This window comes from Aquisalimonas sp. APHAB1-3 (assembly GCF_048323695.1).
Taxonomy (GTDB): domain Bacteria; phylum Pseudomonadota; class Gammaproteobacteria; order Nitrococcales; family Aquisalimonadaceae; genus Aquisalimonas.
Genome location: NZ_JBLWFT010000005.1, coordinates 1 through 225127, shown reverse-complemented (window position 1 = coordinate 225127; position 225127 = coordinate 1). Strand labels below are relative to the sequence as shown.

The window sequence follows — 225127 nt, the reverse complement described above, 5'->3', positions numbered from 1 at the left end:
CAAAAACCAGCGCCCTTACGACCCCGCGTTGACCTGATGACCAACCGGCATGGAAATGCCTTGGGATGGCGGACCTGAAGGTCCGCCCTACGCGGGACTACAGCTTGACCGGCAAGACGGTATCTACCTCTATCTCAGCCGTCGGAGCCTGCCGTAGGGTGGACCTTCAGGTCCACCAGTAAACAGCCCAAAAAAAACCACCGGCCGGAGCCGGTGGTTCTTCGGGTCAGTGGGTGACGGGTTAATTACCAGTCGTCGTCACCGTCGTCTTCCCACTCGTCATCCCATTCGTCTTCCTCTTCCTCTTCGGTGTCCCAGTCGTCGTCCCAGTCGTCTTCGGCATCGTCATCATCCTCGAAGTCGATGGTCTCGGACTGGCCCTGATCCGCGTCATAGTCGGAGTCAGTCTCGAAGTCGCCGGCCTGGGCGAAGCCGCCAAGGCCAAGGCCCAGTGCGGCCAGCAGGATCAGCATGTAATTGCGAAGTTTGGCGATAGCAGACATAGCATCCTCCTTCGTCTTGCTTTGGAGCTACCCCGGTGTCCGGGGCGGCGTCAGAAAAATCGATCTCGGGTGGAATGCGCGGCGCGATCAATTACCAGTCGTCGTCACCGTCGTCTTCCCACTCGTCATCCCATTCGTCTTCCTCTTCCTCTTCGGTGTCCCAGTCGTCGTCCCAATCGTCTTCGGCGTCGTCGTCTTCAAAGTCGATGGTTTCGGACTGGTCCGCGTCATAGTCGGAGTCCGTCTCGAAGTCTCCGGCCTGGGCGAAGCCGCCAAGGCCGAGACCCAGCGCGGCCAGCAGAACCAGCATGTAATTGCGGAGTTTCGTGAGCGCGGTCATCGTGACCTCCTTTCCGTTTGCGAATGACATGATTGAATGTCTTGCGCCCTGTGTCTTGCAGGCTGCGTGCCAGGATTGCCGTATCCAAATAAATCAATAAGTTAAATAATTCTAGTCATTTCTTGTACAGCAACACGGGTGTGCGCTTGCGGCACATGCGTCCGTCCCGCACGCTTTCTGTGACGTGGTTCTCAGAAAGCTCTCCTTTGCTGTCGCGGTGCGGCGACAGAATCGCGATGTATTGTTGATGTACAAGTGTTGTACACTTCGCGCTATCGACAACAACCGTTTGCAGGGACTGACGTGATGGAACAATTGATCGGGCTTGTGGAGCGTGGGTTCGTGCCGGACCCGTTCGTGCGCGCGGGTATCCGCCGCCTCCTGGCGGAGCGGTTGCGGAGCGAGGAGGGCGACGGCTGCGAAGACCGGCGCGAGCGGATGCACGCGCTCCTCGAGGACATGGCCGCGAGCCCCGTAGCGCTGGCAACGGATACGGCGAACGAGCAGCACTACGAGTTGCCCGCAGGGTTCTTCGAGGCGGTGCTCGGCCCGGACCTCAAGTACTCCTGCTGCCTCTGGACGGAGCAGACGCGGACCCTGGCCGACGCGGAGGCCGCCATGCTGGCGCTGACCTGCGAGCGCGCCGGCCTGGAGAGCGGACAGGATGTGCTGGAGCTCGGCTGCGGCTGGGGTGCCCTGTCGCTCTGGATGGCGGAGCACTATCCGGAGAGTACATTCACCGCAGTCTCCAATTCGTCCTCTCAGCGTGCATTCATCGAGGCGCGTCGGGACGAGCGTGGGCTGGGGAATCTCACGGTGATCACCGCCGACATGAACGATTTCGACACCGACCGCGGCCGCTTCGACCGGGTGGTGTCCCTGGAGATGTTCGAGCACATGCGCAACTGGCGGGAACTGCTTCGGCGCGTGCACGGCTGGCTGCGTCCTGGCGGGCGGCTGTTCTTCCACGTGTTCTGCCACCGCGATCTCGCCTACGTGTTCCAGACCAGCGGCCCGAAAGACTGGATGGGGCAGCATTTCTTCACGGACGGGCTGATGCCCTCGGCGCCCATGCCGCTCTATCTGCAGGAGCATCTGCGCCTGAAGCGCCACTGGCAGGTGAACGGCCAGCACTACGAGGCCACCTGCAACGCGTGGCTGGCGCGCATGGATGAGGCCGATGAGCGGATCCGCAGCGTGTTCGCGGAGACCTACGGTGCCGATGCGGTCGGCCAGTGGGTCAACCGTTGGCGGGTCTTCTTCATGGCGTGTGCGGAGCTGTTCGGATTCCGCCATGGTAACGAGTGGTTTGTATCACACTACCTCATGGAGCGTCCTGCGCAGGATCGGGAGGCGCAGTCATGAGCACGGGGGCGGCTGTACTGTGGGGGCTGGTCACGGCGCTGGGATTGATGCTGGCTGTGTGGTTGGCCAGTCTGCGCCTGCGCGATGCAAGCCTCGTGGATCGGTTCTGGGGCGCCGGATTCGTTCTGCTGGCGTGGGTGTACTGGTTCACCGCCGGTTTACCGCCCGTGGGGCTCATCATGGTGCTGCCGGTCACTCTCTGGGGGCTGCGGCTGTCGGCCTACCTGAGCTGGCGCAACTGGGGCCACGGCGAGGACTACCGTTACCGCGAGATGCGCGACAAGCACGGCAGCCGCTTTGCGTGGGTGAGTCTGTGGACGGTCTTCATGCTGCAGGGAGGCCTGATGTGGCTGATCGCCATGCCGCTGGTCTATGGCGCGAGGGTTCCGGAGGGCAGTGCCCTGATCGTGCCGCTGGCCGTTCTGGGGCTTGTGGTTTGGGCGTTCGGCTTCATCTGGGAGAGTATCGCGGACGCGCAGCTCGCCCGCTTCAAGGCCGATCCCGGGAACCGCGGCCGCGTCATGGATCGCGGTGTCTGGCGGTATAGCCGCCACCCCAATTACTTCGGCGAGATCGTGTTGTGGTGGGGGTTCTTCCTGATCGCGGCTGCCGCTGGCGGCTGGTGGAGCGTGGTGAGCGCGGCGTTGATGACCTTCCTGCTCATGCGCGTCTCCGGTGTGACGCTGCTGGAAAAGAAGCTCAACGAGACGCGCCCCGAATACCGCGATTACGTGGCCCGCACCAACGCGCTCGTGCCCGGACCGTCGCGCCGGACGGGCGGTTCATCGCCAGGGTGATGGCATGCTCCGACCGTCGTTCGGGCGCTGTTTGGCGCTCCGTGTCCAGGCGTGGCCCGGGGACGACGGCGGTGACCGAGGTTGTGTGTGTCTTTATGCGGTTGTGGCATGTAGATAGGTATTTTCATTCTTTTTCTGCCTGATGGGCTGGCGGTATCGTGTTCAGCGTTCACCGGGAACTCACCCAACGGGAAGAACCATGAGCAACAGCCAGGCCACAATCGCACCACTGCCGGAAGGCCAGGACATCGACCTGGCGGGCGTGAATGCCGAGCTGGAGACTGCCAGCGCGGAAGAGCGTGTGCGGTGGGGGCTGGAGCAGTTCGGGCAGCGCATCTTGCTATCGTCGAGCTTCGGTGCCCAGGCGGCCGTGTCTCTGCACATGGTGACCCGGCAGCGGCCTGATATTCCCGTGATTCTCGTGGATACCGGCTACCTCTTCCCCGAGACCTACCGCTTCGTCGACGAGCTTGCAGGGCGTCTGGACCTCAACATCCGTGTTTACCGCTCCGAACTCAGCCCGGCGTGGCAAGAGGCGCGTTACGGCCGGCTCTGGGAGCAGGGCGTCGACGGCATCGAGCGCTACAACCGCATGAACAAGGTGGAGCCCATGCAGCGGGCGCTGCGGGAGCTGCGGGCGGAAGCCTGGTTCGCCGGCCTGCGCCGCCAGCAGGCCAGCAGCCGCGAGGACCTGGACGTGGTGGCGGCACAGAACGGCCGTTTCAAGGTTCACCCCATCATCGACTGGACCGATCGCGACGTCTACCGCTATCTCACCGCCCACGATCTCCCGTACCACCCGCTGTGGCACGACGGGTACGTGTCCATCGGTGATGTGCATACCACGCGTCGCCTGGATGATGGCATGACCGAGGAAGAAACCCGCTTCTTCGGCCTCAAACGCGAGTGCGGCCTCCACGAGGACGTCTGAGCGCGGCGGTCAGTCCAGCAACAGGCGGACGGAGCCCGTCTGATCGAAATCCCGGCTCCCCCTGAAGAACCTTCCGTACTCCACGGTGCCAGTGATGGCATAGTCAAAGTTGCGCTGGCCGCCGTGCACCAGGCGGATCAGTTCCGGCAGACTGCTTAGGAGTTGTGAGCGCGCCTCGATTTCCACCATGGTGGTATCGTTCCCCGCCACGGTGAATGCCTTGTCAGACGACCCATCCGCGAAATCGAGATCGGCCACCCGCAGGTCGTAGCTGATGGCGCGCACGGGCAACGATTGGCTGTTCGGGTTGTCGACTGCAAGGGTGAGCATGAACCGCTGCTGGGTCAGCCCCAGCTCCAGCGCGTCGATCCGCTCCAGCCGGAATTCCGGGTCTTCCAGCTCCGGCTGGAACAGGCTGCAGCCGGAAAGGGTTACGAGCACCATCAGCAATGACCCCAGCAACGTGCGCCTCGCGGTCGTGATCCAGCGGGCGTGTAACATGGCGATTTCCTCTGGCGGGCATCATGGGCATGTCAGTCACACTGACGGATGCCGGGAGCTTACGCCAGAGCAACGAACGCTGGCGAGCCGTCTCCAAAGGGCAACGAACTTCCGGGAAAGTGAGTATGAATCGGGCGGAGCACACCATCATCGCGGAAACACAGAGCCTCACGGCGGTCGTGCGGGCGCGGGGGCTGTGCAAGCGCTACGGCGAAACTGACGTCGTCCGTGGCGTGGATCTGGACGTGCGACCCGGTGAATGTTTCGGCCTGCTCGGACCGAACGGCGCCGGCAAGACCACCACGCTGCGCATGATCCTGGGGCAGACCCCGCCCTCCGGAGGCGAGCTGCACGTGCTGGGTCATCCCGTGCCGGAGCAGGCGCGGCGCGCCCGCCGCCGGATCGGTGTCGTGCCACAGATGGACAACCTGGACCCGGACTTCACGGTTCGGGAAAACCTGCTCACCTACGCCAGCTATTTCGGGCTCAACGGTGCGGCTCTGGGTGAGCGCGTGGATCAGCTGCTCGCATTCGCCAATCTCGACGGCCGCACCCGCGAGCAGATCCAGGCCCTCTCCGGCGGTATGAAACGCCGCTTGAGCCTGGCCCGCGCGCTCATCAACGAGCCGGATCTGGTGGTGCTGGACGAACCCAGCACCGGTCTGGATCCGCAGGCGCGGCAACACATCTGGCAGCGGCTCAATACGCTGGTGGAGCAGGGGCGTACCCTGATTCTCACCACTCACTACATGGAAGAGGCCGAGCGCCTGTGCGACCGCCTCGCCATCATCGACCACGGCACCATCATCGCCTGTGACTCGCCCCGAAACCTGGTGGCCGCCCACATTGAACCCCACGTCATCGAGTTGCGCGGCCATGACATCGGCGACTGGCAGACGCGCGGCGGCGCGCTCGCCGCACGTGCCGAACGTGTGGGGGATACGCTGCTTCTCTATACCCGCGATCCCGAGCCACTGCTCCAGGCGCTTGGCGGCGACCCGGACCAGCGCTACTGGCACCGGCCGGCCGGGCTGGAGGACGTCTTCCTGAAACTCACCGGCCGCGAGTTGCGGGATTGATGGAGTCCGACCGCCCATGAACGATGCCCCGGCCACCTCACCGCTCGGCATGCCCGCGGTTTCGACCCGCTTCATCGCCGTGTGGCGGCGCAACCTGCGCGTCTGGCGCAAGCTGATGCTGCCGTCCATCTTCGGCAACTTCGGCGAGCCGCTGCTCTACCTGCTAGCGCTCGGTTACGGCTTCGGGCGCCTGGTGGGCGACATCGGCGAGCTCCCCTACATGGTGTTCCTCGCATCGGGCATCATCTGCTCCAGTGCCATGAACACCGCCAGTTTCGAGGCGCTGTACTCCGCCTACACGCGCATGACAGTGCAGCGCACATGGGGTGCGATGCTGGATGCGCCCCTGACCGTGGATGACGTCGCTCTGGGCGAGATCAGCTGGGCAGCCACCAAGGCGCTGATCAGCTCCAGTGCCATTCTCGTGGTGGCGGCGCTGCTGGGGCTGGTGGGCGGTTGGCAGGCCATTCTGGTGCTGCCGGTCATTCTGCTGACCGGCTTCTGCTTCGGCGCCTGCGCCATGGTGATCACCGCTGTCTCGCGCAGCTACGACTTCTTCCTCTACTACTTCACGCTGGTGATGACGCCCATGCTGCTGTTGAGCGGGGTGTTCTTCCCGCTGGATCAGCTGCCCCCGCTGGTAGCGCAGGGCGCGTTCCTGCTGCCCCTGGCTCACGCGGTGGAGATCGTCCGCCCGCTAATGCTGGGCGGCTGGCCGAGCGGGGTTGCGCTGCACCTTATCGTGCTGGCCGGATATGCGCTGGTCGCCTTCTGGGCGGCCACGCTGATTCTGCGCCGGCGACTCATGAGCTGACCACAAGCGGGAGACACCTTGCAAAACGGATGCGTTCGAAAGACAGTGTGCGGCGCCGCCACAACAGTTGGACACGCGCCACATGACTGAAACCGATGCCACTGCACCGCCCCGACACCGCTGGCCCGGCGTGGTTCTCGCCCTGCTGGCGGGTGGGCTCAGCCCGCTCGCCTACGCGCCCGTTGGCTGGTGGCCCGTGGCGTTCGTGTCCCTGGCGGTGTTGTTCTACCTGGTCTCCGGGCCGGAGCGTGGCTGGGGCCGGGTCGCCTATGCGTGGGGTGTGGCCTGGTTCACCGCCGGCGCCTTCTGGATCTACCACAGCATCATGTTCTACGGCGGCGGTTTCTGGGCGGCGGTGGTCTTCTGCGGTGTGCTGGCCCTGCTGTTCGGGTTGATCCCGCTTTTCACCGTGTGGCTGTGGCGGCGGGTGCGCCCGGTCGGTGATGCACTGGCGCTGGTGGTCGCCATGCCGCTGGCGTGGGTGCTGGTGGAGTGGGTGCGCAGCTGGCTGCTCACCGGCACCACCTGGCTGCAGCTCGGCTACAGCCAGAGCGATACCTGGCTCAACGGCTTTGCCCCCGTGGCCGGCAGTCTCGGCATCAGCCTGCTGGTCGCCATGGGTGCGGGTGGGCTGGCATGGGCCGCGCGCAACCCGGTGCAGCAGCGCACCTTCCCGGTCGCGCTGGCGTTCGTGCTCGTGTTCGTGGCCGGGCTCGGGCTGCGGCAGGTGGACTGGACCGATCCGGCGGGAGAGCCCCTGGAGGTGGCGCTCCTGCAGGGGAATATCCCCCAGGACGTGAAGTGGGACCCGGACTACCGGGACCTCACCATGTCCCGGTACCTGGATCTCACCGCCGCGCACTGGGACAAGGATCTGGTGATCTGGCCGGAGACCGCAGTGCCCATGTACCAGCATCAGGCCAGCCGTGAGTACCTGGCGCCCCTTGCGGATGAGGCCGGCCACTACGGCACCGACGTGCTGCTGGGCATCCCCACCTACGATCATGGCTCCGGCAACATCTACAACAGCGTCATGGCGCTCGGCAGCGACATCGGCTTCTACCACAAGCGTCATCTGGTGCCGTTCGGCGAGTACGTGCCGTTCCGCGAGCAACTTGGCCCGGTCCTGGATGTCTTCGGCGCGCCGCTGGGGGATTTCAACGCCGGACGCTCGGCGGCGCCGGTGCGCGCCGCCGGTCAGAACGCCGCCATCTCCATCTGCTACGAGATCACCTTCGCGCCCGTGGTGGCGGCATCGCTGCCGGAGGCCACTTATCTGGTTAACGTCAGCAACGACGCCTGGTTCGGCACCACCATCGGCCCGCACCAGCATCTGCAGAAGGCGCGCATGCGTGCCATCGAGTTCCAGCGTCCGCTGCTTCGCAGCACCAACAACGGGATCACGGTCGCGGTGGACGAGCGTGGCCGGATCACCGATCGCGCACCGCAGTTCCAGCCGGCGGCGCTGACGGCCACGTTCCAGCCCCGCGCCGGCAGCACGCCGTACCTGCTGTGGCTCGACTGGCCGCTGGTGGTGCTGAGCGTGGGTGGGTTGGTGCTGTTCGCGGGCTGGCGCTGGCGCAACGCCCGCGGTGCCTGACGCCGGCGATCACTATGTGCTCTTGCGCTTCTTGCGGGGGCGAACGGTCTCCGGTTTGATCTCCGCGGTCTTCACCCGGTTCTCCTGGGTCTGCACGATGGTTACGGGGAAACCGTGGATGAGCATGCTGGTGCCGGGCTCGGGGATGGACTGCAACTGTTCCAGGATCAGGCCGTTCAGCGTCTTCGGGCCGTCGGTGGGCAGGTCCCAGTCGAGGGCGCGGTTGAGTTCGCGCACGCTGATGTTGCCCTGGGCCAGATAGGCCCCGGACTCCAGCGGCCGCAGATACCGGGAATGGGCGGCGGGGTCGGTGGTGAACTCACCGACAATCTCCTCGAGAATGTCCTCCAGGGCCACCAGACCGAAGATATCCCCGTATTCGTCCACCACCATGCCGATGCGCCGGCGCTGGCGCTGGAAGTTCACAAGCTGGGTATGCAGCCGCGTGCCCTCGGGAATGAAGTAGGGGGGCTCCAGGCGTTCCAGCAGCTGTTCCCGGTTCAGGCGCCGCTCCGTCAGGTCCGATACCACGCGGCGCAGGTGCAGAATGCCGTGGACGTCGTCGATGTTCTCCTTGAACACGGGCACACGGGTATGCTGGCTACTGCTGAGCTGGGCCACGATCTCGTCCCAGTCGTCGGTCAGGTCGATGCCCACGATCTCGTTGCGCGGGATCATGATGTCCTCGACAGTCGCCTTCTCCAGGTCGAGGATGTTGAGCAGCATCTTCTGGTGCCGGCGGGGAATCATGGTGCCGGCTTCGTTGACCACCGTGCGCAGCTCGTCCTGACTGAGGTTGTCCCTGTCGGTCTTGCGCGGATCCACCCCGATCAGCCGCAGCAGTCCGTTTGCGATGACATTGACCCCCCACACCAGCGGATACAGCACCTTGAGCAGCGCCGTCAGCAGCCACGACGCCGGGAAGGCGATACGCTCCGGGTGCAGGGCCGCGAGCGTCTTCGGTGCCACCTCGGCAAAAATCAGGATCACCAGGGTGAGCAGCAGCGACGCCGCGCCGATGGCCCCCTCGCCGTAGAGCTGCAGCGCGATGACGGTCGCCAGGGAGGCGGCGAGGATGTTGACGAAGTTGTTGCCCAGCAGAATGACGCCCAGCACCCGGTCGGGCCGCTCAAGCAGCCGCGAGGCCAGGCGGGCCGAGCGCCGGCCGTGCCGCGCCAGATGGCGCAGCCGGTAGCGGTTCAGGCTCATGAGCGCCGTCTCCGAGCTGGAGAACAGCCCGGACAGTACGATCAGCAGGGCGAGAATGCCGAACAGGGTGCCAAGGGGGAGGTCACTCACGGATGCCGCCTCGCGGAATGCCGGACCGATGCCATGACGTGATCACCCGCGGCCCAAGATCAGTTCCAGAACCAGTTTGGTACCGAAATAGGCAATCAGCAACGCGGCGAAGCCGCTGACGGTCCAGCGAATCGCCGTGCGGCCGCGCCAGCCGTAGCGCCAGCGCCCCGCCAGCAGCGTGGCGAACACCAGCCAGGCGGCGATGGAGAAAACGGTCTTGTGCACCAGGTGCTGCGCGAAGATGTCGTCCAGGTACAGGGTGCCGGACCCCAGGGCGACGCTCAGCAGGATGAACCCGAGCCACAGCATCTGGAACAGCAGCTCCTCCATTTCCCGCAGCGGCGGCAGCGCGCGCACCAGCCCGCCGGGGTGGCGATGGCGCAGCCGGTGATCCTGCCAGGCGAGCACCAGGGACTGCACCACGGCAATGCTGAGGACACTGAAGGCGAGCACCGAGCTGACGACGTGGACTTCCATGCCGGCCGGGAAGGTGGTCATGGGCGATCCGCCGTCTGCGGTGGCCAGGTTCACCAGTTGCAGCAGCGCGGCCACGGGCAGTATGAAGATCATCAGGTTCTCCACCGGCCGGCGCAGCGCGCCGAGGAGGATGATCAGGGTCATCATCGCCGCAACCAGCGATGCCGCATTGAACAGCCCGAGATCCAGCGAGGCGCCCTCACCCAGCTGGTGTGACAGTGCGGCCCCGTGGGCGAGCACGCCGATCCAGCCGGCGGCGAGGAACGCGCGCCGCCACGGTACGCGTTCGGCCCCGGACACCAGTCGCCAGGCAAAGCCGGCGCCGGCGATCAGGTACAGCGCGACGGAAAGCAGGGTTGGCAGCATCTGATCCATTGGCGGTGCTGGATTTCCGTGGCAGGCAGATTGGTCGGCACGCCCACCTGCCGACGGGTGGATCATCGCACAGTTGGTAGGTCTGGCAAAGGCGCCGAACCACACGGCAGCGATTGATCGCCGGCGGGTCAGGCGTTACCTTTGCCTGTTGATTCCCGACTTCACTTTCCGCGGGGCGAGAGGCCACGGCATGTTTCAGAACCTGAGCGAGCGCCTCGATGGCGTGATGAAGCACCTGCGTGGGCAGGGGCGGCTCACCGAGGAGAATATCCAGGACAGCCTGCGCGAAGTGCGCATGGCGCTGCTGGAGGCGGATGTAGCGCTGCCCGTGGTGCGGGAGTTTATCCGCGACGTCAAGGAGCGCGCCCTCGGCGAGGAAGTGAAGAAAAGCCTTACGCCGGGACAGGCCTTCGTCAAGATCGTCAAGGACGAGCTGGTCCGCGTCATGGGCGAGGCCAACGACGCCCTGGATCTCAACGTCCGGCCGCCGGCCGTGGTGATGGTTGCCGGCCTTCAGGGCGCGGGCAAGACCACCAGCATCGCCAAGCTGGCCCGCTATCTGCGCGAGCGCGAGAAGAAGAAAGTGCTGGTGGTGAGCTGCGACGTCTACCGTCCGGCGGCCATCGACCAGCTGGAGACCCTGGCGGCGGAAGTGGAAGTGGAGTTCTTCCCCTCCAACAGCAGCCAGAAACCGAAGGACATCGGCAAGGCCGCCCTGGAGCACGCGCGCAAGCAGTTCCACGACGTGGTGCTGGTGGATACCGCCGGCCGCCTCCACGTGGACGAGGCGATGATGGACGAGGTGGGTGAGCTTCACCGGGTGATCGAGCCGGCGGAGACGCTGTTCGTCGTCGACAGCATGACCGGCCAGGACGCCGTGAACACCGCCAAGGCGTTCAGCGACGCCCTGCCGCTCACGGGCGTCATCCTCACCAAGACCGATGGCGATGCCCGCGGCGGTGCCGCGCTGTCCATTCGCCACATCACCGGCAAGCCCATCAAGTTCCTGGGGACCGGCGAGAAGACCAAGGCGCTGGAGCCGTTTCATCCGGACCGGGTGGCCTCCCGCATTCTCGGCATGGGCGACATGCTCAGCCTCGTGGAAGAGGTGGAGCAGGGCGTCGACAAGGCCCAGGCGGACAAGCTCGCGAAGAAGCTCAAGAAGGGCAAGGGTTTCGATCTGGAAGACTTCCGCGACCAGATGTCGCAGCTCGGCAAGATGGGCGGTATCGGCAGCCTCATGGAGAAAATGCCGGGCATGGGCGGCATGGCCGACAAGGTGCAGGGTCAGGTGGGTGACAAGGACGTGAACCGTCTGGTCGCCATCATCAACTCCATGACCCCGGCCGAGCGCCGCCGGCCCGACATCATCAGCGGCTCCCGCAAGCGCCGCATCGCCACCGGCTCCGGCACCCAGGTGCAGGACGTCAACAAGCTGCTGAAGCAGTTCAAGCAGATGCAGAAGATGATGAAGCAGGTGAAGAAGAAGGGCGGCATGCAGAAGATGATGAAGCAGATGGGCGGCGGCGGTGGTGGCGGATTCCCGCCGGGCGGCGGCATGCCTCCCGGAGGCGGCCTCCCCCCGGGCGGCGGATTCCCCCGCTAACCGAAACCGCCCTGCCGTAGTGGCCGTAGGGTGGACCTTCAGGTCCACCAAGCCGCAAGCAGAAACCGGACCCTCGCCGTAGGGTGGACCTTCAGGTCCACCATCATGGCACCCGACCCCGGCGGCTCAGTGCTCCCCCTCCGGCCCCAGCACCTTGCGCCGCAGATACCGGATCCCCAGAAACGCCGAAATCACCACCAGCGGCACCGCCGCGCCCACGGCGAGGTCCACGTTGAACTCCACCCCGGCGCTGTGCACGCCGTGGAGCATGTAGTAGATGAGCCCCGAGCCGTAGTAGCTCATCACCAGAACCGACAGCCCCTCCACCGTCTGCTGCAGGCGCAGCTGCAGGTCGGTGCGCCGGTTCATGGACGCCAGCAGATCCCGGTTCTGTCCCTCCAGGGCGATGTCCACGCGCGTGCGCAGCAGGTCCGCCGCCCGGGAGATCCGCCGTGCCAGCCCTTCCTGGCGCTCGGCCACCGATTCACAGGTCCGCATGGCGGGCCGGAAGCGGCGCACCATGAACTCGCCGATGGTCTGCAGCTCGCGGATGCGCACTTCCCGCAGGTTCTCGATGCGCCGCTGCACCAGCCCGTCGTAGGCGCGCGACGCGCTTAGCCGGAAGCTGTTGCGCGCCGTGGTCTGCTCCAGGTCGGCGGAGAGCGCGGAGATCTCCTGGAGCAGGGACTGCTCGTTATCCAGGCTGGAGCTGCGGGTGATCCGCCGGGTGATGGCCTCCAGCTCCTGCTCCAGGCTGGTGAGCAGGGAAGTGGTCTGTCGCGCCAGCGGAAACCCCAGCAATGCCATCAGCCGGTAGGTCTCGATCTCAAGCAGTCGCTGGATCAGTCGCCCGGCCCGTCGCGGAGCCAGCCCCCGATCCTGGATGAGAATGCGGCCGTAGCCATCACCGTGCAGGCGGAAGTCCGTGTACACGCGCGCTGCGCCGTCCGCCACTTCGCTCCCGGCCACGTTCTCGGTATGAAAGATCTCCGCGAGCTCGTGGACCGGACGGTCCGGTGATTCGGGCCCTTCAAAGGTCAGATGGACGGCGACGATCAACTCGCCCGGAACGGTCCGCAGCCATTCATCGGGAACCGCTTCCAGGGCAGGGTTCGCGAACGGCGTGGTGGGGTCGTCGGGGACGCCGCTGGCAAAGAAGGTGTAGGTGGAGAACTCCGTGTGCCGTTCCCAGCGCAGCCGGAATGCGCCCAGGTCCACGCTGTGGTGCGTGGAGTCCGGGTCCGGTGGTGTCTGTTCCAGCGCCTCGCACAGGGCCGTCACGCAGGCCAGGTCCGCGTTGCCGTTGTCACTGAGCATGGCCAGGTGCGTGCCCCGCAGCGGGCCGCCCAGGCTCTCGAACGGGCGCGCATGGAGTTCGGCGGCAATGTGCCGGCGTTGCGCGTGCTCCTGAAGGCCACCGGTGGCCGTTGCGTCGGTGTCGTTGCTCACTGTTGTTATCCCCGGGACTTGCCGATCCGGCATCATGGTCTGCCAGTGAGGCCGGATCGGCAAGCCCTACCCACCCAGCAGTGACGCTGTTCCCGAATAGAGCAGGCGCAGGGCCAGCACTGTGAGAATGACGTTCAGCGCGGTGTGGAAGCCGCGGTTGCTCAGGTCCTCTAGGGCGATCCGGCCCGTGACCGTGCCGGCGAAACCGGCGATCAGCATGGCTGCGAGAAAGGGCAGGTAGGGGGCGAACGCGAAACCGAGCAGGCCGAACACGCCGATCTTCAGCCCGTGCTGGATCACCATGCATGCTGAGAACGTGCTCACATGCACGTGGCGGTCCAGCCGCATGGCCCGCAGCATGGCCGCCACGAACGGGCCGGTTGCACCGACGAACAGTGTTACCAGGCTGGTGATGGCGCCACCGGCGGCCACCCGCGCTCCTGATCCACGGCGCAGCGTCGGCTTCGGCCCCCAGCAGGCCCACAGGATGAAGGCGCCGAGGGCCAGTTCCATCCACCCCAGGGGCAGTCGGACCAGCAGCTGGGAGCCGGCCAGTGCGCCGATGATGCCGCCCCCGGCAAAGGCCAGCACGATGGGCCAGCGGATGTCGCGCAGCCCGAGCGCCACGCGCCCGGCATTGGACCCCGCCTGAATCACGCCGTGCAGCGGGATGACGGCGGTAACCGGGAGGTAGACGGTCATGATGCCCAGCAGCAGGACGCCGCCCCCGGCGCCGAAGGCGGCGGTGATGAACGACGTCACCAGGCTGCTGGCGAGCAGCACGGCCATGCTCCAGCCGGACAGGGCCTGGGGGATCAGTTGTGCCCAGAGGTCTGCAATGAGATCCGCGATCACGTACGACTCCTGTTGACCGGCAGGATAACCGAGAATGCCGGGTGAGGCTTTGGTCCTTCGGGCTGCGCTTGTCGCCTCCTGCGCGGACGCATAGACTCGCCTGTCATGAGTACGAGCAATCCGTTCGACCCCGCCAACTTCACCCGCCGCATTCCGGACGGTGACGACCGCGAGCGCCTGGTGTGCGACGACTGCGGCTTCATCCAGTACGAGAACCCCAAGATCGTGGTGGGGTCGGTGGCCTACTGGGGCGACCGGATTCTGCTGTGCCGCCGCGCCATCGAGCCGCGCATCGGCTACTGGACCCTGCCTGCCGGATACCTGGAACTGGGCGAGGACGTGGAGGTGGGGGCGCGGCGTGAAGCCTGGGAGGAGGCGCGCGCGCAGATGGAGATCGAGCAGTTGCTGGCCGTCTATACCATTCAGCGCATCAGCCAGGTGCAGCTCATCTACCGGGCGCGGCTGACCTCGCCCGAGGTGGCCGCGGGGCCGGAGTCCCGGGAGGTGGCCTTGTTCCGGCCCGACGAGATTCCCCGCGACGAGATCGCCTTCCCCACGGTGCACTGGGCCCTGGCGCATTTCCAGGAGACCCGCGAACACACCGCGTTTGCCCCTCGTCAGAACCCCGAGGGCGGGACCGGTAACCTGATCGGCGGGTTGTAGCCCGTCCCGCTCTCGCGCACTGCATAAGGAGTTCAGTGATGTTTTGTTCCCAGTGCGGAACGGCCAACCCGGACGATGCCCGCTTCTGCGAACAGTGCGGTGCGCCGCTCGATCCCGAGGAGCGGCGTCTGGTGGCGCAGGAAACCGGTTTCTTCGGTGACGGCCCGGCCGCCGGGATTGCGTACGGTGGCTTCTGGCGCCGGGTGGCGGCAGCCCTGGTGGACATGCTGGTGCTGATCCTGCCGCTGACCATTCTCCAGCTGCTGCTGGCGCCGGCCTCACTGGCCGGCGATCAGCCCCCGGGCGCTGGAGCGTTCTGGACCTGGTGGGACACCATGAACCTGGCCGTGGGCTGGCTTTACTGGGCGGGGATGCACAGTTCCAGCTATCAGGCCACGGTGGGCAAGATGCTGATGGGCATGAAGGTCACCGATCTGCAGGGGGAGCGCATCTCCTTTGCCCGCGCTACGGGCCGGTACTTCGCGGAGATCCTCTCCGGCCTGCTGCTGATGATCGGCTACATCATGGTCGCCTTCACCCGGCGCAAGCAGGGGTTGCACGACAAGATCGCCGGGACGCTGGTGGTCCGTGTGTCATCCTGAACAGGACGCCCGACCATGACGTGGCGCAACGACCCCGTGGATGTGAATAGCCTGCCTGCTTTCGAACGGGTGGCACTGACACCCGTGTCGGCGCGGTTCGTGCCCTACCGGATCATCGCGGCGCTGGGGTTCTGGGGGCCGTTCACCCTGATCGTTGCGCTCACCCCCCTGTGGGCCACCGTCCCCCTGCCGGCCCATGCCGCCCTGCTTGCCGGGGTGCTGCTGGTGGGCACGGCGGCCGCGGTGCTGTCCGCGCTGGAGGCGCGGCGGCGGGCGTTCGCCCTGCGCGATGAGGACCTCATCCATCAGGCCGGGCTGGTGGTCCAGCGGACCACCGTGCTCCCGGTCTGCCGCATCCAGCATGTGGAGACGGCCAGCGGCCCGCTGGAGCGGGCCTTCGGGCTGATGCGGCTCACCTGCTTCACCGCCGGGGGCACCAGCGGCGATCTGGTGCTCGCCGGCCTGCGGCCCGAGACGGCGGAGGCGCTCCGCCAGCACCTCCTGGAGCGGATCCGCGCCCGGGATGACGCCCCGGCTGCATCGCCGCCCGAGGACGATCCCCTTGGTTGAAGCCGTGGAGGCGGGCTGGCAGCGGCTTTCGCCGTGGTCGGTCGTATTCCTGTTCGTGCGCGGGGTGTTGCAGTTCGTCCGCGAGAACGTGCCGGTGCTGCTGGGCGCCGGCGCCGGGGTGGCGGTGATCGAGCGGATCGGTGCCACGGAGGTGCTCCTCGGCCTGGCCGCGCTGCTCCTGGTCGCGGCGCTGTTGAGCCTGGTGTACTACCGGCGCTTCCGCTTCCGTCTCGATGACGACGTGCTGCTGGTGCAGAAGGGGCTGTTCGAGCGCACGGAGCTCAAGCTCTCTGCGGGGCGGATCCAGCACATCAGTCTGGAGCAGCCGGCGTACATGCGCCCGTTCGACATCGTGCGTTTCAGCGCCGCCACCCCCGGCGGGGTGACCACCGAGCTGGAACTGCCCGGGATCCGGCGCGGGCTGGCGGAATCGTTGCGCCAGGCCCTGAGCAGCGGCCGCAGCCTCGCGGACCAGGGCAGCGCCGCCGCCGGTACACCGTCGGCAGAGGTCGTCTTCCGGCTCGGTGCACGGGGCCTGACCCTGCACGGGCTGGCCAGCAACTCCGTCTACCTGCTCGCGGCCTTTCTCGCACCGGTGCTCCAGCCCCTGGAGCGGCTGGCTCGCCAGCATCTGGATACGCTGGGCGACTCGGTCTGGGTGCGCATGGTGGTGGAGGCGCCCTGGCTCGCGGGCAGCGCCATTCTCGCTGGCCTCATTGCACTGCTCATGCTGGTGTCGGTGGTGGTCGCATGGCTGCGGTTCCACGGCTTCACGCTGGTGACGGACGGAGATCGCTACGTGCAGCGCAGTGGGCTGCTCAACCGCCAGGAGCAGGTGCTGTCCGCGCGCAAACTGCAGTCGGTGGAGTGGGTGCAGACCGCGCTCGGCCGCCTCCTGGGGCGTGGCTACCTGGTCTGCCGGCAGTACGGTGGCCTGCCACGCGCCGCAGACCACGCTGGCCACAGTTTTCTGATTCCGGGCCTCGCCGTCACGGAGGGGCCGGCGCTCGCGCGCGCGTTCTGGCCACCACTCGCCCTGGAAGGCGCGTACGCCCGTGTTCACCCGCGTTACCGGCGCGCCATGGCCGTGCGCTTCGGCCTGGCGCTGCTGGTGATCGTGGGGGTGGTCGCTGCAAGCGCCGCGCAACCGTGGTGGCTGCTGGCCGCCGTGGCGGTGCCGCCGCTGGCCTGGGGGCTGGGCCACCTGCGCTGGCTGGCCGTGGGCTGGCGCGTGCAGCACGACTACGCCTTCATCCGCACGGGATTGCTGGGGCGGCGCACGTCGGCGTTTCCGCTGGCCAATGCCCAGGCGGTGCGGGTGCAGCAGAGCTGGTTCCAGCGCCGCTGGGGCGTGGCAACCCTCCAGATCACCCTTGCCAGCGGCCCGGAGCGTCTGCCGTGGATCGACCATGCCGAGGCCTCGGCACTGGCGAACCGGACGCTGTTGCACGTGGAAGCGCCGCCAGGCGACCATGCTGTCCAGTCCGGGCGCGAGTGAGCAGGCGTTCCGGGGGGTCGGTGCCTGACTGGTGCCATTCGATCACGCAGGGAGTCCGCCCATGCCGGTATCATCCCGTTACCACCCCGACAGCCGACACGAGGCGCTTGGGCCGGCCTTTTACGACGCCGTGGAGCCGGCCCCGTTCCCGGATCTGCGTCTGCGCTTCCGCAACCAGCAGTGGGCCGACCGCGTCGGGCTGGGTACTCTCGACGATACCGAATGGCTGACCCATTTCGGTCGGTTCGAGCCGTTGCCCGACAACCTGGCGACGCCCCTGGCGCTGCGCTATCACGGCCATCAGTTCCAGACCTACAACCCGGAGCTGGGGGACGGGCGCGGGTTTCTCTTTGCCCAGGTCCGGGATGAGCGGGATCGCCTGCTGGATCTGGGGACCAAGGGCTCGGGGCGGACTCCCTGGTCCCGCGGTGCCGACGGCCGTCTCACCCTCAAGGGGGGCGTGCGCGAGGTGCTGGCAACAGAGATGCTGGAGGCGCTTGGCTGTTACACCTCCAAGAGCCTCAGCCTGATCGAGACCGGCGAGGATCTGGTCCGCCACGACGAACCCTCGCCCACCCGCTCCTCGGTGCTGGTGCGCCTGGGTCACAGCCACGTGCGCATCGGCACCTTCCAGCGGCTGGAACGGCTGGGCCAGCGCGACGAGCTGCGTCGCCTGGTGGACTACTGCATCGAGACCTACTGGCCGGAGGCCGCCGACGAGCCGGACCCGGTTGCCGGGCTGCTGAGCTGCGTGGTCCGCGCCACGGCGGACATGACCGCCGAATGGTGGGTCGCCGGATTCGTGCACGGGGTGCTCAACACCGACAATGTGGTGATCACCGGCGAGAGCTTCGATTACGGGCCGTGGCGCTTTCTGCCCCACCTTGACCCCTATTTCACCGCGGCGTACTTCGATCACATGGGGCTGTACGCCTTCGGCCGCCAGCCCGGGGTCATGGTATGGAACCTGGAGCAGCTCGCCCGCAGCCTGGCGCCACTGAGTCAGGCCGCCAAGCTGCAGGGACGGGTGGGCGCATTCGAGAGCCGCTTCGACCAGTCCGTGGTGACGCGCACGTTCACCCGCCTCGGCCTTCACACGCCGGAGCCGTGGAGCGAGGCCCGCGCCCTGGTGGGGCGCTTCTACGAGGCGATGGAGGCGACCCACGTCCCCTTCCAGCGGCCGTTCTTCGACCTGGTGGGCGGCGCGTCGCCGGAGCGCATGGACGCCAGCACGGAGGCGTCCACATACCGGTCCGCGCACTGGGCCGGCGTGATCGACGAGCTGCGGGCCTGTGATCCCCTGCCGAGTGCCGCCTCTGTGGCGGAGGCACCCTATTGGCGGCTGGATGGCCCGGTGGCCATGCAGGTCCGGGAGGTGGAGGCGATCTGGGCGGCCATTGCCGATGACGACAATTGGGAACCGTTCACGGACGCAGTCAGCGCCATGCGTATGATGGCCCACGCGCACAGGGAACTGGGCGTGGTCTGGCGCTGACACGACGGAGTACTTGTGGATACCAATGATGTGATTGCGCGCAACAACGTGCGCATTGTCGGTCAGGGCGAACGCACGTTGATGCTTGCCCACGGATTCGGTTGCGACCAGACCATCTGGAGCCGCCTTGTGCCCTGGTTCGAGGCGGATCACCGCATCGTGCTGTTCGACTACGTAGGCTCCGGCCGCTCCGACGCCAGCGCCTACGATGCGCGGCGCTACAGCCGCATCGATGGCTACGCCCAGGACGTGGTGGACATCTGCCGGGCGCTGGACCTGCGGGATACCTTGCTGGTGGGCCATTCCATCAGCGCCATGATCGGCCTGCGGGCAGCCATCCGCGCCCCGGAGTACTTCTCCGGCCTGGTGATGATCGGCGCCTCGCCGCGCTACGCCAACGACCCGCCGGGGTTCACCGGCGGGTTCGACCGCGAGGACATCCTCAATCTGCTGGACATGATGGAGCACAACTTCGCGAGCTGGGCCCGCATGCTGGCGCCCGCGGTCATGCAGAACCCCGAGCAGCCGGAACTGACTGACGAGCTGGCGTGTTCACTGGCCGCGAACACGCCCGGGGTGGCGCGGGAGTTCGCCGAGGTCGCCTTTCTCTCCGATAATCGCGATCTGCTCCCACTGGCACCGGTGCCGTCACTGATCATCCACTGCACCGACGATGCCCTGGCGCGTCCGGAAGTGGGGGAGTATCTGCACCGCCGTATGCCGGACAGCACCCTGCGCATGGTCGACGCCAGCGGGCATTTTCCGCACGTGAGCGCCCCCGCGGAAACCGCGTCGATCCTGCGGGATTACCTGGACGCGCAGGCGTCCCGCTGTGGGCACTGACCCGCGGCCTGCCGGAGTCAGGCACGAGGCCGGTGGAGCGGAGATGGACGGACTACTGGACAACGTCCCCTGCGGGATCGCACGCCTGGATGCCAGTGACGTGGTCGTGGTGGCCAACACCACCCTGGCGGAGATGCTGGGGCACGGCAGCACGGATGCGCTGATCGGGCAGCCGCTCACGGCGTTCATGGATCCCGCCAGCCGCGTCTTTCACCAGACGCACACGCGGCCGCTGCTCAGGCTTCAGGGCGCCGTCAATGAGGTCTATCTGCGCCTGCTGAGCGCGACCGGCGAACCGGTGCCGGTCATCGTCAATGCGCGCCGCGGCGCCGGCGACGTGGTGGACTACGCCATTCTCGCGGCGCCGCTGCGCAGCGACTACGAAAACGAGCTGCTCCAGGCGCGGCGCGACGCCGAAGAGGCCTCCCGTGCCAAGGAACGCTTTCTCTCCACCATGTCGCACGAGTTCCGTACGCCGCTGAACGCCATCATCGGCTTCTCGGACCTGCTGGGTGCCGGCCATGCCGGGGAGGTCAATACGGAACAGAAGGCGCAGCTCGGGTACATCCACGAGGCGGGTCGTTACCTGAATACCCTGGTGAACGACATTCTGGGTTACACGCGCATGGGCACGACCGATCTGGCGATCAATCTCGTGCGTTTGCCCGTGGCCACCATCCTGGCGCGCGTGGAAGCGCTGGTCGGTCAGGAATTCACCCGCTGCGGTGTGGACTATCGGCGTGAGGAAAGTGATGCGGACGCATGCGTGACCGCGGACCCGGACCGCATGCAGCAGATCCTGGTCAACCTGCTCGGCAACGCCGCCAAGTTCACGCCGCCCGGTGGTGCGGTGACCGTGCGCTGGGCCGTGCAGGGCCGCCAGGTGCTGATTCACGTGGCCGACAACGGGCCGGGCATCCCGGCGGCCGACCGTAACCGGATCTTCCAGCCCTTCACGCAGCTCAATCGCGACGATAACGCCGCGCGACGCCGCGGGGTGGGGCTGGGTCTGGCCATCAGCCGTGAACTGGCCCAGGCCATGGAAGGCGATCTCACCGTCGTCAGCGAGGAGGGCGAGGGGGCCACGTTCACCCTCAGCCTACCGCTGGCGCCGGACTAGTCCCCGTCCTGGCGCGTCCACAGCGGGCGTGCGGCCAGCAGCCCGAGCAGCGGCCCCGGCAGCAGCGCGATCAGCAGATAGGCGGGCTCCACGCGGAATTGCAGCCACTCCAGCAGCATGAGACTGCCGATGCTGATGGAGAAGCCGATGCAGTTGGTCAGGGTCAACGCCGAGCCGACGATGTCCGCCGGCGCGTGACGGGCGTTCAGTGCCGAGAACTGGGGTGAGTCCCCGGCGGCGGTGACGCCCCAGACCAGCACGAATACGGCAAACAGCCACGGCGGCGCCGCGAGCATCAGGGGCGAGAGCAGGCAACACAGGGCCGAGGTGCCGAGCTGCGTGATGGCCACCCGGCCGCCGCCGAAGCGTTCCACCAGCAGGCCGCCGGCGGCGCAGCCCAGGGCGCCGACACCGATGAAGGCAAAGGCCGCCATCGACAGGGCCTGACGCTCCAGCCCGTAGGCCACGAACCACACGGGAATGAACGCCCACAGCGCATACAGCTCCCACATGTGGCCGAAATAGCCCATGACGGTGGCGCGAAAGCGCGGCACGCGGAAGGCGCGGAATACCCCGGCAAAGCGGACGGCGCCGCTGCGCTTGAGGTTCGGGCCCTCCGGTACGCTCCACGCCAGCAGTCCGGCGACCACCGCCAGCACCGAAGTGCCGAGGATGACCGCCTGCCAGTTCCAGGTGACGCCCACCGCGCTGATCAGGTGCGCCGAGGCGGTACCCAGCACCAGCGCACCGACCAGAAAACCCAGCGCCCGACCCAGCCCGCCGCCGTACCACCCGGCCGCCATCTTCATGCCCACCGGATAGACCCCGGCCAGAGAGAAACCGACGATGAAGCGCGCCGCGAGTACCGCGCCGAACTGTTCCGGATACAGCAGCACACTGGCATTGGCCGCAGCGCCGGTGAGCGCCGAGAGCAGAAAGACGTTCCCCGGGTGGAAGCGGTCGGCGATGGCGAGGAGGGCGAAGCACAGGGTGCCGGCGATGAATCCGAGCTGGACCGCCGTGGTGACGATGCCTTCGCCCCCGTCCGTGCCCCAGGCGTCCTGCAGGTCGCCGATGACGGCATTCGGCGCAAACCACAGGCTGGTGGCGAGCAGCTGGGCAATGACGATGGCGGGCAGCAGCCACCGGGGTGGTGTCGTATCCATGGGCGATCCGCGTTGGCGCCGCCCGCAGAGCGGCATTACTCCTGGTGCTGGCGCATGACCACGTCAGGGCGGAATCCGCAGATCAGCGCCCCCCAGTGCCGGTCCCGCAGCATGATGGGCAACGAGAGATCGTTCAAGACCTCGCCCGTGTCACGCAGGTAGGTCTGCAGCAGCAGTGGATCGGTATTGCGCGCCCGGCGGATTTCCGTGTCGTTGGCAGCGAAGATGCGCTGGTGGCGGCTGCGCGGCACATCCTGCTCCGGGTCGCCGGTCGGCGGTTCCGAGACGTTCGAGTGGTGGATCGCCGCGTAACCGGCGCGGTCAATGATCAGCATGTAGGCGCACCCCGGGATTTCGTCCCGGCCAGCGTCGACCGTGTCCTGGAAACGACGGGCGAATGCCTCGGTGTAGGCGGTGGTGTACTTCTTGGGGTCGCCGTCGAACACGCACTGGTAGTCCTGATCGAACAGGTTGAGTCCCTCAGTCAGCATCGCCTCCAGCGTATGCTGGACCTGGTCGCGGTAGGTCGTCGCCGTGTCCAGAATGCTCTCCAGCGTGCCCTCGCCCAGACGGTAGCGCGCAAGCAGCGCCATGCTCTGCTCGGAGGCCTCGCGCAGCGTGGCGGAGAAGGCGGCGGACTCGCGCATGGATTCGTGGACCTGCTGGCCCAGGTCGCGGATCTCCGTACTGCGGGCGTGGATGTCCTGGTTGGTGACCGTCAGCTCCTCGATGGATGTACCAATGGCGATCAGCTCGCCGTGGGCGTTCTCCAGCGCGTCCACCATGCCGGCAAAGGTATCCGTGGCGCCGCCCACGGCGACACGGGTCTCCTCGGCGTACTGGCGCATCTGCTCGCTGCCGGCCACGGTCTCCTGCACCTGGGTATCCATCTCCGCGACAATGCCGTCGATCTGGCTGGTGGCCTCGTGCACCTTGCTGGCGAGATCGCGGACTTCCTCGGCGACCACGGCGAAACCGCGACCGGCGTCTCCAGCGCGTGACGCCTCGATGGCCGCGTTCAGCGCAAGCAGATTGGTCTGGTTGGAAAAGCCCTGGACCAGGCTCATGATCGAGCGGATCTGCCCGGCGCTGTCCGTGAGCCGGCCAACGGTCTCCGCGAACTGCTCGAAGCGCTGGCTCATCTCGGTGATGCGGTCGGAGGCGCGGCCAAGTTCATCCCGGGAGCTGCGCACGTGCTCCAGGTTCTCGGCGTTGTTGGCCGACATGGCGTTGCTGCGCCCGGAGATGTCCTCCAGCGCCCGGGTGGTCTCCTCGCTAGACTGGAAGATGAGCTGGGAGTACGACTCCTGATCCTCGGCCCGCTGCTCGGCGCTGCCGGTGGTCTTGCGCAGGCGGGCCGCTTCCACGGCGATATCCAGGGCGCGGTAGCGCAGATCGCCCAGGGTCTCCCGGAGCTGGGCCACCACCTGTTCACTGGCGGAGTCCACGCCGGCGAGAGCGGTGCTGTCCTGGGACAGGTCGCCGCCGCTTCCGTGGATGCGGTCCAGCCCGTCCCGCAGATCGCGTACGGCGCGATCGGCGCGGGTGCCCCATTGGTAGACGGCGGCGGCCGCGCACCCCAGGCTGGCGCCGAGGGATAGAAGGGCGACTGCAGTGGTCGGCAGCAGCTCCGTGGCCACGGCCGCCAGTGCCAGGGCGTGCAGCGCCAGCAGTACGGCTGCAAGGGTGATCAGGCGTGCGCTGAATGGGCCGTGCACGGTATCGGTCCTCATTGCATGCGGTCGGGCATCGCAGCGCGCTCCGGCGGGGAGGTCTGCGCGTATGTCCGGAGTGTCGGCCCGCGTGCGGAAAACTTGATCCCACTACCCCGCGGGCGCGCTCACCTCCTGTGTGTGCTGCAGCCGCCAGACCCCGACGGCGGTCACCAGCACCGCCGGCAGCATCAGCAGGTTCAGCCACGTCCAGCCGACGCTGTAGAGCAGCAGTCCGGAGAGCAGCGACCCTACGGCCACCAGGGAGAAGACCACCAGGTCGTTGGCGCCCTGGGTCTTGCCCCGTTCCGCCGGCGTATGAGTCTGGGTCAGCAGCGTGCTGCCGCCGACGAACAGGAAATTCCAGCCGATGCCGAGCAGGATCAGCGCCGCGAGGAAGTGCGTGAAGCTGGCGCCGCTGACGGCGACGAATACCGACGCCACCAGTACCGCGCAGCCGGTGAGCAACATGTTCCCCAAGCCGAAGCGCGCGATCAGGTGGCCGGTGATGAAGGAGGGGGCGAACATGCCCAGCACGTGCCACTGCATGACCGTGGCGGCCTCGCGCATGCCGAAGCCTTCTGCCTGCATGGCCAGGGGTGTGGCGGTCATCACCAGGATCATGATGGCGTAGCCCACGGCGGCGGCCATCAGGGCCACCCGGAATGCCGGCTGCCCCGCGATGGTGGCAAATGGTCGCGCCACCGCATCCGGGGCCGGTTCGCTGGCCGCCGGCACGCGCAGGAAGGCGAGCAGACCGGAGCCGGCCAGTGCCAGGGCGATCACCATGGCGTAGGGGCCGGCATTGGGCGCGGCGGCGAACAGGGTCGTTGCCTGGCTGGCATTCCAGGGGCCGAGAAAGGCGGCGATCACGCCCCCGGCCATGACCAGCGATATGGCGCGGCTGCGGAAGGCGTCCGAGGCGACGTCCGCGGCGGCGAACCGGTAGTACATGGCGAAGCCCTGGTAGAGCCCGAGCAGCAGGTTGCCGAGACAGAACAGCCAGAAGCTGGAGAAGACAATGCCGGCCACGGCGGTCGCGCCGCCCAGGCCACCGCCGCAGATGGTGCCGATGAGAAAGCCCGGCCGGCGGCCGTAGCGTTTCATGAACAGCGAAGCGGGCAGGGTGAAGGTCACCGTGCCCACCATCATGGCTGCCACCGGCAGGGTGGCGAGCGCCGGCGTTGCCGCAAGTTGCTGGCCTACCAGCCCGCCCAGGGTCATGACCGTGATCGCCGTGATCAGGAACAGCGCCTGATTGATGGCGAGAATGGCGACGTTGCGTTTCTCGCCCGCCGGCGCTGCCGTAGTCAGTTCACTGGTCTCCGTTTTCTGGTGTGATGCGGATGAGTTCGCCGTCGGAGTGGTCCGTCAGCAGATAGATGGCGCCATCTGGGCCGACCCGGACATCGCGCATGCGCCGGTCCAGGTCCTCGAACAGCCGGCTGGTGTCGGTGACCGTCGTGTCGTCGAGCTGGACCCGGACAATGCTGCGCGCCACCAGTCCGGCGATCAGCAGATCGCCGTCCAGCTCCGGGAACGCGTCGCCCCGGTACTGGGCCATGCCGGCGGGTGCGATGGCCGGGGTCCAGACGTGCACCGGGTCTTCCATGTCCGGGAGCGACGTGTGCGGCGTGATGCGCGCACCGGAGTAGTCCACGCCGTGGGTGGCTACGGGCCAGCCGTAGTTGCCGCCGGGGGTGAGTATGTTCAGCTCGTCACCGCCGCGGGGGCCGTGTTCATGGGCCCAGAGTCGGCTATTGTCGGCATCGCGGATCACGCCCTGGACGTTGCGGTGGCCGTAGCTGAAGATTTCCGGGCGCGCGTCGGGGGCATCCACGAAGGGATTGTCCGCCGGCACGTCGCCATCGTCGGTGAGGCGCAGGATGGTGCCGGTGTGGTTGTCCAGCCGCTGCGCGTCCTCGCGGTAGTCGAAGCCGTCACCGTAGGTGACCAGCAGGGTGCCATCGCCCAGGAACAGCAGACGGCCGCCCAGGTGGACCGGCGTGTCGCGGGTTGGCTCGGCGGTAAAGATGGTCTCGATATCCGTGAGCCGGTGATCGTCCAGACGTCCGCGGATGACACGCAGGCTGTTGGCGCGGTCGCTGCCGTGGGCGAAGCTCAGGTAGATCCAGCCGTTATCGTCCCAGTCGGGATGGGGCTGCACGTCAAAGAGGCCCGCCTGGTTGCGCACGTAGACTTCCGGCAGCCCGGCCACGGGGTCGTCATGCAGGGTGCCGTCATCGATGACGCGCAGGATCCCTTCACGCTCGGTGACCAGCATGCGGCCGTCCGGGAGAAAGGCCAGTGACCAGGGGTGGCGGAGATCGTCGGCGATGGTCTCGCGCTGGTGCTCGGGTGCCGCCGCGACCGCCGGCAGGGCAGCGATTCCCAATGCGGTTGAAAACACGGCCACGAGTACATTCTTCACGCCCATTCGTGCGACTCTGTAGTAATCGGGAATTGACACCATAGCAGCATACTGACGACTCTGTTTACACGATGACTGGAATGAGATCAGCAGTGCGATACGGGGTGGCGTGGGTCGGCGCGGTGGTTGTGGCCGCGGTGCTCGGCTCCATCGTCCAGAGCCAGTTCAGCATGGCGTGGATCGTCGCCCTCGGGGTCGAGGTGACGCCCGCCCAGTGGCTGGGCGTGACCGTGCGCGACCTGTTCGGCTTCGCGCCGGTCTGGGCGCTGGTGGTGGCGGCGGCACTGCTGCTGGCCTTTCCCGTAGCCGGGCTGCTGGCAAGCAAGGCGCCGGATGCGCGCACGGCCGTCTATTTTCTCGCCGGTGGGGTGGGGGTGATGTGTGCACTGGTGATCATGGCCGCCGTGTTGCCGGTGACGCCGGTGGCCGCCGCGCGCAGCCCGTTCGGCATGGGGCTCATGGCGCTGGGCGGCGCCGTGGGCGGTATTGCCTTCGCCCGCTGGACCGCCGCGCGCGGGTGACGGGCGCACGCCCGGCCCCGCCCGGTGCACTGTGGCCACGAACAAGGATGTTGTCGCTGCTTCCAGATCGAGGTTGCGTTCATGTCGACGTTCGAACACCGTCTGCAGCAGTCCGCCGCAGCCGCAGCCACCGTTGGTGCAACGGTGCTTGCGGCCTGTCCGTGCGTGCCTTGCCGAGCTGCGTGGCATCCGCGAGGAGGCCGATACCCTCATCATCGAGCCCATGACGTCGGAGACAGCTGCTGCGGGCAGGCGTCGTGAGCGGCTGAATCGCCGAATCCATTCCCGCTGCCGGTGTCGCGGCGGTATCATGGCGTGCTCATCCACCAGCAATGCCATGGAATCGCGTTCGTGCCCAGTTCCCGTTCGACCCGACCCCGCATCGGCCTCGCCCTCGGCGGCGGCTCCGCACGCGGCTGGTCGCATATCGGCGTCATCAAAGCCCTTGCGGAGATGGAGATCGAGCCCGACCTGGTGGCCGGCACATCCGTCGGGGCCATTGTCGGGTCCATCTACGGGCTGGACGCCCTGGAGGCGTTCGAAGACTGGGTGATGCGCCTCAGTCGTCGCGACATCATCGGCTACATGGATCTGGGGTTCTCCAGCGGCGGTTTCTTCGAGGGTAAACGGCTGGTCAACACCTTCCGCGAGCATTTCGGCGAGGCGCGTTTCGAGGATCTGCGCCTGCCCCTGGGCGTGGTGGCAACGGAGCTGGAAACGGGGCTCGAGGTCTGGTTGCGGGAAGGAGGGCTGCCGGAGGCCGTGCGTGCCTCCATCTCGCTGCCGGGGATCTTCACCCCCGTGAGTCATGACGGGCGCTGGCTGGTGGACGGCGGCCTGGTCAACCCGGTGCCGGTCTCCCTGTGCCGGGCCATGGGTGCGGAGCGGGTGATTGCCGTGAGCCTCAACGGCGACCTGGTGGGGCGGCACATCCGCCGTCCCCGCAAGCCGGAGATTGAAGAAGAGGCCATGGATCCCAACTGGATGGACCGCCTCTCCGCCGGCATTCGCGAACACGCGCCCTGGCTGAAGGTCCCTGCCATGCCGCAGCTGCGCGGCGGCGATCCGACGCCGGGGCTGCTGCAGGTGACGGCGAACTCCATCAACATCATGCAGGACCGCATTACCCGCAGCCGCATGGCCGGGGATCCGCCGGATATGCTCATCTCGCCGCGGCTGTCGCACATCGGTCTGCTGGAGTTCGACCGGGCCGCGGAGGCCATCGCCGAGGGCGAAGCCGCCGTGCGCCGCATGGCCCCGGCGCTGCAGGACCTGTTCGAGGTGTAGAAAGTGGTGAGTTCGTGGATGGTGGATCTGAAGATCCACCCTACGCCGCGGCCCCGGGATAGGATGCAGGCGTAGGGTGGACCTTAAGGTCCACCATCACCACGCCCGACGTCACCCCCTCGCAGGAATCCCGGAGCCCGTAGGGTGGACCTTCAGGTCCACCACCACGATTTCCGCTTCACTCCCGGAATCCGGGGTACTGCTCGTCGGCGATACGCAGCAGGCCTGGCCAGGCGAGCTTGGCGGCGCCGCCGAGCATCTGGCCCTGCTCCCGGGTGGTGTCGATGGCCTGTTGGTCCGGCAGGTGGTGCGGACCGTTGCCGGCGCGGACCTGGATCTCGCAGGCGCGGGTGAAGAAGTACAGGTAGATGAACGCCTCCGGCACCGTCTTGCCGGCGGTGAGCACACCGTGGTTCCAGAGCATCATGATGTTCTTGTCGCCCATATCCCGGATCAGCCGCTCGCGCTCGTCCAGGTTCAGGGCCACACCCTCGTACTCGTGGAAGGCCAGATGCGCCTGGCAGAGCATGGCGGTCTGGCTGAGCGGCTTGAGCCCGCCTTCCTGGGCGGAGACGGCCATGCAGTTCGGCTCGTGCAGGTGCATCACCGCGTGGGCGTCGTCGCGCGCCATGTGCACGGCGCTGTGGATGGTGAAGCCGGCCGGGTTGATCTTGCCTTCGCCATCCTTGTCCACGGCGTTGCCGTCCTTGTCCACCTTCACCAGCGACGAGGCGGTGATCTCGTGGAACAGGTAGCCGTAGGGGTTGAGCAGGAAGTGGTGCTCCGGCCCCGGTACGCGGCAGGAGAGGTGGGTGAAGATCAGGTCGTCCCAGCCGAAGTGGGCCACCAGCCGGTAGGCGGCGGCGAGCTGGACGCGCACGTCCCACTCGGTGAGCGAGTCGAAATCGGTCTTCAGCGCGGGATCACTGGTTTTCATGTCCATGGTGTTCTCCTCGTCGGGGCCCGCCGGTTCATAGCCAGGCGGGTTCGGTCGTCAGGGGGGTGTCCTCTACCTGGCGGAGCAGATCCGCGTGGTAGTGGGCCTTGGGCAGCTCCACGTTGAAGAAGTAGCGGCACGCCGCCAGCTTCCCCTGGTAGAACGCCCGGTCGTCATCCGTGGCGGGTGTTGCGTTTGCCGCGGTGATCCCTTGCCGCAGCCACAGCCAGGCCATGACGATGTGCCCGGTCATCTCCAGATAGTAACTCGCATTGGCCAGGTAGCGCTCCTGATCGCCGGTTTCCGCCACCGTGGCCAGCGCCTGGGTGGTGTCGCACAGGGTGTCCAGGGCGCGCCGCAGGGCATCGGCGTGGCCGGCCATGGCCGTCGGGCCGCTTCGGTCCACGTCGTCCGCGGTGCGACGCATGGTGTCCACCAGGCAGCGGAACGCGGCGCCGTCCTCCTGGCGCACCTTGCGGCCCAGCAGGTCCTGGGCCTGGATGCCGTGGGTGCCTTCGTGGATCGGGTTCAGGCGGTTGTCGCGGAAGTGCTGCTCCACCGGGTACTCGCGGGTGTAGCCGTAACCGCCCAGGATCTGGATCGCCAGGTCGTTGGCGCGCAGGCAGTAGTCCGACGGCCAGGACTTGATGATGGGCGTGAGAATGGCGAGCTGCCGCGCCGCGTCGGCCCTTGCGCCGGCGTCGGGATGGGTGCGTTCGTCGTCCACCAGGGTGGCGCAGTACAGCCCCAGGGCCAGGCCGCCCTCCACGTAGCTCTTCTGCGCCAGCAGCATGCGGCGCACGTCGGCGTGCTCCGCCAGCCGTCGCTGCGGCGTCGTGGGATCCTTCTCGCCCGGTGCGCGGCCCTGGCGGCGCTCCAGCGCGTAGTCGCGGGAGTGGAGGTAACCGCCGTAGCCGAGCATGACGGCACCGAGGCCCACGCCGATGCGCGCCTCGTTCATCATGTGGAACATGCACTTCAGGCCGTCGCCGGGGCCACCCACCATGTAGCCCACGCAGTCGCCGTTCTCGCCGAAGTTGAGCATGGTGGAGGTGGTGCCGCGGTAGCCCATCTTGTGGATGAGCCCGGCGAGTTTCACGTCGTTGCGCCGGCCCAGGCTGCCGTCGTCGTTGACCAGGTACTTGGGCACGATGAACAGGGAGATGCCTTTCACCCCCGGCGGTGCGTCGGGCAGGCGTGCCAGCACCATGTGCACGATGTTATCGGCGAGCTCGTGGTCGCCGGCGGAGATCCAGATCTTGTTGCCCTGGATGCGGTAGCTTCCGTCGTCCTGCGGGGTGGCGCGGGTGCGCAGGTCGCCCAGTGACGACCCTGCCTGGGGCTCGCTCAGGCACATGGTGCCGAAGAAGCGGCCGCTCAGCATGTGCGGCGTGTAGCGCTCGATCTGCTCCTCGCTGCCGTGCGCGAGGATCAGGTTCGTGGCCGCCACGGTCAGGCCGATGTAGGCGAAGGTGCCCACGTTGGCGCCCTTGGTGATGGCGGTGCAGGTCTGCGCGATGGTCGCCGGCAGCTGCATGCCGCCGCGGTCGAAATCCTGGGCGGCGGCGATCAGGCCGGTATCGCAGTACACGTCCAGCGCCTGCTTCACCTCCGGAATGGTGGTCACGGTCTCGCCGTCGAACTCCGGCTCCTGAAGGTCGTTCTTGCGGTTGTGTGGATAGAGATGATCCACGGCCACGCGGTGCGCCGTCTCGATGGCGGCGTCGAACGTCTCGCGGTTGTGCTCGGCGTAGCGCTCGCGCTCCGTGAGCTGTTCCGCGTCCAGCAGTTCGTAGAGCAGGAAGTCGAGATCGCGGCGGTTGACGATGGGGCTGTTCATGGTGGTCTCGTGCAGTGGGGTGGGCCTGGCCTGGTGGACGTAAACGTCCACCCTACGCAGGTTCAGGTACATCAATGCGGTTCGGGGGTGGGATCCACCCCTGGGCCGCCGGTTGCCTTACGCCGTCTTCGGCACGTCCATCTGCGCCGAGAACCGGTCCAGGTGCGCGTCGGCGTCACCGAACTGGTTGTCGATCATGGCGATACGCTTGGCGAAGTGCGCCAGGTAATACTCTTCCGTCATGCCGATGCCACCGTGCAGCTGGATGGACTGCTCGGACACGAACCGGCCACCGATGCCCACCTGGTGCTTGGCGATGGACACGGCGCGACGCCGTTCCACCGGGTCGCCGGAATCGAGCTTGGCGGCCGCCTTGAGGGTGGCGGAGCGGGCCTGTTCCAGCTCCATGCGCATTTCCACCATGCGGTGCTGCACCGACTGGAAGGCGCCGATGGGCATGCCGAACTGCTTGCGCTGTTTGAGGTAGTCCAGCGTCAGGTCGCAGGCCACGCCCATGGCACCTACGGCCTCGGCGCAGACAGCCATGGCGCCACGGTCCTGGGTCAGCTCGATGAGGTCGGCGGCCTTGCCTTCCTGGCCGATCAGGGCATCTTCGCTCACCTGCACCCCGTTCAGCTTGACCTCGGCTGCATGCAGGCCGTCGATGGTGGGGTAACCCTGGATGCTGACGCCCTTGGCGTCGGCATCGACCAGGAACAGGCTGAGACCGTCGGCATCCATGGTGTCACCGCTGGTGCGAGCGCTGATCACGAACTTGTCGGCGCTATCCCCGTGCAGCACCACGGCCTTGTGCCCGGTGATGGTGTAACCGGCACCGGAGCGTTCGGCGCGGGTGGCAACCTGGGTGTTGCTGTAGCGGCTGTCCGGCTCACCGTGGGCGAAGGCCAGGACCAGCTCGCCGCCGACCAGCGGCTCAAGAATCGCTTCCTTCTGGGCGTCGCTGCCGGCGTCGGCGATCAGCTGACCGGAGGTCACGACGCTGGCCACATAGGGTTCCAGCACCAGGCCCTTGCCGAAGGCTTCCATCACCAGCATGGTTTCGATGGCGCCGCCGCCGAAACCACCGATCTCCTCGGGGAAGGGCACGCCCAGCAGGCCGAGCTCCGCGATCTGGTTCCACATGTCACGGGAGAAGCCGCCCTTCTCCTGCATGTAGCCGCGGCGCTGTTCAAAGCCGTACTGGTCCTGCACCAGGCGCTCCACGGTGTCCTGGAGCATGCGCTGTTCGTCAGTCAGAGAGAAATCCATCGTTACTTGCTCCGTAAACTGTTGCGTTCGCTCAGAGGCCCAGAATCATCTTGGCGACGATGTTCTTCTGGATCTCGTTGGAGCCACCGAAGATCGTGAGCTTGCGATTGTTGAAATAGGTGGGCGCTGCGGACAGGGCGTAGTCCGGCGCCACCGCATCGTCGGTCTGGCCGTCCAGTGCTTCGGGCTGGAACGGCAGGGCGTAGGGGCCGACGGCTTCGCGCACGCGGTGGTAGATCTCCTGGCGGATCTCGGTGCCCTTGATCTTCAGCATGGAGGCTTCCGGCCCGGGCGCCTGACCCTGTTGCACGGCCGCGGTGACGCGCAGATCGGTCATTTCCAGGGCGTCCAGATCCATCTCGATGCGGGCAATGCGGGCGCGGAACGACGGATCATCGATGAGCGGCCGACCGTTCTTCTGCTCTTTCGAGGCGATTTCCTTGAGGCGGGTCAGCTCCATCTTGCCGCGACCGATGCCGGCGATGCCGCTGCGCTCGTGGCCGAGCAGGAATTTGGCGTAGGTCCAGCCCTTGTTCTCCTCGCCGACAAGGTTCTCCGCCGGCACCTTGACGTTGTCGAAGAAGACCTCATTGACCTCGTGGCCGCCGTCCAGCAGCTGGATCGGCCGCACGGAGATGCCGGGGGTGTTCATGTCGATGAGCAGGAACGAGATCCCTTCCTGCTTCTTGACCTCCTGGTTCGTGCGCACGAGGCAGAAGATCCAGTCGGCGTGCTGGCCCAGAGTGGTCCAGGTCTTCTGACCGTTGACGATGTAGTGATCGCCTTCCCGCTCGGCGCGGGTCTTGAGCGACGCCAGATCGGAGCCGGCTCCCGGCTCGGAGTAGCCCTGGCACCACCACGCATCAGCGGAGAGGATCGGCGGCAGGAAACGCTCCTTCTGCTCTTCGGAGCCGAAGTTCATGATCACCGGCGCCACCATGGCGAGCCCGAAGGGCAGCAGCGGTGGCGCACCGGCCCGCGCTGTTTCCTCCTCGAAGATGGACTTCTGCACTGGCGTCCAGCCAGGGCCGCCGTGCTTCTTCGGCCAGCCGGGGGCGGCCCAGCCCTTCTCGTACAGGATCTTCTGCCAGTTGACCAGGTCGTCCTTGGTCAGGTGCTTGTGGTTGAGCACCTTGTCGCTCATTTCCCTGGGCAGCTTCTCTTTCAGAAAGCTACGGACTTCCTGGCGGAATGCCTCTTCTTCGGGGGTGAAGTTGATGTCCATGACTGATTGACTCCAGGCGGTTGAGACCCGTCGTTAAAGAAGACCCCCGGCGGCCTTGTGCCGCCGGGGGTTGTGGTTTCAGGGGATCAGCAGACTTCGAACAGTCCGGCTGCACCCATGCCGCCACCCACGCACATGGTGACGACCACGTACTTGGCGCCGCGGCGCTTGCCCTCGATCAGCGCGTGGCCGGTGCAGCGGGCGCCGGTCATGCCGAACGGGTGGCCGATGGAGATGGAGCCACCGTTGACGTTCAGCTTCTCGTCCGGGATGCCGAGCTGATCCTTGGAGTAGAGCACCTGGGAGGCGAAGGCCTCGTTGAGCTCCCACAGGTCGATGTCGTCCATCGTCAGGCCGGTGCGCTCCAGCAGCCGCGGCACCGCGTAGATGGGGCCGATGCCCATTTCGTCGGGCTCCAGGCCAGCAATTGCGAAGCCACGGAAAATGCCCAGCGGTTCGATGTTGCGCTGCTCGGCCAGCTTGCCGTCCATGACCACGCACGCCGAGGCGCCGTCGGAGAGCTGGCTGGCGTTGCCGGCGGTGACGAACTTGTCCGGGCCCATCACCGGCTCGAGGGAGTTCAGGCCCTCCAGGGTGGTGTTGGGACGGTTGCACTCGTCCATGCTGACGGTGCGGTTCTCCGTCCACGTCTCGCCGGATTCCTTGTCCTTGAAGCCCTGCACCACGTCCATGGGCACGATTTCGTCGTTGAAGTAGCCCTTCTCCTGCGCGGCGGCGGTGCGCTGCTGGCTGCGCAGGGCGTATTCGTCCTGGTATTCGCGGGAGACGCCGTAGCGCTGGGCGACGATGTCCGCCGTCTCGATCATTGAGAGGTAGATCTCCGGCTTGTTCGCCTTCAGCCACTCGTTGTGCAGGTGGGTCTTGTTCATGTTGGCCTGGGCCAGAGTGATGGACTCCACGCCGCCGGCGGCCATGACCGGCACCTTGTCCACGAGCACGCGCTGGGCGGCCATGGCGATGGTCTGCAGGCCGGAGCTGCAGAACCGGTTCACGGTGGTGCCGCCGGTGGTGATGGGCATGCCCGCGCGCAGGGCAATCTGCCGGGCGATGTTGTGCCCGGTGGCGCCCTCGGGGATGCCACAGCCCATGATGAGGTCTTCCACCTCGGCCGGCTCCACGCCGGCGCGCTCCACGGCGTGCTTGAGCGCGTGGGCGCCCATGTCGGCCCCGTGGGTCATGTTGAATGCGCCGCGGAAGGACTTCGCCAGGGGCGTACGGGCGGTGGAGACGATAACGGCGTCGGACATGATGTTCTCCTGATTCGGCTTGCCGTTTGGACGGTTACTCACTGTATACGGGCGAACGCTCTGGAACGACTGTGCGGGAAGTGCGCCAAGCCGTTGTTGTGCATGGCAACATAACCCCCGGGGACCGCTTCCCATCGGTTGGGTTTCAGTATAGGGTGTTCGCTTTCAGAAGCAAAATTTTTAAAATTGGGTTTCGCAAGGCGGAATCAAAGCAGAGGAGAAGGCCCGTGCTGGTAGTCAACGGTCTCGACGAGCTGAGGGCTCAGAGCGGCAAGGATCTGGGCAGGACGGACTGGGTGACCGTGGATCAGGCGCGCATCAACGCGTTCGCCGAAGCCACCGGTGATCATCAGTGGATCCATGTTGACGAGGCGCGCTGCCGTGAGGAATCCCCCTACGGCCAGACCATCGCCCACGGCTTTCTCACCATCTCCCTGCTGCCCATGCTTGCCCAGCAGCTGCTGGAGATCCAGGGCGTCAGCGCCCGCATCAACTACGGTCTGAACAAGCTGCGTTTCACCGGCCCGGTGCCCGCGGGTGCGCGCGTACGCCTGCACCAGACCATCAAGGACGTCAGTGACCGCGACGACGGCAGCGTCCAGCTCACCGCCGAGGTCGTCATCGAGGTGGAAGGCCAGGACAAGCCGGCGTGCATTGCCGAGTCCGTGAGCCTCTGCCTGCCCTGATGGCAGCGGGACCGCGCCGGCGTCGGGCGGCCGTCTCAGGCCGGCCGCTCCGCGCCCAGGCGTTCGGCCAGCGCCGCCTCCAGGGTTTCGTCATTGCGCTCCAGGCGCAGCGGCGAGATGGCGATGTGATTGCGGCGCAGGGCCTCGATATCCGTGTCCGCGGCGGTTACCCCCGAGTAGTCGTGCTGGAAGGCGAACCAGTAGTACGGCTTGTCGCGGGTGTCCATGCGCGCCTCGATACGCACCCCGGCGATGGACCCACGGCCCTGGCGGCACACCGCCCGGCCGCTGACGGCGTCCGGGGCGATGGCGGGGAAGTTCACGTTGAAACACAGGTCCGTGCCCCATGGCCCGCCCGCCAGGTCGCGGATCAGCGCCGGTGCGTAGCGCAGCGCCGTGCCCCAGGGCACCGGCTCCGGGCTGTGGAACGCCTGACTCAGGGCGATGGCCGGTACGTTCATCACCAGCGCCGTCATGGCGGCGCCGAGGGTGCCGGAGTAGGCCACCGAGTCGCTGACGTTGGCGCCCCGGTTGATGCCCGACAGCACCACCGCCGGCGGCGCGTCACGCATCAGGTGTTGCGTGGCCATGAGCACACAGTCGCTGGGCGTGCCAGAGACGGCGTAGTGCCGGTCGCCCAGGCGCCGGCAGCGGACCGGCTCGTGCAGGGAGACGCTGTGGGAGCTGCCACTCTGGTCCCGCTCCGGCGCCACGATCCAGACCTCCTCGGCCACGTCCCGGGCGATGGTGGTCAGGTGGGCGAGGCCGTCGGCATCGATGCCGTCGTCGTTGGTCAGCAGGACGCGGGACAGTTTCGCCGTCATGGGCTGCTCCTCGGTTAGGGGTGGCCGGCGGCACAGTATGCGTGGATGACGCCGTGCGGGCCAGCCGCCCACGGTGCATCGGCAACAGGCAGACAAGCCGGACCGATACCGGCCCGCCATGAATGAGCCAACGGGAGAAGAAGCGATGATCGATCTCAAAGACAAGGTTGCACTGATTACCGGTTCCAGTCGCGGCATCGGCAAGGCCATCGCCGAAGCCTACGCCGAGCACGGCGCGAAGGTGGTGATCTCCAGCCGCAAGGCCGAGGCGTGCGAGGCGGTGGCGAAAGAGCTCACCGACAAGGGTTATGAGGCCATCGCCGTGCCCTGCCACATCGGCATCAAGGAGGAGCTGCAGAAGCTCGTGGACGCCACCATGGAGAAGTGGGGGCGCATCGACATCCTGGTGGCCAATGCCGCCACCAATCCCGTCTACGGCCCCATGAGCGAGCTCACTGACGAGGCCTTCGACAAGATCATGAACACCAACGTCAAGAGCACCTGGCAGCTGTGCAACATGGTGCTGCCGCAGATGGCGGAGCGGAACAACGGCTCGGTGATCCTGCTCTCCAGCATCGCCGCCCTGCGTGGCAATACCGTCATCGGCTGCTACGGCATGTCCAAGGCCGCGGAAGCGTCCCTGGCCCGCAACCTGGCGCTGGAGTGGGGGCCGTCCAACATCCGCATCAATTCCATCGCCCCTGGGCTGGTCAAGACTGATTTCGCCAAGGCATTGTGGGAAGATCCGGAGCGGCTCAAGCGCGTGGAGAACCAGACGCCGCTGCGCCGGATCGGCGAGCCGGAGGACATCGCCGGTGTGGCGCTGTTCCTGGGCTCGCGCATGGGCGCTTACGTGACCGGCCAGACCATTGTCGCCGATGGCGGCGAGACGGTCTCCGCCTGAATCACCGCTCAACCCGCCCGCTCGCCGGGCGTCGATGCATGGGGACGACAACGGAATGAGTGAAGAGACACAACAGCTGGTGGACGTCCTCGACGCCCACCGTTTCGACGAGGCCGGCCTGCACGCCTACCTGCGCGAGCAGCTGCCGGAGGAGTTCGGCGGCGAACTGGCCATCAAGCAGTTCCAGGGCGGGCAGAGCAACCCCACCTTTCTGCTGGAGTCCGGCGGCCGCCGCTACGTGCTGCGCAAGAAGCCGCCGGGCAAGCTGCTGCCGTCCGCCCACCAGGTGGAGCGCGAGTACCAGGTGATGCGCGCCCTGCGCGACACCGACGTGCCCGTGCCGGAGATGCTGCTGCTGTGCGAGGACGACGCCATCATCGGTACGCCCTTCTACGTCATGCGCTTCATCGAAGGGCGGGTCTACAGCCATCCGGCCCTCGAGGAGGTGCCGAAGGCCGAGCGGCGGCCCATCTTCGAGGCCAAGGCCGACGCCATGGCCCGGTTGCACAACGTGGACTACGCGGCTGTGGGCCTGGCCGACTTCGGCAAGCCCGGCAACTTCCTGGGCCGCCAGATCGGCCGCTGGAGCAAGCAATACGAAGCGTCGAAGACCGGTGACAATCCGTCCATGGACAAGCTCATGGCCTGGCTGCCGGAGAACATTCCGGCGGGCAGCGACGAGACCACCATCGCCCACGGCGACTTCCGCCTGGGCAACCTCATGCTCCACCCGGAGCGTCCGGAAGTGGTGGCGGTGCTGGACTGGGAACTGTGCACCCTGGGTCACCCGCTGTCGGATCTAGCCTACTGCTGCATTCCCTACCACCTGCCGTCGGGCCTGCCCGGCATTCGTGGTCTGGCGGATCTGGACCTGGGCGAGCTGGGTCTGCCCACGGAGCAGGAATTCGTGGACATGTACTGCCGGAAGGCGGGCCGCGACAACGGCATCCAGGACTGGCCCTTCTACACCGCCTTCGCCCTGTTCCGGTTGGCGGCCATCCTCCAGGGCGTGTACAAACGCGCCCTGGACGGCAACGCCGCCAACGCCGACGCCCTCAGCGTGGGCGAAGGCGCCACCATCCTGGCCGATGCCGGATGGAAAGAGGCGCAACGGCTGAAGGGCTAGGGTTGGCATCCGCGGACCTGAAGGTCCGCCCTACGGCTCGCCGCGAAGGGGGCGCCGTAGGGTGGATCTTCAGATCCACCAACCCCCAGCCCAACACCCGAGAAACCTGCCCCCAATGTTGCACAAACGCAACGTAATAATGTTGCATCAATGAAGGAATGTTATATAATTCCATTTTCCGGCCAATCCCGTGGCCCGGAACTGCATCCCTTCTCCACCGAACAACGCGAGCATGAGGGCAATCATGAAGCGAGCATATCTAACCCAGGGCGTTGCCGCCGCAGCGCTGCTGCTCGGCTCGGGCGTCGCGATCGCGCAACAGGATCAGCCCGGCGAAGGCGCCACCCAGCAGGACGCCATGGACGCCCAGGGGGGCATGGGCGCCGGCATCGGGCCGGGCTCCAGCGAGCGCATCGGCGCCGGCACCGCCTTCAACCCTTCCATCTCCGTCATTCTCGATGGCGTATACACGAACACCTTCAGTGGTGAGGTCGACGACCCGGGCGGTTTCGAAGGGGGTCACAGTCATGGCCATGGCCATGACCACGGTGGCGGCGGGGATGGCTTCCAGCTCCGCGAGACCGAGTTCGCCTTCGAGGCGTCCGTGGATCCCTACTTCGACGCCTTCGCCATGCTGGTGGTCGAGGGCACGGACACGGTGGATCTGGAAGAGGCCTACTTCACCACAAGCAGCCTGCCCTGGGGCCTGCAGATCAAGGGCGGCCGCTTCCTGTCGGATATCGGCTACATCAACAACCAGCATCCCCACGAGTGGGACTTCGTCGACCGCCCGCTGGTGAGCGAACACCTGTTCGGCCACCACGGCATTCAGGAGACGGGTGTACAGCTGAACTGGCTGCTGCCGACGCGGACCTACCTGAAGGGTGGGGTTGAGGTGTTGCAGGGGGACACCAGTGGTGTTGCCAATTACGTTGGGCACGATCGGGCGGAGTTTGACGAGTACTTCGTAGACGGCAATGACGAACTCAACCGCGTCCGTGAACGGCAGGACCTGCCCTTCGAGGATGCGTCTGGTCCCCGGCTCTTCACTGGTTTCCTGAAATGGGGCCCGGACCTTGGCTATGACCACGCGGCGCAGTTCGGTATTTCGGGCGGCTACGCGCGCGCCTTCCAGCGTTCAGAGGAGCACGGCACGCCGCGCGTGCAGACCTGGGATGGCGACGCCTGGTTCGCCGGGTTGGACGCGGTCTACAAGTACGACGCCGCCGGCTACCTCGGGCACGGCGACCTGACGATTCAGGGTGAGTACTTCTACCGGGAACAGGATCTGGATTTCGAGGTCTTCAAGTTTGCGGATGACCAAGGTGGCGGTCCAGACGACTGGACGTGGGAGTCGGCGGAGAGCGCAGATGTTCGCTACCGCCAGGACGGCGCTTACCTTCAGGCGGTCTACGGCATTGCACCGCGTTGGCGGACAGGCGTTCGGGCGGAAGCACTGGGTATCGCCGAGAATCGTGCGTTCGATGGCGACAGCAATCCGAGCGACGACTTCGGCACCAGCTACCGCTATTCCCTGAATACCACGTTCTACCCGTCCCACTTCTCGTTCCTGCGAGCGCAGGTGAATTACGCGGATTACGCCGCCGAGGACCCGGGCGGTGACCGCCACGACGAGTGGAGCTTCATGCTCCAGTACAACATCAGTATCGGCGCGCACGGCGCCCATCCATTCTGAGCGAGGGAGCAGAAAGATGCTGAAACGCGCACTCATCGCAAGCGCTCTCGGTGCCGCACTGGCTGCCGCCCCGGCGGCGGCCCAGGCGCTGAATATCGCCGCCACCACCTCCAACATGGGCATGCTCGCCAAGCACGTGGGCGGTGACCACGTGGAGGTGAGCACCATGGCGCCGCCGGACCGCGACGCCCACTACCTGGAGGCCCGGCCCTCCATGATGTCCGCCATCCGCGGGGCCGACCTGGTGGTCTCCGTGGGGGCGGAGCTGGAGGAGGGGTGGTTGCCCGCCGCCATCCGTGGCGCCAATAACCCCGGCGTCCGGGCCGGCACCAGCGGCTACTTCGAGGCCGGGGCCCAGGTGGATCTGCTCGGCACGGGTGGCGAGGCCGACCGCTCCCGGGGCGACGTCCATCCGGCCGGCAACCCCCATGTCTACCTGGACCCGATCCGCATGGGCGAGATCGCCAAGACCCTGGCGGCGCGCATGGCGGAGATGGATTCCGCCAACGCGGACACGTACCATGCCAACGCGGAAGAATTCGCCGAGCGTGCGGACGAGTACGTGGACGAGTGGCGGGAGCGTGTCGACGGCGCACCGGGTGTGGTGCTCTACCACGATGACGCCACCTACCTGCTGGACCGCCTGGACGTACCGGACCTGGGCTTTCTTGAGCCGGTCCCCGGAAACCCGCCCACGGGCTCGCACCTGCGCGCACTGGTCAGTGAACTGGAGGGCAAGGACGGGGTCATCATCCGTTATCCGTATCAGCGCGAGGACCACGTGAACTTCGTGGCGGAGCAGCTTGGCTGGGAAGCCTACGAGCTGATGCCGGGCGTTCAGGTCGACGGCACCGCCGACGACTACTTCGAGCTGATCGGCGACTGGGTCGAGGTGATTGCGTCCCCCATTGAGTAATGACGATACGTCTGCTCACTGCTGAAGGCCTACGGGCCGGTTATGAGGGGCCCGTGATCGGGCCCCTCGATTTTTTCGTGGACGCCGGCGAGGTGGTCGGGCTGTCAGGCCCGAACGGCTGCGGCAAGTCCACCATCATGCGCGTGCTCACCGGCGAGGCCACGGTCTTCTCCGGCCGCATCACGCGCAGCGACGGCCTGCGCCTGGCCTACCAGTCCCAGACCGGCTTCGACACCGGCGAGACGCCCCTGCGCGTGCGCGAGGTGCTGCGCCTGATGGACGTGGACGCGGCCACGCTGCCGGAGCGGCTGCGCGCGCTGCTGGATGTCCGCGTGGACCGTCTCAGCGGCGGGCAGCGGCAGCTGCTCATGGTCTGGGCGGCGGTCGGTCATCCCGCCGATCTGCTGCTGCTCGACGAGCCCACCAACAATCTCGACCCCGACGGCGAGGCGCTGCTGGCGGAGACGCTGCGCGCGCTGGGGCCGGAGCGGGGCGCCCTGGTGATCTCCCACGAACAGGACTTCCTGCGGCAGGTGGCCGACCGGCTGGTGGAGATGGCGTGATGGAGTGGGATCTGCTGATCGACCCGCTATTCCGTCTGCCGTTCTTCACCGGTCTGGTGTTTGCGGCCGTGCTGCCCGTGCTCGGGCTTTACCTGCGCATGCGCGAGGAGTGGCTGGCGGCGCTGGGCTTTGCCCATCTGGGTGGTGCCGGGGGCGTGATCGGCAGCCTGCTGGGGATGCCGCCGCTGATGGCCGCCCTGGGGGTCGCCGGTGGCGGTGTGGTCGCCCGCGGGCTGGTGCGGCGCACCGGCAACGATCTCTACGCGGTGATGATTCTGGCCGGCTGGGCGGCGATGATCCTGGGGGCGCAGTTCAGCCACCACGCCCGTACCCTGGCGCAGACTCTGGTGGACGGTCAGCTCTACTTCACCAGCACCGAACACCTGCTCACCGGTATCGCTTTCGCCCTGGTGTTTGCGGCGCTGATGCCGTGGCTCTCGCCGCGGTTGCTGCGGGCGCGCCTGTTCCCGGGGCACGATCGCGCCAACGGCCGCAGTGTTGCGTTGCTCGGCCTGGGGTTCAGCATCATGGTCGCCGTCGGGGTGGCGCTGGCCTCCATGGCCATGGGCGTCATGGCGGCCTTCGCCCTGATCTTCATCCCGCCGTGGGTCGCCTTCGCCCTGGCGCCCGGCTGGCGGGCGGCGGTGGTGCTCTCCGCCGTGGTGGGGGTGCTGGCCTATGTGGCGGCCTTTGCCATCGCCCTGCTGGCGGACCTGCCGTTCGGCCCCGCCTTTGTCGCCATCGTCGTGGCGCTGGCGCTGCTGCGGCTGCTGGTGCGTCGTACCGGCTGAACCGGCCCGGACGTCAGCGGCCTTCCTCCCAGCTTGAGCGCGTCGTGGGCGCCTCCGGATCGCCCGGCGGCTGGTCGAAGGGCGTCAGGGCAAGGAATTGCCGCAGTTGCGCGCTGGCCAGGTCGTGGCGCTCGTTCATGCGCAGGACGTTGTAAAAGTAGTAGTGACGCCCCGCGTCCACGTAGCCGTGGGCGTCGTCCTTCAGCGGGGCCAGGTACGGGTCCTCGGCGGGTGGCACCTGCTCGGCCAGGTTCTGGTAGAGAAAGCCCAGGCGCGAGCCGGTCATCCACGTCTCCTCGCCGGCCTGCACCAGCCGCTGGCTGCGTGGCGCCTGGTATTCCACCACCGGCCGGTCGTGGGTGTTCAGGGGTGCCTCATCGAACAGCCCGCTCAGGGAGACATTGCCTGCGTAAAAGCGCAGATTCACGGCCTGCAGCAGGTCCTCCGGCAGTGCCGGGTTGTCGGCCAGGCTGCGGCCGTGTGCCACCAGGGCGTCGGGATCCACGGTGACCCCCGACTCTGTCCCCACCAGGGCGATGATCGAGCCGTCGGCGAACAGGTCGCCCCGCCACATCACCACCTGCGGGAACACCGCGTCCATGGTGCGGGCGATGGTCCCCAGCTCCTTTTCCGTGAGCTGATACAGGGGCAGCCACTGCACGAACAGGCCGTCCTCGGCGAGGCGCGCGCGCCCGGTCTCGTAGTGCTCGCGGGTGTAGAGATTGCCCGTGCCCGCCTTCCAGGGGGTGAACAGGTCGCTGATGATGAGGTCGTATTCGGTGTCGGCGTGACGCAGGCAGTGGTGGCCGTCCTCGGCGCGCACCGTGGCCCGTTCGTCGTCGAACAGCCCCTGATTCCAGGGCGCGAAGTGGCGCTCCGCCAGCTCCACCACCTCCGGCAGCAGCTCACACACGTCCACGCGCTCCACCGGGAACAGCAGTGACGTGCCCGCGGTAATGCCCGTGCCCATGCCCAGATAGAACACGGAGCGGGGCTCCGGGTGGGTCATCATGGGGATCAGGGTCTGGTTGCGCTCCGATTCCAGCGCACCCGTTCCGCCCAGGGTGTAGAAGTTGTTCACGCGGATCAGGCGGTGCTCGCCGCGCTCGATGACGGCGGCGGTGGCGTGGGTGCCCTCGATCACCTCCAGCAGCCGCTCGTCAGCGCTCAGGGTCGTGGCCGCGGGCCCGGCCGCGCGGAAGGCGATCAGCCCGGCCACGGCCGCGACAACGGGCGTTGCGTAGATCACCCGGTGAGGCCACGGGATGGGTTCGCGCAGGATCAGCGGGAGCATCAGCGCCGGGTAGAGCGTCGCCAGCACCAGCAGGCTGCCGCTGACCCCCAGCCACGGCAGCAGCAGAAAACCGGCGGCCAGCGAGCCGATAATGGCGCCAGCGGTGTTGGCCGCTACCAGGCGGCCGAGGATCTCGCCGGGCTCCGGGCGGGCCGCCTCCATCAGCCGCAACAGGTAGGGCAGGGTGATGCCCAGCAGAATGCCCGGCAGCACCATCACCAGCAGGGCCACCACCGAGACCGCACCCAGGTACTCAAGCCATGAGGCGCCTGCGCCCACATAGGCAAGGCCGCCGGTGACGGCGTGGAACGCCCACGGCGACGCGGCGATGACCGCTCCCGACGCGGCCAGAACCAGCAACAGAACCTGGCGCGGTGCCGGCGCGCGCAGGCGGGCCAGGGCGTTGGCGGTCAGGGAGCCCAGAGAGAGTGCGAGCAGAAAGGCCACCAGCACCACCGCATAGGTGTACACGGAATTCTGCAGGACCTGGGCGAACAGCCGCGTCCACAGCACCTCCACACCCAGGGTTGCGGCGCCGGAGACGAACGGCACCAGCGCCACCAGGCGCGCGGGCAGGCCTGCGGAGGTAGCCGCAGAGGCAGTGCTCCGGGTGTTGCGGGGTTGGTCCGCGGCCGCATCCTGCGGGCGTGCATCGGTTGGCGCCAGAACCAGCCCCATGGCCAGACCGATGGCCGCGAGGCCCACGAACAGGTCGATGCCGATGGCGAGCAGGTAGGCACCACTGAAGCCGAGCAGTGGCGGCAGGACAAAGCCCGCTGCCAGGGCGCCCAGGGCCGAGCCGAAGGTGTTCAGGGCGTACACCGCCGTGCCGGTGGTGGCGAGCCGACCGGTGATGCGAACCAGGTGCTGCCCCATCATGGGCAGCGTGCCGCCCATGAGAAACGCAGGCGGAAACAGGACGATGGCGCCGAGACTGGCGCGCAGCGCGGTGGTGGCCCAGGCGGCATCGCCCGCGGCCGCGTTCAGGGCCGGGTAGATGATGTGGTAGAGGTCGATGAGCACGAAGTGGCCCACGGCGGTGGCGGCCACACCCAGCTCCAGCAGGCCGAAGACCTTCAGCGGTGAGCGCACCTGTGGTGCCAGACGACCCCAGAACCAGCCGCCCGCCGCCAGGCCGGCGAAGAAGATGGCGATGGCCAGTGCCGCCGCCTGGGCGGTATTGCCGAACAGCAGCCCCAGCTCGCGCACCCACAGCACCTGATAGACCAGGGCGGCGAATCCGGATAGCAGAAAGAGGCCAGCGGTGGCGGCGAGAACAAGGCGTGGCATGGGGCTCGAGCGGGCTGCTGTGCGAGTGCGTTATTTTATATCATTGCAGGTTCGGCCGCACCCCACCGCCTGACGCGGGGTGCGCCCCGCTGGTGCGGTTACTTCTGGTACTTCTCCTTCCACTCGCTGTAGGGCATGCCGTAGACGATCTCCTTGGCCTCGTCGTAGTCCATGGTGATGCCACGCTCCTCGGCGGCGGCCTTGTACCACTTGGAGAGGCAGTTGCGGCAGAAGCCGGCCAGATCCATGAGATCGATGTTCTGGACGTCTGTGCGTTCGCGCAGGTGTCCCACCAGCGTACGGAACGCGGCGGCTTCCAGTTCGGTGCGGGTCTGTTCGTCGATCTCGGCCATGGTAGTCCTCCCGGTTTGTGCGTGCCCGAGGATTGTAACAACCCGGTGGCTCAGTCGTCGGCGGCGCTGCATTCCCGGCGGACGGTCTCCCGGGTCTCCCGGAAGTCACCGGCGAAGGGGCTGTCGGCGTCCACTGACGCCTCGGCCTCACGAGCCAGGGCGCCGGCCTCCTCGCATGCACCGCGCTCCAGCAGCAACATGGCGAGGTTGTTGCGCAGTACCCCACCGTGGGATTCCGCCTCGTCCAGTCCGCGGCGCGCGGCGGCCTCTGCCGCATCCGCGTCGCCCTTGCCGTAGTGGAGGTTCATCAGCGCCACGTGAAAGCCGCCGTGTTCCGGCCAGCGGTCCCGGCCGCTTTCGTAGGCCGTGGTGGCGGCATCGGTGCGGCCGCTCTCCTGCAGATCCAGGCCGGCGCGCAGCCAGTTCGCCGGCTCCGCCGTGGCCGGGAGGTCGTCCGGCTCCACCACGACGATGGCCCAGTTGTCGCCCCGGTCCCAGGTCCGGCGGAAGCGGTCCAGACCGGTGAGCTGCCGCTCGTGTTCGCCGGAGCGCAGGATGTAGTCGTGATCCTGCGGGTCGTAACCCACCACCACGGCGTAGTGCCAGACCGGCGCCCAGCCAAGCCCCAGGTTCTGGAACACCAGCACCGGGTTGCCGGCGTGCAGCTCCGCCAGAATGGCGTCGTGGTTGCCGCGGATGCGGTAGGGGATACGGTCGCGGGCGCGGGTCTGGGCTTTCATCTCCGTCTGCAGCGTGCCTTCGCGCTCGGGGATGAACAGCTCGGGCTTCAGGTCGCCCGGTGTGGTCTCGTAGCCGCTCCAGACCAGGGTCTCGGCAAGAGCCGCCGGGCCGCACTGGAGCGCCTCCTGGGGGAAGTAGGGCACATTGATGAGCTCCACACCCCGCGGGGGGTCGCTGAAGGCGTCATCCGGGGCGATGGCCGTAAAGCTGGCGCAACCGCCGAGCAGCGCGGCTGCGAGGGCGGCGGCCGCCAGCAGGGGGCGGCCGCCGATGCGCGATGGCACCGGAGCGCTCAAGCGCTTACTCCGTCTGATCGCCATCCGGGAAGTCGTCGTTCTCCGGCGTCTCGATCTCCTCCATGTCGGCGAGATCATCCACTTCGTCCTCGGCGCGCTGGGCCAGGAAAAAATTGACGTCGTCGATGGTGGAGCCGTCGATGGCGGAGCCCACGGCCACCTGCAGCTGCAGGTAGTTCAGCAGGTAGTTGTAACGCGCCTCGGCCAGGTCGCGCTGGGTGGAGAAGCGGTCGCGCTGGACGTTGAGCACGTCCAGGGTCGTGCGCAGCCCCACTTCCAGCCCGCGCCGGGTGGAGCGCTCCGTACTCAGCACCGACTGCAGCGCCTGTTCGAAGGCGCTGATCTGGCGCAGGTTGGAGACCAGGTTCAGGTAGGCGGACTCCGCCTCCAGGCTGGCCTGGCGGCGGGCGTCGATGGACTCCTCGAAGAAGGCGTCCCGCTCGGCCTGCGCCTCGCGGGCCTGGGAGGTGGGGCCGCCGCCGGCGTAGAGCGGCATGGTCAGCCGTACGCCAACGGATGTCTGCTCACCGTCGAGTTCCTCTCCTGCGAATGCTCCCGTACCGGCGCCCTGTTGTCCGAGTTCACTCTGGTAGTTTCGCGAGTAATTGGCCACCAGATCGACTCTGGGATACCGCTGCCCCTGTACCCGCTCCACTTCCGTGCGCGAGCGCCGGAACTCGCCCTCGGACAGGCGCACGTTCAGGTTGTTGCGTTCTGCCCGCTCCGACCACACTTCCGGTGCATCCGGCGAGGGGGGCTGGGCGGAGAAGTCGTCCCGCAGGCCCGCCAGTTCCCGGGGCGGCTGGCCGATGACGCTGCGCAGGTTCTCCCGTGCCACCTGCAGGTCGTTCTGGGCGCGCAGGCGCTGCGCTTCCACCTGGTCGAAGCGGGCGCGCGCCTCGTCCCGGTCGGTGACGGTGCCGCTGCCGACTTCCAGGGCACGTTCGGCGCGGCGCAGCTCCGACTGCACCGCTTCCAGCTCCGCCTCGGTGAGGCGCAGGTTGTCCTGGGCCAGCAGCATGTCGAAGTACGCTTCGCTTACCCGCAGGAGGATGTCCTGCTGGCTGGTGGCGTACTGCAGGCTGGCCTGGTCCTGAAGGATGTCCGCCTGGTCCGCCAGGGCGAAGCTCTCGCGGCGGAACAGGGGCTGCGTCAGGGTCACGCCAGCGGACCAGCCATGGTAGTCCACACTGCCCCGGTCCTGGTCACCGAACTGGGAGTTCTCCCAGTTCTGGTTGGCGCCCGCCTCCAGGTTGATCTCCGGCAGGAACAGGGCGCGGGCCTGGGGCTGGAGCTCCTCGCTGGCGCGCAGCCGCGCCTGGGCGGCGCGCAGCCTGGGGTCCTGCTCCACTGCCAGCCGATAGGCTTCGCTGAGGTCCATGCGTTCGTTGGCAGCGAGGCTCTGGCCACTGATGAGCAGGGCCCCACCAAGACCAGCGGCTACACCAAGCCTCCAGATGAGTGCACGCATTGGGTGGTTACTCTCCATGAACGAATGGGGGGTGAACGGCTCGGAGCGGCAATCCCTTACCGGCGTTAACCGTCAACGATAAGCCGGATGACGGTCAGGGGCAAGCCGACCGCGCGGTCAGTGGCGGCGTCGGAGATCAGCTGCCGGCGGCGCAGTGCACGTCGCGGCACGCCGGGCAGAAGCCGTTGATTTCGATGGTCTGGGAGTTGACCTGAAAACCCAGTTCTTCCGCCTTGCTGGTCAGCACCTGATAGACGTCGCCGTCATTGAGCTCGGCCACGGCGTTGCAGCGCTGACAGATCAGGAACTGACCCACGTGTGGGCGATGAGGGTCACCGCAGCCCACATAGGCGTTCAGGCTTTCGATGCGGTGGATCAGCCCTTCCTCGAGAAGGAAATCCAGGGCGCGGTATACCGTGGGCGGAGCTGCACTGCGACGCTCCGCCCGCAGCATGTCCAGCAGGTCGTACGCCTTGATGGGTTCATGGCGGCGCCAGATCAGCTCCAGCACGCGGCGCCGGATGGTCGTGAGTCGAACGCCGTTCTCGGTGCACTGCTGTTCCGCACGCGCCAGAGCGTCGTCCACGCAGTGGTCGTGATCGTGATCGGCGTGCTTGAACGGCATAACAACATTGGTAGCCATGTGGCGTCCCCCGCTAACAACTTGCAACACTATAACATGTGTGCAGGGGGGAGGGCAGCGCACCTGAATCGCGTCGTGCGTGATGAGGCCTTGTGCCGCACGGGCGACAAGGTGCGTACTTTCTGTACAATACACGCGTGTCGTGTCCTGTACGAAGGTGCGGCGCCGGTGGGCCGTGACATCGCTCTTGATTGCCCGCGCCGTTGGGGGCAATTTGACACGGATCAGGCCCTTATCTATGCTCATCGGGCCTAAGCGGAACAGAGTTTCGCATAGCGGAATATTGATGCCGCCAGCCGGGTGCAGATGACGGACGGTTCGACCCGGCGGCCGCTTACACCCATTGCTCGCCAAGCGCACAACGCAGAACGGAGATGTTATGAAGATTCTGGTGCCTGTGAAGCGCGTGGTGGACTACAACGTGAAAGTCCGCGTGAAGGCGGACGGCAGCGGCGTAGAAACCGCCAACGTCAAGATGTCCATGAACCCCTTCGATGAGATCGCCGTCGAAGAGGCGGTGCGACTCAAGGAGAAAGGCGTCGCAGAAGAGGTTGTCGTGGTGTCCATGGGCGTGAGCCAGTGCCAGGAGACCATCCGTACGGCGCTGGCCATGGGCGGTGACCGCGGCATTCTTGTGGAAACCGACGACGAGCTGGAGCCGCTGGCGGTTGCCAAGCTGCTCAAGGCCCTGGCCGAGAAGGAAAACCCGGACATGGTAGTCCTTGGCAAGCAGGCCATTGACGACGACGCCAACCAGACCGGTCAGATGTTCGCTGCGCTCATGGGCTGGGGCCAGGGTACGTTCGCCTCCGCAGTGGATCTGCAGGACGGCAAGGTCCAGGTCACCCGCGAGATCGACGGCGGTGCCGAGACGGTCTCCCTGAAGCTGCCGGCGGTCGTCACCACCGACCTGCGCCTCAACGAGCCGCGTTACGCCAAGCTGCCCAATATCATGAAGGCCAAGAAAAAGCAGCTGGACACGCTGTCCCCCGCCGACCTGGGCGTGGATACCACGCCGCGGCTGAAGACGGTGAAGGTGTCCGAGCCGCCGAAGCGCCAGGGTGGCGTCAAGGTCGCGGATGTGGCCGAGCTGGTGGACAAGCTCAAGAACGAAGCGAAGGTGATCTAAATGACCATTCTCGTCGTAGCAGAACATGACAACGCGCATCTGGGGTCGTCGACGCTGGGTACCGTGAGTGCCGCCAGGGCCATCGGCAGCGACGTGCACGTGCTGGTCGCCGGCAAGGATTGCGGCGCCGTGGGTGAGGCTGCAGCGAAGATCGACGGCGTGACCAAGGTCCGTGTCGCCGACGCCGCGCACTATGAGCACGGCCTGGCTGAGGACCTCTCCAGCCTGGTGGCGCACATCGCCGGTGACTATGGCCACGTGCTGGCGCCGGCCACCACTTTCGGCAAGAATTTCATGCCGCGGGTCGCCGCGCTGCTGGATGTGGCCCAGGTGTCCGACATCACCGCGGTGGAGTCGGAAGACACCTTCACCCGGCCCATCTACGCCGGTAACGCCATGGCGACGGTGCAGGCCACCGACGGCACCAAGGTGATCACGGTGCGGCCGACGGCGTTCGAGCCGGCCGCCGCCGAGGGTGGCTCCGCCAGCGTCGAGCAGGTGGACGTGCTGGATCACAGCGCCGTGGCCGACTTCGTCAGCCAGGAGCTGACCAAGTCCGACCGTCCGGAGCTGACCTCCGCCAAGATCGTGGTCTCCGGTGGTCGCGGCATGGGCAGTGGCGAGAACTTCAAGATCCTCGAAGAGGTCGCCGACAAGCTGAACGCCGCCCTGGGCGCCTCCCGCGCCGCGGTGGACGCCGGCTTCGTGCCCAACGATTACCAGGTCGGCCAGACCGGCAAGATCGTGGCCCCGGACCTCTATATCGCCGTGGGCATCTCCGGTGCCATCCAGCACCTGGCCGGCATGGAAGGCTCCAAGGTGATCGTTGCCATCAACAAGGACGAGGAGGCCCCGATCTTCGAGGTGGCCGACTACGGCCTGGTGGCGGATCTGTTCGAGGCGGTGCCGGAGTTCTCCAAGGCGCTCGACTGAGCGTGCCGGAACCTGCGGTATGCTGACAGCGGGGCGCCCTAGGGTGCCCCGCTTCTGGTTAGGCATCTTACCCCTGTTACCCGGGAGCCCCGTCATGCCCGCCGTCCTCGACCACATCCGCGTACTGGACCTCAGCCGCATCCTCGCCGGCCCCTGGGCCGGGCAGCTGTTCGCCGATCTGGGGGCCCAGGTGATCAAGGTCGAGCGCCCCGGACGGGGTGACGATACCCGCGGCTGGGGGCCACCCCACCTGCATGACACCGACGGCAACCCGGCCGAATCCGCTTACTATCTTTCCGCCAACCGCGGCAAGCAGTCCGTGGCCATCGACATCACCCGCCCGGAAGGCCAGGCGCTGGTGCGGGAGCTGGCGGCGCGCAGCGACATCCTGCTGGAGAACTACAAGGTGGGCGGGCTGGCCCGGTACGGGCTGGATTACGCCAGCCTGCAGGCGGTGAACCCCGGCCTGATCTACTGCTCCATTACCGGCTTCGGTCAGACCGGCCCCTACAGCGAGCGGGCCGGATACGATTTCCTGCTCCAGGCAATGGGCGGGCTCATGAGCATCACCGGCGCCCCGGATGCTGACGGGGGCGAGCCCACCAAGGTGGGGGTGGCGCTGACCGACATTCTCACCGGCATGTACGCCACCGTGGCCAGCCTTGGCGCCCTGGCACACCGGGAGCGCACCGGCGAGGGGCAGCACATCGATCTGGCGCTGCTGGACGTGCAGGTGGCGACCCTCGCCAACCAGGCCATGAATTACCTGGTGGGCGGCCAGGTGCCCGGGCGCATGGGCAACGCCCACCCCAACATCGTGCCCTACCAGACCTTTCCCACCCGGGATGGCTACCTGGTGCTCACCGTGGGCAACGACGACCAGTTCCGGCGGCTGTGCGACGTCATGGGTCGGCCCGATCTGCCGGCGGATGCCGCCTATGCGACCAATGCCGCGCGCGTCGCCCATCGCCAGGTGCTGATTCCGGAGCTGGCCGCCGTGTTCCGCACCCGGACCACCGACGACTGGCTGGCCGAACTGAAGGCCGCCGGTGTCCCCAGCGGCCCCGTGAACACCATCGACCGCGTTTTCGCCGACCCGCAGATCCAGGCCCGGGGCATGCAGACGGCCACGGAGCACCCGGAACTGGGCCGCGTGCCGGCCGTGGCCAACCCCATCCGCTATTCCGCGACGCCCCTGGACAGCAGCCGCCCGGCACCCCGGCTCGGCGAACAGACTGACGCCATTCTCCGTGACGTGCTGCAATACTCCGGGGAGGCCATTGCGGTGCTCCGGGAGAAGGGCGTGATCGGCTGAAGATGCCCCCCGGGTTTTGACCGCGCTGCGTGGTTGCGGTCAGATGGTGCAATAACACCATTACGACGCACGAGGGGGAGAGACCATGAACGGGGCCGAGACGCTGTTGCGCACCCTGATGAACGCCGGGGTGGATACCTGTTTCGCCAATCCGGGCACGTCCGAGATGCACTTTGTCGCCGCTCTGGACCGGGTGCGCGGGATGCGCCCGGTGCTGGGCCTGTTCGAGGGTGTCGTGGCCGGCGCCGCCGACGGCTATGCGCGCATGGCCGACAAGCCGGCCGCGACGCTGTTCCATCTGGGGCCGGGGCTTGGCAACGGGCTCTCCCAGCTCCATAACGCCATGCGCGCACGCACACCCGTCGTCAACGTGGTGGGCGAACACGCCACCTGGCACCGTCAGTACGAAACCCCGCTTGCCTCCGATGTGGAAGCCTACGCACGTCCGGTATCCGGCTGGCTGCGGACCTGCGCCTCGCCGCGCCTGCTGGCGGCGGATACCCGGGCCGCGGTCAAGGCCGCTTACGGCCCGCCGGGGCAGATCGCCAGCCTGATCCTGCCGGCCGACTGCAGTTGGGGGGAGGCGGACGACCCCGCACCGCCGGTGCAGCGCCCGCGGCGGCCCTCCGTGGACCCGGCCGCCCTGGAGGCCGTGGCGCGGGTGCTGGCATCCGGCGAACCCGTGGTCATGCTCATGAACGGCGCTGCGGTGCGGGCCGACGGCCTGCACGCCGCGAGCCGGATCGCCGCCACCACCGGCGCCACGGTGCTGGCCGATACCTTTACCGCCCGGCTCGAGCGGGGTGCCGGGCGGAGTCCGATTCAGCGGTTTCCACGCTATCCCGACCAGGGGGCGGCGCTGCTCCGGGAGGCCCGGCACCTGGTGCTGGTAGAGACGGTGCCGCCGGTGGGGTTTTTCGCCTATCCGGACCAGCCGAGCTGGCTGACTCCGGAGAGCTGCGCCATTCACACCCTGGCCGCTCCGGGGGACGACGCCGTGGCCGCCCTGGAGGCGCTCTGCGATATGCTTGGCGCCCGCGAGGACAGCGCCTCGATTCAGCCTCTTGCCGTCCCGGAGCCGGCCACTGGGGAGCTGAGCCCGGAGAGTGTGGGCCAGAGCGTCGCCGCGTTGCTGCCGGAGCACGCCATCGTCGCCGACGAGGCGGTGACCTCCCGCGGCGGACTCCCGGAGGCCACCGCCGGCTGCCCGCCCCACGACTGGCTGTCCCTCACCGGCGGCGCCCTGGGGGGCGGGCTGCCCATGGCCATCGGCGCGGCGGTGGCGTGCCCGGACCGCCAGGTGCTGTGTCTGCAGGCCGATGGTGCGGGCATGTACAACGTCCAGTCCCTGTGGACCATGGCGCGGGAGCGGCTGGATACCACTGTGGTGGTCTACGCCAACCGCAGCTACCGTATCCTGCACAACGAGTTCCAGCGCCTTGGGCTGGGTGAGGTGGGGGAGAGCGCCCGCCAGCTCATGAACATTGGAGACCCGGACCTGGACTGGGTCTCACTGGCAACGGGCATGGGCGTCGAGGCGCACCGCATCGAGACTATCGAGGCGTTCAATACACACTTTGCCGCGGCCATGCGCGAGCCCGGTCCGCGTTTGCTGGAGGTGGTGCTGTGATTGATCTGGATCGTGATGGCCCCGTGGCCATCGTCACCATGAACCGGCCGGCTCAGCGCAATGCGCTGTCCACCGGGCTGACCGTGGCCCTGGACGAGGCGTTTGCATCCCTGGAGTACGATCCGGAGGTGCGTGCCATCGTGCTCACCGGCGCACCGCCGGGGTTCTGTGCCGGCAGTGATCTCAAGGAGATGGGGCGCTGTGACTCGCAGGAGCTGGCCGAGCACCAGCGCCTGCCCGGTGCCATGACGCGGCGGATCGGGCTCATGGATACGCCGGTGATCGCCGCCGTGGAAGGGCACGCCTTCGGCGGCGGTTTCGTGCTCGCCGTGTGCTGCGACTTGGTGGTGACCGCCGAGGACACCATCTGGAACCTGGCCGAGGTGCCCAACGGATTCCTGCCGCCCTGGGGGCTGACCACCCTGGCGGCCCGGGTCGGTCCGGTGACCGCCCGGCGGCTGACCTGGGGGTTCGAGCGCTTCCTGGGCGCCGATGCCCTGCGGCTGGGTGTGGCCGACTACCGGGTGCCGTCCGGCGAGACCCTGTCCAACGCCATGGACATCGCCGGCGAGCTGGCCGCCCTGCCGGCTGGACCTGTGGCCGCCACCAAGCGCTTCTTCCAGCCCATGATCCAGGACGGCGCGGAACCGGGCGACGCCACCGCCCGCCGGGTCTTCGTGGAACAGAGCCAGCACGAGGAGGCCCGGGCCGTACTGGACCGTTACGCCGGCAAGGAGGGATGACCGCCTGATTCAATCCGCGGTCCGGGCGGTGACGTACACTGGAACCACGGCCGCTGCCGGACGCGGCGATATCGGAAGGGGAAACGCGGCGTGAGCGGGCAGGTGGACTACATCATCGTCGGCGGTGGATCGGCGGGCTGCGTGCTGGCCAACCGCCTGAGTGCGGATCCCGACGTGCGCGTGTGTCTGCTGGAGGCGGGGCCGTCGGACTGGCATCCGCTGATCCGTGTGCCCATGGGCATCACAGGCATGATGCGCAGCCGCCGTTTCAACTGGGCCTACTACACCGTGCCGCAGGCGCGCCTCGACGGTCGCCGCCTGTTCTGGCCCCGGGGCCGGACCCTGGGCGGCAGCAGCGCCATCAACGCCATGTGCTACACCCGGGGCCAGCCGGCGGATTACGACGCCTGGGAGGCGGACGGCGCCGACGGCTGGAACTGGTCGACACTGCTGCCCTGGTTCCGGGCCTCCGAGCGCTTCGCCGACGGCGCAGACGCCTGGCACGGCGCTGACGGGCCGCTGTCGGTCGAGCCGCTATGCTGCGTCAACCCGCTCAGTCAGGCGTTCATCGAGGCTGCGGTGAACGCCGGCCATCCAGCCAATACCGATTTCAACGGCGCGGAGCAGGCCGGGGTCGGGCTGTACCACGTGATGCAGGAGGATGGCCGCCGCTGCAGCAACGCCTGGGCGTACCTGCGACCGGCCCTGGAGCGGCCCAACCTGCAGGTGATCACCGGCGCCCATGTGCAGAGCCTGGAGCTGCAGGGGCATCGCGTCACCGGCGTGCGTTACCGTCGCCGCGGCCGGGAGCGCACCCTGCGGGCGCATGGCGAGGTGGTGCTGGCCGCCGGCGCCGTGAACACCCCGCAGATCCTGCAGCTCTCCGGCATCGGCGACCCGTTCGAACTGGAGCGCGCCGGTGTTGCCGTGCGCCATCCCCTGTCCGGCGTCGGCGCCAATCTGCAGGACCACCTGGACGTGAGCGTCATCTGGCGCAGCCGCGATCGCCGCGGTCTGTCGTTCCACCCGTCCTATCTCCCGCGTGGTGTGCGGGCGGTGTGGGAGTACGTTCGCCACCGCCGGGGCGAGTTGTGCTCGAACGTTGCCGAGGCGGGCGGGTTTCTGGCCAGTCGTCCGGACTGCGCGACGCCCGACCTGCAGATGCATTTCATCCCGGCCATCGAGGACAACCACGGACTCTCTCTGTGGCGGACCATGACCGGCTACGGCTACACCCTGCGCACCTGCCATCTGCGCCCGGCCAGTCGCGGGCGGGTGGGGTTGTCCTCATCCGATCCGGCCGCGCCACCGCGGATCGATCCCGACTACCTGGCAGCCCCGGACGACCTGGAGCGGCTGGTGGACGGCCTGGAGCATGCACGGGAGATTCTCGCCGCCGCGCCCCTGCGGGAGATCGGCCAGATGGAGCTGGATCCGGGGCCCGGCGTTCAGGGGCGGGCCGCGCTGCGGCGATACGTGGCGGCCCATGCCGAGACCATCTACCACCCGGTGGGGACATGCCGCATGGGGCGTGACAGCGACAGCGTGGTGGACCCGGCGCTGCGCGTGCACGGCCTGGAGGGGCTGCGGGTCGTGGATGCCTCGGTGTTTCCGCGGCTGGTCAGTGGCAATACCAACGCGCCCGTGACCGCCGTGGCGGAGCGGGCCGCGGAACTGATACGCAATGGCGAGGCGTCCGGCGCGCCGGCCCGGCGGCTGGCCTCCATTGCCTGAACGGGAGTCCTCCATGACTGCGGCAACCCATCCGACGGTTGACGAGAAGGTGACGCAAGCCCCGCCCGGGGCGTCGGCCATGGCGGCGTGTCTGGAGAGGCAGCGGGCGGCCTTCCAGGCGGCGCCCTATCCGGACGCCGCGACACGGCGGGATGCACTGCAGCGGTTGCGGCGTGCGGTGAAAGCCCACGAGCAGGCGCTCACTGAAGCCGTCTCCGCCGACTTCGGCGGCCGGTCACCCCACGAGACGGCCACGGCGGATATCGTCCCGACACTCACCGGCCTCCGCCACGCCATCCGGCATGTGCGCCGCTGGATGCGGCCCCAGCGCTGCTGGCCCCATCCGCTGATGCAGCCGGCCCGGGCGCAGGTGGTGCCTCAGCCCCTGGGCGTGGTGGGCATCATGGTGCCGTGGAACTACCCGATCTTTCTCGCGCTGGCTCCGCTGACCGGTGCCCTGGCCGCCGGCAACCGAGCCATGCTCAAGCTCTCCGAGTTCACGCCCGCCACCAACGCGGTTCTGCGTGAGCTGCTCGCCGCCGCCTTCAGCGCGGACGAGGTGGCAGTGTTCGAGGGTGAGGTGCTGGCGAGTCAGGCCTTTGCCGCATTGCCGTTCGACCACCTGCTGTTCACCGGGTCCACGGCCGTGGGGCGCCAGGTCATGGCCGCGGCAGCGCCCAATCTCACGCCCGTGACGCTGGAACTCGGCGGCAAGTCGCCGGTGATCGTCGACGATGACGCGGATGTCGCCGCGGTGGCCAGCCGGCTGGTCTTCGGCAAGCTGGTCAACGCCGGGCAGACCTGCATCGCGCCGGATTACGTGCTCTGCACTCCCGCGCGGCGTGATGCGCTGCTGGCGGCCATCCGCACCACGGTCGCCCGCCGCTACCCCCGGCTTGGCGACAACCCCGACTACACCAGCATCGTCAATGACCGCCAGCATGATCGCCTGCTGGAGCTGCTGGATGACGCCCGGCAGAGAGGGGCGCGCATCGAGGCGATCACTCCGGCCGGGGAGAGCCTCCCGGACGGGCGCCGGTTTGCGCCTCACCTGGTGCTGGATGCGCCGGACGGTGCCCGGGTGCTGAAGGAGGAGCTGTTCGGGCCGATTCTGCCCATCGTCACGGTGCCGGATCTGGGCGCCGCGATCGCCCATGTCGCCCGAAGGCCCAGGCCCCTGGCGCTCTACTATTTCGGCCATGACCGGAGCCGGCAGCAGCGCGTGCTGCGGGAGACCCACTCCGGCGGCGTGTGCCTGAATGACACCCTGCTGCACGTGGCCCAGGACAACCTGCCGTTCGGCGGTGTCGGAGCATCCGGTATGGGGCGCTATCACGGCCATTACGGATTCGCCACGTTCTCCCATGAGAAAGCGGTGTTCGCCAAGGGCCGCATCAACAGTGCCGCCCTTATGTACCCGCCTTACGGCGGAGTGATCCAGCGGCTGGTCCACCGGTTCATGGCGCGGTAGCCAGACGGCCGTCATTCCCCGTTTATGCCCTGTAATCGGGCGCTTGCACCATTCCGGAGCGGCGGCATGCGGCGGTTGACGGGGGCTCGGCCCTGCAATACTGTCGTGAAATATTGTTAATCCGGGAGAAACTTTGTGGCCGATTACTGCTATCGTCTGACCCTGTCCTGTCCTGACCAGGTCGGCATCATCGCCGCGGTCACCGACGCGCTGGCAGGGCACGGTGGCTGGATCACCGAAGCGCACCAGTACGCCGATGCAGAGAGTGGCTGGTTCTTCATGCGCTACGAAATCCGGGCGAGCAGCCTGCCCTTCGACCTGGACGGCCTGCGGGCGCTCATCGCGCCGCTGGCGGAGCGCTTCGGCATGGACTGGCGGCTCACGGACAGCCAGGTGCCCAAGCGCGTCATGCTCATGGTCAGCCGGCAGAGCCACTGCCTGGCCGACCTGCTGTACCGGTGGCGCAGCGGTGAGCTGCCCTTCGAGATTCCTTGCGTGGTCTCCAACCACGAGGATCTGCGCGGTTTCGTCGAGTGGCACGGCATCCCGTATCACCACGTGCCGGTGAAGCCCGATGATCGCGACAACGCCTTTGCCACGCTGGATGAACTGATCCGGGACACCGCCGCCGACACCGTGGTGCTGGCGCGCTACATGCAGATCCTGCCGGAGCGCCTGTGCGAGCGTTATCCGGGGCGCATCATCAACATCCACCATAGTTTCCTGCCGTCCTTCGCCGGGGCCCGCCCCTATCACCAGGCGGCGCAGCGCGGCGTGAAGCTGATCGGCGCCACCTGCCATTACGCCACCGCGGAGCTCGATGCCGGGCCGATCATCGAGCAGGACGTGGTGCGCGTGAACCACCACAACACCACCGAGGACATGGTTCGTCTGGGCCGGGACGTGGAGAAGATGGTGCTGGCGCGTGGCCTGCGCTTCCATCTGGAGGACCGCGTGCTCCTCCACGGCAACAAGACCATCGTCTTCGGGTAGGAGCCGCCCATGCCGCTGCGACTGCTGAAACAGGGCCTGTTGGGAGGGGAGCGCGAACCGCGCTTCTTCCCGGAGCAGGGCGAACTGCGCGACCGCTACGACGTGGTCATCATCGGCGGCGGTGGCCACGGCCTGGCCTGCGCCCATTACCTGGCGAAAGAGCACGGCATCACCAACGTGGCGGTGCTGGAACAGGGGTATCTCGGTGGCGGCAACACCGGTCGCAACACGACCATCATCCGCTCCAACTACCTCACCCCCGAGGGGGTCCGCTTCTACGACGCCAGTCTGCAACTGTTCAAGGGGCTGTCGGAGGAGCTGGACATCAACCTGTTCTACTCCACCCGCGGCCACTACACCCTGGCCCACTCCGATGAGGCTCTGCGCACCATGCGCTGGCGCGCCGAGGTGAACCGACACCACGGCGTCGACAGCCGGGTCGTGGGCCCGGAGGCGGTGGCGGCGGACGTGCCCGGCATCGATCTGGAATGCGGTGGCAACCACCCGGTGATGGGCGCGCTCTACCACGCGCCCGGTGCGGTGGCGCGGCACGACGCGGTGGCCTGGGGCTATGGCCGGGCGGCGGCGAGCCGCGGGGTGGAGATCCATCAGCAGACGCGCGTCACCGGTATTCGCACCGCCGGCGGGCGGGTCACCGGAGTGAACACCGACCGTGGTGCCGTCGACTGCGACGCGGTGGTCTCCATGGTGGCCGGCTCCACGCCGCGGATCACCGCCATGGTGGACCTGCCCACACCCATCGAGATCTACCCGCTGCAGGCGTGCGTCACCGAACCGGTGAAGCCGTTCCTCGACACCATCGTGGTCTCCGGCAGCCTGCACGTGTACGTGAGCCAGTCGTCCCGCGGCGAGCTGGTCATGGGTGCGGCGGTGGACCCGTACTCCCTGCACAGCACGCGCTCGTCGTTCGAGTTCGTCGAGGGGCTGGCGGACCGGCTCATCGATCTGCTGCCGTTCACCGCCCGTCTGCGGGTCAACCGGCAGTGGGCGGGCATGAGCGATCTCACCCCCGACTTCGCCCCGATCATGGGGACGACGCCACTGGATGGCTTCTACCTGGATGCGGGCTGGGGAACCTGGGGCTTCAAGGCCACACCCATCAGCGGCCAGACCATGGCCGCCACCGTGGCCGCCGGGCGCAACCATGAACTCATCGAACCGTTCCGCTTCGACCGCTTCGCCGACTTCCAGTTGGTGGGCGAGAAGGGTGCGGCATCCGTGGGGCACTGACCATGAAAGTGATTGATTGTCCCGTTATCGGCACACGGCCCCTGAGCGAGTTCGTCTACGGCGGCGAGGTGCGCCGGCCGCCCATGGACGCGGCGGAGCTGTCGGCCGTGGCCGATCACGCCTTCAACCGCAGCGGCGCACCGACGCTGCTGCGGGAGTGGTGGTTCCACCGGCCCACGTCGCGCTGGTTCGTGCTGGAGCGCGACACCCTCAGCGATCGCATCGAGCGCGTGGTCCCGCCGGAGGAGGTGGCCTATGCCATTCCGACGCTCTGAGGCGGGGCCGCGGGAGTGGATCGACCGCTCGCGGACGCTGTCCTTCACCTTCGAGGGACGCCCTTGCACGGCGCACCCTGGGGATACCATTACCTCGGCGCTGCTGGCCAGCGGTGTCTCGCTGCTGGGGCGCAGTTTCAAGTACCACCGCCCGCGCGGTGCGGTGTCCCTGGCCAACCACGATGTCAACGCGCTGTTCGCCACCGACGCGGACACCAACGTGCGCGGCGACGTCACCCCCGTCACTGACGGCATGGTCGCGGACCCGGTGAATGTGCGCGGCAGCCTTGAGAAGGACGCCGACCGGCACATGGACCGGTTCGGCCGCTTCCTGCCGGTGGGTTTCTACTACAAGGCGTTCCACCGCCCGCGCGCGCTGTTCCCGTTCTGGGAGCGCATTATCCGCCGGCGCGCCGGACTGGGTCGGGTGGATACCGCCTGGACGCCGCGGCGCCGCGCCAAGCGCTACGGCTACTGCGATGTGCTGGTGATCGGCGCCGGGCCCGCCGGGCTGCGGGCTGCCCTCGACGCCGCCGACGCCGGCTTCGACGTGCTGCTGGCGGACGAGAACCCGCGTATCGGCGGCAGCCTGGACTACCAGTGGCTGGGTGACGCCATTGCCGACACGCAGAGGGACGACCTGGTGGCGCGGGTGCTGGGGCATCCGGGTGTCACCGTCCAGACCAGCACCGTGGCCCTGGGGAGCTACACGGATCACTGGATACCGCTGGCGGCGCCGGAGGGGATCATCAAGGTACGGGCCCGCGGTGTGGTGCTCGCCACCGGCGTGCTCGAGCAGCCGGCGGTGTTCCACAACAACGACCTGCCGGGGGTCATGCTCGCCTCGGGCGCGCAGCGACTGTTGCATCGATTCGGTGTGCTGCCCTTTGAGCGCGCCGTGGTGCAGGCCGCCAACGGCGAGGGCCTGGTGGCCGCGGAACAGATGGCCGCGGCGGGTGTCACCGTCGCCGCGGTGGTGGCGCACGGCCCGGGTGTGACCGAGGCCGACGCCCGCCGCCTCACCGACGCCGGCATCCCCGTCTACCGGGGCTGGACGGTCTACGCCGCCCACGGCAGCGACGCGGTTTCCGGTGTGACCATCGCTCCCGTGGATGAGGCCGGGAACTGCGACGCCGACTCCGGTGAGACCATTCACTGCGACGGCGTACTCATGAGCGTGGGCTGGGCGCCGGCCGGGCATCTGCTGTACCAGTCGGGCGGGACGTTCCGCTACGACGACACCCTGGCCATGCCGGTGCCGGCCGACTGGCCGTCGACAGTGGTTCCCGCCGGGCGCGTCAACGGGGCGTTCACGCTCGGTCAGCAGCTCGCCGACGCCGGGGACGCGGTGCGCCGGCTCACGGCGGCGCTGCGCGGGGAGCCGGTGCCGCCGGTGGTGCCGCAGCGGGATACCGTGCCCCACGGCTCGCAGTGGCCCATCGTGCCCCACCCGAAGGACCGGAATTTCGTCGACTTCGACGAAGACCTGCAGTTGAAGGATCTGGAGCAGGCGGCCCGCGAGGGGTTCGACAACATCGAGCTGCTCAAGCGCTTCTCCACCGTGGGCATGGGGCCGAGCCAGGGCAAGCACGCCAACCTCAACGCCATCCGCATTCTCGCGCGTCTGCGGGATCAGGGCATCGACGCCACCGGCACCACCACGGCCCGACCCATGTACTACCCCGTGCGCCTGGAGGACCTGGCCGGCCGGCGCATGCGTCCGGAGCGGGAAACCCCGATGCAGGACTGGCACCGGGAGCGGGGTGCGACCTTCATGGAGGCGGGTGAATGGCGCCGGCCCGCTTACTACGGCGCGGACGCCGCGTCGGCCATCGCGGACGAGGTTGCCATGGTGCGCAACGGCGTCGGTCTCATCGACGTTTCAACCCTGGGCAAGCTCGAGGTCTTCGGGCCGGATGCCGCCACACTGCTGGACGGCGCGTACACCATGCGCAAGGGCAACATCCGGCTGGGGCTCACCCGCTACGCGCTGATGGTCGATGACGCCGGCATCATCGTGGACGATGGCGTGGCCGGGCGTCTCGCCGACGACCACTTCTACCTCTCCGCCACCTCCGGCCACGCTGAGGCGACCTACCAGACGCTCACCCGCAAGGCGCTGGAGTGGGGGCTGGACGTGCACGTGGTGAACCGGACCGGGCAGCTGGGGGCCCTGAACGTGGTCGGCCCCATGAGCCGCCGGGTGCTGGAGCCGCTGGTGGACATGGACCTGAGCGAGGCGTCGCTGCCTCGGCTCGGCATCTGCGACACGCGCGTCTGCGGCCACTGGGCGCGGCTGGTGCGCGTGGGGTTTGTCGGCGAGCTGGGCTACGAGATTCACGCCACGCCCGCGGCGCTGACCACCATCTGGCACGCCCTGCTGGATGCGGGGGCTGCCCACGGCATTCGCCCGTTCGGTGTCGAGGCGCAGCGCGTGCTGCGCCTGGAGAAGGGCCACATCATCGTCGGCCAGGATACCGACGGCCTCACCAACCCGTTCGAGGCGGCCATGCCCTGGGCGGTGCACCTGAAGAAACCCTTTTTCATCGGCCGCCCGGCGCTGGCCCATCTCAAGGGTCAGGAGCAGCGGCGACTGGTGCGTTTCGTGCTCCCGCCGGACCACGCCGGCCCGCTGCCCCGGGAGTGTCACCTGGTCATCCGCAACGGTGACATAGCCGGGCGCGTGACCAGCATCGCCCGGAGCCCCACGCGCGGTCAGCCCATCGGACTGGCCATGGTGGACCGGGCACTGGCCGACAGCGACGAGCCGCTAACCATTCGCGCCGATGACGATGTGCTGGTGCGCGGCGAGATGGTCGCCGAGACCTTCTACGACCCGGATGGCGTTCGCCAGGACGCCGACAACCCGGAGGCGACGCCATGAACGACCTGACGCTGGAGGCCGATGTGCGGTTCGCGGTGTGCGAACTGGTGGGCAGCGGCGCCCCGGATGTCCTGCGGGACGCGGGTCTGCCGGTGCCGGAGACCGAGCAGACGGCACTCCCGTGCGGTGCCGGTCTCGTTGCCTTTACGGGCCGCAACGACTACTTGGTGGTGACGGCCGATCCATGGACGCCGCCGGCCGCGACACCGCCGTGGTGTCTGACGCGCAGCGATCGCGTGCTGTGCCTCTCGGGGGGGGGCTGGGCGCACGCCATGCGCCAGCTCTGCCCGCACGATCTCCGCCAGCTTCCCGAAGGGGGGTGGCTGGCCGCGGCCGTCGCCGGTGTGACGGCCTGGCTGTACCGCCATCCGGACCGCCCGGACGGCATCCTGCTGGGCTGCGATCCCAGTTACGGCGCGTACCTGGACGCCATGTTGACGGCCGTGGTCCGCGACCATGACCGCCTGGCAGAAGACTAACGATACCTAACGGGGAGGCCCGCCATGCTGCAAAGTGATGCCGAGAAGCTGCTTGCCGACAACAACGTCCGATTCGTACTCGCCCAGTTCGTGGATATCCACGGGGTGGCCAAGACCAAGTCCGTGCCTGCGCACTGTCTGTCCAACGTGCTCGAGGATGGCGCCGGCTTCGCCGGGTTCGCCGTTTCCGGGCTGGGCATGGAGCCGCACGAGTCCGATTTCATGGCCCGCGGCGACCTCAACAGCCTGAGCCTGGTGCCGTGGCAGCCGGGTTACGCCCGTATCGCCTGCACCGGCTTTGTTGATGACAAGCCCTATCCGCTGGACTCGCGCCATGTGCTGCAGCGCCAGCTGGAGCGGCTGCAGGAGCGGGGCTGGACCTTCAGTACTGGCCTGGAGCCGGAGTTCTGCCTGTTTCAGCGCAACGGCAATGGCGAACTCCACCCGGTGGACGAGAGCGACACCCTGGACAAGCCCTGCTACGACTACAAGGGGCTGTCGCGCTCGCGGGCCTTTCTCGAGGAGCTGGTGGGCAGCCTCCAGCAGGTCGGTTTCGACGTTTACCAGATCGACCACGAAGACGCCAACGCCCAGTTCGAGATCAACTACACTCACAGCGATGCGCTCACCTCGGCGGACCGCTTCGTGTTCCTGCGCATGGCCGCCGGCGAGATCGCGCACCAGATGGACATGATCTGTTCGTTCATGCCCAAGCCCATTTCCAGCCGTACCGGCAACGGCATGCACTACCACATGTCGGTGGTGGACGCGTCCGGCACCAACCTGTTCCACGACGACAGCGACAAACGCGGCCTGGGGCTGTCGGACCTGGGCTACCACTTCCTGGGCGGGCTGCTGCACCATGCCCACGCCCTGTGCGCCCTGGCCGCGCCCACGGTGAACTCCTACAAACGGCTGGTGGTAGGTGGTTCCGCCTCGGGCGCCACGTGGGCGCCGGTGTACGTCACCTACGGCGACAACAACCGCTCGGCCATGGTGCGGGTGCCCTACGGCCGACTGGAGTACCGCCTGCCGGACGCGGGCTGCAATCCGTATCTGGTCACCGCGGGGCTGATCGCTGCTGGCCTGGATGGCATCGACCGCAAGCTGGAGCCGGGCGAGCCCCAGAACGTCAACCTGTACAACTACACCGCCGCCGACTGTCGGGAGCAGGGCATCGGCATCCTGCCCCAGACGCTCAATCAGGCGCTCAACGAGCTGGAGGCCGACCCCCTGTTCCGCGAAACCCTCGGCCAGGGGATTGTTGACGAGTTCATCCGGCTCAAGCGCAACGAGTGGATCGAGTACAACCGCCACGTCTCCGCCTGGGAGGTGGAGCGTTACGCGGAGTTCTTCTGACACGCGGCGGCCGAACCAGAGAGGAGTGCTGTCATGTGCGGCATTGTTGGACTGTATCTGAAGAACGAGGCGCTGCAGCCCCGGCTGGGCGAGCTGTTCCAGCCCATGCTGCTGTCCATGGGCGACCGCGGCCCGGACAGCGCCGGCTTCGCCATCTACGGCGACGACGTGGGGCACGAGCGCCTGAAGTACACGCTGCAGGCGGAGGATCCCGCCACTGACTGGGCAGGTATTGCCGAGGCGTTGCAGGCGCACCTGGGCGAGCCGGTGGAGTGGTTCCGCAACGCCACCGCGGCGGTGTTCAAGACCGGCACCGATGCCGACGCAGTGCGCGGCTGGCTGCGTGACAACGCCCCCGGCGTGCACCTGATGAGCGTCGGTCACAGCATCGAAATCCTCAAGGGCGTGGGCCATCCGCGCCTGGTGGCCGAGCGCTTCGGGCTCCAGGGTATGCAGGGCACCCACATCATCGGCCACACGCGCATGGCCACCGAGAGCGCGGTGAACATGGAGGGCAGCCACCCGTTCTCCACCGGGCACGATCTCTGCTTGGTGCACAACGGCTCGCTGTCCAATCACAACCGTCTGCGCACCCAGCTCCAGCGAGCCGGCCTGCGGTTCGAGACGGACAACGACACCGAGGTGGCGGCGGCCTATCTGACCTGGCGCATGGCCGAGGGGGACAGCCTCACCGCGGCCCTGGAGCGCGCCGTTGACGATCTTGACGGCTTCTACACCTTCACCGTGGGCACCCGCAACGGCTTCGCCGTGCTGCGCGACCCCATCGCCTGCAAGCCGGCGGTGATGGCCGAGACGGCGGACTACGTGGCCATGGCCTCGGAGTACCGGGCGCTGACCACGCTGCCCGGTATCCAGAACGCCCGGGTCTGGGAGCCCGCGCCCAAGCGGGTCTACGTCTGGGAGGGCGGACCGCTGACCAGCCAGGAGACCGGTACATGAAGACCATCAGCCTCGCGGAACACAGCGTGCGGGAGGTGAACCAGCTGCTCCACGACCAGGCGCGCGAACTCACCGAGCCCCATTGGCGGATCACCGACCCCGACGGCCGCCACGCCCTGGCCTGTGGCCTGGATCAGGCCATTGCCGTCGACATCGACGGCCATGCCGGCTATTACTGCGCCGGCATGAACCAGCAGGCCACGGTCAACGTGCACGGCACCGTCGGCGTGGGCGTGGCCGAGAACATGATGTCCGGCCGCGTGCACGTGCACGGCAACGCCTCCCAGTCCGCCGGCGCCACCGCCCATGGTGGGCTGCTGGTGATCGATGGCGACGCCGCCGCCCGCTGCGGCATTTCCATGAAGGGCGTGGATATCGTGGTCGGCGGCAGCGTCGGCCACATGAGTGCATTCATGGGCCAGGCCGGCCGTCTGGTGGTCTGCGGTGATGCCGGCGAAGCCCTGGGCGACTCGCTCTACGAGGCGCGGCTGTATGTACGCGGCTCGGTGGAGTCCCTGGGGGCCGACTGCATCGAGAAGGAGATGCGTGACGAGCACCGGGCCGAGCTGCGCGAGCTGCTGGCGCAGGCGGGGTTCGAGGCCGATCCGGCGGATTTTCGCCGTTACGGCTCCGCACGCCAGCTCTACAACTTCCACGTGGACAACGCCGACGGCGGCTGAGGAGGGTCCGATGGACGACCACACCGATAACTGGGGGCTGCGTGAGTCGGCGACCTTCGACCGCAACTCCATTCGCGAGATCCAGCGCGCGGCCGACACCGGCATCTACGACATCCGCGGCTTCGGCGCCAAGCGCAAGGTGCCGCACTTCGACGACCTGGTGTTCCTGGGCGCCAGCATGTCGCGCTACCCGCTGGAGGGCTACCGGGAGCGCTGCGGCACGGACGTGGTCCTGGGCGACCGCTTCGCCAGCAAGCCGCTGCACCTGGACATTCCCGTCACCATCGCCGGCATGAGCTTCGGCTCGCTGTCCGCCAACGCCAAGGAGGCGCTGGGGCGCGGCGCCTCGGCCGTGGGCACCAGCACCACCACCGGCGACGGCGGCATGACGGATGAAGAGCGCGGCCAGTCGCGTACGCTGGTCTACCAGTATCTGCCGTCGCGCTACGGCATGAACCCCAAGCACCTGCGCATGGCGGACGCCATCGAGGTGGTGCTGGGCCAGGGCGCCAAACCCGGTGGCGGCGGCATGCTCATGGGCCAGAAGATCAGCGACCGCGTCGCCGAGATGCGCACCCTGCCCAAGGGCGTGGACCAGCGTAGCGCCTGCCGCCACCCGGACTGGACCGGCCCGGACGACCTGGCCATCAAGATCGAGGAGCTACGCGAGATCACCGACTGGGAAAAGCCGGTGTTCATCAAGATCGGCGCCAGCCGCACCTATTTCGACGTCAAGCTGGCGGTGAAGGCCGGGGCCGACGTGGTGGTGCTGGACGGCATGCAGGGCGGCACCGCCGCCACCCAGGAAGTGTTCATCGAGCACGTGGGCATCCCCACCCTGGCGGCCATTCCCCAGGCGGTGCAGGCGCTGCAGGAGATGGACATGCACCGCAAGGTGCAGCTGATCGTCTCCGGCGGCATCCGCAACGGCGCCGACGTGGCCAAGGCCATCGCCCTGGGCGCGGACGCGGTGAGCATCGGCACCGCCGCTCTCATCGCCCTGGGGTGCAACCACCCGCGCTGGGAAGAGGACTACAAGCGCATCGGCTCCGCAGCCGGCTTCTACGACGACTACCACGCCGGCCAGGACCCGGCGGGCATCTCCACCCAGGATCCGGAGCTTGCCGCGCGGCTGGATCCGGAACTGGCGGGCCGGCGGCTGGCCAATTACCTGCGCGTGATCACCCTGGAGGCCCAGACCATTGCCCGCGCCTGCGGCAAGTCGCACGTCCACAATCTGGAGCCCGAGGATCTCGTGGCTCTGGACATGGAGGCTGCCGCCATGGCCCGGGTACCCCTGGCGGGGACCGGCTGGATCCCCGGACAGGGCGGAGTGTGATCCGGTGAGCGAGGACAGGGACGCCTTCGTACCCAAGACCCTGGCCACCCGCCAGGCCGACAGCGAGCGCCGCATGGGGCTGGAGCAGTACATCGGCGCCGTGCTGCGCCAGCGGCGGGTGGCCCAGGATCTCACTCTGGCCGACGTGGCCGAGCTGGCGGGGCTGAGCCGCGGCATGGTGAGCAAGATCGAGAATGGCCAGGTGGCAACCAGCCTGGATTCACTGGAGCGGCTCACCTCCGCGCTGGGGCTCACGCTCTCGCAGCTGTTCCGGGATTACGACTCCCCCGAGGGTGGCGCCCAGCTGGTCAAGGCGGGGGAGGGTATGGAGGTGGTGCGCCGGGGCACGCGCCGCGGCCACACCTACCACCTGCTCGCCTACCACCGCGGCCAGCAGCGCAATTTCGAGCCCTTTCTCATTTCCATGGACGACGAGAGCGAGGCATTTCCCACTTTCCAGCACGAGGGCATGCAGTTCCTCTACATGCTGGAGGGGCGGCTCGAGTACCGTCATGGCAAGCAGGTCTACACCCTGGAGGCCGGTGACGCGTTCACCTTCGATGCCCGGGTGCCCCACGGCCCCGAACGGCTGGTAGAGGTGCCCATCCGCTTTCTCGCCGTGACGGTGTTCCAGGAGGACTGAGCCGCTGGCTCAGCTCAGGGGCAGGCGCTTGAGGTCGTAGTCGCCATCCCGGTAGCGCAGCACGCTGCCCTGCTCGAACCAGTCGCCCAGCACGATGCGCTCCGCCGGACGGCCGTCCAGCTCGAACCGGTGCCGGTCGGGGCGGTGGGTGTGGCCGTGGATGAGGCGGTGGACGCCGTGCTCCCGCATGGTGGCCGTCACCGTGTCGCCATTGACGTCCATGATGGAATCCGAGGTGTCGGCGAGCATGCTGTTGCGTGACGCGCTCTCGTCCCGGGCTTCCTTAGCCAGGGCGATCCGCTCGTCCACCGACCGGGCCAGGAACTGCGCCTGCCAGGCCGGATCGTTCACCATGGCACGGAACTGCTGGTACTCGTGATCGTCCGTGCACAGCAGATCGCCGTGCATGAGCAGGACCGGCTCATCGCCCAGGCGGACGATGGTGGGGTCGTCCAGCATGGTGGCGCCGGTGGCTTCGGCGAAGCGGTCGCCCAGTAGGAAGTCGCGATTGCCCCGCATCACGTACAGCGGTGTGCCGGTGGCCGAAAAGGCGGCCAGCGCCTGGATTACCGGGTGGTCGGCGGGCACGGCATCGTCGCCGATCCACGCCTCGAACAGGTCGCCGAGGATGTAGAGCGCATCGGTGCGCCCCGCCGTCTGCTGCAGGAACTGCATGAATAACTGCACGATCTGCGGCCGGCGCTCGTCCAGGTGCAGGTCGGCAATGAAAACCGTGGGCAGCATGATGGGCATCCTCGACTGACTTCAGGGCGAGCGAAGAGGATAACCATGCCGGCCCGCACCCTCAAATGGTTGATGCGGTTGGGCCGGGGCGGCGACTCGGCTATGATGTCGCGCCCGGGAGAGGGCAGGAGAAGAAGACGGTGACAGAGCACCAGCATGACGCCAGCCAGAAGCCGCGGACTCGGTTTGCGCCCAGTCCGACCGGGCTGCTGCATCTCGGCAATCTGCGCACGGCGCTGTTCAACGCGCTGCTGGCGCGGCGCGACGGCGGCGATTTCGTGCTGCGTATCGAGGATACCGACGTGGAGCGCTCCCGCGCCGAGTATGTCCAGGCGCTGTGCGAGGACCTGCGCTGGCTGGGGCTGGACTGGCAGGAGGGCCCGGAGGTGGAAGGCATCCACCGCCCCTATGCCCAGTCCGCGCGGCAGCCGGTGTACGAAGCCTATTACGAGCAGCTGGAAGCGGCGGATCTGGCCTATCCCTGCTTCTGCACCGAGCGGGAGCTGGAGCTTTCCCGCCGCTCCCAGCGCGCCGCCGGCAAGGCGCCGCGCTACGCGGGCACCTGCGCCCACCTGAGCACCGAGGAACGACAGGCCCGGCGCGACCGTGGCCTGGTACCGACCCTGCGTTTCCGGGTCCCGGGCGGGCGCAGCGTTACGTTCACGGATCACGTACGCGGCCCCCAGCGGTTCGATACCGACGATATCGGCGATTTCATCATCCGCCGCGCCGACGGCACACCGGCGTTTTTCTTCAGCAACGCCGTGGACGATGCCCTCATGGGCATCACCCATGTGCTGCGTGGCGAGGACCATCTCACCAATACGCCGCGGCAGTTGCTGCTGCTGGAGGCGCTCGGCCTTGGGGCGCCATCCTACGCCCACATCAGCATGATCACCGGCGACGACGGCGCGCCGCTGTCCAAGCGCAATGGCAGCCGCGCGGTGAGCGAACTGCGCGAGGCCGGCTTTCTGCCGGAGGCTGTGGTCAACCATCTGGCGCGTCTGGGGCATACCTACGAGGACAACGCCCTGCTGAGCCTGGACGGGCTTTCTGCCGGATTCGATCTGGCGCGCCTCGGGCGCGCGCCGGCGCGCTTCGATGAGAGCCAGCTCCGGCACTGGCAGCGGGAGGCGCTGCACGCCCTGCCGGACGAGCGCATGCGCCAGTGGATGCGCGATGCCGCCGGCGAGTTGCTGCCGGCGGACCGGGAGGCGGCATTCATGGCCACCGTGCGGGACAACGTGCAGTTCCCCGGGGACGTGTGCCAGTGGTGCCATATTCTGTTCGATGATGTCCCCGAGCCGGACGCCGGCGCCCTGGCCTGGCTGCAGCAGGCCGGACCAGCCTTCTTCCAGGCCGCCGCCGATGCGGGAGGTGACTGGCAGGCGATCGCCGGGGCGGTCAAGGAGGCCACAGGGGCCAAGGGCAAACAGTTGTTCATGCCGCTGCGGCTGGCGCTCACCGGGCTGAACCACGGCCCTGAGCTGCCGGACATCCACGGCCTGCTGGGCGAGGATGAAGCCCGCCGGCGCTTTCTGCAGGCGGCCCGCCGGGCGGCCGCGGAGCCGGCGCAATAACCCACGACGGAGACGGATACATGCTCGAGATCTACAACAGCCTCACGCGGTCCAAGGAGACCTTCCGCCCGATCCGGGAAGGCGAGGTCCGCATGTACGTCTGTGGCATGACCGTCTACGACTACTGCCATCTGGGCCACGCCCGGGCACTGGTGGTGTTCGATGTGGTGGCGCGCTATCTCCGCCATCTTGGTTACCGGCTGACCTACGTGCGCAACATCACCGACATCGACGACAAGATCATCAACCGCGCCAACGAGACCGGCATCGCGCCGGATCAGCTCACAGAGCGCTTCATCGAGGCCATGCACGAGGACGAGCGCGCACTCGGCGTGCTGCCGCCGGACCACGAGCCCCGGGCGACCCAGTCGGTGGATGCCATGCAGGCCCTGATTCAGCGCCTCATGGACAAGGAGCTGGCGTACCAGGGGGACAACGGCGACGTCTACTACAACGTGGCCGGCTTCCCCGGGTACGGCAAGCTCTCGGGCAAGCGCCTGGAAGACCTGCGGGCCGGGGCGCGCGTGGATGTGGAAACGGACAAGCGTCATCCGGGCGATTTCGTGCTGTGGAAGCGGGCCAAACCGGGCGAGCCGAGCTGGCCCTCCCCCTGGGGCGATGGCCGGCCCGGCTGGCACATCGAGTGCTCGGCCATGTCCGCCGAGCATCTGGGGGAGCACTTTGATATCCACGGTGGCGGACTGGATCTGCAGTTTCCCCACCACGAGAATGAAATCGCCCAGAGCGAGGGTGCCCATGACCACCCGTTCGTGAACTACTGGATGCACAACGGCCACGTGCGCGTGGACGACGAGAAGATGGCCAAGTCCCTGGGCAACTTCTTCACCGTCCGCGACATCCTGGCGCAGTACCGGCCCGAGGAGGTGCGGCACTTTCTGCTCTCCAGCCACTATCGCAGCCCGCTGAACTACACGGCGGAGGCCCTGGAGAATGCCCGGGGTGCCGCCGAGCGGTTGTATCTGGCCCTGCGTGGCGTCGAGCCGGCCGCTCCCGGCGACGCCGGCCTGTCCTTCCGTGAGCGTTTCCACGCCGCCATGGATGACGACTTCAATACCCCCGAGGCGCTGGCCGTGCTCTTCGAGCTGGCACGTGAGGTCAATCGCGCCCGGGACACCGACGCCGCGGAGGCGGCCCGTCTCGCCGGGCTGCTCCGGGATCTCGGCGGTGTGCTCGGCCTGCTGCAGACCGAGCCGGACGTCTATCTCAAGGGAGGCGGCGACGAAGCGGTGGTTCCCGGCCTGACCGCCGCCGATATCGATGACCTGCTGGCCCAGCGGCAGGCCGCGCGCAAGGCGAAGGACTTCGCTACCGCCGACCGCATCCGCGACGATCTCCAGGCCCGCGGCATCGTCATCGAGGACAGCGCCGCCGGCAGCACCTGGCGTCGGGGCGGCTAAACACCTGTGCCGCCGCTCGCGTAGGGTGGACCTTCAGGTCCACCGCTTCCGCCATGACAGGTTAATGAAAGTCCCGCGATTTCGTCGGCAACTCCCCCAGCAGCGTGGAGTGGTCCTCCAGCCGCCCGGCAATGAGGTGGCAGACACCGTTCTTCCGCTCCCACTGGCCGACCACGCCCAGCAGGCGTGAGCCCAGCAGCGTGCGGCGCTGGGCCTCGGCCAGCCGGCGCCAGACCACCACGTTGATAGTGCCGGTTTCGTCTTCCAGGGTGAGGAAGGTGACGCCACCCGCCGAGCCGGGGCGCTGGCGGTTGATGACAATGCCGGCGGCCCGGGCAACCGGCGCGTTGTCCAGGGTGTTCAGATCGGCGGCGCTGCGGAAACGCCACTGTTGCAGTTGCTCCCGCAGCAGCGCCACCGGGTGGGGGCCCAGGGTCAGTCCGGTGCTGCCGTAGTCCGCGATCAGGTCGTCGCCAGTGCTCGGGCGCTCAAGGTGCGGGGTGTCGTCGCCGTGGCCGGCCCGAGCCACCAGCGGGTGGTCCCGGTCCACTCCCAGCACCTGCCACCAGGCGTTGCGGCGATGGCCGGAGAGGGGCTCCAGCGCGCCGGCGTTTGCCAGGGCCGAGAGATCCCGCTGCTCCAGTTCGGCCCTATGGGCCAGGTCTTCCACAGTGCCCAATGGAGCCGTGTCCCGGGTGGCGATCAGGCGGTCGGCGCCGTCCCTGGAGAGGCCTTTGACCATGCGCAGGCCCAGCCGCAGGGCGTGGTCGCCGGCAGTGGGCTCCAGGGTGCAGTCCCACTGGCTGGTGGTGACATCCACCGGCCGCACGCTGACCCCATGCTCACGGGCATCGCGCACCAGCTGGGCCGGTGCGTAGAAGCCCATGGGCTGGCTGTTCAGCAGGGCGCAGGTGAACGCGGCCGGATAATGGCACTTCAGCCAGGCGGAGACGCATACCAGCAGCGCGAAGCTGGCGGCGTGGGATTCCGGGAAACCGTACTCGCCGAACCCCTGGATCTGCCGGAAGATGCGGGTGGCAAAGTCATCGCTGTAGCCGTTGGCACGCATGCCGTCGTGGAGGCGCTGCTCGAAATGGCCCAGACCGCCGCGTTTGCGCCACGCGGCCATGGAGCGGCGCAGCTGATCCGCTTCGTCCGGAGTGAAGCCGGCAGCCACTTCGGCGAGTTTCATGACCTGCTCCTGGAAAATGGGCACGCCAAGGGTGCGCTCCAGGACCTCTCTGACCTCCTGGCTGGGGTAGTCCGGCTCCACGTTGCTGTTGCGACGCGCGTCACGACGCTGCAGGTAGGGATGGACCATGTCGCCCTGGATGGGGCCGGGGCGGACGATGGCGACTTCGATGACCAGGTCGTAGAAGCACTCCGGTTTGAGGCGCGGCAGCATGGCCATCTGCGCCCGGGACTCCACCTGGAAGACGCCCACGGAGTCGCCCCGCTGGAGCATGGCGAAGTACGGGTCGTTGTTGCGGGGAATGTCGGCCATGGTCCTGCTGATGCCGTAGTGGTGTTCGAGCAGGTCGAAAGCGCGCCGGATGGCGGAGAGCATGCCCAGGGCCAGCACGTCCACCTTGAGCAGGCCCAGGGATTCCAGGTCGTCCTTGTCCCACTGGATGATTGAGCGGCCCTCCATGGCGGCGTTCTCCGTGGGAACCAGCTCCGCCAGCGGCCCCTGGGAGATGACGAAACCGCCCACATGCTGGGACAGGTGGCGCGGAAATCCGAGTAGCTCGCGGCTCAGGGTGAGCACCCGGTGGATGATCGGATTGTCCGGGTCGAATCCTGCTTCGCGGATGCGGTCGGGAGCGATGTCGCTGCCGTCCCACCACTGGACGGCGCTGGCGAGTCGCTCGGTCTGGTCGGGCTTCAGCCCCAGGGCGCGTCCCACGTCGCGCAGGGCGCTGCGGGGGCGGTAGCTGATCACCGTGGCCGCCAGGGCGGCGCGGTGACGCCCGTACTTGCGGTAGATGTACTGGATCACCTCTTCGCGGCGTTCGTGCTCGAAGTCCACGTCGATGTCCGGGGGCTCGCCGCGGTCCCGGGAGATGAAACGCTCGAACAGCAACTGGCTGTCGGCCGGGTCCACTTCGGTGACGCCCAGTGCGAAGCACACGGCCGAGTTGGCCGCGGAGCCACGCCCTTGGCAGAGAATGCCGCGGCTGCGGGCGAAGGCCACCACGTCGTGTACGGTGAGAAAATAGGCCTCGTAGCGAAGCTCCGCGATCAGGGCCAGCTCCCGCTCCAGCAATGTGTTGACGTGGTCGGGGGGGCCGCCCGGCCAGCGCCGTCGCGCACCGTCGGCGACCAGTGCGCGCAGGTGCGCCGCGGGCGTGCTGCCCGGGGGGACCAGCTCCTCGGGATATTCGTAACGCAGCTCGTCCAGGCTGAAGGTGCACTGCGCGGTGATGTGACGCGTCTCGGCCAGCAGCGCGTCGGGGTAGAGCCGTTGCAGACGCCGGAGCGCACGGAGGTGGCGCTCACCGTTGGGCATGAGCGCGTAGCCCAGCTCCTGGACCGGCCGGTTGTGACGAATGGCGGCGAGCGTGTCCTGCAGGGCGCGACGGCCGCGGCGGTGCATCAGTACCCCGCCGGCGGCTACCAGCGGCAGACCGGAGCAGTCAGCCAGGCTGTCCAGCTCGGCCAGTCGGGCGGCGTCGTCGGGGCCGTTGTACAGCTGCACGGCGATCCAGCCCCGGCCGCGGAAATGGGCGCCGAACCAGGCGGTGTGTTCCGGGTCCGCGGGTGTTTCGGGGATCAGTAGTGCGAGACAGTCGGGGACGCTCTGCTCCAGGTCACTGCGATGGATCTGGTAGCTGCCCTTGGGGGCGCTGGTGCGGCCGAGGCTGATCAGGGCGCAGAGCTGTGCGTAGGCCTGCCGGTGGGGCGCGAGCAGTACTACCACGGGGCCGTCGGCCAGGTGCAACTCGCTGCCGATGATGAGCTGCAGTCCATGCTCGCGTGCGGCGCCGTGGGCGCGGACGACGCCGGCGACGGAGCACTCGTCGGTGATCGCGAGGCCGTCATAGCCGAGCTCCGCCGCTCGCGCCACCAGTTCCTCCGGGTGGGAGGCGCCGCGCAGGAAGGTGAAGTTGGTGATGCAGTGGAGTTCCGTATAAGCCATTTGATAACTGTACAAATATACAGTTATCAGGGGAACCCGCTAACCCCGTGAATCCCCCGTAGGAGCGGCTTCAGCCGCGACCAGAGCGGAGCGTTGTACCAGCCCCACCCGGGTGGCTTCGATCCGGGGGCGCCGCTCGGGTAATCCGGTCACGGACACGCTGTGAATACATCCCTGTACGCTTGCACTGGCCATCCATGGCCAGTGACAGTCCGCGACCGGATCACCCGACCAGCGCCTGTGCTTATCCGGAAGCCGGGGGCAGCGTGACAGGCAAAACGCTCCGCTCTGGTCGCGGCTGAAGCCGCTCCTACAGGGGGCGGGGTGGGCTGGGTTCAGGATTTGACGTGTCCCAGGAACTCCCGGAAGCGTTCCGAGGGTGGGTCGGCGAACATGGGGCCGGGGCGGCCGTCGTGGACGATCCGGCCCTGGTCCATGAAAATCAGGCGGTTCGCGGCGGCTTCGGCGAAGCGCATTTCGTGGGTGACGATGAGCATGGTCATGCCCTCGGCGGCCAGATCCTGCATGACCTGCAGCACCTCCCCGCGCAGTTCCGGGTCCAGGGCCGAGGTGGGCTCGTCGAACAGCATCACCTTCGGGTTCACCGCCAGGGCGCGGGCGATGGCCACGCGCTGCTGCTGGCCGCCGGAGAGCTGCCCCGGACGCTGATCCGCCCAGTCCAGCAGGCCCACCCGTTGCAGTAGCTGGTCCGCAGTGGCGCGTGCCTCGCGACGGGACTGGCCACGTACCTTGCGCGGTCCGAGCATGACGTTCTCCAGGACCGTCATGTGGGGGAATAAATTGAACTGCTGAAACACCATCCCGGTCTCCCGGCGGATGGCGCGGGCGCTGGTGCCGCGTTCGCCCAGGCGCTTGCCGTCGATCTCCAGCGTGCCCCCGGTCAGTGGCTCCAGTACGTTGATGCACCGCAGGAGGGTGGATTTGCCGGAGCCGGACGGCCCGACGATGACGACCACCTCGCCGGCCTCCACGGTCAGGTCGATGTCCTGCAGGACCGGCGTGTCACCGAAATGCTTGGTCAGCTTCTGACAGGTAATGAGGCTCACAGGATGGTCATCCTCCGTTCGATCAGGCGCATGATCATGGCGAGTGTGAAGGTCATGATCAGGTAGAACACCGCCACCGCCGTCCAGATCTCCAGCGCCCGCCCGGTCTGGGCCGTGAGCTGTTCGCCGCGCTGGGCCAGCTCCGCCACCCCGATCACGAGAAACAGCGCCGAGTCCTTGAGGCTGATGATGAACTGGTTGCCCAGTGGCGGGATGGTCCGCCGGAAGGCGAGCGGGCCCACCACCGTCATCAGCACCTGCGGATACGACATGCCCAGCGCCAGGCCGGCGTCGGTGAGCCCCTTGTCGATGGAGATGACCGCTCCGCGGACGATCTCGGTGATGTAGGCGCCGGCGTTCATGGCCAGGCACAGCGATGCCGCCGCGAAACCGGACAGAGTGATGTCCAGCGTCATGGGCAGGGCGAAGTAGATGAACATCGCCTGCACCACGATGGGCGTGCCGCGAATGACCGAGACATAGGCGAACACCAGCCAGTGGATCACGGGGATCCGGAACGCCATGATCAGGCCGCAGAGTGTGCCGATGATGAGTCCGCCGCCGATGCCGAGGAGGGTGATCTGGGCGGTGAGCTGTGCGCCCTGGATCATCTGCGGCATGGCCGTCCAGACCACGTCCCAGCGGAAATCCATGGAGCGGTCCTCCCTGGAAAAGGGTGTCCGGAGTGACCCGCCGCCGGGGTGCCGGCGACGGGCGTGGAAGCATCAGCGGGGGCTGGGTTCCTCGCCGAACCAGCGTTCGTAGATTTCGGCGTAGCGGCCGTCTTCCATCATGGCGAGCAACGTGATGTTGAAGGCGTTGCGCAGTTCGCTGTCCCGGGGGAAGGCCATGGCGTAGGACTGGGCCTCCAGGTTCTCGCCCACGGCCTTGACCTCGCCGTCGCCGGCGGTGTCGATGTAGTAGAGCACGTTGGGCGTGTCGTGAAGGGCGGCGTCGACCCGGCCCGAGCGCAGTTCCAGATAGGCCTGCTCGGCGCGGGAGAAGCGGGTGATCTCGGTATTCGGCAGATTGGCTTCGGCGTAGTCGTCGCTGGTGGTGCCGGTGGTTACCGCGAGGGTCTTGCCGTCGAGATCATCGATACCGCTGACGGCCTCTTCATCCTCGCGCACCATGAGCATCAGGCCGCTGTCGTAATAGGCGTGGGAGAAGTCCATGGTCTCCTCGCGCTCGGAGGTGATGGTAATGGCGGCAATGGCCCCGTCCACGCGTCCGGTCTGCAGGGCGGTGATGATGCCGGAGAAGTTCATGGTGTCGTATTCGTACTCCCAGTCGTTCTCCTCGGCGATGGCTTCCCAGAGTTCGATCTCGAATCCGCTCCATTCGCTGTCTTCCTCGAACATGAAGGGGACGAATCCGGACGGAATGGCGATGGAGAGTCGCTCGGCTTGAGCGGCGGCCGTGAACGCGAGCAGGGCGATACCGGTACAGAGAGCCAAGGCTGTTTTTCGCATGGCATGAGCTCCTTCTGTGGGGATCCTTTACTTACTTGACCGTAGGGCGGGGGTGTGAGCGTGTCAAACTGGCACACTGGGCCGATGCCGGGGTCAGCCAAAAAAACCGTGGAGAAACCAGTGGTTCCCGCTTCGGCGGTCCTGATAGATCCACAGCCGGCTGCCCTGCGAGGCGCGGGCGTGGTAATAATCGCGGCAGACATCGCCGCCATCCCACCAGCCGGTTTCGATGCGCTCCGGCCCGTGCTCCAGGGTGAGCGGGCCGTGCCAGCACGGTAGCCCCTGTTGCTGGCGTAGCAGGGTGGGCTGCGGGAGCAGCCAGAGCGGGCGTTCGCCCGCGGGGCCCGTGTCGGTGGTGTCGGAGGCCTGGGGCTGCCACGCGCGCTCCGGGCGGTGATCGGCAACAAGGCCCAGCTCCTGCACGGCCTCCTCTCCGAGGCGTGCCCCCAGCCGTTCCCGCAGGTACTGTTGCTGCTGCGCACGATCCCCTGCAGGGTCGGGGAGAAGCGCGCCCGTTTCCGGGGCAAGGGGGTGAATGCGGTCGACCCGCAGGCGCAGGCCGATGACCGGAGCTGCCAGCGCTTCGCGATCCAGCCGGTGCTGGCAGACATCCAGCAGGTGGTCGGGGTCGCGGCTGGCCCGCAACAGACCGATGTGCAGCCGCGTTGCTGTCCGGCGTGCATGCAGCAGCTCCAGTTGCAGTGACTGGGCGCCGCCGTCGAGCCCGCGCAGCAGGCCGGTGAGTTCGCGCAGCACCCGCTGCAGTGCAAAGGCAACGGAGCGGGTGTCGTGCGCTTCAGCCGGGAGGTCCAGCTGGCGGTGGAAGCGCTGCGGTGGCTGATGGCCGTGGCGCGGTTCCGGGCGCTCGCCCAGGGCGTGCTCGAGCTGAAGTAGCAGCCCGCGACCGAAGCGGCGGGCGAGATCCCGGCGTGGCAACCGCAGGCAGTCTCCGAGGGTCTGCAGGCCGAGGCCACGGAGTGCCTGCTGCTGTGCCTGTGGCAACTCAAGGACAGCGCAGGGCAGAGGCGCGAGCCTTTCAGGCAGGTCAGCGAGCCTTGTGACCGGGCGCCGCACCCCGCCGGATGCCAGCATCCAGGCGGCCGTGGGGGTGGGGGCAATGCCGTAACAGTAGGCATGGCCGAGGGGTTCCAGCTCCTCGGTGATCCCCCGGCAGAGCGTGTGCAGGCCGCCGAACAGGCGCAGGCTGCCGCCGACTTCCAGTAACAGGCCGTTCGGTGTGCGCGGGCTGACCTGACCGCTGAACTGATAGGCCCACCCCGCGAGGTGGTGCAGGCTGCGGACTTCGGTCTCCCGCTGTCGTGGCAGCAGCAGTATGTCATCGCTCAACGCCCGCGCTTCGCCGGGGGTCATGTGCGGACGGATGCCGACCTCTCTCGCGGCATGGTTGAGGAACGTGATCTGCCGCTGTTCGATGACGCCGATGGCACGGGACGTTGTGCCATGGCCCAGTGACTCGATGGGAAACAGCGGCAGCTGAAGCGCAAACCACAGCATGCGGCGGCCTCCGTCAAACGCAGCAGTGGCGTGGCCTCGGCGTGATCAGCTGGAGCCGCAGCCGGTTCAGGGGTGAACCAGCTGCGGGCGCCGGGGACGGGGCTGGCCCAGGGGGAGGTCCAGCTGTGGGCGATCCTGGGTTGGCCGCGGTGTGTGCCGGAAGACCGGGGCGCGCTGACTGGTGCCACTGACAGAGGTGTCGGCCGCGGCTGGTCTGGCCGGGTGCATGGGCAGGACGCGTGTGCGCGGATTGTTGAGATCCAGCATCAGCCCGGAGCGGGGCTGGGCGCCGCGGACCTTGAGCAGGTCCACCCGGGTGTCGTCCTCCCCGCGCCCCTGCATGGTCAGGCGCAGTGCGGCCGGGGAGCGTTCACTGACTGCCCGCTCCGGGCGGAACAGGAGACCCCAGCAGCGGCCGGCTTCGGCGGCCAGCTGCAACCGCCGGAGTTGCTGGTACTCCGCTTGTCGCGGCCAGGCCAGGACTGCGGCACAGCTGCCGGAGCGCATGGCCTGCTCCAGGGCCCAAAGCGTGTCACCGCCGGCCCTCGGGTGGATCAGCAGGATGCGCGATAGATCCACACCCTGGGCGGCCAGTGCCGGTGCGTAGGGGATGTGCGGTGGCGCGACCAGGGCGATCCAGCGTCCCGCCCGGCTCAGGCGTGCCAGTGCCGGCATGACCAGCCGGAGCTCTCCGATGCCCGGATCCCCGTGCAGCACTTCGGTGAGGGCGCCGGTGGGCCAGCCGCCTTCCGGGAGAACGGCGTCCAGCTCGGCAAAGCCGCTGGGGAGGCCGGTCTGGCTGGTCTGGTTGTTGCCGGCGCGCCAGATGCGGGGCTCGCGCAGAAGGTTGTCGAGTGCGTTGTTCATGTCGACCCTCGTATGCCGTTGGGCGGATGCGTGTGCGGCTGCCGTGGCCGAATCCTGGCCGGTACCCGTCAGAGCGCTTCGCCGTTGCGAATGAGGCCGACCCCGAGTCCTTCGATGATGAGCGGATCCGTCCGCAGATCGACATTGATCGGGCTGTAGTCCGGGTTCTCCGGCAACAGCTGGACGTGGTGGCCGTCACGCTGGAAGCGCTTGACCGTGACTTCGTCGTGCAGCCGGGCAACGACAATCTGGCCGTTGCGGGCTTCGGTGGTGCGGTGGACGGCCAGCAGGTCGTCCTCCAGAATGCCGGCGTCGCGCATGCTCATGCCCTGGACGGCCAGGAGGTAGTCCGCGCGCGGCCGGAACATGGCCGGATCGATCCGGCAGTGCTCGCGCACGTGTTCGTGGGCCAGTACCGGGCTGCCGGCGGCCACCTGGCCGATCACGGGCAGGCCAGGGTCCGCCTCCTCGCCGTTCTCGTCCAGCAGGCGAATGCCGCGGGAGGAGCCGGCCCGCAGGCTGATGGCGCCTTTTTTCTCGAGGGCGCGCAGGTGGCTTTCCGCCGCGTTGGGAGAGCGGAATCCCAGCGCCTTGGTGATGTCCGCCCGCGTGGGCGGGAAGCCGGAGTCCGCGATGAACTGGCGGATGAACTGCAGGATCTCTTCCTGACGGGCCGTGAGCTTGAGCATGAGCGCCTCCCTCTCTGTTACTGTTAATTTATACAGTAAAAACGCTGGTTGCAACAGCGGGGCGGCGGTGGCTGAATGCGCCGGTATTCCGGCGCCAGGATGGCGTACAATACGCGCCGTTCTGGAAAAGGCGGGGGATTGCCCGCATCTGTGGTGGTAGAGCGATGGTCAGCGTAACCGACGATATCAGCGATCTGTTCGCCCACGGCACGCCGTCGCCGGACGCGTGGCTGGACCGCGTGCTGCCCGAGGCGGGGGAGGACGAACGCGAGCTCCTGCGTACGGCCTGGTCGGTAGCCGTGGAGACCTATGATGGCGAGGTGCGCCACTCCGGCGAGTCGTATCTCGAGCATTCGCTGGCGGTGGCAAGCATTCTTGCGGGGCTGAAGCTGGATTCCCAGAGCATCGCTGCCGGTCTGCTCCACGATGGCCCGGTAGTCTGCAGCCGCAACCAGTGGGCAGGCTGCTGTGCGCGGATCGGCGACGATGTGGCGGCGTTGGTGGACGGTGTGGGCCGCATGGACGTCATCAGCGAGCTGCATGACGACGCCCGCGACGAAACCACGGACGATGACGACACCACCACCCGGACCGATGCCCTGCGCCGGATGCTGCTGGCCATGGCGCAGGATATCCGTGTTGTGTTCATCAAGCTGGCGGAGCGCCTGCATGACCTGCGCACCCTTCGCGGGCACCCGGAATCGGTGCAGCAGCGCGTGGCACGGGAGACGCGCGATATCTACGCGCCGCTGGCCCACCGCCTGGGGATCTGGCAGGTCAAGTGGGAGATGGAGGACCTCTGCTTCCGCTACCTGGAGCCGGAGACCTACAAGCGTGTTGCACGCCTGCTGCGGGAGAAGCGCCAGGACCGGGAGCGCTACATCCGTGAAGTGACTGACCAGCTCAATGCCGCACTCGAGCGCGCCGGCATCGAAGCCGACGTCTACGGCCGGCCCAAGCATATCTACAGTATCTGGAAGAAGATGCAGCGCAAGGGGCTCGGTTTCCACGAGCTGTTCGATATCCGCGCGGTACGGGTCATGGTGCGGGATGTGGCGTCCTGCTATGCCACCCTCGGGGTGGTGCACAGCCTCTGGCGGCACATCCCCAAGGAATTCGACGACTACATCACCACGCCCAAGGAGAACGACTACCAGTCGCTGCACACGGCCGTGGTCGGGCCCGAGGGCAAGACGCTGGAAGTGCAGATCCGCACCTGGGAGATGCACGAGCAGGCGGAGCTGGGTGTGGCCGCCCACTGGCGTTACAAGGAAGGCGGCCAGAGCCGCGACGCTCGCTTCGAGCAGAAGCTGGCATGGCTGCGGCAACTGCTGGAGTGGGGGCGCGAGGACGGTGCCGGCGACGACTTCATCGACCGCTTCAAGGCCGAGATCTTCGAGGACCGTGTCTACGTCATCAGCCCCAAGGGCGATGTGCTGGATCTGCCCAAGGGGGCCACGCCGCTGGACTTCGCCTATTACATCCACAGCGACGTGGGCCACCGATGCCGCGGCGGCAAGGTCAACGGCCGCATGGTGCCGCTGACCTATGAACTGCGCAACGGCGATCAGGTGGAGATTCTCACCTCCCGTCGCGGCACGCCCAGCCGTGACTGGCTGAACTCCTCCCGCGGCTACCTGCGCACCAGCCGTGCGCGCTCCCGGGTGCGTGCCTGGTTCCGCCAGCAGGATCACGACAAGAACGTGGCCGCCGGCCGCCAGATCCTGGATCGCGAACTCCACCGCCTCGGCGTCCAGGACATGAACCTGGAGAAGCTGGCCGACAAGAGCCGCTATAACGGCATGGATGACTTTCTTGCCGCCATTGGCCGCGGCGATATCAGCAGCGGTTATCTGGCAGGCCTGGTGGGAGACCACGTCCTGCCGCGGCGCGATCCCGCGGAGGCGCTGCCCCAGGGCCCCGCCCCCGCCGGCGGCGAGCACACCGACGAGGTCTCCATTTACGGCGTCGGCAACCTGCTGACGCGGCAGGCGGGGTGTTGCAAACCGGCGCCGGGCGATCCCGTGGTGGGATTCATCACCCGTGGCGAGGGCGTCACCATCCACCGTCGCGACTGCAAGAACGTCCGCCGTCTGATGGAAACGGCGCCGGAGCGCATCATCGACGTGAGCTGGAGCCGCCACTCCGAGCAGAAGTATCCGGTGGACATCCAGGTGGATGCCTACGACCGGCAGGGGTTGCTGCGCGACATTACTGCCATTCTCACCAACGAGAAGGTCAACGTTACCGGAGTGAATACGGCCACCGGCAGCCAGGATCACCAGGCGCGCATGACGCTGACGGTGGAAATCGGTGACGTCACCCAGATGAGCCGCCTCATGGACCGCATTGCCACGCTGCGCAATGTTCGTGACGTGCGGCGCAAGACCTGACCGCGCGTCAGCGCCGTGGCCGGACGTAAGTCGTTCCCGCGCATGGACACTTCATGCGTGATTGCAGTAAAATATTCGCCACTTCGCGGGGGCCGGCTACTGGTGTGTCGAAGCGGGAGGGGTCATTCGATGATTCCTCCCGTTTTTGCGAGTGCCCGCCTGATCCGGGCGGCGAGTCAGCGGCCTGCGGCCCCCCACGGTTAACACGATGTAAGGAGAGGGGCAGTTGAGTAAGCCGGCTATTCTTGCGCTGGAAGACGGAACCCTGTTCCGTGGGGAGTCCATCGGTGCCGACGGGCTCAGTGCCGGCGAGGTGGTGTTCAATACGGCCATGACCGGCTACCAGGAGATCTGCACCGACCCGTCCTACAGCCGGCAGCTGGTCACGCTCACCTACCCGCATGTGGGCAACACCGGCACGAACCCGGTGGATGAGGAATCGGACGGCCCGCAGCTTGCCGGCCTGATCATTCGTGATCTGCCGCTGCGCTCCAGCAGCTGGCGCAACGCCGAGGATCTGGGGGAATACCTGGCCAGCCGCGGTGTCGTCGCCATTGCTGGCATTGATACCCGCCGTCTCACCCGGCTGCTGCGCGAGAAGGGGGCGCAGGACGGCTGCATCATGGCCGGCGATGCGGTCGACCCGGATGCCGCCATCCAGGCGGCGAAGGACTTCCCCGGCCTCAAGGGCATGGATCTGGCGCAGACCGCATCCACCGACACCATGTATGAATGGCGCAAGGGGTCATGGAACCTCGATCTTGGCCGCGCCGATGCCGGCGAGCGTAACGATGCCGATCTGCCTTGGCACGTGGTGGCCTATGACTACGGCATCAAGCAGAACATCCTGCGCATGCTGGTAGATCATGGTTGCCGCGTGACGGTGGTGCCGGCCAGGACGCCCGCGTTCGAAGTCCAGGCCATGGACCCCGACGGCGTCTTCTTCTCCAACGGCCCCGGCGACCCGGAGCCCTGCGATTACGCCATCGAGGCGATTCGCACCCTGGTGGACGCAGGTGTGCCGAGCTTTGGCATCTGCCTGGGGCATCAGCTCCTGGGGCTGGCCAGCGGCGCGCGCTCGGTGAAGATGAAGTTCGGCCACCACGGGGCCAACCATCCGGTGCAGGATCTCGACTCCGGCCGGGTGATGATCTCCAGCCAGAACCACGGGTTCGCCGTGGACGAGGCCTCGCTGCCGGCCAACGTGCGCCCGACCCAGCGGTCGCTGTTCGACGGCTCGCTGCAGGGGATTCACCGTACCGACCGGCCGGCATTCAGTTTTCAGGGGCATCCCGAAGCCAGCCCCGGCCCCCACGACGTGCGCCCGCTGTTCGCGCACTTTGTCGAGCTGATCCGGGACTACCGCGCCTGAACCGCATCGCCGGCCGCGTGCCGGCTGCGCCACCTAACGCGCACCGCGAGAGACGAGCAGGAAATCATGCCCAAGCGTACCGACATCCAGAGCATTCTGATCATTGGCGCCGGTCCGATCGTGATCGGCCAGGCGTGCGAGTTCGACTACTCCGGCGTTCAGGCCTGCAAGGCCCTGCGCGAAGAGGGCTACCGCGTCATCCTGGTGAACTCCAACCCGGCCACCATCATGACCGACCCGGAAACGGCCGATGCCATCTACATCGAGCCGATTCAGTGGAGCGTGGTCTCGCGCATCATCGAACAGGAGAAGCCGGATGCCGTGCTGCCCACCATGGGCGGCCAGACGGCGCTGAACTGCGCCCTCGACCTGGACCGTCACGGGGTGCTGGAGCGCTTCGGCGTGGAAATGATCGGTGCCACCAAGGACGCCATCGACATGGCGGAGGACCGCGACCGGTTCCGGGAGGCCATGGCGCGCATCAACCTGGCCACGCCGCGCGCCGAGGTGGCGCATTCCATGGAAGAGGCCATGGACATCCAGTCGCGCATCGGCTTCCCCACCATCATCCGGCCGTCGTTCACCCTCGGCGGCTCCGGCGGCGGCATCGCCTACAACCGCGAAGAGTTCGTGACCATCTGTGAAGGCGGTCTCGACCTCTCTCCCACCAATGAGCTGCTGATCGAGGAGTCCATCCTCGGCTGGAAGGAGTTCGAGATGGAGGTTGTCCGCGACAAGGCGGACAACTCCATCATCGTGTGCTCCATCGAAAACCTGGATCCCATGGGCGTGCATACCGGTGACTCCATTACCGTGGCGCCGTCGCAGACGCTCACGGACAAGGAATACCAGATCATGCGCAACGCGTCTCTGGACGTGCTGCGCGAGATCGGCGTGGAGACCGGCGGCTCCAACGTCCAGTTCGCCATCAACCCCGATGACGGCCGTCTTGTGGTTATCGAGATGAACCCCCGCGTGTCGCGTTCCTCGGCGCTGGCCTCCAAGGCTACCGGCTTCCCCATCGCGAAGGTGGCTGCCAAGCTGGCCGTGGGCTACACCCTGGACGAGCTGCGCAACGAGATCACCGGCGGTGCCACCCCGGCCTCGTTCGAGCCGAGCATCGACTATGTAGTCACCAAGGCGCCGCGGTTCACCTTCGAGAAGTTCCCCCAGGCGGAGCCGAACCTGACCACACAGATGAAATCCGTGGGCGAGGCCATGTCCATTGGTCGGACGTTCCAGGAATCGTTCCAGAAGGCGCTACGCAGTCTCGAGACCGGTGTCGACGGGCTGTCGCCCTGCGTGATCGAGCCGGACGGCGAAGACGTGGCCACGCGGCTACGCCACGAGCTCAAGAAGCCGCGCCCCGAGCGGATCTTCTACGTGGGCGATGCCTTCCGGGCCGGGTTCACCGTACAGGAGGTCTACGAGCTCACGTCCATCGACCCGTGGTTCCTGGCGCAGATGGAAGACATCATCCACGGCGAGACCGTTGCCCGGGCGGCAGGCTTCGAAGCGTTGGACTTCGACACCCTGTTCGCGCTGAAACGGCGCGGGTTCTCCGACAGCCGCATCGCCGAACTGGTGGGGGTGAGCGAGGCGGACATCCGCAACCGGCGGTATGAACTCAATGTGCGCCCGGCCTACAAGCGCGTGGACTCCTGCGCCGCGGAATTCGCCACCGCCACGGCCTACATGTACTCCTGCTACGAGGAGGAGTGCGAGTCGGAGCCGTCGGACCGCAAGAAGATCATGGTGCTCGGCGGCGGCCCCAACCGCATCGGCCAGGGCATCGAGTTCGACTACTGCTGCGTCCACGCCGCCTTCGCCATGCGGGACGACGGCTACGAGACCATCATGGTCAACTGCAACCCCGAGACGGTCTCCACCGACTACGACACCTCCGACCGGCTCTACTTCGAGCCGCTCACGCTGGAAGACGTGCTGGAGGTGATCAACACCGAGAAACCCGAGGGCGTGATCATTCAGTACGGCGGGCAGACGCCGCTGAAGCTGGCGCGAGACCTGGAGGCCGCCGGTGCCCCGATCATCGGCACGGCGCCGGATTCCATCGACCTGGCAGAGGATCGTGAGCGCTTCCAGCAGCTGATCCAGAAGATCGGCATCCAGCAGCCGCCCAACCGCCTGGCGCGCACGCCGCAGGAGGCGTTCGAGCTGGCCGCCGAGATCGGTTACCCGCTGGTGGTGCGGCCCTCCTACGTGCTTGGCGGCCGCGCCATGGAAATCGTGTACGGCCCGGAGGAGCTGGAGCAGTACATGACTGCGGCGGTGAAGGTCTCCCACAATTCGCCGGTGCTGCTGGACCGCTTCCTGGACGACGCCGTGGAAGTGGACATCGACGCCGTCTCCGATGGCGAGAACGTGCTGATCGGCGGCATCATGGAGCATATCGAGCAGGCCGGTGTGCACTCCGGCGACTCCGCGTGCTCGCTGCCTCCCTATACGCTCTCCCAGGCCATCCAGGACCGCCTGCGGGATCAGGTCCGTCAGCTGGCGCGTGGGCTCAACGTGGTGGGGCTGATGAACGCCCAGTTCGCTATCAAGGGCGACGCCATCTATATTCTGGAGGTAAACCCCAGGGCCGCGCGGACGGCGCCGTTCGTCTCCAAAGCCACCGGCATCCCGCTGGCCAAGGTGGCGGCACGGTGCATGGTGGGGATTACCCTGGAACAGCAGGGCCTCACCCGCGAGGTGGTGCCGACGTTCTACTCCGTGAAGGAATCGGTTTTCCCGTTCATCAAGTTCCCGGGCGTCGATCCGATTCTCGGCCCGGAGATGAAATCCACCGGCGAGGTCATGGGTATCGGTCATAACTTCGGTGCGGCCTATGCCAAGTCGCAGCTGGCCGCCGGCGTGAACCTGCCCAGGGCGGGCAAGGTTTTCATCAGTGTGCGGGACGCGGACAAGGCCGTCGCCCTGGACGTGGGCCGCGGCCTGCGCGACCTCGGCTTCACCCTGGTGGGTACCAGCGGCACCGCGGCATGGCTCAATGAGGCGGGTGTCGCCTGCGAGACGGTCAACAAGGTGCGCGAGGGACGGCCGCACATCGTCGATGCGATCAAGAACGACGAGATCGACCTGATCATCAACACCACGGAAGGGCGGCAGGCCATCGCGGATTCCTACTCGATCCGGCGCGAGGCCCTGCAACACAAAGTGAGTTACACGACCACCATTGCCGGCGCCCGTGCCACGGTGCTGGCCATGGAACAGCTGGACCTGGAAGACGTCAACCGGCTGCAGACGCTCCATAAGGAGGCCACTGTATGAGCAAGGTACCCCTGACTGCCCGTGGTGCCGAGAAGCTGCGCGAGGAACTGAATCAGCTCAAGTACGAGGAGCGTCCGCGCATCATCGAAGCCATCGCCGAGGCGCGTGAACACGGTGACCTGAAGGAGAACGCCGAGTATCACGCCGCGCGGGAGCAGCAGAGCTTTGTCGAGGGGCGCATCAAGGATATCGAGGGCAAGCTCTCCAACGCCCAGATCATCGACGTGACCACCATGCCCAACAACGGGCGGGTGATCTTCGGTGCCACCGTGGAGCTGGTGGATGTGGATACCGAGGAGGAGCTGACCTACCGGATCGTCGGCGAGGACGAGGCGGACATCAAGCAGGGGTTGCTGTCGGTGCAGTCGCCCTTCGCGCGGGCGCTGATCGGCAAGGACCAGGGGGATATCGCCGCCGTGGAGGCCCCGGGCGGCACCCGGGAGCTGGAGATCGTGAAGGTGCGCTACGAGGGCTGAGCCGTGTACGCCCTCGTGGGAGTGGCTTCAGCCGCGATGTTGTCGGGGCCGGCTATGCCTGGCTCTGCAATGGTCGCCGCTTGCGCCGCTCCTGCGCTGCGTTCCCGGCAACCCGTAGGGTGGACCTTCAGGTCCACCGTTTCGGCCGCGAATCGTCCACCAGGCCGGCCTGTCCGGTGACGGCGGACCTGAAGGTCCGCCCGACGAAGAATACGGTCGTGTGAAGGTTCGTTCTGCGACAATGCCGCAATGGGCCGGGTTGCTACGGTAATGCGATGCGCTGCTTCTTCTCGATGCGTGAGCGCCGGAAAAGCAGCGCGACGTTGCCCATGGCCTGGACGAGTTCGGCGTCCATGTCGCTGCAGATGGTGTCGATGAACTGTTTGCGACCGGCGCGATCGTCGGCGGAGATCTTGACCTTGATCAGTTCGTGGGCGTCCAGCGCCTGATCGATCTCGTGCAGCACGTTCGGGGTCAGGCCGGCCCCGCCCATACGCACCACCGGCTTGAGCTGGTGGCCCAGCCGCCGCAGGTGGCGTTTCTGTTGTTCATTCAGCTGTGTCATGCCTGATCAGTCCAAGGAAGCCGAAAATCGGGACGGGAGTCTAGCACGGGGCGAGCAGCCCGCTCACCGTATTCTCCTTCCCGGCGTGAAGATGGACCTGGCCGTGGTCCTGCTGCTGCTGGCCTGCCTGTGGTTCGTGGTGGCCGTGGCGGAGCTGTCCCGGTCCGGCGAGGTGATCGTGCTGTTCACGGGCTCCGTGCTGGCCTGTGGCTGGCTGGTCTGGCGCACGCGGCGGGCCGTGCGGCGCATCCGCGACAATGCCCCGGAGGCGGTCGATGAGTCGGAGTAAGAGCAGCAGCCGCTGGTTGCAGGAGCACTTTGGCGATAACTGGGTCAAGGCAGCGCAGAAGCAGGGATACCGCTCCCGGGCGGCATTCAAGCTGCTGGAGATCCAGGAAAAGGACCGCATCATCCGCCCCGGCATGCGCGTGGTGGATCTTGGGGCGGCGCCGGGGGGCTGGTCGCAGGTGGCGGGCGAGATCCTGGACGGCAATGGCAAGGCCGTGGCCCTGGACATCCTGCCCATGGACGCATTGCGCGATGTCATCGTGCTGCAGGCGGACTTCACCACCGACGAGGGTCTGGCCGTCCTCCAGGAGGCTGTCGGCGACGGGCCGGTAGACCTTGTAATGTCCGATATGGCCCCCAATCTCAGTGGTATGAACGCCGTGGACCAGCCCCGCTCCATGCATCTGGCGGAGCTGGCACTGGAGTTTGCCAGAGCGCATTTGAAACCTGGCGGCGATTTTCTGGTCAAGACGTTTCAGGGAGAGGGTTTCGATGCCTACCTGAAAGAGCTGCGTGGCGGCTTCGGCCGTGTCATGACGCGCAAACCCAGCGCCTCGCGCGACCGGAGCCGGGAAGTGTACTTGTTGGCCCGGGAATCGCGCCTGTAGTACTGTTCCAGCGACAGCTTCCGAGCAGCATCCGTTTACCCCAAGGCTCCTGCCCGAGATCGTGTGTACGGGCGGAGCGCAACAGCCGAGGTGCCACGCCTTGAACGACATGGCCAAGAACCTGATTCTCTGGGTCATCATCGCGGTCGTGTTGATGTCCGTATTCAGCAACTTTCAGGAACGGACCACGACCACGAACAAAGTCACCTATTCCGACTTCCTCGCGCAGGTTGAGCGGGATGGCGTGCGCGATGTGACCATCCGGGGTCAGGAGATCACCGGGACTACCACCGGCGGTGATCAGTTCAGGACCTTCAGCCCCGAAAGTGACAACCGCGCACTGATCGGCACGCTGCTCGATCACGGGGTGGAAATCGACGGCGAGGAGGCGGAAGGGCGCAGCATGCTGCTGCAGATCCTCATCTCGTGGACGCCGTTCCTGCTGCTCATTGCCGTGTGGATCTACTTCATGCGACAGATGCAGGGCGGCGGCGGCGGCCGCGGCGCCATGTCCTTCGGCAAGAGCAAGGCCAAGCTCATGACCGAGGAGCAGGTCAAGGTCACCTTCAACGACGTCGCTGGTGTGGAAGAGGCGAAGGAGGAGGTCGGCGAGCTGGTCGACTTCCTGCGGGATCCCTCCAAGTTCCAGCGCCTCGGTGGCAAGATTCCCCGCGGCGTGTTGATGGTGGGCTCGCCGGGCACCGGTAAAACGCTGCTGGCGCGCGCCATCGCCGGCGAGGCCAAGGTGCCGTTCTTCAGCATCTCCGGGTCCGACTTCGTGGAGATGTTCGTGGGCGTGGGTGCCTCGCGCGTGCGCGACATGTTCTCCCAGGCCAAGAAGCATGCGCCCTGCATTATCTTCATCGACGAGATCGACGCCGTGGGCCGCCAGCGTGGGGCCGGCATGGGAGGCGGCCACGACGAGCGCGAGCAGACCCTGAACCAGCTGCTGGTGGAGATGGACGGCTTCGAGGGCAATGAGGGCGTCATCGTCATCGCCGCCACCAACCGGCCCGACGTGCTCGACCCGGCGCTGCTGCGCCCCGGCCGTTTCGACCGTCAGGTCACCGTGCCGTTGCCGGACGTGCGCGGGCGCGAGCAGATCCTCAAGGTGCACATGAGTAAGCTGCCGCTTACCCGCGACGTGGATCCGTTCATTCTCGCCCGCGGCACGCCCGGATTCTCCGGGGCGGACCTGGCGAACCTGGCCAATGAGGCCGCCTTGTTCGCGGCGCGCGGCAATAAGCGCGAAGTGGACATGGAGGACTTCGAGCGCGCCAAGGACAAGATCATGATGGGCGCCGAGCGCCGCTCCATGGTCATGAACGAGGACGACAAGAAGCTGACCGCCTACCACGAGGCGGGGCACGCCATCGTCGGGTTGGTGACGCCGGAACACGATCCGGTGCACAAGGTCACCATCATTCCCCGTGGCCGTGCCCTGGGCGTGACCATGTTCCTGCCGGAGGAGGACCGGACCAGCTACTCCAAGCAGCGGCTGAACAGCATGATCACGTCGCTGTTCGGTGGCCGTATCGCCGAGGAGCTGATCTTCGGCTCCGAGCGGGTGACCACCGGTGCGTCCAACGACATCGAGCGAGCGACCCAGATCGCCCGCAACATGGTCACCAAGTGGGGGCTGTCGGAGCGGATGGGGCCGCTGGCCTACAACGAGGATGATGGCGAAGTCTTCATCGGTCAGGCCATGCAGAAGCAGAAGCAGGTCTCCGACGAGACGGCCCACGCCATCGACGAGGAGATCCGCTCCATCATCGACTCCAACTACAGCTCCGCCAAGCAGATCCTGCTTGATTACATGGACAAACTGCACACCATGTCCGATGCGTTGATGAAGTACGAGACCATCGACAAGGGGCAGATCGACGACATCATGAACGGCCGCCCCGTGGGGCCACCGCGCGGCTGGAGTGACGATCAGCAGGGCGGGTCATCGTCGGGCGGGCCGGACGCGGAACCGGTATCGGGCCGAGACGATTCGGACGACGGCCGGATCGGCTCGCCGGCCGGTGAGCACTGAGGCGGACGACGCACGGAGGCACCGTATGGCGAGCGCCGAGGCGCCTGTCCTGGACTGCGGCGGTCGGTCGCTGGTACTGGACCGGCCGCGGGTCATGGGCGTAGTCAACATCACGCCCGACTCCTTCTCCGATGGTGGCCGGTATCTGACGGCGGAAGACGCCCTGTCCCAGGCTCGCCGGCTGGTGGCCGAAGGGGCCGACATCATCGATATCGGTGGTGAGTCGACCCGGCCCGGGTCGGAAGGCGTTCCGCTGGAGGAAGAGCTCCACCGTGTTCTGCCCGTACTGCAGGTGCTCGTTGACGAGCTCGATGTGCCCGTCTCCGTGGATACCTCCAAGCCCGAGGTCATGACCGCCGTCGCCGAGGCAGGGGCCGGCATGATCAATGATGTCTTTGCCCTGCGCGCGGAAGGGGCGCTGGAGGCGGCCGCGGACTCCGGTCTGCCCGTGTGTCTCATGCATATGCAGGGCGAGCCCCGGACCATGCAGCAGAATCCCGTCTACGACGACGTGGTCGAGGACGTCTACCGCTTCCTTGAACAGCGGGTGGCGGCGTGCGCCGACGCCGGCATCTCCGGCGACCGTCTAGTGGTGGACCCCGGGTTCGGCTTCGGCAAGACTCTGGAGCAGAACTACCGCCTGCTTGGCGAGCTGGGCCGCTTTCGCGATCTCGGCGTTCCCGTGCTGGTGGGCATGTCGCGCAAGTCCATGCTCGGGAAGCTGCTGGATCGGCCGGTGAATCAGCGATTGCACGCCGGTACCGCTGCAGCGACGCTGGCGGCGTGGAGTGGCGCTGGCTTGATCCGGGTACACGATGTGGCCGCCACCGTGGACGCCATGGCCGTGGTCGCCGCGGCCCGGGATCCCGGCGCTTTGCTGTCCTGACTAAACAACACGGCGGCCATGCCTGGCCGTGCCGACCTGCATGACGAGACGGACATGACACGCAAATACTTCGGCACCGACGGCATCCGTGGCCGTGTCGGTGAACACCCCATTACTCCCGATTTCGTCCTGAAGCTGGGCTGGGCGCTGGGGCGGGTACTGTCGCGGCGTGACCGTCGCCTGGTGCTCATCGGCAAGGATACCCGCATCTCCGGCTACATGTTCGAGTCCGCCCTCGAGGCCGGGTTGTCGGCCGCCGGGGCCGATATCCGGTTGCTCGGTCCCATGCCCACGCCGGCGATCGCCTATCTCACCAATACCCTGCGCGCCGGCGCCGGCATTGTCATCAGCGCGTCCCACAATCCCCACGAAGACAACGGCATCAAGTTCTTCTCCCACGACGGCGAGAAGCTGGACGACGCGGCCGAAGCGGCGATCGAGGCAGAGATGGACGCCACGCTGACCACCGTGGCCTCCTCCGAACTGGGCAAGGTCACGCGACTTGCCGACGCGCCGGGGCGCTACATCGAGTTCTGCAAGAGCACGGTGGGGCGTGACGTGCGGCTGAGTGGCCTCAGGCTGGTGGTGGACTGCGCCAATGGCGCCACCTACCACGTGGGACCCGAGGTGTTCCGCGAGCTGGGAGCGGAAGTGGTCACCCTGGGAGACCGTCCTGATGGCCTCAACATCAACGTCGACTGCGGTTCCACCAGTCCCGCCGCTCTGCAGCAGGCCGTTCGGGAGCACCGCGCCGACGCCGGCATCGCCTTCGATGGCGACGGCGACCGTCTCATCATGGTGGATGCCGCCGGCAGTATTGTTGACGGTGACGAGATCCTCTACGTCATTGCCAGTGCCCGACGCGCTGCAGGCAAGCTGCACGGCCCCGTTGTGGGCACGCTCATGAGCAATCTCGGCCTGGAGCATGCACTGACCGACAAAGGGATCGCCTTCCGCCGGGCCAGGGTTGGCGATCGCTACGTACTGGAGCTGCTGCGGCAGGAGGGCGGGGTGCTGGGCGGCGAGTCGTCCGGCCACGTAGTTTGTCTCGATCGTACGACCACTGGCGACGGCATTGTTTCCGCGCTACAGGTGCTCGAGTGCATGGTGCGCACGGAAACCTCACTTGACGCGCTCCGTGGCGGCATGACCAAGTACCCGCAGCATATGATCAACGTTCCCGTGGCGCGGCGTGCGCGGGCTGACGACCTTGCCACCCTGGAGGACGACGTCGCAGCGGTGGAACGCGAGCTGGACGGCCGGGGACGCGTGCTGCTGCGCCCCTCGGGGACCGAGCCAGTGATTCGGGTCATGGTCGAAGGGCAGGATCCCCAACTGGTGGAGCGCTACAGCCAGCAACTGGCCGACGCGGTCGGGCGTGCCCTGGCGTGAAACCGTGACAAGCCCCCTGTCCTTCGGCTATGATTCGCGGCTGCTTTTCAGTCGCTTGGAGGCGACCTCATGAGGCGACCACTCGTTGCCGGCAACTGGAAGATGCATGGCTCCCGCGCAACCGTTCGGGCGCTGATGACGGCCATCCGGGATGGACTCGGTGACGGTCAGGGGGCCGATGTGCTCGTCCTGCCGCCGGCCGTCTACATTCCCGACGTTGTGCGACTGGCCGAGGGGTCCGTCATCACAGTCGGAGCGCAGAACGTCGCCGACCAGGACCAGGGCGCCTATACCGGTGAGATCGCGGCTGATATGCTCACCGACCTTGGCTGCTTCCACGCCCTGGTCGGGCATTCCGAGCGGCGCCTCCATTACGGTGAATCGGATACGCTGGTTGCGGCTCGCTTCGCGGCCGCGATCCGGCACGGAGTGACGCCGGTGCTGTGTGTCGGTGAGACGCTGGAGCAGCGGGAAAACGGTGACACGGAAGCCGTGCTGGCCGCGCAGATTGATGCCGTGGCGGAGCATGTTGACGGTGACGCACTGACCCGCAGCGTCGTGGCGTATGAGCCGGTCTGGGCCATAGGAACCGGGCGGACGGCCACACCGGAGCAGGCGCAGTCGGCCCACGCGTTCATTCGAGCGCGGCTCGCGGGCCACGGCGCCGCGGCGACCCAGGTGCGCCTCCTCTATGGCGGAAGCGTCAAGCCGGAGACCGCGGCGGAGTTGTTCGCCATGGCCGACATCGATGGTGCGCTGGTTGGCGGCGCCTCGCTTAAGGCGAATGAATTCATCAATATTGTTGCGCGTGCCCCGTAGGTCGCGCAACTCGTAGCAAGAGGCCTGCATGGCACAGATTGTTCTGATATTCCACGTCGTCATCGCCATCGCGCTGGTTGTGCTGGTGTTGTTGCAGCATGGCAAGGGTGCCGACGCCGGCGCCGCCTTCGGCAGCGGTGCCTCGAGCACGGTGTTCGGTGCGCGGGGGTCGGCGACGTTTCTGTCGCGGATTACCGGGCTTCTGGCGGCCGGGTTTTTCATTACCAGTCTGACGCTGGCGATTTTCGCCTCGCGGGACGCCGGGCCCGGGAGCGTTCTCGACCGTGCCGGCGAGGAGCCGGCTGCGCCGGTCGAAGAGCCAGTGGAGGGTGAAGGCCCCGAGGCGGACGATCAGGCGCCCGAAGCGCCCGACGAAGGTCCCGCCGACGGTCCTGCGGCACCGCCGGAAGAGTGATGCCTGACGTGCTCACAGAGAGTGTGCGCACGGTCACAATGTGGTCTCGTTGCGATGCAACAGGCTTGGTCCAGACGAGGGAGTCTGTTAGGATTCCGTTCCTGCTTGCGGATGTGGTGGAACTGGTAGACACGCTGTCTTGAGGGGGCAGTGGCGCAAGCCGTGCCGGTTCGAGTCCGGCCATCCGCACCATCTACCGATCGGCTCGGCTTCGCCGGGCCTGTTCTCGTTTTTCCTTTATAATCAATAAGTTAGGATTTGACAGTCTCGGTGGGCTGCTCTACACTGCGCGCGGAATCCGAAACCGCGGTGGTTTGCGCGCGGATGCGCGCACACTCCTGACCAATTTCCGGGCGTGCGAGGGATCCGGCTGATGCTTGCAGAATATCTACCGATTCTTCTGTTCATTATCGTGGGGCTGGGGCTCGGCGCAGTACTGATCGTGGCCGGTTTCGTGCTCGGGCCGCGGCGCCCGAATGACGAAAAGCTTTCCCCGTACGAATGTGGCTTCGAGGCATTCGAGGATACGCGCATGAAATTCGATGTGCGTTACTACCTTGTGGCCATTCTCTTCATCATTTTTGACCTGGAAATCGCGTTCCTGTTTCCGTGGGCCATCGTCCTCGACGACATCGGGTTCTTTGGTTTTGCGGCAATGGGGCTTTTCCTGTTCATTCTCCTGATCGGTTTTCTCTACGAGTGGAAGAAGGGGGCGCTGGAATGGGAGTAGAAGGCGTTCTCGAGAAAGGGTTCGTCACCACCTCGGCGGACAAGCTCATCAACTGGGCGCGCACGGGGTCGATGTGGCCCATGACGTTCGGCCTCGCCTGCTGTGCGGTGGAGATGATGCATTGCGGTGCGGCCCGGTATGACATGGACCGCCTCGGTATCATTTTCCGTCCGAGTCCGCGGCAGTCCGACGTGATGATCGTGGCCGGAACACTGTGCAACAAGATGGCCCCGGCGTTGCGCAAGGTGTACGACCAGATGTCCGACCCCAAGTGGGTCATCTCCATGGGGTCCTGCGCCAACGGTGGCGGCTACTACCATTATTCCTATTCGGTGGTGCGTGGCTGCGACCGCATCGTCCCGGTGGATATCTACGTGCCAGGCTGTCCGCCCACCGCGGAGGCGCTGCTCTATGGTGTGGTGCAGCTCCAGAACAAGATCCGGCGCACCAACACGATCGCCCGTTAGCTAGCAGGGAACACAGGCCATGGCCGACGCGCACAAAGCATTGGCAGACAGCCTCAGGGATGCGTTTCCCGAGGCCCAGGTTGAGTACCGTGAGCGGCTCGGCGAGACCGTCCTGGAAGTGCCCCAGGACGCGCTTTTCGCCACCATGAAGACGTTGCGTGACACGTTCCGCTTCGAACAGCTCACCGATCTGTGTGGCGTCGACTACGCCGCCTGGGGGCAGGACGAGTGGATTACCGAGCAGGCATCCGGCGCGGGCTTCTCCCGCGGGGTGCGTGGCAACACGTTTGCGCGCCTTGGCCTGACCGGCGTCTACGGGCTGGACCCCGTCACCAGCAACACCGGACGCCGGTTTGCCGTGGTCTATCACCTGCTGTCCGTGAGCCGCAATCTGCGGCTGCGCGTGCGCATCTACTGCGCCGACGATGATTTTCCCATGGTCGACTCGGTGGTGGGCATCTGGGCCGGCGCCAACTGGTTCGAGCGCGAGGCCTTCGACCTGTACGGCATCGTGTTCGACGGCCACCCCGACCTGCGCCGTATCCTCACGGATTACGGCTTCGTCGGCCATCCGTTCCGCAAGGATTTCCCGCTCATCGGCAACGTGGAAGTGCGTTACAACGAGGAAAAGGGGCGTGTCGTCTATCAGCCGGTCACCATCGAGCCGCGCGTACTGGTCCCCAGGGTGATCCGCGACGACAACCGCTACGCTGACCCCGATGCCGCGGAGGAGAGCGCTTCCAATGGCTGATATCCGGTCCTACACGATGAACTTCGGTCCCCAGCACCCGGCCGCGCACGGGGTGCTGCGCATGGTGCTGGAGATGGAAGGCGAGGTGATCCGGCGGGCGGACCCGCATATCGGCCTGTTGCACCGCGCCACCGAAAAGCTCGCCGAGAGCAAGCCGTACAACCAGAGCATCGGCTACATGGACCGTCTCGACTACGTGTCCATGATGTGCAACGAACACGGGTACGTCATGTCCATCGAGAAGCTTCTCGGTGTGACACCGCCGCGGCGGGCCCAGTACATCCGCGTGATGTTCGACGAGATCACCCGCATCCTGAACCACCTCATGTGGCTCGGGGCGCACGGGCTGGACGTCGGCGCCATGACGGTCTTCCTGTACTGCTTCCGCGAGCGCGAGTTCCTGATGGACCTCTACGAAGCGGTCTCCGGGACCCGCATGCACGCCACCTACTACCGGCCCGGCGGCGTGTATCGCGATCTGCCCGAGCGCATGCCCCAGTACGAGCCGTCCCGCTTCCGCAGCGAGAAGGACCTGGAGTGGTTGAACAAGGATCGCCAGGGGTCGATGCTCGACTTCATCGATCAGTTCTGCGAGCGCTTCCCCACGGCCATCGACGAGTACGAGACGCTGCTCACCGACAACCGCATCTGGAAGCAGCGCCTGGTGGGGATCGGCCAGGTGTCCGCGGAACGGGCCCTGGAGCTCGGCTTCACCGGGCCCATGCTGCGCGGCTCCGGTGTGGAATGGGACCTGCGCAAGACGCAGCCCTACGAAGTCTACGACGAGCTGGACTTCGACGTACCCATCGGCACCAATGGCGACAGCTATGACCGCTACCTGGTGCGGGTCGAGGAGATGCGCCAGTCGGTGCGGATCATCAAGCAGTGCGTCAGCTGGCTGCGGCAGAATCCGGGGCCGGTGATGATCGACGATCACAAGATCGTGCCGCCGACCCGCGAGGAAATGAAGGACGACATGGAGTCCCTGATTCACCACTTCAAGTTGTTCACGGAAGGCTATTGCGTGCCCGCCGGCGAGGCGTACGCCGCGGTGGAGGCGCCCAAGGGCGAGTTCGGGGTGTACATGGTCTCGGACGGCGCCAACAAGCCGTACCGTGTCAAGGTGCGTGCGCCCGGGTTCGCCCACCTGGCGGCCATGGACGAGATGGCCCGGGGGCACATGCTGGCGGACGTGGTGACCCTGATCGGGACGCAGGACATCGTTTTCGGGGAGATCGACCGGTGAGCGAGCAACGCCTTAGCGAACGGGTGCTCACGCCCGAGCAGCGCGAACAGATTGACCACTGGCTGAGCAAGTTCCCCGAGGAGGGGAAGCGCTCGGCGGTGATTCCGGCGCTTCACGTCGCCCAGGACGGTAACGGCGGTTACCTCTCCCAGGAGCTGATGGACGCCGTTGCCGAGCATATCGGCATGCCGCCCGTGGCCGTCTACGAGGTGGCCACGTTCTACAGCATGTTCGACACCGAGCCCGTGGGTCGGCACAAGGTCAATGTGTGCACCAACATCGCCTGCATGCTCATGGGCTCCGACGAGATCGTCGCGCACTGCGAGAAGCGCCTGGGCGTGAAACTCGGCGAGACCACCCCGGACAACCGCATCACCCTCAAGGTCGAGGAGGAGTGCCTGGCGGGGTGCAGCGCCGGTCCGATGATGGTGGTGGACGGCCACTACCACACGCACCTGACGCCCGAGAAAGTGGACGAAATCCTCGATAATCTGGAGTGACCCATGGTCAACGAGGTCTGCTATCAGACGCTGTCCTACGACGAGCCCTGGAGTCTTGAGACGTATCGCAAGATCGGGGGCTACCAGGCGTGGGAGAAGATCCTGCAGGAGAAGACGCCGCAGGAAGACATCATCGAGACCGTGAAGCAGTCGTCACTCCGCGGCCGCGGCGGTGCCGGCTTCCCGCCCGGCATCAAGTGGGGGTTCATGCCGCGCAATGCGCCGGTGCAGAAATACCTGCTGTGCAACTCGGACGAATCCGAGCCGGGCACCTGCAAGGATCGGGATATCCTGCGCTACAATCCCCATGCGCTGGTGGAAGGCATGGCCATTGCCGCCTACGCCATGGGTGCGACCGTCGGGTACAACTACCTGCGCGGCGAGTTTCACCACGAGCCGTTCGAGCGCATGGAAGAGGCCCTCAGGGAGGCCTACGAGGCGGGGTATCTCGGCAAGAACATCCAGGGGACGGGCATCGACTTCGACCTCTACAACTTCTTCGGCGCCGGCGCCTATATCTGTGGCGAAGAGAGTGCGCTGATGGAGTCGCTGGAGGGCAAGAAGGGGCAGCCGCGCTACAAACCGCCTTTCCCGGCGCAGTTCGGTCTCTACGGCAAGCCGACCACCATCAACAACACGGAGACGCTCGCCTCCGTGCCGGCGGTGATGCGCAACGGCGCCGAGTGGTTCCTGAATCTCGGCAAGCCGAACAACGGTGGCACCAAGATCTTCTGCGTCTCGGGCCACGTCGAGAAGCCGGGCAACTTCGAGATCCCGCTGGGCACGCCGTTCAAGGACCTGCTGGAGATGGCGGGTGGCGTGCGCGGCGGCCGCAAGCTCAAGGCCGTGATCCCTGGTGGGTCATCCATGCCGGTGGTGCCGGGCGAGACCATGCTTGGCCTGGACATGGACTACGACAGCCTGGCCCAGGCCGGGTCCGCGCTGGGTTCGGGCGGTGTCATGGTGATGGACGAGACCACCGACATGGTCAAGGCCATCTGCCGCATCTCGCGGTTCTACTACGCCGAGTCCTGCGGTCAGTGTACGCCGTGCCGTGAAGGGACGGGCTGGATGTACCGCGTCCTGCGCCGGATCGTCAACGGCGAAGGGCGCTGGGAAGATCTGGATCTGCTCGAAGCCGCGGCCGGACAGATCGCCGGTCACACCATCTGCGCCTTCGGTGAGGCGGCGGCGTGGCCGGTACAGAGTTTCCTCAAGCATTTCCGGCCGGAGTTCGAGTATTACATCGAACACAAGCGCTCCATGGTCGACGACGCTGCAGGGGCTGCCGCATGACAGACAAGGCTGAAGCAACCAATCCGGACATGGTCACCATCGAGGTGGATGGTGTCGAAATGGAGGCCCCCAAGGGCTCCATGCTGATCGAGGCGACGGACAAGGCCGATATTCACGTCCCGCGTTTCTGCTACCACAGCAAGCTGTCCGTGGCCGCCAATTGCCGCATGTGTCTGGTGGATGTGGAGAAGGCGCCCAAGCCCCTGCCGGCGTGCGCCACTCCAGTGGCCGATGGCATGAAGGTGAGCACGCGCTCCGAGCGTGCGCTCAAGGCGCAGAAAGGGGTGATGGAGTTCCTGCTCATCAATCACCCGCTGGACTGCCCGATCTGCGACCAGGGCGGTGAGTGCGAACTGCAGGACCTGGCCCTGGGTTACGGCCGGGGCGTGTCCCGGTTCACGGAGCGCAAGCGCGCGGTCAAGGACGAGAATCTCGGGCCGCTCATCTCCACGGAGATGACCCGCTGCATCCACTGCACGCGCTGCGTGCGTTTCCTCGACGAAGTCGCGGGCTTCCGGGAACTGGGTGGCATGGGCCGCGGCGAACACACGGAGATCTCCACGTTCGTCGAGGCCGGGGTGCACTCCGAGCTGTCCGGCAACATCATCGACCTGTGCCCGGTGGGCGCCCTGACGTCCAAGCCCTATCGCTTCAGTGCCCGCGCCTGGGAGATGCTCAGCCATCCCTCGGTGTCGCCGCACGACTGCGTCGGCTCCAACGTGCAGATCCATCACGTGCGCGGCCGCATCAAGCGCGTCGTACCGCGTGAGAATGAATCGATCAACGAGTGCTGGATTGCCGACCGCGACCGCTTCGCCTACGAGGGCGTCTACAGCGACGGCCGCCTGGAAGTGCCCATGGTGCGGGATCGAGATGGCAACTGGCAGGAAGCCGACTGGGAAACGGCCCTGGAAGCCGCCGGCGAACACCTCAAGGGGGTTGCCACCCGTGACGGCGGCGAGGCGCTGGGTACGCTGGTGTCGCCCAATGCGACCCTGGAAGAGATGTACCTGGCCGCCCGCCTGACCCGTGGCCTGGGGTCCGCGAATATCGACGCGCGCCTGCGGGAGGTGGACGTCTCCGACCAGGAACGCCGGCCGGCATTCCCCGCTCTCGGCATCGAGCTGGATGCCGTCGAGGGCCTGAATGCTGCACTGATCATCGGCGGCGAGCCGCGCTGGGACCAGCCCATGCTCAATCACCGTCTGCGCAAGATCGCGCTGCGCGGCGATGCGGTCATGGCCCTCGGCTTCCGGGCGCAGGCGCTGAACTACGACCTGGCCCATGAACACGTGGTCGCCCCCGATGCGGTTGTGGCGGAGCTGGCAGCGGTGGCCAGGGCTCTGCTCGATGCCAGTGGTGGCACCGCTCCGGACGGCTTCGACTCCCTTCTGGGCGGACAGGCTGTTACCGACACCCACCGTGGCATTGCCGAGCGCCTCCGTGACGGTGATCGCAGCGCCGTGTTCATCGGCAATGGTGCCCAGGCGCATCCGCGGGCAGCCGCACTGCGCATGCTCGGCAGCCTGATCGCCGAAGTCACCGGCAGCCACTTCGGTGTGGTCACGGACGGCGCCAACCAGGCGGGCGCGTGGCTCGCCGGCGCGGTGCCGCACCGTGACTGCGGGGCCGTCCCTGCCGCAACCACCGGCCTGGACGCCGCCGCAATGCTTGTAGCACCACGGCGTGGCTACCTCCTGGTCGGGGTGGAGCCGGAACTGGACTGCTGGGATGGCGCGGCGGCGCGGGCGGCGCTGGAGCAGGCTGGCAGCGTTGTCTGCCTGACGCCGTTCGTCTCCGAGGCGATGCTGGCCTATGCAGACGTTCTCCTGCCTGTGGGCACCTTCGGCGAGACCGCCGGGACCTACGTGAACGCCGAGGGCCGGTGGCAGGGCTTCCCCGGTGTGGCGCAGCCCGTTGCCGAGGCACGGCCGGCCTGGAAGGTCCTGCGCGTGCTCGGCAATGTGCTGGAGCTGGATGGCTTCGATTACGACGCGCCGGATGCCGTCACCGAGGCCGTGGAGCAGGCATGTGGTACGCCCGCGGTGGAGACGCTGGTGCCCTGGAGCGCACCGACGGAATCGCTACCCGGTGCCCAGGGGCTGTCGCGGGTCGGGTTCGTGCCGATCTATGCCGGTGATGCGCTGGTGCGTCGGGCGGACTCCCTGCAGCAGACCCGTCATGCCACGGAGCAGCACGTGCGCATGAACCGCGCGGCCGCCGAACGTGCCGGGGTGGTCCACGCCGAGCGTATCCGGGTCAGGCAGGGGAGTGCCACGGCGGAACTGGCGCTGACCATTGATGAAGGAATCCCGGACGGCACAGTCTGGGTGCCCGCGGGGCTGGCCGCGACCGGCGGCCTGGGGCCGATGTTCGGGGCGGTGGACGTCGAAGCGCTCTGAGCACTGCAGGTAAACAGAACGAACAAGGCGAGTCAGCGGCTCCGGTGCGGGGCGCGGCTGAATTGACTTGGCGCCGGCCCGGAGCTGGCGCCCGGCTATGTACGGGGACCGAATAGCCCATGGCGGAACTGATGGAAGTCTTCTGGATCCTGTTCAAGATCGGCCTGATCGTCGGGCCGCTGATCTTGTCCGTGGCGTATCTCACCTATGCCGAGCGCAAGGTGATCGGCTACATTCAGCTGCGCAATGGTCCCAATCGCGTTGGCCCTTACGGCCTGCTGCAGCCGTTTGCGGACGTGTTCAAGCTGCTGTTCAAGGAAGTGCTGCTGCCGACCAACGCCAACCGGTTCCTGTTCCTGGTGGCGCCCCTGCTGTCGATCATGCCGGCCCTGGCGGCCTGGGCCGTGATCCCCTTCGGTGAGGGCATGGTGCTGGCGGATATCAACGCGGGCCTGCTCTACATTCTGGCCATGACCTCCCTGGGGGTGTACGGCGTAATCATTGCCGGCTGGGCCTCCAACTCCAAGTACGCCATGCTGGGCGCCATGCGTTGCGCCGCACAGATCGTCTCCTACGAGATCGCCATGGGCTTCGCTCTGGTGGGCGTCCTCATGGCGGCGGGCACCCTGAACATGAGCGGCATCGTGCAGGCGCAGCAGGGCCCCGTGTGGGCCTGGTTCTGGCTGCCGCTGCTGCCGCTGTTCATCGTCTACTGGATCTCGGGCGTCGCCGAGACGAACCGGGCGCCTTTCGACGTGGCCGAAGGTGAATCCGAGATCGTGGCCGGTTTCCACGTGGAATACTCCGGCGTTGCCTTCGCCGTATTCTTCCTGGCCGAGTACGCCAACATGATCCTGATCTCCGGCCTGGCCGTGATCCTGTTCATGGGCGGCTGGTACTCGCCGTTCGAGGGCATTCCCCTGCTGGGGCCGATGTTCGACTGGGTACCGGGGTTAGTGTGGTTCGTGCTGAAGATCGCCTTGTTCCTGTACCTGTACCTGGCATTCCGGGCGACCTTTCCGCGGTACCGCTATGACCAGATCATGCGGCTGGGCTGGAAGGTGCTGATTCCGGTCACGGTGGTGTGGCTGTTCGTTCTGGCCGCGATGGTACTCACCGGCTTCGGCCCCTGGTTCGACTGATTGGGTGTAGTGATGACTGCAGTCCGCGATTTCTTCCGCACATTCTTCCTCTGGGAGCTGCTCCTGGGGCTGAAGCTCACCGGGCGCAACCTGTTCGCGCGCAAGGTTACGATTCAGTACCCGGACGAGCGTGCGCCGCAGTCGCCGCGCTTCCGGGGGCTGCACGCCCTGCGCCGGTATCCCAACGGCGAGGAACGCTGCATCGCCTGCAAGCTCTGCGAGGCGGTGTGCCCGGCGCTGGCGATCACCATCGACTCCGAGCAGCGCGAGGACGGCACGCGCCGTACCACGCGCTACGACATCGACCTGTTCAAGTGCATCTACTGCGGTTTCTGCGAGGAGTCCTGTCCGGTGGACTCCATCGTCGAGACGCGCATCTTCGAGTACCACATGGAAGAGCGTGGCGAGAACATCGTCACCAAGGACCAGCTGCTGGCGATTGGTGACAAGTATGAAGAGCAGCTCGCCCGCGACCGTGCCATGGACGCGCCGTTCCGGTGATTGCACCAGCGGTGGGCCCGGTCGGAACCAAGACTCCTGGGAGCGATAACGCGTGATCGAGAAGCTACTGTTCTACGTTTTCGCCGCGGTGCTGATCTTCGCGGCGACCATGGTGATTACCGCGCGCAACCCGGTGCATGCCGCGCTGTTCCTGGTGCTGGCGTTCTTCAATAGCGCCGTGCTGTGGATCATCGCCGGTGCCGAGTTCCTGGGGATCGTCCTCGTGCTGGTCTACGTGGGCGCGGTGATGGTGCTGTTTCTGTTCGTCGTCATGATGCTGGACATCAACCTGGCGCGATTGCGGGAAGGCTTCATCCGGCACCTGTACATCGGGCTGCCCATCGCCGCGATCATCGTCGTGCAGATGATTCTGGTGGTGAATACCGGCGCCATGAGCCCGGGCGAGATGCCCGAGCCGGCCATGCCGATCCCGGAGGATACGGGGAATACCTCCATGCTCGGGGGCGTGCTCTACACGGTCTACGTGTATCCCTTCGAGCTGGCCGCCGTTGTACTGCTGGTGGCCATCATCGCGTCGATCATGCTGACGCTGCGGCGACGTGACGGCGTGAAGCATCAGGATGTGGCGGAACAGGTCCGCGTGCGCAAGGAAGACCGGCTGCGCAAGGCGCAGTTCCCGCGCACTGCTGACGACGGGCGCAACGATAACGAACACCCGGACAGGTGAAGCAATGATCGAGTTGTCGGACTTTCTGATTCTGGGGGCCATTCTGTTCTCGCTGGGCATGGCCGGGATCTTCCTCAACCGGAAGAACGCCATCGTGCTGCTCATGTCCATCGAGCTGATCCTGCTGGCGGTGAACTTCAATTTCATCGCCTTCTCCACCTTCATGGGTGACCTGGCGGGGCAGGTGTTCGTGTTCTTCATTCTTACGGTGGCCGCCGCGGAATCCGCGATCGGGCTGGCCATCCTGGTGACCCTGTTCCGCAGCAGGGAATCCATCAATGTGGCCGATCTGGACACCATGAAGGGCTGATCCATGGAGACTCTCTACCTAGCCATCGTTCTCGCCCCGTTGCTGGGCGCCATCGCCGCCGGGCTGTTCGGACGCCAGCTCGGGCGTGTGGGCGCGCATCGCGTCACCATCGCCCTGGTGGGGCTGTCCACGCTGCTGTCGCTGTACGTCCTCTGGGGCTTCATCAACGGCACGCGGCCGGTATTCGATGACACCATCTACACCTGGATGGTCGCCGGCGGACTGCATTTCGAGATCGGTTTCATGGTGGACCAGCTCACCGCCATGATGATGGCCGTGGTGACGTTCGTGTCCCTGATGGTGCACATCTACACCATCGGCTACATGGCCGACGAGGACCACAACTGGCCGTCCGACAGCAAGCTGGGGCCTTACGCCTACCAGCGGTTCTTCTCGTACATCAGCCTGTTCACCTTCGCCATGCTGATGCTGGTGATGGCGAACAACTTCCTGCAGCTGTTCTTCGCCTGGGAAGCGGTGGGTCTCGTCTCCTACCTGCTGATCGGTTTCTGGATGAACCGGCCCACGGCCGTTTTCGCCAACATGAAGGCGTTCCTGGTCAACCGCGTGGGCGACTTCGGGTTCCTGCTGGGCATTGCCGCCGTGGTGCTCTACTTCGGCAGCCTCAACTACTCCGAGGTCTTTGGCGCCGTAGCGGCCAACCCGGACCAGACCATGAGCATCATCGGCGGTGCCGAATGGTCGGTGGTCACGGTGGCGGCCATCCTCCTGTTCATCGGTGCCATGGGCAAGTCGGCGCAGGTGCCGCTGCACGTGTGGCTGCCCGACTCCATGGAGGGCCCGACGCCCATCTCCGCGCTCATTCACGCAGCGACCATGGTGACCGCCGGCATCTTCCTGGTGGCGCGCATGTCGCCGCTGTTCGAATTCTCGGAAGCCGCGCTGTCGTTCATTCTCGTGATCGGTGCCGTGACGGCCCTGTTCATGGGCCTGATCGGCCTGGTTCAGCGTGACATCAAGCGTGTCGTTGCCTACTCGACGCTGTCCCAGCTCGGGTACATGGTGGTGGCGCTGGGCGTGTCCGCCTATGCCGCCGGCGTGTTCCACCTCATGACCCACGCCTTCTTCAAGGCGCTGCTGTTCCTGGGGGCGGGCTCGGTCATCATCGCCATGCACCACAAGCAGGACATGTTCGAGATGGGCGGGCTGAAGAAGTACATGCCCGTGACCTACTGGACCATGCTCATCGGCACACTGGCGCTGATCGGCTTCCCGGGTCTGTCCGGCTTCTTCTCCAAGGACGCCATTATCGAGGCGGTCGCCCACTCGGATCGTGCCGGCGCCACCTTCGCGCACTGGGCGGTGCTGCTGGGCGTGTTCGTCACGGCGCTATACAGCTTCCGTCTGCTGTTCCTGGTCTTCCATGGTCAGGAGCGCATGGACGAGCACACCCGCGGGCATCTCCACGAGAGCCCGTCCGTGGTGACCGTGCCATTGATGCTGCTCGCCATTCCCTCGGTGCTGATCGGCCTGTTCACCGTGGGGCCGATGGTGTTCGGCGGCTGGTTCGGCAACGCCATTACGGTACTGCCGGAGAACGACGTGCTCTCGGCCGTGGGCTTTGAAACCGTTGTTGGCTTCATCCTGCACGCCTTCGAGACGCCGGCGATCTACCTGGCGCTGGCCGGGTTCCTGACGGCCTGGTTCCTGTACGTGAAACGGCCGGAGCTCCCGGCCGAGCTGCAGCGCCGCTTCCCGCTCCCGCACCGGATTCTGGAGCGGAAGTACGGTTTCGATGAGCTGTATCTCAACGGCTTTGCCGCCGCGGGCCGAGGCCTGGGGACGCTGTTCTGGCGGCTTGGCGACGTGCGGCTGATCGACGGCCTGGTGGTGAACGGCACGGCGCGGACCATCGGACGCGTGGCGGCGGTCATGCGCCATGCCCAGACCGGGTATCTGTATCACTACGCGTTCGTGATGATCATCGGCCTGATGGTGCTGTTGACCTGGTTCGTCTTCGCCATTCGCTAGGCCCGTGCTGGACCATGGTGGCGGCCGGGAAGCCGGCGCCCAAACCTGACTGAACTGGTAAGGAAGTAACGGATGTTGGAATCCTCCTGGCCCTTGTTGAGCGTGCTCATCTGGTTGCCCATTATCGGGGGCGCTCTGATCTTCCTGCTCGGGGACGACAAGGCCGACCGCGCGCGGCTGTTCGCCCTGATCGTGAGCGGCGTGACCTTTGTGCTCAGCCTCGGCCTGATCGTGGGGTTCGAGCCGGGCACGGCTGCCATGCAGTTCGTGGAAAAGACACCCTGGGTGGAAGTGCTCGGGGTGAACTACTACCTGGGCGTGGACGGCATCTCCATGCCGCTGGTGGTGCTGAGCACCTTCTCGACCCTGCTGGTGGTCATCGCCGCGGGCTCGAAGATCCAGTACCGCCCGTCGCTCTATCTGGCCTGCTTCCTGATCATGGAAGGCATCATGGTGGGCGTGTTCAGCGCGCTGGATGCCATCCTGTTCTACGTGTTCTGGGAAGCCATTCTGGTGCCGATGTTCCTGCTGATCGGCATCTGGGGCGGGGCGGAGCGTATCTACGCCACCATCAAGTTCTTCCTGTACACCTTCGTCGGCTCCGTGCTGATGCTGGTGGCCCTGATCTATCTGCAGTTCCAGGCGGGCAGCTTCGACATTCTGGAGATGTACGGTCTCGGCTTGCCTCTGGGGACGCAGATCTGGCTGTTCGTGGCGTTCCTGCTGGCGTTCGCCATCAAGGTGCCCATGTGGCCGGTGCACACCTGGCTGCCTGATGCGCACGTGCAGGCGCCCACCGGTGGCTCGGTGATCCTGGCGGCGATCATGCTCAAGATCGGCGGCTACGGTTTCGTGCGCTTCGCGCTGCCCATCGTGCCCGAGGCCAGCATGGAGCTGGACTGGCTGATGATTGCGCTGTCACTGGTGGCGGTGGTCTACATCGGGCTGGTGGCGATGATGCAACAGGACATGAAGAAGCTGATCGCCTACTCGTCCATTGCGCACATGGGTTTCGTGACGCTCGGGTTCTTCATCGTCTTCGAGATTGTCGTGCGCACCGGTGGCGCGGACGGGGCCCTGCTGGCGCTGGAAGGCGCCATGGTGCAGATGGTCTCCCACGGCTTCATCTCAGCGGCCATGTTCCTGTGCGTCGGCGTGCTCTATGACCGTATGCACACCCGCATGATCGGGGACTACGGCGGTGTTGCCCACCGCATGCCGGTGTTTGCCGGCCTGTTCGTGCTGTTCGCCATGGCCAATGCCGGCCTGCCCGGCACCTCTGGGTTCGTGGGCGAGTTCATGGTGATCCTGGCGGCCTTTCAGGCGAACTTCTGGTACGCCTTCCTGGCCGGCCTCACGCTGATTCTCGGCGCCGCCTACACCCTGTGGATGGTGAAACGGGTGGCGTACGGGGAGGTTGTCAACGACAAGGTCGACAAGCTCGAGGATGTGGATGGCCGCGAGAAACTGGTTTTGGGCGTGCTGGCCGTGGCGGTGCTGTGGCTCGGCATCTGGCCCGCGCCGCTGATCGACATCATGGAGCCGTCCCTGGCGCACCTGCTTGAGGTGGTGACGGACGGGCTTTGAACCGCTAACGGATACGGGTGGGGCCATCAATGGGCGCCGCCGGGCTTTGAGCTCTGAGGAAATCTATGACAACGGACACCTTCGAGACACCGAACCTGATGCTTGCCCTGCCCGAGATCTGGATGCTGGGTATGGCGTGTCTGGTGCTGGTGGTGGATCTGTTCAGTTCGGACCGCGATCACACCCCCGCGTACTGGCTGTCGCAGGTGGCGCTGCTCGGCGGGATCGTGATCACGGTGCAGACCCAGTGGGGCGTTGATGCCACCACGTTCACCGGCAACTACATCGCCGATTCGGCCGCGGCGGTACTGAAAGTCGCCGTGCTGCTGCTCACGTTCCTGGCGTTCGCGTATTCCCGGGACTACCTGCGGGACCGGGGCATGCTTCAGGGCGAGTTCTACCTGCTGACCCTGTTCGCTGCGCTCGGCATGATGGTCACCATCTCCGCGCACAGCCTCCTGGTGCTGTATCTGGGCGTGGAGCTGATGTCCCTGTCGCTGTACGCATTGGTGGCCATGCGCCGTGACTCCCCTGCGGCCTCCGAGGCGGCGATGAAGTACTTCGTGCTGGGGGCGCTGGCCTCGGGCATGCTGCTTTACGGCATGTCGATGCTCTACGGCGCAACCGGCTCGCTGGAGATTTCCGCGATCGCCGACGCCGCCGCGGACGATGCCGGGTTGCTGCTGGTGTTCGGTCTGATCTTCACCGTGGTGGGCGTGGCGTTCAAGTTCGGTGCGGTGCCGTTCCACATGTGGGTGCCCGATGTCTATCAGGGCGCACCCACGGCGGTGACGCTGTTCATCGCCACCGCGTCCAAGGTTGCGGCGGTGGGGCTGTTCATCCGCCTGATCGGGGAGGCGCTGGGGCCGCTGCAGGGTGACTGGCAGCACATGGTGCTGCTCCTCGCCGTCGCTTCGCTGCTGGTGGGCAATACGGTTGCCCTGGTGCAGACCAACTTCAAGCGCATGCTGGCGTACTCCACGTTCAACCACATCGGTTTCATCTTCCTCGGTTTCCTCGCCGGCACGCCGGAAGGCTATGGCGCGGCAATGTTCTATGCCGTCACCTATGCATTCACGGTGGCGGCGGCATTCGGCGTTGTCATGCTGCTCAGCCGCCAGGGGTTCGAGGCCGAGAATCTGGATGATTTCAAGGGGCTGAACGAGCGCAGTCCGCTGTTCGCGCTGGTGATGCTGATCCTGATGGTGTCGCTCACCGGCATTCCGGGCACCGTCGGCTTCTACGCCAAGTGGCTGGTGCTGAAGTCCACCGTTGAGGCGGGCTTCATCTGGCTGGCGGTGCTGGCCGTGATCGGGGCCGTGATCGGCGCCTTCTACTATCTGCGTATTGTCCGGCTGTGCTACTTCGACAAGCCCGAAGGGGATGGTCCACAGCCGGTGGGGTCCGGGGGCTTCAAGGGCCTGCTGGCGGCGAACGGGCTGGCCGTGCTCCTGCTGGGCCTGTTCCCGGGTACGCTGGTGGCGATCTGTATGGCAGCGTTCGGGTAATTCGCCATGGGGACGACGACGGGCGTTATCGTTCTGCTGCTGATCGCTCTGGTGGCAGCCAATCTGCCGTGGATGAGCGAACGGGTTCTGTTCGTGCTGAAGCCGCCATCGCAGGGCAAACGGGAGTGGGTTCGGCTCGTGGAGTGGCTGCTCATGTTCGGTGTGACCGGCGTGATCGCAGCCGGGCTTGAGCAAGGCGTGACAGGGGAGATCTACGCCCAGGACTGGGAGTTCTGGGTGGTGAACCTGTGCCTGTTTGCCATTCTCGCCTTGCCGGGGTTCATCTACTATCACGACTTGCGCCGATACCTGCGCAAGCGGCGTTGATCCGGTGGGGGTAGCCCGTGCCACCCGGACGCCGGCGAATGTGAGAAAGATGGCGATGTGCCTTGCATTTCACGGGTTCCGGCGCTAACATGCGCAGCGTCAATTGCGGGGTGGAGCAGTCTGGTAGCTCGTCGGGCTCATAACCCGAAGGTCGCAGGTTCAAATCCTGCCCCCGCTACCAATCAATTCGGCCGCTGAGTCCTTCGGCGGCCATTCCGGAAGTAAAGAAGCGTTCGTCTCCCGGATCGGGGCGGAACCACGCGGTCGTACGAACTGCTGATCGTCCCGCTCCCGACTGCCCGTCCGGCTTTCTCCGATTCACGTCATGAGTACCACCGATTCAGTCGCGCGGGCCCCGGCCCGCAGCCGCGGTGTGTCTTGCGCGTCTGCGCTGGCCGGGGCATGCTGCTCCGGAGGGGGCGTCTGGAGAATCATCATGATACGGATCATCGTCGCGACGCTGGCATTGATAGCGGTGGCCCCCGCTGCAGCGGACTCCATGCGGTGTGGCAACGACCTGGTTCAGCGGGGCGATCATGTCGCCGAGGTGCATCGCAAGTGCGGTGAGCCGGTCCGCACCAGCATTCTGGAGAACGAGTACGGTGCTGCCGTCGGCAAGCGGGAAGTCTACGACAGCGCGCACGGAAGCCGTGACCACCTGGTGACCTACCACGGTGAGCGGGTCGTCCGGATCGAGCGGCTGCGGTAACCGGCGCACTGTCCCTGAGGACGAGCCATGGACGATTCCGGAGTTCAGGGTCAGGAGGGCGGGGCCACCCGGCGCACCGTCGAGGTCCTTTATCGCGACGACTCCCGCCGTGTGCTGGCAACGCTGATCCGCCTTCTTGGAGACTTCGAGCTTGCCGAGGAGGCGTTGCATGAAGCCTTTCGGGCGGCGCTGGAACAGTGGCCCCGGGACGGTCTCCCTGAAAATCCCCGCGCATGGCTGGTTTCCACGGGACGGTTCAAGGCCATCGACAGCTTGCGCCGCCGCGGCCGGCTGTCGCCGCTCGATGACCCGGAGGCGGTTGCGGGTGCCGGCTCGGATCCCGCGAGAACCGATGACGAGGGGATCACCGATGATCGCCTGCGGCTCGTGTTCACCTGCTGCCACCCGGCGCTGTCCGCAGACGCCCGCGCCGCCCTCACGCTCCGGGAAGTCTGCGATCTCACCACCGAGGAGATCGCCCGCGCGTTTCTGACGCCGGTGGCGACCGTGGCCCAGCGGATCGTTCGGGCCAAGGCGAAGATCCGCCGGGCGGGGATTCCTTACGAAGTCCCCGGAACCGCGGAGTTGCCGCAACGGCTCTATGGGGTCCTGCGCGTCATCTATCTGGTCTACAACGAGGGCTATGCGGCGTCCTCCGGCGCTTCGCTGGTGCGGGCGGACCTCTCCGGGGAGGCGATCCGGCTCGGGCGTCTCCTGCTGGAGCTGCTTCCCGGGCCGGAGCCCGAGGCGGAAGGATTGCTGGCACTGATGCTGCTGCAGGAGTCGCGCCGCGAGGCCCGCACCGACGTCAATGGCGACATCGTGTTGCTGGATGATCAGGATCGAAGTCTCTGGGATGGCGGGATGATCGCCGAGGGTGTGCGCCGGGTCGAGCAGGCCCTGCGCCACGGCCGGCCCGGGCCTTACGCGTTACAGGCAGCGATCGCGGCTGTCCATGCCGAGGCGACTACCCCCGGGCAGACCGACTGGCCGCAGATCATCGCCCTGTATGATCTGCTTCTGCGCCTGGACCCGTCGCCGGTGGTGGCGCTGAACCGGGCGATCGCCCTGGCTATGCGCGATGGTGCCGAGTCCGGGCTCGCCGAAGTGGAAGCCGTGATCGCGGACGGACGCCTTGATGACTACCATCTCGCCCACGCGGCGCGCGCGGACCTGCTGCGTCGGCTCGGCCGTGTCGACGCTGCCGCAGACGCATACCGGCGAGCGCTGGAGCTGGTCCAGCAGGAGCCCGAGGCGCGGTTTCTCCGGCGCCGGCTGGCAGCGCTGACAGTGCCGGCCTGACTTCCACCGGGAACCCGTCCCGCACTGCGGGGGTCACTCGTGCAACGGCCCCTCACGACGCGGAGTAGGTGGCAGGTCATGAATCAGTTCAGCCCCGGGCGACGGCAATTCCTGCGCTGGCTGGCCGATGGTTCCGCGGCGGCGGCGGTGTGGCGCCTGCGCGGGGCGGTGGCGGCGGGCGTGCTGGCGGCCCCCGCGACGGCCCTCGGCCATGACGGCCGGCACCGCAAGACGATCCCCGGCACCGATGAGACCATCAGCGCCATCGGCATGGGGACCTACATTACCTTCAATGTGGGCCCGGACGAAGGCGCGCGGGACCGCCTCGCGGACGTGCTGCGGACATTCTTCGCCATGGGTGGCGGGATGATTGATTCGTCGCCCATGTACGGCACGGCCGAGGCCGTGCTGGGTGATCTGCTGGAGCGGATCGGCGAGACGGGCTCCGCTTTTTCGGCAACCAAGGTCTGGACCCGCAGCACCGGCGAGGGACGGGAACAGGTCGATGCATCGCTGGATCTCTGGGGCATCACGCGATTCGATCTCATGCAGATCCACAACCTGGTCAACTGGGAGGCCCATCTGGACACCCTTCGTGATCGCCGTGAAGCCGGGGACATCCGTTATCTCGGTGTGACCACATCCCATGGCCGCCGCCACGACGCGCTGGAGCGGATCATGCGCGATGAGCCCATCGATTTCGTGCAGTTCACCTACAACATTGTCGACCGCGAGGCGGAACAGCGCCTGCTGCCGCTGGCCCGGGAGCGGGGCATCGCCGTCATCGCCAACCGGCCGTTCCAGCGCGGCAACCTGTTCGACCGTGTGAACGGTAAGGCCCTCCCGGACTGGGCCGAGGACTACGGCATCGAGAACTGGGCCCAGTACTTCCTGAAGTTCATCACGTCCCACGACGCAGTCACCTGTGCGATCCCCGCCACGTCACAGGTGGAGCACATGCGCGAGAACATGGGCGCACTGCGGGGCCCAGTGCCGGATGCCGCCGCCCGGCAGCGCATGCTCGAAGAACTCGAAAGGTTTTAGCTCATGCTTCCCTACTCCCTGGACGTGCTGTTCAGCATCGTGGCCGACCTGAACGCCAGTCACTGGTATGCCGTCCTGGCCTGCCTCGCCGTCGGTGGCGTCGTTCTGGCCGCGACGGTCTCGCCGTCGGCGCGGCCACTTGACCGGTTCTCGGGCTACGTGCTCGGGGTTGCCTGGATCGCCGTCGGCGGGCTGTTCTACGGCGTCCACCTGGCACCTTTCTTCTTCGCCGCGCCCTGGTTTCAGTGGGTGTTCATCGCTCAGGGTGCATTGCTGGCTGTGTTTGCCCTCGGCCCCGCGGCAGAACTGCGGCGCGATGTCGGCGTAACCGCCTGGGTGGGCCGTGCACTGATGCTATACGGCCTGGTCGGCGTGCCATTGGTGGATCTGCTGCTGGGTAGTGGCTGGCCTGCTTTCCGCGTCGTCGGCCTGAGTCCGGAGCCCACCGTGGTGGTCACCTGCGGCTGGCTGCTCACACGTCGACCGGGCACACTTGTCCCCGTGCTGGCGTTCGTTCCCTTGTTGGCCGGTGGGACGGCCGGCTTCGCCGCCGTGGCGCTTGCGTGGTGGCCGGACTGGGGTGTGGCTCTGGCAGCGGCTGCGGCGTTCGCGGGCAGTGTTGTGTCCGTCGTTCGGCACGCGCCGCGGTAGCGCCGCGGCGTTTCTACCCCCGGTCCGGGTTTTGTGTTTCCATTGTCCAGGTTGTCCGGAGGCCATCCGAGGCCGCGAAGACGGTCCTGCTGGCCCCCTGAACCCGCTGATCCACCAAGGTGACTATGGACTGGACGGCCTTTCGGCTATCCCTGGAACTCGCGACCTGGACGACCCTGATCCTCCTGCCCGTGGGCGTGGTGGTTGGCCGCTGGCTTGCCTATAACCGCTTTCGCGGGCGTGGCTTCATCGAGGCGGCGGTGGCGTTGCCGCTGGTGCTGCCACCCACTGTTCTGGGTTACTACCTGCTGGTGAGCTTCAGCTCCGACATGCCGCTGGGCGGCCTGTGGTTCGCGGCCACCGGGCAGGGCCTGAACTTCAGTTTTGCCGGCATTGTGCTCGCGTCCATCATCTTCAACCTGCCGTTCGCCATCCAGCCCGTGCAGCGGGCGTTCGAGACCGTGCCCATACACCTGCGCGAGGCCGCCTGGTGCTCCGGGCTGTCCGGCTGGCGCACGTTCCTCAAGGTGGAGCTGCCGCTGGTGTGGCCCGGTATGATCTCGGCGTTCGTGCTCACCTTCGTGCACACCATCGGCGAGTTCGGCGTGGTGCTCATGGTCGGCGGTGCCATCGAGGGCGAAACCAAGACGGTGGCCATCGCCATCTACGACCGTGTTCAGGCCTTCGACGACGAGGCGGCAGGCGCCATGTCCCTGCTGCTGCTGGTGGCGTCGTTCATTGCCATCGGCCTGGTGTACGGGCTCGCGGGCAAGGGGAGGGCCGTTGGTGTCCGGTAGCCGCCTGGAGGTCACGCTGCGCTCCCGCCGTGGCATTCCACTGGATGCCCGGTTCACGGTCGGGCCGGGTGAGCTGCTCGCGCTGGTCGGGCCGTCCGGGAGTGGCAAGACCACCGTGCTGCGGACCATCGCCGGTCTGCACCGACCGCAGGAAGGGGTGATCCGTTGCAATGGCGAAACCTGGCTGGAGACCGCAGCGCGTGTTGATCTTCGCCCCCAGCAGCGCCGCGTCGGGCTCGTCTTCCAGGACTACGCCCTGTTCCCCCACCTCACGGCAGAGGAGAACCTGACCCTGGCGATGGATGCCGGCAGCCGCGCCCACCGCCTCCGGCGGGCGCGCGAGTTGCTGTCCCGGGTCCGGCTCGACGGGCTCGGCGGGCGTCTGCCCCGGGACCTGTCCGGGGGGCAGCAGCAGCGGGTGGCAGTCGCCCGCGCGCTGGCCCGCGACCCCAGGGCGCTGCTTCTGGATGAGCCCTTTTCCGCCGTGGACATGATGACCCGCGAGCGCCTGCAGCGGGAGCTGGCGGTGCTGCGGCAGACCATCGATATTCCCGTGGTCCTGGTGACCCATGACCTCCAGGAAGCGGCGGCCCTGGCTGACCGGATCTGTGTTCTCAACGAGGGTGTCAGTCTGCAGTCGGGAACGCCTGAAGCGCTGTTCCGGGAGCCGGCATCGCCGCGGGTGGCCCGGTTGCTCGGGCGGCAGAACGTGTTCTCGGGGACTGTGGTCTCCAACGGGGACCTCGGCACTCTTCAATGGGGGGAGCTGACCCTGGAGGTGGCCGGCCCGGTAACATTGCCACCGGGGACACGGGTGCAGTGGTACATTCCCGATTCGGATATCGTCCTGCACCGCCGTGGCCGGCCATCGCTGGGGGAGCGGGAGAATCCGGTCTCCGGCCGGGTGGAGGAGGCGGTGGTCATGGGGGCGCAGACGTCGGTGACGTTGCGGTGTCACCACTCCGGGGACAGTCTGCGCCTGTCCGTTTCCACCCACGCCGCGCGACGGAATCAGCTGGAGCCGGGAGCGGACGCGTCGGTCTCCCTGCTGAGCAAGGGAATCCACCTCATGGCCGCGTCAGGGGGCGGCTCCGGGGTGGTCCCCGGCGACGCCTAAACGCCGGTTTTGCTTGACCACACGGCCACTTGAGGTGTATCTTCCCGGCCTCGAAACGTCGCGGTTCGACGGGGTGTTTGCCCTTCCGCGGCTCGAGCGGCGTTTCTTCGGCGACATCAGACTGAGGCCGCATGCGGCCTTTTTTTGTACGCCGAGGCCGCCCGCCGGATGCCGGCGGCAGGAGCATGCAACCGAGCGGGAGCTTGCCCGAGGCATCGGGCACGCCGCTGAGCATCGGATGGGCCTTGGGGCCCATTTTTTATTTGTATGGATTGAACATGGACGGGATTCAGCAACAGCTGACCGCACTCATCGAACCGGCCGTCGTGGCCATGGGCTACGAGGTCGTGGGGGTGGAGTATCGCCCCAACCGTGGCGAGGGGTTGCTGCGGGTCTACATCGACGCGCCCGCGGGCATTGCGCTGGATGACTGCGAAGCGGTGAGCCATCAGGTGAGCGGCCTGCTGGATGTGGAGGACCCCATCCCCAGCTCCTATCGCCTGGAAATCTCGTCACCCGGGGTGGATCGCCCGCTGTTCAAGGCTGCGGATTTCGAGCGCTTTGCCGGGGCTGAGGCCCGGCTGCGGCTCACGGGGCTTTGGGATGGGCGGCGCAAGTTTCGGGGTGTCCTGCGCGGGGTGCAGGACGCCTGCGTAGTGATCGAAGACGAGGGCATCGAGTATGCGGTGCCCCTGGACAGGATCGACAAGGCCAATCTGGTACCGGATGTCTGACAACCCGACGGGCGTCGTGCCGAAAGCGGGTCTGGAGTCACAAGCATGAGCAAAGAGGTTCTGCTGGTCGTAGAGGCCATTTCCAACGAGAAAGGCGTGGACCGCGAGGTCATCGTCGAGGCGATCGAGGCGGCGCTGGCGTCGGCCAGCAAGAAGCGCTACCCCGGAGATATCGATGTCCGCGTCAGTGTGGATCGTCGGACCGGGGAGTACAGCACGTTCCGTCGCTGGGAAGTGGTCGAGGACGACGCCGAAGTGGAGTCCCCCGAGCAGGTCATGCACCTGTCGGAGGCGCAGGCGCGCAAGCCCGATGCCCAGGTTGGCGAGTTCATCGAAGAGCCCATGGAGTCGGTTGCCTTCGGGCGGATTGCCGCGCAGACCGCGAAGCAGGTCATCGTGCAGAAGGTTCGCGAGGCCGAGCGGGCCAAAGTGGTCGACGCCTATGAAGACCGTGTCGGCGAGTTGCTCACCGGGGTGGTCAAGAAGGCGGAGCGGGGCAACGTGGTCATGGATCTCGGCGGCAATGCAGAGGCGCTGATCCCGCGCGAGGAGATGATCCCGCGGGAAGCGTTCCGGGCCGGTGACCGCGTCCGCGGCTATCTGAAGGAAGTCCGCCCGGAAGCGCGCGGGCCGCAGCTGTTCGTCTCCCGTACCGCGCCGCAGTTCCTCATCGAGCTGTTCAAGCTGGAAGTGCCGGAAGTGGGGCAGGAGCTCATCGACATTCTCGGTGCGGCGCGCGATCCGGGGCTGCGCGCCAAGATCGCGGTGCGCTCCAACGATCCGCGCATCGATCCGGTCGGTGCCTGTGTGGGCATGCGGGGCTCCCGGGTCCAGGCGGTGTCCAACGAGCTCTCCGGTGAGCGCATCGACATCATCCTCTGGAACGAGAATCCGGCCCAGTTCGTTATCAATGCCATGGCGCCGGCAGAGGTCGAGTCCATTGTCGTTGACGAGGACTCGGGCAGCATGGATGTGGCCGTTGGTGAGGACCAGCTCTCCCAGGCCATCGGTCGCGGCGGTCAGAACGTCCGGCTTGCCAGCGAACTGACCGGCTGGGAGCTGAACGTCATGACCAGCGAGGATGCCCAGGCCAAGAGCCAGGAAGAGGCGCAGAAGATTCTGGACGCGTTCATGGACACCCTGGGCGTTGACGAGGAGGTGGCCGGCATCCTGGTGCAGGAAGGCTTCTCCAGTATCGAGGAGGTCGCGTACGTGCCCACCTCCGAGATGCTCGACATCGAAGAGTTCGATGAGGACATCGTTGAGGAGCTGCGCGCCCGCGCCCGTGACGCCCTGCTGACGCAGATGATTGCCGGCGGTGGCGAGAGCGGTGGCGAACCCAGCGAAGACCTCCTGGGCATGGAAGGCATGGACGAGGAGCTGGCGCGCAAACTGGCGGCCGAGGGCGTTGCGACCATGGAAGATCTGGCCGAGCAGGCGGTGGACGATGTGGTCGACGCCACCGGCGTCGACGCCGAGCGCGCCGCCGCCCTGATCATGAAGGCTCGCGAACCGTGGTTCGCCGAGCAGGAGCAGAAGGAATCCTGATCCGTCGTGCAGCGGGTTGCGGACCCGCAGGGTGGAGTGCGCCAGGGGGCGCGCCGGTAATTGGACAGGATTCGGGGAGAAATACATGTCGGAAGTGACAGTCAAGCAGTTTGCAGAAGCGGTTGGAACGCCGGTCGAGCGGCTGCTGACGCAGCTCAGCGAGGCGGGGATTGAAGTCAGTGATGCGGATTCCGTGTTGTCGGACGAGGACAAGGCGACGCTGCTGACCTACCTGCAGAAATCGCGCGGCGGCGGGGATGATGAGTCCGGGCCGCGCAAGGTGACCCTGCGCCGCAAGAGCACCAGTCAGATCAAGCTTTCGACAGGCAGCGGCGGCGCCCGGGGCGCGCGTGGCGCCGGCAGCACCCGTACGGTGAATGTCGAGGTCCGCAAGAAGCGCACCTACGTCAAGCGTGAGGACATGGAGGCGCAGCGCAAGCAGCTGGAAGCCGAGCAGCAGGAGCGTGAAGCCGAGGAGGCCGCCCGCCGTGCCGCCGAAGACGAAGCGGCGCATGCCGAGGAAGCGCAGGAGGACGTTGCGGCTGATGCGCCCGATGCGGCGCCGGCAGCAACCGAGGCCGACAGCGAGCCAGTTGCCGTTCAGGAGCAGGCCCCGGAAGAGGCTGCAGAGGCTGCAGAGTCGCCCGCGGATGAAGCTGCTGCCGAGGCGGAACCGGTTGCCGGCGAGGCCACTGTGACCGGTGCGGCGGACGAAAGTGTCACCGAAGCCGGTGAGCCGCCGGTTGCTGACCCGGCAACGCTGGAAGCGGAGTCCACGTCCTCCGGCAAGCGCAAGAAGGCCAAGGCCAAGGACAAGGGCAAGCAGGACGACGACGAAGAGAGCCGTCGCAAGGGCAAGGGCCGCAAGGGCCGTGATAGCCGCGACGAACTGCACGTCTCCTCGCGACCGGGCAAGCGCGGCAAGCGCAAGGAGCGGGGCGGCGGCGCCGGCAAGGCGCTGCAGCACGGCTTCGAGAAGCCGACCGCACCGGTGGTGCGGGAAGTGGAAATCCCGGAATCCATTACCGTTGGCGACCTGGCACAGCGCATGAGCGTCAAGGCGCCGGTGCTCATCAAGGAGATGATGAAGCAGGGTGTCATGGCCACGATCAACCAGGCCGTGGACCAGGAGACCGCCGTTCTTCTGGTGGAGGAGCTGGGTCACAATCCGAAGATCGTCAACGAGAACGCGCTGGAGGAAGAGGTCATCAGCGAAGCCGCCGAGCCGGAAGGCGAGAAGCAGGCGCGCCCGCCGGTGGTGACCATCATGGGTCATGTCGACCACGGCAAGACCTCCGTGCTGGACTTCATCCGTCGCGCCAAGGTGGTCGACTCCGAGGCCGGCGGCATTACTCAGCACATTGGTGCATACCATGCCGCTACTGATCGCGGTGTAGTCACCTTCCTGGATACCCCGGGTCACCAGGCGTTCACCGCCATGCGTGCCCGCGGCGCGCAGCTCACCGACGTTGTGGTGCTGGTGGTTGCCGCCGACGACGGCGTGATGCCGCAGACCGAAGAGGCGATCAAGCATGCCCGCGAAGCCGGGGTTCCGATCGTCGTCGCGGTGAACAAGATCGACAAGCCCGAGGCCGATCCGGACCGGGTCAAGCAGGAGCTCAGTCAGCACGAGGTGATTCCGGAAGAGTGGGGCGGCGACACGCAGTTCGTGCACGTCTCCGCGAAGACCGGCGAGGGCCTGGAGGCGCTGCTGGAGGCCATCATCCTGCAGGCCGAACTGCTTGAACTGCAGGCGGTGGCCGACTGCCCGGCCACGGGGATCGTGGTCGAGTCCAGTCTCGACAAGGGTCGCGGCCCGGTGGCGACCATCCTCGTGCAGAACGGTCAGCTGCGTAAGGGCGACGTCATTCTCTCCGGCGTGGAATATGGTCGCGTGCGCGCCATGCTCGACGAGAACGGGCGCCAGGTGGAGAGTGCTGGCCCGTCAATCCCGGTCGTGGTGCTGGGCCTCTCCGGGCTGCCGAGCTCCGGCGACGACGTCATGGTCCTGAAGGACGAGCGCAAGGCGCGCGAAGTGGCAGAGCTCCGCAAGGAGCGCCAGCGCGACAAGCGGCTTCAGCAGCAGAAGGCTGCACGCATGGACGAGCTGTTCAGCCAGATGAAGTCCGACGAGCTGAACCAGGTCAATATCCTGTTGAAGGCCGACGTGCAGGGCAGCGCCGAGGCGCTGAGTCAGTCGCTGGCCGACCTCTCGAACGACGAGGTCAAGGTCCACGTTATCCAGACCGGTGTCGGCGGCATCAACGAGTCCGACGTCAACCTGGCCATTGCCTCCAGCGCCATCCTGATCGGGTTCAACGTGCGTGCCGATGCAGCCGCCCGCAAGCTGATCCAGGAGCACGAGGTCGACGTGCACTATTACAGCGTGATCTACGAGGCCATCGACGAGGTCAAGAACGCCATCAGTGGCATGCTCGAGCCGGAGGTCAGGGAAGAGATCATCGGCCTGGCCAACGTGCGGGACGTGTTCAAGTCGTCCAAGCTCGGTGCCATCGCCGGCTGTCTCGTGGAGGAGGGCGTGGTGCGACGCCGCTGTCCGATCCGCGTGCTGCGCGACAACGTGGTGATCTACGAGGGCGAGCTGGAATCCCTGCGCCGCTTCAAGGATGACGTCAGTGAAGTGCGCTCCGGGACCGAATGCGGCATTGGCGTGAAGAACTACAATGACGTCAAGGTCGGTGACCAGATCGAGTGCTTCGAGCGTATCGAAGTGGCCCGGAGCCTGTGATACCACGCGGCGGCCGCCACCGGGCGGCCGTCGCGTTCACCCCGCCCCGCCGAGAGGTACACCATGGCAAAGCAGACACCCCGGACCCGGCGTGTGGCGGAACAGCTGCAGCGGGAGCTGGCGGAAACGATCCGCGATACCGTACGCGACCCCCGGGTCGGGTCGGTGACCGTGTCCGGCGTGGATGTCACCCGTGACCTCGCCCACGCGAAAGTCTACATGACGGTGCTGGGGGAGGACGCCGAGGCCAGCCAGGCGGCAGCGGAGATACTCAACGGCGCCGCCGGTTTCCTTCGCCGCGAGCTGGGCCGCCGTGTGCGGCTGCGCACGGTTCCGGCGCTCAAGTTCATTCATGATCCCTCCTTTGATCGTGGCGCGCGTCTGTCCTCGCTCATCGACAGCGCCATCGACGAGGACCAGGAACGTAGCTCTGACAACTGAACCGACACGTGGCAGCGAAACGGTACCGTCGTAACGTCAACGGCATCCTGTTACTGGACAAACCCGCCGGTGGCACCTCCAACAAGGTGCTGCAGCGGGTGAAGTACGTCTATCAGGCGCGCAAGGCCGGCCACACCGGCAGCCTCGATCCGCTGGCGACGGGGCTGCTGCCGCTGTGCTTCGGCGAGGCCACCAAGGTCTCCGGGTTTCTCCTGGACGCCGACAAGCGCTACCGGGTGACCTGTCTGCTGGGTGTCACCACCACCACAGCCGATGCCGAGGGCGAGGTGGTGGAGGAGCGGCCGGTTCCGGATCTGGACGCGCAGGACTGGCCGGCCCTGCTAGAGAGTCTGACCGGCGAGCAGGATCAGGTGCCGCCCATGTACTCGGCGGTGAAGCACCAAGGTGAACGTCTCTACCGCATTGCCAGGCGGGGCGAGGAAGTGGACCGCAAGGCACGGCGGATCACCATCCATGCGCTGGAACTCGTGGCGCGTGACGGCGGGAGCGTAACGCTGGACGTCCATTGTTCCAAGGGAACCTATGTGCGCACCCTGGTGGAATCGCTGGGCGAGGCGCTGGGGACCGGAGCCCACGTGACCGCGCTGCGCCGTACGGGCCTCGGGCCCTTCGATGGCCACCCCATGGTTACCATGGATGCGGTCGAAGCCGCCGCGGAGCAAGGCGGGGATGCGCTGGATGCCCTGTTGCTGCCGCCGGAAGCCGGCCTGCGTGACTGGCCCGCGGTAACGCTTGACGCGGACAGCGCCCGATTCCTGCGCCAGGGGCAGGCGGTGTTCGTGCCCCGCGCCCCTGGCGCGGGCTGGGTTCAGGTGTTTGGCCCGGACCGTTTTCTGGGAATGGGGGTGGTCCTCGACGACGGGCGCATTGCGCCCCGGCGTCTGATGGCCACATGAAAAACTTCCGGTGATAAGCGTGCTTAGCTTGTCGCCGTTCAGGTGCGCCGCTACAATAGCGGGCCTTCAAAAAGTCGACGGAATACCAGGAGTCATTTGATGTCGCTGACTGCCGAACAGAAAGCCGAGATTGTCAACGAGCACAAGCGCTCGGATGGGGATACGGGCTCCCCGGAAGTGCAGATCGCGCTGCTCACGAGCCGCATCGCACATCTCACGCAGCATTTCGCGGACCACAAGCAGGACCATCACTCTCGGCGTGGTCTGCTGAAGCTGGTCAACCAGCGCCGCAAACTGCTCGACTACCTCAACCGCAAGGAACGCGAGCGCTATCAGGCGATCGTGGCGAAGCTGGGTCTGCGCAAGTAACGCGCCGGCAATATTTCCCGCAGGCAGAGGATCAGTCGCTGTGGAATCGGTAAAGAAGTCTTTCCAGTACGGTGAACACACCGTTACGCTTGAAACAGGGGCCATCGCGCGCCAGGCCACTGGTGCCGTCATGGTCAACATGTCGGATACCGTGGTACTGGTTACCGTGGTCAGCAAGAACGAGTCCGGTGCACAGCGGGATTTCCTGCCGCTGACCGTGAACTACCAGGAGCGGACCTACGCGGCCGGCAAGATCCCCGGTGGGTTCTTCAAGCGCGAAGGCCGGCCGTCGGAAAAGGAGACGCTGACCTGTCGCCTGATCGACCGCCCGATCCGCCCCCTGTTTCCGGAAGGTTTCTACAACGAGGTTCAGGTGATCGCCACGGTGATTTCCATGAATCCTGACGTCGATCCCGATATCCCGGCCCTTCTCGGCACCTCTGCCGCACTCGCCATCTCCGGTATTCCGTTTGAAGGCCCCATCGGCGCCGCGCGGGTGGGTTACAAGGATGGCGAGTACCTGCTCAACCCCGGCTTCAGTGGCCTTGAGAGCTCCGACCTCGACCTGGTGGTTGCCGGTACCGGCGATGCGGTACTGATGGTGGAGTCCGAAGCCAACGAGCTGTCCGAGTCCGTGATGCTGGACGCGGTCCTGTTCGGTCACGAGCAGATGCAGAAGGCCATCGGCGCCATCAACGAACTGGCCGCCGAGGCCGGCAAGCCGCGCTGGGACTGGGAGCCTGCACCGAAGGACGAGAGTCTCTCCGACCAGGTCAAGGGCCAGTTCGAGGCGGCGCTGCGCGAAGCGTACAGCATCGCCGAGAAGACCGAACGCAACGACCGGGTCAACGCCCTGCGCGATCAGGCGGTCGAAATGTTCGCCAGCGCCGAGGAAGGCGTCTCTCCCACGAAACAGGATGTGGTCGGCGCGTTCAAGGGGGTCGAAAAGGCCATCGTCCGCGGGCGCATCATCGAAGGCCAGGCGCGTATTGATGGCCGTGACAATGAAACGGTTCGGCCCATCGACATCGAAGTCGGGACCCTGCCGCGCACGCATGGTTCGGCGATCTTCACCCGGGGCGAGACCCAGGCCGTCGTCGTGACGACGCTGGGTACGGGGCGCGATGCGCAGATCATTGATGCCATCGAAGGGGAGCGTAAGGAACCCTTCATGCTGCATTACAACTTCCCGCCCTACTCCGTGGGCGAGACCGGTTTCATGGGCAGCCCGAAACGTCGCGAAATCGGTCACGGCAAGCTGGCCAAGCGCGGTGTCGAAGCCGTCATGCCGGCGCCGGAAGACTGCCCCTACGTCCTCCGCGTGGTCTCCGAAATCACCGAGTCCAACGGGTCCAGCTCCATGGCCACGGTCTGCGGCACCAGCCTCTCGCTCATGGATGCCGGGGTACCCATCAAGGCGCCGGTGGCCGGTATCGCCATGGGCCTGATCAAGGAAGGGGACGACTTTGCCGTTCTGTCGGACATCCTGGGTGATGAAGACCACCTTGGCGACATGGACTTCAAGGTGGCCGGCACCGAGAAGGGTGTCACCGCCCTGCAGATGGACATCAAGATCAAGGGCATCACCCGCGAGATCATGCACAAGGCGCTGGACCAGGCCAACGGCGGGCGTCTGCATATCCTCGGCGAGATGAACAAGGTCATCGGCAAGCCGCGCGAGGACATGTCCGAATACGCACCGCGCCTGCTGACCATGCGCATCGATCCCGAGCGCATCCGTGACGTCATCGGCAAGGGTGGCTCCACCATCCGTCAGCTGACCGAGGAAACCGGCGCCAGCATCGACATCTCCGATGAGGGCGTGGTGACCATCGCATCCGTTGACAAGGCCGCCGGTGAGGAAGCACGCCGCCGGGTGGAAGAGCTCACCTCCGACATCGAAGTGGGCAAGATCTACGAAGGCCGTGTGGTCAAGCTCATGGACTTCGGCGCCTTTGTCAGCATCCTGCCCGGCAAGGACGGGCTGGTGCACATCTCCCAGATCTCCAACGAGCGCGTCACCAACGTGGCGGACAAGCTCAAGGAGGGAGACGTGGTCAAGGTGAAGGTGCTGGAAGTCGATCGCCAGGGGCGTGTGCGGCTCAGCATGAAGGCCGTGGACGAAGCCGGCGCCTGACACCGAGCGCGCTTCGATCGAACCGCAAAAACCCCGCCCTGGTGCGGGGTTTTTTGCGTTCAGGCCAATGGTGGCGCGGGTTATTGCGTATCCCGCGGACGCAGCGTAGTATCAAAAATGCTTCGGTAATCATGCCCTCGGGGTAGCGTGACACCGGGCGCGGGCAGCGCGTTCGGTCGTTGCGGGTTCCACCTCGGGTTGTGTCGGGCGGGGTGGCGAAAAGGTCATCCTCCTGTCGAAGTGAGTTTGCGGCCATCGTGCCGTGCGTAATGATTAGTGATTTAGAGGTTCTAGTAATGGCAGAGCGAGAGACTGGTACGGTCAAGTGGTTTGACGCGGCCAAAGGGTATGGTTTTATCGCCCGTGAGGCCGGGGATGACGTGTTTGTGCACTTCCGTGCCATCCGGGGCACCGGTTACCGGACGCTGGAAGACGGCCAGGAAGTCGAGTTCGGTGTGGTGGAAGGCCAGAAAGGCCTGCAGGCCGATGACGTGGTCGCCGTGGGCTGAGGTACACCCGCGAAAGCGTTATGGCGAAAGGCCCCCTTTACGGGGGCCTTTCGCGTTTTGGATTCCCTTCAGGCGACGGACGATGCCTCGGCCGGTGCCGATTCTGCGGCCAGCCCCTGCCAGAGCATGGCTGGAACGGCTTCGTCCAGCCAGTAGCGTGGGCGCCCGGGGTGACTCCCGGCGACGAATCCCACATGGCCGCCCTCTGCACTCCATTCCAGACTGACTGATTCCGGCAGCTGCGCCGCGGATGGCAACGTACTCGCCGGAATGAACGGGTCATCCAGGGCGTGCAGCATGCGCGTGGGAACCTGGATGTCAGGCAGGCCCTGGAACGGGGAGCAGCGTCCGTAGTAGTCGTCCGCACCGGAGAAGCCGTGTACCGGCCCGGTCACGTACTCGTCGAACTGCCGCAGTGAGCGCGCCCGCCCCAGGGCGTCCCGCGGCAGAGGTAGTGGCTGCTGGGCCTGCTTGCGACGCACCAGTTGCCGTAGACCGCGCACCAAGTGGCGATCGTAGATGCGCCGGACTCCCGAGGCGAGGTAGTCGGCACAGGGCCCGAGCTGCAGCGGCGTGGATACCGTGATGGCCAGGTCCGCGTCCGCTCGCGCGCCATGGTGGCCAAGCCAGTTCAGGGTGATGATTCCGCCCATTGAGAAGCCGACTACACCGAGCCGCCGCCCGGGCAGCGCGGCGCGGACGTGACCGACCGTGGCTTCCAGATCGCCGATTTCACCGGCGTGAAAGAAGCGCGGGTGGCGGTTCAGGTGCTCACCCGCACCGCGGAACTGCATGACCACACCCTGCATGCCGTACCGGGTAAGGCCGTCGAGCAGGCCCAGAACGTACGGTGACCGGGCGCACCCGCCGAGCCCGTGCAGTATGACCACTACCGGCCCTGGTGCCGACGGGCCCCAGGCCAGATGCAGGGTGTCACCGTCGGGCAGTTCAAGAATGTCGGCGGTAAGCGGTACGTCCGGCGCAGTGCGCAGCAGCCCGGCCCACAGGGTCTGGGCGTGGCCGCCACGCAGCCACCACGGGGCCCGGAACTGGTTGGGGCGAAGGGCGGCCGTATCGTCGGAGTGCGGGGTACTCATGAAGCTAGTTTACATCACAGTGGTCGCCGCCCGCTTCCGGTAGCCGCACGATGAAGGAGGCTCCCGCACTGCCGCTGTTCTCGGCATGGATCGCTCCCCAGTGCAGGTCCGCGATGCGTTTGCAGATGGCCAGCCCCAGACCGCTGCCCTTGGGTTTGCCGGCCTGCTGGTCATTGATCTGGTGGAACTTGTCGAAGATCCGCTCCAGTTCGTGGTCAGGGACGCCCGGGCCGGAGTCAGTGACCCGCAGCTCCTGCCATGAGCCGACTGTCCGCAGTTGCACGGTCACGGGCCCCTGGCCGGGTTCCGTGAATTTCACCGCGTTGGAGAGCAGATTAATGACCAGCTGAATCAGCCGGTCTCCGTCCCCTTTGACAGGACAGGGGCCGTCGGGCAACTGGAGATCCAGTTTCACGTTGCGCTCGCTGAACAGCTGCGATGTGGCCGCCGCCGCCTCATCCACGACAGCAGACAGGTCCAGCGTGCGTAGTTGCCACTCGCCCCAGCCGCTTTCGATCTTGGAGAGGTCGAGCACCTGGTTGATGAGGCGGGTGAGGCGTTCGCTCTCGCGGACCACGACCTCCAGGAACTCCCGGCGCTGCGGCTCCTCCATGTCGGGGTTGTTCATGAGAATTTCGCCGAAAGCGCGGATCGACGTCAGTGGCGTTCTCAGCTCGTGGCTGACCATGGAGACGAATTCGTCCTTGAGCTGATCCAGTTCCTTCAGGCGTTCGTTGGCGGCGCGCAGCTCCGATGTGGCCTGCTCGAGCTGCCGGGACTTCTGTTCCAGCTGCTGGCTGTACTCGATGGCCCGCGAGGTGGCGTCGAGAATCTCCATGACGCCCTCGAAGGTGAGTGCCTCACCCTTGACGATGGATGCGACCATGACGCGCGCCGAGGCCGAGCCGATTGTGCCGGACAGCAGCCGTTCCGCGTGATTCACCAGTTCGGGCGGGGCCTGGCGGCTGGATGCCTCCGGCGCCTCGTCACCGAGGGGGACGTAGGTGGCAAGGGCCTCGGCAGCCCTCTCCTCACCGACGAAGCGGGCTAGGAGCGCCTCGACGTCACCGATGGTGGCGTTGCCCTGCCAGAACCGGGTGTCCTGCTCCGAGCGCAGGAAGACGTCGACGAACAGCGTGGCCTGGATGCGTTCCATGTCGCTCTGGCGCGTGAGCAGCGAGACCAGCACGACGCCGCCCACGTTGGCCAGCATGCTCCAGAACAGGGCGTGGGTGATGGGGTCCATGTCGTCCAGGCCGAACAGCGCGTATGGCGTCAGAAACCCGATGCCGAACGGGCCGTCTTCCATGGGCGCCATGGGCAGCCAGCCCGGGTCTGCCAGGGACGGCAGCATGAGCGTATACAGCCACACGGCGAAACCGAGCACGAGACCGGTCAGGGCGCCAGGCCGGCTGGCGCCCTTCCAGTACATGCCGAGCAGAATCGCCGGAGCGAACTGGGCCACCGCGACGAACGAGATCAACCCGATGCTGACCAGCGCGTAAGTCTCGGCGATCAGCCGGAAGTAGGCGTAGCCCAGCATCACGATGGCGACGATAATGATGCGGCGAAGGTAGATGATCAGCCGCCGCAGGCCGACACGCTCGATCACCGGGAGGTGGCGCATGCGCAGCAGGGCCGGCATGACCAGGTCGTTGCTCACCATGATGGCCAGGGCGATGGTGGCCACGATGACCATGCCGGTGGCGGCCGAGAAGCCGCCCAGGTAGACGAACATGGCCAGCAGCTCGTTGCCCTCGGCCAGGGGCAGCGCGAGCACGAAGTTGTCCGGGTTGACCGTCCCGTCCCCGAAGTAGAGCATTCCGGCGAGCGCGATGGGCAGCACGAACACGTTGATCAGCAGCAGGTAGAGCGGGAACAGCCAGGCGGCCGTTCGCAGGTGGTCCTCGTTGACGTTCTCCACAACGGTGACCTGGAACTGCCTCGGCAGGAACATGATGGCGGCCATGGACAGCAGCGTCAGCGCCAGCCAGCTGCCATAGCCACTGGCCGTGTCCCGGAACGCCAGCAGTTCGCGCATGTCCTCCTGTGCCTGGATGCGCCCGACGATGTCCCCGGGGCCCTCGAACAACATGAACGTCACGAAGAAACCAACCGCCAGGAAGGCCAGCAGCTTGACGATGGACTCGAACGCCACCGCCACGACCATGCCTTCCAGCCGCTCCGTGGCGTCGATGTTGCGGGTACCGAACAGGATGGTGAAAACGGCCAGGAGGCAGGCGACCCAGAACGCCTTGTCGGCGATCAGGCCGGTCATGCCGGCGGCCGACTCCACGCCGTCGGGGAAGGTCAGGAGGACTTCAAAGCTTGCGGACACCGCCTTGAGCTGCAGCGCGATGTAGGGCGTGATGCCCACCACGGCGATGAATGTTGCCAGGCCACCGAGCAGCATGCTCTTGCCGTAGCGCGAGGCGATCAGGTCCGCGATCGACGTGATCCGGTGCTGCTTGGCGATGCGGATCATCTTGCGCAGCACCAACCACCAGAGAATGGCCATGAGTGTCGGGCCGAGATAGATGGTGAGAAAGCTGACCCCATCCTCGGCCGCCCGTCCGACACTGCCGTAGAACGTCCACGCTGTGCAGTACACCGCGATGGAAAGGGTGTAGACGTAAGGGTTGTTGACCAGGGAGTGTCCGCTGTCCGCGCGCTTGTCTGCCGCGTAGGCGATGGCGAACAGCAGCCCCAGGTAGAGAAAGGGCGTGATGATGATCAGCCATTCCGGCATGAACCACCCTCAGCGGCGACGGCGCAGAATCCAGCCCGTGAAGCCAATGACCACCCCCCAGGAAATAAAGAGATACACGTACAGCAGCGGCAGCCCGAAGACCAGCCTGTCGCCGGTGAACAGTGACAGGATCGGGTAGTTGAACAGCAGGGCAGCCAGTACGAACAGCGCCACCAGGCGTTCGCTCCGACGTGTTGCGTTGCCGATCCCGGATCTGCCGATGCGGCTACCCATGGCTACGAGCGGTCACCCAGCAGCTCGCCGACCTTGTCCACCACATCCTGGGTGGAGAACGGCTTGGTAATGTAATCGTCGGCGCCGAGAGAGAGGCCTTTCTCCCGTTCCACATCGCGCCCCTTGGCGGTGAGCATGACAATCCGCATGTTTGCGTAGTCCGCGTTCTCGCGCAGGGTCTGGCAGACCTGATAGCCATCCTTGCGGGGCATCATCACGTCGAGCAGCACCAAGTCCGGCCGTTGCCGGTCGACAGCTGTCAACGCCTGTTCGCCGTCCGTTGCCGTCTCCACGTCGTAGCCGTTCTTCTTCATGAGAAACTCGAGGGACAGGACAATGTTCGGCTCGTCGTCAACGATCAGGATGCGTTTCGGCATCGTTTCTCCTCGCCATCGTTGTTGTCGGGCCCGGCGTCCCCGGCCGGGACCCGCTCCACTTTGCGACTATTATGGCTGTTGAAAACGACCCCGTCGCGCCCGTGCGCATGCTGTGTCGCCAGGTGTTACCTGGCGACACAGGGGCGTTACAAAGCGTGACAAACGGAGCCCGTGAAAGGCCGGTTTGAGGCGGTCGAAACAGGCCGAATCATTGGCGACCGCGGCCTTTCCCGGAGGCGGTGGATCTGAAGATCCACCCTACGCGCCTTGCCGTTCATCCCGCCGTGTCGTCCAGGCGTAGGGTGGACCTTCAGGTCCACCACGTTCTCCCGCCCCCCAAGCATATCGACGGGTCCGGGGCCGCCTCATGGATCGAAACCGAGGTTGACCGGGAGTCTACCCGCGAGTATAGAATCGACTGGAAAGAAACATCCAGACCGGCGGTCGAACCGGTCGGATGCATCGGGGGAGAGTCTGCTTGGCCGATTCAAGCGAACAACCGCACGTCACGTCGCCCTGGCAGCCCGCCGGGGAGCGTGGCAGCCAGCGCCAGCAGAAACGCGAGGCCGTTCTGCTGGCGGCGGTGCGGTCGTTCAACGAGAATGGCTTTCACGCCACCTCGCTGGAGCAGGTCGCCGTAACGCTGAACGTCACGAAACCCACGATCTACCACTACTTCAGCAGCAAGGACGAAATCCTGTTCGAGTGCACGCGCCGTGGACTGGAGCGGATCCGCGAGGTCGCGGGTCGCTGCCGGCCCGGGCAGACGGGGCTGGAGCGGTTGACCTCGATCATGCGTGACTATGCCGTGATCATGACCGAGGATTTCGGCAAGTGCGTGACGCGGGTGGGCGACAACGAACTGGCGCCGGAGAGCAGGCTCAAGCAGCGCGCCATCAAGCGCGAGATCGATGCCACCGTGCGCCGCGTGGTGGAAGAGGGGATCAAGGACGGCTCCATCATCGACCGCGACGTGCGGCTGCTGACGTTCACGCTCACCGGCGCGCTGAACTGGATCGCCAAGTGGCACGAGCCGGATGGCCGGTACACCGCTGAGGCGGTGGCCGATGAGTGCGTCGACATGCTGGTCCACGGCCTGGCGCCACGGGAGCATGACCCGGCGTCCATGGCACAGCCGGGGCGCGGGACCGGAAACAATACGCCGTAACAGCGGCAGGGGCATGCACCCCATCAATCATAAAAGGTGATCGCAATGACGAATCACCAACGGAGGAGATGCATCATGATCAACCCTGGACGGGTCCGTCAGGACTCACCGTTGCAGTGCCCTGATTCGCGGTAGCAGCCGCCGGGTGTGTGTCGCCCGGGTGGCCTGAGTCGACCGTGCCGGCGGGGGAACCGCCGGCGTGCACGAGTCAATCGGTGGAGCTGCAATGACTATTCTCGAAGTGGATGGCTTTTCGCTGTCGTTCGGTGGCGTTCATGCGTTGCGGGACGTCAGCCTGACGGTAGCGGAGGGCAGTATCACGGCAGTGATCGGGCCCAATGGCGCCGGCAAGACCTCGCTGTTCAACTCCATCTCCGGTTTCTACCGCCCGCAGAAGGGGCGCGTGACGCTCTCGGGGCAGGACGTGACCCGAGTGCCGGCGCCGCGCCGCGCGGCCATGGGGCTCGGACGTACGTTCCAGAACATCGCCCTGTTCCGCGGCATGACCGTTATGGACAACGTCAAGCTGGGGGCGCACGTGCGCATGCGCACCGGTCCCCTGAGCGCCATGTTCTACATGGGCCGGGCCCGGCGCGAGGAGGTGCGTGTGCGCGCGGAGATCGAGCGCGAGGTGTTCGATTTCCTGGAGATCGACCACATCCGCCGCAGCCCCGTGGCGTCGCTGCCCTACGGCCTGCAGAAGCGGGTGGAGCTGGCCCGTGCCCTGGCGATGCGGCCGAAGGTCCTGATGCTCGACGAGCCGGTGGCCGGCATGAACCGAGAAGAGAAGGAGGACATGGCTCGCTTCATCCTGGACGTCAAGGAGCAGTGGGGCGTGACCGTGTTGATGGTCGAGCACGACATGGGCATGGTCATGGACATCTCCGACCGGGTTTACGTGCTCAACTTCGGTCAGCGGATTGCGGGTGGCACGCCGGCGGAGGTTCAGGCCAATCCGGAAGTGATCGAGGCGTATCTCGGCGCCGATGACATGACCACCCTGCGCGAGCGGCTGCGTGGCGAGAGGGGGGCTGCCTGATGGACTGGCTTTTCTTTTTCGAGGTCAGCCTGGCCGGGCTGGGGTTCGGTGCGCTTTACGCCCTGACCGGGGTGGCGTTCGTGGTCATCTACAAGGCCACCCGGGTGATCAACCTTGCCATGGGCGAGATGCTCATGTTCGGGGCCTACCTGTTCTTCGGCTTCGCGGCCGGCTTCATGTTGCCCGTCTGGCTCGCCATCGTGCTGGCGCTGGCCGGCGGGGCGCTGCTGGGGCTGACGCTTGAGCGTCTCGTGATCCGGCCACTGCTGGGCGAGAATCCGATCTCCGTGTTCATGGTCACGATTGGCCTGGCCAGCGTTCTCGTGGGGCTGGTGGAGATCATCTGGACTGCTGCGCCCCGCAGCCTGCCCGGTTTCCTGCCGGACGACCCGATCTTCATTGGTGACGCCTTCGTCGCGCCCAAGACGTTCTGGAGCTTCATCATCGCCGGCGTGGTCATCGCCGTGTTCCTGGTGCTGTTCCGGTTCTGGCGGGGTGGTGTGGCACTGCGGGCGACGGCATCGGACCAGGGCGCCGCCTATGCCATGGGGATCAACGTGCCGGCGGTCTACAGCCTCTCCTGGGGGCTGGCGGGCATGCTGGCCGCCGGTGCCGGCCTGCTGCTCGGCTCCATCGCGGGGATTTCCTCGGAGATGGGCTTTTTCGGGCTCACGGTTCTGGTGGTGGTGATCGTCGGTGGCCTGGACAGCGTGCTGGGCGCCCTGGTGGCGGGGCTTCTGATCGGCTGGATCGAATCCCTCGCCGGTGTGTACCTGGGCGGCGAGTACGAGCATCTGGTCACTTTCATCATCCTCATGGTCGTGCTGCTGTTGCGGCCTTGGGGCCTGTTCGGCACCCGTGAAATCGAGCGGTTATAACCATGCGTATCGGATCTCCCAAGGAAACCTACGCCGCCGACGAGAGCCTGTTCCGGACGCGGACGCAATGGGTGTGGTTCGGCATCCTGCTGCTGTCGCTGGTGCTTTACCCGTTCATGGCCAATCTGTACTGGCTCTACCTGGTGTGCCTGATCTGCATCAACATCATCAGCGCTACCGGCCTGAACATCCTCACGGGCTATACCGGGCAGGTGAGTCTCGGGCAGGCGGCGTTCATGGGCGTTGGCGCCTATACCGTCGCCTGGCTGGATAACAACGCCAGCACGCCCTTCATCATGAACCTGCTGGCCGCCGGCGCGGTGACCACGGTTGTCGGCATCATCGCCGGCCTGCCCAGCCTGCGGGTGAAGGGGTTGTATCTCGCCATCGCCACCATCGCGGCGTCGTTCATCCTGCAGTTCATCTTCATCAACTGGGAGAGCGTCACCCGCGGAACCCGCGGCATCAATATCGAGCCGCCGACACTGTTCGGCGTGGAGTTCGACAACCCGGACACCTTCTACTGGCTGGTGGTGCCGGTCACGGTGGTGATGCTGATCCTGGCCGCGAACCTGTTCCGCACCCGGGTGGGGCGGGCGTTCATTGCCATCCGCGACCGTGACATCTCGGCCTCGGTGCTGGGGATCAACCTGCCCCTGTACAAGCTCATGAGCTTCGCCATCGCGTCCTTCTACGCGGGGATTGCGGGCGGGTTCTACGCCTACTTCTACGGCTCGATCAATCCCGAGAGCTTCCCGCTGCTCCTGTCGATCTTCTTCCTGGCCGCGATCATCGTCGGTGGCCTGGGGACGATTCTTGGCAGCATTCTCGGGGCGGTGTTCATGACGCTCACGCCGGAGCTGCTGCGCTACGGCGTCGATGTGCTGGAACCATTCGTCCACGATGCCTCGGCGCTGCTGTCGCCGGTGCGCACCATGGTCTTTGGTCTGCTGATCGTTGGCTTTCTGCTGTTCGAGCCCCACGGGCTGGCGGAGATCTGGCGGCGTATACGGCGTTTCTTCCATCTGTGGCCGTTCCGTAACTAGCCGCTGTCAGTCAGCGGCAGGAGGGTGATTCCATGTCCATGAGAAAACGTACCAGTGAGCTGTTTCTTGGCACCGCGTCCGCGGCGCTGCTGGCGCTGATGACGGCAAGCACCGTGTTGGCCGATCAGCCGGACGAGGCCGAGGTCGGGGTCGATGCGGACGAGGAGGACGCCATTGTCATCGGCGGCTCCATCCCCATGACCGGGGTGTTCGCCTTCGCCGGTCTGCAGTTCAACGACGGGATCCGCGATTTCGTGCGCTGGGCGAACGAAGAGAAAGGCGGAGTCAATGGCCGCAAGTTCCGTTACGTGGGACAGGATACCGGCTATGACGCCGACCAATCCGTGGGGGTGTTCCGGCGCATCACCAGCCGGGAGGATGTGGACTTCTACTTCGGCGATTCCACGGCATTCTCTCAGAGCATCAACTCGGCGCTGAACCGGCGTGACATTCTCATGACTGGGGCTTCGTTTGCATCGGAGTTGAACAACCCGGAGCAGTATCCGCTGCAGTTCCTGTTGGGACCGGATTACACCGAACAGGTGGGCATTCTGCTGAACTACATCGCCGAGGAGGATCCGGGTGCCCGGGTGGCGCTGGTTCATTCCGATACCGAGTTCGGTCGTGACCCCATCCGCGCCAGTGAGGAGATGGCTGAGGAACTGGGCCTTGAGCACGTCGAGACCATTGTCACGCCGGCGGGCGCTTCGGACATTTCCTCTGCGGCGTTGGAGCTGCGCCGGGCGCGTCCGGACTACACCATCTTCCATGGCTACATCCTTTCCCCGATCCCGGACTTCATTCAGCGCGCCCGGCAGATGGGCATGGATACCCGGTTCATGGGCACGATCTACACCATGGACCAGGGCATCATCGACGAAATGGGTGATGCGGGTGACGGCTTCATGGGCGTGATGCCGTACCGGTACTACTACGACGAAGAGGCTCCGGACACCGAGGTCTTCGGTGCGATTCACGAGATGCACGACGAGTATCGCGCCACCACCTACACCCAGGGCTGGCTGGCCGGCATGCTGCTGATGCAGATTGCCCAGGCCACCCTGGACGCCGGAGACGAGCTGACCGGGACCAATATGCGCAAGGCGCTGGATTCGCTGGAAGACATCGATACCGGCGGCATCATTGGCGTGCCGGTGACCTTCCGTGGCAACTCTATCCCCGTGGGCCGGATCTACCGCGCCGACGCGGAAGAAGGCCGGATGGTGCCGGTCTCCGACTGGATTGACCTGGACGAGACGGACTGAGGAGGCCGCGGTGAGTGACCGGATTCTCGAAGTCAGCAACATCGAGGTGGTGTACAACCACACCGTGCAGGTGCTCCGGGGGTTGTCCCTGAGCGTCCCGCGCGGCGAGGTCGTGGCGCTGCTGGGCTCCAACGGCGCCGGCAAGTCCACCACCCTGAAGGCCATTGCCAACATCCTCTTCCTGGAGAACGGCGAGCTGTCTTCCGGGTCAATCCGGTTCGACGGCGATGCGGTGGGCTCGCGTCCCCCGCATCGCCTGGTTCGTGACGGGCTGTGCCACGTCATGGAGGGGCGGCGGGTGTTCGAAGACCTGACTGTGGAGGAGAACCTGGTGGCCGCGGGCTACGCCAGCAATGGCGGCTCCGGGCGCGCGGGACAGGACATGGTCTATGAGTACTTCCCTCAGCTCTACTCCCGCCGGCGCTCCCTGGCCGGCTACCTGTCCGGCGGTGAGCAGCAGATGCTGGCCATCGGCCGGGGGCTGCTCGGCAAGCCCAGCATGATGCTACTGGACGAGCCCTCTCTAGGCCTGTCGCCGATGCTGGTGGAGGAGATCTTCGGCATCATCGCGCGCATCAACCGGGAGCAGGGCGTGGCCATGCTGCTGGTGGAGCAGAACGCCAACGTGGCGCTGGCGCTGGCATCCTACGGTTACATCATGGAGTCGGGCCGGGTGGTCATCGACGGGACGCCGGAGAAGCTCATGGCCGACGACGACGTGCGGGAGTTCTATCTGGGCAGTGGCGAGGCCGAGGGCGAGAGCAAGAGCTACCGCGAAGTGAAGCATTACAAACGCCGCAAGCGGTGGTTGTCTTGAGCCGCCGCAACGGAGGGATGTTCAATGGCTGCACAGGCTGAATTCCCGGAGCTGACACTGCCCCAGATGCTGCGCTGGAACGCCGGGAACCGTGCGGATCGCGTGGCGCTGCGGCAGAAGGATTTCGGCATCTGGCACCCCCTGACCTGGTCCGACTACTACCGTCGGGCCCGCCATTTCGGGCTGGGGCTGCGCGAGCTGGGGCTGGATGTGGGCGGTCACTTTGCCGTGATCTCCGAGAACCGGATCGAGTGGGTGATCGGGCAGATGGGCGCCGGCATCGTCCGCGGCGTCACCGTGGGTGTCTACCCCACCAGCCCGGCGGCGGAGGTGGCCTACGTGCTCGAGCACTCCGACGCCCAGATTGTCCTGTGCGAGGACCAGGAACAGGTGGACAAGGTGCTCGAGGTGCGCGAACGGCTCCCCTGTCTGCGCAAGATCGTGGCGCCCGAGATGAAGGGCCTGCACAACTACGACGAGCCCGACCTGCTGTCCTTCGACGACGTGGAACAGCTCGGTGCCGCTGTCGACGCACGGGACCCCGGGCTTGCCGGTCGTCTGCTGGACGAGCAGACGCTGGGTGAGCGCGCGCTGATGATCTATACCTCTGGCTCAACGGGCAAGCCGAAGGGGGCGGTGATCAGCTATCGCAACATCCACGCCGCCGCGCCGAGCATCATCAACGGGCTCGGACTGCGCGAGAGCGACAGCCTGCTCTCCTACCTGCCCCTGTGCCACGTGGCGGAGCAGGCCACCACCAACTTTGCTCCCATGTATCTGGGCATGCTCGTGAACTTCGGCGAATCGCTGCGCACGGTTCAGGAGGATCTGCGCGAGGTGGCGCCAACGGTGTTCCTGGGGGTGCCGCGGATCTGGGAGAAACTCCATTCCGCCATCCACATCAAGATGCTGGAGAGCGGACCGCTGCGCCGGTGGCTGTATCACCGGACGCTCGCCACGTGCGAACCCTTCTGTTTCCGGGATCGAAACCAGCTTGGGGTCGGGGAGCGCCTGCGTTACTGGACCGCGTACTGGCTGATGTTCAGGGCGTTGCAGAATTTCATCGGCCTGCGCCGCTGCCGTGTCTCCATAACCGGCGCTGCACCCATTGCGCCGGATATCATCCGTTTCTTCCGGATCATCGGTATCCCGCTCCTGGAGGTCTACGGCCAGACCGAGACCACCGGTGTGGTGACGGCGCAGCACCCGCGCCGCATCGAGCCGGGCACCATCGGCGAGGCGACCCCCGGCGTGGAGGTCATGGTGGCGGATGATGGTGAGCTGCTGATCCGCGGCGGCATGGTGTTCGAGGAGTACTACAAGAATCCCCAGGCCACTGAGGACACCATCCGGGATGGCTGGCTGCATACCGGCGATGTGGTGGAGATGCGCGACGGGATCATACGCATGGTCGACCGCAAGAAGGACATCATGATCACCGCCGGTGGCAAGAACCTGTCACCGTCGGAGATCGAGAACACCGTCAAGGCCAGCCCTTACATCAAGGAGTGCGTGGCCACCGGCGAGGCGCGCAAGTATGTGAGTGCTCTTATTCAGATCGATTACGATACGGTGGCCAAATGGGCCGAAGAGCACGGGCTTGCGTACACCACCTTCCGCAGTCTGGCAGAGCATGCGGACGTCAACGCCCTCATTGATGGCGAGATCCAGGCCGCCAACGAACAGCTGCCGCGGGTGGCTCAGGTGAAACGGTTCGCCCTGCTTACCAAGGAGCTGGATCACGACGATGACGAGGTCACCGCCACCATGAAGATCCGGCGCGGCAAGATCTACGAGAAGTACAGCGACCTCATCGAGTCGCTGTACAGGGATGCCGGGGCCGCGTGACGGATACCTCAAGCAGAAGGTGGATCTGAAGATCCACCCTACGCCCGGGGAAACCTCGGCGCCAAGGGTCCGGGGCAGACGTAGGGTGGACCTTCAGGTCCACCACAACAAAAAGCCCGCCGTTTGGCGGGCTTTTTCACAGTTGGAGCCGGCAGTGACCGATCAGTCCTTGCCGATCTCCAGCTTGGCGATGCTCTCCATGTGCACCTCGTCCGGGCCGTCGGCCAGGCGCAGCGTGCGCAGGTTGGCGTAGGCCGAGGCGAGGAAGGTGTCCTGGCACACGCCCATGGCGCCAAACGCCTGAATGGCGCGATCCACCACGTTGCAGGCCATGTTCGGCGCAACCACCTTGATCATGGCGATCTCCCGCCGTGCCACCTTGTTGCCCACTGTGTCCATCATGTGGGCGGCGTTCAGGGTGAGCAGGCGCGCCTGTTCGATCTCCATGCGTGACCGGGCGATCTCCTGACGCAAGCCGCCCATGTCGGCCAGGCGCTGACCGAACGCGTTGCGGGATTTCGCGCGAGCCACCATCGCTTCCAGCGCCCGCTCGGCGACTCCGATGGAGCGCATGCAGTGGTGGATGCGGCCGGGCCCGAGGCGGCCCTGGGCAATCTCGAAGCCGCGGCCCTCACCCAGGAGCATGTTGCTTGCCGGTACGCGCACGTTGTCGTAGTGGACCTCTGCGTGGCCGTGCGGGGCGTGGTCGTAACCGAACACGTGCAGGGCCCGTTCGATCTTCACCCCCGGTGCGTCCAGCGGCACAAGAATCATGGACTGCTGCTTGTGCTTGGGCGCCGACGGGTCGTTCTTGCCCATGACGATCGCAATCTTGCAGTGCTTGTCCAGTGCTCCGGAGGACCACCACTTGCGCCCGTTGATGACGTACTCGTCGCCGTCCCGGCGGATCTCCGTCTCGATGTTGGTGGCGTCGCTGGAGGCCACGGCGGGCTCGGTCATGGAGAAACAGGAGCGGATCTTCCCCTCGAGCAGCGGCTCCAGCCACTGCTTCTTGTGCTCCTCCGAGCCGTAGCGGGCCAGCACTTCCATGTTGCCGGTGTCCGGCGCGGAGCAGTTGAACACCTCCGGCGCCATGGGCGAGCGACCCATGATTTCGCACAGGGGCGCGTATTCGAAGTTCGTCAGGCCGGCCCCGTACTCGCTTTCGGGCAGGAACAGGTTCCACAACCCCTCGGCTTTCGCCTTCGCCTTGAGCTCCTCGAGAATCGGAGGGGAGCTCCAGTGGTCCCCTTCGGCGTGCTGCTTTCTGAACACCTCCTCGTTCGGGTAGATGTGTTCGTCCATGAAGGCGAGGAGTTTGTCCTGCAGCTCTTTGGATCGGTCGCTGAACTCGAACATGGTGTTGCTCACCTCTATCTGTCGTAAAAGAAAGGCCACCGGCACGTGGTGCGCAGTGGCCTGATGGTGATCCCTCTATAGGCGGAACTGAATGGGTTCGCCCAGCATCCGCCTGTGCAACAGAATGGTTGTTGCCCCCACCAATAGCAGACTGGCGGATATCAGCAGCAGCGTCCCGTGGGCAATGCCCAGCATGCCGCCACCGGGTGCCGCCAGCGTCAGGCCGGCGCAGACCAGCGCCGTGCGGGCGAACCAGCCCATCGGCCCGGAGGGCACGCGACCGGCGCCGAGGAGGTAGCCCTGTAGCCCGGCGGCCAGCAGGACGACACCGATCAGCGCGGTAATGACCACGGTAATCACTTCCATCGGTGTGCCGAACAGGAGCAGTGCCGGGTTGAACACGAAGAAGAACGGGATGAAGTAGATGATTGTGCCCAGGCGCATGGCCTCGAACCCGGCGCGCATCGGATTCACTTTGGCCACCGACGCGGCGACGAAGGCGGCGATCGCCACCGGCGGCGTGATGAAGCTCAGCATGCCCCAGTACATGATGAACATGTGGGAGGCCACCGGATCGAGCCCGGCGCGGATCAGTGCCGGGGCGAGGATCACCGCCAGGAAGATGTAGGCTGCGGTGACCGTCATGCCGATACCGAGCACGAAGGCCGTGAGCGCGCCCATGATGAGCAGCATCAGCACGTTGTCGCCGGCAATGTAGACCAGGTCGTTGGTCAGCGTGCCGGCCATGCCCGTGACCTGCAGGGAACCGATGATCAGGCCGATTGCCGCGAGAATCCCGCCCAGCTCGGCGAGGATCTGACCAGCGGCCGACAGGAGCTTGAGAAAGCCCTGCATGCTCAGGCGGTGCTTGGTGAACTGGTTGATGACCAGCAGCAGCGCCGTGGCGTAGAACGGCGCGGTCGCCTCGCGCTGGAGCACCACCAGCATCCAGATCAGCAGCACGAACACGGCGATGAAGTACCAGCCCTCCTTGAGCACATCCCAGGCGCGGGGCAGTTCCTCCCGCGGCAGCCCCTTCAGGTCGTGGCGCGCGGAGTAGGCGTCAATCTGCATGAACAGACCGAAGAAATAGAGCAGGGACGGGATGATGGCCGCTATGACGATGGTCACGTAGGACACGCCAAGGAAGTTCGCCATCACGAACGCCGTGGCCCCCATGATCGGTGGCATCAGCACGCCGCCCGTGGAGGCGCACGCCTCGACACCGGCCGCATAACCACGGGAGAACCCGATCCGCCGCATGGTCGGAATGGACAGCGGGCCCGTGGTCAGCACGTTGGTGACGGGGCCCCCGCTCATGGAGCCCATGAGCCCGCTGGAGAAAATCGCGACCTTCGCCGGCCCCCCGCGGAAGCGGCCGAGCAGTGCGAAGGCGATGTTGATGAAGAACTTGCCCGCCCCCGTGTGTTGCAGCGACACGCCGAACAGCAGGAAGCCGAACAGCAGCAGCGCTGCCACCTGCGTGGGGATGCCGAACAGGCTCTCCTCACTCATGATGTGGAATGCAGCCGCTTCCTCGAGGCCCATGCTGACGCCGGAGATGACATCCGGCACGCGGTCGGCGTACAGCGGATACAGGGACAGGGTCAGCACCACCACGAAAATGGGCCAGCCGCCCGTCCGGCGCCCGGCCTCGAGTACCAGCGCCCAGGTCGCCAGTGCCATGTAGATGCCGAACTGGGGCGCCGCGTATTCCCAGGCTTCGAGAACGATCCGCTCGGCGTGCATGGCGAAGTAGCCGAACAGGCCGGCTGTCGCCAGTGCCAGCAGGATGTCGTACCAGGCAACCGTGGTGCGCGAGGCCGACCCGGTTGCCGGGAAGGAGATGAAGACCATCATCAGGATGGCCCCCACGTAGATATACAGGTACCGGCTGTCGAGCATCACATCGCCGATAAAGAACCCGAAATTGAAGATCTGATTGATGGCGAGGAGGCTGATGCCCACGGTCATGACCATGAGCAGGGCCTGCCAGGGCTTCGACAGGATGCGGTAACGGGTGGCGTAGAGTTCTTCCGCGCGACGCTCCGATTCCTCTCGTGATGCGTCCAACGTCTGGTGTTGATCAGTCATGTCACCCATGCCTGTTGTGGGTATGTAGGGGTTGTCTGCTCGTTCCGGTCGGCCCTTCGGGCCGTACGGACAACGCGGGAGCAGGCGGGCGGCGTCTCCGCGCCGGCTCCACCTGCTCCCGCCGATTCACTGCTAAGCGGATCGCTTACCAGCTTTCTGCGATGGGCACCAGGTCGTGCTCCTGCAGGGCGTCATACCGTGCACTCATCCAGCCTTCCTGGAACGCCTCGGGATCGGTGGGTGCATCCTCGATGTACCGCTCCCACGTCTCCATGAGCACCTCCTGACGGCGCAGGTTCTGCTCCTGGTTCTCCTGGGCGGCATCGGTCCAGACCCCGATCTCCTCGAAGTAGCGGACCGCCCCTTCGTGATAGGGGACGAACGCCTCTTCCAGACCCTGGCGGTCCATGGCCCAGCCAATGGCTCCGGGCGCGCTGTCCTTGTAGTCATCATAATGCTGATGCAGGGCCTTGACGGTGTTGTAGACCAGGTCCGCGTCCTCTGCATCACGCGTGGCGAGCATCGGGTAGGGCGAAGTGAACACTTCGATGCCTTCGTCCGGGTCGATGGTGGGACCGTCGGTCGCCACATGGGGGACGTACCACGGCAGGTGCGAGCGCACGCGGTCGATAGCTTCCTGGTCGTCGTGGGGGAAGGCCACGAACTGCAGGCCACGCGGCGATGATTCGATGCGCAGGAACGGCGCCGAGTTGCAGGAGCCGCCCACGGCGTCCGCGCGATTGTCGATTACCGCTTCGATGGAGCCGGAGTAGCCGCCCACGTCGACCCGCTCGACGTCGTCCCAGTCCAGGTTGGCGTACGACAGCAGAGCGCGGGTGGCATTGTTCAGCGACGGTGCGCCCTGCACCCAGGTCACGCGCTTGCCTTCCAGGTCCGCGGCGGTTTCGATGCCTGCGTCAGCGCCGGTGGCCATGGTGAAGGAGCAGCCGTCGGAGATGTTCCACATGGCGATGCGCAGCGGTTGCGGACCCCAGTTGACGGTGCCGAAGTTGAGCATGCCTTCCTGGGCGTAGACGGCCTCGGAGCCGCCGGCCGAGAAGTTCACGCGGCCCGCACGCAGCGGTGACAGCCGGGAGACGTCGTTGCGCCCGGGAATAACGCGCAGGTTCACGCCGTATTCGTTCTGCAGGACGCTGCCGATGGCGACGGACTGGGCATAGCCGGAGGTGCCGGTGGGGTAGGCGGACCAGACGACGGTGCCCGGCAGCTCGACGTCGGTGGCCTGCACGTTGCCGGCCAGGGCCAGGGCAGCCGTGGCGCCGCCGAGCGCGCCCAACGTGGATCGAAGATTCGGTGTCATGGTTACTTTCTCCTGCACCCGGGTGGCGGGTGGGTGTTCGAGTTATTGCCGCCCTGGCTTATGAAGCTGCCGCTTGAACCGGGCGAGGTGCCAGAGCCCAACTTCCGTGGCAGGGTGAAAACATGGCACGAACCGGTACGGCGGTCAATGTTTTTGGAATGAAGTTCCGCACTGCAGAATTGAAGATGTGACCCCGTTAGCAGGGCCGGGAGAGGGGCGCGGGGTGCCGGCGGGCACCCCGCGCGACAGCGTTACAGCCAGTCGGAGTTGAGCGGATCGAATCCGTTTTCTTCCAGGGCTTCCTTGCGGACCTGCATCCAGCCGTAGGCAAACTCGCCGCGATCAGCAGGGGAGTCTTCCAGATACCCTTCCCACGCTTCCTTCAGGACCTCCTGGCGGCGGAGGGCTTCTTCGTGGTTCTCCTGGGCTTCCTCGGTCCACAGGCCGGCTTCCTCGTAGTAGCGGATCGCCCCTTCATGGAGCGGCACCGGGATGCTCGCCAGGTCCATGCGCTCCGGATCCCAGCCCTCGGCGCCCGGGGCACTGTCCTTGTACTCGTCCATGTGCCTGTGCATGGCCTTGACCATGTTGTAGACGAGGTCCTCATCCTGGTCTGCCATGGTGAGCAGCTTCGGGTAAGGCGTCGTCAGGACCTGGATTTCCTCGTCGGAGTCCATGCCCACGTTCTGCGTGCTGCGATGGGGGACGAACCACGGGGCCGTGCTGTTGATGCGGGCGATGGCCTCCTCGTCATCATGGGGGAACTCGGGGAAGGTCAGCCCGCGCGGCGAAGCGTTGATGCGCATGAAGGGCGCCGAGTTGCAGGAGCCGCCCATGGCGTCGGCACGGTCCTCGATGATCGCCTCCACGGCGCCCATGTAACCACCCACCTCGACGCGCTCCACGTCATCCCAGGTGAGGTCGGCGTAGCGCAGCAGGTATTCCATGCCGAAGTTCAGGCTGGGCGAACCCTGCACGTAGACAATCCGTTTGCCCTCCAAGTCGTTCACGGTCTCGATGCCGACATCGTCGGCAGCGGCGACGGTGAAGGAGCAGGCATCGGCGATGGACCACATCACGCTGCGGACTTCCTGCGGACCCCAGTGACGCTCGCCGAAGGCGAACTGGGCGTCCTGGGCGGAGACGGACTCCGTGCCTCCGGCGGAGAAGTCGGCGCGGCCACGGCGCAGCGGTTCCAGCCGCGAGACGTCGTTGCGGCCGGGAATGACGCGCAGGTTGGTGCCGTACTCGTTCTGCAGTACCTGCCCGATGCCCACGGCCTGGCTGTAACCGGTGCTGCCGGTGGGATACGCTGACCAGATGATCGTACCCGGCAGTTCGATGTCGGCGGCCGCGACACCGGAGCCCAGTGCCAGGGCAAACCCGGTCGCTGCGGCGGCGGACGCGTGAAGTGCGTTGCGGTGCTTATTCATTAGTGGTCTCCTCCAGATGCAAAACCCGATTCAATTCGTTTACGGGGCCCGCGTTACGTTGCGGGTTCTGTTGTCACAGCGCCTTCCCGGCACTGCTGTACACGACGGCTCAGCCACTCTGGCTGCGCTCTGCCTCCTGCAGCTCACGCCACAGGAGTTTGCCGGTCCCGGAGCGGGGCAGCCGCTCCACGAACTCGACATAACGGGGGGCCTTGTATGCGGCCATCTGGCCGCGTGCCCAGTCGATGATGTCCTGCTCGCTGGTGCTGTCCGCGGCGTCGGGCCGCAGAACCGCAACGGCCTTGACCGTCTCGCCGCGCTTCGGATCCGGTGTCGATATGACACAGACTTCCTGAATCGCGGGGTGTCCGTAAAGCATGGACTCCACCTCCGAGGGCCAGACCTTGTAGCCGGAGGCGTTGATCATGCGCTTGAGGCGGTCGACCATGAAGAAGTAGCCGTCTTCATCGTAGTAACCCAGGTCGCCGCTGCGCAGGAAGCGTTTTCCGTCCATCTCCATGAACGTCTCGGCAGTGGCGTCCGGGTTGTTCCAGTATTCGCGCATCACCTGCGGGCCGTGCATGATGATCTCGCCCACTTCGCCGGGCGGTTGCTCGGCGAGCGTCTCCGGATCGATGACGCGGCTGTCCACGTCGAAGACCGGAATGCCCAGGCACTGCGCCTTGGGTTCGTCCGGCGGATTCACGTGGGTCTGCGCGATGGTCTCGGACATGCCGTAGCCCTCGATGTACGACAGCCCCGTCATGGTGTGCAGCTTTTCCGCCACTGCCGACGGCATGGCCGCGCCGCCGCCGCCGATGGCCTGCAGTGTGGATAGGTCGTACTGGCCGAGCTCCGGGTTGTTCAGAAAATCCACCGCCATGGTGGTGATGTTGCGCCAGTGGGTGACGCCGTAGTGCTGGATGAGCTCCGCCGCGGTTGTACGGTCCCAGCGTGTCATGACGACGGTCGTGGTACCGGTGGACAGCGGCCCGTTCATGGAGCTCTGCATGCCGGTCACGTGGAAAAAGGGCAGTGTTGCCAGGTTCACGTGGTTGACCTGCATGGGGTTCCACAGAACGCCACCCTGGGCGGTGGCCATCACCGAATGGTGGGTATGTACGCAGCCCTTGGGCCGCCCGGTGCTGCCGGAGGTGTACGGGATCACCGCCATGTCGTCCGGGCCCACATCCACTGGCGCCAGGGTCAGGGCCTGCCCTGCATCCAGTACGCGCGACCAGCTGACCGCTCCCTGCTCCTCCGGTGTGGCTTCCGGTGCGCGGACCACGTCCGGGAGCGCCAGGCCCAGGTCCTCGGTGATATAGCTGCCGTAGGCGGCCACGGCGGCGTGCGTCAGATCCCCGTCCACCAGCAGCGGCCGCAGGTAGGGGTAGAGCTCCTGGCCACACAGCGCCACGCGGGCGCCGCTGTCCTCCACGTAGTGGGAGAGCTCGCCGGTGAGGTTCATGGGGTTGGCGGGGACCACGACGGCGCCGGCGGTAAGAATGCCGTAGTAGCCGATGATGTACTGTGGGCTGTTCTGCATGTACAGGATGACCCGGTCGCCCCGACCTACGCCGCAGTGCTGCTGGAGCCAGGCGGCCACCGCGTCCGCCTCGGTCTTCAGGCGGCGGAAGCTGATGTCGGAACCGTAGTATGCGATCGCGGTCTTGTCAGGGTAGCGCGCCGCACTCACCTCCAGGTTGTAATGAACGCTGGTGGCGGCAACAGTGAGCTGTTTGGGCAGCCCTTTCGGCCAGACGCGGAAGTGGCGGTCGAACATGGCGGTCTCCTCGTGCGGGCTCGGGCTCATACTTTCATCCCCGGCATGTTCAGTGATGCCGTGTTGCCCCCGTCCACCGCCAGCGCCTGGCCTGTGATGAAACTGGCCTCGTCACTGGCCAGGAAGAGAATGGCGGCAGCCAGTTCCTCCGGGCGACCATAGCGCCGCAGCTCGCAGCGCGCACCGAGCTTGTCCTCCTTGCCCCGGTCGCGGGCGTAATCGAACACCGGCTTGGTCATGCCGGTCTCCGTGAGTCCCGGGCAGACCGCATTCACGCGCACGCCGTACTGACCCAGGTCGCAGGCGCTAGTCTGGGTCATGTTGATCACGGCTGCCTTGGAGGCGCTATAGGCGTTGCCACCGGCGCCCGCGCGAATGCCGGCAACCGAGGCGGTGTTCACGATGGCGCCGCGCTGCTGCTCCGCCATGATGCGGCCCGCGTGCTTGCTGCCGTACATGGCGCCGAGCAGGTTGACGTCCAGGACACGCCGCCAGATATCGGCCTCGTCGTCGGTGATCGGGCCGTACGTACCGCCGGTAATGCCGGCATTGTTGCAGAGGATGTCGACACTGCCGTAATGCTCGGCCGTGGCGGCGACCATGTCCGCCACGGCCTGCTCGTCGGCCACGTTGACGCAGCGGGAGATCACCGTGCCGCCGGCCGTTTCCACCTGGCGCGCCGTCTCGGCCAGTGCTTCCTCGTTGACGTCGGCGATCATCAGCCGCGCGCCTTCGGGGGCGAATCGCAGCGCCGTGGCGCGGCCGATGCCGCTTGCGGCGCCGGTGATGATGGCGGCGCGATCACGAATTCCTGCTGCCATGTCGGTGGTGTCCCCTTGCTGTTGCCAGTGTGTGGTTGTCGTGTCGGTTACCCGCTTCAGCGGAAGCTCAGAAACCGGTCGCCGCCTTTCAGGCGCAGATGATCCATGGCATTGAAGCCCATGAGATTCAGCCCCGTGCGGCGGCCGAACCGCAGCCGCGTCACCGAGGCGTTGTAGACGCGCCAGTTGAGCGCGATCGTCCGGTCCGCATCCAGGCCGAGTGCGTGGCCGACGAGTACCGCGATGACGCCGCCGGAGGTGTACAGGGTGATGGTCTCGCCCGGGGATGCATCGCGGATCAGGGTGTTCGCGCCGGCGACGACCCGGTCCCGGAATCGGGTCCAGCTCTCCACGTCGCGGCGTTCCGACTCCGGGTCGTGCAGCCACTCCAGCATCACGCCCTCGAAGGCGCGCTGAAACAGGCGGCGATCCGTGTGCAGCGTGTGGCGCTGCGCGGCGACTTCGGCGTCCGCAGCCGCAACCGTGTCGAGGAACGCCTCGAAGATGCCACCTGCGTCGTACTCGTTGAATTCGGGATGGATCCGTGGAGGCGGGGCGATTCCCTGTGCGCGGTTGGCAATGGCCGCGGTGTCGCGCTGCCGGACCATGTCGCCGCTGACCGTGAGCGCCGGTGCGCTGCCGATGTCGCGCAGATGCTCGCCGGTGGCTGCCGCCTGCTCGGCGCCCAGGGCGCTGAGCTGGTCGTAGTTGTCGGTTCCGAAGCCGGCCTGGCCGTGCCTTACCAGTAGTAGTTCCGTCATGATCTCGCCGCTGTCGCCGGGACGCCTGAACGCCTCGGTTCTCCTCCGGTATCGCCTGCACGGACTGCAGCGATCACTTTTGGGAAAACGTTACACCTTCGATATGATTTCGACAACCGAACGGTGATTCCGCTTAGCGAAATAGGGTGTCGCCAGATCAGGTGTGCGACGGACGCTCCAGCCTCCTGGCGGAACGTAATTCCGCATTGTGGACGCCGCAGGGCTACGTGGTGGTACCATGGTCCTCATATGAAGGTGTAACGTCTGTCTGCACACGGCGGGCGTCACCCGGCCCGGCGAGGGCGCCGGGAACAGTCTCCGGTACGTGGCCGGTTTGCAACGGACGAGGCAGCATGCGACAGAAACCAGTAGCACTTGTCGACTTCAGTGCCCAGGAGCAGGACGGCAAGAAGGACCGAAACTTTGTGATGGCGCTGGCCCGTGGGCTGGAGATTCTGCGTGCGTTTCGGCCGTCCGACGGCCTGTTGAGCAATCAGGAGATCGCCGCCCGTACCGGCATTCCCAAACCGACCGTCTCCCGGCTGACCTACACGCTCACGAAGCTGGGCTATCTGAGTTATTCCGAGCGTCTGGAGCGGTACCAGCTGGGCACGGGCGTGCTGGCGCTGGGCTACTCCAGTCTGGCGAGCATGGGCATACGCCAGGTGGCGCGCCCGCTTATGCAGGAGGTCGCCGACGAGACGGGCGCATCGGTCTCGCTGGGTAGTCGCGACCGGCTGAGCATGGTCTATCTGGAGAACTGCCACGGGCAGGGCGCGCTGACGCTGCGCCTGCAGGTCGGCTCCCGCGTGCCGGTGGCGACCACCGCCATGGGGCGGGCGTTTCTTGCCGCACTGCCCGACGCCGAGCGCAGCTACCTGCTGGACCATATACGGCGCAAGGACGAGCAGGCGTGGCCGCGGGTGAAGCAGGGGATCGAGCAGGCCGTGATCGACTACCAGGAGAAAGGGTATTGCATCTCCGCGGGGGACTGGGAGCGCGACGTCAACGCCGTGGGCGTGCCGCTGGTGCTGGATGACGGCTCCGACGTGGTGGCGTTCAACGCCGGTGGGCCGTCGTTCCGTCTGCCGCGGGAAGAGCTGGATGCGCAGCTCGGCCCGCGCATGGTGAATCTGGTGCGCACCGTGGAGAGCCGACTTTCCAGCCATCAGTGATCCGTCTGGGTGATCCGCTTGGCTGCACGCGGCTACTTGCCGCGCTCCATGATGAAGTGCGCCAGCCCGCGCAGGCAGTCTGCCCGCGCATCGAACGGCTCCAGACTGGCCAGGGCCCGATCGATCAGCTCCCGCCCGTGCGCGCGCGCTTCCTTGAGCCCCAGTAACGCCGGGTAGGTGGCCTTGTCCATGCGCGCATCGGCGCCGCTGGACTTGCCCAGGGCATCGGTTGTGCCTTCCACGTCGAGAATGTCATCCTGAATCTGGAACGCGAGGCCGATGCTCTTGGCGTAGCGATCCAGCCGCTCCAGGCCGTCCTGGTCGTGGTCCGGGTGGGCTAGTGCCCCCAGCATGACGCTGGAGCGGATCAACGCGCCGGTCTTGTGGATATGCAGGTCTTCCAGCTGTGCGAGATCCAGCGTTTGGCCGGTGGCTGCGAGGTCCAGGGCCTGGCCGCCGACCATGCCCCGGGACCCCGCCGCCATGGACAGGCTTGCGACCATCTTCAGGCGGGCCTCCGTGCCGATGTCCCCCGACGACTCCTCGGCCAGCGCGCGGAACGCCAGGGCCTGCAGTGCGTCGCCCACCAGGACGGCGGTGGCTTCGTCGTAGGCCTTGTGGCAGGTGGGCCGGCCACGGCGGAGGTCGTCGTCATCCATGCAGGGCAGGTCGTCATGGACGAGCGAGTAGGCGTGGATCAGCTCCACGGCACAGGCGGGGCCGTCCAGCGCCTCCGGCTCAAGCCCCAGCGCTTCGCCTGTGGCGTAGACCAGCATCGGCCGCAGGCGCTTGCCTGACCCCATGACCGCGTAACGCATGGCCTCGTGCAGACGCATGGGCAGGGTGTCGGCCGTGGGCAGCAACCGGTCCAGGGCGGCCTCGACCCGCCGCTGGCAGATCGGCAGCCGCGCCTCAAGGACCTTACTCGGATTGCTGAGGTTCGAAGGGTTCGACACGGTCTTCACTTCCCTCGCGGGTGAGGATCTCCACCTTTTGTTCGGCGGCCTTGAGCGCGCTCTGGCAGTGGCGGGTGAGCGCGATGCCGCGTTCAAACGCCTGCAGGGAGTCCTCCAGCGCCAGCTCGCCCTTTTCCATACGCTCCACCAGCGCCTCAAGCTCCTTGAGCGCCTCTTCGAAATTGACGTGCTCGGTTGATTCCTCGGCCATGATTCCGGCGCCCCCGGCGTGTGTTCGGGGGAACGGTAGCGCAGGCGCGTCGGGGGGTCAATTTGGCCCGGGGCGGGGCCCGGAATCCGGCGTCGGCAACGGACTTTCCGGGGTGTGCGCTGGTACTCGCCGCAGCGCGTTGCCATCTGTAGACTGCTGCAGCCGGTCGCTCTCCAGCGCGGCCGTCCCCATACAGGCAATCGGTTCCGAAGACGACTCCATGGCAGAACACTACGATTCCGCGTCCATTGAAGTACTTACCGGTCTCGATCCGGTGCGCAAGCGGCCGGGTATGTATACCGATACCACGCGGCCCAACCACCTTGCCCAGGAAGTGGTCGACAACAGCGTTGACGAAGCCATCGGCGGCCACGCGCGCCGTATTACTGTGACGCTGCATACCGACCAGTCCCTGTCCGTGCAGGACGATGGCCGCGGCATGCCCGTGGATGTGCATCCGGACGAGGGCGCTCCCGGCGTCGAGGTGATTCTCAGCAGGCTGCACGCCGGCGGCAAGTTCTCCAACAAGAACTACCAGTTCTCCGGCGGGCTGCACGGCGTCGGCGTCTCCGTGGTCAACGCGCTGTCACGCCGCCTCGATGTCACCGTGCGCCGCGACGGCCGCGAGTACCACATCGGGTTTGCCAACGGCGAAAAGGTCTCCGACCTGAAGGAAATCGGCACCGTCGGCAAGCGCAATACCGGTACGACCCTGCACTTCTGGCCCGATGCCCGCTATTTCGACAGCCCGAAGTTTTCGGTACCGAAGCTGCGCCATATCCTGCGCGCCAAGGCTGTGCTCTGCCCGGGCCTGGAGGTGGTCTTCCGGGACGAGCCCGGCGAGGACGAGACCACCTGGTATTACGAGGACGGCCTGCGGGACTACCTGGCCACGGCGCTGGTGGACCTCCCGCGGCTGCCGGAGGAGCCGTTCACCGGCCGCATGACCGGCACCACGGAGGCGGCGGAGTGGGCGCTGACGTGGCTCCCCGAGGGGGGCGAGGGCGTTGCCGAGTCGTACGTCAATCTGATCCCGACCCCGCTTGGCGGGACCCACGTGAACGGGCTGCGCACCGGCCTGACCGACGCCATCCGCGAGTTCTGCGAGTTCCGCAACCTGCTGCCGCGCGGCGTGAAGATCACACCGGAGGATGTCTGGGAGAATCTCGCCTACGTGCTCTCCGTGAAGCTGGAGGATCCGCAGTTCTCCGGCCAGACCAAGGAGCGGCTGTCGTCGCGGGAGTGCGCCACGTTCGTCTCCGGGGTGGTCAAGGACGCCTTCAGTCTCTGGCTGAATCAGCACGTGGACGCCGCCGAGGCGATCGTCCAGCAGGTGCTCGCCAACGCCAACCGGCGCATGCGCTCCTCGCGCAAGGTGGCACGCAAGCGGGTGAGCAGCGGCCCCGCACTGCCCGGCAAGCTGGCCGACTGCACGGCCCAGGACCCGAACCGGACGGAGCTGTTCCTGGTGGAGGGGGATTCCGCCGGCGGCTCCGCCAAGCAGGCACGGGACCGGGACTTCCAGGCCGTGATGCCGCTGCGCGGCAAGATCCTCAACACCTGGGAGGTGGACCCGAACGAGGTCATGGCCTCCCAGGAAGTCCACGACATTGCCGTGGCGCTGGGTATCGAGCCCGGCTCGGACGACCTGTCGAAGCTGCGCTACGGCAAGGTCTGCATTCTCGCCGACGCGGATCCGGACGGTGCCCACATCGCCACTCTGCTGTGTGCGCTGTTCCTGAAGCATTTCCCGTCGGTGGTGCGGGCCGGGCACGTCTTCGTGGCCATGCCGCCGCTCTACCGCATCGACGTGGGCAAGCAGACGTTCTACGCCCTCGACGAACACGAGCGGGCCGGCGTGCTGGACCGCATCCAGGCCGAGAAGCTCAAGGGCAAGGTATCCACCACCCGTTTCAAGGGCCTGGGCGAGATGAATCCGGTGCAGCTGCGCGAGACCACCATGCGGCCGGATACGCGGCGTCTGGTGCAGCTCACCGTTGACGCCCCGGAAGAGACCACCCGGCTCATGAACATGCTGCTGGGCAAGGGCGCTGCCGGCCAGCGCCGCAGCTGGCTGGAGAGCAAGGGCAACATGGCGGAGGTGCTGGTTTAATGACCGACACGGATACCACTGGCAACAACGCGGACTTCGAATCCCGCCCGCTGCACGAGTTTACCGAGAAGGCGTACCTGGACTACTCCATGTACGTCATCCTCGATCGTGCCCTGCCGAACATCGGCGATGGCCTCAAACCGGTGCAACGGCGCATCGTCTACGCCATGTCCGAGCTCGGCCTTTCGGCGCTGGCGAAGTACAAGAAATCCGCCCGTACTGTGGGCGACGTGCTCGGCAAGTACCACCCCCACGGTGATTCCGCCTGCTACGAGGCCATGGTGCTCATGGCGCAGCCCTTCTCCTACCGCTACCCGCTGGTGGACGGTCAGGGGAACTGGGGGTCGCCTGACGATCCGAAGTCCTTCGCCGCCATGCGTTACACCGAGTCGCGGCTGGCGAAGTATTCCGAGGTGCTGCTGTCGGAGCTGGGCCAGGGCACGGTGGAGTGGGTGCCGAACTTCGACGGCACCATGGACGAACCCGCCCTGATGCCTGCCCGCATGCCCAACGTGCTGCTCAATGGCGGCACCGGCATCGCCGTGGGCATGGCGACCGACATCCCGCCGCACAACCTGCGCGAAGTCGCCAGTGCCTGCATCCGGCTGCTGGACGAACCCGACGCCACCGTGGAGCAGCTCTGCGAGCACATCCAGGGCCCGGATTTCCCCACCGATGCGGAGATCATCACGCCGCGTGACGAGATCCTGAAAGTCTACGAGAAGGGCAACGGCAGTGTGCGCATGCGCGCCCGTTATCAGGTGGAGGATGGCGACATCATCATCACCGCGCTGCCGTTCCAGGTCTCCGGCAGCAAGGTGCTGGAGCAGATCGCCGCGCAGATGCAGGCGAAGAAGCTGCCCATGGTGGAGGACCTCCGCGACGAGTCGGATCACGAGAACCCCACCCGTCTGGTGGTGGTGCCGCGCTCCAACCGCGTGGACACCGCCGAGGTGATGAAGCACCTGTTTGCCACCACCGACCTGGAGAAGAACTACCGGGTCAACCTGAACGTGATTGGCCTGGACGGCCGGCCACAGGTGAAAAGCCTCAACGGCCTGCTGAGCGAGTGGCTGCAGTTCCGCACCGAGACCGTGCGCCGGCGTCTGCAATGGCGCCTGGACAAGGTCGAGGCGCGGCTGCACATCCTCGAGGGGTTGCTCACCGCCTACCTCAACATCGACGAGGTCATCCGCATCATCCGCGAAGAGGACGAGCCCAAGGCGGAGCTCATGGCCCGGTTCGGCCTGAGTGACCGTCAGGCCGAGGCCATTCTGGAGCTGCGTCTGCGCCACCTGGCCAAGCTCGAGGAAATGAAGATCCGGGGTGAGCAGGATGAGCTGCAGCAGGAGCGCCTGCAGCTGCAGTCGATCCTCGGCTCCGATGACCGCCTGCGCGAGCAGGTGAGCAGCGAACTCGCCGCCGATGCGGAGACCTACGGAGACGACCGTCGCTCGCCGCTGGTGGAGCGCAGCGCCGCCAGGGCCCTGGACGAATCGGCCCTGGTGCCCAGTGAACCGGTCACCGTGGTGCTCTCCGAGAAGGGCTGGGCACGGGCGGCCAAGGGGCACGACATCGATCCGGAGACGCTGAACTACAAGGGTGGTGATGGCTACCGTGCCCACGCCCGGGGCCGCAGCAACCGGCCGGCCATCTTCCTGGACTCCACCGGCCGCGCCTACTCGCTGCCGGCGCATTCGCTGCCGTCGGCGCGCAGCCAGGGTGAGCCGTTGACCGGCCGCCTGACGCTGCCGAGCGGGGCGAAGTTCGAACAGGTCATCGCCGGGGATGACAGCGAGCGGTTGATTCTCGCCTCCGACGCGGGCTTCGGCTTCGTGACCACCATCGGTGACCTCCAGGCCAAGAACCGGGCGGGCAAGACCGTGCTTACCGTACCCTCCGGCGCCCGGCTGCTGCCGCCGAGCACGGTGCACGCCCCCGACGGTGACCGCATCGCCGCCGTGTCCTCCGCCGGCCGTCTGCTGGTGTTCCCGGTCCGCGAACTGCCGCAGATGAGCAAGGGCAAGGGCAACAAGATCATGGGGATTCCCGCCGACAAGGTGAAAAGCCGCGAGGAGGTGCTGCTGGGCGTGGTCTCTGTGCCGGCCGGTGGCAGCCTCTCCCTGGCCGCCGGCAAGCGTACCCTGACCCTGAAACCTGCCGATCTGGATGGTTACGAGGCGTCTCGCGGCCGGCGCGGCGGCGCGCTGCCCCGGGGGTTTCAGCGCGTCAGTGCCATCGAGGCCGTGATGCCGTGACAGGCTTGAACCAGCGCCGGTTGCCCCTATCTAAGTAACAGTACAGAACCGTCTTGCGACTGAGAGAATCGATCAACCATGAAGCGCGTTTCACTGTTTCTTCTGACCAACCTGGGCATCGTGGTGCTGCTTGGCATCATGCTGAATCTCTTCATCGAGCCGTGGATGGCGCGGGAAGGGATGCACATGAACACCACGGGCATCCTGATTCTGGCCACTATCTTCGGCATGGGGGGCGCGTTCATCTCCCTGGCCCTGTCCAAGACCATGGCCAAGCGCATGACCGGGGCGCGCGTGATCGACAAGCCGGCCAATCCCACCGAGCAGTGGCTCGTGGATACGGTCCGCCGGCACGCTCAGCAGGCCGGTATCGGCATGCCGGAAGTCGCCATCTACGATGCCCCGGAGATCAACGCGTTTGCCACCGGGATGAAGCGGGATGATGCGCTCGTGGCGGTCAGTGCCGGGCTGCTGCGGCAGATGAACGCGGATGAGGCCGAGGCGGTCATCGGCCACGAGGTGGCCCATATCCAGAACGGCGACATGGTCACGCTGGCCCTGATTCAGGGTGTGCTGAATACCTTCGTGATCGTGCTGTCGCGGGTGGTGGGCATGTTCGTGGACAAGGTGATCTTCAAGAACGAACGTGGCTATGGCCCCGGCTTCTGGATCACCGTGATCTTCGCCCAGATCGTGCTCGGCATCATTGCCAGCATGATCGTGCAGTGGTTTTCGCGGCAGCGGGAGTACCGCGCCGACCTGGGCGGCGCCCGATTTGCCGGTCGCGAGAAGATGATCGCGGCGCTGGAGAAGCTCAAGCGCAACAGTGAGCCGTCGACGCTGCCGGAGCAGGTCGAGGCGTTCGGTATCTCCGGCCGCATGGGGCAGGGGCTCAAGAGCCTCATGATGAGCCACCCGCCCCTGGATGACCGCATTGCCGCGCTACGGGAGCGGCGCTACGGCTGAACCGCTCAGATCACGGTGCCGGTGAAGTCGTAGTCCATCTCGGGGGAGGGGGCGTGCAGGAAATGGCCCTGCACGAAATCGACCTGGTAGCGCCAGTAGGTCGCCATGGTCATGGCGTCCTCCACGTAGCCGGCGATGACCTGCTTCTTCATGGCGTGGGCGTTCTCGATAATCGACCGCACCCGTTCCTGGGTCTGCTCATTGCTGGCGAGATCCCGGCCCAGTGAGCGGTCCAGCTTCAGGTGATCCGCCGGCAGGTGCTTGAGCAGCTGGAACGGGTTCAGGCTGCTGCCGAAGTGGTCGAGTGCAAACCCGCAGCCCAGCTCCTTGATGCCCCGGAAGGCCTCCCGGGAATCGTTGAGCTGGGTGACGGCAACCGGCTCGTTCACTTCGAAACTGAGTGCGGCGCCGCGGACGCCGTGGGCCTTCAGACGAGCGCCCAGGAACGTCGTGAAATCCCGGTCGGCCAGCGTCTGCCCCGAGAGCTTGATCATGAGCGTGGTGGAGCCGTCGGTGGTTGCCTGCCGTTTGAGGGCCTGCAGTACGTGCTCGACCACCCAGCGGTCCAGTTGGTGCATGACGCCGGCGTCCTCGGCCTGGGGGACGAAGTCCGTGGGCATCAGGTCAACGCCTTCCTCGTTGCGCAGTCGCAGCCGCACCTCGTAGCGGGGTGAGCCATCGCCGCTCAGGGAGGCGACGGGCATGTAGACCAGGTGAAACCGGTTCTGCTGCAGTGCATCTTCAATGGTCTCCCGCCACCGCTGTGCCGCCACGGCACTGCCGTTGCGGTCGTCCGTGGCATGCAGGTGGACCTGGTTGCCACCGGCGTTGCGCGCGAGCTCGCACGCCTGGTGGGCGCGCGAGATGGCGTCGTCGGCGTCCGGTGATGTCTCGCCGATCATGAGTGCGCCGATGGTGCAGGTGGTCGTGACCGTGTGCTGCCCGGCCTCTACGATGTGATCCTCCACCTGCTGCCGGATGGCCTCTGCCAGGGCCACGGCCTCGTGTACGCTGCGGTGGGGCAGCAGTACCGTGAAGACGTCGTCGGCGAAGCGTCCGGCGAGGTAGTCCGTCTCCAGTTCGGCGCTGATGAGACCTGCAACGTCGGTGACCGTTTTGTCACTTGCCGCGATGCCCAGCTTCTGTCGGATGCCGTCGAGGTTTTCCACCTGCACGTAAAGCAGGCCGTGACTGCTGTTGTCGTCGGCGGCGGTTTCGGCCATGACCGCCTTCAGTTCGTCGAGGAAGTGCGTGCGATTGGCAAGCCCCGTGAGCAGGTCTTTCCGGCTCAGTGAATCCAGCTCCGCCTCCAGTTCGCTGTCATCGGACTGATCCCGCAGGAGGATCTGCGTGCATGCTTCGCCGTCAACGGTGGCCGCGGACAGGCTGATCTGCACAGGTACGGTCCGCCCGCCGGTGATCATGCTGACGCCGGCGTGCGGCTCGCTGTGGTCGCCCTGGCTGTAGCGCCGCAGCAGCTCCTTGAAGGTCTTCTGGTCGTCGGGGCTGACCATGTCGAGGATCGGCATGCCCTCGATGTCGGCGAACGCATCGACGCCGAACTTCTCCAGGTAGGCCGGATTGGCGTAGATGTGCATGCCTTCATGCACATAGGCGATGGCATCCCGGGAATTGTCCATTAGGGCGCTGGCCCGTCGTTCCGACTCGCGCAGCGCCTTCTCGATGCGGCGCAGGCGGCGCCGCTCGTTGAGGTGTCGGAGTTCCCGTCGCACCACCAGTTTGAGGTGCTCCAGGTCGCTCTTGCAGACCATGTCCTGGGCGCCCGCAAGCAGGGCTTCGCGGCGCCGCTTCTGGTCATCGTCGCCGGTAACCGCGAGCAGCGGCAGATCGCGACCGCTTTCCTGGATGATGTGCGCTGCGTCGGCGAACCCGAGGCTGTCGAGCTCCGTGGAGCACAGGAACAGGTCGAAGGCGTGCTCGGAGAGGGTGTCGCGGAGATCCTCGTCGTCCTCGATCCGCGTGGCGCGCACCGCGTGCCCGGCGTTACGCAGTACGCTGATGAACATCTCGGCGTCGTTCAGCGATGCTTCTGCCACAAGTAGCCGGACAACCTCGTCCTGATTCATGCGCTCGATCCCTGCTGTGGTTGAGTGGTTCACTGGATGGTGCCGTAGCGCGGAGGCGACGCCAAGCCTTGCGTTATCCGTGCCCCGGGGTGCTCAACGGCGTCTTGGCCGGGGCGCCGGCGTCCTCCCGGGTCAGCTGCGGGACCAGGTAGCCCGGCAGCCGCTCGGCCAGGGCCGCCGCCAGTGCCCGGGCGCTGGCGTCGGGAACCAGGAAATGGGTCGCCCCGGCCACCCGGTCGAGCTGATGCAGGTAGTAGGGCAGTACGCCCATGGCGAACAGGCGCTCGCTGAGCGCCTCCTGACTGGCGACATCGTCATTGATTCCGCGCAGCAGTACGGCCTGGTTGAGCAGGGTGACGCCGGCTTGCCGCAGCCGGTCACAGGCGGCGGCGACGCTGGTGTCCAGCTCGTTGGCGTGGTTGGCGTGCAGCACCATGACCGGTTGCAGCCGGCCACCGGCAAACCACTGCACGAACGCGTCGTCCACCCGCTCCGGCAGCACCACGGGCAGTCGCGAGTGCACGCGCAGCCGGCGCAGATGCCCGATGGCGTCCAGCTCGGCGGCAAGCGGGGCCAGGCGGTGATCGGGCAGAGTGAGCGGATCGCCCCCACTGAGAATGACTTCGGTCAGCTCCGGGCGCCCGCGGAGGTACGCCAGGGCAGGGCCCCACTGGTCCCGGGCGGCGTGTGCGTCGCCGTAGGGGAAGTGGCGGCGGAAGCAGTAGCGGCAGTTGATGGCGCAGGCGCCGGTGGTGATCAGCAGCGCCCGCCCGTGGTACTTGTGCAGCACGCCGGGTGCGCTCAGGGCGGAGAGGTCGCCCACGGGGTCCCGGACAAAGCCGGGGTCGTCGTCCTGTTCCGCCGCCAGCGGCAGAACCTGGCGCAGCAGTGGATCATCCGGGTCGCCGTGGCGCATGCGTGCCACGAACCCCCTGGGGACCCGGACCGGGAAGGACGCATGCCCCGCACGCGCCGCCGGCAGGTGCGCCGGATCCAGCCCCAGTGCGGCCAGGAGCTCATCCGGGCGGCGATAGCCACGGGCCAGTTCGCTCTGCCAGGCGGAAGACCGGTGCGGTGTACGGGAAGCAACGCCTGCTGACATGGGCTTCTGCCAAGAAGGTTAGTAACGGTGCGGAATTTTCGTTAGCATTCAGGGCCGTCGGCGCGGACGCGCACAGCTTGCGCGCGGCCGCGGCCCGAACGAAACGGAGCCATCACACTAGCACATCAGTCGCCGGGCAGGCTCCCGCCCGGCGCCCATCGCAGGTAACGGGGTCCCAATGGCGACATACAGCACCAACCAGTTCAAGGGCGGACTCAAGCTCATGCTCGACGGCGAGCCGTACAGCATCGTCGAGAACGAGTTCGTCAAACCCGGCAAGGGTCAGGCGTTCAACCGGGTCAAACTGCGTAATCTCAAGACCGGCAAGGTGCTGGATCGCACCTTCAAGTCCGGCGAGTCCGTGGAAGCGGCCGATGTGCTGGAGACCGAGCTCCAGTATCTCTACAGCGACGGCGAGTTCTGGTACTTCATGGACATGGAGACCTTCGACCAGATTGCTGCCAACAAGGCCGCCATGGGCGACGCCGACAAGTGGCTGAAGGAGCAGGATATCTGCAACGTCACCCTGTGGAACGGCGAGCCGCTGCAGGTGGACGCGCCGGCGTTCGTCGAACTCAAGGTCACGGAGACGGACCCGGGCCTCCGGGGCGACACCAGCAGCGGCGGCAGCAAGCCGGCCACGGTGGAGACCGGCGCAGTGGTGCGGGTGCCGTTGTTCATTGAAGAGGGTGAAGTACTGCGCATCGATACCCGCACTGCCGAGTACGTGAGCCGCGTCAAGGAGTGACGCCGGCGCTCGCGCGCCTTGCCGACAAGCGGCACAATGGCGCAGCGAGCTGGCCGAACGTCTGAGAAGGTAAGTAATGCCGTGACGGACGAAGCCTGGCGGCCCGCCGCCTCCCTGGAAACCCTGTATGCGCGGTCCCGACTGCTGGACGCGGTGCGGGGTTTTTTTCGTGAGCGCGGCGTCCTGGAGGTGGAGACGCCCATGCTCTCCGCCGCCGCGGCGACCGATCCGAATCTGGAGCCCCTGGTCACGTGCTATGACGGCCCCGGCGCGCCGCCGGACGGCCGGATGTATCTGCACACGTCCCCGGAGTTCCCCATGAAGCGCCTGCTGGCCGCCGGCTCCGGCGCGATCTGGCAGATGACCCGGGTTTTCCGTGGTGGCGAGCGGGGGGTGCGGCACAACCCCGAGTTCACCATGCTCGAGTGGTATCGCCCCGGCTGGGACCACTGGGCGCTTATGGATGAGGTCGCGGCGCTGGTTCACCACGTCGCCGGGCCGCAACCGGTGCGTTTTCACACCTATGCGGAGCTGTTTGCCCCGCTGGGCATTGATGCCCACGGCGATGACACCGCGCGCCTCGAGGCCGCGGCCGACCGGTTGGTGGTGGCGCCGCCGCAGGGGCTGGATCGGGAGGCGCTGCTGGATCTGATCCTGTCCCACTGCATTGCGCCGAATCTGGGCCGTGGCGCCCTGGATTTCGTGCATGACTTCCCCGTGGCCCAGGCCGCACTGGCCCGCATCCGGCCCGTTGATCCGCCGGTGGCGGAGCGCTTCGAGTGCTACCTGCAGGGCATGGAGATCGCCAACGGGTTTCACGAGTTGAGCGATGCCGGCGAGCAGCGACGGCGTTTTGCAGCAGATCAGGACAAGCGCCGCGACCGCGGTCAGTCGGTGCTGCCGATGGACGAGAATCTGCTGGCCGCCCTCCAGGCGGGGCTGCCCGATTGCGCGGGGGTGGCTCTGGGGCTGGATCGGCTGTTCATGGTGGCGCTGGGGGCTGCGCACATCGACGAGGTGCTTGCGTTTCCCCTGGAGCGGGCATGACGGGCGGTTTGCGTGGCGGCGCATGAGTCGGGATGGTGGGCGTAAACGTCCACCCTACGCCCAGACCCGAGGCACCGCCCCGTAGGGTGGACCGTCAGGTCCACCGGGCGAATCGCCACCCGGCCCCCTTGCCCCGGAGCACCGCCCCGAAGGGTGGACCTCCAAGTCCGCCAGGTGAATCAGCACCCCGCCACCTTGCCCCGGAGCACTTCACCCGTAGGGTGGACCTTCAGGTCCACCAGTCGCTAACTCCGACGCGCTCAATCGTCCCCGTCCTCCGGTGTCAGGACTTTCGCATCCCCGGAGTGGTCGACCGTCTCCAGCTGCACCGGCCGCCGCCACACCCGCTGGATGTAATTGAGCACCTTGCGGGAGCGGGCCAGGTCCAGGCCCCGGCCGTCGCTCTCCACGTCGTGCCCCAGTTCCAGGTGGCCATCGGCGCCCATGGCTTTCACGTAGATCCGCGGCCCGCCGTAGTTGAACTTCGGCGCCAGGATGTTCTCCCGCAGGGTGTCAATCTCCCGGTCGCGCACGATGAACCGTTCTTCGCCGCCGGCGCCGGGGCGGCGGGTGAAGTTGAACAGCCGCAACTCCTTGGCGAGGTCCTCGTGGAGGTAGTTGCGGATAAAGCTGAAGTCGTCCTCGTCGCGGCGGATCGCCAGCGCCTCTTCCAGGCTGCAGTCCTTCAGAATGCGCTCCCACATGGAGAACCCGAGGTGGTAGGGGTTCACCCGCAGTGAGACCGCATCGTCGCCAGCGTAGGGCCGGACCACGTCGGAGTGGGTCTTGATGGCGTCCAGGTAGACCCGGTTGGGGAGAAAATCCGCTTCCCGCAGCAGGCGGGCGTGCCAGTAGCTGGCCCAGCCTTCGTTCATGATCTGGCAGGCGAACACGGGGTAGAAGTAGAACGACTCCTCCCGTACCGCGAGGAAGATGTCCCGCTCCCAGCCCTCCAGTTCCGGGGCGTAGCGGGCGATGAACCAGAGCAGGTCGTACTCCGGCCCGGGCGGGATCGGCGCACGCTCCCGCGCGGGCAACGGCTCCGCCTCGTCTTCCCCGGGCAGCTGGTTGTAATGACGCTGGAACCCCTGGGCTGGCGGCTTGTCACGCGGTTCGCGCATCTCCGGGTAATCCGGGCGGTTGAGCCCCTGATTGATGTCCACGTTGGCCTCCAGGGCGAGAGCGGCATCAAGCACCGCTTCCACCCGGCTCTGCCCGTGGTCCTCGATGGCTGCCTGGATCCGGTTGGCGCGCTCGGCGGCCTGCTCCACGATGTGGTAGCCCACCTCGCGCTGCATGCGGTCGAACAGTTGATTGTTGCGGGAGAAGTCCGCGTGGCCGAGCACGTGGGCGGTGACCAGCGTGTTCTCGGCCAGGGCGTTGTCGTCCACCAAGTATGCGCGGTTCGGGTTGCCGGGGAAGACCACCTCGAAGATCTTCGAGTGGCCCATGCGGTGCTGGACGTACTGGTAGATGTAGCGCACCCCGAACGACCAGTGGGGCATGCGCACCGGCAACCCGTAGACCGCCACCTCCATCATGAAGGCGTTGGGAACCAGCTCGAAGTCCACCGGGTAGAAGCTCAGGCCGCGCTCCTTTGCCAGGGCCTCGATCCGCGGTGCGTAATCGGCAAGCTGCTCGTTGCTCATCTCCGGGCCGTGCATGTGTTCCACGGTGACCTCCTGGCTCGTGATGCGTCGGTGCTAGTCGCTTTCTGCGGTGTCGACCTGTCGCCGGAAGAACGCGCGAATAGCGTCCCAGATGTCCTCGTCGGCGTGCACGGTGTAGCTGCTGACCGGGTAGTTGCGCGCCTCCAGGGACTTGAACAGCCGTCCGGTCTCGGAGCGCGCCGCCTCGAAGCGGTTCTGGGGTGTCTCCACCAGCCCCATGAAGTTCACCTCCGACGCCAGCTCCAGGGCGACTGCCTCGGCGGCGTCGCGGTCGTCGGCGAAGTTGTCGCCGTCCGATGCGTAGAAGACGTACTGGTTGTACTGGGCGGCGGGATAGCGCTGGGCGAAGATGTCACGCACGCTGCGTAATCCGCTGGAGGCCACGGTGCCGCCCGTGGCGCTGATCTGGAAGAACTCCTCCTCGCTGAACTCCCACGCCTCGTTGGTGTGTGCCACGAACACCGTCTCGATATTGCCGTACTGGCGGCGCAACCCTTGGGTGGCCCAGAAGAAGAACGCCTTGGCGAGCTTGCGCCGGTTGCCGTCCATGCTTGCCGAGACGTCCAGGATGAACGCCACCACGGCGTTCATGGCGGGGCGGCGCCTCCGGGAGAGCTGCCGGTAGCGCAGATCGTCGTCGGTGAATGGCACCGGGTCGGTCTGTACGGCGCGCCGCTTGACCGCTTCCTTGACCGTGCGGCGGCGGTCCAGCCGCGCCCTCGGCCCGCGCCGGTCCCAACCCTCGGGCGTGAGCTCGTCGTCCTGCAGGGCGTCGGCGGTCTTGGGCTTGAGGTCCGGCAGTTCCAGTTCCTGCCAGATCCAGTCCACGATGTCGTCCACCTTGAACTCCAGCACGAACTGGAATTCCCCTTCGCCGCTGCCCCCCTCGCCGCTGCCCTTGCCGCGTTTCGGCTGACCGCCGGTGCGGAACACGTCGCCCGGCTCGCCGTTGCCCTGACCCACACCGTCGTCCTCGTGGGGATCGCGCAGGCGGAAGCGGTAGTGCTCCATGAACCGCACCGGCACCTGCACTGTCCGGTCGCCGGGGCGGCTGAGGATGTCGGATCCGGTGACCATGTCAGGCAGGTGGTCGCGAACCGCGTCCCGGACCTTCTGGTTGTGCCTGAGCCAGTCGCGGGCACCACGGGAGAACAGGTCGTACCAGCGGTTGTGTACCGCCATGCGGGAGATGGGCTGTCTGTCGTCGTCGCGCATAGTGCCTCCAGGAAAGCAGTCCCGGCCGGGCGGCGTCCCTGCCGCCCGGGCCCCGCAGCGTCTACTCCTGGGAGAGCAGGGTGGTGACGTAGTTCAGGGCCTCGCGGGCACTGTGGGCGTCATACCCGTAATCACTCACCAGACGGTCCTCGACCGCCGAGACCTTCCGCTGCGTCTCGTCATCGGGCCGTGCGCTGGAGGTCACCAGTCGCAGGACATCACGCCGCTCCTGGAACAGGTACTGTTCCACCGCCTCGCGCAGCCGTTCGTGACTGCCCAGGGTGAACTTCTCGCCGCGCTTGTAAGAGCCCATGGCCTTGCGGACCACCTCCTGGCGGAACGAGTGCTTGCCGGCATCGGAGATGGAGATCTTCTCCTCCACGCCGCGCAGGAAGCGTTCGTCCGCGTCCCGCTCCTCGCCGGTAATGGGATCCTCCACCTTGCGGTTGTCCAGCACCGCTTCCACCTCGTCCAGGTACTTCTCCAGCAGATCCTGGGCTTCCTGTTCGAAGGAGACAAACAGGGCCTTGTGCACGTCCTCCTTCACCCACCGGTTGTAGAAGTCCTTGCGGGTGGTGACCAGCAGATCGACCCACACCTTCTTCTCCTTGGCGTCCATGCGCGCATCGGATTCGATGGCGTCCTTCAGGGCGATCAGCACGTCGAGCGCGGTGAGACTCTTGTTCTCGCTGCGGCTGATGGCCCCCGCCAGGGTGTTGACCACGAACCGCGGACTGACGCCATCCATGCCCTCGTCGGGGTTCTCGTTGCGGACCTTCTCCACTTCGGAGCGCGAGACGCCCTCTACATCCTCGCCTGCGTGCAGCCGCACCTTCTTGGTGAGATCCAGGTCGGCCCGCTCCGAAGGTTTGAGCCGGGTCAGCACCGCGAACACCGCCGCCAGTTTCAGGGCATGCGGATCCAGGTGGACCTCCTTGAACGTCGGTGTGGACGAGGTGAGCTTCTCGTAGATCCGCGCCTCGTCCTGGTAGCGCAGGGTGTAGGGCACCTGGATGATGACCATGCGGTCCAGCAGCGCCTCGTTCTCCTTTTCCTGCAGGAACTTGCGGAATTCCGCCAGGTTGGTGTGCGCGACGATGGTCTGGTCCATGTGGATCAGCGGAAAGCGCGACACCTTGATGTTCTTCTCCTGCGTGAGGGTGAGCAGCAGGTAGAGGAACTCCCGCTTGACCTTGAGAATCTCGATCATCTCCAGCATGCCGCGATTGGCGGCATAGACCGCCCCCGACCACGACCACGCCCGCGGATTGCCCTCGTCGCCGTATTGGGCAACCTTGGAGAGATCCACCGAACCCACCAGGTCGGCAATGTCCGCCGTGGTGGGGTCGTGGGGTGCGTAGGTGCCCACGCCCACGCGCCCCGCTTCGCTGATGAACACCCGCTCCACCGGGACCTGGGTGAAGTCGCCTTCATACTCCTCTTCGAGCATGGTGCGGGTGTAGGGCGAGAGTTCGCCCTCGATGTTCACGCCGTAGGTGTCGCGGAACTCCGCGCGCTTGCTCTGGGGGATGAGCAGCAGCGGATTTTCGTGGATGGGCGAGCCCTTGATGGCATACATGGCGCCATCATCGGTGAGGCTGTACTCCTCCAGGCCGCGCTTGAGCAGCGTGACCAGACTGGATTTGCCGCCCGAGGGCGGGCCCAGCAGAAGCAGCAGGCGGCGGCCCACCTCGGAGCCTTCGCTGGCCGCCTTGAAGTAGTTGGCAACGCGCTCCAGGGACTCATCCATGCCGTAGAGGTCGTTGGCGAACAGGTCGTAGCGGGTAACGTGCTCTCCTTCGTCGGATCGCTGGGTGCCATGCCAGCGGATCATGTCCCAAAGGTACTGGTGACTGGTACGTGCCAGGGCGGTCGGCGCCGTAGGCAGTACCTCGCGCAGGAACGCGCCAAACGTCCCTTCCCAGTGCTTCGCCTTATGCTGCTGGGTGTAGCTGATCAGGGAATCGACAAACTGATCTTTATCCACCATAACCGGCCCTCTGCGGAGTGCTGACAACGCAAGACATCCAGGGTGACCGGCCGTTGCTCCCGACCTGTTGCACGTGCCCGGGGCCGGTCACCGCGGTCCACGCTCATACGGTTGGATCGGGTGTTGCGCCGTTTAGTTCCGATGGCGTGAACCCTCACTCACAGTATGGTTCCGGGTGCGGCGGTTTGCTGCCCGCGATCGGCACTGAATTGCGCGTTCCTTGACGCCGTTCACGCTCTCCCTGCAAGTCGGTAGACTACCCGTCGTCCCGGGGGCACCGGGGCGGCAGACCTGCCACGAACCGAGAGTATGGACATGAGCGCATCATCGCTGGAGCAGGCGCGGGGCCGCGTGGCCGAGCTGCGCGCGCAGATCGACGAGCACAACCACCGGTACTACGTGCTGGACGAGCCCGTGCTGGCGGATGCCGAGTACGATGCGCTGCTGCGGGAGCTCCAGGGCCTTGAAGCACAGTACCCGCAGCTGATCACCACGGATTCGCCCACCCAGCGCGTGGGTGCGACGCCCTCCGACGGTTTCGGCGAGGTGGTGCACGGCCTGCCCATGCTCTCCCTGGACAACGCCTTCGATGCCGACGAACTGCGGGAATTCGACCGCCGGGTGCGCGAGCGTGGTGGCGTCGGTGCCGTGACCTACATTGGCGAGCCGAAGCTCGACGGGCTGTCCCTCAGTGTCCGTTACGAAGACGGCATGCTCGTGCAGGCCGGCACCCGTGGTGATGGCCGCGTCGGCGAGGACATCACCAGCAATGTCCGCACCGTGGGCAGCGTCCCCCTGCGGTTGCGGGGCGATGACCCCCCGGCGCGGCTGGAGGTCCGCGGTGAAGTGGTCATCCGGCGTCAGGATTTCGAGACGCTCAATGCCGCGCGCCTGGACAAGGGCGAACGGCCGTTCGCCAACCCGCGCAACGCCGCCGCCGGCAGTCTGCGTCAGCTCGACCCGCGGATTGCCGCGCAGCGGCCGCTCACCCTGTTCGCCTTCGGTGTGGGGGAATGCAGCGTCCCGCTGGGGGACACCCACTGGGAGGTGCTGGAGCATTTGGGGGCCTGGGGATTCCGGGTCAATCGCGAGGTGCGGCGGCTCGAGGGCGTCGACAGCTGTCTGGCCTTCTACGAGGAGCTGCTGGAGCGCCGGGACAGCCTGGATTACGAGATCGACGGTGTGGTGTTCAAGGTGGACGACCTGCGCCTGCGGGAGACCCTGGGTTTCACCGCCCGCGCGCCGCGCTGGGCCATTGCCTCAAAGCTACCCGCGCGCGAGGCCACCACCCGGGTGCGGCGCATCCTGCCGTCTGTCGGCCGCACCGGCGCCATCACGCCGGTGGCGGAGCTGGAACCGGTGGAGGTGGGCGGCGTCACCGTCGGCCGCGCGACGCTCCATAATCTGGATGAACTGCGGCGCAAGGATGTGCGTGAGGGGGATACCGTCATGGTCCGCCGCGCCGGCGACGTCATCCCCGAGATCGTCAGTGTGGTCCAGGATGCCCGGCCACAGGGCGCGGAATCGTGGAAAATGCCGTCGGCCTGTCCGGTCTGCGGGTCCGAGGTGATTCGGCCGGAAGGGGAGGTGGATTACCGCTGCATCGGCAGCATGCAGTGCCCGGCACAGCTCAGGGAGTCCATCCGCCATTTCGCGTCGCGTCGGGCGCTCGACATCGAAGGGCTTGGCGACAAGGTCGCCGAGCAGCTGGTGGATACCGGGCTGGTCAAGGAACTGGCGGACGTGTTCCGGCTGGAGAAGTCGCAGGTGCTGGCGCTGGACGGCTTTGCCGATGTCTCCGCGGGCAATCTGATTGCCGCCGTGGAGGCGCGGCGCCGGATCCCGCTGGACCGGCTGCTCTACGCCATCGGCATCCCCGGTGTGGGCGACGATACCGCGCGCCTGCTTGCCTCCCAGGTGGGGGATCTGGGTTTCATACGGCGAGCCCATCCCGTGTTGCTGGCGCTGATTCCCGGCATCGGTCGCACCATGGGCGAGGAGATTCGCGCCTTCTTCGCCGACGAGCGCAATGCCGGTGGTCTGGACCGCCTGCTGGAGCTGGTGGAGATCGCGGGCGAGCATGGCTTTGCCGCGGCGTATGCGGATGCCATCAGCGCGGCGGCGATCATCACCGAGCTCAATTTGCCCAAGGTCGGGCCCAAGCGCGCGGCAGAACTGGCTGGCAAGACCGACCGACTCGAGGAGCTGGCAGCGCTGCCGGTCCAGCGCCTGCCCGTCACCGGTGCCGATGCCGAGCGGGTGCGTCAGGCATTGCAGGACCTGCAGCCCGCGCTGGCCCAGGTGGAGAAGCTGCTGCTGGACAAGCACTTGCACTGGACCAGTGATCGCTCCCGCGCGCACATCCAAGGGGGCGGTGGCGTCGCCAGCCCGCTCGCGGGCAAGACGTTCGTGCTTACGGGCACGCTGGAGGGCATGAGCCGGGACGAGGCCAAGGCGCGGATCGAGGCGCAGGGGGGCAAGGTCACCGGGAGCGTGTCCGGGAAGACCGATTACGTGGTGGCCGGGGAGGCCGCCGGCTCGAAGCGCGCAAAGGCGGAAGAGCTGGGTGTGACCATCCTTGATGAAGCCGGCCTTGACGGGTTGCTCAACCAGTAGGTACGGCGCACGCGCTGGTGCACCGCGTCACCACGTCTGCTCAGTCCTCATCCTGTGGCCGGTAGAGCTCGATCCGGCTCTCGTGGCGCAGCTCGTTGACGTAGTCCTCGATCCGCTCCTGGGTCAGCGCCTGCCGCAGCTGCTCCGAGACGTCCTCGAACCGCGGCGGCTCCCGGTCGCGCTGGCCCTCCAGTTTGATCACGTGGTAACCGTAACGGGTACGCACCGGCTCCCGTGTGTGTTCGCCCACATCCAGCTCCATCACGGCTTCGCCGAACGGACGGACCATGTCGCCCGGGACGAACCAGCCCAGATCACCGCCGCGGGCGGCCGTGGGGCCATGGGAGTAGCGCTGGGCCAGCGCGCCGAAATCCTCGCCGTTGTCCAGCTCTTCAATGATCGCTTCCGCTTCCGCCTCGTCGGTCAGCAGGATATGCCGGGCATGGTACTCTTGGCGCTGGCTTTCCTCGTCCATGAGCTGGTCGAACCGCACCAGCATCTCGTCGTTGGGGATGGGCTCACGCTTGAGCTCCTCGAGCATCGCCTGGGCAAGCACGGCGTACTGCAGGTTGCGCATCTGCGCACGGACGGTCTCGTTCTCGGTCAGTCCCCGCTCGCGGGCGTCCTGGGCGATCAAGGTCATCTCCACCAGTTCCAGCAGCAGCGTTTCGCGCTGCTCCCGGTCGATGCGGTCCGGGTTCTCGCCGGTCCGCCGGAGAATATGCAGCTGCAGCATGGTCTCGCTGATGGGCTCGTCGTTGACCTTGGCGACGATATGAACCTGCCGTTCGTCCGGGTGCTGCTCGTCCGCCGTGTCATCGCCGCAGCCGGCAGCCAGCAGAGCCATCGGCAGCAGCAGCCCGTAGAGCGCGCGGACGGCTCTGTTCATGCCGACTGGCCCTCGTGTTCATCGGGGGTGAGGGCGCGGATGCTCAGAGCGTGGATGGTGTCCCGCCGCATGGCGTCGCCCATGGCGTCGTAGACGAGCCGGTGACGCTTTATCCGGGGCTCCCCGTGGAACGCGTCGCTGACCACCAGTACCCGGAAATGGCCGCCCCCATCCTTTGCGCCGGCATGTCCGGCATGGAGGTGGCTTTCGTCCTCGATTTCGATGTGCCGAACTGGCAGGGCCGCTTCCAGGCGCTGCCGGATCATCGCCACCCGTTCCTGCGTCATGGCAGTACCTTCCTGAACGGTTTCACGGTGACTGACTGGTACACGCCCGCGGCCACGTAGGGATCCTCGTTGGCCCAAGCCTTGGCATCCTCCAGGGAGGGGAACTCGGCAATCACCATGCTGCCGGAGAAACCGTCGGGGCCCGGGTCCTCGGCATCAATGGCCGGGTTCGGCCCGGCAACCAGCAGGCGGCCCTCCGCTTTCAGCGCCTCCAGGCGCTCCAGGTGTGCGGGGCGCGCCTCCTTTCGCAGGGGCAGGCTGTTTTCCACGTCCTCGCTGATGATGGCGTAATACATTGGTTCTTTTCCTGACTGTAGGTGTCTGGCAACAGTCGCGAGGTTAGCACAGCCATCCGGCGCTCGGCAGGCGCCCTTACGCGGGCCGCCGGGAGAGAGCGGCCGCCACTGTGCTACATTACGGCGGACATGACGTCGGCCGGCCTGAATGCCTGCTGTTGTGATGATCCGGCCGGGATGCGCTGCTTCCGGGCCGGTTCCAATTGAATTGACAGCCGTCGGCGGCATCCGTTCGGCGCAGGACGCAACGAGGGGACGATGAGCCAGTATTTCGAGATCCATCCCGACTCGCCGCAGCCAAGACTGATCCGTCAGGCCGTGAATATTCTCGAGTCGGGCGGTGTCATCGTCTATCCAACGGATTCCACCTATGCGCTGGCCTGTGCGATGGGGGCGAAGGAGGCCATTGACCGCATTCGCCAGATCCGCCAGCTCCCGGACCGGCACAACTTCACCCTGACCTGTCGTGACCTGTCCGACATCGGTGTGTACGCCAAGGTGGAGAATACCGCCTACCGTCTCCTCAAGGCCTTTACCCCTGGCCCCTACACGTTCGTGCTGCGGGCGACCGGCGAAGTGCCGCGGCGGCTCCAGCACCCCAAGCGTAAGTCCATCGGTATCCGTGTTCCGGATCATCCCATCGCCCGGGCGCTCACCGAGGAACTCGGTGAGCCGATGATGACCACGAGCTTGCTCATGCCCGGTGACGACCTCCCCATGACCGAAGCCGAGGACATCCGTGCGCGGATCGGCAAGCTGGTGGACCTCATCATTGACGGCGGCCCCTGCGGCATGGAGCCCTCCACCGTGGTGGACCTCTACGACGGCACGCCCGTGGTGCTGCGCCGCGGCGCCGGAGACGCCAGCGTCTTCGAGGAGTGATGCCGCGGTCGCGACCGGGTATCATGGCCCGCCATTCCGGAGAGATACAGGAGTTCGCGTTGAGTTCCCTTCCTGCACGGCACAGTCGCGTTCTGTCAGGCATGCGCCCCACCGGGCGTCTGCACCTCGGCCACTACCACGGTGTGCTCAGGAACTGGCTCAAGCTCCAGCAGGAGCACGAGTGCTTTTTCTTCGTCGCCGACTGGCACGCACTGACCACCCATTACGACGAGCGGGAAGTGCTCTCGGGCAACGTCTGGGAAATGCTCATCGACTGGCTCGCCTGCGGCGTGAATCCGAATCTGGCGAAAGTGTTCATTCAGTCCCGCGTGCCGGAGCACGCGGAGCTGCATCTGCTGCTGTCGATGGTCACGCCACTGGGCTGGCTGGAGCGTGTGCCCACCTACAAGGATCAGCAGGAGAAACTCAAGGAGAAGGACCTGGCCACCTACGGGTTCCTGGGTTATCCGCTGCTGCAGTCCGCCGACATTCTCATCTACCGCGCCACCGGCGTGCCCGTGGGCGAGGACCAGGTGGCGCACGTCGAGCTTACCCGGGAGATCGCGCGCCGCTTCAATCATCAGTTCGGACGCGAGCCCGGTTTCGAGGACAAGGCTCTTGCCGCCGCGAAGAAGATGGGCAAGAAGAACAACAAGCTCTATCTAGATCTTCGGCGCAAGTACCAGGAGAGCGGAGATACGGAAGCGCTGAATGTGGCGCGGGCGCTGCTGGACAACCAGCAGAACATCACCCTGGCCGATCGCGAGCGACTGTACGGGTACCTGGACGGCAGCGGCGTGGTGATCCTGCCGGAGCCCCAGGCCATGCTCACGCCGGCGCCGCGCATGCCCGGGCTGGATGGCCAGAAGATGTCCAAGTCCTATGGCAACACCATTTCCCTGCGCGACGAGCCCGAGGAAGTGGAGCAGAAGATCCGCACCATGCCCACCGATCCGGCGCGGGTCCGCCGAACCGATCCCGGCGAGCCGGAGAAGTGCCCGGTTTGGGATTTTCACAAGGTCTACTCCGACGACGATACCCGCGAGTGGGTGCAGCAGGGGTGCCGCTCCGCCGGCATCGGCTGCCTGGAGTGCAAGAAGCCGGTCATCGAGGCGGTGCAGGCCGAGTTGCGGCCCATTCGCGAGCGGGCGAAGGAGTACGAGGCCGACCCGGAGGCGGTGCGCAGTATCGTGGCAGCCGGCGTGGAGGAGGCCCGGGACTGTGCCCGGGAGACCCTGGATGAAGTGCGCCGCGTGATGGGGCTGCGCTACTGGTGAGCCCGATCGCCACGGAGGCCCGGTGACGGAAACAGCGGACAGTGACAACCTGCTCGACCAGGATGGTGATGCCGTAGCGACTGCCCGGATCCGCGGCGAGCCCCTGCGCGAGCTGCCGCGGGATCTGTACATTCCGCCGGATGCCCTGGAGGTGTTTCTCGAGGCGTTCGAGGGGCCGCTGGACCTGCTGCTCTACCTGATCCGTCGGCAGAACCTGGACGTGCTCGACATCCCCATCGCGGCCATTACGCGCCAGTACATGGAATACGTAGAGCTCATGAAGGAGCTGCGGCTGGAGTTGGCGGCGGAGTACCTGGTCATGGCGGCCATGCTGGCGGAGATCAAGTCACGCATGCTGCTGCCGCGGCCGCCGGTGGTCGAGGATGAAGAGGATGACCCGCGCGCCGAGCTGGTGCGGCGTCTGCAGGAGTACGAGCGCTACAAGATGGCAGGCCAGGATCTGAACGCTCTGCCGCGGATCGGCCGCGACATCTTCCCGGCCGAGGCGGAGGCGCCGGATGTGGAAGTCCGCCGCAGCGAGCCGGAAGTGGACATCCGCGAACTTCTGGGCGCGCTGGCGGACGTGATGGCGCGGGCCGAGATGTTCACCCACCATCACGTGCAGAAGGAAGCGCTGTCCGTGCGCGAGCGCATGACCGAGACCCTGAGCCGCCTCGAGAGCGAACGCTTTACCACCTTCATCGACCTGCTCCACGCCGAAGAGGGGCGGGCCGGGGTGGTGGTGGGGTTTCTGGCGGTCCTGGAGCTGATCAAGGCGTCCCTGGTGGAGGTGGTGCAGTCCGAGCCTCTGGCGCCGATCTACCTGCGGGCGCGCGCCTGAGGGAGAGGGAGCATGGCGGAGCCGGATCTCAAGCACATCATCGAAGCGGCGCTGCTGGCGGCGGGTGGCCCGCTGTCGCTGGATCACATGCAGACGCTCTTCGGTCGCGACGAGGAGCCGGACAAGGCCGCGCTCCGGGCGAGTCTCGCGGAACTGGAGCGGGATTACGCCGGCCGCGGGATCGAGCTCCGGGAAGTGGCCAGCGGCTTCCGCATCCAGATCCGTTCCGAGCTCTCGCCCTGGGTGTCGCGACTTTGGGAGGAGAAACCCCAGCGCTACTCCCGGGCGCTGCTGGAGACGCTGGCGATCATCGCCTACCGTCAGCCCGTGACACGGGGCGAGATCGAAGAGGTGCGCGGCGTCTCGGTGAATACCAACATCATGCGCACCCTTCAGGAGCGCGGCTGGATACGCACCGTCGGCCACAAGGATGTCCCGGGGCGTCCCGGCATGTACGGGACCACGCGGCAGTTCCTGGACTACTTCAACCTGTCGAGCCTCAACGAACTGCCAACGCTGCTGGAGCTGCGCGACATGGATGACATCCATCCCGAACTGGATCTCAAGTTCCCGGAAGAAGCCGACGCCGGTGCGCCGGAGCACCCCACCGCCAGCGAGCAGGAGCCCGGGCGTGAGTGACGAGAAACTGCAGAAAGTCCTGGCCCGTGCCGGCCTGGGGTCGCGCCGGGAGGTGGAGACCTGGATCCAGGTGGGGCGCGTGCGCGTGAATGGTCAGGTTGCCACCCTCGGTGACCGTGTCACCGGGACGGAGCTAATCACCGTGGACGGCCGGCGGGTGCCGGCGGAGAAGCTGACGGGCCTGCGGCGCAAGGTGCTCATGTACCATAAGCCCGTGGGGGAGGTGACCAGCCGCCACGATACCGAGGGGCGGCCCACCGTGTTCGAGCAACTGCCCCGGCTTGGCCAGGGTCGGTGGATCAGCATTGGTCGTCTGGACCTCAACACCCTGGGCCTGCTGCTGTTCACCAACGACGGTGAACTGGCCAACCGCCTGATGCACCCCTCCTGGGAACTCGAGCGCGAGTACGCCTGCCGCGTGTTCGGTGACGTGGATCAGGCAATGCTGAACCGCCTGACCAGCGGAGTGGTGCTGGACGACGGCGAGGCGCGGTTCGACTCCATCGTGCCCGTGGGCGGCGAAGGCGGTAACACCTGGTATCACGTGGTCGTGCGCGAGGGGCGCCAGCGCGAAGTGCGCCGGCTCTGGGAGAGTCAGGACGTGGCGGTTAGCCGGCTGATCCGGGTGCGTTACGGGCCGGTCTCGTTGCCCCATGACCTGCCGCGCGGGAAGTACCGCTTTCTGGAAGACCACGCCATCGCTGCGCTCTGCCGCGCGGTGGATCTGGACCCCCGCCAGTCCATCAGTCCCGATGCGTCCGGTGGCGGCGGCAGGCGCAAACCGGGCGGCGGCAAGGGGCGCAAGCCGCGTCGCCGGTGACCATGAGCAGTCCGCAGGCGGTGTTCGATACCCTCTACGCAGCCTACGGGCCCCAGCACTGGTGGCCGGCCACCACCGACTACGAAATCATCGCCGGCGCAGTACTCACCCAGAACACGGCGTGGCGCAACGTCGAGCGTGCGCTGGCCAACCTGCGTGCGCGGGACCTGCTGGCCCCGGCGGCGGTCATGGCCGTGAGTGAGGCCGAACTGGCCGATGCCCTGCGGCCGGCGGGGTACTACAACGTCAAGGCCGGGCGGCTGCGCAATCTGACGGCTGCGCTCATCGAGGACGGCGGCGTGTCCGGCTGGCGCCAGTGGTCCACGGCGTCGCTCCGCCGTCGCCTGTTGGGAGTGCGCGGTGTCGGAGCGGAGACGGCCGACTGCATTCTGTTGTACGTGCTTGACCGCCCGGTGTTCGTGGTCGATGCGTATACGCGCCGCATTCTGGCGCGGCTGAATCTGGCCCGCGGCGATGAATCCTATGACGTGCTGGCGCACTGGTTCCTGCAGGGGTTGCCAGCGCAGCCGGACGTCTATAATGAATACCATGCCCTGCTGGTTCGTCTGGGGAGCGGTGCATGCCGGCCGCGCCCCAGGTGTCCGGTTTGCCCCTTGGCGGATCTGTGTCCCACCGGCAGGTGTCACGGGGGCGGAGTTGTCGTTGCGGAGCGACAGTAACGGATTGTCCTTGGCTGCGTGTACTATCCGACAATCGAACGAAGAGCCCACGGTGTGCGCGTGTCGGGATCGAGGGCAAGAGATCAGAGTGCAGGGTCCATGATCGAAAGTCTCAACAAAGTCATCGACTCCGAGTTCCGGCTGGCGATTCTGGATACGGAATCTCCGGATCGCGTGGTTGATGCGTTCAAACGGCTCACCCTGACCACCGGGCGGGCGGTCTATGGGTGGTCGCCCAATGACGGCCTGTACCGCCTGGGGACGGAGCGCATTTTCATCCCGCATACCCGTCGTCTCGTCGACGCACTCGGTTACGTCGCTGCCAGCCGCCATTACGGCATCTATCTGGTGCGCGATTTCCAGGACGGTCTGGAGAAGCCCAGTGTCCAGCGGGCCTTCAACCGGATTCTGGAAAAGGACGACGACGTCCGTCGCCTGGTGCTTCTGGTTGGCACCGACGTGTCCCTGCCCGAGGCACTGAAAGGGCAGTTTGCACGGATCCGACACAGCCCCGGACGCAGCCGCTCCGACAAGGCGGGCGACAGCCAGACCTGATTCCCTACCGCTCCACCGCCTCGCACCGCACCGACGGGCGTTCACCCGGCTGGTAATACGGGTGCTGTCGGCGCATGTCGGCCAGCTTGCGGTCCCGCTCCTCGGCGGTGGCATACCAGCGGAAGGCCTCCCAGTCCGGGCCGAGCAGGTGCTCGCCGCGGCGCGGATCGCCCTCCGGCAGGGTCAGGCGGATGCCGTAGCGTTTCTCCGTGTTCTGTCTGTCACCACTCATGGCGTTGTCCTGTTACCGGTATCATTTGTCAGGTTCATTGTGAGCCAGGCTCAGCCGTGCGCCGTGGAGAGTATCGCCCTCCGGCCCCAGGGGATACAGCAGGCGGGGAGCAACATCGGCCGGCTGGGCCAGAGCCTGCCAGTTCTCTCCCGGGAAGCAGTAGCGCCGCAGCGACGTGTTCACCACGCCCGGGTCGATGCTCATGGTGCGCACCGAGCGCTTGTTGCCCAGCTCCGCCGCCAACGTCTCCATCATGCCTTCCTGAGCGAACTTGGACACCCCGTAGGCGCCGCGGAACGCACGCCCTCGCCGGCCGGCCTGATCGGTGACGAAAAGCACCCGGCCGCGGTCGGAGCGCTGCACCAGCCCCAGCAGGGCCTGGTTCAGAAGGAATGGGGCGTTGACGTTCACGTGGAGCACCCGCGCCCACAACTCATGGTCGTACTGATGCATGGGCGACTGTTCACCGAGCATGGCGGCGTTGTGGATCAGCACGTCGAGGCGCCCGAACTCCCGGTCGATGGTGGTCGCCAGCTCCAGGAACTCGGCCGGCCCGACACCCTCCAGGTTCATGGGGTAGAGCGCCGGCTGGGTGCCGCCGGCAGCCTCGATGGCGTCGTAGACCGCTTCCAGCTTGGGCAGATCCTTGTCCAGCAGGATGACCGTGGCGCCACAGCCGGCGGCGGTCTCCGCCAGGGCGCGGCCGATGCCGTCAGCGGCGCCGGTGATCAGGACGACGCGATCCGCGAGGAGGTCGGTCGATGGTGTGTAGTCCCGCGGGACGGTGACGTGGACGGGGTGATCATCCTGAGTCATTAAGCTGCCTTTCTGCTGAGTCGTTGCTGTTGCCGGGCGGTGCGCCAGGCGATCCAGAGCCGCCGCAGGGGGGTCAGTTCAACCCCCTGTTCCAGAAGCGGAAAGTTGTCCTTCGCCAGCTCCCGGAGCAGAGCCCGGTCCAGCGCCGCGAGGATGATACCACTGCGGTGCGCCGCGCGTTCAGCGTCCGGCAGGTGACTTTCCGCCTGATCCAGGAATGCGTGAATGCGATTGGCCTGTTCCCGGAACAGCTCGCGGGCGGCAGGCGGCGTTTCGCTTGCCAGCAGATCCTGCCGGGATACCCCCGCCGCGTCCAGTTCGTCCTCGGGGATGTAGACGCGCCCGGCATGTGCGTCACGGCGGACGCTGAGCAGCCTGCGCCGGAGCGTGTGCGCCATGCCCAGGTCGTGTGCGAAGCGGGCGCTGGCGGCGCTGCCCGTGCCTGCCACGGCCGCCAGCAGCTGGGTCAGTGCGCCGCCGGTACGGTGGCAGTAGACCGTGAGTTCTCGAAAACCGGGATAGCCGCCATAGGCGAGGTCCATGCCGGTGCCCTCAAGCATCTCGGTGAACGCGTCGGCGGGCAGCTCATGGCTGGCCATGGCCGCCGCCAGAGCCTGGCTGACTGGGTGACGGGGGGTGCCGTCGAACAGCCGCTGAACCTCGTCCCGCCACCACTGTAGTTTGACTTCGCCTACGCCGGGGTCGGAGACCTCGTCGGGGATCTCAGTGATTTCGGCGTGGAAGGCGTGCACGGCCACCAGCCCATCCCGCTGCTCCGCCGGGGAGAACCGCAGGGCGTAGTAGATGGCCGACCCGGGCGGGGCGACTTTCCGGTGGCAGTAGCTGAGCGGCTCCATGGGACCTCGTCGGCGCCTGCGGGCGCCGGTGGCGGTTTGCAATCGGGGCGTTAGTGTAACGCGTCAGGCGAGTGGGTTGGGCACTCGTGCGGTTACGACATCCGTGACGCCGGAGTGGGGTCCGGCAGCCAGCGCAGGAGTTCACCGGGCTGGCCAATCAGGCCGTCGGCACCCCATCGGGTGGGTTCGTCCTCGGCGCAGATGTAGCCGAACAGGGCCACCAGCGTGCTGGTGCCGGCCAGGCGGCCTGCGCTGACGTCGCGGAGGGCGTCACCGACAACCACTGTCCGGTGCGGTGCGATGTCCAGGAGCTCACAGGCGTAGCTGATGGGGCGCGGGTCGGGTTTGCGGCATGGGACCGTGTCGCCACTGACAATGCAGGCCGCCCGGCGCGACAGTTCCAGGTCGTCCAGTAGCGGCTCCGTGAGCCAGCCCGGCTTGTTGGTGACCACGCCCCAGCGCAGGCCCGCGGACTCGATCCGCTCCAGAACCTCCGGAATGCCGGCGAACGGCCGCGTGAGTGTGCTCACCCGCTCGCGGTAGAGTTGCAGAAACCGTTGCCGCAACGGCTCCATGGCCGGGTCGCGCGGGTGCAGATCAAAGCTGCGCGAGATCATCGCCGCGCTACCGTGGGAGACCACCGGGGCGAACAGGCCCGGCGCCAGAGCCGGGCGGTCGTTTTCCTGCAACAGGGTGTTGGCGGCGGCGATGAGGTCGGGTGCGGTATCCAGCAGAGTACCGTCCAGGTCGAACAGCACCGTTTCGATCACCGGGCGGTGTAGGTGCCTCTGACGCTGCCGGCCCGGAGATGGATCGCGTCTGCCGTCGGAGCGTTCTGTCTGACCGGCAGGGGCTGGTTCCGCCAGGTCCGTTGTATCGCTGCTGTGCGCGTCAAGAGTCACGGTGTCAGTCATCTCCCGGCCTGTTGCAATGGGCCATGTAGTTCACGCCCACGTCACTGGTTAGCCGGTATTCACGGGTAACGGGGTTGTACGTCAGGCCGGTGAGTTCGTCCAGTAGTAGCGCTGCGTTACGGCACCATCCGGCAAGCTCCGACGGCCGGATGAACGCCCCATGGTCGTGCGTGCCTTTTGGCAGCAGGCCGAGGACATACTCAGCCCCGACGATGGCGAACAGCCAGGAGCGTGCGTTGCGGTTGAGCGTGGAAAAGAAGATGTGGCCCCCGGGCCGGACCAGGCGTGCGCAGGCGGTGACCACGGACGCCGGGTCGGGTACGTGCTCGAGAAGTTCCATGCACGTAACGGCGTCAAACGTGCCGGGAGCCTCGGCCGCGAGATCTTCCACTGAGATGCACCGATACCGTACGTCCGCGCCCGTCTCCAGTGCGTGGAGCTCCGCGACCGTGAGGGATTCCTGGCTGAGATCGATGCCGGTGACATGGGCGCCACGTGCGGCCATGGCCTCGCTGAGAATGCCGCCGCCGCAACCGACATCCAGCACCTGCGCCCCATCGAGTTGCATGTGGCGCTCGATGACCGACAGGCGCAGCGGGTTGATGGCGTGCAGCGGCTGAAACTCGCCGTCTTCGTCCCACCAGCGGCTGGCAGCGTCGGAGAACTTGCGGACTTCCTCTTCGTTGACGTTAGCGGTCAGACCCATGACGACCCGTGGCACCTCGTATCGTAGCGTTCCGAACTCGGGCGAACCGATCGGTCAGCTACCATTCATCATAAGCTGTTTGTCAGGCGTTGGGGAGTAGTTTATCGCGCCAGGCATGCAGACGGTTGAGAATGCGGTCACGGTCCAGCGTGAGCAGATCGCCGTGGTGCACGAGCTGCCGCCCGGCCACCCAGACGTCGCTCACGTGGTGGCGTCCGGCGCTGTAGATCAGTTGTGACACGGGGTTGTAGACAGGCTGGCATTCGAGCGCACCCAGGTCCACGGCGGTGATGTCGGCGGCCTTGCCCGCGCTCAGCGAGCCGGTGTGGCCGTCAATGCCCAGCGCCCTGGCGCCGTTGATGGTGGCCATGGCCAGGGCGGTGTCCGCGTCCACGGCCGCGGCATCGCCCGCGACCACCTTGCCGATCAGAGCCGCGGAGCGCATCTCCCCGAACATGTCCAGATCGTTGTTGCTGGCGACGCCGTCCGTGCCAAGGGCTACGTTGACGCCCGCGTCCAGTAGTTTCTGCACGGGGCAGCAGCCGCTGGCGAGCTTCAAATTGGCTTCCGGGCAGTGCAGGACGTGTGAGCCGGTGGCGGCGAGACGTTCGATTTCCGCGTCGGTGACCTGGGTCATGTGGGCGGCGATAAAACCGGGGGAGAGCAGTCCGCACGCCTCCAGCCGGGCCAGCGGGCGCTCGCCGGTGCTGGCGATGCTCTGGTTCACCTCGTCGGCGGTTTCGTGCACGTGGATGTGCACCGGGCAGTCCAGCTCGTCCGCCAGCGTTGCCACGTGTTTCAGCCGCTCCTCGCCCACGGTGTAGGGGGCGTGGGGGGCGAACGCGGTGGTCACCAGCGGGTCGCCGCGCCAGGCGTCGTGCAGGGCCAGGCCCTTTTCGATGTACTCCTCGGGCCTGTCGGCGTAGGCGGTGGGGAAGTCGATGAGAATCATGCCGGCCGAAAGCCGCATGCCGGCCTGCGTGGTGACCCGGGCGGTCACCTCCGGGAAGAAGTACATGTCATTGAAACAGGTGACGCCCCCTGCGAGCATTTCGGCCACGGCGGCCTCGACCCCATCCTGGCAGAATTCCGGGCTGACGTGGGCCTGCTCTGCGGGGAAAATGTGTTCCTGCAGCCAGGTCATCAGCGGCAGATCGTCGGCGATGCCGCGCATGAGGTTCATGGCGGCGTGGGTATGGGCGTTGATCAGCCCGGGGATGACGGCATGGCTGCCCAGCTCGCGGACGTGATCGGCCTGATAGGTCTGGCGTGCGTCGTCTGTGGGAAGTATGGCGACGATGCGGCCGTCGCGGATGGCGACGCTGTGGTGGTCCAGCACGGTGTGTGCGGGCTCCACGGGAATGACCCAGCGGGCGTTGATGAGGGTGTCGATCTGTTCCATGGGCGTCTCCCAGCATGGTTCCAGGCAGCTTCCGAGGTCATGCATCATCACCTGTCCGCGCCTGTGCGACAATGGGGTCTCTGGGCGTGACGTTAAATATCGCCCTTAGTGAGGCTTACGTTGCGGGCGCGGCACGGTGTGCTCCGGTTCCGGACACGCCTGCAAGTACATCCCTGTAGGCTCGGCATCGGCCGTCCCTGGCCGATGACGGTCCGGAATCGGAGCACACCGTACCGCTCAGGGGCGTACCGCTCAGGGGCGTACCGCTCAGGGGCGTACAAGTCTATAGCCCGACGACCGTATTCAGTGAAATGAGGGGCGCGCTTTCCCATGACCAGTTTCGACACCATTCGCCCGGTTGTCTGGCAGGAGGACCACCTGCAACTGCTGGACCAGCGCCTGCTGCCCGGTGAGACGAGCTGGCTGCAGTTTCACGACAGCGCCGCGGTGGCCGGCGCGATTCGGGATATGGTGGTGCGGGGCGCCCCGGCCATCGGCATCGCCGCCGCCTACGGTGCGGTGCTCGCCGCCCGTGAGGCCGTGGCGACGGCTCCCGCCGACTGGTTGCCCCGGTTCGAGCAGGCCCTGGCCGTGCTGGGCGACGCCCGTCCCACGGCAGTGAACCTGCGCTGGGCGCTGGCACGGCAGCGGCGGCAGGTGGACGCATCCACCGGTGACCCCGCCGCGGTGTTGCTGCGCGAAGCCCGGGCGATCTTCGACGAGGATCTGGCCGCCAACCGCCGCATGGGCGAGCTGGGTGCCGGGCTCATGACCGAGCCGGGCGGTGTGCTGACGCACTGCAATACCGGGTCGCTGGCGACGGCCGGTTATGGCACGGCACTGGGGGTGATTCGCAGCGCCTGGGCGCAGCAGCGCATCGAGCGGGTCTACGCCGACGAGACTCGGCCCTGGCTCCAGGGTGCGCGGCTGACGGCCTGGGAACTGCTGCAGGACGGGATTCCGGTGACGCTGCTGGCAGATGCGGCCGCGCCGGCGCTGATGCGCAGCGGCGCGGTGCGCTGGGTGGTCGTGGGCGCGGACCGGGTCACGGCCAACGGCGATGTTGCCAACAAGATCGGCACCTACGCCCTGGCGCTGGCGGCGCGCCACCACGGGGTTGGTTTCATGGTGGTGGCGCCCACCTCCACGGTGGACATGGCACTGCCGTGCGGTGATGCGATCGCCATCGAGACGCGCGACGCGGCCGAGGTGCTGGGCGTGCACGGCACCGCGGTGGCAGCCCCGGGTGCGGATGCCTGGAATCCGGTCTTCGACGTGACCCCGGCGGCACTGGTGGACGCGCTGGTGACCGAGGCCGGAGTGATCCACCGGCCCGATGCCGGGCGCATGCAGGCCGCGTTCGGTGGCGCGAATGCCGCACAGGCGATGCCCGGTCGGGCGTGATGGGGTACAGTAGCCGCCATTCCGGAAAGTGGGCGTCAGCGGTATGAATGCAGCACTGATGGGCGTTGGCCTGTATGTCGACGCCGCGAATATCCAGATCAACGGCGGCTTCGGCATGCAGTACGACGTGCTGCGTGAATTCGCCTGCCGTGGTGGCGGCGAGCCGGTGCGCCTCAATGCCTACGTCACCTACGACGAAGAGCGTGCCGCACGCGACCGCCAGTACGCCGTGCGCACCAACAACTTCTTCGCCTCGGTGCGGGATTACGGCTTCAAGGTGATCGTCAAGAACTACCGCTGGTATACGGACGACGAGGGCAACGCCTACGCCAAGGCCAACGCCGATCTGGACATGGCCGTGGACGCCCTGCTGCAGTCCAAGAGCCTGGGCCGGGTGGTGCTTGCCACCGGCGACGGCGATTTCGTCCAGGTGGTGCGGGCCCTGCAGAACGAGGGGTGCCGCGTGGAAGTGCTCGGGTTCGACAACGTCTCCGCCGCGCTTCGGCGCGAGGCGGACGTCTACACCTCCGGCTACACGGTGCCCAACCTGCTGCCCGGCAGGGGCGGTGATGCCGGCGCGGCCTGGGGTGAGGTCGGGTCCCGGGTCCGCGGCATCTGTTACCACCACAGCCGCGAGGGCTTCGGGTTCATGCGCTTTCTCGGCGAGATCTCCGACAACCTCTGGATCACGGACACCCGCAGCCCGCAGTCGCCCTACCGGTCCGCCTACTTTCGTGATGCCGACCTGCCCGATGGCGTCCGGCCCGCGGACCTGCCCAGCCACAATCGCGTTTTCGAGTTCGAGTTGCAGGCCTCCACGGTCAAGGAGGGCGGGCTGCAGGCCGCGAACATCCGCCAGGTCTCGGCGCAGGGCGCCCGCGTGGACAACGGCCCCGGCGAGCGATGACGGCCAGCGGCCTGGTGATTGCCGTGCTGATCCTGGGCAGCATCGCGCTGGCCTGGAGCGCCCTCATGGCGGCCCAGGAGCAGGCGCGCCGCGCCGCGGCCCGGCGTTGCCGCGACCTCGGGTTGCAGTTTCTCGACGAGAGCCTGGTGCGGATACGCACCCGCCCCGGGCGTGGCCGCAGCGGCCGTCTCGGTCTGGTGCACTGGTACCGGTTCGAGTTCTCCGCCGACGGCAGCCGTCGTCACGGCGGCGTGGTCACGGTCGCCGGGCGGGCCGTGAGAAAGATTGAAATGGAGCCGTGGCCGGAGCCCGGCTCAGCCGAGGAGGGCGGGTGATGCAGATAGTGACGGGATGCAAACGGCGGGTGGCCGCGATGGCCGCTGCGTTGATCATGGGCATGGTGACGGCGGCCGCCGTCGCCGATGACAGTGAACGGGAGGCCGAACAGGACATGGTGATTTTCAAGACCAACTACGGCGACATCACGCTGGAACTCTACCCCGAGGACGCCCCGGTGACGGTGGAGAACTTCCTGCAGTACGTGGATGACGGATTCTACGACGGCACGATCTTCCACCGGGTGATCCCGGGGTTCGTGATTCAGGGCGGCGGGCTGGACGAGGACATGCAGCGCCTCGAAACCCGCGCACCCATCGAGAACGAGGCGGACAACGGGCTCAAGAACGAGCGCGGCATGCTCTCCATGGCCCGGACCCAGGACGTCAACAGCGCCACGTCGCAGTTCTTCATCAACCTGGCGGACAACGCGTTCCTGGATCACGGCGTGCGCGATTTCGGCTATGCCGTATTCGCACGCGTGGTGGACGGCATGGATGTGGTGGACCGCATCGCCGAGGTCCCCACCGGTCGCCAGGCCGGGCAGGCCGACGTGCCCAGCGAGACCATCAGGGTCGAGGAAGCGCGCCGCAAGTAACCGCGGTTGCGGGTATTTCTGTCGGCGGCGAGCGTCGTCGTCGGCAGGAGCCAATGCCGGAACCCCGCCGGTTGTGATATGATTCACGCTTTTCCCGGGCGAATCGCCAACCGCCGCCGCGGAAGTCGGTGGCGCGTGTAGGTGTGTTGTCGATGGCGGGTCTCCGGCCCGCCATCGAACACCGGCTGACAGGAATCGGGCCAGCGCCACTGGCCTGAAGGGAACACCACAACAACCAGCCGAGAGCGTCGATGGCCAACGTCGCGAAAGAAATACTGCCGGTCAATCTGGAAGACGAAATGAGGCAGTCCTACCTCGATTACGCCATGAGCGTGATCGTGGGCCGGGCCCTTCCGGATGTCAGAGATGGTCTCAAGCCCGTGCACCGGCGTGTCCTCTACGCCATGCGCGTGCTCGGGAACGACTGGAACCGCTCCTACAAGAAATCCGCCCGCGTGGTGGGTGACGTCATCGGTAAGTACCATCCCCATGGTGACTCCGCGGTGTACGACACCATCGTGCGCATGGCGCAGTCGTTTTCCATGCGCTACATGCTGGTGGACGGCCAGGGCAACTTCGGCTCCGTCGACGGCGATGCTGCCGCGGCCATGCGGTACACCGAGGTGCGCATGGCGCGCATCGCCCACGAGCTGCTGGCCGACATCGACAAGGAAACCGTCGACCTCATCGACAACTACGACGGCTCCGAGCAGGAGCCGGCGGTGCTGCCGGCGCGCTTCCCGAACCTGCTCATCAACGGCGGCTCGGGCATTGCCGTGGGCATGGCCACCAACATCCCGCCGCACAATCTCGGCGAGGTGGTGGACGCCTGCATCGCCCTCATCGACGATGATGATCTCACCGTGGACGACCTGCTGGAGCTGGTGCCGGGGCCGGATCTGCCCACGGGCGGCATCATCAATGGCGTGAGCGGCATCCAGGAGGCATACCGGACCGGCCGCGGCCGGCTGATCATGCGCGCCCGCACCGAAATCGAGGAAGACCAGAAGAACGGCAAGCAGACCATCGTGGTCAAGGAGCTGCCCTACCAGGTCAACAAGGCGCGGCTGCTCGAGAAGATCGCCGAGCTAGTCAAGGACAAGCGCATCGACGGCATTACCGAGCTGCGGGACGAGTCCGACAAGGACGGCATGCGCATGGTCATCGAGCTGCGCCGCGGCGAAGTGGCCGAGGTGGTGCTGAACAACCTGTTCCAGCAGACCCAGCTGCAGACCGTGTTCGGCATCAACATGGTCGCCCTGGTGGACGGTCAGCCGCGGCTGCTGAACCTGCGCGAGATCCTCGACGCCTTCCTGCGCCACCGGCGCGAAGTGGTCACCCGCCGCACCATGTACGAGTTGCGCAAGGCGCGCGAGCGGGCGCACGTGCTGGAAGGCCTGGCGGTGGCGCTTGCCAACATCGACCCGGTGATCGAGCTGATCAAGGCATCGCCCGGGCCCGCCGAGGCGCGGGAAGGGCTCATGTCCCGGCTGTGGCAGCCGGGCATGGTCACGGACATGCTCGAGCGGGCCGGTGCGGAAGCCTCGCGGCCGGACGGCCTCGGTGCGGAGTTCGGCATGGGCGAAGGCGGTTACCGCCTCACCGGGACCCAGGCCCAGGCCATTCTCGACCTGCGCCTGCACCGGCTGACCGGTCTGGAGCAGGACAAGATCCTGGACGAGTACCGCGAGCTGCTGGATCGCATCGCCGATCTCATCCTGATCCTCGATAGCACCGAGCGCCTCATGGAGGTGATCCGCGAGGAGCTCGTGGCGGTCAAGGAGCAGTTCGGCGATGCCCGCAAGTCGGAGATCGTGCGGGATCATATCGATCTCACCATGGAGGATCTCATCACCCCGGAAGACGTGGTGGTGACGCTTTCCCATCACGGCTACGCCAAGTATCAGGCGCTGGACACCTACCGCGCCCAGCGGCGCGGCGGTCGGGGCAAGAGCGCCACGACCATGAAGGACGAGGACTTCGTCGATCAGCTGTTCGTGGCCAATACCCACGATACGCTGCTGTGTTTCTCCAGCCACGGCAAGTGCTACTGGCTGAAGGTCTACGAGCTGCCCCAGGGCAGCCGCAACTCCCGCGGCAAGCCCATCGTCAACCTGCTGCCGCTGGAGTCCGACGAGCGCATCAACGCCGTGCTGCCGGTGCAGGCGTTCACCGAGGACCAGTTCATCTTCATGGCCACCCGCAGCGGGACCGTGAAGAAGACGCCGCTGACCCATTTCTCGCGGCCGCGCTCCAACGGCATCATCGCCCTGGATCTGCGCGGTGATGACTACCTCGTCAACGTCGGCATCACCGACGGCGAGCGCGATATCATGTTGCTCAGCAGCGCGGGCAAGGCGATCCGCTTCTCCGAGGGCGAGGTTCGCGCCATGGGCCGGACCGCGGCCGGGGTGCGCGGCATGCGCCTTGAAGAGGGGCAGCACGTCATCGCCCTGCTGATCCTCGGCGAGGGTGACATCCTCACCGCCACGGAGAACGGCTACGGCAAGCGCACGCCCCTGGACGACTACCCGCTGCGTGGCCGGGGCGGCATGGGCGTGATCTCCATCCGCACCGGTGACCGCAACGGCGACGTCATCGGTGCCACCCAAGTGGTGGACGGCGACCAGATCATGCTGATCACCCGCCGCGGCACGCTGGTGCGTACCGCCGTGGACGAGATCTCGGTGCTCAGCCGTAACACCCAGGGCGTCAAACTGATCAGCCTGGATGCCGACGAGAGCCTGATGGGGCTCGAGCGCATCGAGGCACTGGACGAGGACGACGCAGGCGACGGGAGCGATGACGACGCCCCCGGTGCGCCCGGCGACGACGAGGCCTGATACGCGCGGGTCCGGCCGTCGCCCCGTCAACGATTTTCTAATCGGAACCAAGGGGAGACATGAATATGTCCCGAGTTTACAACTTCAGCGCAGGTCCGGCCGTGCTGCCGGAAGCCGTGCTAGAGCGAGCCGCCAGCGAGATGCTCGACTGGCAGGGCTCCGGCATGGGCGTCATGGAGATGAGCCATCGCGGCAAGGAGTTCGTCTCCATCGCCGCAGAGGCCGAGCAGGATATCCGCGACCTGCTGAGCATCCCGGACAACTACAAGGTGCTGTTCCTCCAGGGCGGCGCCACCGGGCAGTTCGCCGCCATCCCCATGAACCTGCTGCGTGGCGGCGACCGGGCGGACTACATCAACACCGGCTCCTGGTCCGAGAAGGCCATCAAGGAGGCGAAGAAGTACTGCCAGGTCAACGTCGCCTGGGGTGCCAATGAAAAGACCCCCATGCACATCGGCGCGCAGTCCGAGTGGCAGCTCGACCCGAAGGCGTCCTATGTGCATTTCACGCCCAACGAGACCATCTCCGGCGTGGAGTTCCACTGGGTGCCGGACACCGGTGACGTGCCGCTGGTGGCGGACATGTCCTCCACCATCCTGTCCCGGCCCATCGACGTCTCGAAGTACGGGCTGATCTATGCCGGTGCGCAGAAGAACATCGGCCCGGCGGGGCTGACCATTGTCATCGTGCGCGACGACCTGATCGGCAACGTCCTGCCCGAGACCCCTGCCGTCTGGGACTACCAGGTGCAGGCGGATGCCGACTCCATGTCCAATACGCCGCCTACCTACGGCTGGTATCTGGCCGGCCTGGTATTCAAGTGGCTGAAGGAGCAGGGCGGTCTCGAGGCCATGGCCACGATGAACAAGCGCAAGGCCGACAAGCTGTACGCCGAGATCGACAACAACCCGTTCTACAGCAACCCGGTGGATCCGGAGTGCCGTTCGTGGATGAACGTGCCATTCGTGCTCGCCGACGACAGCCTCAACGACGCTTTCCTCAAGGAAGCCGCGGCGGCGGGCCTGAGCACGCTCAAGGGGCACCGCAGCGTCGGCGGGATGCGCGCCAGCATCTACAACGCCATGCCGGAAGCGGGTGTCGACCGGCTCATCGAGTTCATGCAGGACTTCGCGCGCCGCAACGGGTAAGCCCGTTGCCGCGTCTGCGCGTTTCCGACCAAAGACAGGAGTAACCATGTACAAGATCCAGACACTGAACAACATCTCCGCCAAGGGCCTCGATCGTCTGCCCCGTGACAGCTACGAGACCGGCACCGAGATCTCCGCGCCGGATGCCATTCTGCTGCGCTCCTACAAGATGCACGACATGCAGGTGCCCGACTCCGTGCTGGCCGTGGGCCGTGCCGGCGCCGGGGTGAATAACATCCCTGTGGACGCCATGAGCGACCAGGGCATTCCGGTGTTCAACACTCCGGGCGCCAACGCCAACGCCGTGAAGGAGCTGGTGCTCGCCGGCATGTTCCTGGCGGCCCGCAACATCTGCCAGGCCTGGGACTACACCCGCAACCTGGACGGGGATGACGCCAGCCTCAGCAAGGAAGTGGAAGCGGGCAAGAAGCACTACCGTGGTTTCGAGCTGCCCGGCCGCACCCTGGGCGTGATCGGTCTCGGTGCTATCGGCGTCAAGGTGGCCAACGCCGCGCGCGCGCTCGGCATGAACGTGGTTGGCTTCGACCCGGGCATTACCGTGAGCAGCGCCTGGGCGCTGGAGGCCGGCGTACGCCAGGCCCACAGCGTCGACGAGCTGGTGGGGCGCAGCGACTTCATCAGCATCCACGTGCCGTACAACGAGCACACCGCCAACCTGATCAACGCCGACCGGGTGGGGATGCTGCACAAGGGCGGGGCCGTGCTGAACTTCTCCCGCGCCGGCATCGTCGACGACCAGGCGGTGGTGGACGCCATCGACCGTGGCCACCTCACGGCCTACGTCAACGACTTCCCCACCAACCTCACCAAGAACCACCCCAAGTGCATTACGCTGCCGCACCTGGGCGCGTCGACCACGGAAGCCGAGGACAACTGCGCCATCATGGTGGCCGATCAGGTTCGCGATTACCTGGAGAACGGCAACATCCACAACTCCGTGAACTTCCCGGAAGTGAACATGCCGCGGGCGGAGAACTGCGAGCGCATGACCGTGGTCAACGCCAACGTGCCGAACATGCTGGGGCAGATCTCCACGACCCTGGCGGATGCCGGTCTGAACATCGATGATATGTATAACAAGTCCCGCGGGGATCTTGCGTACACCGTTGTTGACGTCGCCGGCAGCATTCCGCGCGAGGTCGCCGATGTGGTGCGCGGTATCAAGGGCGTGCTCAAAGTGCGCGTCCTCGACTGACGTCGTGGAGAAGGCGGCATGACGGACCGGAAACACCTCGCCGATGTGCGGGAGCGCATCGATGCACTGGACCAGCAGATGCTGGAGCTGGTCAACGAGCGCGGCCGCCTGGCCCAGGAGGTCGCCCGCATCAAGCGCGAGCACGGCGAGCAGGGTGATTTCTACCGGCCGGAGCGCGAGCAGGAGGTGCTGCGGCGCATCGAGTCGCTGAATACCGGGCCGCTCTCCGACGAGGTGGTCACCCGCCTGTTCCGGGAAGTCATGTCCGCCTGTCTGGCGCTGCAGGAGCCGCTGAAAGTGGGGTTCCTGGGGCCGGAAGGCACCTTTACCCAGGCGGCCGCGCTGAAGCAGTTCGGCCATGGGGTGCAACTGCAGCCGCTGACCTCCATCGACGCCATCTTCCGCGAAGTGGAAGCCGGGGACATGCATTACGGCGTCGTTCCGGTGGAGAACTCCACCGAGGGCGTGGTCAACCACACCCTGGACTGTTTTCTCACCTCGCCTTTGCAGGTGGTGGGGGAAGTGGAGCTGCGGATTCAGCAGAATCTCGCCAGCCGCGAGACGGAGTTGCAGGCGATCCGGCGGGTGTACTCCCATCAGCAGGGCCTGGCGCAGTGTCGGGGCTGGCTGGATTCGCGCCTCCCGGGGGTGGAGCGGATCACCGTCGACAGCACCGCCGAGGCGGCCCGCCTGGCCGCCATGGAGCAGGGTGCCGCCGCCGTGGCCAGTGACGCCGCCATCGACATGTACGGCCTGGGGGCGTTGGCCGAGGGGATCGAGGACATCTCCGGCAACACCACCCGCTTTCTGGTCATCGGCCGGCAGTCGCCACCGCCCACGGGCGACGACAAGACCTCGCTGGTCGTGTCGCGCTCGGATCGTCCGGGCGGGCTGGTGAGTCTGCTGGAGCCGCTTGCCCGTCACGACATCAACATGACACGCCTGGATGCCCGGCCGTCACGCCAGGGTGTCTGGGAGTACGCCTTCTTCATTGACCTGCTGGGGCACGCCGACGATGCGCAGGTCAGCGCGGCGCTGGCGGAAATGCGCGAGCAGGCCTCGCTGCTGCGCGTGCTCGGCTCCTACCCCCGCGCTGCGCGATAGCCTCCGGAGAGCGAACCATGAGCGAGCTGCGATCCGCCTTCCATCAACTGGCCGTGCCCGGGGTGCAGACGCTGCACCCCTACGAGCCGGGCAAGCCCATGGACGAGCTGCAGCGCGAGTACGGCCTGACGGACATCATCAAGCTGGCCTCCAACGAAAACCCCCGCGGCCCGGGTGAAAAGGCGCTTGCCGCCGCGCGCGAGGCCATGGCCGATGCCCACCGCTACCCGGACGGCAACGGCTTCCGCCTCAAGCAGGCGCTGGCAAGGCACCACGGCGTGGCGTCCGAGACGATTACGCTCGGCAACGGCTCCAACGACGTGCTGGCGCTGGTGGCGTCCACGTTTCTGGGGCCGGGCCGGGAGGCCGTGTTCTCGGAGCACGCCTTTGCCGTGTACCCGATTGTCACCAGCGCGGCCGGCGCAACGGCGTGCGTGGCCCCGGCGCTGGGCAGTGACGCCGGCATGCCCTGCGGCCACGACCTGGACGCCATGCGGGCACGGGTGACCGACGATACGCGGGTGGTTTTCGTGGCCAACCCCAACAACCCTACGGGGACGTGGCTGGGCCGGCGTGAACTCAAGGCGTTCATCCAGTCGATGCCGGATCACGTGATCGTCGTGGTCGACGAGGCGTACTGCGAGTACAGCGATTCGCCGCAGCAGCCGGACGCCACCGAATGGCTGAGCGCGTTCCCCAACCTCGTGGTGACGCGTACGTTCTCGAAGGTTCACGGACTGGCGGGCTTCCGGGTCGGTTACAGCATGGCCCATCCGGCGGTGGCGGAGCTCTTTAACCGCGTGCGTCAGCCATTCAACGTCAGCACCAGTGCCCAGGCGGCGGCCGAGGCGGCGTTGTCGGATACCGACTACGTCCGGGAGTCGGTGACCATGAACAACGAGCAGCGGGAGTGGCTGCGCGGCGAACTGCAGCAGCTGGACCTCGACGTGCTGCCGTCGGCGGCGAACTTTCTCTGTGTCCGGGTCGGGGATGCCGGTGCCGTGTACGAGGGATTGCTGCGGGCGGGGGTTATCGTGCGTCCCGTGGCCGGTTACGGCCTGCCGGAGTGGATCCGGGTGACCGTCGGTCTCCCGGACGAGAACCGCCGGTTCCTCGATGCCCTGACGGGCCTGATGGGCCGCCGGGCATGAGCACAGTCAGGCCCGTGAAACGGCTCGCCCTGATCGGGGTCGGCCTGATCGGCGGATCGTGGGTTCTGGGGCTGCGCCGGGCCGGCCTGGTCGACACAGTCGTTGGGTGCGGGCGCTCGACGGCGAACCTCGACACGGCGCGTGAGCGCGGCATCATCGACGACGCCACCACCGACCCGCGGGAAGCCGTGCGAGGTGCCGACGTGGTCGTGGTGGCCGTGCCCCTGGGGGCCATGGGACCGGTGCTGGCGACCGTCCGGGACGATCTGGCGCCGGGTGCCGTGATCACCGATGTGGGCAGCGCCAAGGCCACGGTGCTGGCGGATGCCGCCGAGGCGCTGGGTGAGCACAGCGCCCGGTTCGTCGCCGGTCACCCCATTGCAGGCAACGAGAAGAGCGGCGCGGTTGCGGCGTTCCCGGAGCTGTTTCACGACCGCCGCGTCATCCTGACCCCCGAAGAGAGCACCGACGCGGCCGCGGTTGAGCGGGTTGCAGAGCTCTGGCAGGCGGTGGGGGCGAGCGTCGCGCGCATGAGCGCCGCCCATCACGATGATGTGCTCGCGGCCACGTCGCACCTGCCGCACATGCTGGCCTATTCGCTGGTGGACACCCTGTCGCGCTGGTCCGATCGCGACGAAGTGTTCGCCTATGCCGCCGGCGGATTCCGGGATTTCACCCGCATCGCGTCCAGTGACCCGGAGATGTGGCGGGATATCTGCCTGGCCAACCGCGACGCACTCGTGGTTGCCATGGACCGTTACATGGCGGATCTGGCGGAGCTGCGTGAGCAGGTGCGCGCCGGGGATGCCACTGCACTCGAGAACCTGTTCCGGCACGCCCGCGACACACGCGACCGGTTCATGGCGACGCTGGAATCCTGAGAGGACGTTCGTTGACTGATCACAGCCGCAATCCCGTTTTCCACGTCCGGCCCGGTGGCACGCTGACCGGGCGTTTCCGTGTGCCCGGGGACAAGTCCATGTCTCACCGTGCCGTCATGCTGGGTTCCCTGGCCGAGGGCGAGACCCGTGTGGAGGGGTTTCTGGAAGGGGCCGATGCGCTGGCGACGCTGGCCACGTTCCGGCAGCTCGGCGTGCAGATCGACGGGCCGCGCCACGGTGCACTGCGTATCCGTGGTGCCGGGCTGCACGGGCTCAGCGCTGCGGACGGCCCCCTGGACCTGGGCAACTCCGGGACGTCCATGCGCCTGCTCGCCGGCCTGCTTGCGGGGCAGCCTTTCGACAGCACGCTGACTGGTGATGACTCCCTGCGGCGCCGTCCCATGGGGCGGGTGACCGAGCCGCTCGCCGCGATGGGGGCGGTGATCGAGGCCGCTCCGGGCGGCACCGCGCCATTACTGATCCGTGGCGGACACCCCCTGCACGGCATGAGCTACGACATGCCGGTGGCCAGCGCCCAGGTGAAATCCGCCCTGCTCCTGGCCGGCCTGTATGCCGAGGGAGACACCTGGGTGCACGAGCCGGCACCCACCCGCGATCATACCGAGCGCATGCTGGCGGGCTTCGGCTATCCGGTGCGGCGGGACGACGCCTGGTCCGGCGTTACCGGGGGCGGGCGCCTGCAGGGCTGCGAGATCGACGTCCCGGCGGATATCTCCTCGGCGGCGTTCTTCCTCGTGGGGGCGAGCATCGCCGAGGGCAGCGATCTCGTCCTCGAACACGTGGGCATCAACCCGACCCGTACGGGCGTACTGGACATCCTCGATCTCATGGGTGCGGACGTGGAGCTGCGCCACCAGCGCGAGGTGGGCGGCGAGCCCGTTGCAGATGTCCACGTGCGTGCGCGGCCGCTGCACGGCATCACCATTCCCGAACGGCTGGTGCCGCTGGCCATCGACGAGTTTCCTGCCATCTTCATCGCCGCCGCCTGTGCGAACGGGACGACGGTGCTTACGGGCGCCGAGGAACTGCGGGTGAAGGAGAGTGACCGGATCGCCGTCATGGCCGACGGCCTCACGGCTCTCGGCATCCAGGTGGAGCCGCGCGCGGACGGCATCGTCATCCACGGCGGCACCCTTACGGGCGGCACCGTGGACAGTCACGGCGACCACCGGATCGCCATGGCGTTTGCCATGGCGGCACTGCGCAGTACCGACACCATCACCATCCGCGACTGCCGCAACGTGGATACGTCGTTCCCCGGATTTGCCAGTCTGTCGCGAGAGGCCGGGCTCGGGCTGGATGTGGAACACGACGCTCCGGAGGCCTCATGACGCCGAAGGACGCGCCCGTGCTCGCGGTGGACGGGCCCGGCGGGTCCGGCAAGGGAACGGTCTGCCGTGCGGTCACCGAAGCCATGGGTTGGCACCTGCTCGATAGCGGCGCCATTTACCGGGCCCTGGCGGTCGCCGCCGGCAGCCGCGGCCTGGACGCATCCGATACCGCCGCCCTGGTGGATCTGGCCCACGGGCTCGACGTGGTGTTCGAGCCTCGGCCCGACGGGTCGGTGCGCGTACTGGTGGACGGCAACGACGTCTCCGTGCAGCTGCGCAGTGAGCAGACCGGCGATCTCGCCTCGCGGGTGGCGGCCGTGCCGGAGGCGCGGGAGGCGCTGCTCGCCCGCCAGCGGGCCTTCCGCAAGCCGCCGGGACTTGTCGCCGATGGCCGCGACATGGGTACGGTGGTGTTCCCGGACGCGACCCTCAAGATCTTTCTCACCGCGAGTGCGGAGGAGCGGGCGCGGCGGCGCCATAACCAGTTGAAGGAACAGGGGGTTGATGTTAGCCTCGCGGATCTTTTGGACGAGATCGCCGTGCGCGACGAGCGTGACCGCAATCGCGCGGTGGCGCCGCTGAAGCCGGCGGTAGACGCCGAGGAGCTCGATACCACGGGTCTGTCAGTGGACGCCGTGGTGGAGAGGGTACTCAAGCTGCTGCAAAAACAGCTATCATAAAGGATTAACTCGGGTGGTCAGAGGGGCGGACGCGTCGCTGGCCGTTTAAATGTACGTAACGTAACCACAGACGTCATCGCGTTGTTGACGTTCTAGGATTGGCTGACCAATGAGCGAGAGCTTTGCCGAACTGTTTGAAGAGAGCCTGGCACAAACCGACATGCGCCCCGGCGCCATCGTCACCGGGAAGGTGGTGGCGATCCGCGGTGACCACGTGGTGGTCAATGCGGGCCTGAAGTCGGAAGCCGTGATTCCCGCCAACGAGTTCTTCGGGGAATCGGGCCAGATCGAAGTGGGTGTGGGTGACGACGTGGAAGTCGCCCTGGACGCGGTGGAAGACGGCTTCGGGGAAACCCGGCTGTCGCGCGAGAAGGCCAAGCGGGCCCACGCCTGGAAGCACCTGGAAACTGCCTACGAGAACGGTGACACCGTCAACGGCATCATCAGCGGCAAGGTCAAGGGCGGTTTCACCGTCGACCTCAAGCACATCCGGGCCTTCCTTCCCGGCTCTCTCGTGGACATCCGCCCCGTGCGGGATACCACGTACCTGGAAGGCCGCGAGCTCGAATTCAAGGTCATCAAGCTGGACGAGCGCCGCAACAACGTCGTGGTTTCGCGCCGCGCGGTGGTCGAGGAAGAGTACAGCGCCGAGCGGGAGGCCCTGCTGGAGCGCCTGCAGGAAGGCCAGCAGCTCAAGGGCATCGTCAAGAACCTCACCGACTACGGCGCCTTCGTGGACCTGGGCGGCATCGACGGCCTGCTGCACATCACCGATATGGCCTGGCGCCGCGTCAAGCATCCCTCGGAAGTGGTCGAAGTCGGCCAGGAAATCGAGGTCAAGGTGCTCAAGTTTGACCGCGAGCGCAACCGCGTCTCCCTGGGCCTCAAGCAGCTGGGCGAGGACCCGTGGGAAAACATTGCCAACCGGTACCCGGAGAGCACCCGCGTGGTGGGCCGTGTCACCAACATCACCGATTACGGCTGCTTCGTGGAGATCGAGGAAGGCGTGGAAGGCCTGGTGCACGTCTCCGAGATGGACTGGACCAACAAGAACGTTAACCCGGGCAAGCTGGTTGCCGTGGGTGACGAGGTCGAAGTCATGGTGCTGGACATCGACGGCGAGCGACGCCGCATCTCCCTGGGCATGAAGCAGTGCCAGGCGAACCCATGGGAGCTGTTCGCGGCCACCCACAACAAGGGCGATCGCGTGAACGGCCAGATCAAGTCGATCACCGACTTCGGCATCTTCGTTGGCCTGGAAGGCGGTATCGACGGTCTGGTTCACCTCTCGGATCTCTCCTGGGACGAAGCCGGCGAAGACGCCGTGCGGCACTTCAAGAAGGGTGACGAAGTGGAAGCCGTAGTGCTGTCCGTGGACGCGGATCGGGAGCGGATCTCCCTGGGCATCAAGCAGATGGAAGACGATCCCTTCTCCGCCTGGATGGCCGATAATCCGAAGGGCAACATGGTGAAGGGCACCGCGAAGGAAGTGGACGCCAAGGGCGTGGTCGTTGACCTCGGGGATGGCATCGAAGGCTACCTGCGTGCGTCCGACATCGCCCGCGAGCGTGTCGACGATGCCCGCAGTCACTTCAAGGAAGGCGACGAAGTGCAGGCCAAGTTCATCGGCGTCGATCGCAAGAACCGCTCGATCAGCCTGTCCATCAAGGCCAAGGACGTTCAGGAAGAAGCCAAGGCCGTGCAGGACTACGCCAAGGGTGGTGCCGGTGCCGGCACGACTACGCTTGGCGACCTGCTCAAGGAGCAGATGGACAGCGGTAATCAGGACGACTGATTACCGGTCGATCCAGGTCGTGCGGGGTCGTGGCCGAGCCACGACCCCGCTCTCACCGCATCCGTTTCATCCGCCCGGATTGCCGACAGGCCTGGCCTGAGCGCGGCGCCCGGAAATTGGACGGAATCGTCTGGACATAACAATGACGAAATCCGAGCTCATCGAAGTCATCGCATCCAAGCAGCAGCATCTCGCCTACCGGGATGTGGAAGTGTCGGTCAAGACGCTTCTGGAGCACATGAGCGAAGCGCTCTCCTCCGGTCATCGCATCGAGATTCGTGGCTTCGGCAGTTTTTCACTGCACCACCGTCCGCCGCGGATCGGCCGCAACCCCAAGACCGGGGATCCAGTTGCCCTGCCTGCGAAGTATGTGCCACATTTCAAGCCGGGGAAGGAGCTCCGCCAGCGGGTCAACGGCGATTGAACATTGCCCGAGGCCTCTCCCCGGAGCGGATTGAACTGGCGTTGTGGCGCGCGCTCGGAACAAGGGGAGTAAAACCGATATGCGTCGGTTGATCGGATTTCTGGCCATCCTGATCGTGATCCTGTTCGGGCTGAGCTTTGCCCTGCTGAATGCCAGCCGTGTGGATGTCGACTACTATTTCGGTACCGTCGGCGCGCCGCTCTCCCTGGCGCTCGTCGTCGCCGTGATCATCGGCGCCGTCATCGGTGTGCTGACGACACTCGGGATGATTCTCGGCAAGCAGCGCGAAGTGCACCGGCTGAGGCGGCGGGTCAAGGACACCGAGAAGGAACTCAACGAACTGCGCCGGTTGCCGCTGAAAGATAATCACTGAGATGGTGGAACTGTTCTGGCTACTCCTGCCGGTGGCGGCCTTTTCGGGCTGGTTCATCGCGAGACGTGGCCAGGGCGGGGGTGCGCGTCCCGGCCGCCAGGAGCCGTTGCGTGGCGACTATTTCCAGGGCCTGAACTACCTGCTCAACGAGCAGCCCGACAAGGCCATCGAAGTCTTCACCCGCATGGTGGAAGTCGACTCGGATACGGTCGAAACCCATCTTGCCCTAGGGAATCTCTTCCGGCGGCGCGGTGAAGTGGATCGGGCCATCCGCATCCATCAGAACCTTATCGCCCGCCCCTCCCTGAATCGTGAACAACGAACCCAGGCGCTGCTGGAACTGGGCGAGGATTACTTGCGTGCCGGGCTCCTGGACCGCGCGGAGAACCTGTTTCAGGAGGTGGTGGAGACGGGGAATTTCGTTCCCCAGGCCCTGCAGCATCTGCTGGATATCTATCAGCAGGAAAAGGAGTGGGATAACGCCATTCTCGTGGCAGCCCGGCTGGAGTCGAACAGTGAGCAGAGCATGGCGCCGCGCGTGGCCCAGTTCTATTGTGAGCAGGTGGATCGAGCCTGGCGCGAGGGGGAAGTCAATCGCGCCCGGAGTCTGATCAAGCGGGCGCTGACCGCCGACCCCGGCTGCGTGCGTGCGAGCATACTGCAGGGCGACATCGAGCGCAGTGTCGGCAACTACAAACAGGCGCTGAAATGCTATCAGCGTGTGCGCGAGCAGGATCGCGACTACCTGCCGGAAGTGCTGGTGGGGTTGCACGAATCCTATACCCAGCTGGGGCGGCCGGACGGCTACCGCGCCTTCCTGGAGGATGTGTCGCGCGATTACCGCGGGGCGTCCGTCATCCTTGCGCTGGCGGAACGCATCCGACACGACCACGGCGAGGACGCCGCCGCCGGATTCCTGGTGGATCAGCTCCGGGCCCGGCCATCCGTGCGCGGACTGAACCGCCTGATCGAGCTCAATCTGTCACGGGCGGAGCAGGCCGGGGGCGCCGACCTGGAAGTGCTCAGGGAGCTCTTCCACGCCCTGCTGCGGGACAAACCCGGCTACTCCTGCCGTAACTGCGGCTTCAGTGCGCGCACCCTGCACTGGCAGTGTCCGAGTTGCCGCAAGTGGGCGACCATCAAACCGATTCAGGGTGTGGAAGGGGAGTAGGCGTGGCAGGCGAACAACCGTGGATCGTGGTTGCTCTGGACGTGGACAGCGTGGAGCGGGCGGAAGCGCTGGCGGCCCGGCTCGACCCGGCGTTGTGCCGGCTGAAGGTGGGCAAGGAGCTGTTCACCCGCGCCGGCCCCGGCCTGGTGGAGCGGCTGCAGGGCAGTGGCTTCAGCGTCTTTCTGGATCTCAAGTTCCACGATATCCCCAATACGGTTGCTGGCGCGTGTCGCGCCGCGGCGGATCTCGGCGTCTGGATGGTCAACGTGCACGCCCTCGGCGGTGTCCGCATGATGGAGGCGGCGCGGGAAGCCGTGAGCCGTTCCGGGTCGGGGCATACGCTGCTCATCGGCGTGACCGTGCTGACCAGCCACGATGCGGAGGACATCGCAGCTGTCGGTCTGAGCGATACGCCTGATGCACTGGTGGAGCGGCTGGCGGGGCTCGCCCTCGGCGCAGGGCTGGATGGCCTCGTCTGTTCCGCCCGGGAAGCTCCCCGGTTGCGCGCCCTGCACGGGCAGGCGCCAGTGCTGGTGACACCGGGTATCCGGCCCGCGGAGGCCGCCGCCGACGATCAGCGTCGGATCGTGACGCCGGCGCAGGCACGGACGGGCGGCGCCGACTATCTCGTGGTGGGACGGCCCATTACGGCGGCAGACGACCCGGGCGCGGCCCTGGAGCGTATTGTCTCGGAGCTTCAGGCGGGCCCGGCCGATGCTTGAACTGACACGGTCGTCGAGCTAGTCTTGACTCGCTTCGGTTGATGCGAAGCCGCGAACACTGACGTTCGTGCCTCAATAACAAAAGGAGTTGATCATGTCGAAACGCACGCGTTTTCTCTGTGCCGTTCCCGCTCTGTCCCTGCTGTTTGCCGGTGCGGCGTTTGCCGGATCCGTGGATCTGAATACCGCGGATGCCGAGACGCTGGCGGCTGAACTGGATGGTGTCGGGGAGTCCCGCGCGGCGGCCATCGTGGAGTATCGCGAGGCCAACGGCGGGTTCGACAGCGTTGATGCGCTCACCAACGTTCAGGGTGTCGGCCCGGCGACGGTGGAGAGCAACCGCGAACGCCTGACCGCGGACGCCGACTGAATGCGTCCGGCTTGTGGCCCCGTGCGCCCGCCTCTGGCGGGCGCTTTGCGTTACTGACCTCCGGAATCGGTTGGTAAACCGACGCTACCGCGGCACGGTTTCCGACAGTGAGTCCCGCCGCGCCACCTGCTCATGCCAGCGCGTCAGTGCCGGCCGCTGTTCGCGCCAGGCCAGGTCCGCGTAACGGAAGTCCAGGTACTGCAGCGCTACTGCCACGGCCAGGGCGCCGAGATCTCCGCCTGCCTCGGGTGGCTGGGACTCCAGGCGATCCAGGGTCGACGTGATGGTTCTCGCCCGGCGCTGCCCGAGCACGCCCTGATCCGCACCCTCCGGCCCGAACCGTTTTGCCAGCAGCGTCTGGACGCCGGCATCGATGATACCCACCGCCAACCCGGTCTGCCCGAGCACCTGTGCGCGCCGGCCCTGCGGAATCAGCTCTGGATCGGGCCAGGTGGCCTCCAGGAAATGCACGATCAGCAGCGACTCGGTAATGGAGACGCCGTCGTCCGTCACCAGGGTGGGCACCCGGGTTGCCGGATTGACCTGCATGAGCCCGGCATCATCGGACCACGGATCGACCACGTGGTGTCCGGTGCGGTCGTGTAGCTGTTTCTCGATCAGGCTCGCGCGGACGATGCGCGCGTAGGGTGACGTGAGGCTGTAATAGAGGTCCATGGCGGCTATCCAGTAACTGGGATTGACTCGCAGCTTACCAGAAGAAGGCGGTATTGGAACGGTCAGTCCCGTGAAGCCCCGTGATGCACCCGGCCTGTCACGGAACCGTCATGATCCGGTCACGCCGGTGTCAGGTGTGCCGCCCATACTCCGCTCCAGTCGCTTCCGGATCACTAGCGACGCAACCGCGATAAAACGCAGATCGCACCAACGTGGAGTTGATGATTATGTTCCGTAACCGCCTTGTGACCGTGGCCGCGTCCGCTCTTGCGGTCGCCGCGCTCCCGGCCTTCGCCGATGAGGGTCCGGAGCTGGACGACAGTCTGCCGACCTACGAGAGTGTTTCCGGCATTTCCGGCAGCCTCTCCAGCCAGGGTTCCGACACGCTCAACAATCTGATGACGCTCTGGGCCGAGGAGTTCAACGACTTCTACCCGAACGTTAACATCCAGATCGAAGGGGCGGGCTCCTCCACGGCGCCGACGGCGCTGGCCGAGGGCACTGCCAACTTCGGCCCCATGAGCCGTCAGATGCGCGAGTCCGAGATCGAGGCGTTCGAGGACGCCCACGGCTACCCGCCGACGCTCGTTCGCGTTGCCATTGACACCATCGCGGTGTTCGTCAACCGCGACAACCCCATCGAGGGCCTGTCCATCGACCAGGTGGACGCGATCTTCTCCGAGACCCGCCGCTGCGGCGGTGACGAGGACATCACCCGCTGGGGACAGGTGGGCCTGGACGGCGACTGGGAGAATCGCGACTTCACCCTTTACAGCCGCAATGCTGTCTCGGGGACCTATGGATACTTCCGTGAGCACGCCCTGTGTGATGGTGACTTCAAGGACGCCATCAACGAGCAGCCCGGCTCCGCCTCGGTGGTCCAGGGTGTGTCGGAATCCCTGAACGGCATCGGTTACTCCGGGATTGGCTACAACACCTCGGGCGTGCGGGCCATCAAGCTGGGCGACGATCCGGATAACCTCTACGAGCCCAACGCCGAGAACGCGCTGACCGGCGACTATCCGCTGGCGCGGTTCCTCTACGTCTACGTGAACAAGGACCCGAACGAGGATCTGCCGCCCATCGAGCGGGAGTTCCTGCGTCTGGTGCTCTCGGAGCAGGGCCAGGATGTGGTGCGGCGTGACGGCTTCATCCCCATGCCCGAGTCGGCCGCTTCCCGGGAGCGCGAGGAGCTCGGCCTCGAATAGACAGGGACTGGTTTCGTACTGACCCGATCACCGCGCCCTTCACGGGCGCGGTTTTTTTTTGGGGGGGGGGGGGGGTGACCGTGACACGGAAATGACATCCGGCTGTCACGGGACCGTCACATAGGCTCACTACCATGCCCCCAGTCTTCCACCCACACGAGCGGGCCAATCGCCATGACCGATGTCGGCACCTCACCGGATTCCCCCGCATCCCGCGGCCATATGCCCTCGGAAAGCCAGCGCAGGCGGCTTCGCCGCTGGCGGGCGTTCAAGGACCGGGCGGGGAAGGGCACCATCGCCACATTCGGCATCGGGGTGATCGGCACCCTCGTGCTGATGTTCGTCTACCTCTTCTCCGAGACCGCCCCCATCTTTGGCTCTGCTGACATGACCCCGGCCGGGGCTTATGCGGCGCCGGGGGATGGGGACAGCGCGACCCTGCACACGGCCATGGAGCGCTACCGCGAGGTAGCCGTGCGCTTCACGGATGACGCGCGGGCGGTCTTCTTCCGGCCCAGGGATGGTGAGGTCATCAAGGAAGAGCGCATGCAGCGCCCGGACGGCGTGAGCGTAACCAGTTTCGCCACTGGCGAGGCGCGCAGCCATCTGGTGGGGTACGGGCTGGACGATGGCACGGCGATCTTCGCCCGTCACGATTACGACGTGTCATACCCCGGTGGGGAGCGCACCGTGGAGCCCACGATCCGGTACCCGGAAGGCGATGGCGAACCGCTGGATGTCTTCGCCGACGAAGGTTACGCCATCGACGCCATCGGGGTGCAGCGGGGGCGCGAGGGCACGGCGATCATCGCCGCCAACAATGCCCGGGAACAGCTGCGCATCGTGCTGTTCGACGAAGACGAGGATTTTCTCACGGGTAACGTCACCGTCGAGCGCCGTGTATACGAGGTGCCGTGGCCGGAGGATGGGGTGGAGGTGACCCAGATCCTCATGGATACCACCATGCGCAACCTCTTTGTGGGCGGTGCTGACGGCCGCCTGCACTACTACGACATCTCCAGGATGAGCAGCCCCAGGCTTCTGGCCAGTGAACGGGCCATTGAAGGCGACAATGCCGAGGTGACGGCCCTGGATTTCCTCCTCGGGGCGGTGTCGATCATCGCCGGCGGGTCCGACGGCTCCGTGAGCCAGTGGTTCGTGGCCCGGGATGCCGACGGGGAACGGCGCCTGCGCAAGATCCGGGACTTCGAGCCCCATGATGCACCGGTCACCAGCATCGGTCCGGAGCACGCACGCAAGGGATTTGCCACGGCCGCCGAAGACGGCACCGTGCAGCTCCACTACGCGACCTCCGCGCGGACCATGGCGCGGCTGGCCCTGGGCGGGGACATCAACGTCGATGCAGTGACCATGGCGCCGCGCCAGGACGGCATGCTGGTGGTGGGCGCCGACGGGGGCTTCCGCTACCTGGACGTGAACAACCCGCACCCGGAAGTCTCCTTCAGTGCGCTGTGGCAGAAGGTCTGGTACGAGGGGCGCAACAATCCCGCCTACGTCTGGCAGTCATCCTCGGCCACCCAGGAGTTCGAGCCGAAGTTCTCCCTGGTGCCGCTGACCGTGGGCACCCTCAAGGCGGCGTTCTACGCCATGCTGTTCGCGGCGCCCCTGGCCATTCTTGCCGCCATCTACTCGGCTTACTTCATGTCGCCGCGCATGCGCACCATGACCAAACCCACCATCGAGATCATGGAGGCGCTGCCCACGGTCATTCTCGGCTTTCTCGCCGGTCTCTGGGCCGCCCCGTACGTTGAGAACAACCTGCCGGCAGTATTCAGCCTGTTCCTGCTGATGCCGGTGGCTTTTCTCGTTATGGCCTGGGTCTGGTCACGGCTGTTGCCGGCGAACTGGCGGGGCGCGGTGCCTCCCGGCTGGGAGGCGGCCCTGCTGATTCCGGTGGTGCTCGGGGTGGGCTGGTTCTGCGTCGGCATGAGCCCGCTGGTGGAGTTATGGTTCTTCGACGGCGACATGCGTCAGTGGCTCACCAACCAGGGCATCACCTATGACCAGCGCAACGCGCTGGTGGTGGGCATGGCCATGGGCTTTGCGGTGATCCCCACCATCTACTCCATCTCCGAGGACGCCATCTTCAACGTGCCACGGCACCTCACCCAGGGCGCACTGGCGCTTGGCGCCACACCGTGGCAAGCGGTGGCGACCGTGGTGCTGCTCACCGCCAGCCCCGGCATCTTCTCGGCGGTGATGATCGGCTTCGGACGCGCCGTCGGCGAGACCATGATCGTGCTCATGGCCACGGGTAACAGCCCGGTGGTCAACTTCAACATCTTCGAGGGCATGCGCACGCTGTCGGCCAATATCGCCGTCGAGATGCCGGAGGCGGCCGTGGGTGGCACGCACTTCCGCATTCTGTTTCTGGCTGCGCTGGTGCTGTTTGTCATGACCTTTGTTCTCAACACGCTTGCGGAAGTGGTTCGCCACCGGCTGCGCAAGAAGTACAGCACCCTGTAACGGTCCGGGAGACACAGATCATGCGCGACTGGTTCAAGAAGGGCACACCCTGGATCTGGCTCAACGCCGGGGCCGTGGCCATCAGCCTGGTCATGGTGGTGGGGCTGATCGGCCATGTTGCCTTCAACGGCCTGCAGCACTTCTGGCCGCGGGATATCGTTGCCTTCGAGTACGCGGAGCCCGGTGACGAGCCGGTCCAGGTGCTCGGGGAGGTGGACCGGTCCGAGACCCTGACCGCCCGGGGGGCGCGCGAGCGCGGGTTCGAGGTGGACGCCGACGAGGAACTGGTCACCCGGCACCGCATCAAACGCGGCAATCGGGACGTGACCGGCCAGGACTTCACCTGGTACGTCGAGGAGAACATGTCGGCGTGGTCCTATCCGGACGATGCCGTGCGCCTGGAACGCCGGGAGTGGGGCGACTTCTACGGCTTTCTCCGCGAGGTCCGTGTCGGTGACGAGGTGGTTGCCGACGGCGACGACGCGTGGGAGACGTTCGAGCGGCTGTTCGCCGAGAACCTGCCGCGCATCGAGGAGATCGGGCAGATCGAGCGCGTGGAAATCGGCGCGGTCAATGCGGAGATCGAGGAGATCCGGCTCGCCCAGCGGCGTCTCGCCATGGACGATACCATTCCCGAGGAGCGGCGCTCCGAGCAGGAGCAGGCGCTGGAGGACGAGCGGGGCCGCTGGGAAGCCGAGTACGACCAGCTCGCGGAGCGGCGCAACGAACTGCTGGAGGAGATCCGGCGCTTCCAGGTGATGCTCGAGACCGCCGAGGGCGAGCAGGTGGTCATGGCACTGGGCGACATCGTCAAACCCAGTCGGCCCAACGTCATGAGCACCGGCGAGAAGCTGCGGTTCTACGTGGGCGAGTTCTGGGACTTCGTCTCGGGGTATCCCCGCGAGGCCAATACCGAAGGCGGGATCCTGCCGGCGATCTTCGGCACCGTGCTCATGACCCTGGTCATGGCCGTCTTCGTGACCCCGTTCGGGGTGCTGGCGGCCATCTACCTGCGCGAGTACGCCAGGCAGGGGCCGCTGACGCGCATGATCCGTATCTCCGTGAACAACCTGGCCGGGGTGCCGTCCATCGTGTTCGGCGTATTCGGCCTCGGCTTCTTCGTCTATTTCATGGGCGGTGGCATCGACCAGTTATTTTACTCGGACCGGTTGCCAGCGCCCACATTCGGCAAGGGTGGTGTGCTGTGGGCCTCCCTGACCCTGGCGCTGCTGACCCTGCCGGTGGTGATCGTCTCCACCGAGGAAGGGTTGTCCCGGATCCCCGGCTCGATTCGCCACGGCGCACTGGCGCTGGGTGCCACCAAGGGCGAGATGCTCTGGCGCACTGTGGTGCCCCTGGCCACGCCGGCCATGATCACCGGGCTGATTCTCGCCGTTGCCCGGGCCGCCGGCGAAGTGGCGCCGCTGATGCTGGTGGGTGTGGTGAAACTGGCGCCGCAGTTGCCGGTGGAGGCGAGCTGGCCCTTCATTCACCTGGACCGCAGTTTCATGCATCTGGGCTTTCACATCTACGACGTCGGCTTCCAGAGCCCCAACGTCGAGGCGGGGCGGCCGCTGGTCTACGCCACGGCCCTGGTGCTCATCCTGGTGATCATCGTTCTCAACCTGACGGCCATCACCATCCGCAACCACCTCCGGGAGCGCTACCGCGCGGAAGGGGATTAGTTCAACGTGGAGCAGTGAATCATCATGAATGATCAAGCAATTCAGACAGCACCGTCACGGCAGAGCGCATCCGGCAGCGCCGGGCGGGTGACCGGCGGTCAGCGGTTGCGCGGCGAGGATATCTGCATCGAGGTGGAGAACCTCAACCTCTGGTACGGCGATGATCAGGCGCTGAAGAACATCAACATGCAGCTGCCCCGGGAGCGGGTCACGGCGTTCATCGGCCCGTCGGGGTGTGGCAAGTCGACGCTGCTGCGCTGCATGAACCGCATGAACGACCTGATCGACAATTGCCGGCTGGAAGGGCAGATCCGCATCGACGGCCAGGAGATTCACGACAAGGCCATGGATGTTCCGGAGCTGCGCCGCCGCGTCGGCATGGTCTTCCAGAAGCCCAATCCGTTTCCCAAGTCCATCTACGAGAACGTCGCTTACGGCCTGCGCCTGCAGGGCGTGAAAAAGCGTCGCATCCTGGATGAAGTGGTGGAGAAATCCCTGCGCCAGGCGGCGCTCTGGGACGAGGTGAAGGACCGGCTCAACGAGAACGCCTTCGGCCTCTCAGGCGGGCAGCAGCAGCGGCTGGTGATCGCCCGCGCCGTGGCCATCGAGCCCGAAGTGCTACTTCTGGACGAGCCGGCATCGGCCCTGGACCCGCTGGCGACGCTCAAGATCGAAGAACTGATGTTCGATCTGAAAAAGCACTACACCATCGCCATCGTCACCCACAACATGCAGCAGGCGGCGCGGGTGTCGGATTACACCGCCTATCTGTATCTGGGCGAAGTCATGGAGTTCAACGACACGGATACGCTGTTCACCAACCCGTCCCGCAAGGAGACGGAGGACTACATCACCGGACGCCACGGCTGAGGCCGCCGGATGCCGGCACCATACAGGGAGATGCGGCGATGACCGATGACTCGATTGATGAAGGCTTCTTCAAGCAGCACATTTCCCACCAGTTCAACGAAGAGCTGGAGGACATCCACACCCGTGTGCTCGCCATGGGCGGCATTGTCGAGCAGCAGCTGACCGATGCCGTCTCCGCCATGGTGGACGGCAACCGCGAGCTGGCACAGACGGTGGTCACCAGCGACTACAAGGTGAACTCCATCGAGGTGGAGCTGGACGAGGCGTGCACCCATGTGCTCGTGCGCCGCCAGCCCACCGCCAGCGACCTGCGGCTGGTCATGGCAGTGGTGAAGACCATTACCGATCTGGAGCGCATCGGCGACGAGGCCGAGCGCATCGGCCGCATGGCGCTCCATCTACTGGACGATGACCGGGCGGTGGCGCCGGTGGCGGAGATGGGTGCGTTCGGCACGCATGTGCGCGACATGCTGCGGGGCGCTCTTGACGCCGTCGCGCGGATGGATGCGGAGCACGCCGTGCGCGTGGCCCAGCAGGACATCCAGGCGGACAGCCAGTACCAGGTGGTGCTGCAGCGGCTCATGGACCAGATGATGAAGTCGCCGGAGAGCATCCCCCGGCTGATGGACATCGTCTGGGCGGCGCGCTCCATGGAGCGTATCGGCGACCGGGCCCGCAACATCTGCGAGTACGTGGTGTACTTCGTGCGCGGCAAGGACGTGCGCCACACCAGTTTCGACCAGATGGCTCGGGAGGCCACGGGAGACCGTGGGTGACCTGGACATGGGGCGCCATCAAGGGGGTGTTCTACCGGCCCCGGGCGGTGCTGCGGGAGTGGCGTGAGCGGGATCCCGAGCCGGGCCCGCTGCTGGTGCGGTTCACCATCCCCGTTATCGTGCTCAGTGTCGTGGCCTCGGCCATGGCCTACGATGTGTTGCCTGCCGGGTTTCCGCCCGAGACACAGCCGCGCATGGTGCCGTTCAGCATCTACAGCGCCCTGACCCAGCTGGTGGGCGTGCTGGCGCTGGCGGCCGCCGCCCACTACCTCTGCGACCTGTTCCAGGGGCGCTCCGATTTCCGGCGTGCGCTGGCGGCTGTTTCCGTGGCCATGGTGCCGGCCTGGGTCGGCAACGTGCTGGCGGCGCTGCCCTGGCCGTACGGCTCGACCCTGGCGCTGGTGTGCATCGGCTACAGCCTGATTCTGCTGTATGCCGCCTTCGTCGTGATTCTCGGCATGGAACGGGGCAACCGGGCTGGCCACTATGCAGCCAGTCTGGGGGCCGGGTTGCTCGTGGTGTTCGCATTCGGCTGGCAGGCTGTGAGTCTGATTCCCGGAGCGGCGCCGGAGGTGCGGCTGGGGACGACCTGGCTCATCTGATGCTAGCCGGCGGCGGAGCGCTGGTTGCGCATGTCGATGATACGCTCGGCCGGGAAGCGGCACCGGAACGTACTGCCTTCGCCGGGGCGGCTGTGGATCTCCAGGGTGGCATCGTGGCGCTGCAGAGCGTGGCGCACGATGGAAAGGCCGAGCCCGGTTCCGCCCCGATCCCTTGAGCGGCCGTCATCGACGCGGTAGAAGCGCTCCGTGAGCCGCGGGATATGCTTCTGCGGAATGCCGATGCCGCTGTCCACCACGTCAAGACAGGCCGAGTCGCCGTCCCGGTACCAGCGTACATGGACCTTGCCACCTTCCGCGGAGTACTTCACGGCGTTCTGCACCAGGTTGCCGAACGCGCTGCGCAGTTCGGAGTGGACGCCCCGCACGCCGAACCGGTCGTCGCTGTCGCAGTCCACGCTGATGCCGCCGGGGGCAATCATTCTGCCGTCCCGGCAGATGCTGCTGACCAGTGCGGCCACATCTACCCGCTCGTCTGCCCCGGGGTCCGGTTGCGCATCCAGGCGGGAGAGGGTGAGGAGGTCTTCCAGAATGTGGCGCATGCGTGCGGCCTGGTTGTGCATCTCCTCCACCGGCCGGCGCCACTCCCGGGCAGCCGTTCCGTCGTCGTCGCGCATGCTCTCCAGGTAGCCGGCGATGACGGTCAGGGGGGTACGCAGCTCGTGGGACGCGTTGGCAACGAAGTCCCGCCGCACCTGCTCCAGGCGATGCAGGCGGGTGATGTCCCGGGCGATCAGAAGCCGCTGATCGCGGCCGTAGGGGATGACCTGCATGGACAGCCGCGTGGCGTCATCGAAGGGGCTGGTCATCTCCACCGCTTCCTCGAACGATCCGGTATCGAAGTACGCCTTCAGGGCGGGGCTGCGGATGAGGTTGAGCACGTGCTGGCCCATGTCCTCGGGTGATTGCAGATGCAGCAGCCGCTGTGCCGCGGCGTTGAACCAGACGATGCGGTTGTCCGGTGCCAGCACGACGGTGCCGTCGGGCATGGCGGCGGTGGATTGCCGGAACTCGTGGAGAATCGCGCCCAGGCGCTGTTTGCGCTTGCGGTTGCGGCGCTGCATGTGGAAGACCTGCTCGTAGATCGCGCCCCAGAGCCCGGTGCCTTCCGGCGGATTGGCGCTGCGGGACGTGCTCAGCCAGGTGTAGAGCCGGTGCTGCTGGTAGATGTGCCATCCGGCGAACCCGGTGACGGCAATCAGCAGGGATACGGCAAGATAACCCGTGAGCATGCCAACCACCGCGGCCGGGACGACCACGGCGGTGATACGGCTGATCTCGTCCGGCCACGGGGAGTGTATCATGGCGGATTACTCGCGGGTGGAGAAGCGGTAGCCTGCTCCACGCACAGTCTGAACGAAACGCTCGGCGCCGGTGCCGTCCAGGGCCTTGCGGAGCCGCCGGATGTGCACATCCACCGTGCGCTCCTCCACATAGACGTTGGGGCCCCAGACCCGGTCCAGCAATTGTTCGCGAGTGTAGACCCGATCCGGGTGTCCGGCAAAGAACTTCAGCAGCCGGAACTCCGTGGCACCCAGGTGGATGGGGTTGTCGTTGACCATGACGCGGTGGGCCGCGATCTCGATGCGCAGCGGGCCGATTTCCAGGTTCTCCTCGGCCTCGTCGCCGCCACTGCGTCGCAGCACCGCCTGGATGCGTGCGATGAGCTCCCGCGGCCCGAACGGTTTGGTGACGTAGTCGTCCGCGCCGGCCTCCAGGCCGCGCACCTTGTCTTCCTCTTCCGTGCGGGCCGTGAGCATGATGATCGGCACGTCGCCGAGCATGTTCTCGCGGCGCAGGGCGCGGGCGAGGTCGAGCCCGCTGGTGTCCGGCAGCATCCAGTCGAGGAGAATCAGATCCGGCTGATGGTCGGTGATGGCGACACGGGCTTCGGCCGCATCGCCCGCCTCGACAACCCGGAACCCGGATCGCTCGAGGCTGAACTCCACCATTTCGCGGATGGGCTTCTCGTCGTCGACAATCAGTACGGTCCTGTCCGTCATGCGTTATCCCCGCTCACCAGGCTGCTGGTTTCTTCGTGCACCGCTAGTAAAACAGCGGGATGTGACAGATCCATGACACATTTGCGGCGCATCGATGACATGCAGCCTACATGATCCGCCGGCGTATGGCGGAGGAGACCGTTTCAACCACCACCACCACGGCCACGATCACCATGATAATGGTCAGGGCGACGTCGTACCGGAACAGGCTCATGGCCGAGCTCAGCTCCACGCCGATGCCCCCGGCGCCCACCAGTCCGAGTATCACCGCAGACCGGATTGCCTTCTCCACGCCGAACAGGCTGGTGGCGGTCATGGACGGCATCGCCTCGGGCAGAATGGCACCGAAGATGACGGCGCCGCGGCCTCCCCCGGTGGACTGGATCGCTTCCGAGGGGCCGGCACGGATCTCCTCGATGCGCTCGGCGAAGAAGCGGGCGCAGAAGCCGATGGTGTCCATGATGATGGCGAGAATGCCGGCCAGCGGTCCGAGGCCAACCGCCGCCACGAAGATCAGCGCCCAGATCAGCTCCGGTACGGTGCGCAGTACGGCGGTCACGCCCCGGGCAACCACCCGGACGACGGGGTGCGGGGTGGTGTTACGGGATGACAGCAGCGCCAGCGGCACGCTCAGGATCACGCCGAAGGCGACCCCGACGATGGCCATGTTCAGCGTCTCCAGCATGTAACCGCTGATCGGGCCCAGGCGGCTGAGATCCGGCGGCACGGCCCGGGAGATGAAGTCGCCCATGTTGCCGATGCCTGCGATCAGTCGCGCGCCTTCCACGTCCACGGCGGTAATACCCTGGATGAAGAAGGCGAGAAAGCCGACCAGTACCACCCAGGTGAATACGGAGGGCAGCTCAAACCGGCTGGGCTGCGGGCCGTTGTGATCCCGGGGCTGCTCTGGGGAAGCCATTGCAAATAACTCCAACGTTCAGGGAATGGACGTCCGGCGGTGCGTCAGGAGGCCTTCCTGAGCGGTGTGGTCGATTCGGAAGGGGTTTCGTCCACGCGCACATTGCCTTCGTAGAGGGACTGCAGTTCGTTGCGGTCGGTCTGGTGCATGGGGCGGTCCACCTGGACGTGTCCGGCCTTCATGCCGATGACGCGGTCGCCGTACTCCATGGCGAAATCCAGTTGATGGAGCGTGCACAGCAGCGTCATTCCCTCTGCACGCACCACGCTCCACAGCAGATTCATGACCTCCCGTGCCGCCTTCGGATCGAGGCTGGCAACGGGTTCGTCCGCCAGCACCACGGATGGCCGCTGCATCAGCACCCGAGCAATGGCCACGCGCTGCTGCTGGCCGCCGGAGAGCTGATCGGCGCGCTGGTCGGCGCAATGGGCCAGCTGCACGCGCTCCAGGCAGTGCAGGGCGTAATCCCGCTCCTCGCGGGAGGCCAGCGGAGCGGCCACGGAGAAGAAGCTGCGGTGACGGGCCAGTGCCCCGTAGAGCACGTTCTGGAAGACGCTCAGATTGCCCACCAGGTTGAAGTTCTGGAACACCATGCCGACCTGCCGGCGTACCCCGCGCAGTTTGCGCTGGCCACATGTGGCCACGTCGGTGCCGTGCACGCGGATGGAACCCTGCTCGGGGCGTGCGAGCCCGTTCATGCAGCGCATGAGCGTGGACTTGCCGCAGCCATTGGCGCCCAGCAGTACGGCGCCCTCGCGTTCGGGGATGCGGAACTCGACGCCGCGCAGAACGTGCACCTTGCCGAAGCGCTTGTGGATGTTGCCCACCTGGATAACCGTCATGGAGAGACCTCCGTGGGTCTGTGGCCCGTAGCCGGGCCGGGACGTCATCGGGGCGGACCGGATTCATCCGGACCGCCCCGCCGCGTTGCGCATCCGTGGCTCAGAGGTCGAGACCGAGCACGTCGTAGGCTTCGCGCACCATGTCGTATTCGTCGTCGGTGATGTCGTTGACAAACCTGGCGCCCAGGTACTTGGAGCGCTCCTGCCCTTCGTCGGTGTCCGGCTCGTCGGCTGCCGGCTGGACGAAGGCCTGGAAGAGCCGGTCCTCGTACTGCATGGCCGTCTCACCGATGGCCCGGATGCACTCCGCTCCCAGGGCGTCCCGTGCAACGAATACATCCCGCGGCATGGTGCCGCTATCGGCGATGATGTCGTACTCCAGGTCCGGGTCGTATTCCTCAATGATGTCCACGTCGCGGTAACCGATGGCGGCGGCGTCCACATCGCCGTTGACGAAGGTCTGCACCCGCGCGTCGCCGGCGTGGGTGTAGCGCACGTCATCGCCCAGGCTCAGGCCGGCGTCTTCGATCATCCAGCCCTGGGTGATGTGGTTCGTGGTGGAGCCCACGCTGCCGAACGCGAGGTGCTTGCCTTTCAGGTCTTCGATGCCTTCCAGGCCGAGGTCACTGTGGGCGACGATGTAGGCGCCATAGCCATCGCGCTCTAGGCCGAAGGCCGGCGAGACGTTGCCCGATACCGCCGTCATCACCACGTATTCGGACGGGCCGGCGAGAACCAGGTCGATGGAGTCGTAGCGCAGGGCGTTGGCCGCCGATGTGCGGTCGCTCAGCGGGAAGAACTCCATTTCCACACCGGTCAGTTCGCTGAACTCTTCGGCGAACGGCGCGAAGGCGCGGCGCAGTTCCTCGGCGCCTTCGATGCCGGTGTCCGCCAGCCGCAGCGGGCTGTCGCAGTATTCGGCCACGTCGTCGGCGGGGCTCGCCATGGCGAGGCCGGGGCTGGTCAGGGCGGCGGCGACGACCAGTGCTGTCACGTTTCGCATTGTCACTCTCCGAATCGGCTTTGGAATGAAAGTGGAACGAGAGGATGACGCTCCGGCGTTACATGAATCTTCAGTCGCCGTTACATGACGATGACAGCGCGGCCATCAGCCAACCGCCTCCAGGGGGCGCGGCCCGGGCGGCAGTTCTCTCCCTCGCCGGTGTGCCTGCCCCGTCAGCAGTGCCGTGAACCGGGCGCCGACGGTATCCCAGTCGAGCGTGTTGACCGTGCTTCTGGCCAGTGCGCCGAAGCGGTGACGCAGGGCGGTTTCCCGCGCCAGGAGAATGGACAGGGCCACGAACCGGTCGGCGTTGCCGAAGGGCGCTGAGACCCCGTTGGAGAACGGGGTAATGTGCTCCGCCGCCGCACCGTGATCGAAGGCGACCACCGGCAGGCCGCTGGCCATGGCTTCCAGCACCACGTTGCCGAAGGTGTCCGTGAGGCTGGGGAACAGGAACAGGTCGGCGGAGGCGTAGTGCTGTGCCAATGCCTCGCCGGACTGACTGCCGGTGAACACGAAATCGGGGTTCTCGGCCGCAAGCCGGGCCTTCAGGGGGCCGTCACCCACCAGCACGAAGCGGGCGGTGGGGCTGCTGCGCTGTATGGCCAGGAATGCACGCACTGCCAGTTCCAGGTTCTTCTCTGCCGCGATGCGGCCCACGTAGAGCACCACCGGCGAGCCGGGCAGCATGCCCCACTCCCGGCGCAGTCCCTGGTCGCGGCGTTGCGGGTGGAAAAGCTGGGTATCCACACCGCGGGCCAATACCTCGACGTCGCCGAAACCCGCCTCCTGCAGCTGGGCGGCGAGCTGGCGCGTGGGCGCCAGCGTCAGGCGCGTGCGGCGGTGGAAGCGGCGCAGGTAGCTGTCGACCAGCGGCGCCGCCAGTGCCAGCCCGTAGTGCTGTCCGTAGGCACTGAAATGGGTGTGGTAACCGGAGATGACGGGCAGACCGAGTCGCCTGGCAGCGCGCACGGCAGCCCAGCCGAGCGGCCCCTGGGTGGCCACGTAGATCACGTCGGGGCGGTGCCGGCCCCATTCGCCGACCAGCCTGCGCACGGCGGGCAGACCGAAACGCACCTCCGGGTAGCCGGGCAGCGGCAGGCCGGGGAGTGTCAGCAGCGAAAGACCGGCGGGCACGTCTTCCCGCCGCAGTGTCGGAGTGACCAGCTCCACCCGGTGGCCGTGCCGCTGCACGTAATCCACCAGCCTGCCGAGCGTCATGGCGACGCCGTTGGTCTCGGGGCGGTAAGTCTCCGTTACCAGTGCAATGCGCATGACGACCTCCCTGGGTGACGTCGGTTGAGAGCCTGCGCGAAGTGTCGGCCCGTCGCATTGCCCGGATGTGACAGCGCGGTCACGGTTCGGTGACAGTCTCCGTTGCGCACCCGCAACAGCCGTCGCATGTCACCAAACCGTCACCATCGCATCGGGAAACAGTCACATCCCCGCCTTATTGTTCCCCTCGCCGATGCACTTGCGGCCGCCGCAAGGCAGGGCCGACGACACGAAACAATTCCTTCGGAGGTAACCGTGAAAGCAACCAAACTGACAGCCCTCGGGATCGCAGCCGGCATGGGCATTGCCGGCGTTTCGCAGGCGTTCGCCTACCCGGACGTGGAGCCGCGCGGGCGGCTGCATATCGATGCGGGCTTCCATGATGAAGACAACGTCGACATGGACGACGGGTTCCTCAACCGGCGTGCGCGCCTCGGCCTCGGTGGTGATCTGGATGAATTGTGGGACTTCCGCATCGAGGCGGATTTCTCGGAAGAAGGAGTCAGTGCCGCCGACTTCCGCCTGCGCCGCTCCCTGAACGTGGGCCGCATCACCCTGGGCCAGACGAAGGTGCCCATGGGGCTGAACCAGCTCACCAGCTCCAACAGCATCACCTTCATCGAACGCGCGACCCCGCAGAACATCGTGCCGGACTCCCGCCGCATGGGTGTGTTCTACGATGTCTCCGAGGGCATGTTCACGTTCCAGTCGGCGCTCTACGGTCGCGCCATCGGCGATGATGAAGATGGCGACATGCCGCTGGGCGTGGCCGGCCGTTTCGTGGCCAGCCCGGAGCTGGGCGGTGGCCAGATCCTGCACCTGGGCGTCTCCGCCGCCTACGAGGATTTCGACTCCGACAGCGACTATCGCACGCTGGGCTTCAGTGATCGGCCGGAATCCCGGCCTGCCGGGGTGCGGCTGATCAACACCGGCGACATCGATGCCGACTCCACCACCAAGTACGGCCTGGAGCTCGCCTACATCGCCGGGCCGTTCTCGGCGGAAGCGGAGTACGTGAACGTGGACGTGGACCGCGACAACGGCAATGACGTGAGCTTCGACGGTTACCACGCCCAGGTCAGCTACGTGCTCACGGGCGAGTCCCGCAGCTACAGCAGCGGCGGCTTCGGCGGCATTACGCCGCAGGGGACCGGCGGTGCCTGGGAAGTGGCCGCGCGTTACAGCCACATGGATCTCAATGATCGCGACATCCGTGGTGGCGAGCAGGACAGCATCACCCTGGGGCTGAACTACTACCACAGCTCCAACCTGCGGTTCATGGGCAACGTCATCTTCACCGACGTCAAGGACAGCGACGCGGTCGCCGATCTGACCGGCAACGGTGTCGACGAAGACAGCCCCACGACCTTCCTCGCCCGCATGCAATACAACTTCTAAGCGGTCGGCACAAGTCCGCGCTTGCAGCCCCGGTCCTTGACCGGGGCTTTTTTTGTCACCGCGATCAGGCGATGCGCGCAGTGGCCTCGGTGGTTGCGTCAGATGCCGCCTCCTCGCTTCCCCGGTAGGCGTGCGTGGCGGCCTTCTCGAAAGCAACGGCCAGGTCCGTTCCCGGCTCATGTGGCAGGGCGTCGTGCACCTGCAGCAGTCGCTGGCCGTGGCGGCAGTTGATCCGCCAGCCGTGCCCTTCGAATACCTGCTGTTCCACCTGCACCGGCAGGGTGTTCAGGTTGCTCTCCTGGGACGCCTGCTGGGCCAGTCGGCAGCCCCGGGGCTGGAACATGATCCGGGTGGCATCGCCGGCGGCGAGGTTGTGATCGCGGCACAGGGCCCACAGGGTGTGTTGCCCGGTCTGCACCAGCGCCCAGTCGTCCTCGCGCCGCAGCACCCGGCCGTCCAGGGTGTTAGCGTAACCCACCAGTTCCGCCACCCATGGTGTTGCCGGCTTGCGGAAGAGTTCGCGGGTTTCGTCGATCTGGGCAATGCGCCCCGCCTGCATGACCACCACGCGCTGCCCCAGGGCCAGGGCCTCCTGCAGGTCGTGGGTGACGTACAGTGCCGTGGTGCCCAGCTCCCGGAGGAGCCGCGCCAGGTCGTCGCGCATCTGCTGCCGCAGCTGGGAGTCCAGGTTGGACAGCGGCTCGTCGAACAGCAGTACCCGCGGCTCGGTGGCCAGCGCCCGGGCGATGGCCACGCGCTGCTGCTGGCCGCCGGAGAGCTCACGCGGGTAGCGCTTTTCCATGCCGCCCAGGTCCACCAGTTCAAGCAGCTCCGTCACACGCTGATCGCGACGGCCGCGTGCGATACCCCGATACTTCATGCCGTACTGCAGGATCTGCTTGACGTTCATGTGTGGCCACAGTGCGAAATCCTGGAACACCATGTTCACCGGCCGGCGCTCCGGGGGCACTTCCAGGCCGTTGCCGTTGACCTTCTGGCCGGCGATGTGGATCTCGCCGCTGGTGGGCGTGTCCAGGCCGGCCAGCAGACGCAGCAGGGTAGACTTTCCGCAGCCGGACGGCCCCAGTACGGCCAGCGTCTCGCCGGTGGGAATCTCCAGGCTGACCCCGTCCAGGGCGCGAATGGCGCCGATGTGCCGGGTGAGATCGTGAATGGCGACTTCCGCCGTGTTGCTCGTCATTGTGAGCCTCCTGTCGCGAAGTACTGTCGGAAAAGGCGCTTCACCAGGAAGCGCGTGGTGACGATGATGCTGGCCGTGATCAGGCAGACGATCACGGTGGCCGCCGTGGCCCAGCCGTACTGCACCGTGCGGAAGTGTTCATCGATGATCACCGGGATCGTGGGGAAACCCGACGGCTGCAGCATGGTGGTGATGGCCAGGTCGAAGACGCTGGTGGCGAACACCGCCAGGCCTGCGGACAGCAGCCCGGCCAGGGTCAGCGGCATGAGGACCGTGCGGATGCGTGTCCACAGCCCGGCGCCCTGGAGCGAGGCGCTGTTCAGGAACGACTTGGGCACCTGCGCCACGTTGCCGAGTACCACGCGAACGGCGATGGGGATGGATGCGGCCGCCGAGCAGAGCACGATGACCCACGGCGTGTTGTAGACCTGGATGCCCCAGTCGGCCAGCCAGCGCTGGTTCCACCAGAGGATGTAGCCCACCGCCAGCACGATGCCCGGTACCGCCAGCGTGACCGTGGAGGTGATATCGATGAACCGGCGCAGCCGTGAACCGCTGTAGGCGAGCAGATAGGCCGCCAGAAAGCCTACGGCCAGGGCAATCAGTGCGGCGCCGAAGGCGATGCCGAACGAGTTCGCCATGGCGGGGAGCAGTACCGAGCCTTCGGAGAGCACCGCCCGGTAGTTCAGCAGGGTGAGATTCTCTAGGGTGAACCCGGCGCTGTAGCGCTGCAGGAAGGACACCGACAGGCTGGTGCCCAGGGGCGCGAAGATTGCCAGGCCCAGAAACGTGACGTTGAGCCCGGTGAGCAGCGGCCAGAAGCGCGGGCGCGGCCGGTCCACCGGGCGTGCGCCGCCGGTGAGGAAGTCGGCGCCGGCGTTGCGCAGCAGCCGGATCTGGATGGTGATGGCAATCGCCACCATGGCCACCAGGACCGATGCCAGCACCGCCGCCCCCTCGAACGAGACGGGCACCGTCTGGATCTCCTGGCGGATCACGTACGGGATCAGCGGGAACCGGAACACCGACAGGAACGCGGCCGGGAGGCCGAAGTCGCCCACGGTGTCCACGAACACCAGGATCGCGGCGGACAGCAGGGCGGGCAGCAGTAGCGGCAGCTTGATGGTGCGTACCACCTGGGCCGAGGTGGCACCCGCCAGGCGCGCGGCCTGCTCCAGGCTGCGCACGTTCCAGTGCAGGGCGGCGCTGAAGGCGAGGTAGGCCAGGGGGAAGTTCGCCAGGCTCATCACCATGACCAGGCCGGGCAGGGAGAAGATGAACTCGCCCAGCCAGGGCATGCCCATCTGGTGCGCGGTGCCGCCGCTGCGCCCGAACAGCACCCAGCCCTGGGCGATGATGAACGACGGCATCACCAGTACGAACCAGGCGGCGAAGTCGATCAGCCCGGCGGTGGGAAACCGGTAGGTGTGGCGCAGGTATGCCATGCCGGCACCGATAAGGGTGCCGATCACCATGGTGCCGAAGGACAGGTACAGGGAATTCTGTACCGCGGTGCGCCACAGGCGCCGCTCCCACAGATCGGTGAACAGGTCGAAATCGCCGAGATCGAAGATGCCCAGGTAGAGCTGCGGGTAGGCCAGGTGCAGCAGAATGGCCGCCAGCGGTAGGCCCACCAGCACCACCAGCGTGGCGGCAATGAACCAGCCCAGCAGGCTCTCGGGTTTCGGCAAACGGGCGATCACTCCCGTCAGCCGCGGTGTTCGGCGCGTATCGGTGCTGGCCGACATGGTGCGAATACTCCGGTAATGATGGGTCCGTCGGTACACGTTTTGTTGGCAGTTCTGGAACGCAAAGACGGGCGGAGCCCCGAGGACTCCACCCGTGTGCGTCAAGCTGGCGCGGTCAGAGACCGCGTTTCGGGGTCATTCACTGGGCCATGTCGCTGAACCAGCGCTTGATTTCTGCTTCCACCTCGCCGGCCCATTCGTAGTCGGTGAACTCGTACGGGGTCACCTGATCCAGGAACTGGTTCGGGGGTAGCAGGTCGTTGGGTTCGGCGCCCTCGATCAGCGGCACGAAGTACTTGTTGCGGTGCTCGATCTCGGTGAGGTACTGCTGGGTCTCGGCGGAGAGCATCCACTCGATGAAGGCCTTGGCGTCATCGGCTACTTCTGTATCCGCCGAGATACCGACCGCGCGGGCAGCGCCGGGGGTGCCTTCCTCGGGATAGACCACCTCGATGCGCTCGTCCTTTTCCACTTCGCCGTAGGTGTTGGGCTCTTCCAGGCCGGCGATCCAGATATCACCCGCGGCCAGGGCTTCGGCCACCGGGCTGTTGGAGCGGTACATGCGCACGCCGTTGTCGAAGACCTTCTCCCAGAACGCGTAGCCGGCATCCATGTCGTCCTCGAAGAACCAGGACACGTAGGGGTAGGCCGGGCCGCTGATGGCCGGATCCGGCATGCCCACGCGGCCCTCGAACTGCGGGTCGTGCAGGGCGTCCCAGCTGGTGACGTCTTCCGCGTCCACGTAGTCCGGGTTGTAGACGAGCAGAGCGGGGGCGTTCACCGTCACCGGCCACCAGGCGGTCTCCGGGTCCTGCTCGTAGATCTGGCGACCCATCTCGGTGTAGTTCGCGGCGGCCTCCGGCTGCCAGCCGTCATCCAGCAGCTGGCCGGTCTCGTAGAGCCGGTGCACGCTGCCGTGCCCCTGTACGTACACCACGTCCCACTGCGGGTTGGCGCGCTCGGCCTCGATGCGGGCCAGAATCTCGCCGCCGCTCATGTCGACGATCTGGGCTTCGATGCCCGTGTCTTCAGTGAAGCGCTCGGCGATGGCGTCGCCGTGGTCGTGCAGGTAGACGGTGAGGACGTCATCGCTGGGTTCGGGTTCATCGGCCACGGCGACGGCCGAGGCGCTCAGGCCGCTGGCGGCCAGCAGCAAGGTCAGGCGCCAGGAATTCAGACGGGGGCGGCGGTGCCACATGGGGAATCCTCCTGCTCGGAATGACGGTGTCGGATGGATTGCGCCGCATCCTTGCCGTTGCGCAGGCCGTCTACCTTGGAAAAAATTCGTGAACCAGGCGTTAATTCCGTGTGACCGTTTGATGACTCATCAGCGCTTCTGTCATACCCCTGCAATCTCTTTCCCGTTCACTAGGGGTCATGAAAACGGTCCACCGAACGCAGGACCGTTAACGGAGGCGTCATGGCAACGTTCATGCAGTGCAAGGGGCTCACGAAGGAGTTCGCCGGTCAGCGGGTGCTGGACGGGATCGATCTGAAGGTGAATCAGGGCGAGTGTGTCGTGTTGCTGGGGCCGTCCGGCTGCGGCAAGTCCACCCTGTTGAACGTGATCACGGGCATGCTGGCCGCTGACTCGGGAACGCTGGCGTGCCGCGGGCGCACGCTCGACGACCCTGCCAACGGCATCCATGTGGCCACGCGCGAGCGCGGGTTCTCCATGGTGTTTCAGGACTTCAGCCTGTGGCCGCACATGACCGTGTCGGAGAATGTCGCCTTCGGGTTGCGCATGCAGCGGGTCAATGCGCCTCGCCGCGCCCGACGCGTGCAGGAGGTGCTCGACCAGGTCCAGATGGGCGCCTTCCGCAACCGTCGCCCGGACCAGCTCTCCGGCGGACAGCAGCAGCGGGTGGCCATTGCGCGGGCCCTGGCCGTGCAGCCGGACCTCATGCTGCTCGACGAGCCCCTTTCGGCGCTGGATGCCCGTCTGCGCGAAGACCTCAAGCATGAACTGGCGCGCCTGCTTCGGGAGACGGGGCTCACCGCCGTGTATGTCACCCACGATCAGGCCGAAGCGTTCACGCTGGCTGACCAGGTGGCGGTGATGAACCGCGGGCGCATCGAGCAGTGCGGGACGCCGGAGGTGATCTACAACGAACCGCGGACGCAGTTCGTCGCCGAGTTCCTCGGTGCGAGCAACCTGATGCCCTACCGCCGCAACGGCAGCAGTATCGTGATCGACGATGGCGTGCTGGATCTTCCGGGCAACGGGGCGCTGGCGGCGGAGTCGGGGCAGTGCCTGGTGCGCCGCGAAGCGATCTGCATTTCCTCGGAGCGGTGTTGCAGCGGTGACGACCTGGTGGAGCTGCCGGCAACGTGCGAGCAGACCAATTTCCTCGGGGATCGGCATGAGGCGTTCGCCACCTTGCCGAACGGGCGACTGATCCGCGGTTTCGCCGATGGCGCCGTGCATCGCGGCGGGGCGGTGCACGTGCGCTTCCCGGCAAGCGCCATGCGGTTCCTATCGGATTGATGGGCCTGCTTTCCCGGACACTCCCGGCCCTGCTGCCGCTGGTGCTTGGCCTCGTGGCCGGCTGTGTTGGTGATGACGGCGACGGTGACGCGCTGGTTGTTTATTCCGCCGGGCCGCGACCGCTGGCAGAAGCCGTTATCGATGACTTCGTCCGGGAGACGGGAGTGACCGTCGAGTTCTTCGGTGCCACCACGGGGCAGGTGATGGCCCGTCTGGAGGCCGAACGGTATCGCCCTCGCGCCGACGTGGTGATCTTCGCCAGCGAGGTTGCCGCCGAGGCGCTGAAAGCCGATGACCGGCTGTTACGCTATCCGGACCCGGACTGGGTGGATGCGACGGAGGCGGGCTGGCACGACCCCGATAGCTACTACTATGCCACCTCCGCCGCGCTGGTGGGGATGGCCGTCCGGGAAGACAGGCATCAGGATGGCCTGGACTGGGCCACGGTGTTCGACGGAGACTTCCAGGGCCGTGTGACCATGCCGTCACCGTCGCGTTCCGGTTCGGCGGCGGACTTCGTGGTTGCGTATGCGCTCTCCGAGGACGCCATGTGGGCTGACTTTCTCGGTCTGCGTCGAAGTGGCCTCGATTTCGCGGCCGCCAACAGCCAGGCGATCAGCGGGCTGCTGGTGGGAACCTACGACCTGATACTGGGCGCCGTGGATTATCTCATCTACCGCCAGATCGCCGATGGCGCCCCGGTGGTCATGCATTACCCGCCCTCCGGCTCCGCCATGGTCCGTCGGCCCATTGCCATAATGGCTGGCACCGGAGCGCCCGATGCGGCCCGGGCCTTTGTGGATTTCTATTTCACCGAACCCGTGCAGCGGCGTGTGGCCGACGAGCACCTGCTTCCGGCGCGACGCGACACGGAGCCGTCCTCGACCCGGGGGACGCGGGAGCTGCCGCCGCTGTTCCAGGACGACGTGGAAGCGGCACTGGCCAGCCAGAACCGCGTCCTGCGCCGTTTTCAGATCGAGATCGAACGCGCCGAGGTGGTGCGCGGCGATGACTGATCAGGCCGGTTTCCGGGCATGCTGATGGTGTACCTGAGGGCCCGGTTGCCGCTGCTGCTGTGTCTGCTGTTGCTGGCGGTCGCGGCAGGGTATCCACTGGCGGTCCTTTTCGCCCAGAGTGTCTTTCCGGATATTCTCGGTGGGTCGCTGGACGGCTTCGGCGAAGCCTACCGCCGTATACTGGAGACCCCCGAGCTGCCGGCCATGATCCGGACATCCCTGGCCTGGGCCGGGGCGGTCACGGTGGTGAGCTGGGTGTTCGGCATTCCCTGCGGCTACCTCCTGGCCCGCACGGATCTGCCCGGCAAGCTCTGGGCGCGGCTCTCCCTGCTGGTGCCCATCATGACACCGCCGTATATCGCCGCGCTGTCCTACATCCTGGTGATGCAGGAAGGGGGGTTCGCCGACGGGCTGATCGGCGGCTTGCCGGAGTGGCTGCGGCTGTGGTTCTTCTCCTTCTGGGGCGTCACCCTGGTCATGGCCCTGGCCTCGTTCGGCTACGTGGCGCTGGCGGTGGAAGCGACCCTCGGATCATTGCCGAGGCGGCTCGAGGATGCGGCAACCCTGTTCGGTGCGGGCTGGGTCCAGCGCATGCGTTACGTCCTGCTGCCGCTGCTGCTCCCCGCCGTCTTCAACTCCGGTCTGCTGGTGTTTCTGGAGGCGCTATCGAACTTCGGCGTGCCTGCCGTGCTCGGCACGCGCTCGAATCTGCCCCTGCTGCCAGCGGAGATCTTCTATCTGATCACGAGCTGGCCGGCGGACTTTGCCCTGGCAACGTCGCTGTCGAGTCTGTTGTGTCTGTTCGCACTGGTGTGCATGTACGGCAGTCGCTGGCTGGCGCGCCTGCTCGGCGGCGGTGCCTTCCGGCCCGGCGAGGGGGCGTTGCAACCCCTGGGCCGTTGGGGGAAATGGGCGGGGTGGGCGTTCATCGGCGGACTGTTTTTGCTGAGTTCCGTGCTGCCCTACGTCGCCATGGTGCTCACCAGTCTCGTGGACTCCTGGGCCGAGGCGGAGCTGACGTTCACCCTTCGGCACTACTGGGCCCTGTTCGAACCGGGATCGCGTGGGTTGCAGGCGTTGCTGACCAGTCTCGGGCTCAGCCTGGCCGCCGCGACGATCTGTGTACTGGTCGGTGGGTACATTGCCTACGTCAACGTGCGTTCCGCGGGGCCACTGCAGCGCGTGCTGGACGGCATCGCGCTGCTGCCCCGCGTGATCCCGAAGATCGTGATGGCCGTGGCGCTCATCCTGGCCTGGAACGCCCCGTGGGTGCCAGTCGACCTCTACAACACCGTCTGGATGCTGTTGCTCGCTTACGTGGTGATCTACATCACCGACGCGCTCAACTACGCCAATGCCAGTCTGCAGCGCATGGGCGAGAACCTGGAGCATGCCGCGTCAATGCTGGGCGCAGGCCGCGCCACGGTGTTCACGCGCATCGTACTGCCGCGTCTGCGCCCGGCCCTGCTGGCCGCCTGGCTCACCACGTTCATCGTTTGCATGCGCGAACTGGTGGCTTCGATCCTGCTCCTGCCTCCGGGCGTTGATACCACGGCAACGTTCATCTTCAACCAGTTCGAGCAGGGGGAAATCGCCATTGCCATGGCCATGGCGACGGTGACCATACTGCTCAGCACCGTGGTTCTGGTGGTATTCCAGTTGCGACGGCGCGGCTGAGCGGCGTCACCGGGCCGTCACGGACGTGTCATGCCAACCTCACGGTCGTGTCATGCGCTCCCCCTAAGCTACCCCTGTTGCTCGTGGCAGACAGTCTGTCGCGTTGCGGCAACAGCTGAGCACCGGACGCTCCAGGGGCTCGATTGCCACTGATCCCGCTGTCCGGAGGGTGACCGCATCCTCCCCGCGAACGACCTACATATCAATTACCCGGGGGTAACGCATGTCCGACAGTAAAACCACATGGGGCGCTGCGCCGGCGCTCGCCATCGCCGCGGTGCTGGCCGCACCACTGGCACACGCCGACACCGGCGCGCAGCGATTCGCCGGTCTTGATTACGAGCCGATGATGGACGTGAGCGATGATCCCGTCCGCACCCGCGTCAACAAGTTCCGCGTCGAGACGGAAGACGGCAAACACCGCTTCGGTATTCGCGGCCGGCTCATGACCGACTACGCCTTCGTGCAGGATCCTTTTACCTCGACGGATGACGAGGACGCCGACGACGGAGATCTCGCCCGTTACGGCACGATCATCCGTCGCGCCCGGCTCGGTGCTCTGGGGGTGATGTACGACAATTGGGAATGGCAGCTGGAAGTGGATTTCCGGGACGACGAGGTTCGTTTTGCCAACGCCTACATGGCCTACCTCTTCGACAATGGCCGGTTGGCCGTCGGCCACTTCAAGGAGCCTTTCAGCCTTGAGAGCTCCACCAGCTCACGGCGGATCAGCTTCATTGAACGGGCCGCGCCGGTTGACGCCTACCGGCCAAGCCGGCAGATCGGGTTGATGTACGAGACCCTGGTTCCGGATTACTACGCCGCGATCGGTGCGTTCGGCGGTGATGGTGTTGCCAGGGATCGTGACGTGACCGAGGGCTACAGTCTTGCGGCCCGCGCTTCGTTTGCCCCGGTGTTTGATGCCGAGCAGGACCTCTGGAGCCACCTCGGTGTGTCTGCCAACTACCGCGCCAACGCGTACGAGTGGGACCGCAGCGGCGGTGACCAGAAAGAGTACGAGTCGGTCCGCATGCGCACGCGCCTCGGCACACGGGCAGTGGATGGTCGCATGATCGGCGAGAACGACATGGAGAACGTCAAGGACTTCACCACCGTTGCCCTGGAAGGCGGATTCGGCGTCGGGCCGTTCTCGGTGCAGGGCGAGTACATCAGGCAGGACCTCAACCGGGACTCCAACTCGGAAGATTTCGTTGATGAAGACGTGACCAGCATGACCTCGGAAGGGTACTACGTGCAGACCAGTTACTTCCTGACGGGTGAGACACGGAACTATCGCCCGTTCAGCGGTGATTTCGGTGCCACCCGGATACAGTCGCCCCTGAGCGCGGGCGGCCGGGGAGCCTGGGAGGTACTGGCACGCTTCGCGACGGCCGACTCCTATGAGCACCATAACCGCGAGGATCGCCAGAAGCTGGATCACTACACGCTGGGTCTCAACTGGTATCCGGAAGACGATATCGTCCTCAAGCTCAACGTCATGTATGTGGATGCGCAGCGTGGCGAGGACGGATTCGGCGACGGACGCAAGGACTGGGACAGCATGGTGTACGCGGCCCGCTTCCAGTTCGAGTTCTGACCCGAAAACGAGCTTCTCCTCCAGCCAGAGCTTGACCCCGCTTATGCGGGGTCTTTTCTTTGCCGCTAGCTGAAACGCCCGCAGCTGCGCAGGGCAGTGAGGCTGGGCGTCTGCGAGACGACCATGAACCAGCCGCGGCGGCCGTCTTCCAGTTCCAGCAGGGCGTGGCGGCGGTGGCCCAGACCCTTGATCTTCGTGGCCACCGAGGGGATGTAGGCGAGCCAGCCGTTCGCGCGGGACGAACTCTGATGTCGCAGTACGATCTGGTCGCTGCTCAGCACCGTACGCCCTTCGCAGATCAGTCGTCCTTCTCCGGTTTCCCAATGCATCGCTGAATACTCCCGAGCCGAAAGGTCGGTGCATTCTCGCGATGCCGTAAAACAGGATGCTGACGGGATGGCGACAATGGCGTGACAGATGCGCCGCTGCGGCCGGGGAGCCGTCACACAACTGCCTCGGTTCTGCAACGTCCACTTCAACAGTACAGGCCACACTCCTGGCAACATCAGTCGAGAGAGTGGATGAACCATGACGCGTGCTGAACCCATGAAACCGGTTCGATACCGGAGCATTTTCATCTCCGATGCGCATCTGGGATTTCGTGGCGCACGGGCGGACTACCTGCTGGAGTTCCTGGACGCGACCGAATCGGATTACCTCTACCTGGTCGGCGATATGGTCGATGTCTGGGAAATGCGCAAGCGGGTCTACTGGCCGCGGGAGCACCACCTGGTGATCAAGCGGATCATGGAGAAGGTGTGGGCCGGCACCCGGGTGGTCTACCTGCCGGGCAATCACGACGAGGCCCTGCGCGATTACAACGACAGTGTCATCGACAATTTCTCCATGGCGGATCAGGTCATCCACACCACGGCGGATGGTCGCAGGCTGCTGGTGTTGCACGGTGACCAGTTCGACACGGTGGTGAAGTGCTCCCGGGCCGTCGCCATGCTGGGCAGCCGCTGTTACGGCCTGTTGATACGGGCCAACCACTGGGTGCACCTGGTGCGGCGGCTGTTCGGGTTTCCCTACTGGTCGCTTGCGGCGCACGTGAAACACCGGGTGAAGAACGCTGTCACCTACATTTCGAACTTCGAGGACATGGTCGCCTGGGAGGCCAGCCGGCAGGACGTGGACGGTGTCGTCTGCGGTCACATCCACCACGCCGAGGTGCGTGATGTGGACGGCGTGCTCTACTGCAACGATGGCGACTGGGTGGAGAGCTGCACGGCGCTGGTCGAGCACCACGACGGGTCCCTGGAGCTGCTGTGGTGGGCCGAATGCCGGGATGCCTGGGGCTATAACGAGGCAGCGGCCCCGGCGGCCGACAGCCGGGCCGCCTGAGTGGTGGACCTGAAGGTCCACCCTTGTACCTTTATCCTTGTGGTCAGGGAGACCACACCCTGATGCCGGGCGAGCAGGAGTCCACCCGAAGGGCAATTGACCCTGTGCAGTAGATTCAGGCCCCCGGC

202 protein-coding genes and 2 tRNA genes are annotated in these 225127 nt (G+C 66.4%); 135 read left to right on the top strand and 69 right to left on the bottom strand.

From position 1 onward, the window contains the following. Nucleotides 1-245 precede the first annotated feature (245 nt). A complete protein-coding gene (locus tag ACNSTU_RS10465) occupies nucleotides 246-503 on the bottom strand; it encodes a hypothetical protein (RefSeq protein ID WP_290633097.1) in 258 nt (85 codons plus the stop codon). A 91-nt stretch (nucleotides 504-594) separates the two neighbouring features. Beyond that, the gene (locus tag ACNSTU_RS10460; protein ID WP_290633099.1) at nucleotides 595-843 is read right to left on the bottom strand and encodes a hypothetical protein; all 249 of its coding nucleotides are present in this window, start codon (nucleotides 841-843) and stop codon (nucleotides 595-597) included. Between the two features lie 306 nt (nucleotides 844-1149). On the opposite strand from ACNSTU_RS10460, the gene ACNSTU_RS10455 reads away from it, so the two are divergent. The 3 genes from ACNSTU_RS10455 to ACNSTU_RS10445 all read left to right on the top strand — a co-directional run bounded on the left by ACNSTU_RS10455 (nucleotide 1150) and on the right by ACNSTU_RS10445 (nucleotide 3936). After that, on the top strand, nucleotides 1150-2208 hold the full coding sequence (locus ACNSTU_RS10455) for an SAM-dependent methyltransferase (protein WP_290633101.1): 1059 nt from the start codon (nucleotides 1150-1152) through the stop codon (nucleotides 2206-2208). Further along, nucleotides 2205-3005, top strand: coding sequence for a DUF1295 domain-containing protein (locus tag ACNSTU_RS10450; protein ID WP_290633103.1), 801 nt, complete (start codon nucleotides 2205-2207; stop codon nucleotides 3003-3005). The genes ACNSTU_RS10455 and ACNSTU_RS10450 overlap by 4 nt, the downstream gene beginning before the upstream one ends. 199 nt (nucleotides 3006-3204) lie before the next feature. Beyond that, a complete protein-coding gene (locus tag ACNSTU_RS10445; protein WP_290637461.1) occupies nucleotides 3205-3936 on the top strand; it encodes a phosphoadenylyl-sulfate reductase in 732 nt (243 codons plus the stop codon). A 9-nt stretch (nucleotides 3937-3945) separates the two neighbouring features. Here the strand turns inward: ACNSTU_RS10445 and ACNSTU_RS10440 are convergent, their stop codons facing one another. Then, nucleotides 3946-4437, bottom strand: a complete 492-nt coding sequence (locus ACNSTU_RS10440; protein ID WP_290633107.1) for an LEA type 2 family protein — start codon at nucleotides 4435-4437, stop codon at nucleotides 3946-3948. A gap of 125 nt (nucleotides 4438-4562) precedes the next feature. On the opposite strand from ACNSTU_RS10440, the gene ACNSTU_RS10435 reads away from it, so the two are divergent. From ACNSTU_RS10435 to lnt, 3 genes are all read left to right on the top strand, one after another. Next, nucleotides 4563-5516: an ATP-binding cassette domain-containing protein gene (locus ACNSTU_RS10435; protein ID WP_290633109.1), complete on the top strand. Its 954-nt coding sequence runs from the start codon at nucleotides 4563-4565 to the stop codon at nucleotides 5514-5516. A gap of 16 nt (nucleotides 5517-5532) precedes the next feature. Beyond that, complete coding sequence (locus ACNSTU_RS10430) at nucleotides 5533-6330, top strand: ABC transporter permease (protein WP_290633111.1); 798 nt, start codon at nucleotides 5533-5535, stop codon at nucleotides 6328-6330. A gap of 82 nt (nucleotides 6331-6412) precedes the next feature. Next, nucleotides 6413-7930, top strand: coding sequence for an apolipoprotein N-acyltransferase (gene lnt, locus ACNSTU_RS10425; RefSeq protein WP_290633113.1), 1518 nt, complete (start codon nucleotides 6413-6415; stop codon nucleotides 7928-7930). Nucleotides 7931-7942: 12 nt separating this feature from the next. On the opposite strand, the gene ACNSTU_RS10420 is transcribed toward lnt, so the two are convergent. Together ACNSTU_RS10420 and ACNSTU_RS10415 are read right to left on the bottom strand one after the other, a co-directional pair. Then, on the bottom strand, nucleotides 7943-9229 hold the full coding sequence (locus ACNSTU_RS10420) for an HlyC/CorC family transporter (RefSeq protein ID WP_290633115.1): 1287 nt from the start codon (nucleotides 9227-9229) through the stop codon (nucleotides 7943-7945). A gap of 42 nt (nucleotides 9230-9271) precedes the next feature. After that, nucleotides 9272-10081: a cytochrome C assembly family protein gene (locus ACNSTU_RS10415; RefSeq protein ID WP_418212334.1), complete on the bottom strand. Its 810-nt coding sequence runs from the start codon at nucleotides 10079-10081 to the stop codon at nucleotides 9272-9274. Between the two features lie 190 nt (nucleotides 10082-10271). On the opposite strand from ACNSTU_RS10415, the gene ffh reads away from it, so the two are divergent. After that, nucleotides 10272-11687: a signal recognition particle protein gene (gene ffh, locus ACNSTU_RS10410; RefSeq protein WP_290633119.1), complete on the top strand. Its 1416-nt coding sequence runs from the start codon at nucleotides 10272-10274 to the stop codon at nucleotides 11685-11687. Nucleotides 11688-11813: 126 nt separating this feature from the next. On the opposite strand, the gene ACNSTU_RS10405 is transcribed toward ffh, so the two are convergent. Both ACNSTU_RS10405 and ACNSTU_RS10400 read right to left on the bottom strand, forming a co-directional pair. Continuing rightward, the gene (locus ACNSTU_RS10405) at nucleotides 11814-13136 is read right to left on the bottom strand and encodes a DUF3422 family protein (RefSeq protein WP_290633121.1); all 1323 of its coding nucleotides are present in this window, start codon (nucleotides 13134-13136) and stop codon (nucleotides 11814-11816) included. 66 nt (nucleotides 13137-13202) lie between these two features. Further along, a complete protein-coding gene (locus tag ACNSTU_RS10400; RefSeq protein WP_290633123.1) occupies nucleotides 13203-13991 on the bottom strand; it encodes a TSUP family transporter in 789 nt (262 codons plus the stop codon). Between the two features lie 105 nt (nucleotides 13992-14096). Between ACNSTU_RS10400 and ACNSTU_RS10395 the strand changes: the two genes are divergently transcribed. The 7 genes from ACNSTU_RS10395 to ACNSTU_RS10365 all read left to right on the top strand — a co-directional run bounded on the left by ACNSTU_RS10395 (nucleotide 14097) and on the right by ACNSTU_RS10365 (nucleotide 20782). Beyond that, on the top strand, nucleotides 14097-14654 hold the full coding sequence (locus ACNSTU_RS10395) for an NUDIX hydrolase (protein WP_290633125.1): 558 nt from the start codon (nucleotides 14097-14099) through the stop codon (nucleotides 14652-14654). Nucleotides 14655-14692: 38 nt separating this feature from the next. Continuing rightward, nucleotides 14693-15256, top strand: coding sequence for an RDD family protein (locus tag ACNSTU_RS10390; protein WP_290633127.1), 564 nt, complete (start codon nucleotides 14693-14695; stop codon nucleotides 15254-15256). A 15-nt stretch (nucleotides 15257-15271) separates the two neighbouring features. Next, nucleotides 15272-15826 (top strand): PH domain-containing protein, encoded by a 555-nt coding sequence (locus tag ACNSTU_RS10385; protein ID WP_290633129.1) that lies wholly within the window; start codon nucleotides 15272-15274, stop codon nucleotides 15824-15826. Then, nucleotides 15819-17324 carry a PH domain-containing protein gene (locus tag ACNSTU_RS10380; protein WP_418212333.1) on the top strand — a complete coding sequence of 502 codons (1506 nt, stop codon included), beginning with the start codon at nucleotides 15819-15821 and terminating at the stop codon, nucleotides 17322-17324. Before ACNSTU_RS10385 ends, ACNSTU_RS10380 begins: the two co-directional genes overlap by 8 nt. Nucleotides 17325-17385: 61 nt before the next feature. Further along, the gene (locus ACNSTU_RS10375; protein ID WP_290633133.1) at nucleotides 17386-18819 is read left to right on the top strand and encodes a protein adenylyltransferase SelO family protein; all 1434 of its coding nucleotides are present in this window, start codon (nucleotides 17386-17388) and stop codon (nucleotides 18817-18819) included. A gap of 15 nt (nucleotides 18820-18834) precedes the next feature. Then, nucleotides 18835-19662: an alpha/beta fold hydrolase gene (locus ACNSTU_RS10370; protein ID WP_290637459.1), complete on the top strand. Its 828-nt coding sequence runs from the start codon at nucleotides 18835-18837 to the stop codon at nucleotides 19660-19662. 43 nt (nucleotides 19663-19705) lie between these two features. Continuing rightward, complete coding sequence (locus ACNSTU_RS10365) at nucleotides 19706-20782, top strand: sensor histidine kinase (protein WP_290637457.1); 1077 nt, start codon at nucleotides 19706-19708, stop codon at nucleotides 20780-20782. On the opposite strand, the gene ACNSTU_RS10360 is transcribed toward ACNSTU_RS10365, so the two are convergent. The 4 genes from ACNSTU_RS10360 to ACNSTU_RS10345 form a co-directional block, all read right to left on the bottom strand. Beyond that, a complete protein-coding gene (locus tag ACNSTU_RS10360) occupies nucleotides 20779-21948 on the bottom strand; it encodes an MFS transporter (protein WP_290630360.1) in 1170 nt (389 codons plus the stop codon). The two genes, ACNSTU_RS10365 and ACNSTU_RS10360, sit on opposite strands and share 4 nt — an antisense overlap. A 35-nt stretch (nucleotides 21949-21983) precedes the next feature. Continuing rightward, on the bottom strand, nucleotides 21984-23666 hold the full coding sequence (locus tag ACNSTU_RS10355; RefSeq protein ID WP_418212332.1) for a methyl-accepting chemotaxis protein: 1683 nt from the start codon (nucleotides 23664-23666) through the stop codon (nucleotides 21984-21986). 105 nt (nucleotides 23667-23771) lie between these two features. Beyond that, nucleotides 23772-24974 (bottom strand): MFS transporter, encoded by a 1203-nt coding sequence (locus ACNSTU_RS10350; protein ID WP_418212336.1) that lies wholly within the window; start codon nucleotides 24972-24974, stop codon nucleotides 23772-23774. A 1-nt stretch (nucleotide 24975) separates the two neighbouring features. Next, nucleotides 24976-26097 carry a PQQ-dependent sugar dehydrogenase gene (locus ACNSTU_RS10345; RefSeq protein ID WP_290637453.1) on the bottom strand — a complete coding sequence of 374 codons (1122 nt, stop codon included), beginning with the start codon at nucleotides 26095-26097 and terminating at the stop codon, nucleotides 24976-24978. Between the two features lie 74 nt (nucleotides 26098-26171). Here ACNSTU_RS10345 and ACNSTU_RS10340 point away from each other — a divergent pair, with 74 nt between their 5' ends. Both ACNSTU_RS10340 and rssA read left to right on the top strand, forming a co-directional pair. Continuing rightward, nucleotides 26172-26612 (top strand): hypothetical protein, encoded by a 441-nt coding sequence (locus tag ACNSTU_RS10340; protein ID WP_290630367.1) that lies wholly within the window; start codon nucleotides 26172-26174, stop codon nucleotides 26610-26612. Nucleotides 26613-26963: 351 nt separating this feature from the next. Then, nucleotides 26964-27899 (top strand): patatin-like phospholipase RssA, encoded by a 936-nt coding sequence (gene rssA, locus ACNSTU_RS10335; RefSeq protein WP_290630369.1) that lies wholly within the window; start codon nucleotides 26964-26966, stop codon nucleotides 27897-27899. 178 nt (nucleotides 27900-28077) lie between these two features. On the opposite strand, the gene ACNSTU_RS10330 is transcribed toward rssA, so the two are convergent. From ACNSTU_RS10330 to ACNSTU_RS10310, 5 genes are all read right to left on the bottom strand, one after another. Further along, nucleotides 28078-28842 (bottom strand): class II aldolase/adducin family protein, encoded by a 765-nt coding sequence (locus ACNSTU_RS10330; RefSeq protein ID WP_290630371.1) that lies wholly within the window; start codon nucleotides 28840-28842, stop codon nucleotides 28078-28080. 28 nt (nucleotides 28843-28870) lie between these two features. Then, nucleotides 28871-30676 carry an acyl-CoA dehydrogenase gene (locus ACNSTU_RS10325; RefSeq protein WP_290630373.1) on the bottom strand — a complete coding sequence of 602 codons (1806 nt, stop codon included), beginning with the start codon at nucleotides 30674-30676 and terminating at the stop codon, nucleotides 28871-28873. Between the two features lie 117 nt (nucleotides 30677-30793). Beyond that, nucleotides 30794-31945, bottom strand: coding sequence for an acyl-CoA dehydrogenase family protein (locus ACNSTU_RS10320; protein WP_290637451.1), 1152 nt, complete (start codon nucleotides 31943-31945; stop codon nucleotides 30794-30796). 31 nt (nucleotides 31946-31976) lie between these two features. After that, a complete protein-coding gene (locus tag ACNSTU_RS10315) occupies nucleotides 31977-33170 on the bottom strand; it encodes an acyl-CoA dehydrogenase family protein (RefSeq protein WP_290630378.1) in 1194 nt (397 codons plus the stop codon). A gap of 86 nt (nucleotides 33171-33256) precedes the next feature. Further along, complete coding sequence (locus ACNSTU_RS10310) at nucleotides 33257-34438, bottom strand: acetyl-CoA C-acyltransferase (RefSeq protein ID WP_290637449.1); 1182 nt, start codon at nucleotides 34436-34438, stop codon at nucleotides 33257-33259. A gap of 227 nt (nucleotides 34439-34665) precedes the next feature. On the opposite strand from ACNSTU_RS10310, the gene ACNSTU_RS10305 reads away from it, so the two are divergent. Next, a complete protein-coding gene (locus ACNSTU_RS10305) occupies nucleotides 34666-35124 on the top strand; it encodes a MaoC family dehydratase (protein ID WP_290637447.1) in 459 nt (152 codons plus the stop codon). 35 nt (nucleotides 35125-35159) lie between these two features. Here ACNSTU_RS10305 and surE read toward each other — a convergent pair whose 3' ends face one another. Continuing rightward, nucleotides 35160-35948 (bottom strand): 5'/3'-nucleotidase SurE, encoded by a 789-nt coding sequence (surE, locus tag ACNSTU_RS10300; RefSeq protein ID WP_418212331.1) that lies wholly within the window; start codon nucleotides 35946-35948, stop codon nucleotides 35160-35162. A 145-nt stretch (nucleotides 35949-36093) separates the two neighbouring features. On the opposite strand from surE, the gene ACNSTU_RS10295 reads away from it, so the two are divergent. From ACNSTU_RS10295 to ACNSTU_RS10270, 6 genes are all read left to right on the top strand, one after another. After that, on the top strand, nucleotides 36094-36852 hold the full coding sequence (locus ACNSTU_RS10295; protein ID WP_418212330.1) for an SDR family NAD(P)-dependent oxidoreductase: 759 nt from the start codon (nucleotides 36094-36096) through the stop codon (nucleotides 36850-36852). Nucleotides 36853-36907: 55 nt separating this feature from the next. Then, the gene (locus ACNSTU_RS10290; RefSeq protein ID WP_418212329.1) at nucleotides 36908-37978 is read left to right on the top strand and encodes a phosphotransferase family protein; all 1071 of its coding nucleotides are present in this window, start codon (nucleotides 36908-36910) and stop codon (nucleotides 37976-37978) included. Nucleotides 37979-38222: 244 nt separating this feature from the next. Continuing rightward, nucleotides 38223-39674, top strand: a complete 1452-nt coding sequence (locus tag ACNSTU_RS10285; protein WP_418212328.1) for a zinc-regulated TonB-dependent outer membrane receptor — start codon at nucleotides 38223-38225, stop codon at nucleotides 39672-39674. Nucleotides 39675-39690: 16 nt separating this feature from the next. After that, nucleotides 39691-40590: a metal ABC transporter substrate-binding protein gene (locus ACNSTU_RS10280; protein ID WP_418212327.1), complete on the top strand. Its 900-nt coding sequence runs from the start codon at nucleotides 39691-39693 to the stop codon at nucleotides 40588-40590. Between the two features lie 53 nt (nucleotides 40591-40643). Then, a complete protein-coding gene (locus ACNSTU_RS10275) occupies nucleotides 40644-41153 on the top strand; it encodes an ATP-binding cassette domain-containing protein (protein WP_418212326.1) in 510 nt (169 codons plus the stop codon). Continuing rightward, entirely contained in the window at nucleotides 41153-41944 is a 792-nt protein-coding gene (locus tag ACNSTU_RS10270; protein WP_418212325.1) for a metal ABC transporter permease, read from the top strand. The genes ACNSTU_RS10275 and ACNSTU_RS10270 overlap by 1 nt, the downstream gene beginning before the upstream one ends. 13 nt (nucleotides 41945-41957) lie before the next feature. On the opposite strand, the gene ACNSTU_RS10265 is transcribed toward ACNSTU_RS10270, so the two are convergent. The 5 genes from ACNSTU_RS10265 to ACNSTU_RS10245 form a co-directional block, all read right to left on the bottom strand. Continuing rightward, nucleotides 41958-44528, bottom strand: a complete 2571-nt coding sequence (locus tag ACNSTU_RS10265; RefSeq protein WP_418212324.1) for a fused MFS/spermidine synthase — start codon at nucleotides 44526-44528, stop codon at nucleotides 41958-41960. 98 nt (nucleotides 44529-44626) lie between these two features. Then, nucleotides 44627-44872 (bottom strand): DUF1244 domain-containing protein, encoded by a 246-nt coding sequence (locus ACNSTU_RS10260; RefSeq protein ID WP_418212335.1) that lies wholly within the window; start codon nucleotides 44870-44872, stop codon nucleotides 44627-44629. Nucleotides 44873-44931: 59 nt separating this feature from the next. Next, complete coding sequence (locus tag ACNSTU_RS10255; protein ID WP_418212323.1) at nucleotides 44932-45918, bottom strand: PA2778 family cysteine peptidase; 987 nt, start codon at nucleotides 45916-45918, stop codon at nucleotides 44932-44934. A 4-nt stretch (nucleotides 45919-45922) separates the two neighbouring features. Beyond that, complete coding sequence (locus tag ACNSTU_RS10250; RefSeq protein WP_418212322.1) at nucleotides 45923-47389, bottom strand: TolC family outer membrane protein; 1467 nt, start codon at nucleotides 47387-47389, stop codon at nucleotides 45923-45925. 136 nt (nucleotides 47390-47525) lie between these two features. Beyond that, nucleotides 47526-48032 (bottom strand): Fur family transcriptional regulator, encoded by a 507-nt coding sequence (locus tag ACNSTU_RS10245; RefSeq protein WP_418212321.1) that lies wholly within the window; start codon nucleotides 48030-48032, stop codon nucleotides 47526-47528. Nucleotides 48033-48411: 379 nt separating this feature from the next. Between ACNSTU_RS10245 and ACNSTU_RS10240 the strand changes: the two genes are divergently transcribed. The 17 genes from ACNSTU_RS10240 (at nucleotide 48412) to ACNSTU_RS10160 (ending at nucleotide 67850) form a co-directional block, all read left to right on the top strand. Further along, a complete protein-coding gene (locus tag ACNSTU_RS10240) occupies nucleotides 48412-49161 on the top strand; it encodes an electron transfer flavoprotein subunit beta/FixA family protein (protein ID WP_418212320.1) in 750 nt (249 codons plus the stop codon). Then, nucleotides 49162-50094 carry an electron transfer flavoprotein subunit alpha/FixB family protein gene (locus ACNSTU_RS10235; RefSeq protein ID WP_418212319.1) on the top strand — a complete coding sequence of 311 codons (933 nt, stop codon included), beginning with the start codon at nucleotides 49162-49164 and terminating at the stop codon, nucleotides 50092-50094. It abuts the gene before it with no gap. Between the two features lie 94 nt (nucleotides 50095-50188). After that, the gene (locus tag ACNSTU_RS10230) at nucleotides 50189-51409 is read left to right on the top strand and encodes a CaiB/BaiF CoA transferase family protein (RefSeq protein WP_418212318.1); all 1221 of its coding nucleotides are present in this window, start codon (nucleotides 50189-50191) and stop codon (nucleotides 51407-51409) included. Between the two features lie 85 nt (nucleotides 51410-51494). Beyond that, a complete protein-coding gene (locus ACNSTU_RS10225; protein ID WP_290632142.1) occupies nucleotides 51495-53039 on the top strand; it encodes an acetolactate synthase large subunit in 1545 nt (514 codons plus the stop codon). After that, nucleotides 53036-53782 carry an enoyl-CoA hydratase/isomerase family protein gene (locus ACNSTU_RS10220; protein WP_290632140.1) on the top strand — a complete coding sequence of 249 codons (747 nt, stop codon included), beginning with the start codon at nucleotides 53036-53038 and terminating at the stop codon, nucleotides 53780-53782. Before ACNSTU_RS10225 ends, ACNSTU_RS10220 begins: the two co-directional genes overlap by 4 nt. Nucleotides 53783-53872: 90 nt before the next feature. Next, nucleotides 53873-55516, top strand: a complete 1644-nt coding sequence (locus ACNSTU_RS10215) for a GMC family oxidoreductase (RefSeq protein ID WP_290632138.1) — start codon at nucleotides 53873-53875, stop codon at nucleotides 55514-55516. A gap of 13 nt (nucleotides 55517-55529) precedes the next feature. Beyond that, nucleotides 55530-56987, top strand: coding sequence for a coniferyl aldehyde dehydrogenase (locus ACNSTU_RS10210; protein ID WP_290632136.1), 1458 nt, complete (start codon nucleotides 55530-55532; stop codon nucleotides 56985-56987). Nucleotides 56988-57122: 135 nt separating this feature from the next. Next, the gene (gene purU, locus ACNSTU_RS10205; RefSeq protein WP_290632134.1) at nucleotides 57123-57980 is read left to right on the top strand and encodes a formyltetrahydrofolate deformylase; all 858 of its coding nucleotides are present in this window, start codon (nucleotides 57123-57125) and stop codon (nucleotides 57978-57980) included. A 9-nt stretch (nucleotides 57981-57989) separates the two neighbouring features. Beyond that, on the top strand, nucleotides 57990-59231 hold the full coding sequence (locus ACNSTU_RS10200) for an FAD-dependent oxidoreductase (RefSeq protein ID WP_290632132.1): 1242 nt from the start codon (nucleotides 57990-57992) through the stop codon (nucleotides 59229-59231). A gap of 2 nt (nucleotides 59232-59233) precedes the next feature. Then, nucleotides 59234-59506 carry a sarcosine oxidase subunit delta gene (locus ACNSTU_RS10195; RefSeq protein ID WP_290632130.1) on the top strand — a complete coding sequence of 91 codons (273 nt, stop codon included), beginning with the start codon at nucleotides 59234-59236 and terminating at the stop codon, nucleotides 59504-59506. Beyond that, nucleotides 59487-62390 (top strand): 2Fe-2S iron-sulfur cluster-binding protein, encoded by a 2904-nt coding sequence (locus ACNSTU_RS10190; protein WP_418212317.1) that lies wholly within the window; start codon nucleotides 59487-59489, stop codon nucleotides 62388-62390. Before ACNSTU_RS10195 ends, ACNSTU_RS10190 begins: the two co-directional genes overlap by 20 nt. Beyond that, the gene (locus ACNSTU_RS10185; RefSeq protein WP_290632126.1) at nucleotides 62387-62869 is read left to right on the top strand and encodes a hypothetical protein; all 483 of its coding nucleotides are present in this window, start codon (nucleotides 62387-62389) and stop codon (nucleotides 62867-62869) included. Before ACNSTU_RS10190 ends, ACNSTU_RS10185 begins: the two co-directional genes overlap by 4 nt. Before the next feature lie 24 nt (nucleotides 62870-62893). Beyond that, nucleotides 62894-64228: a type III glutamate--ammonia ligase gene (glnT, locus tag ACNSTU_RS10180; protein ID WP_290632124.1), complete on the top strand. Its 1335-nt coding sequence runs from the start codon at nucleotides 62894-62896 to the stop codon at nucleotides 64226-64228. Between the two features lie 33 nt (nucleotides 64229-64261). After that, nucleotides 64262-65188 carry a class II glutamine amidotransferase gene (locus tag ACNSTU_RS10175; RefSeq protein ID WP_290632122.1) on the top strand — a complete coding sequence of 309 codons (927 nt, stop codon included), beginning with the start codon at nucleotides 64262-64264 and terminating at the stop codon, nucleotides 65186-65188. Continuing rightward, the gene (locus ACNSTU_RS10170; protein ID WP_290632120.1) at nucleotides 65185-65868 is read left to right on the top strand and encodes a protein glxC; all 684 of its coding nucleotides are present in this window, start codon (nucleotides 65185-65187) and stop codon (nucleotides 65866-65868) included. Before ACNSTU_RS10175 ends, ACNSTU_RS10170 begins: the two co-directional genes overlap by 4 nt. Nucleotides 65869-65878: 10 nt before the next feature. Continuing rightward, nucleotides 65879-67207, top strand: a complete 1329-nt coding sequence (locus tag ACNSTU_RS10165) for an FMN-binding glutamate synthase family protein (protein ID WP_290632118.1) — start codon at nucleotides 65879-65881, stop codon at nucleotides 67205-67207. 4 nt (nucleotides 67208-67211) lie between these two features. After that, nucleotides 67212-67850, top strand: coding sequence for a helix-turn-helix domain-containing protein (locus tag ACNSTU_RS10160; RefSeq protein WP_290632115.1), 639 nt, complete (start codon nucleotides 67212-67214; stop codon nucleotides 67848-67850). 9 nt (nucleotides 67851-67859) lie between these two features. On the opposite strand, the gene ACNSTU_RS10155 is transcribed toward ACNSTU_RS10160, so the two are convergent. Beyond that, on the bottom strand, nucleotides 67860-68594 hold the full coding sequence (locus ACNSTU_RS10155) for a UDP-2,3-diacylglucosamine diphosphatase (RefSeq protein ID WP_290632113.1): 735 nt from the start codon (nucleotides 68592-68594) through the stop codon (nucleotides 67860-67862). 140 nt (nucleotides 68595-68734) lie between these two features. On the opposite strand from ACNSTU_RS10155, the gene gltX reads away from it, so the two are divergent. Further along, nucleotides 68735-70174, top strand: coding sequence for a glutamate--tRNA ligase (gltX, locus tag ACNSTU_RS10150; RefSeq protein WP_290632111.1), 1440 nt, complete (start codon nucleotides 68735-68737; stop codon nucleotides 70172-70174). Nucleotides 70175-70194: 20 nt separating this feature from the next. Continuing rightward, on the top strand, nucleotides 70195-71592 hold the full coding sequence (gene cysS / locus ACNSTU_RS10145) for a cysteine--tRNA ligase (RefSeq protein WP_290632109.1): 1398 nt from the start codon (nucleotides 70195-70197) through the stop codon (nucleotides 71590-71592). 61 nt (nucleotides 71593-71653) lie between these two features. On the opposite strand, the gene ACNSTU_RS10140 is transcribed toward cysS, so the two are convergent. The 7 genes from ACNSTU_RS10140 to lexA all read right to left on the bottom strand — a co-directional run bounded on the left by ACNSTU_RS10140 (nucleotide 71654) and on the right by lexA (nucleotide 80341). Continuing rightward, on the bottom strand, nucleotides 71654-74731 hold the full coding sequence (locus tag ACNSTU_RS10140) for an error-prone DNA polymerase (RefSeq protein WP_418212316.1): 3078 nt from the start codon (nucleotides 74729-74731) through the stop codon (nucleotides 71654-71656). A gap of 335 nt (nucleotides 74732-75066) precedes the next feature. Then, complete coding sequence (locus ACNSTU_RS10135) at nucleotides 75067-75798, bottom strand: amino acid ABC transporter ATP-binding protein (protein ID WP_290632105.1); 732 nt, start codon at nucleotides 75796-75798, stop codon at nucleotides 75067-75069. Next, complete coding sequence (locus tag ACNSTU_RS10130; protein WP_290632103.1) at nucleotides 75795-76451, bottom strand: ABC transporter permease subunit; 657 nt, start codon at nucleotides 76449-76451, stop codon at nucleotides 75795-75797. The genes ACNSTU_RS10135 and ACNSTU_RS10130 overlap by 4 nt, the downstream gene beginning before the upstream one ends. A 72-nt stretch (nucleotides 76452-76523) precedes the next feature. After that, nucleotides 76524-77270: a glutamine ABC transporter substrate-binding protein gene (locus tag ACNSTU_RS10125; protein ID WP_290632101.1), complete on the bottom strand. Its 747-nt coding sequence runs from the start codon at nucleotides 77268-77270 to the stop codon at nucleotides 76524-76526. A gap of 93 nt (nucleotides 77271-77363) precedes the next feature. Then, nucleotides 77364-78785, bottom strand: coding sequence for a Y-family DNA polymerase (locus ACNSTU_RS10120; protein ID WP_290632099.1), 1422 nt, complete (start codon nucleotides 78783-78785; stop codon nucleotides 77364-77366). Between the two features lie 66 nt (nucleotides 78786-78851). After that, nucleotides 78852-79652, bottom strand: coding sequence for a translesion DNA synthesis-associated protein ImuA (gene imuA, locus ACNSTU_RS10115; RefSeq protein ID WP_290632097.1), 801 nt, complete (start codon nucleotides 79650-79652; stop codon nucleotides 78852-78854). A gap of 68 nt (nucleotides 79653-79720) precedes the next feature. After that, entirely contained in the window at nucleotides 79721-80341 is a 621-nt protein-coding gene (gene lexA, locus ACNSTU_RS10110) for a transcriptional repressor LexA (RefSeq protein ID WP_290632095.1), read from the bottom strand. A 164-nt stretch (nucleotides 80342-80505) separates the two neighbouring features. On the opposite strand from lexA, the gene relA reads away from it, so the two are divergent. From relA to greA, 4 genes are all read left to right on the top strand, one after another. Continuing rightward, complete coding sequence (gene relA, locus ACNSTU_RS10105; protein ID WP_290632093.1) at nucleotides 80506-82734, top strand: GTP diphosphokinase; 2229 nt, start codon at nucleotides 80506-80508, stop codon at nucleotides 82732-82734. Nucleotides 82735-82960: 226 nt separating this feature from the next. Continuing rightward, nucleotides 82961-84106: a glutamine-hydrolyzing carbamoyl-phosphate synthase small subunit gene (carA, locus tag ACNSTU_RS10100; RefSeq protein ID WP_290632091.1), complete on the top strand. Its 1146-nt coding sequence runs from the start codon at nucleotides 82961-82963 to the stop codon at nucleotides 84104-84106. A gap of 66 nt (nucleotides 84107-84172) precedes the next feature. Then, nucleotides 84173-87397 (top strand): carbamoyl-phosphate synthase large subunit, encoded by a 3225-nt coding sequence (carB, locus tag ACNSTU_RS10095; protein WP_290632089.1) that lies wholly within the window; start codon nucleotides 84173-84175, stop codon nucleotides 87395-87397. Beyond that, nucleotides 87394-87873: a transcription elongation factor GreA gene (gene greA / locus ACNSTU_RS10090; protein WP_290637930.1), complete on the top strand. Its 480-nt coding sequence runs from the start codon at nucleotides 87394-87396 to the stop codon at nucleotides 87871-87873. Before carB ends, greA begins: the two co-directional genes overlap by 4 nt. A 262-nt stretch (nucleotides 87874-88135) precedes the next feature. On the opposite strand, the gene yhbY is transcribed toward greA, so the two are convergent. Then, complete coding sequence (gene yhbY / locus ACNSTU_RS10085) at nucleotides 88136-88438, bottom strand: ribosome assembly RNA-binding protein YhbY (RefSeq protein ID WP_290632085.1); 303 nt, start codon at nucleotides 88436-88438, stop codon at nucleotides 88136-88138. Here yhbY and ACNSTU_RS10080 point away from each other — a divergent pair. From ACNSTU_RS10080 to ACNSTU_RS09895, 38 genes are all read left to right on the top strand, one after another. Further along, nucleotides 88437-88727, top strand: a complete 291-nt coding sequence (locus ACNSTU_RS10080; RefSeq protein WP_290632083.1) for a hypothetical protein — start codon at nucleotides 88437-88439, stop codon at nucleotides 88725-88727. The two genes, yhbY and ACNSTU_RS10080, sit on opposite strands and share 2 nt — an antisense overlap. Then, nucleotides 88714-89334 carry a 23S rRNA (uridine(2552)-2'-O)-methyltransferase RlmE gene (gene rlmE / locus ACNSTU_RS10075; RefSeq protein WP_290632081.1) on the top strand — a complete coding sequence of 207 codons (621 nt, stop codon included), beginning with the start codon at nucleotides 88714-88716 and terminating at the stop codon, nucleotides 89332-89334. The genes ACNSTU_RS10080 and rlmE overlap by 14 nt, the downstream gene beginning before the upstream one ends. 109 nt (nucleotides 89335-89443) lie before the next feature. Further along, nucleotides 89444-91372 (top strand): ATP-dependent zinc metalloprotease FtsH, encoded by a 1929-nt coding sequence (ftsH, locus tag ACNSTU_RS10070; protein WP_290632163.1) that lies wholly within the window; start codon nucleotides 89444-89446, stop codon nucleotides 91370-91372. A gap of 25 nt (nucleotides 91373-91397) precedes the next feature. Next, complete coding sequence (gene folP, locus ACNSTU_RS10065) at nucleotides 91398-92258, top strand: dihydropteroate synthase (protein WP_290632079.1); 861 nt, start codon at nucleotides 91398-91400, stop codon at nucleotides 92256-92258. 54 nt (nucleotides 92259-92312) lie between these two features. Then, entirely contained in the window at nucleotides 92313-93650 is a 1338-nt protein-coding gene (glmM, locus tag ACNSTU_RS10060) for a phosphoglucosamine mutase (protein ID WP_290632077.1), read from the top strand. A 69-nt stretch (nucleotides 93651-93719) separates the two neighbouring features. Continuing rightward, nucleotides 93720-94469 (top strand): triose-phosphate isomerase, encoded by a 750-nt coding sequence (tpiA, locus tag ACNSTU_RS10055; protein WP_290632075.1) that lies wholly within the window; start codon nucleotides 93720-93722, stop codon nucleotides 94467-94469. Nucleotides 94470-94497: 28 nt separating this feature from the next. After that, nucleotides 94498-94884, top strand: coding sequence for a preprotein translocase subunit SecG (secG, locus tag ACNSTU_RS10050; RefSeq protein WP_290632073.1), 387 nt, complete (start codon nucleotides 94498-94500; stop codon nucleotides 94882-94884). A 107-nt stretch (nucleotides 94885-94991) separates the two neighbouring features. Then, a tRNA-Leu gene (locus ACNSTU_RS10045) sits at nucleotides 94992-95076 on the top strand. 181 nt (nucleotides 95077-95257) lie between these two features. Further along, nucleotides 95258-95614 (top strand): NADH-quinone oxidoreductase subunit A, encoded by a 357-nt coding sequence (locus tag ACNSTU_RS10040; protein WP_290632071.1) that lies wholly within the window; start codon nucleotides 95258-95260, stop codon nucleotides 95612-95614. Continuing rightward, on the top strand, nucleotides 95605-96081 hold the full coding sequence (locus tag ACNSTU_RS10035) for a NuoB/complex I 20 kDa subunit family protein (RefSeq protein ID WP_091641038.1): 477 nt from the start codon (nucleotides 95605-95607) through the stop codon (nucleotides 96079-96081). Before ACNSTU_RS10040 ends, ACNSTU_RS10035 begins: the two co-directional genes overlap by 10 nt. A 19-nt stretch (nucleotides 96082-96100) precedes the next feature. Further along, the gene (locus tag ACNSTU_RS10030; RefSeq protein ID WP_290632068.1) at nucleotides 96101-96832 is read left to right on the top strand and encodes an NADH-quinone oxidoreductase subunit C; all 732 of its coding nucleotides are present in this window, start codon (nucleotides 96101-96103) and stop codon (nucleotides 96830-96832) included. Then, nucleotides 96825-98078, top strand: coding sequence for an NADH-quinone oxidoreductase subunit D (locus tag ACNSTU_RS10025; RefSeq protein WP_290632066.1), 1254 nt, complete (start codon nucleotides 96825-96827; stop codon nucleotides 98076-98078). Before ACNSTU_RS10030 ends, ACNSTU_RS10025 begins: the two co-directional genes overlap by 8 nt. Further along, nucleotides 98075-98578 carry an NADH-quinone oxidoreductase subunit NuoE gene (nuoE, locus tag ACNSTU_RS10020; protein ID WP_290632064.1) on the top strand — a complete coding sequence of 168 codons (504 nt, stop codon included), beginning with the start codon at nucleotides 98075-98077 and terminating at the stop codon, nucleotides 98576-98578. Before ACNSTU_RS10025 ends, nuoE begins: the two co-directional genes overlap by 4 nt. 3 nt (nucleotides 98579-98581) lie before the next feature. Further along, nucleotides 98582-99874, top strand: coding sequence for an NADH-quinone oxidoreductase subunit NuoF (nuoF, locus tag ACNSTU_RS10015; protein WP_290632062.1), 1293 nt, complete (start codon nucleotides 98582-98584; stop codon nucleotides 99872-99874). Further along, entirely contained in the window at nucleotides 99871-102276 is a 2406-nt protein-coding gene (gene nuoG, locus ACNSTU_RS10010) for an NADH-quinone oxidoreductase subunit NuoG (RefSeq protein WP_418212315.1), read from the top strand. Before nuoF ends, nuoG begins: the two co-directional genes overlap by 4 nt. A gap of 119 nt (nucleotides 102277-102395) precedes the next feature. Next, nucleotides 102396-103418 (top strand): NADH-quinone oxidoreductase subunit NuoH, encoded by a 1023-nt coding sequence (gene nuoH / locus ACNSTU_RS10005; protein WP_290632059.1) that lies wholly within the window; start codon nucleotides 102396-102398, stop codon nucleotides 103416-103418. 12 nt (nucleotides 103419-103430) lie between these two features. After that, nucleotides 103431-103919 carry an NADH-quinone oxidoreductase subunit NuoI gene (gene nuoI / locus ACNSTU_RS10000; protein WP_290632058.1) on the top strand — a complete coding sequence of 163 codons (489 nt, stop codon included), beginning with the start codon at nucleotides 103431-103433 and terminating at the stop codon, nucleotides 103917-103919. Nucleotides 103920-103971: 52 nt separating this feature from the next. After that, a complete protein-coding gene (locus ACNSTU_RS09995) occupies nucleotides 103972-104607 on the top strand; it encodes an NADH-quinone oxidoreductase subunit J (RefSeq protein WP_418212314.1) in 636 nt (211 codons plus the stop codon). 4 nt (nucleotides 104608-104611) lie between these two features. Then, entirely contained in the window at nucleotides 104612-104917 is a 306-nt protein-coding gene (gene nuoK / locus ACNSTU_RS09990) for an NADH-quinone oxidoreductase subunit NuoK (protein WP_290632057.1), read from the top strand. Between the two features lie 3 nt (nucleotides 104918-104920). Continuing rightward, on the top strand, nucleotides 104921-106909 hold the full coding sequence (gene nuoL, locus ACNSTU_RS09985) for an NADH-quinone oxidoreductase subunit L (protein ID WP_290632055.1): 1989 nt from the start codon (nucleotides 104921-104923) through the stop codon (nucleotides 106907-106909). A 72-nt stretch (nucleotides 106910-106981) separates the two neighbouring features. Further along, the gene (locus tag ACNSTU_RS09980; RefSeq protein ID WP_290632053.1) at nucleotides 106982-108496 is read left to right on the top strand and encodes an NADH-quinone oxidoreductase subunit M; all 1515 of its coding nucleotides are present in this window, start codon (nucleotides 106982-106984) and stop codon (nucleotides 108494-108496) included. A gap of 65 nt (nucleotides 108497-108561) precedes the next feature. Next, nucleotides 108562-110004: an NADH-quinone oxidoreductase subunit NuoN gene (nuoN, locus tag ACNSTU_RS09975; RefSeq protein WP_290632051.1), complete on the top strand. Its 1443-nt coding sequence runs from the start codon at nucleotides 108562-108564 to the stop codon at nucleotides 110002-110004. 6 nt (nucleotides 110005-110010) lie between these two features. Continuing rightward, entirely contained in the window at nucleotides 110011-110331 is a 321-nt protein-coding gene (locus ACNSTU_RS09970) for a DUF2818 family protein (RefSeq protein ID WP_290632049.1), read from the top strand. Nucleotides 110332-110435: 104 nt separating this feature from the next. Further along, nucleotides 110436-110512, top strand: a tRNA-Met gene (locus ACNSTU_RS09965). A 255-nt stretch (nucleotides 110513-110767) separates the two neighbouring features. Then, nucleotides 110768-111040 carry a DUF2845 domain-containing protein gene (locus tag ACNSTU_RS09960; protein WP_290632047.1) on the top strand — a complete coding sequence of 91 codons (273 nt, stop codon included), beginning with the start codon at nucleotides 110768-110770 and terminating at the stop codon, nucleotides 111038-111040. A 27-nt stretch (nucleotides 111041-111067) separates the two neighbouring features. Then, entirely contained in the window at nucleotides 111068-112342 is a 1275-nt protein-coding gene (locus tag ACNSTU_RS09955) for an RNA polymerase sigma factor (RefSeq protein WP_290632045.1), read from the top strand. A 78-nt stretch (nucleotides 112343-112420) separates the two neighbouring features. Then, nucleotides 112421-113386, top strand: coding sequence for an aldo/keto reductase (locus ACNSTU_RS09950; protein ID WP_290632043.1), 966 nt, complete (start codon nucleotides 112421-112423; stop codon nucleotides 113384-113386). 3 nt (nucleotides 113387-113389) lie between these two features. Next, nucleotides 113390-114037 carry a DUF6064 family protein gene (locus tag ACNSTU_RS09945; RefSeq protein ID WP_290632041.1) on the top strand — a complete coding sequence of 216 codons (648 nt, stop codon included), beginning with the start codon at nucleotides 113390-113392 and terminating at the stop codon, nucleotides 114035-114037. 125 nt (nucleotides 114038-114162) lie between these two features. Further along, nucleotides 114163-114834, top strand: a complete 672-nt coding sequence (gene modB / locus ACNSTU_RS09940; protein ID WP_290632039.1) for a molybdate ABC transporter permease subunit — start codon at nucleotides 114163-114165, stop codon at nucleotides 114832-114834. Then, nucleotides 114824-115951 (top strand): ABC transporter ATP-binding protein, encoded by a 1128-nt coding sequence (locus ACNSTU_RS09935; protein WP_290632037.1) that lies wholly within the window; start codon nucleotides 114824-114826, stop codon nucleotides 115949-115951. The genes modB and ACNSTU_RS09935 overlap by 11 nt, the downstream gene beginning before the upstream one ends. A 278-nt stretch (nucleotides 115952-116229) precedes the next feature. Continuing rightward, a complete protein-coding gene (gene rimP, locus ACNSTU_RS09930) occupies nucleotides 116230-116685 on the top strand; it encodes a ribosome maturation factor RimP (protein ID WP_290632035.1) in 456 nt (151 codons plus the stop codon). A gap of 45 nt (nucleotides 116686-116730) precedes the next feature. Next, entirely contained in the window at nucleotides 116731-118233 is a 1503-nt protein-coding gene (gene nusA, locus ACNSTU_RS09925; protein ID WP_290632033.1) for a transcription termination factor NusA, read from the top strand. 85 nt (nucleotides 118234-118318) lie between these two features. After that, on the top strand, nucleotides 118319-120982 hold the full coding sequence (infB, locus tag ACNSTU_RS09920; RefSeq protein WP_290632031.1) for a translation initiation factor IF-2: 2664 nt from the start codon (nucleotides 118319-118321) through the stop codon (nucleotides 120980-120982). A 63-nt stretch (nucleotides 120983-121045) separates the two neighbouring features. After that, on the top strand, nucleotides 121046-121423 hold the full coding sequence (rbfA, locus tag ACNSTU_RS09915) for a 30S ribosome-binding factor RbfA (RefSeq protein ID WP_290632029.1): 378 nt from the start codon (nucleotides 121046-121048) through the stop codon (nucleotides 121421-121423). A gap of 8 nt (nucleotides 121424-121431) precedes the next feature. Continuing rightward, a complete protein-coding gene (gene truB / locus ACNSTU_RS09910; RefSeq protein WP_290632027.1) occupies nucleotides 121432-122340 on the top strand; it encodes a tRNA pseudouridine(55) synthase TruB in 909 nt (302 codons plus the stop codon). Nucleotides 122341-122439: 99 nt separating this feature from the next. Next, nucleotides 122440-122709 (top strand): 30S ribosomal protein S15, encoded by a 270-nt coding sequence (gene rpsO, locus ACNSTU_RS09905; protein WP_290632025.1) that lies wholly within the window; start codon nucleotides 122440-122442, stop codon nucleotides 122707-122709. A gap of 40 nt (nucleotides 122710-122749) precedes the next feature. Next, nucleotides 122750-124846 carry a polyribonucleotide nucleotidyltransferase gene (gene pnp, locus ACNSTU_RS09900; RefSeq protein WP_290632023.1) on the top strand — a complete coding sequence of 699 codons (2097 nt, stop codon included), beginning with the start codon at nucleotides 122750-122752 and terminating at the stop codon, nucleotides 124844-124846. A gap of 296 nt (nucleotides 124847-125142) precedes the next feature. Beyond that, complete coding sequence (locus ACNSTU_RS09895) at nucleotides 125143-125355, top strand: cold-shock protein (protein WP_290632021.1); 213 nt, start codon at nucleotides 125143-125145, stop codon at nucleotides 125353-125355. Between the two features lie 68 nt (nucleotides 125356-125423). Here ACNSTU_RS09895 and ACNSTU_RS09890 read toward each other — a convergent pair whose 3' ends face one another. Genes ACNSTU_RS09890 through ACNSTU_RS09875 form a run of 4 tightly spaced genes read right to left on the bottom strand, consistent with a single transcriptional unit; the run spans nucleotide 125424 to nucleotide 129812 of the window. After that, nucleotides 125424-126452: a YheT family hydrolase gene (locus tag ACNSTU_RS09890; protein ID WP_290632019.1), complete on the bottom strand. Its 1029-nt coding sequence runs from the start codon at nucleotides 126450-126452 to the stop codon at nucleotides 125424-125426. A gap of 4 nt (nucleotides 126453-126456) precedes the next feature. Next, a complete protein-coding gene (locus ACNSTU_RS09885) occupies nucleotides 126457-129201 on the bottom strand; it encodes a sensor histidine kinase (RefSeq protein WP_290632017.1) in 2745 nt (914 codons plus the stop codon). Between the two features lie 9 nt (nucleotides 129202-129210). Next, a complete protein-coding gene (locus ACNSTU_RS09880; RefSeq protein WP_290632015.1) occupies nucleotides 129211-129435 on the bottom strand; it encodes a hypothetical protein in 225 nt (74 codons plus the stop codon). A gap of 2 nt (nucleotides 129436-129437) precedes the next feature. Then, entirely contained in the window at nucleotides 129438-129812 is a 375-nt protein-coding gene (locus ACNSTU_RS09875) for a response regulator transcription factor (protein WP_290632013.1), read from the bottom strand. A 478-nt stretch (nucleotides 129813-130290) separates the two neighbouring features. On the opposite strand from ACNSTU_RS09875, the gene ACNSTU_RS09870 reads away from it, so the two are divergent. The 7 genes from ACNSTU_RS09870 (at nucleotide 130291) to ACNSTU_RS09840 (ending at nucleotide 137873) form a co-directional block, all read left to right on the top strand. After that, a complete protein-coding gene (locus tag ACNSTU_RS09870) occupies nucleotides 130291-130980 on the top strand; it encodes a TetR/AcrR family transcriptional regulator (protein WP_290632011.1) in 690 nt (229 codons plus the stop codon). A 226-nt stretch (nucleotides 130981-131206) separates the two neighbouring features. After that, nucleotides 131207-132019 carry an ABC transporter ATP-binding protein gene (locus tag ACNSTU_RS09865; RefSeq protein ID WP_290632009.1) on the top strand — a complete coding sequence of 271 codons (813 nt, stop codon included), beginning with the start codon at nucleotides 131207-131209 and terminating at the stop codon, nucleotides 132017-132019. After that, nucleotides 132019-132897 (top strand): branched-chain amino acid ABC transporter permease, encoded by an 879-nt coding sequence (locus ACNSTU_RS09860; protein WP_290632007.1) that lies wholly within the window; start codon nucleotides 132019-132021, stop codon nucleotides 132895-132897. Before ACNSTU_RS09865 ends, ACNSTU_RS09860 begins: the two co-directional genes overlap by 1 nt. Nucleotides 132898-132899: 2 nt before the next feature. Further along, nucleotides 132900-133943, top strand: coding sequence for a branched-chain amino acid ABC transporter permease (locus ACNSTU_RS09855; protein ID WP_290636785.1), 1044 nt, complete (start codon nucleotides 132900-132902; stop codon nucleotides 133941-133943). A 32-nt stretch (nucleotides 133944-133975) separates the two neighbouring features. Next, nucleotides 133976-135208, top strand: a complete 1233-nt coding sequence (locus ACNSTU_RS09850) for an ABC transporter substrate-binding protein (RefSeq protein WP_290632003.1) — start codon at nucleotides 133976-133978, stop codon at nucleotides 135206-135208. A gap of 10 nt (nucleotides 135209-135218) precedes the next feature. Next, complete coding sequence (locus ACNSTU_RS09845; RefSeq protein WP_290632001.1) at nucleotides 135219-136025, top strand: ABC transporter ATP-binding protein; 807 nt, start codon at nucleotides 135219-135221, stop codon at nucleotides 136023-136025. A 24-nt stretch (nucleotides 136026-136049) separates the two neighbouring features. Then, nucleotides 136050-137873, top strand: a complete 1824-nt coding sequence (locus tag ACNSTU_RS09840) for an AMP-dependent synthetase/ligase (protein WP_418212313.1) — start codon at nucleotides 136050-136052, stop codon at nucleotides 137871-137873. A 162-nt stretch (nucleotides 137874-138035) separates the two neighbouring features. Here the strand turns inward: ACNSTU_RS09840 and ACNSTU_RS09835 are convergent, their stop codons facing one another. The 7 genes from ACNSTU_RS09835 to ACNSTU_RS09805 all read right to left on the bottom strand — a co-directional run bounded on the left by ACNSTU_RS09835 (nucleotide 138036) and on the right by ACNSTU_RS09805 (nucleotide 147445). Further along, on the bottom strand, nucleotides 138036-139232 hold the full coding sequence (locus ACNSTU_RS09835; RefSeq protein ID WP_290631997.1) for an acyl-CoA dehydrogenase family protein: 1197 nt from the start codon (nucleotides 139230-139232) through the stop codon (nucleotides 138036-138038). 75 nt (nucleotides 139233-139307) lie between these two features. Next, nucleotides 139308-141326 carry a TRAP transporter permease gene (locus ACNSTU_RS09830; protein WP_290631995.1) on the bottom strand — a complete coding sequence of 673 codons (2019 nt, stop codon included), beginning with the start codon at nucleotides 141324-141326 and terminating at the stop codon, nucleotides 139308-139310. Between the two features lie 145 nt (nucleotides 141327-141471). Beyond that, on the bottom strand, nucleotides 141472-142647 hold the full coding sequence (locus tag ACNSTU_RS09825; RefSeq protein WP_290631993.1) for a TAXI family TRAP transporter solute-binding subunit: 1176 nt from the start codon (nucleotides 142645-142647) through the stop codon (nucleotides 141472-141474). A gap of 251 nt (nucleotides 142648-142898) precedes the next feature. Beyond that, nucleotides 142899-144080 (bottom strand): TAXI family TRAP transporter solute-binding subunit, encoded by a 1182-nt coding sequence (locus tag ACNSTU_RS09820; protein ID WP_290631992.1) that lies wholly within the window; start codon nucleotides 144078-144080, stop codon nucleotides 142899-142901. Nucleotides 144081-144189: 109 nt separating this feature from the next. Next, complete coding sequence (locus ACNSTU_RS09815) at nucleotides 144190-145893, bottom strand: long-chain fatty acid--CoA ligase (RefSeq protein ID WP_290631990.1); 1704 nt, start codon at nucleotides 145891-145893, stop codon at nucleotides 144190-144192. Then, a complete protein-coding gene (locus ACNSTU_RS09810) occupies nucleotides 145890-146684 on the bottom strand; it encodes an SDR family NAD(P)-dependent oxidoreductase (RefSeq protein ID WP_418212312.1) in 795 nt (264 codons plus the stop codon). The genes ACNSTU_RS09815 and ACNSTU_RS09810 overlap by 4 nt, the downstream gene beginning before the upstream one ends. 56 nt (nucleotides 146685-146740) lie before the next feature. Next, the gene (locus ACNSTU_RS09805; RefSeq protein WP_290631986.1) at nucleotides 146741-147445 is read right to left on the bottom strand and encodes a histidine phosphatase family protein; all 705 of its coding nucleotides are present in this window, start codon (nucleotides 147443-147445) and stop codon (nucleotides 146741-146743) included. A 353-nt stretch (nucleotides 147446-147798) separates the two neighbouring features. Between ACNSTU_RS09805 and ACNSTU_RS09800 the strand changes: the two genes are divergently transcribed. Further along, a complete protein-coding gene (locus tag ACNSTU_RS09800) occupies nucleotides 147799-148620 on the top strand; it encodes an IclR family transcriptional regulator (RefSeq protein WP_290631984.1) in 822 nt (273 codons plus the stop codon). Between the two features lie 32 nt (nucleotides 148621-148652). Here ACNSTU_RS09800 and ispA read toward each other — a convergent pair whose 3' ends face one another. Continuing rightward, complete coding sequence (ispA, locus tag ACNSTU_RS09795) at nucleotides 148653-149576, bottom strand: (2E,6E)-farnesyl diphosphate synthase (RefSeq protein WP_418212311.1); 924 nt, start codon at nucleotides 149574-149576, stop codon at nucleotides 148653-148655. Beyond that, the gene (locus tag ACNSTU_RS09790) at nucleotides 149542-149787 is read right to left on the bottom strand and encodes an exodeoxyribonuclease VII small subunit (RefSeq protein WP_290631980.1); all 246 of its coding nucleotides are present in this window, start codon (nucleotides 149785-149787) and stop codon (nucleotides 149542-149544) included. Before ACNSTU_RS09790 ends, ispA begins: the two co-directional genes overlap by 35 nt. A 220-nt stretch (nucleotides 149788-150007) precedes the next feature. On the opposite strand from ACNSTU_RS09790, the gene parE reads away from it, so the two are divergent. From parE to htpX, 3 genes are all read left to right on the top strand, one after another. Further along, on the top strand, nucleotides 150008-151900 hold the full coding sequence (parE, locus tag ACNSTU_RS09785; RefSeq protein WP_418212310.1) for a DNA topoisomerase IV subunit B: 1893 nt from the start codon (nucleotides 150008-150010) through the stop codon (nucleotides 151898-151900). Next, nucleotides 151900-154158 carry a DNA topoisomerase IV subunit A gene (gene parC, locus ACNSTU_RS09780; protein WP_290631976.1) on the top strand — a complete coding sequence of 753 codons (2259 nt, stop codon included), beginning with the start codon at nucleotides 151900-151902 and terminating at the stop codon, nucleotides 154156-154158. The genes parE and parC overlap by 1 nt, the downstream gene beginning before the upstream one ends. 78 nt (nucleotides 154159-154236) lie before the next feature. Next, nucleotides 154237-155124, top strand: a complete 888-nt coding sequence (gene htpX, locus ACNSTU_RS09775) for a protease HtpX (protein ID WP_091640938.1) — start codon at nucleotides 154237-154239, stop codon at nucleotides 155122-155124. Between the two features lie 5 nt (nucleotides 155125-155129). Here the strand turns inward: htpX and ACNSTU_RS09770 are convergent, their stop codons facing one another. Next, on the bottom strand, nucleotides 155130-157211 hold the full coding sequence (locus tag ACNSTU_RS09770; RefSeq protein WP_418212309.1) for an EAL domain-containing protein: 2082 nt from the start codon (nucleotides 157209-157211) through the stop codon (nucleotides 155130-155132). A gap of 73 nt (nucleotides 157212-157284) precedes the next feature. After that, nucleotides 157285-158313 (bottom strand): EF-P beta-lysylation protein EpmB, encoded by a 1029-nt coding sequence (gene epmB, locus ACNSTU_RS09765; RefSeq protein ID WP_418212308.1) that lies wholly within the window; start codon nucleotides 158311-158313, stop codon nucleotides 157285-157287. Between the two features lie 178 nt (nucleotides 158314-158491). On the opposite strand from epmB, the gene efp reads away from it, so the two are divergent. Further along, nucleotides 158492-159061, top strand: coding sequence for an elongation factor P (gene efp / locus ACNSTU_RS09760; protein WP_091640935.1), 570 nt, complete (start codon nucleotides 158492-158494; stop codon nucleotides 159059-159061). 81 nt (nucleotides 159062-159142) lie between these two features. Then, nucleotides 159143-160108, top strand: a complete 966-nt coding sequence (epmA, locus tag ACNSTU_RS09755; RefSeq protein WP_290636995.1) for an EF-P lysine aminoacylase EpmA — start codon at nucleotides 159143-159145, stop codon at nucleotides 160106-160108. A 260-nt stretch (nucleotides 160109-160368) separates the two neighbouring features. Here the strand turns inward: epmA and ACNSTU_RS09750 are convergent, their stop codons facing one another. The 3 genes from ACNSTU_RS09750 to ACNSTU_RS09740 form a co-directional block, all read right to left on the bottom strand. Then, entirely contained in the window at nucleotides 160369-161772 is a 1404-nt protein-coding gene (locus ACNSTU_RS09750) for a SpoVR family protein (RefSeq protein ID WP_290633030.1), read from the bottom strand. A 39-nt stretch (nucleotides 161773-161811) separates the two neighbouring features. Further along, nucleotides 161812-162993, bottom strand: a complete 1182-nt coding sequence (locus tag ACNSTU_RS09745; RefSeq protein ID WP_290632993.1) for a DUF444 family protein — start codon at nucleotides 162991-162993, stop codon at nucleotides 161812-161814. Between the two features lie 61 nt (nucleotides 162994-163054). Continuing rightward, nucleotides 163055-164983 carry a PrkA family serine protein kinase gene (locus ACNSTU_RS09740; protein ID WP_290632995.1) on the bottom strand — a complete coding sequence of 643 codons (1929 nt, stop codon included), beginning with the start codon at nucleotides 164981-164983 and terminating at the stop codon, nucleotides 163055-163057. Between the two features lie 309 nt (nucleotides 164984-165292). Here ACNSTU_RS09740 and ligA point away from each other — a divergent pair, with 309 nt between their 5' ends. Beyond that, nucleotides 165293-167599 (top strand): NAD-dependent DNA ligase LigA, encoded by a 2307-nt coding sequence (gene ligA, locus ACNSTU_RS09735; protein ID WP_418212307.1) that lies wholly within the window; start codon nucleotides 165293-165295, stop codon nucleotides 167597-167599. 40 nt (nucleotides 167600-167639) lie between these two features. On the opposite strand, the gene ACNSTU_RS09730 is transcribed toward ligA, so the two are convergent. The 3 genes from ACNSTU_RS09730 to ACNSTU_RS09720 are packed head-to-tail and all read right to left on the bottom strand — an operon-like array spanning nucleotide 167640 to nucleotide 169071. Continuing rightward, nucleotides 167640-168488: a peptidylprolyl isomerase gene (locus ACNSTU_RS09730; protein WP_290632999.1), complete on the bottom strand. Its 849-nt coding sequence runs from the start codon at nucleotides 168486-168488 to the stop codon at nucleotides 167640-167642. After that, a complete protein-coding gene (locus ACNSTU_RS09725) occupies nucleotides 168485-168775 on the bottom strand; it encodes a BolA family protein (RefSeq protein WP_290633001.1) in 291 nt (96 codons plus the stop codon). The genes ACNSTU_RS09730 and ACNSTU_RS09725 overlap by 4 nt, the downstream gene beginning before the upstream one ends. Further along, nucleotides 168772-169071 carry a YciI family protein gene (locus ACNSTU_RS09720; RefSeq protein ID WP_290633004.1) on the bottom strand — a complete coding sequence of 100 codons (300 nt, stop codon included), beginning with the start codon at nucleotides 169069-169071 and terminating at the stop codon, nucleotides 168772-168774. Before ACNSTU_RS09720 ends, ACNSTU_RS09725 begins: the two co-directional genes overlap by 4 nt. A 258-nt stretch (nucleotides 169072-169329) precedes the next feature. On the opposite strand from ACNSTU_RS09720, the gene ACNSTU_RS09715 reads away from it, so the two are divergent. The 7 genes from ACNSTU_RS09715 (at nucleotide 169330) to ACNSTU_RS09685 (ending at nucleotide 174765) form a co-directional block, all read left to right on the top strand. Next, nucleotides 169330-169953, top strand: coding sequence for an L-threonylcarbamoyladenylate synthase (locus ACNSTU_RS09715; RefSeq protein ID WP_290633006.1), 624 nt, complete (start codon nucleotides 169330-169332; stop codon nucleotides 169951-169953). A gap of 23 nt (nucleotides 169954-169976) precedes the next feature. Next, entirely contained in the window at nucleotides 169977-171230 is a 1254-nt protein-coding gene (locus ACNSTU_RS09710) for a tryptophan--tRNA ligase (protein ID WP_418212306.1), read from the top strand. Nucleotides 171231-171252: 22 nt separating this feature from the next. Beyond that, nucleotides 171253-172071, top strand: a complete 819-nt coding sequence (locus ACNSTU_RS09705; protein WP_418212305.1) for a segregation and condensation protein A — start codon at nucleotides 171253-171255, stop codon at nucleotides 172069-172071. A gap of 12 nt (nucleotides 172072-172083) precedes the next feature. Next, complete coding sequence (gene scpB / locus ACNSTU_RS09700) at nucleotides 172084-172710, top strand: SMC-Scp complex subunit ScpB (protein ID WP_290633010.1); 627 nt, start codon at nucleotides 172084-172086, stop codon at nucleotides 172708-172710. After that, the gene (gene rluB / locus ACNSTU_RS09695; protein ID WP_290633012.1) at nucleotides 172703-173530 is read left to right on the top strand and encodes a 23S rRNA pseudouridine(2605) synthase RluB; all 828 of its coding nucleotides are present in this window, start codon (nucleotides 172703-172705) and stop codon (nucleotides 173528-173530) included. Before scpB ends, rluB begins: the two co-directional genes overlap by 8 nt. A 2-nt stretch (nucleotides 173531-173532) precedes the next feature. Beyond that, nucleotides 173533-174210 (top strand): endonuclease III domain-containing protein, encoded by a 678-nt coding sequence (locus ACNSTU_RS09690; protein ID WP_290633014.1) that lies wholly within the window; start codon nucleotides 173533-173535, stop codon nucleotides 174208-174210. A 99-nt stretch (nucleotides 174211-174309) separates the two neighbouring features. Further along, nucleotides 174310-174765, top strand: a complete 456-nt coding sequence (locus ACNSTU_RS09685) for a hypothetical protein (RefSeq protein ID WP_290633016.1) — start codon at nucleotides 174310-174312, stop codon at nucleotides 174763-174765. A 4-nt stretch (nucleotides 174766-174769) separates the two neighbouring features. On the opposite strand, the gene ACNSTU_RS09680 is transcribed toward ACNSTU_RS09685, so the two are convergent. From ACNSTU_RS09680 to ACNSTU_RS09655, 6 genes are all read right to left on the bottom strand, one after another. Then, nucleotides 174770-174997: a hypothetical protein gene (locus ACNSTU_RS09680; RefSeq protein WP_290633018.1), complete on the bottom strand. Its 228-nt coding sequence runs from the start codon at nucleotides 174995-174997 to the stop codon at nucleotides 174770-174772. A 21-nt stretch (nucleotides 174998-175018) separates the two neighbouring features. Further along, complete coding sequence (locus tag ACNSTU_RS09675) at nucleotides 175019-175813, bottom strand: SDR family NAD(P)-dependent oxidoreductase (RefSeq protein ID WP_290633020.1); 795 nt, start codon at nucleotides 175811-175813, stop codon at nucleotides 175019-175021. Beyond that, nucleotides 175813-176670 (bottom strand): squalene/phytoene synthase family protein, encoded by an 858-nt coding sequence (locus ACNSTU_RS09670; RefSeq protein ID WP_290633022.1) that lies wholly within the window; start codon nucleotides 176668-176670, stop codon nucleotides 175813-175815. The genes ACNSTU_RS09675 and ACNSTU_RS09670 overlap by 1 nt, the downstream gene beginning before the upstream one ends. Nucleotides 176671-176762: 92 nt before the next feature. Continuing rightward, nucleotides 176763-177440, bottom strand: a complete 678-nt coding sequence (locus ACNSTU_RS09665) for an HAD-IA family hydrolase (RefSeq protein WP_418212304.1) — start codon at nucleotides 177438-177440, stop codon at nucleotides 176763-176765. Between the two features lie 136 nt (nucleotides 177441-177576). Next, the gene (gene ubiG, locus ACNSTU_RS09660) at nucleotides 177577-178290 is read right to left on the bottom strand and encodes a bifunctional 2-polyprenyl-6-hydroxyphenol methylase/3-demethylubiquinol 3-O-methyltransferase UbiG (RefSeq protein ID WP_290633026.1); all 714 of its coding nucleotides are present in this window, start codon (nucleotides 178288-178290) and stop codon (nucleotides 177577-177579) included. Between the two features lie 82 nt (nucleotides 178291-178372). Beyond that, a complete protein-coding gene (locus ACNSTU_RS09655; protein WP_290633028.1) occupies nucleotides 178373-179692 on the bottom strand; it encodes a TRZ/ATZ family hydrolase in 1320 nt (439 codons plus the stop codon). A gap of 330 nt (nucleotides 179693-180022) precedes the next feature. Here ACNSTU_RS09655 and mtnA point away from each other — a divergent pair, with 330 nt between their 5' ends. The 18 genes from mtnA (at nucleotide 180023) to ACNSTU_RS09565 (ending at nucleotide 198167) form a co-directional block, all read left to right on the top strand. Further along, on the top strand, nucleotides 180023-181096 hold the full coding sequence (gene mtnA / locus ACNSTU_RS09650) for an S-methyl-5-thioribose-1-phosphate isomerase (RefSeq protein WP_290636992.1): 1074 nt from the start codon (nucleotides 180023-180025) through the stop codon (nucleotides 181094-181096). A gap of 43 nt (nucleotides 181097-181139) precedes the next feature. Continuing rightward, nucleotides 181140-182003 carry an NYN domain-containing protein gene (locus ACNSTU_RS09645; RefSeq protein WP_290631422.1) on the top strand — a complete coding sequence of 288 codons (864 nt, stop codon included), beginning with the start codon at nucleotides 181140-181142 and terminating at the stop codon, nucleotides 182001-182003. Then, nucleotides 182000-182338 (top strand): DUF3301 domain-containing protein, encoded by a 339-nt coding sequence (locus ACNSTU_RS09640; RefSeq protein ID WP_290631424.1) that lies wholly within the window; start codon nucleotides 182000-182002, stop codon nucleotides 182336-182338. Before ACNSTU_RS09645 ends, ACNSTU_RS09640 begins: the two co-directional genes overlap by 4 nt. Further along, nucleotides 182338-182937: a peptidylprolyl isomerase gene (locus ACNSTU_RS09635; protein WP_290631426.1), complete on the top strand. Its 600-nt coding sequence runs from the start codon at nucleotides 182338-182340 to the stop codon at nucleotides 182935-182937. Before ACNSTU_RS09640 ends, ACNSTU_RS09635 begins: the two co-directional genes overlap by 1 nt. Before the next feature lie 251 nt (nucleotides 182938-183188). Beyond that, nucleotides 183189-185780: a DNA gyrase subunit A gene (gyrA, locus tag ACNSTU_RS09630; protein ID WP_290631428.1), complete on the top strand. Its 2592-nt coding sequence runs from the start codon at nucleotides 183189-183191 to the stop codon at nucleotides 185778-185780. A 65-nt stretch (nucleotides 185781-185845) separates the two neighbouring features. Next, a complete protein-coding gene (gene serC / locus ACNSTU_RS09625) occupies nucleotides 185846-186928 on the top strand; it encodes a 3-phosphoserine/phosphohydroxythreonine transaminase (protein ID WP_290636991.1) in 1083 nt (360 codons plus the stop codon). A gap of 46 nt (nucleotides 186929-186974) precedes the next feature. Continuing rightward, nucleotides 186975-188144 carry a phosphoglycerate dehydrogenase gene (locus ACNSTU_RS09620; RefSeq protein ID WP_290631432.1) on the top strand — a complete coding sequence of 390 codons (1170 nt, stop codon included), beginning with the start codon at nucleotides 186975-186977 and terminating at the stop codon, nucleotides 188142-188144. An 18-nt stretch (nucleotides 188145-188162) separates the two neighbouring features. Then, complete coding sequence (gene pheA, locus ACNSTU_RS09615; RefSeq protein WP_290636990.1) at nucleotides 188163-189248, top strand: prephenate dehydratase; 1086 nt, start codon at nucleotides 188163-188165, stop codon at nucleotides 189246-189248. Between the two features lie 17 nt (nucleotides 189249-189265). Next, nucleotides 189266-190399 carry a histidinol-phosphate transaminase gene (hisC, locus tag ACNSTU_RS09610; RefSeq protein WP_290631436.1) on the top strand — a complete coding sequence of 378 codons (1134 nt, stop codon included), beginning with the start codon at nucleotides 189266-189268 and terminating at the stop codon, nucleotides 190397-190399. Next, nucleotides 190396-191280 (top strand): prephenate dehydrogenase, encoded by an 885-nt coding sequence (locus tag ACNSTU_RS09605; RefSeq protein ID WP_290631438.1) that lies wholly within the window; start codon nucleotides 190396-190398, stop codon nucleotides 191278-191280. Before hisC ends, ACNSTU_RS09605 begins: the two co-directional genes overlap by 4 nt. 11 nt (nucleotides 191281-191291) lie before the next feature. Further along, nucleotides 191292-192632: a 3-phosphoshikimate 1-carboxyvinyltransferase gene (aroA, locus tag ACNSTU_RS09600; RefSeq protein ID WP_290631440.1), complete on the top strand. Its 1341-nt coding sequence runs from the start codon at nucleotides 191292-191294 to the stop codon at nucleotides 192630-192632. Further along, a complete protein-coding gene (cmk, locus tag ACNSTU_RS09595; protein ID WP_290631442.1) occupies nucleotides 192629-193312 on the top strand; it encodes a (d)CMP kinase in 684 nt (227 codons plus the stop codon). Before aroA ends, cmk begins: the two co-directional genes overlap by 4 nt. A gap of 109 nt (nucleotides 193313-193421) precedes the next feature. After that, nucleotides 193422-195107, top strand: a complete 1686-nt coding sequence (gene rpsA, locus ACNSTU_RS09590) for a 30S ribosomal protein S1 (protein WP_091640857.1) — start codon at nucleotides 193422-193424, stop codon at nucleotides 195105-195107. A 142-nt stretch (nucleotides 195108-195249) separates the two neighbouring features. Further along, nucleotides 195250-195531, top strand: coding sequence for an integration host factor subunit beta (locus ACNSTU_RS09585; RefSeq protein WP_091640852.1), 282 nt, complete (start codon nucleotides 195250-195252; stop codon nucleotides 195529-195531). 79 nt (nucleotides 195532-195610) lie between these two features. Then, the gene (locus ACNSTU_RS09580; protein WP_290631448.1) at nucleotides 195611-195904 is read left to right on the top strand and encodes a LapA family protein; all 294 of its coding nucleotides are present in this window, start codon (nucleotides 195611-195613) and stop codon (nucleotides 195902-195904) included. Between the two features lies 1 nt (nucleotide 195905). Further along, nucleotides 195906-197075: a lipopolysaccharide assembly protein LapB gene (lapB, locus tag ACNSTU_RS09575; protein WP_290631450.1), complete on the top strand. Its 1170-nt coding sequence runs from the start codon at nucleotides 195906-195908 to the stop codon at nucleotides 197073-197075. A gap of 2 nt (nucleotides 197076-197077) precedes the next feature. After that, entirely contained in the window at nucleotides 197078-197797 is a 720-nt protein-coding gene (gene pyrF, locus ACNSTU_RS09570; RefSeq protein WP_290636988.1) for an orotidine-5'-phosphate decarboxylase, read from the top strand. Nucleotides 197798-197891: 94 nt separating this feature from the next. Continuing rightward, nucleotides 197892-198167: a ComEA family DNA-binding protein gene (locus ACNSTU_RS09565; protein ID WP_290631454.1), complete on the top strand. Its 276-nt coding sequence runs from the start codon at nucleotides 197892-197894 to the stop codon at nucleotides 198165-198167. 84 nt (nucleotides 198168-198251) lie between these two features. Here the strand turns inward: ACNSTU_RS09565 and ACNSTU_RS09560 are convergent, their stop codons facing one another. Then, the gene (locus ACNSTU_RS09560) at nucleotides 198252-198842 is read right to left on the bottom strand and encodes a glutathione S-transferase family protein (RefSeq protein ID WP_290631456.1); all 591 of its coding nucleotides are present in this window, start codon (nucleotides 198840-198842) and stop codon (nucleotides 198252-198254) included. 227 nt (nucleotides 198843-199069) lie between these two features. On the opposite strand from ACNSTU_RS09560, the gene ACNSTU_RS09555 reads away from it, so the two are divergent. The 6 genes from ACNSTU_RS09555 (at nucleotide 199070) to ACNSTU_RS09530 (ending at nucleotide 206470) form a co-directional block, all read left to right on the top strand. Beyond that, entirely contained in the window at nucleotides 199070-200050 is a 981-nt protein-coding gene (locus ACNSTU_RS09555; RefSeq protein ID WP_418212303.1) for a PstS family phosphate ABC transporter substrate-binding protein, read from the top strand. A 222-nt stretch (nucleotides 200051-200272) separates the two neighbouring features. Beyond that, complete coding sequence (locus ACNSTU_RS09550) at nucleotides 200273-202537, top strand: ABC transporter permease subunit (protein ID WP_290636999.1); 2265 nt, start codon at nucleotides 200273-200275, stop codon at nucleotides 202535-202537. Nucleotides 202538-202557: 20 nt separating this feature from the next. Beyond that, nucleotides 202558-204222, top strand: coding sequence for a phosphate ABC transporter permease PstA (gene pstA / locus ACNSTU_RS09545; protein WP_290631460.1), 1665 nt, complete (start codon nucleotides 202558-202560; stop codon nucleotides 204220-204222). A gap of 24 nt (nucleotides 204223-204246) precedes the next feature. Continuing rightward, nucleotides 204247-205092: a phosphate ABC transporter ATP-binding protein PstB gene (pstB, locus tag ACNSTU_RS09540; RefSeq protein ID WP_290631462.1), complete on the top strand. Its 846-nt coding sequence runs from the start codon at nucleotides 204247-204249 to the stop codon at nucleotides 205090-205092. A gap of 53 nt (nucleotides 205093-205145) precedes the next feature. Further along, nucleotides 205146-205868 (top strand): phosphate signaling complex protein PhoU, encoded by a 723-nt coding sequence (gene phoU, locus ACNSTU_RS09535; protein WP_290631498.1) that lies wholly within the window; start codon nucleotides 205146-205148, stop codon nucleotides 205866-205868. Next, the gene (locus ACNSTU_RS09530; protein ID WP_290631464.1) at nucleotides 205865-206470 is read left to right on the top strand and encodes a Yip1 family protein; all 606 of its coding nucleotides are present in this window, start codon (nucleotides 205865-205867) and stop codon (nucleotides 206468-206470) included. Before phoU ends, ACNSTU_RS09530 begins: the two co-directional genes overlap by 4 nt. Before the next feature lie 2 nt (nucleotides 206471-206472). Here ACNSTU_RS09530 and phoR read toward each other — a convergent pair whose 3' ends face one another. The 6 genes from phoR to ACNSTU_RS09500 all read right to left on the bottom strand — a co-directional run bounded on the left by phoR (nucleotide 206473) and on the right by ACNSTU_RS09500 (nucleotide 212530). Next, nucleotides 206473-207792 carry a phosphate regulon sensor histidine kinase PhoR gene (phoR, locus tag ACNSTU_RS09525; RefSeq protein ID WP_290631466.1) on the bottom strand — a complete coding sequence of 440 codons (1320 nt, stop codon included), beginning with the start codon at nucleotides 207790-207792 and terminating at the stop codon, nucleotides 206473-206475. A gap of 6 nt (nucleotides 207793-207798) precedes the next feature. Next, on the bottom strand, nucleotides 207799-208491 hold the full coding sequence (gene phoB, locus ACNSTU_RS09520) for a phosphate regulon transcriptional regulator PhoB (protein WP_290631468.1): 693 nt from the start codon (nucleotides 208489-208491) through the stop codon (nucleotides 207799-207801). 106 nt (nucleotides 208492-208597) lie between these two features. Then, on the bottom strand, nucleotides 208598-209410 hold the full coding sequence (gene phnE / locus ACNSTU_RS09515; RefSeq protein WP_290631470.1) for a phosphonate ABC transporter, permease protein PhnE: 813 nt from the start codon (nucleotides 209408-209410) through the stop codon (nucleotides 208598-208600). A 44-nt stretch (nucleotides 209411-209454) separates the two neighbouring features. Further along, the gene (gene phnC, locus ACNSTU_RS09510) at nucleotides 209455-210252 is read right to left on the bottom strand and encodes a phosphonate ABC transporter ATP-binding protein (RefSeq protein WP_290631472.1); all 798 of its coding nucleotides are present in this window, start codon (nucleotides 210250-210252) and stop codon (nucleotides 209455-209457) included. Between the two features lie 100 nt (nucleotides 210253-210352). Next, nucleotides 210353-211255 (bottom strand): phosphate/phosphite/phosphonate ABC transporter substrate-binding protein, encoded by a 903-nt coding sequence (locus ACNSTU_RS09505; RefSeq protein WP_290636987.1) that lies wholly within the window; start codon nucleotides 211253-211255, stop codon nucleotides 210353-210355. A 105-nt stretch (nucleotides 211256-211360) separates the two neighbouring features. Further along, nucleotides 211361-212530, bottom strand: a complete 1170-nt coding sequence (locus tag ACNSTU_RS09500; protein ID WP_290631476.1) for a glycosyltransferase family 4 protein — start codon at nucleotides 212528-212530, stop codon at nucleotides 211361-211363. A gap of 255 nt (nucleotides 212531-212785) precedes the next feature. Here ACNSTU_RS09500 and ACNSTU_RS09495 point away from each other — a divergent pair, with 255 nt between their 5' ends. Further along, a complete protein-coding gene (locus tag ACNSTU_RS09495; protein ID WP_290631478.1) occupies nucleotides 212786-213928 on the top strand; it encodes an OprO/OprP family phosphate-selective porin in 1143 nt (380 codons plus the stop codon). Nucleotides 213929-213992: 64 nt separating this feature from the next. Here the strand turns inward: ACNSTU_RS09495 and ACNSTU_RS09490 are convergent, their stop codons facing one another. The 3 genes from ACNSTU_RS09490 to ACNSTU_RS09480 all read right to left on the bottom strand — a co-directional run bounded on the left by ACNSTU_RS09490 (nucleotide 213993) and on the right by ACNSTU_RS09480 (nucleotide 218075). After that, nucleotides 213993-215129 (bottom strand): ABC transporter ATP-binding protein, encoded by a 1137-nt coding sequence (locus ACNSTU_RS09490; RefSeq protein ID WP_290631480.1) that lies wholly within the window; start codon nucleotides 215127-215129, stop codon nucleotides 213993-213995. Continuing rightward, complete coding sequence (locus ACNSTU_RS09485; RefSeq protein ID WP_290631482.1) at nucleotides 215126-216877, bottom strand: ABC transporter permease; 1752 nt, start codon at nucleotides 216875-216877, stop codon at nucleotides 215126-215128. The genes ACNSTU_RS09490 and ACNSTU_RS09485 overlap by 4 nt, the downstream gene beginning before the upstream one ends. A 139-nt stretch (nucleotides 216878-217016) precedes the next feature. Then, nucleotides 217017-218075 carry an ABC transporter substrate-binding protein gene (locus tag ACNSTU_RS09480; protein ID WP_290631484.1) on the bottom strand — a complete coding sequence of 353 codons (1059 nt, stop codon included), beginning with the start codon at nucleotides 218073-218075 and terminating at the stop codon, nucleotides 217017-217019. A gap of 222 nt (nucleotides 218076-218297) precedes the next feature. On the opposite strand from ACNSTU_RS09480, the gene ACNSTU_RS09475 reads away from it, so the two are divergent. From ACNSTU_RS09475 to ACNSTU_RS09460, 4 genes are all read left to right on the top strand, one after another. After that, complete coding sequence (locus tag ACNSTU_RS09475; RefSeq protein WP_290631486.1) at nucleotides 218298-219365, top strand: ABC transporter ATP-binding protein; 1068 nt, start codon at nucleotides 218298-218300, stop codon at nucleotides 219363-219365. Beyond that, nucleotides 219365-220381: an extracellular solute-binding protein gene (locus tag ACNSTU_RS09470; RefSeq protein ID WP_290631500.1), complete on the top strand. Its 1017-nt coding sequence runs from the start codon at nucleotides 219365-219367 to the stop codon at nucleotides 220379-220381. The genes ACNSTU_RS09475 and ACNSTU_RS09470 overlap by 1 nt, the downstream gene beginning before the upstream one ends. An 18-nt stretch (nucleotides 220382-220399) precedes the next feature. Further along, the gene (locus tag ACNSTU_RS09465; RefSeq protein ID WP_290631488.1) at nucleotides 220400-222058 is read left to right on the top strand and encodes an ABC transporter permease; all 1659 of its coding nucleotides are present in this window, start codon (nucleotides 220400-220402) and stop codon (nucleotides 222056-222058) included. A 223-nt stretch (nucleotides 222059-222281) separates the two neighbouring features. After that, on the top strand, nucleotides 222282-223655 hold the full coding sequence (locus ACNSTU_RS09460) for an OprO/OprP family phosphate-selective porin (protein WP_290636984.1): 1374 nt from the start codon (nucleotides 222282-222284) through the stop codon (nucleotides 223653-223655). A gap of 65 nt (nucleotides 223656-223720) precedes the next feature. Here the strand turns inward: ACNSTU_RS09460 and ACNSTU_RS09455 are convergent, their stop codons facing one another. After that, nucleotides 223721-223984, bottom strand: coding sequence for a hypothetical protein (locus tag ACNSTU_RS09455; protein WP_290631492.1), 264 nt, complete (start codon nucleotides 223982-223984; stop codon nucleotides 223721-223723). Between the two features lie 199 nt (nucleotides 223985-224183). Between ACNSTU_RS09455 and ACNSTU_RS09450 the strand changes: the two genes are divergently transcribed. Next, nucleotides 224184-224999, top strand: a complete 816-nt coding sequence (locus ACNSTU_RS09450) for a UDP-2,3-diacylglucosamine diphosphatase (protein WP_290631494.1) — start codon at nucleotides 224184-224186, stop codon at nucleotides 224997-224999. Nucleotides 225000-225127 lie beyond the last annotated feature (128 nt).

Excerpts from the sequence above, each read along its gene's own strand:
- ACNSTU_RS10175 (WP_290632122.1), top strand. The coding sequence starts at position 64,262 with ATGTGCGGCATTGTTGGACTGTATCTGAAGAACGAGGCGCTGCAGCCC.
- ACNSTU_RS09675 (WP_290633020.1), bottom strand. The coding sequence starts at position 175,813 with ATGACTCAGGATGATCACCCCGTCCACGTCACCGTCCCGCGGGACTAC.
- ACNSTU_RS10455 (WP_290633101.1), top strand. The coding sequence starts at position 1,150 with ATGGAACAATTGATCGGGCTTGTGGAGCGTGGGTTCGTGCCGGACCCG.
- ACNSTU_RS10340 (WP_290630367.1), top strand. The coding sequence starts at position 26,172 with ATGAGATCAGCAGTGCGATACGGGGTGGCGTGGGTCGGCGCGGTGGTT.
- nusA (WP_290632033.1), top strand. The coding sequence starts at position 116,731 with ATGAGCAAAGAGGTTCTGCTGGTCGTAGAGGCCATTTCCAACGAGAAA.
- ACNSTU_RS10280 (WP_418212327.1), top strand. The coding sequence starts at position 39,691 with ATGCTGAAACGCGCACTCATCGCAAGCGCTCTCGGTGCCGCACTGGCT.
- nuoH (WP_290632059.1), top strand. The coding sequence starts at position 102,396 with ATGGCGGAACTGATGGAAGTCTTCTGGATCCTGTTCAAGATCGGCCTG.
- ACNSTU_RS09450 (WP_290631494.1), top strand. The coding sequence starts at position 224,184 with ATGACGCGTGCTGAACCCATGAAACCGGTTCGATACCGGAGCATTTTC.
- ACNSTU_RS10190 (WP_418212317.1), top strand. The coding sequence starts at position 59,487 with ATGCCATTCCGACGCTCTGAGGCGGGGCCGCGGGAGTGGATCGACCGC.
- ACNSTU_RS09955 (WP_290632045.1), top strand. The coding sequence starts at position 111,068 with ATGGACGATTCCGGAGTTCAGGGTCAGGAGGGCGGGGCCACCCGGCGC.
- nuoK (WP_290632057.1), top strand. The coding sequence starts at position 104,612 with ATGATCGAGTTGTCGGACTTTCTGATTCTGGGGGCCATTCTGTTCTCG.
- ACNSTU_RS09950 (WP_290632043.1), top strand. The coding sequence starts at position 112,421 with ATGAATCAGTTCAGCCCCGGGCGACGGCAATTCCTGCGCTGGCTGGCC.
- ACNSTU_RS09770 (WP_418212309.1), bottom strand. The coding sequence starts at position 157,211 with ATGAATCAGGACGAGGTTGTCCGGCTACTTGTGGCAGAAGCATCGCTG.
- ACNSTU_RS10080 (WP_290632083.1), top strand. The coding sequence starts at position 88,437 with ATGCCTGATCAGTCCAAGGAAGCCGAAAATCGGGACGGGAGTCTAGCA.
- ACNSTU_RS10320 (WP_290637451.1), bottom strand. The coding sequence starts at position 31,945 with ATGGATTTCTCTCTGACTGACGAACAGCGCATGCTCCAGGACACCGTG.
- phoR (WP_290631466.1), bottom strand. The coding sequence starts at position 207,792 with ATGATACACTCCCCGTGGCCGGACGAGATCAGCCGTATCACCGCCGTG.
- modB (WP_290632039.1), top strand. The coding sequence starts at position 114,163 with ATGGACTGGACGGCCTTTCGGCTATCCCTGGAACTCGCGACCTGGACG.
- ACNSTU_RS09505 (WP_290636987.1), bottom strand. The coding sequence starts at position 211,255 with ATGCGAAACGTGACAGCACTGGTCGTCGCCGCCGCCCTGACCAGCCCC.
- ftsH (WP_290632163.1), top strand. The coding sequence starts at position 89,444 with ATGGCCAAGAACCTGATTCTCTGGGTCATCATCGCGGTCGTGTTGATG.
- ACNSTU_RS09850 (WP_290632003.1), top strand. The coding sequence starts at position 133,976 with ATGTCCATGAGAAAACGTACCAGTGAGCTGTTTCTTGGCACCGCGTCC.
- ACNSTU_RS09970 (WP_290632049.1), top strand. The coding sequence starts at position 110,011 with ATGGGGACGACGACGGGCGTTATCGTTCTGCTGCTGATCGCTCTGGTG.
- gyrA (WP_290631428.1), top strand. The coding sequence starts at position 183,189 with ATGGCCAACGTCGCGAAAGAAATACTGCCGGTCAATCTGGAAGACGAA.
- nuoL (WP_290632055.1), top strand. The coding sequence starts at position 104,921 with ATGGAGACTCTCTACCTAGCCATCGTTCTCGCCCCGTTGCTGGGCGCC.
- ffh (WP_290633119.1), top strand. The coding sequence starts at position 10,272 with ATGTTTCAGAACCTGAGCGAGCGCCTCGATGGCGTGATGAAGCACCTG.
- ACNSTU_RS09555 (WP_418212303.1), top strand. The coding sequence starts at position 199,070 with ATGTTCCGTAACCGCCTTGTGACCGTGGCCGCGTCCGCTCTTGCGGTC.
- ACNSTU_RS10325 (WP_290630373.1), bottom strand. The coding sequence starts at position 30,676 with ATGAACAGCCCCATCGTCAACCGCCGCGATCTCGACTTCCTGCTCTAC.
- ACNSTU_RS09720 (WP_290633004.1), bottom strand. The coding sequence starts at position 169,071 with ATGTATTACGCCATCATCAGCGAGGACGTGGAAAACAGCCTGCCCCTG.
- ACNSTU_RS09835 (WP_290631997.1), bottom strand. The coding sequence starts at position 139,232 with ATGTTCGAGTTCAGCGACCGATCCAAAGAGCTGCAGGACAAACTCCTC.
- ACNSTU_RS09605 (WP_290631438.1), top strand. The coding sequence starts at position 190,396 with ATGAGCACAGTCAGGCCCGTGAAACGGCTCGCCCTGATCGGGGTCGGC.
- ACNSTU_RS09725 (WP_290633001.1), bottom strand. The coding sequence starts at position 168,775 with ATGACGCAGGAACGGGTGGCGATGATCCGGCAGCGCCTGGAAGCGGCC.
- ACNSTU_RS09750 (WP_290633030.1), bottom strand. The coding sequence starts at position 161,772 with ATGCACGGCCCGGAGATGAGCAACGAGCAGCTTGCCGATTACGCACCG.
- phoB (WP_290631468.1), bottom strand. The coding sequence starts at position 208,491 with ATGACGGACAGGACCGTACTGATTGTCGACGACGAGAAGCCCATCCGC.
- ACNSTU_RS10390 (WP_290633127.1), top strand. The coding sequence starts at position 14,693 with ATGTTTTGTTCCCAGTGCGGAACGGCCAACCCGGACGATGCCCGCTTC.
- ACNSTU_RS09475 (WP_290631486.1), top strand. The coding sequence starts at position 218,298 with ATGGCAACGTTCATGCAGTGCAAGGGGCTCACGAAGGAGTTCGCCGGT.
- scpB (WP_290633010.1), top strand. The coding sequence starts at position 172,084 with ATGGCGGAGCCGGATCTCAAGCACATCATCGAAGCGGCGCTGCTGGCG.
- ACNSTU_RS09825 (WP_290631993.1), bottom strand. The coding sequence starts at position 142,647 with ATGACACCGAATCTTCGATCCACGTTGGGCGCGCTCGGCGGCGCCACG.
- ACNSTU_RS10165 (WP_290632118.1), top strand. The coding sequence starts at position 65,879 with ATGGACGACCACACCGATAACTGGGGGCTGCGTGAGTCGGCGACCTTC.
- efp (WP_091640935.1), top strand. The coding sequence starts at position 158,492 with ATGGCGACATACAGCACCAACCAGTTCAAGGGCGGACTCAAGCTCATG.
- ACNSTU_RS09800 (WP_290631984.1), top strand. The coding sequence starts at position 147,799 with ATGCGACAGAAACCAGTAGCACTTGTCGACTTCAGTGCCCAGGAGCAG.
- ACNSTU_RS09645 (WP_290631422.1), top strand. The coding sequence starts at position 181,140 with ATGAATGCAGCACTGATGGGCGTTGGCCTGTATGTCGACGCCGCGAAT.
- ACNSTU_RS09465 (WP_290631488.1), top strand. The coding sequence starts at position 220,400 with ATGCTGATGGTGTACCTGAGGGCCCGGTTGCCGCTGCTGCTGTGTCTG.
- ACNSTU_RS09480 (WP_290631484.1), bottom strand. The coding sequence starts at position 218,075 with ATGTGGCACCGCCGCCCCCGTCTGAATTCCTGGCGCCTGACCTTGCTG.
- ACNSTU_RS10310 (WP_290637449.1), bottom strand. The coding sequence starts at position 34,438 with ATGTCCGACGCCGTTATCGTCTCCACCGCCCGTACGCCCCTGGCGAAG.
- ACNSTU_RS09620 (WP_290631432.1), top strand. The coding sequence starts at position 186,975 with ATGTACAAGATCCAGACACTGAACAACATCTCCGCCAAGGGCCTCGAT.
- cysS (WP_290632109.1), top strand. The coding sequence starts at position 70,195 with ATGCTCGAGATCTACAACAGCCTCACGCGGTCCAAGGAGACCTTCCGC.
- ACNSTU_RS09730 (WP_290632999.1), bottom strand. The coding sequence starts at position 168,488 with ATGAACAGAGCCGTCCGCGCGCTCTACGGGCTGCTGCTGCCGATGGCT.
- ACNSTU_RS10040 (WP_290632071.1), top strand. The coding sequence starts at position 95,258 with ATGCTTGCAGAATATCTACCGATTCTTCTGTTCATTATCGTGGGGCTG.
- ACNSTU_RS10460 (WP_290633099.1), bottom strand. The coding sequence starts at position 843 with ATGACCGCGCTCACGAAACTCCGCAATTACATGCTGGTTCTGCTGGCC.
- ACNSTU_RS09830 (WP_290631995.1), bottom strand. The coding sequence starts at position 141,326 with ATGACTGATCAACACCAGACGTTGGACGCATCACGAGAGGAATCGGAG.
- ACNSTU_RS10265 (WP_418212324.1), bottom strand. The coding sequence starts at position 44,528 with ATGCCACGCCTTGTTCTCGCCGCCACCGCTGGCCTCTTTCTGCTATCC.
- ACNSTU_RS09810 (WP_418212312.1), bottom strand. The coding sequence starts at position 146,684 with ATGGCAGCAGGAATTCGTGATCGCGCCGCCATCATCACCGGCGCCGCA.
- ACNSTU_RS10315 (WP_290630378.1), bottom strand. The coding sequence starts at position 33,170 with ATGGACATCAACTTCACCCCCGAAGAAGAGGCATTCCGCCAGGAAGTC.
- ACNSTU_RS09740 (WP_290632995.1), bottom strand. The coding sequence starts at position 164,983 with ATGGTGGATAAAGATCAGTTTGTCGATTCCCTGATCAGCTACACCCAG.
- serC (WP_290636991.1), top strand. The coding sequence starts at position 185,846 with ATGTCCCGAGTTTACAACTTCAGCGCAGGTCCGGCCGTGCTGCCGGAA.
- ACNSTU_RS09875 (WP_290632013.1), bottom strand. The coding sequence starts at position 129,812 with ATGCCGAAACGCATCCTGATCGTTGACGACGAGCCGAACATTGTCCTG.
- ACNSTU_RS10120 (WP_290632099.1), bottom strand. The coding sequence starts at position 78,785 with ATGCTGTGGTTTGCGCTTCAGCTGCCGCTGTTTCCCATCGAGTCACTG.
- ubiG (WP_290633026.1), bottom strand. The coding sequence starts at position 178,290 with ATGGGTCTGACCGCTAACGTCAACGAAGAGGAAGTCCGCAAGTTCTCC.
- ACNSTU_RS09490 (WP_290631480.1), bottom strand. The coding sequence starts at position 215,129 with ATGACGAGCAACACGGCGGAAGTCGCCATTCACGATCTCACCCGGCAC.
- ACNSTU_RS09470 (WP_290631500.1), top strand. The coding sequence starts at position 219,365 with ATGGGCCTGCTTTCCCGGACACTCCCGGCCCTGCTGCCGCTGGTGCTT.
- ACNSTU_RS10230 (WP_418212318.1), top strand. The coding sequence starts at position 50,189 with ATGCCCGCCGTCCTCGACCACATCCGCGTACTGGACCTCAGCCGCATC.
- ACNSTU_RS10025 (WP_290632066.1), top strand. The coding sequence starts at position 96,825 with ATGGCTGATATCCGGTCCTACACGATGAACTTCGGTCCCCAGCACCCG.
- ACNSTU_RS09710 (WP_418212306.1), top strand. The coding sequence starts at position 169,977 with ATGGCCCGCCATTCCGGAGAGATACAGGAGTTCGCGTTGAGTTCCCTT.
- ACNSTU_RS10365 (WP_290637457.1), top strand. The coding sequence starts at position 19,706 with ATGGACGGACTACTGGACAACGTCCCCTGCGGGATCGCACGCCTGGAT.
- glmM (WP_290632077.1), top strand. The coding sequence starts at position 92,313 with ATGACACGCAAATACTTCGGCACCGACGGCATCCGTGGCCGTGTCGGT.
- pstB (WP_290631462.1), top strand. The coding sequence starts at position 204,247 with ATGAATGATCAAGCAATTCAGACAGCACCGTCACGGCAGAGCGCATCC.
- ACNSTU_RS09460 (WP_290636984.1), top strand. The coding sequence starts at position 222,282 with ATGTCCGACAGTAAAACCACATGGGGCGCTGCGCCGGCGCTCGCCATC.
- ACNSTU_RS10440 (WP_290633107.1), bottom strand. The coding sequence starts at position 4,437 with ATGTTACACGCCCGCTGGATCACGACCGCGAGGCGCACGTTGCTGGGG.
- ACNSTU_RS10235 (WP_418212319.1), top strand. The coding sequence starts at position 49,162 with ATGACCATTCTCGTCGTAGCAGAACATGACAACGCGCATCTGGGGTCG.
- ACNSTU_RS10170 (WP_290632120.1), top strand. The coding sequence starts at position 65,185 with ATGAAGACCATCAGCCTCGCGGAACACAGCGTGCGGGAGGTGAACCAG.
- ACNSTU_RS09855 (WP_290636785.1), top strand. The coding sequence starts at position 132,900 with ATGCGTATCGGATCTCCCAAGGAAACCTACGCCGCCGACGAGAGCCTG.
- rimP (WP_290632035.1), top strand. The coding sequence starts at position 116,230 with ATGGACGGGATTCAGCAACAGCTGACCGCACTCATCGAACCGGCCGTC.
- ACNSTU_RS09895 (WP_290632021.1), top strand. The coding sequence starts at position 125,143 with ATGGCAGAGCGAGAGACTGGTACGGTCAAGTGGTTTGACGCGGCCAAA.
- imuA (WP_290632097.1), bottom strand. The coding sequence starts at position 79,652 with ATGAACAACGCACTCGACAACCTTCTGCGCGAGCCCCGCATCTGGCGC.
- lapB (WP_290631450.1), top strand. The coding sequence starts at position 195,906 with ATGGTGGAACTGTTCTGGCTACTCCTGCCGGTGGCGGCCTTTTCGGGC.
- ACNSTU_RS10345 (WP_290637453.1), bottom strand. The coding sequence starts at position 26,097 with ATGGGCGTGAAGAATGTACTCGTGGCCGTGTTTTCAACCGCATTGGGA.
- ACNSTU_RS10375 (WP_290633133.1), top strand. The coding sequence starts at position 17,386 with ATGCCGGTATCATCCCGTTACCACCCCGACAGCCGACACGAGGCGCTT.
- ACNSTU_RS10435 (WP_290633109.1), top strand. The coding sequence starts at position 4,563 with ATGAATCGGGCGGAGCACACCATCATCGCGGAAACACAGAGCCTCACG.
- nuoN (WP_290632051.1), top strand. The coding sequence starts at position 108,562 with ATGACAACGGACACCTTCGAGACACCGAACCTGATGCTTGCCCTGCCC.
- ACNSTU_RS10155 (WP_290632113.1), bottom strand. The coding sequence starts at position 68,594 with ATGCTGCCCACGGTTTTCATTGCCGACCTGCACCTGGACGAGCGCCGG.
- ACNSTU_RS09815 (WP_290631990.1), bottom strand. The coding sequence starts at position 145,893 with ATGAGCCCGAGCCCGCACGAGGAGACCGCCATGTTCGACCGCCACTTC.
- ACNSTU_RS09745 (WP_290632993.1), bottom strand. The coding sequence starts at position 162,993 with ATGCGCGACGACGACAGACAGCCCATCTCCCGCATGGCGGTACACAAC.
- ACNSTU_RS10285 (WP_418212328.1), top strand. The coding sequence starts at position 38,223 with ATGAAGCGAGCATATCTAACCCAGGGCGTTGCCGCCGCAGCGCTGCTG.
- nuoF (WP_290632062.1), top strand. The coding sequence starts at position 98,582 with ATGGTCAACGAGGTCTGCTATCAGACGCTGTCCTACGACGAGCCCTGG.
- ACNSTU_RS09945 (WP_290632041.1), top strand. The coding sequence starts at position 113,390 with ATGCTTCCCTACTCCCTGGACGTGCTGTTCAGCATCGTGGCCGACCTG.
- ACNSTU_RS10225 (WP_290632142.1), top strand. The coding sequence starts at position 51,495 with ATGAACGGGGCCGAGACGCTGTTGCGCACCCTGATGAACGCCGGGGTG.
- ACNSTU_RS09885 (WP_290632017.1), bottom strand. The coding sequence starts at position 129,201 with ATGCCGGAATGGCTGATCATCATCACGCCCTTTCTCTACCTGGGGCTG.
- secG (WP_290632073.1), top strand. The coding sequence starts at position 94,498 with ATGGCACAGATTGTTCTGATATTCCACGTCGTCATCGCCATCGCGCTG.
- ACNSTU_RS09790 (WP_290631980.1), bottom strand. The coding sequence starts at position 149,787 with ATGGCCGAGGAATCAACCGAGCACGTCAATTTCGAAGAGGCGCTCAAG.
- phnE (WP_290631470.1), bottom strand. The coding sequence starts at position 209,410 with ATGGCTTCCCCAGAGCAGCCCCGGGATCACAACGGCCCGCAGCCCAGC.
- ACNSTU_RS09640 (WP_290631424.1), top strand. The coding sequence starts at position 182,000 with ATGACGGCCAGCGGCCTGGTGATTGCCGTGCTGATCCTGGGCAGCATC.
- ACNSTU_RS09585 (WP_091640852.1), top strand. The coding sequence starts at position 195,250 with ATGACGAAATCCGAGCTCATCGAAGTCATCGCATCCAAGCAGCAGCAT.
- hisC (WP_290631436.1), top strand. The coding sequence starts at position 189,266 with ATGAGCGAGCTGCGATCCGCCTTCCATCAACTGGCCGTGCCCGGGGTG.
- lexA (WP_290632095.1), bottom strand. The coding sequence starts at position 80,341 with ATGCTCAAGCTCACGGCCCGTCAGGAAGAGATCCTGCAGTTCATCCGC.
- ACNSTU_RS10445 (WP_290637461.1), top strand. The coding sequence starts at position 3,205 with ATGAGCAACAGCCAGGCCACAATCGCACCACTGCCGGAAGGCCAGGAC.
- ACNSTU_RS10245 (WP_418212321.1), bottom strand. The coding sequence starts at position 48,032 with ATGGCTACCAATGTTGTTATGCCGTTCAAGCACGCCGATCACGATCAC.
- ACNSTU_RS10465 (WP_290633097.1), bottom strand. The coding sequence starts at position 503 with ATGTCTGCTATCGCCAAACTTCGCAATTACATGCTGATCCTGCTGGCC.
- ACNSTU_RS09485 (WP_290631482.1), bottom strand. The coding sequence starts at position 216,877 with ATGTCGGCCAGCACCGATACGCGCCGAACACCGCGGCTGACGGGAGTG.
- ACNSTU_RS09890 (WP_290632019.1), bottom strand. The coding sequence starts at position 126,452 with ATGAGTACCCCGCACTCCGACGATACGGCCGCCCTTCGCCCCAACCAG.
- infB (WP_290632031.1), top strand. The coding sequence starts at position 118,319 with ATGTCGGAAGTGACAGTCAAGCAGTTTGCAGAAGCGGTTGGAACGCCG.
- lnt (WP_290633113.1), top strand. The coding sequence starts at position 6,413 with ATGACTGAAACCGATGCCACTGCACCGCCCCGACACCGCTGGCCCGGC.
- ACNSTU_RS10385 (WP_290633129.1), top strand. The coding sequence starts at position 15,272 with ATGACGTGGCGCAACGACCCCGTGGATGTGAATAGCCTGCCTGCTTTC.
- ACNSTU_RS09860 (WP_290632007.1), top strand. The coding sequence starts at position 132,019 with ATGGACTGGCTTTTCTTTTTCGAGGTCAGCCTGGCCGGGCTGGGGTTC.
- ACNSTU_RS10295 (WP_418212330.1), top strand. The coding sequence starts at position 36,094 with ATGATCGATCTCAAAGACAAGGTTGCACTGATTACCGGTTCCAGTCGC.
- ACNSTU_RS10330 (WP_290630371.1), bottom strand. The coding sequence starts at position 28,842 with ATGGACATGAAAACCAGTGATCCCGCGCTGAAGACCGATTTCGACTCG.
- nuoG (WP_418212315.1), top strand. The coding sequence starts at position 99,871 with ATGACAGACAAGGCTGAAGCAACCAATCCGGACATGGTCACCATCGAG.
- ACNSTU_RS10250 (WP_418212322.1), bottom strand. The coding sequence starts at position 47,389 with ATGCGTGCACTCATCTGGAGGCTTGGTGTAGCCGCTGGTCTTGGTGGG.
- ACNSTU_RS09715 (WP_290633006.1), top strand. The coding sequence starts at position 169,330 with ATGAGCCAGTATTTCGAGATCCATCCCGACTCGCCGCAGCCAAGACTG.
- rbfA (WP_290632029.1), top strand. The coding sequence starts at position 121,046 with ATGGCAAAGCAGACACCCCGGACCCGGCGTGTGGCGGAACAGCTGCAG.
- glnT (WP_290632124.1), top strand. The coding sequence starts at position 62,894 with ATGCTGCAAAGTGATGCCGAGAAGCTGCTTGCCGACAACAACGTCCGA.
- ACNSTU_RS10130 (WP_290632103.1), bottom strand. The coding sequence starts at position 76,451 with ATGGATTTCCGCTGGGACGTGGTCTGGACGGCCATGCCGCAGATGATC.
- ACNSTU_RS10125 (WP_290632101.1), bottom strand. The coding sequence starts at position 77,270 with ATGCGAAAAACAGCCTTGGCTCTCTGTACCGGTATCGCCCTGCTCGCG.
- ACNSTU_RS09670 (WP_290633022.1), bottom strand. The coding sequence starts at position 176,670 with ATGGAGCCGCTCAGCTACTGCCACCGGAAAGTCGCCCCGCCCGGGTCG.
- ACNSTU_RS10270 (WP_418212325.1), top strand. The coding sequence starts at position 41,153 with ATGGAGTGGGATCTGCTGATCGACCCGCTATTCCGTCTGCCGTTCTTC.
- ACNSTU_RS10450 (WP_290633103.1), top strand. The coding sequence starts at position 2,205 with ATGAGCACGGGGGCGGCTGTACTGTGGGGGCTGGTCACGGCGCTGGGA.
- ACNSTU_RS09500 (WP_290631476.1), bottom strand. The coding sequence starts at position 212,530 with ATGCGCATTGCACTGGTAACGGAGACTTACCGCCCCGAGACCAACGGC.
- ACNSTU_RS10360 (WP_290630360.1), bottom strand. The coding sequence starts at position 21,948 with ATGGATACGACACCACCCCGGTGGCTGCTGCCCGCCATCGTCATTGCC.
- ACNSTU_RS09805 (WP_290631986.1), bottom strand. The coding sequence starts at position 147,445 with ATGACGGAACTACTACTGGTAAGGCACGGCCAGGCCGGCTTCGGAACC.
- ACNSTU_RS10030 (WP_290632068.1), top strand. The coding sequence starts at position 96,101 with ATGGCCGACGCGCACAAAGCATTGGCAGACAGCCTCAGGGATGCGTTT.
- ACNSTU_RS09680 (WP_290633018.1), bottom strand. The coding sequence starts at position 174,997 with ATGAGTGGTGACAGACAGAACACGGAGAAACGCTACGGCATCCGCCTG.
- folP (WP_290632079.1), top strand. The coding sequence starts at position 91,398 with ATGGCGAGCGCCGAGGCGCCTGTCCTGGACTGCGGCGGTCGGTCGCTG.
- rlmE (WP_290632081.1), top strand. The coding sequence starts at position 88,714 with ATGAGTCGGAGTAAGAGCAGCAGCCGCTGGTTGCAGGAGCACTTTGGC.
- ACNSTU_RS09840 (WP_418212313.1), top strand. The coding sequence starts at position 136,050 with ATGGCTGCACAGGCTGAATTCCCGGAGCTGACACTGCCCCAGATGCTG.
- cmk (WP_290631442.1), top strand. The coding sequence starts at position 192,629 with ATGACGCCGAAGGACGCGCCCGTGCTCGCGGTGGACGGGCCCGGCGGG.
- parE (WP_418212310.1), top strand. The coding sequence starts at position 150,008 with ATGGCAGAACACTACGATTCCGCGTCCATTGAAGTACTTACCGGTCTC.
- carB (WP_290632089.1), top strand. The coding sequence starts at position 84,173 with ATGCCCAAGCGTACCGACATCCAGAGCATTCTGATCATTGGCGCCGGT.
- ACNSTU_RS09635 (WP_290631426.1), top strand. The coding sequence starts at position 182,338 with ATGCAGATAGTGACGGGATGCAAACGGCGGGTGGCCGCGATGGCCGCT.
- ACNSTU_RS09565 (WP_290631454.1), top strand. The coding sequence starts at position 197,892 with ATGTCGAAACGCACGCGTTTTCTCTGTGCCGTTCCCGCTCTGTCCCTG.
- pstA (WP_290631460.1), top strand. The coding sequence starts at position 202,558 with ATGCGCGACTGGTTCAAGAAGGGCACACCCTGGATCTGGCTCAACGCC.
- ACNSTU_RS09980 (WP_290632053.1), top strand. The coding sequence starts at position 106,982 with ATGTTGGAATCCTCCTGGCCCTTGTTGAGCGTGCTCATCTGGTTGCCC.
- ACNSTU_RS10210 (WP_290632136.1), top strand. The coding sequence starts at position 55,530 with ATGACTGCGGCAACCCATCCGACGGTTGACGAGAAGGTGACGCAAGCC.
- yhbY (WP_290632085.1), bottom strand. The coding sequence starts at position 88,438 with ATGACACAGCTGAATGAACAACAGAAACGCCACCTGCGGCGGCTGGGC.
- ligA (WP_418212307.1), top strand. The coding sequence starts at position 165,293 with ATGGACATGAGCGCATCATCGCTGGAGCAGGCGCGGGGCCGCGTGGCC.
- ACNSTU_RS10200 (WP_290632132.1), top strand. The coding sequence starts at position 57,990 with ATGCCGCTGCGACTGCTGAAACAGGGCCTGTTGGGAGGGGAGCGCGAA.
- phnC (WP_290631472.1), bottom strand. The coding sequence starts at position 210,252 with ATGACGGTTATCCAGGTGGGCAACATCCACAAGCGCTTCGGCAAGGTG.
- ACNSTU_RS10035 (WP_091641038.1), top strand. The coding sequence starts at position 95,605 with ATGGGAGTAGAAGGCGTTCTCGAGAAAGGGTTCGTCACCACCTCGGCG.
- ACNSTU_RS09655 (WP_290633028.1), bottom strand. The coding sequence starts at position 179,692 with ATGGAACAGATCGACACCCTCATCAACGCCCGCTGGGTCATTCCCGTG.
- ACNSTU_RS09690 (WP_290633014.1), top strand. The coding sequence starts at position 173,533 with ATGAGCAGTCCGCAGGCGGTGTTCGATACCCTCTACGCAGCCTACGGG.
- ACNSTU_RS09455 (WP_290631492.1), bottom strand. The coding sequence starts at position 223,984 with ATGCATTGGGAAACCGGAGAAGGACGACTGATCTGCGAAGGGCGTACG.
- ACNSTU_RS09820 (WP_290631992.1), bottom strand. The coding sequence starts at position 144,080 with ATGAATAAGCACCGCAACGCACTTCACGCGTCCGCCGCCGCAGCGACC.
- pheA (WP_290636990.1), top strand. The coding sequence starts at position 188,163 with ATGACGGACCGGAAACACCTCGCCGATGTGCGGGAGCGCATCGATGCA.
- ACNSTU_RS10430 (WP_290633111.1), top strand. The coding sequence starts at position 5,533 with ATGAACGATGCCCCGGCCACCTCACCGCTCGGCATGCCCGCGGTTTCG.
- ACNSTU_RS09685 (WP_290633016.1), top strand. The coding sequence starts at position 174,310 with ATGATCGAAAGTCTCAACAAAGTCATCGACTCCGAGTTCCGGCTGGCG.
- tpiA (WP_290632075.1), top strand. The coding sequence starts at position 93,720 with ATGAGGCGACCACTCGTTGCCGGCAACTGGAAGATGCATGGCTCCCGC.
- ACNSTU_RS10290 (WP_418212329.1), top strand. The coding sequence starts at position 36,908 with ATGAGTGAAGAGACACAACAGCTGGTGGACGTCCTCGACGCCCACCGT.
- ACNSTU_RS09560 (WP_290631456.1), bottom strand. The coding sequence starts at position 198,842 with ATGGACCTCTATTACAGCCTCACGTCACCCTACGCGCGCATCGTCCGC.
- ACNSTU_RS09960 (WP_290632047.1), top strand. The coding sequence starts at position 110,768 with ATGATACGGATCATCGTCGCGACGCTGGCATTGATAGCGGTGGCCCCC.
- relA (WP_290632093.1), top strand. The coding sequence starts at position 80,506 with ATGGTCAGCGTAACCGACGATATCAGCGATCTGTTCGCCCACGGCACG.
- parC (WP_290631976.1), top strand. The coding sequence starts at position 151,900 with ATGACCGACACGGATACCACTGGCAACAACGCGGACTTCGAATCCCGC.
- rpsA (WP_091640857.1), top strand. The coding sequence starts at position 193,422 with ATGAGCGAGAGCTTTGCCGAACTGTTTGAAGAGAGCCTGGCACAAACC.
- htpX (WP_091640938.1), top strand. The coding sequence starts at position 154,237 with ATGAAGCGCGTTTCACTGTTTCTTCTGACCAACCTGGGCATCGTGGTG.
- nuoI (WP_290632058.1), top strand. The coding sequence starts at position 103,431 with ATGACTGCAGTCCGCGATTTCTTCCGCACATTCTTCCTCTGGGAGCTG.
- surE (WP_418212331.1), bottom strand. The coding sequence starts at position 35,948 with ATGACGGCGAAACTGTCCCGCGTCCTGCTGACCAACGACGACGGCATC.
- greA (WP_290637930.1), top strand. The coding sequence starts at position 87,394 with ATGAGCAAGGTACCCCTGACTGCCCGTGGTGCCGAGAAGCTGCGCGAG.
- ACNSTU_RS09865 (WP_290632009.1), top strand. The coding sequence starts at position 131,207 with ATGACTATTCTCGAAGTGGATGGCTTTTCGCTGTCGTTCGGTGGCGTT.
- ACNSTU_RS10140 (WP_418212316.1), bottom strand. The coding sequence starts at position 74,731 with ATGGCTTATACGGAACTCCACTGCATCACCAACTTCACCTTCCTGCGC.
- ACNSTU_RS10240 (WP_418212320.1), top strand. The coding sequence starts at position 48,412 with ATGAAGATTCTGGTGCCTGTGAAGCGCGTGGTGGACTACAACGTGAAA.
- ACNSTU_RS10185 (WP_290632126.1), top strand. The coding sequence starts at position 62,387 with ATGAACGACCTGACGCTGGAGGCCGATGTGCGGTTCGCGGTGTGCGAA.
- epmB (WP_418212308.1), bottom strand. The coding sequence starts at position 158,313 with ATGTCAGCAGGCGTTGCTTCCCGTACACCGCACCGGTCTTCCGCCTGG.
- ACNSTU_RS10395 (WP_290633125.1), top strand. The coding sequence starts at position 14,097 with ATGAGTACGAGCAATCCGTTCGACCCCGCCAACTTCACCCGCCGCATT.
- ACNSTU_RS09580 (WP_290631448.1), top strand. The coding sequence starts at position 195,611 with ATGCGTCGGTTGATCGGATTTCTGGCCATCCTGATCGTGATCCTGTTC.
- ACNSTU_RS09550 (WP_290636999.1), top strand. The coding sequence starts at position 200,273 with ATGCCCTCGGAAAGCCAGCGCAGGCGGCTTCGCCGCTGGCGGGCGTTC.
- ACNSTU_RS10195 (WP_290632130.1), top strand. The coding sequence starts at position 59,234 with ATGAAAGTGATTGATTGTCCCGTTATCGGCACACGGCCCCTGAGCGAG.
- ACNSTU_RS09880 (WP_290632015.1), bottom strand. The coding sequence starts at position 129,435 with ATGGGTAGCCGCATCGGCAGATCCGGGATCGGCAACGCAACACGTCGG.
- ACNSTU_RS10415 (WP_418212334.1), bottom strand. The coding sequence starts at position 10,081 with ATGGATCAGATGCTGCCAACCCTGCTTTCCGTCGCGCTGTACCTGATC.
- rpsO (WP_290632025.1), top strand. The coding sequence starts at position 122,440 with ATGTCGCTGACTGCCGAACAGAAAGCCGAGATTGTCAACGAGCACAAG.
- mtnA (WP_290636992.1), top strand. The coding sequence starts at position 180,023 with ATGACCAGTTTCGACACCATTCGCCCGGTTGTCTGGCAGGAGGACCAC.